198 protein-coding genes, 1 other RNA gene, 7 pseudogenes and 1 riboswitch (2 of these 207 only partly in view) are annotated in these 230,178 nt (G+C 59.4%); of the genes and pseudogenes, 111 read left to right on the top strand and 95 right to left on the bottom strand.

The window, feature by feature from the left end:
* Positions 1-731, top strand: partial view of a M48 family metallopeptidase gene (locus ACA052_RS24155; RefSeq protein ID WP_497647117.1) — the 3' portion only. It extends 85 nt beyond the left edge of the window; only the last 731 of its 816 coding nucleotides appear in the window; its start codon lies off the left edge, out of view; it ends in the stop codon at positions 729-731.
* An 80-nt stretch (positions 732-811) separates the two neighbouring features.
* Here the strand turns inward: ACA052_RS24155 and ACA052_RS24150 are convergent, their stop codons facing one another.
* From ACA052_RS24150 to ACA052_RS24140, 3 genes are all read right to left on the bottom strand, one after another.
* Positions 812-1,396, bottom strand: a complete 585-nt coding sequence (locus ACA052_RS24150) for a TMEM165/GDT1 family protein (protein WP_497647116.1) — start codon at positions 1,394-1,396, stop codon at positions 812-814.
* 88 nt (positions 1,397-1,484) lie between these two features.
* Positions 1,485-1,609, bottom strand: a riboswitch (yybP-ykoY riboswitch).
* Between the two features lie 39 nt (positions 1,610-1,648).
* Positions 1,649-2,647, bottom strand: coding sequence for a methyltransferase (locus tag ACA052_RS24145; protein ID WP_497647115.1), 999 nt, complete (start codon positions 2,645-2,647; stop codon positions 1,649-1,651).
* A 33-nt stretch (positions 2,648-2,680) separates the two neighbouring features.
* Complete coding sequence (locus ACA052_RS24140) at positions 2,681-3,646, bottom strand: 2-hydroxyacid dehydrogenase (RefSeq protein WP_497647114.1); 966 nt, start codon at positions 3,644-3,646, stop codon at positions 2,681-2,683.
* Between the two features lie 313 nt (positions 3,647-3,959).
* On the opposite strand from ACA052_RS24140, the gene ACA052_RS24135 reads away from it, so the two are divergent.
* The 7 genes and pseudogenes from ACA052_RS24135 to ACA052_RS24105 all read left to right on the top strand — a co-directional run bounded on the left by ACA052_RS24135 (position 3,960) and on the right by ACA052_RS24105 (position 14,720).
* Positions 3,960-4,589, top strand: a complete 630-nt coding sequence (locus tag ACA052_RS24135) for a LysE family translocator (protein ID WP_497647113.1) — start codon at positions 3,960-3,962, stop codon at positions 4,587-4,589.
* A 278-nt stretch (positions 4,590-4,867) separates the two neighbouring features.
* Positions 4,868-6,550, top strand: coding sequence for a fatty acid--CoA ligase (locus ACA052_RS24130; protein WP_497647112.1), 1,683 nt, complete (start codon positions 4,868-4,870; stop codon positions 6,548-6,550).
* Positions 6,551-6,887: 337 nt separating this feature from the next.
* Positions 6,888-8,789 carry a DUF1302 domain-containing protein gene (locus ACA052_RS24125; protein WP_497647111.1) on the top strand — a complete coding sequence of 634 codons (1,902 nt, stop codon included), beginning with the start codon at positions 6,888-6,890 and terminating at the stop codon, positions 8,787-8,789.
* A gap of 28 nt (positions 8,790-8,817) precedes the next feature.
* Complete coding sequence (locus tag ACA052_RS24120) at positions 8,818-10,182, top strand: DUF1329 domain-containing protein (protein WP_497647110.1); 1,365 nt, start codon at positions 8,818-8,820, stop codon at positions 10,180-10,182.
* Between the two features lie 275 nt (positions 10,183-10,457).
* Positions 10,458-13,196: a winged helix-turn-helix domain-containing protein gene (locus ACA052_RS24115; RefSeq protein ID WP_497647109.1), complete on the top strand. Its 2,739-nt coding sequence runs from the start codon at positions 10,458-10,460 to the stop codon at positions 13,194-13,196.
* Between the two features lie 79 nt (positions 13,197-13,275).
* The gene (locus ACA052_RS24110) at positions 13,276-13,917 is read left to right on the top strand and encodes an MBL fold metallo-hydrolase (RefSeq protein ID WP_497647108.1); all 642 of its coding nucleotides are present in this window, start codon (positions 13,276-13,278) and stop codon (positions 13,915-13,917) included.
* 102 nt (positions 13,918-14,019) lie between these two features.
* A pseudogene (locus ACA052_RS24105) lies at positions 14,020-14,720 on the top strand (YiaD family glycine zipper/OmpA-like lipoprotein).
* Between the two features lie 266 nt (positions 14,721-14,986).
* Here the strand turns inward: ACA052_RS24105 and ACA052_RS24100 are convergent.
* Positions 14,987-15,421: a Z-ring associated ZapG family protein gene (locus ACA052_RS24100; protein WP_497647107.1), complete on the bottom strand. Its 435-nt coding sequence runs from the start codon at positions 15,419-15,421 to the stop codon at positions 14,987-14,989.
* Between the two features lie 144 nt (positions 15,422-15,565).
* Between ACA052_RS24100 and ACA052_RS24095 the strand changes: the two genes are divergently transcribed.
* The 3 genes from ACA052_RS24095 (at position 15,566) to zapE (ending at position 18,760) form a co-directional block, all read left to right on the top strand.
* Complete coding sequence (locus ACA052_RS24095; RefSeq protein ID WP_497647106.1) at positions 15,566-16,195, top strand: alpha/beta hydrolase; 630 nt, start codon at positions 15,566-15,568, stop codon at positions 16,193-16,195.
* Between the two features lie 24 nt (positions 16,196-16,219).
* A complete protein-coding gene (locus ACA052_RS24090; RefSeq protein WP_497647105.1) occupies positions 16,220-17,575 on the top strand; it encodes a tryptophan--tRNA ligase in 1,356 nt (451 codons plus the stop codon).
* 90 nt (positions 17,576-17,665) lie between these two features.
* Positions 17,666-18,760, top strand: a complete 1,095-nt coding sequence (zapE, locus tag ACA052_RS24085) for a cell division protein ZapE (protein WP_497647104.1) — start codon at positions 17,666-17,668, stop codon at positions 18,758-18,760.
* A gap of 186 nt (positions 18,761-18,946) precedes the next feature.
* Here the strand turns inward: zapE and ACA052_RS24080 are convergent, their stop codons facing one another.
* The 5 genes from ACA052_RS24080 to ACA052_RS24060 form a co-directional block, all read right to left on the bottom strand.
* Positions 18,947-19,927 carry an asparaginase gene (locus tag ACA052_RS24080; protein WP_497647103.1) on the bottom strand — a complete coding sequence of 327 codons (981 nt, stop codon included), beginning with the start codon at positions 19,925-19,927 and terminating at the stop codon, positions 18,947-18,949.
* Positions 19,928-20,002: 75 nt separating this feature from the next.
* Positions 20,003-21,205 (bottom strand): hypothetical protein, encoded by a 1,203-nt coding sequence (locus tag ACA052_RS24075; RefSeq protein WP_497647102.1) that lies wholly within the window; start codon positions 21,203-21,205, stop codon positions 20,003-20,005.
* A gap of 16 nt (positions 21,206-21,221) precedes the next feature.
* Entirely contained in the window at positions 21,222-22,109 is an 888-nt protein-coding gene (locus ACA052_RS24070) for a nitrilase family protein (RefSeq protein ID WP_497647101.1), read from the bottom strand.
* A gap of 186 nt (positions 22,110-22,295) precedes the next feature.
* A complete protein-coding gene (locus ACA052_RS24065; RefSeq protein WP_497647100.1) occupies positions 22,296-24,242 on the bottom strand; it encodes a flavin monoamine oxidase family protein in 1,947 nt (648 codons plus the stop codon).
* A gap of 279 nt (positions 24,243-24,521) precedes the next feature.
* A complete protein-coding gene (locus ACA052_RS24060) occupies positions 24,522-25,418 on the bottom strand; it encodes a GlxA family transcriptional regulator (protein ID WP_497650386.1) in 897 nt (298 codons plus the stop codon).
* Positions 25,419-25,662: 244 nt separating this feature from the next.
* Here ACA052_RS24060 and ACA052_RS24055 point away from each other — a divergent pair, with 244 nt between their 5' ends.
* On the top strand, positions 25,663-26,799 hold the full coding sequence (locus ACA052_RS24055) for an acyl-CoA dehydrogenase family protein (protein WP_497647099.1): 1,137 nt from the start codon (positions 25,663-25,665) through the stop codon (positions 26,797-26,799).
* Between the two features lie 107 nt (positions 26,800-26,906).
* Here the strand turns inward: ACA052_RS24055 and ACA052_RS24050 are convergent, their stop codons facing one another.
* Positions 26,907-27,947 (bottom strand): NADP(H)-dependent aldo-keto reductase, encoded by a 1,041-nt coding sequence (locus ACA052_RS24050; protein WP_497647098.1) that lies wholly within the window; start codon positions 27,945-27,947, stop codon positions 26,907-26,909.
* Positions 27,948-28,192: 245 nt separating this feature from the next.
* Between ACA052_RS24050 and rplM the strand changes: the two genes are divergently transcribed.
* From rplM to ACA052_RS24010, 8 genes and pseudogenes are all read left to right on the top strand, one after another.
* Complete coding sequence (gene rplM / locus ACA052_RS24045) at positions 28,193-28,621, top strand: 50S ribosomal protein L13 (RefSeq protein WP_007905295.1); 429 nt, start codon at positions 28,193-28,195, stop codon at positions 28,619-28,621.
* A 14-nt stretch (positions 28,622-28,635) separates the two neighbouring features.
* Positions 28,636-29,028: a 30S ribosomal protein S9 gene (gene rpsI / locus ACA052_RS24040; protein ID WP_003216038.1), complete on the top strand. Its 393-nt coding sequence runs from the start codon at positions 28,636-28,638 to the stop codon at positions 29,026-29,028.
* Between the two features lie 267 nt (positions 29,029-29,295).
* A complete protein-coding gene (gene petA / locus ACA052_RS24035; RefSeq protein WP_497647097.1) occupies positions 29,296-29,889 on the top strand; it encodes a ubiquinol-cytochrome c reductase iron-sulfur subunit in 594 nt (197 codons plus the stop codon).
* Positions 29,889-31,100 carry a cytochrome b gene (locus tag ACA052_RS24030; protein ID WP_497647096.1) on the top strand — a complete coding sequence of 404 codons (1,212 nt, stop codon included), beginning with the start codon at positions 29,889-29,891 and terminating at the stop codon, positions 31,098-31,100. Before petA ends, ACA052_RS24030 begins: the two co-directional genes overlap by 1 nt.
* Positions 31,100-31,882: a cytochrome c1 gene (locus ACA052_RS24025; protein WP_497647095.1), complete on the top strand. Its 783-nt coding sequence runs from the start codon at positions 31,100-31,102 to the stop codon at positions 31,880-31,882. Before ACA052_RS24030 ends, ACA052_RS24025 begins: the two co-directional genes overlap by 1 nt.
* 149 nt (positions 31,883-32,031) lie before the next feature.
* Complete coding sequence (locus ACA052_RS24020; RefSeq protein ID WP_007905304.1) at positions 32,032-32,649, top strand: glutathione S-transferase N-terminal domain-containing protein; 618 nt, start codon at positions 32,032-32,034, stop codon at positions 32,647-32,649.
* Between the two features lie 16 nt (positions 32,650-32,665).
* Positions 32,666-33,082, top strand: coding sequence for a ClpXP protease specificity-enhancing factor (locus ACA052_RS24015; protein WP_497647094.1), 417 nt, complete (start codon positions 32,666-32,668; stop codon positions 33,080-33,082).
* A 95-nt stretch (positions 33,083-33,177) separates the two neighbouring features.
* Positions 33,178-34,431, top strand: a pseudogene (locus ACA052_RS24010) (IS3 family transposase).
* Positions 34,432-34,554: 123 nt separating this feature from the next.
* Here the strand turns inward: ACA052_RS24010 and ACA052_RS24005 are convergent.
* The 4 genes from ACA052_RS24005 to ACA052_RS23990 form a co-directional block, all read right to left on the bottom strand.
* Positions 34,555-35,133, bottom strand: coding sequence for a BON domain-containing protein (locus ACA052_RS24005; protein ID WP_497647093.1), 579 nt, complete (start codon positions 35,131-35,133; stop codon positions 34,555-34,557).
* Complete coding sequence (locus ACA052_RS24000) at positions 35,130-35,723, bottom strand: phosphoheptose isomerase (RefSeq protein WP_007972584.1); 594 nt, start codon at positions 35,721-35,723, stop codon at positions 35,130-35,132. Before ACA052_RS24000 ends, ACA052_RS24005 begins: the two co-directional genes overlap by 4 nt.
* A gap of 103 nt (positions 35,724-35,826) precedes the next feature.
* Positions 35,827-36,189 carry a YraN family protein gene (locus ACA052_RS23995; protein WP_497647092.1) on the bottom strand — a complete coding sequence of 121 codons (363 nt, stop codon included), beginning with the start codon at positions 36,187-36,189 and terminating at the stop codon, positions 35,827-35,829.
* Positions 36,189-38,000: a penicillin-binding protein activator gene (locus tag ACA052_RS23990; RefSeq protein ID WP_497647091.1), complete on the bottom strand. Its 1,812-nt coding sequence runs from the start codon at positions 37,998-38,000 to the stop codon at positions 36,189-36,191. Before ACA052_RS23990 ends, ACA052_RS23995 begins: the two co-directional genes overlap by 1 nt.
* A 208-nt stretch (positions 38,001-38,208) precedes the next feature.
* Here ACA052_RS23990 and rsmI point away from each other — a divergent pair, with 208 nt between their 5' ends.
* The 18 genes from rsmI (at position 38,209) to lpxC (ending at position 57,679) form a co-directional block, all read left to right on the top strand.
* The gene (gene rsmI, locus ACA052_RS23985) at positions 38,209-39,081 is read left to right on the top strand and encodes a 16S rRNA (cytidine(1402)-2'-O)-methyltransferase (RefSeq protein ID WP_131059440.1); all 873 of its coding nucleotides are present in this window, start codon (positions 38,209-38,211) and stop codon (positions 39,079-39,081) included.
* 75 nt (positions 39,082-39,156) lie between these two features.
* Positions 39,157-39,510: RNase P RNA component class A (gene rnpB / locus ACA052_RS23980), an RNA gene on the top strand.
* Between the two features lie 354 nt (positions 39,511-39,864).
* Positions 39,865-40,320 carry a division/cell wall cluster transcriptional repressor MraZ gene (gene mraZ, locus ACA052_RS23975; RefSeq protein ID WP_178129570.1) on the top strand — a complete coding sequence of 152 codons (456 nt, stop codon included), beginning with the start codon at positions 39,865-39,867 and terminating at the stop codon, positions 40,318-40,320.
* Entirely contained in the window at positions 40,317-41,264 is a 948-nt protein-coding gene (gene rsmH / locus ACA052_RS23970) for a 16S rRNA (cytosine(1402)-N(4))-methyltransferase RsmH (RefSeq protein ID WP_497647090.1), read from the top strand. The genes mraZ and rsmH overlap by 4 nt, the downstream gene beginning before the upstream one ends.
* Positions 41,261-41,554 (top strand): cell division protein FtsL, encoded by a 294-nt coding sequence (gene ftsL / locus ACA052_RS23965; protein ID WP_003205353.1) that lies wholly within the window; start codon positions 41,261-41,263, stop codon positions 41,552-41,554. The genes rsmH and ftsL overlap by 4 nt, the downstream gene beginning before the upstream one ends.
* Positions 41,554-43,293, top strand: a complete 1,740-nt coding sequence (locus tag ACA052_RS23960) for a peptidoglycan D,D-transpeptidase FtsI family protein (RefSeq protein ID WP_497650385.1) — start codon at positions 41,554-41,556, stop codon at positions 43,291-43,293. The genes ftsL and ACA052_RS23960 overlap by 1 nt, the downstream gene beginning before the upstream one ends.
* Positions 43,293-44,756, top strand: a complete 1,464-nt coding sequence (locus ACA052_RS23955) for a UDP-N-acetylmuramoyl-L-alanyl-D-glutamate--2,6-diaminopimelate ligase (protein ID WP_497647089.1) — start codon at positions 43,293-43,295, stop codon at positions 44,754-44,756. The genes ACA052_RS23960 and ACA052_RS23955 overlap by 1 nt, the downstream gene beginning before the upstream one ends.
* Complete coding sequence (locus ACA052_RS23950; protein ID WP_497647088.1) at positions 44,749-46,116, top strand: UDP-N-acetylmuramoyl-tripeptide--D-alanyl-D-alanine ligase; 1,368 nt, start codon at positions 44,749-44,751, stop codon at positions 46,114-46,116. The genes ACA052_RS23955 and ACA052_RS23950 overlap by 8 nt, the downstream gene beginning before the upstream one ends.
* Positions 46,116-47,198: a phospho-N-acetylmuramoyl-pentapeptide-transferase gene (gene mraY / locus ACA052_RS23945; protein ID WP_123509246.1), complete on the top strand. Its 1,083-nt coding sequence runs from the start codon at positions 46,116-46,118 to the stop codon at positions 47,196-47,198. Before ACA052_RS23950 ends, mraY begins: the two co-directional genes overlap by 1 nt.
* 5 nt (positions 47,199-47,203) lie before the next feature.
* Entirely contained in the window at positions 47,204-48,550 is a 1,347-nt protein-coding gene (murD, locus tag ACA052_RS23940; RefSeq protein ID WP_497647087.1) for a UDP-N-acetylmuramoyl-L-alanine--D-glutamate ligase, read from the top strand.
* Positions 48,547-49,764 carry a putative lipid II flippase FtsW gene (gene ftsW / locus ACA052_RS23935; protein WP_497647086.1) on the top strand — a complete coding sequence of 406 codons (1,218 nt, stop codon included), beginning with the start codon at positions 48,547-48,549 and terminating at the stop codon, positions 49,762-49,764. Before murD ends, ftsW begins: the two co-directional genes overlap by 4 nt.
* Positions 49,754-50,824, top strand: a complete 1,071-nt coding sequence (murG, locus tag ACA052_RS23930; RefSeq protein WP_497647085.1) for an undecaprenyldiphospho-muramoylpentapeptide beta-N-acetylglucosaminyltransferase — start codon at positions 49,754-49,756, stop codon at positions 50,822-50,824. The genes ftsW and murG overlap by 11 nt, the downstream gene beginning before the upstream one ends.
* Positions 50,817-52,277, top strand: coding sequence for a UDP-N-acetylmuramate--L-alanine ligase (gene murC, locus ACA052_RS23925; RefSeq protein WP_497647084.1), 1,461 nt, complete (start codon positions 50,817-50,819; stop codon positions 52,275-52,277). Before murG ends, murC begins: the two co-directional genes overlap by 8 nt.
* The gene (locus ACA052_RS23920) at positions 52,274-53,242 is read left to right on the top strand and encodes a D-alanine--D-alanine ligase (protein ID WP_497647083.1); all 969 of its coding nucleotides are present in this window, start codon (positions 52,274-52,276) and stop codon (positions 53,240-53,242) included. The genes murC and ACA052_RS23920 overlap by 4 nt, the downstream gene beginning before the upstream one ends.
* A gap of 4 nt (positions 53,243-53,246) precedes the next feature.
* Positions 53,247-54,116, top strand: a complete 870-nt coding sequence (locus ACA052_RS23915) for a cell division protein FtsQ/DivIB (RefSeq protein ID WP_497647082.1) — start codon at positions 53,247-53,249, stop codon at positions 54,114-54,116.
* Positions 54,117-54,131: 15 nt separating this feature from the next.
* Positions 54,132-55,391, top strand: a complete 1,260-nt coding sequence (ftsA, locus tag ACA052_RS23910) for a cell division protein FtsA (protein WP_497647081.1) — start codon at positions 54,132-54,134, stop codon at positions 55,389-55,391.
* A gap of 70 nt (positions 55,392-55,461) precedes the next feature.
* Complete coding sequence (gene ftsZ / locus ACA052_RS23905) at positions 55,462-56,655, top strand: cell division protein FtsZ (RefSeq protein ID WP_025215393.1); 1,194 nt, start codon at positions 55,462-55,464, stop codon at positions 56,653-56,655.
* A 112-nt stretch (positions 56,656-56,767) separates the two neighbouring features.
* Positions 56,768-57,679 carry a UDP-3-O-acyl-N-acetylglucosamine deacetylase gene (lpxC, locus tag ACA052_RS23900; RefSeq protein ID WP_095130494.1) on the top strand — a complete coding sequence of 304 codons (912 nt, stop codon included), beginning with the start codon at positions 56,768-56,770 and terminating at the stop codon, positions 57,677-57,679.
* 146 nt (positions 57,680-57,825) lie between these two features.
* On the opposite strand, the gene ACA052_RS23895 is transcribed toward lpxC, so the two are convergent.
* From ACA052_RS23895 to ACA052_RS23870, 6 genes are all read right to left on the bottom strand, one after another.
* On the bottom strand, positions 57,826-59,328 hold the full coding sequence (locus ACA052_RS23895) for a sensor domain-containing diguanylate cyclase (protein ID WP_497647080.1): 1,503 nt from the start codon (positions 59,326-59,328) through the stop codon (positions 57,826-57,828).
* A gap of 247 nt (positions 59,329-59,575) precedes the next feature.
* Positions 59,576-59,800: a hypothetical protein gene (locus ACA052_RS23890; RefSeq protein ID WP_497647079.1), complete on the bottom strand. Its 225-nt coding sequence runs from the start codon at positions 59,798-59,800 to the stop codon at positions 59,576-59,578.
* A 279-nt stretch (positions 59,801-60,079) separates the two neighbouring features.
* The gene (locus ACA052_RS23885; protein WP_497647078.1) at positions 60,080-61,444 is read right to left on the bottom strand and encodes a heavy metal sensor histidine kinase; all 1,365 of its coding nucleotides are present in this window, start codon (positions 61,442-61,444) and stop codon (positions 60,080-60,082) included.
* Positions 61,434-62,111, bottom strand: coding sequence for a heavy metal response regulator transcription factor (locus ACA052_RS23880; RefSeq protein WP_007916978.1), 678 nt, complete (start codon positions 62,109-62,111; stop codon positions 61,434-61,436). Before ACA052_RS23880 ends, ACA052_RS23885 begins: the two co-directional genes overlap by 11 nt.
* A 9-nt stretch (positions 62,112-62,120) precedes the next feature.
* Entirely contained in the window at positions 62,121-65,222 is a 3,102-nt protein-coding gene (locus ACA052_RS23875; protein WP_497647077.1) for a multidrug efflux RND transporter permease subunit, read from the bottom strand.
* Positions 65,219-66,379 (bottom strand): efflux RND transporter periplasmic adaptor subunit, encoded by a 1,161-nt coding sequence (locus ACA052_RS23870; protein WP_497647076.1) that lies wholly within the window; start codon positions 66,377-66,379, stop codon positions 65,219-65,221. The genes ACA052_RS23875 and ACA052_RS23870 overlap by 4 nt, the downstream gene beginning before the upstream one ends.
* A gap of 302 nt (positions 66,380-66,681) precedes the next feature.
* On the opposite strand from ACA052_RS23870, the gene ACA052_RS23865 reads away from it, so the two are divergent.
* On the top strand, positions 66,682-66,939 hold the full coding sequence (locus ACA052_RS23865; protein WP_497647075.1) for a hypothetical protein: 258 nt from the start codon (positions 66,682-66,684) through the stop codon (positions 66,937-66,939).
* 157 nt (positions 66,940-67,096) lie between these two features.
* Here the strand turns inward: ACA052_RS23865 and ACA052_RS23860 are convergent, their stop codons facing one another.
* The 6 genes from ACA052_RS23860 to ACA052_RS23835 all read right to left on the bottom strand — a co-directional run bounded on the left by ACA052_RS23860 (position 67,097) and on the right by ACA052_RS23835 (position 70,874).
* The gene (locus ACA052_RS23860) at positions 67,097-67,846 is read right to left on the bottom strand and encodes a YkgJ family cysteine cluster protein (protein WP_497647074.1); all 750 of its coding nucleotides are present in this window, start codon (positions 67,844-67,846) and stop codon (positions 67,097-67,099) included.
* 82 nt (positions 67,847-67,928) lie between these two features.
* Positions 67,929-68,255 (bottom strand): hypothetical protein, encoded by a 327-nt coding sequence (locus ACA052_RS23855; protein ID WP_497647073.1) that lies wholly within the window; start codon positions 68,253-68,255, stop codon positions 67,929-67,931.
* Positions 68,256-68,412: 157 nt separating this feature from the next.
* Complete coding sequence (locus ACA052_RS23850; protein WP_497647072.1) at positions 68,413-68,871, bottom strand: GNAT family N-acetyltransferase; 459 nt, start codon at positions 68,869-68,871, stop codon at positions 68,413-68,415.
* A 27-nt stretch (positions 68,872-68,898) separates the two neighbouring features.
* The gene (locus ACA052_RS23845) at positions 68,899-69,801 is read right to left on the bottom strand and encodes a chemotaxis protein CheV (protein ID WP_157714527.1); all 903 of its coding nucleotides are present in this window, start codon (positions 69,799-69,801) and stop codon (positions 68,899-68,901) included.
* A 182-nt stretch (positions 69,802-69,983) separates the two neighbouring features.
* Positions 69,984-70,457, bottom strand: a complete 474-nt coding sequence (gene bfr, locus ACA052_RS23840; RefSeq protein ID WP_017340571.1) for a bacterioferritin — start codon at positions 70,455-70,457, stop codon at positions 69,984-69,986.
* A gap of 198 nt (positions 70,458-70,655) precedes the next feature.
* Complete coding sequence (locus ACA052_RS23835; protein WP_462028482.1) at positions 70,656-70,874, bottom strand: bacterioferritin-associated ferredoxin; 219 nt, start codon at positions 70,872-70,874, stop codon at positions 70,656-70,658.
* A 291-nt stretch (positions 70,875-71,165) separates the two neighbouring features.
* Between ACA052_RS23835 and ACA052_RS23830 the strand changes: the two genes are divergently transcribed.
* A complete protein-coding gene (locus tag ACA052_RS23830) occupies positions 71,166-71,768 on the top strand; it encodes a peroxiredoxin (protein WP_497647071.1) in 603 nt (200 codons plus the stop codon).
* Positions 71,769-71,870: 102 nt separating this feature from the next.
* On the opposite strand, the gene rnt is transcribed toward ACA052_RS23830, so the two are convergent.
* Together rnt and pyrC are read right to left on the bottom strand one after the other, a co-directional pair.
* A complete protein-coding gene (rnt, locus tag ACA052_RS23825) occupies positions 71,871-72,548 on the bottom strand; it encodes a ribonuclease T (protein WP_497647070.1) in 678 nt (225 codons plus the stop codon).
* Entirely contained in the window at positions 72,545-73,591 is a 1,047-nt protein-coding gene (pyrC, locus tag ACA052_RS23820; RefSeq protein ID WP_497647069.1) for a dihydroorotase, read from the bottom strand. Before pyrC ends, rnt begins: the two co-directional genes overlap by 4 nt.
* 159 nt (positions 73,592-73,750) lie before the next feature.
* Between pyrC and ACA052_RS23815 the strand changes: the two genes are divergently transcribed.
* Together ACA052_RS23815 and ACA052_RS23810 are read left to right on the top strand one after the other, a co-directional pair.
* On the top strand, positions 73,751-74,659 hold the full coding sequence (locus tag ACA052_RS23815) for a flagellar protein MotY (protein WP_497647068.1): 909 nt from the start codon (positions 73,751-73,753) through the stop codon (positions 74,657-74,659).
* A 129-nt stretch (positions 74,660-74,788) separates the two neighbouring features.
* Complete coding sequence (locus ACA052_RS23810) at positions 74,789-76,006, top strand: argininosuccinate synthase (RefSeq protein ID WP_059406294.1); 1,218 nt, start codon at positions 74,789-74,791, stop codon at positions 76,004-76,006.
* Positions 76,007-76,235: 229 nt separating this feature from the next.
* Here ACA052_RS23810 and ACA052_RS23805 read toward each other — a convergent pair.
* Positions 76,236-76,496 (bottom strand): annotated as a pseudogene (locus ACA052_RS23805) (hypothetical protein); the annotation flags it as partial.
* Between the two features lie 384 nt (positions 76,497-76,880).
* On the opposite strand from ACA052_RS23805, the gene ACA052_RS23800 reads away from it, so the two are divergent.
* On the top strand, positions 76,881-77,507 hold the full coding sequence (locus ACA052_RS23800) for a response regulator (RefSeq protein ID WP_497647067.1): 627 nt from the start codon (positions 76,881-76,883) through the stop codon (positions 77,505-77,507).
* 56 nt (positions 77,508-77,563) lie between these two features.
* Here the strand turns inward: ACA052_RS23800 and ACA052_RS23795 are convergent, their stop codons facing one another.
* The 8 genes and pseudogenes from ACA052_RS23795 to metG all read right to left on the bottom strand — a co-directional run bounded on the left by ACA052_RS23795 (position 77,564) and on the right by metG (position 84,455).
* Complete coding sequence (locus tag ACA052_RS23795; protein WP_059182237.1) at positions 77,564-77,743, bottom strand: PA3496 family putative envelope integrity protein; 180 nt, start codon at positions 77,741-77,743, stop codon at positions 77,564-77,566.
* A 106-nt stretch (positions 77,744-77,849) separates the two neighbouring features.
* Positions 77,850-78,488, bottom strand: a complete 639-nt coding sequence (gene nth / locus ACA052_RS23790) for an endonuclease III (RefSeq protein ID WP_497647066.1) — start codon at positions 78,486-78,488, stop codon at positions 77,850-77,852.
* A 25-nt stretch (positions 78,489-78,513) separates the two neighbouring features.
* Positions 78,514-79,023, bottom strand: coding sequence for an Rnf-Nqr domain containing protein (locus ACA052_RS23785; protein ID WP_497647065.1), 510 nt, complete (start codon positions 79,021-79,023; stop codon positions 78,514-78,516).
* Positions 79,016-79,627 carry an RnfABCDGE type electron transport complex subunit G gene (locus tag ACA052_RS23780; protein ID WP_497647064.1) on the bottom strand — a complete coding sequence of 204 codons (612 nt, stop codon included), beginning with the start codon at positions 79,625-79,627 and terminating at the stop codon, positions 79,016-79,018. Before ACA052_RS23780 ends, ACA052_RS23785 begins: the two co-directional genes overlap by 8 nt.
* Positions 79,624-80,616 carry an RnfABCDGE type electron transport complex subunit D gene (locus ACA052_RS23775; protein ID WP_497647063.1) on the bottom strand — a complete coding sequence of 331 codons (993 nt, stop codon included), beginning with the start codon at positions 80,614-80,616 and terminating at the stop codon, positions 79,624-79,626. Before ACA052_RS23775 ends, ACA052_RS23780 begins: the two co-directional genes overlap by 4 nt.
* A gap of 604 nt (positions 80,617-81,220) precedes the next feature.
* Positions 81,221-81,595, bottom strand: a pseudogene (gene rsxB / locus ACA052_RS23770) (electron transport complex subunit RsxB); the annotation flags it as partial.
* Positions 81,596-81,612: 17 nt separating this feature from the next.
* The gene (locus ACA052_RS23765) at positions 81,613-82,182 is read right to left on the bottom strand and encodes an Rnf-Nqr domain containing protein (RefSeq protein ID WP_497647062.1); all 570 of its coding nucleotides are present in this window, start codon (positions 82,180-82,182) and stop codon (positions 81,613-81,615) included.
* 221 nt (positions 82,183-82,403) lie between these two features.
* Positions 82,404-84,455 carry a methionine--tRNA ligase gene (metG, locus tag ACA052_RS23760; RefSeq protein ID WP_497647061.1) on the bottom strand — a complete coding sequence of 684 codons (2,052 nt, stop codon included), beginning with the start codon at positions 84,453-84,455 and terminating at the stop codon, positions 82,404-82,406.
* A gap of 329 nt (positions 84,456-84,784) precedes the next feature.
* Between metG and apbC the strand changes: the two genes are divergently transcribed.
* Positions 84,785-85,879, top strand: coding sequence for an iron-sulfur cluster carrier protein ApbC (gene apbC, locus ACA052_RS23755; RefSeq protein WP_497647060.1), 1,095 nt, complete (start codon positions 84,785-84,787; stop codon positions 85,877-85,879).
* A 93-nt stretch (positions 85,880-85,972) separates the two neighbouring features.
* Here the strand turns inward: apbC and ACA052_RS23750 are convergent, their stop codons facing one another.
* A complete protein-coding gene (locus ACA052_RS23750; protein ID WP_497647059.1) occupies positions 85,973-86,731 on the bottom strand; it encodes an SDR family oxidoreductase in 759 nt (252 codons plus the stop codon).
* A gap of 165 nt (positions 86,732-86,896) precedes the next feature.
* Here ACA052_RS23750 and ACA052_RS23745 point away from each other — a divergent pair, with 165 nt between their 5' ends.
* The 4 genes from ACA052_RS23745 (at position 86,897) to groL (ending at position 90,404) form a co-directional block, all read left to right on the top strand.
* Positions 86,897-87,628 (top strand): HugZ family pyridoxamine 5'-phosphate oxidase, encoded by a 732-nt coding sequence (locus tag ACA052_RS23745; protein ID WP_497647058.1) that lies wholly within the window; start codon positions 86,897-86,899, stop codon positions 87,626-87,628.
* 66 nt (positions 87,629-87,694) lie between these two features.
* Positions 87,695-88,171, top strand: coding sequence for an FxsA family protein (locus ACA052_RS23740; protein WP_497647057.1), 477 nt, complete (start codon positions 87,695-87,697; stop codon positions 88,169-88,171).
* 246 nt (positions 88,172-88,417) lie between these two features.
* On the top strand, positions 88,418-88,711 hold the full coding sequence (locus ACA052_RS23735; protein ID WP_054045166.1) for a co-chaperone GroES: 294 nt from the start codon (positions 88,418-88,420) through the stop codon (positions 88,709-88,711).
* A 49-nt stretch (positions 88,712-88,760) separates the two neighbouring features.
* Positions 88,761-90,404: a chaperonin GroEL gene (gene groL / locus ACA052_RS23730; RefSeq protein WP_093422996.1), complete on the top strand. Its 1,644-nt coding sequence runs from the start codon at positions 88,761-88,763 to the stop codon at positions 90,402-90,404.
* A 206-nt stretch (positions 90,405-90,610) separates the two neighbouring features.
* On the opposite strand, the gene ACA052_RS23725 is transcribed toward groL, so the two are convergent.
* Positions 90,611-91,354: a phosphatase PAP2 family protein gene (locus ACA052_RS23725; protein ID WP_497647056.1), complete on the bottom strand. Its 744-nt coding sequence runs from the start codon at positions 91,352-91,354 to the stop codon at positions 90,611-90,613.
* 218 nt (positions 91,355-91,572) lie between these two features.
* On the opposite strand from ACA052_RS23725, the gene colR reads away from it, so the two are divergent.
* The 5 genes from colR to ACA052_RS23700 all read left to right on the top strand — a co-directional run bounded on the left by colR (position 91,573) and on the right by ACA052_RS23700 (position 95,373).
* Entirely contained in the window at positions 91,573-92,256 is a 684-nt protein-coding gene (colR, locus tag ACA052_RS23720) for a two-component system response regulator ColR (protein WP_427637238.1), read from the top strand.
* Positions 92,246-93,526 carry a sensor histidine kinase gene (locus tag ACA052_RS23715; protein WP_497647055.1) on the top strand — a complete coding sequence of 427 codons (1,281 nt, stop codon included), beginning with the start codon at positions 92,246-92,248 and terminating at the stop codon, positions 93,524-93,526. The genes colR and ACA052_RS23715 overlap by 11 nt, the downstream gene beginning before the upstream one ends.
* Positions 93,527-93,756: 230 nt before the next feature.
* Complete coding sequence (locus tag ACA052_RS23710) at positions 93,757-94,425, top strand: class I SAM-dependent methyltransferase (RefSeq protein ID WP_497650384.1); 669 nt, start codon at positions 93,757-93,759, stop codon at positions 94,423-94,425.
* Positions 94,426-94,429: 4 nt separating this feature from the next.
* Positions 94,430-95,143 (top strand): lipopolysaccharide kinase InaA family protein, encoded by a 714-nt coding sequence (locus ACA052_RS23705; RefSeq protein ID WP_497647054.1) that lies wholly within the window; start codon positions 94,430-94,432, stop codon positions 95,141-95,143.
* 2 nt (positions 95,144-95,145) lie between these two features.
* Positions 95,146-95,373: a hypothetical protein gene (locus ACA052_RS23700; RefSeq protein ID WP_497647053.1), complete on the top strand. Its 228-nt coding sequence runs from the start codon at positions 95,146-95,148 to the stop codon at positions 95,371-95,373.
* Between the two features lie 72 nt (positions 95,374-95,445).
* Here the strand turns inward: ACA052_RS23700 and ACA052_RS23695 are convergent, their stop codons facing one another.
* The 8 genes from ACA052_RS23695 to ACA052_RS23660 form a co-directional block, all read right to left on the bottom strand.
* Entirely contained in the window at positions 95,446-98,472 is a 3,027-nt protein-coding gene (locus ACA052_RS23695) for a multidrug efflux RND transporter permease subunit (protein WP_497647052.1), read from the bottom strand.
* Between the two features lie 13 nt (positions 98,473-98,485).
* Positions 98,486-99,634, bottom strand: a complete 1,149-nt coding sequence (locus tag ACA052_RS23690) for an efflux RND transporter periplasmic adaptor subunit (RefSeq protein ID WP_497647051.1) — start codon at positions 99,632-99,634, stop codon at positions 98,486-98,488.
* Positions 99,635-99,873: 239 nt separating this feature from the next.
* A complete protein-coding gene (locus ACA052_RS23685; protein WP_497647050.1) occupies positions 99,874-100,971 on the bottom strand; it encodes a DUF1513 domain-containing protein in 1,098 nt (365 codons plus the stop codon).
* 14 nt (positions 100,972-100,985) lie between these two features.
* Positions 100,986-102,050 (bottom strand): imelysin family protein, encoded by a 1,065-nt coding sequence (locus ACA052_RS23680; protein ID WP_497647049.1) that lies wholly within the window; start codon positions 102,048-102,050, stop codon positions 100,986-100,988.
* A gap of 27 nt (positions 102,051-102,077) precedes the next feature.
* Entirely contained in the window at positions 102,078-103,505 is a 1,428-nt protein-coding gene (locus tag ACA052_RS23675; protein ID WP_497647048.1) for a di-heme oxidoreductase family protein, read from the bottom strand.
* Positions 103,506-103,743: 238 nt separating this feature from the next.
* Positions 103,744-105,090, bottom strand: a complete 1,347-nt coding sequence (locus ACA052_RS23670; protein ID WP_497647047.1) for an imelysin family protein — start codon at positions 105,088-105,090, stop codon at positions 103,744-103,746.
* Between the two features lie 278 nt (positions 105,091-105,368).
* Complete coding sequence (locus tag ACA052_RS23665; RefSeq protein WP_497647046.1) at positions 105,369-107,420, bottom strand: putative bifunctional diguanylate cyclase/phosphodiesterase; 2,052 nt, start codon at positions 107,418-107,420, stop codon at positions 105,369-105,371.
* A 381-nt stretch (positions 107,421-107,801) separates the two neighbouring features.
* The gene (locus ACA052_RS23660; protein WP_497647045.1) at positions 107,802-110,213 is read right to left on the bottom strand and encodes a glucose/quinate/shikimate family membrane-bound PQQ-dependent dehydrogenase; all 2,412 of its coding nucleotides are present in this window, start codon (positions 110,211-110,213) and stop codon (positions 107,802-107,804) included.
* A gap of 565 nt (positions 110,214-110,778) precedes the next feature.
* Here ACA052_RS23660 and ACA052_RS23655 point away from each other — a divergent pair.
* Together ACA052_RS23655 and ACA052_RS23650 are read left to right on the top strand one after the other, a co-directional pair.
* Complete coding sequence (locus ACA052_RS23655; RefSeq protein ID WP_007903672.1) at positions 110,779-111,009, top strand: VF530 family protein; 231 nt, start codon at positions 110,779-110,781, stop codon at positions 111,007-111,009.
* A gap of 2 nt (positions 111,010-111,011) precedes the next feature.
* Positions 111,012-111,671 (top strand): Pr6Pr family membrane protein, encoded by a 660-nt coding sequence (locus tag ACA052_RS23650; protein WP_497647044.1) that lies wholly within the window; start codon positions 111,012-111,014, stop codon positions 111,669-111,671.
* Between the two features lie 105 nt (positions 111,672-111,776).
* On the opposite strand, the gene ACA052_RS23645 is transcribed toward ACA052_RS23650, so the two are convergent.
* Positions 111,777-112,562, bottom strand: a complete 786-nt coding sequence (locus ACA052_RS23645) for a siderophore-interacting protein (protein WP_497647043.1) — start codon at positions 112,560-112,562, stop codon at positions 111,777-111,779.
* Positions 112,559-113,134 (bottom strand): PadR family transcriptional regulator, encoded by a 576-nt coding sequence (locus tag ACA052_RS23640; RefSeq protein ID WP_497647042.1) that lies wholly within the window; start codon positions 113,132-113,134, stop codon positions 112,559-112,561. Before ACA052_RS23640 ends, ACA052_RS23645 begins: the two co-directional genes overlap by 4 nt.
* Before the next feature lie 524 nt (positions 113,135-113,658).
* Between ACA052_RS23640 and ACA052_RS23635 the strand changes: the two genes are divergently transcribed.
* The 6 genes from ACA052_RS23635 to ACA052_RS23610 all read left to right on the top strand — a co-directional run bounded on the left by ACA052_RS23635 (position 113,659) and on the right by ACA052_RS23610 (position 120,635).
* Positions 113,659-114,150 (top strand): CS1 type fimbrial major subunit, encoded by a 492-nt coding sequence (locus tag ACA052_RS23635; protein WP_497647041.1) that lies wholly within the window; start codon positions 113,659-113,661, stop codon positions 114,148-114,150.
* 119 nt (positions 114,151-114,269) lie between these two features.
* Complete coding sequence (locus ACA052_RS23630; protein WP_497647040.1) at positions 114,270-116,792, top strand: CS1-pili formation C-terminal domain-containing protein; 2,523 nt, start codon at positions 114,270-114,272, stop codon at positions 116,790-116,792.
* A 29-nt stretch (positions 116,793-116,821) separates the two neighbouring features.
* Positions 116,822-118,072, top strand: a complete 1,251-nt coding sequence (locus ACA052_RS23625; RefSeq protein WP_497647039.1) for a hypothetical protein — start codon at positions 116,822-116,824, stop codon at positions 118,070-118,072.
* A gap of 43 nt (positions 118,073-118,115) precedes the next feature.
* Entirely contained in the window at positions 118,116-118,856 is a 741-nt protein-coding gene (locus tag ACA052_RS23620; protein ID WP_497647038.1) for a molecular chaperone, read from the top strand.
* A gap of 3 nt (positions 118,857-118,859) precedes the next feature.
* Complete coding sequence (locus tag ACA052_RS23615) at positions 118,860-119,360, top strand: CS1 type fimbrial major subunit (RefSeq protein WP_497647037.1); 501 nt, start codon at positions 118,860-118,862, stop codon at positions 119,358-119,360.
* A gap of 24 nt (positions 119,361-119,384) precedes the next feature.
* A complete protein-coding gene (locus ACA052_RS23610; protein WP_497647036.1) occupies positions 119,385-120,635 on the top strand; it encodes a hypothetical protein in 1,251 nt (416 codons plus the stop codon).
* A gap of 18 nt (positions 120,636-120,653) precedes the next feature.
* On the opposite strand, the gene ACA052_RS23605 is transcribed toward ACA052_RS23610, so the two are convergent.
* The 3 genes from ACA052_RS23605 to ACA052_RS23595 all read right to left on the bottom strand — a co-directional run bounded on the left by ACA052_RS23605 (position 120,654) and on the right by ACA052_RS23595 (position 125,960).
* Entirely contained in the window at positions 120,654-123,770 is a 3,117-nt protein-coding gene (locus ACA052_RS23605; RefSeq protein ID WP_497650383.1) for a transglycosylase domain-containing protein, read from the bottom strand.
* A 204-nt stretch (positions 123,771-123,974) separates the two neighbouring features.
* Positions 123,975-124,433, bottom strand: a complete 459-nt coding sequence (locus tag ACA052_RS23600; RefSeq protein WP_497647035.1) for an REP-associated tyrosine transposase — start codon at positions 124,431-124,433, stop codon at positions 123,975-123,977.
* Between the two features lie 348 nt (positions 124,434-124,781).
* On the bottom strand, positions 124,782-125,960 hold the full coding sequence (locus ACA052_RS23595) for an OpgC family protein (protein ID WP_497647034.1): 1,179 nt from the start codon (positions 125,958-125,960) through the stop codon (positions 124,782-124,784).
* 246 nt (positions 125,961-126,206) lie between these two features.
* Here ACA052_RS23595 and ACA052_RS23590 point away from each other — a divergent pair, with 246 nt between their 5' ends.
* Genes ACA052_RS23590 through ACA052_RS23580 form a run of 3 tightly spaced genes read left to right on the top strand, consistent with a single transcriptional unit; the run spans position 126,207 to position 129,029 of the window.
* Positions 126,207-126,581, top strand: a complete 375-nt coding sequence (locus ACA052_RS23590; RefSeq protein ID WP_497647033.1) for a GtrA family protein — start codon at positions 126,207-126,209, stop codon at positions 126,579-126,581.
* Positions 126,578-127,519, top strand: coding sequence for a glycosyltransferase family 2 protein (locus ACA052_RS23585; RefSeq protein ID WP_497647032.1), 942 nt, complete (start codon positions 126,578-126,580; stop codon positions 127,517-127,519). Before ACA052_RS23590 ends, ACA052_RS23585 begins: the two co-directional genes overlap by 4 nt.
* Position 127,520: 1 nt before the next feature.
* Positions 127,521-129,029 carry a glucosyltransferase domain-containing protein gene (locus tag ACA052_RS23580; protein WP_497647031.1) on the top strand — a complete coding sequence of 503 codons (1,509 nt, stop codon included), beginning with the start codon at positions 127,521-127,523 and terminating at the stop codon, positions 129,027-129,029.
* A gap of 48 nt (positions 129,030-129,077) precedes the next feature.
* Here ACA052_RS23580 and ACA052_RS23575 read toward each other — a convergent pair whose 3' ends face one another.
* Positions 129,078-130,697, bottom strand: a complete 1,620-nt coding sequence (locus ACA052_RS23575; RefSeq protein WP_497647030.1) for an FMN-binding glutamate synthase family protein — start codon at positions 130,695-130,697, stop codon at positions 129,078-129,080.
* A 107-nt stretch (positions 130,698-130,804) separates the two neighbouring features.
* Positions 130,805-131,605: a helix-turn-helix transcriptional regulator gene (locus ACA052_RS23570; RefSeq protein WP_497647029.1), complete on the bottom strand. Its 801-nt coding sequence runs from the start codon at positions 131,603-131,605 to the stop codon at positions 130,805-130,807.
* 126 nt (positions 131,606-131,731) lie between these two features.
* On the opposite strand from ACA052_RS23570, the gene ACA052_RS23565 reads away from it, so the two are divergent.
* Together ACA052_RS23565 and ACA052_RS23560 are read left to right on the top strand one after the other, a co-directional pair.
* On the top strand, positions 131,732-132,553 hold the full coding sequence (locus ACA052_RS23565; RefSeq protein WP_497647028.1) for a carbon-nitrogen hydrolase family protein: 822 nt from the start codon (positions 131,732-131,734) through the stop codon (positions 132,551-132,553).
* A gap of 183 nt (positions 132,554-132,736) precedes the next feature.
* Positions 132,737-134,062 (top strand): APC family permease, encoded by a 1,326-nt coding sequence (locus ACA052_RS23560; protein ID WP_497647027.1) that lies wholly within the window; start codon positions 132,737-132,739, stop codon positions 134,060-134,062.
* 134 nt (positions 134,063-134,196) lie between these two features.
* Here the strand turns inward: ACA052_RS23560 and ACA052_RS23555 are convergent, their stop codons facing one another.
* Genes ACA052_RS23555 through ACA052_RS23535 form a run of 5 tightly spaced genes read right to left on the bottom strand, consistent with a single transcriptional unit; the run spans position 134,197 to position 142,589 of the window.
* On the bottom strand, positions 134,197-135,603 hold the full coding sequence (locus tag ACA052_RS23555; RefSeq protein ID WP_497647026.1) for an ATP-binding protein: 1,407 nt from the start codon (positions 135,601-135,603) through the stop codon (positions 134,197-134,199).
* Positions 135,600-137,411 carry a DAHL domain-containing sensor histidine kinase gene (locus tag ACA052_RS23550; RefSeq protein WP_497647025.1) on the bottom strand — a complete coding sequence of 604 codons (1,812 nt, stop codon included), beginning with the start codon at positions 137,409-137,411 and terminating at the stop codon, positions 135,600-135,602. The genes ACA052_RS23555 and ACA052_RS23550 overlap by 4 nt, the downstream gene beginning before the upstream one ends.
* Positions 137,408-138,367 carry a cytochrome-c peroxidase gene (locus ACA052_RS23545; RefSeq protein WP_497647024.1) on the bottom strand — a complete coding sequence of 320 codons (960 nt, stop codon included), beginning with the start codon at positions 138,365-138,367 and terminating at the stop codon, positions 137,408-137,410. The genes ACA052_RS23550 and ACA052_RS23545 overlap by 4 nt, the downstream gene beginning before the upstream one ends.
* 44 nt (positions 138,368-138,411) lie before the next feature.
* Positions 138,412-140,286, bottom strand: a complete 1,875-nt coding sequence (locus ACA052_RS23540) for a putative bifunctional diguanylate cyclase/phosphodiesterase (protein ID WP_497647023.1) — start codon at positions 140,284-140,286, stop codon at positions 138,412-138,414.
* Positions 140,283-142,589: an EAL domain-containing protein gene (locus ACA052_RS23535; RefSeq protein ID WP_497647022.1), complete on the bottom strand. Its 2,307-nt coding sequence runs from the start codon at positions 142,587-142,589 to the stop codon at positions 140,283-140,285. The genes ACA052_RS23540 and ACA052_RS23535 overlap by 4 nt, the downstream gene beginning before the upstream one ends.
* 263 nt (positions 142,590-142,852) lie before the next feature.
* On the opposite strand from ACA052_RS23535, the gene nosR reads away from it, so the two are divergent.
* The 4 genes and pseudogenes from nosR (at position 142,853) to ACA052_RS23515 (ending at position 145,427) form a co-directional block, all read left to right on the top strand.
* The gene (nosR, locus tag ACA052_RS23530) at positions 142,853-144,232 is read left to right on the top strand and encodes a response regulator c-di-GMP phosphodiesterase, NosR family (RefSeq protein ID WP_497647021.1); all 1,380 of its coding nucleotides are present in this window, start codon (positions 142,853-142,855) and stop codon (positions 144,230-144,232) included.
* 156 nt (positions 144,233-144,388) lie between these two features.
* Complete coding sequence (locus tag ACA052_RS23525) at positions 144,389-144,820, top strand: NUDIX hydrolase (protein WP_497647020.1); 432 nt, start codon at positions 144,389-144,391, stop codon at positions 144,818-144,820.
* An 8-nt stretch (positions 144,821-144,828) separates the two neighbouring features.
* Positions 144,829-144,906: pseudogene (locus ACA052_RS23520) on the top strand (LysE family translocator); the annotation flags it as partial.
* Between the two features lie 23 nt (positions 144,907-144,929).
* Positions 144,930-145,427 (top strand): GNAT family N-acetyltransferase, encoded by a 498-nt coding sequence (locus ACA052_RS23515; protein WP_497647019.1) that lies wholly within the window; start codon positions 144,930-144,932, stop codon positions 145,425-145,427.
* 107 nt (positions 145,428-145,534) lie between these two features.
* On the opposite strand, the gene metR is transcribed toward ACA052_RS23515, so the two are convergent.
* Positions 145,535-146,461, bottom strand: coding sequence for a transcriptional regulator MetR (gene metR, locus ACA052_RS23510; RefSeq protein ID WP_497647018.1), 927 nt, complete (start codon positions 146,459-146,461; stop codon positions 145,535-145,537).
* A gap of 119 nt (positions 146,462-146,580) precedes the next feature.
* On the opposite strand from metR, the gene metE reads away from it, so the two are divergent.
* From metE to ACA052_RS23485, 5 genes are all read left to right on the top strand, one after another.
* The gene (gene metE / locus ACA052_RS23505; RefSeq protein ID WP_497647017.1) at positions 146,581-148,893 is read left to right on the top strand and encodes a 5-methyltetrahydropteroyltriglutamate--homocysteine S-methyltransferase; all 2,313 of its coding nucleotides are present in this window, start codon (positions 146,581-146,583) and stop codon (positions 148,891-148,893) included.
* Between the two features lie 204 nt (positions 148,894-149,097).
* On the top strand, positions 149,098-150,117 hold the full coding sequence (locus ACA052_RS23500; RefSeq protein ID WP_497647016.1) for an alpha/beta fold hydrolase: 1,020 nt from the start codon (positions 149,098-149,100) through the stop codon (positions 150,115-150,117).
* Between the two features lie 186 nt (positions 150,118-150,303).
* Positions 150,304-150,969, top strand: a complete 666-nt coding sequence (locus tag ACA052_RS23495) for a DsbA family oxidoreductase (protein ID WP_497647015.1) — start codon at positions 150,304-150,306, stop codon at positions 150,967-150,969.
* A 95-nt stretch (positions 150,970-151,064) separates the two neighbouring features.
* Positions 151,065-151,760 (top strand): hypothetical protein, encoded by a 696-nt coding sequence (locus ACA052_RS23490; RefSeq protein ID WP_497647014.1) that lies wholly within the window; start codon positions 151,065-151,067, stop codon positions 151,758-151,760.
* Entirely contained in the window at positions 151,757-152,665 is a 909-nt protein-coding gene (locus ACA052_RS23485) for a hypothetical protein (protein ID WP_497647013.1), read from the top strand. Before ACA052_RS23490 ends, ACA052_RS23485 begins: the two co-directional genes overlap by 4 nt.
* 213 nt (positions 152,666-152,878) lie before the next feature.
* Here ACA052_RS23485 and ACA052_RS23480 read toward each other — a convergent pair.
* The 12 genes and pseudogenes from ACA052_RS23480 to ACA052_RS23425 form a co-directional block, all read right to left on the bottom strand.
* Positions 152,879-153,138, bottom strand: a pseudogene (locus ACA052_RS23480) (helix-turn-helix domain-containing protein); the annotation flags it as partial.
* A pseudogene (locus ACA052_RS23475) lies at positions 153,133-153,372 on the bottom strand (arginase family protein); the annotation flags it as partial. The pseudogenes ACA052_RS23480 and ACA052_RS23475, both read right to left, overlap by 6 nt.
* A 250-nt stretch (positions 153,373-153,622) precedes the next feature.
* Positions 153,623-154,951: a two-component response regulator AauR gene (gene aauR / locus ACA052_RS23470; protein ID WP_497647012.1), complete on the bottom strand. Its 1,329-nt coding sequence runs from the start codon at positions 154,949-154,951 to the stop codon at positions 153,623-153,625.
* A complete protein-coding gene (aauS, locus tag ACA052_RS23465; protein ID WP_497647011.1) occupies positions 154,948-156,849 on the bottom strand; it encodes a two-component sensor histidine kinase AauS in 1,902 nt (633 codons plus the stop codon). Before aauS ends, aauR begins: the two co-directional genes overlap by 4 nt.
* 154 nt (positions 156,850-157,003) lie before the next feature.
* Positions 157,004-157,738: an amino acid ABC transporter ATP-binding protein gene (locus ACA052_RS23460; RefSeq protein ID WP_497647010.1), complete on the bottom strand. Its 735-nt coding sequence runs from the start codon at positions 157,736-157,738 to the stop codon at positions 157,004-157,006.
* A complete protein-coding gene (locus ACA052_RS23455) occupies positions 157,735-158,406 on the bottom strand; it encodes an amino acid ABC transporter permease (RefSeq protein ID WP_497647009.1) in 672 nt (223 codons plus the stop codon). The genes ACA052_RS23460 and ACA052_RS23455 overlap by 4 nt, the downstream gene beginning before the upstream one ends.
* Positions 158,406-159,152 carry an amino acid ABC transporter permease gene (locus tag ACA052_RS23450; RefSeq protein WP_497647008.1) on the bottom strand — a complete coding sequence of 249 codons (747 nt, stop codon included), beginning with the start codon at positions 159,150-159,152 and terminating at the stop codon, positions 158,406-158,408. The genes ACA052_RS23455 and ACA052_RS23450 overlap by 1 nt, the downstream gene beginning before the upstream one ends.
* Positions 159,153-159,344: 192 nt before the next feature.
* Positions 159,345-160,259 (bottom strand): glutamate/aspartate ABC transporter substrate-binding protein, encoded by a 915-nt coding sequence (locus tag ACA052_RS23445; RefSeq protein ID WP_497647007.1) that lies wholly within the window; start codon positions 160,257-160,259, stop codon positions 159,345-159,347.
* Positions 160,260-160,598: 339 nt separating this feature from the next.
* Positions 160,599-162,137: a glycerol-3-phosphate dehydrogenase gene (gene glpD, locus ACA052_RS23440; RefSeq protein WP_497647006.1), complete on the bottom strand. Its 1,539-nt coding sequence runs from the start codon at positions 162,135-162,137 to the stop codon at positions 160,599-160,601.
* A gap of 247 nt (positions 162,138-162,384) precedes the next feature.
* The gene (locus tag ACA052_RS23435) at positions 162,385-163,140 is read right to left on the bottom strand and encodes a DeoR/GlpR family transcriptional regulator (protein WP_007916700.1); all 756 of its coding nucleotides are present in this window, start codon (positions 163,138-163,140) and stop codon (positions 162,385-162,387) included.
* Between the two features lie 94 nt (positions 163,141-163,234).
* Positions 163,235-164,740 carry a glycerol kinase GlpK gene (glpK, locus tag ACA052_RS23430; RefSeq protein ID WP_497647005.1) on the bottom strand — a complete coding sequence of 502 codons (1,506 nt, stop codon included), beginning with the start codon at positions 164,738-164,740 and terminating at the stop codon, positions 163,235-163,237.
* A 74-nt stretch (positions 164,741-164,814) separates the two neighbouring features.
* The gene (locus tag ACA052_RS23425) at positions 164,815-165,666 is read right to left on the bottom strand and encodes an MIP/aquaporin family protein (RefSeq protein WP_497647004.1); all 852 of its coding nucleotides are present in this window, start codon (positions 165,664-165,666) and stop codon (positions 164,815-164,817) included.
* Positions 165,667-166,035: 369 nt separating this feature from the next.
* Between ACA052_RS23425 and ybaK the strand changes: the two genes are divergently transcribed.
* Both ybaK and ACA052_RS23415 read left to right on the top strand, forming a co-directional pair.
* Complete coding sequence (gene ybaK, locus ACA052_RS23420) at positions 166,036-166,506, top strand: Cys-tRNA(Pro) deacylase (RefSeq protein WP_497647003.1); 471 nt, start codon at positions 166,036-166,038, stop codon at positions 166,504-166,506.
* Between the two features lie 24 nt (positions 166,507-166,530).
* Positions 166,531-167,313 carry a PhzF family phenazine biosynthesis protein gene (locus ACA052_RS23415; protein WP_497647002.1) on the top strand — a complete coding sequence of 261 codons (783 nt, stop codon included), beginning with the start codon at positions 166,531-166,533 and terminating at the stop codon, positions 167,311-167,313.
* A gap of 81 nt (positions 167,314-167,394) precedes the next feature.
* Here the strand turns inward: ACA052_RS23415 and ACA052_RS23410 are convergent, their stop codons facing one another.
* Together ACA052_RS23410 and argF are read right to left on the bottom strand one after the other, a co-directional pair.
* Complete coding sequence (locus ACA052_RS23410) at positions 167,395-168,504, bottom strand: ABC transporter ATP-binding protein (protein ID WP_497647001.1); 1,110 nt, start codon at positions 168,502-168,504, stop codon at positions 167,395-167,397.
* Positions 168,501-169,421: an ornithine carbamoyltransferase gene (gene argF / locus ACA052_RS23405; RefSeq protein ID WP_497647000.1), complete on the bottom strand. Its 921-nt coding sequence runs from the start codon at positions 169,419-169,421 to the stop codon at positions 168,501-168,503. Before argF ends, ACA052_RS23410 begins: the two co-directional genes overlap by 4 nt.
* Positions 169,422-169,829: 408 nt before the next feature.
* Here argF and plzR point away from each other — a divergent pair, with 408 nt between their 5' ends.
* The 8 genes from plzR (at position 169,830) to ACA052_RS23365 (ending at position 176,957) form a co-directional block, all read left to right on the top strand.
* Complete coding sequence (gene plzR, locus ACA052_RS23400) at positions 169,830-170,120, top strand: PlzR type 4 pili assembly inhibitor (RefSeq protein ID WP_497646999.1); 291 nt, start codon at positions 169,830-169,832, stop codon at positions 170,118-170,120.
* Positions 170,121-170,254: 134 nt separating this feature from the next.
* The gene (locus tag ACA052_RS23395; protein ID WP_497646998.1) at positions 170,255-172,360 is read left to right on the top strand and encodes a molybdopterin oxidoreductase family protein; all 2,106 of its coding nucleotides are present in this window, start codon (positions 170,255-170,257) and stop codon (positions 172,358-172,360) included.
* Between the two features lie 97 nt (positions 172,361-172,457).
* The gene (gene grxD / locus ACA052_RS23390) at positions 172,458-172,799 is read left to right on the top strand and encodes a Grx4 family monothiol glutaredoxin (protein ID WP_497646997.1); all 342 of its coding nucleotides are present in this window, start codon (positions 172,458-172,460) and stop codon (positions 172,797-172,799) included.
* A 237-nt stretch (positions 172,800-173,036) separates the two neighbouring features.
* Complete coding sequence (locus ACA052_RS23385) at positions 173,037-173,696, top strand: FadR/GntR family transcriptional regulator (protein WP_497646996.1); 660 nt, start codon at positions 173,037-173,039, stop codon at positions 173,694-173,696.
* Complete coding sequence (locus tag ACA052_RS23380; protein WP_497646995.1) at positions 173,686-174,993, top strand: CynX/NimT family MFS transporter; 1,308 nt, start codon at positions 173,686-173,688, stop codon at positions 174,991-174,993. The genes ACA052_RS23385 and ACA052_RS23380 overlap by 11 nt, the downstream gene beginning before the upstream one ends.
* Positions 174,994-175,105: 112 nt before the next feature.
* A complete protein-coding gene (locus ACA052_RS23375) occupies positions 175,106-175,576 on the top strand; it encodes a nuclear transport factor 2 family protein (protein WP_497646994.1) in 471 nt (156 codons plus the stop codon).
* Positions 175,577-175,615: 39 nt separating this feature from the next.
* A complete protein-coding gene (locus ACA052_RS23370; RefSeq protein WP_497646993.1) occupies positions 175,616-175,933 on the top strand; it encodes a GIY-YIG nuclease family protein in 318 nt (105 codons plus the stop codon).
* An 88-nt stretch (positions 175,934-176,021) separates the two neighbouring features.
* Positions 176,022-176,957, top strand: coding sequence for a glutathione S-transferase family protein (locus tag ACA052_RS23365; RefSeq protein ID WP_497646992.1), 936 nt, complete (start codon positions 176,022-176,024; stop codon positions 176,955-176,957).
* A gap of 170 nt (positions 176,958-177,127) precedes the next feature.
* Here ACA052_RS23365 and ACA052_RS23360 read toward each other — a convergent pair whose 3' ends face one another.
* Entirely contained in the window at positions 177,128-177,478 is a 351-nt protein-coding gene (locus ACA052_RS23360; RefSeq protein WP_497646991.1) for a glutaredoxin family protein, read from the bottom strand.
* Positions 177,478-178,482, bottom strand: a complete 1,005-nt coding sequence (yejK, locus tag ACA052_RS23355) for a nucleoid-associated protein YejK (RefSeq protein WP_497646990.1) — start codon at positions 178,480-178,482, stop codon at positions 177,478-177,480. The genes ACA052_RS23360 and yejK overlap by 1 nt, the downstream gene beginning before the upstream one ends.
* A 394-nt stretch (positions 178,483-178,876) precedes the next feature.
* On the opposite strand from yejK, the gene ACA052_RS23350 reads away from it, so the two are divergent.
* Entirely contained in the window at positions 178,877-179,158 is a 282-nt protein-coding gene (locus ACA052_RS23350) for an HU family DNA-binding protein (RefSeq protein WP_007905514.1), read from the top strand.
* A gap of 207 nt (positions 179,159-179,365) precedes the next feature.
* Here the strand turns inward: ACA052_RS23350 and rlmF are convergent, their stop codons facing one another.
* The 5 genes from rlmF to ACA052_RS23325 form a co-directional block, all read right to left on the bottom strand.
* A complete protein-coding gene (gene rlmF / locus ACA052_RS23345; protein WP_497646989.1) occupies positions 179,366-180,388 on the bottom strand; it encodes a 23S rRNA (adenine(1618)-N(6))-methyltransferase RlmF in 1,023 nt (340 codons plus the stop codon).
* Between the two features lie 238 nt (positions 180,389-180,626).
* Positions 180,627-183,473 (bottom strand): valine--tRNA ligase, encoded by a 2,847-nt coding sequence (locus ACA052_RS23340; protein ID WP_497646988.1) that lies wholly within the window; start codon positions 183,471-183,473, stop codon positions 180,627-180,629.
* A 257-nt stretch (positions 183,474-183,730) separates the two neighbouring features.
* On the bottom strand, positions 183,731-184,117 hold the full coding sequence (locus ACA052_RS23335) for a DNA polymerase III subunit chi (RefSeq protein ID WP_497646987.1): 387 nt from the start codon (positions 184,115-184,117) through the stop codon (positions 183,731-183,733).
* An 8-nt stretch (positions 184,118-184,125) separates the two neighbouring features.
* A complete protein-coding gene (locus ACA052_RS23330; protein ID WP_497646986.1) occupies positions 184,126-184,554 on the bottom strand; it encodes a DNA polymerase III subunit chi in 429 nt (142 codons plus the stop codon).
* Between the two features lie 151 nt (positions 184,555-184,705).
* Positions 184,706-186,196 (bottom strand): leucyl aminopeptidase, encoded by a 1,491-nt coding sequence (locus ACA052_RS23325; RefSeq protein ID WP_497646985.1) that lies wholly within the window; start codon positions 186,194-186,196, stop codon positions 184,706-184,708.
* Positions 186,197-186,590: 394 nt separating this feature from the next.
* On the opposite strand from ACA052_RS23325, the gene lptF reads away from it, so the two are divergent.
* The 8 genes from lptF to pdxJ all read left to right on the top strand — a co-directional run bounded on the left by lptF (position 186,591) and on the right by pdxJ (position 195,082).
* On the top strand, positions 186,591-187,709 hold the full coding sequence (gene lptF, locus ACA052_RS23320; protein WP_497646984.1) for an LPS export ABC transporter permease LptF: 1,119 nt from the start codon (positions 186,591-186,593) through the stop codon (positions 187,707-187,709).
* The gene (lptG, locus tag ACA052_RS23315; RefSeq protein WP_497646983.1) at positions 187,702-188,763 is read left to right on the top strand and encodes an LPS export ABC transporter permease LptG; all 1,062 of its coding nucleotides are present in this window, start codon (positions 187,702-187,704) and stop codon (positions 188,761-188,763) included. The genes lptF and lptG overlap by 8 nt, the downstream gene beginning before the upstream one ends.
* Before the next feature lie 171 nt (positions 188,764-188,934).
* Positions 188,935-190,734: a translation elongation factor 4 gene (gene lepA, locus ACA052_RS23310; RefSeq protein ID WP_497646982.1), complete on the top strand. Its 1,800-nt coding sequence runs from the start codon at positions 188,935-188,937 to the stop codon at positions 190,732-190,734.
* 5 nt (positions 190,735-190,739) lie between these two features.
* Positions 190,740-191,594, top strand: a complete 855-nt coding sequence (lepB, locus tag ACA052_RS23305; protein WP_497646981.1) for a signal peptidase I — start codon at positions 190,740-190,742, stop codon at positions 191,592-191,594.
* Between the two features lie 184 nt (positions 191,595-191,778).
* A complete protein-coding gene (rnc, locus tag ACA052_RS23300; RefSeq protein WP_497646980.1) occupies positions 191,779-192,468 on the top strand; it encodes a ribonuclease III in 690 nt (229 codons plus the stop codon).
* Complete coding sequence (gene era / locus ACA052_RS23295) at positions 192,461-193,363, top strand: GTPase Era (RefSeq protein WP_008151577.1); 903 nt, start codon at positions 192,461-192,463, stop codon at positions 193,361-193,363. Before rnc ends, era begins: the two co-directional genes overlap by 8 nt.
* Positions 193,364-193,483: 120 nt before the next feature.
* Complete coding sequence (gene recO, locus ACA052_RS23290) at positions 193,484-194,173, top strand: DNA repair protein RecO (protein WP_497646979.1); 690 nt, start codon at positions 193,484-193,486, stop codon at positions 194,171-194,173.
* A 162-nt stretch (positions 194,174-194,335) separates the two neighbouring features.
* Positions 194,336-195,082, top strand: coding sequence for a pyridoxine 5'-phosphate synthase (gene pdxJ / locus ACA052_RS23285; protein ID WP_497646978.1), 747 nt, complete (start codon positions 194,336-194,338; stop codon positions 195,080-195,082).
* Positions 195,083-195,204: 122 nt separating this feature from the next.
* Here pdxJ and mltF read toward each other — a convergent pair whose 3' ends face one another.
* Complete coding sequence (mltF, locus tag ACA052_RS23280) at positions 195,205-196,665, bottom strand: membrane-bound lytic murein transglycosylase MltF (RefSeq protein WP_497646977.1); 1,461 nt, start codon at positions 196,663-196,665, stop codon at positions 195,205-195,207.
* Between the two features lie 275 nt (positions 196,666-196,940).
* Here mltF and purL point away from each other — a divergent pair, with 275 nt between their 5' ends.
* Both purL and ACA052_RS23270 read left to right on the top strand, forming a co-directional pair.
* Positions 196,941-200,837: a phosphoribosylformylglycinamidine synthase gene (gene purL, locus ACA052_RS23275; protein WP_497646976.1), complete on the top strand. Its 3,897-nt coding sequence runs from the start codon at positions 196,941-196,943 to the stop codon at positions 200,835-200,837.
* 5 nt (positions 200,838-200,842) lie between these two features.
* Complete coding sequence (locus tag ACA052_RS23270) at positions 200,843-201,154, top strand: NGG1p interacting factor NIF3 (RefSeq protein WP_497646975.1); 312 nt, start codon at positions 200,843-200,845, stop codon at positions 201,152-201,154.
* Between the two features lie 221 nt (positions 201,155-201,375).
* On the opposite strand, the gene ACA052_RS23265 is transcribed toward ACA052_RS23270, so the two are convergent.
* From ACA052_RS23265 to ACA052_RS23255, 3 genes are all read right to left on the bottom strand, one after another.
* Positions 201,376-201,972 carry a superoxide dismutase gene (locus tag ACA052_RS23265; RefSeq protein ID WP_439877928.1) on the bottom strand — a complete coding sequence of 199 codons (597 nt, stop codon included), beginning with the start codon at positions 201,970-201,972 and terminating at the stop codon, positions 201,376-201,378.
* A gap of 176 nt (positions 201,973-202,148) precedes the next feature.
* Positions 202,149-202,751 (bottom strand): LysE/ArgO family amino acid transporter, encoded by a 603-nt coding sequence (locus ACA052_RS23260; RefSeq protein ID WP_497646974.1) that lies wholly within the window; start codon positions 202,749-202,751, stop codon positions 202,149-202,151.
* A gap of 7 nt (positions 202,752-202,758) precedes the next feature.
* The gene (locus ACA052_RS23255) at positions 202,759-203,160 is read right to left on the bottom strand and encodes an ACT domain-containing protein (protein ID WP_497646973.1); all 402 of its coding nucleotides are present in this window, start codon (positions 203,158-203,160) and stop codon (positions 202,759-202,761) included.
* A gap of 96 nt (positions 203,161-203,256) precedes the next feature.
* Between ACA052_RS23255 and ACA052_RS23250 the strand changes: the two genes are divergently transcribed.
* From ACA052_RS23250 to ACA052_RS23235, 4 genes are all read left to right on the top strand, one after another.
* Positions 203,257-204,150 carry a LysR family transcriptional regulator ArgP gene (locus ACA052_RS23250; protein WP_497646972.1) on the top strand — a complete coding sequence of 298 codons (894 nt, stop codon included), beginning with the start codon at positions 203,257-203,259 and terminating at the stop codon, positions 204,148-204,150.
* A gap of 54 nt (positions 204,151-204,204) precedes the next feature.
* Positions 204,205-205,197 carry an NAD-dependent epimerase/dehydratase family protein gene (locus ACA052_RS23245; RefSeq protein ID WP_497646971.1) on the top strand — a complete coding sequence of 331 codons (993 nt, stop codon included), beginning with the start codon at positions 204,205-204,207 and terminating at the stop codon, positions 205,195-205,197.
* Between the two features lie 107 nt (positions 205,198-205,304).
* Positions 205,305-206,180 carry an ATPase gene (locus ACA052_RS23240; RefSeq protein ID WP_497646970.1) on the top strand — a complete coding sequence of 292 codons (876 nt, stop codon included), beginning with the start codon at positions 205,305-205,307 and terminating at the stop codon, positions 206,178-206,180.
* Between the two features lie 171 nt (positions 206,181-206,351).
* Positions 206,352-207,200, top strand: a complete 849-nt coding sequence (locus ACA052_RS23235) for a cache domain-containing protein (protein WP_497646969.1) — start codon at positions 206,352-206,354, stop codon at positions 207,198-207,200.
* Positions 207,201-207,285: 85 nt separating this feature from the next.
* On the opposite strand, the gene ACA052_RS23230 is transcribed toward ACA052_RS23235, so the two are convergent.
* Positions 207,286-208,803 (bottom strand): MDR family MFS transporter, encoded by a 1,518-nt coding sequence (locus ACA052_RS23230; protein ID WP_497646968.1) that lies wholly within the window; start codon positions 208,801-208,803, stop codon positions 207,286-207,288.
* A gap of 79 nt (positions 208,804-208,882) precedes the next feature.
* A complete protein-coding gene (pobA, locus tag ACA052_RS23225) occupies positions 208,883-210,076 on the bottom strand; it encodes a 4-hydroxybenzoate 3-monooxygenase (protein ID WP_497646967.1) in 1,194 nt (397 codons plus the stop codon).
* 180 nt (positions 210,077-210,256) lie between these two features.
* Here pobA and ACA052_RS23220 point away from each other — a divergent pair, with 180 nt between their 5' ends.
* Positions 210,257-211,153: a helix-turn-helix domain-containing protein gene (locus tag ACA052_RS23220; RefSeq protein ID WP_497646966.1), complete on the top strand. Its 897-nt coding sequence runs from the start codon at positions 210,257-210,259 to the stop codon at positions 211,151-211,153.
* Between the two features lie 9 nt (positions 211,154-211,162).
* On the opposite strand, the gene ACA052_RS23215 is transcribed toward ACA052_RS23220, so the two are convergent.
* Together ACA052_RS23215 and ACA052_RS23210 are read right to left on the bottom strand one after the other, a co-directional pair.
* The gene (locus ACA052_RS23215; RefSeq protein WP_162837843.1) at positions 211,163-211,339 is read right to left on the bottom strand and encodes a hypothetical protein; all 177 of its coding nucleotides are present in this window, start codon (positions 211,337-211,339) and stop codon (positions 211,163-211,165) included.
* Positions 211,340-211,493: 154 nt separating this feature from the next.
* A complete protein-coding gene (locus ACA052_RS23210) occupies positions 211,494-212,399 on the bottom strand; it encodes a LysR family transcriptional regulator (RefSeq protein ID WP_497646965.1) in 906 nt (301 codons plus the stop codon).
* Positions 212,400-212,639: 240 nt separating this feature from the next.
* Between ACA052_RS23210 and ACA052_RS23205 the strand changes: the two genes are divergently transcribed.
* The gene (locus tag ACA052_RS23205; RefSeq protein ID WP_497646964.1) at positions 212,640-213,518 is read left to right on the top strand and encodes an MBL fold metallo-hydrolase; all 879 of its coding nucleotides are present in this window, start codon (positions 212,640-212,642) and stop codon (positions 213,516-213,518) included.
* A 143-nt stretch (positions 213,519-213,661) separates the two neighbouring features.
* Positions 213,662-214,276, top strand: coding sequence for an NAD(P)-dependent oxidoreductase (locus ACA052_RS23200; RefSeq protein WP_497646963.1), 615 nt, complete (start codon positions 213,662-213,664; stop codon positions 214,274-214,276).
* A 159-nt stretch (positions 214,277-214,435) separates the two neighbouring features.
* Here the strand turns inward: ACA052_RS23200 and ACA052_RS23195 are convergent, their stop codons facing one another.
* Positions 214,436-215,317, bottom strand: coding sequence for a LysR substrate-binding domain-containing protein (locus tag ACA052_RS23195; RefSeq protein ID WP_497646962.1), 882 nt, complete (start codon positions 215,315-215,317; stop codon positions 214,436-214,438).
* A 159-nt stretch (positions 215,318-215,476) separates the two neighbouring features.
* Here ACA052_RS23195 and ACA052_RS23190 point away from each other — a divergent pair, with 159 nt between their 5' ends.
* The 6 genes from ACA052_RS23190 to ACA052_RS23165 all read left to right on the top strand — a co-directional run bounded on the left by ACA052_RS23190 (position 215,477) and on the right by ACA052_RS23165 (position 222,861).
* Positions 215,477-217,114: a 5-guanidino-2-oxopentanoate decarboxylase gene (locus ACA052_RS23190; RefSeq protein ID WP_497646961.1), complete on the top strand. Its 1,638-nt coding sequence runs from the start codon at positions 215,477-215,479 to the stop codon at positions 217,112-217,114.
* Positions 217,111-218,559, top strand: coding sequence for an aldehyde dehydrogenase family protein (locus tag ACA052_RS23185; RefSeq protein ID WP_497646960.1), 1,449 nt, complete (start codon positions 217,111-217,113; stop codon positions 218,557-218,559). Before ACA052_RS23190 ends, ACA052_RS23185 begins: the two co-directional genes overlap by 4 nt.
* Before the next feature lie 218 nt (positions 218,560-218,777).
* Entirely contained in the window at positions 218,778-219,881 is a 1,104-nt protein-coding gene (locus ACA052_RS23180; protein WP_497646959.1) for an extracellular solute-binding protein, read from the top strand.
* A 152-nt stretch (positions 219,882-220,033) separates the two neighbouring features.
* Positions 220,034-220,942 carry an ABC transporter permease gene (locus tag ACA052_RS23175; RefSeq protein ID WP_497646958.1) on the top strand — a complete coding sequence of 303 codons (909 nt, stop codon included), beginning with the start codon at positions 220,034-220,036 and terminating at the stop codon, positions 220,940-220,942.
* Positions 220,939-221,787, top strand: coding sequence for an ABC transporter permease (locus ACA052_RS23170; RefSeq protein ID WP_497646957.1), 849 nt, complete (start codon positions 220,939-220,941; stop codon positions 221,785-221,787). Before ACA052_RS23175 ends, ACA052_RS23170 begins: the two co-directional genes overlap by 4 nt.
* Before the next feature lie 18 nt (positions 221,788-221,805).
* Positions 221,806-222,861 (top strand): ABC transporter ATP-binding protein, encoded by a 1,056-nt coding sequence (locus ACA052_RS23165; RefSeq protein ID WP_497646956.1) that lies wholly within the window; start codon positions 221,806-221,808, stop codon positions 222,859-222,861.
* A gap of 154 nt (positions 222,862-223,015) precedes the next feature.
* On the opposite strand, the gene ACA052_RS23160 is transcribed toward ACA052_RS23165, so the two are convergent.
* On the bottom strand, positions 223,016-223,945 hold the full coding sequence (locus tag ACA052_RS23160; RefSeq protein WP_497646955.1) for an AraC family transcriptional regulator: 930 nt from the start codon (positions 223,943-223,945) through the stop codon (positions 223,016-223,018).
* A 335-nt stretch (positions 223,946-224,280) separates the two neighbouring features.
* Between ACA052_RS23160 and ACA052_RS23155 the strand changes: the two genes are divergently transcribed.
* The gene (locus tag ACA052_RS23155) at positions 224,281-224,634 is read left to right on the top strand and encodes a putative quinol monooxygenase (RefSeq protein ID WP_497646954.1); all 354 of its coding nucleotides are present in this window, start codon (positions 224,281-224,283) and stop codon (positions 224,632-224,634) included.
* A 41-nt stretch (positions 224,635-224,675) separates the two neighbouring features.
* On the top strand, positions 224,676-224,906 hold the full coding sequence (locus ACA052_RS23150; RefSeq protein ID WP_497646953.1) for a hypothetical protein: 231 nt from the start codon (positions 224,676-224,678) through the stop codon (positions 224,904-224,906).
* A gap of 1 nt (position 224,907) precedes the next feature.
* Here the strand turns inward: ACA052_RS23150 and ACA052_RS23145 are convergent, their stop codons facing one another.
* The 4 genes from ACA052_RS23145 to ACA052_RS23130 all read right to left on the bottom strand — a co-directional run.
* Positions 224,908-225,537: a flavin reductase family protein gene (locus ACA052_RS23145; protein ID WP_497646952.1), complete on the bottom strand. Its 630-nt coding sequence runs from the start codon at positions 225,535-225,537 to the stop codon at positions 224,908-224,910.
* A gap of 210 nt (positions 225,538-225,747) precedes the next feature.
* Positions 225,748-227,067, bottom strand: a complete 1,320-nt coding sequence (locus tag ACA052_RS23140) for an MFS transporter (protein ID WP_497646951.1) — start codon at positions 227,065-227,067, stop codon at positions 225,748-225,750.
* 267 nt (positions 227,068-227,334) lie between these two features.
* The gene (locus ACA052_RS23135) at positions 227,335-228,660 is read right to left on the bottom strand and encodes a sigma-54-dependent transcriptional regulator (RefSeq protein WP_497646950.1); all 1,326 of its coding nucleotides are present in this window, start codon (positions 228,658-228,660) and stop codon (positions 227,335-227,337) included.
* Positions 228,654-230,178 carry the 3' portion of a sensor histidine kinase gene (locus ACA052_RS23130; protein WP_497646949.1) on the bottom strand. The gene runs 242 nt beyond the window's last position, so the window shows 1,525 of its 1,767 coding nt (coding positions 243-1,767); the start codon falls outside the window, past its right edge — the gene reads right to left on this strand; its stop codon occupies positions 228,654-228,656. Before ACA052_RS23130 ends, ACA052_RS23135 begins: the two co-directional genes overlap by 7 nt.

The following is a 230,178-nucleotide window of genomic DNA, read 5'->3' as shown; positions in this document are numbered from 1 at the left end:
CCGTGGGCGTAGAGCGCAAGCAGTATATGTTCAGCATGCTGTCGACGGATGAGGTCAACCAGATGTACGCCCAGTCTTATCAAAAGACAGTGGGTGAGGCGAGCTCCAAAGGCGTGCTGGACAAGACCAGTAACGATGCCAAGCGCATTCAATTGATTTCCGACCGGCTGATTGCACAGGCTCCGGTTTTTCGTCCGGATTCGGCCCAGTGGAAGTGGGAAGTCAATCTGATCAAGAGCGATGAGCTCAATGCCAACTGCGGGCCTGGCGGCAAGATCATTTTCTATACCGGTCTGATGGACAGCCTGAAACTGACTGATGACGAAATCGCCGCCATCCTCGGTCATGAAATCGCCCATGCCCTGCGCGAGCACGGGCGTGAAGCGATGTCCAAGGCTTACGGCATCGAAATGGCCAAGCAGGGTGCTGGCGCCCTGTTCGGGCTGGGGCAGGACAGCCTGGCGCTGGCAGATACCGTGGCCAACTACGGCATGACCTTGCCCAACAGTCGCGCCAATGAAAACGAGGCCGACCTGATCGGCCTGGAACTGGCCGCCCGCGCCGGATATAACCCGAATGCCGCGATCACGTTGTGGAACAAGATGAGCAAGGCCTCGGAAGGTTCACCACCAGAGTTCATGAGCACTCACCCGGCGTCGACCAGTCGTATTGCTTCGTTGCAGGCGGCGATTCCGAAAGTCATGCCGCTTTACAACAGCGCCAAGAAATAAGCTGCAAGCTGCAAGTTTGAAGCAAGGCAGATCTGCTCTGCTTCAAACTTTTGGCTCATTGCTTGAAGCTTGCCGCTGCTTTAAACCCAACCGCTGCTCTGCATCGCTTTGTACACCGCCACCACCGCCAGGATGAAAAACGCCGAGGCTGCCAAACGACGGATCAACGTCAGTGGCAATTTATCCGCCGCAAAGTTACCCGCCAAAACCACCGGCACGTTGGCAATCAGCATGCCGAGGGTGGTGCCGATGATCACCAGCCACAATTCCGGATATTGCGCGGCGAGCATCACCGTTGCGATCTGGGTCTTGTCGCCGATTTCCGCGAGGAAAAACGCAATCAGCGTGGTCAGGAACGGCCCGAACTTGCGGGCGGTGCTGGCTTCGTCGTCATCCATCTTGTCCGGCACCAGTGTCCATAGCGCGGTCGCGGTGAAGCTCGCGGCGAGGATCCAGTGCAGCATCGTGTCCGAGAAGAAACTGCCGACCCAGGCACCTACCGCGCCGGCTGCCGCGTGGTTGGCCAGGGTCGCGGCGACGATACCGGCGATGATCGGCCAAGGCTTGCGAAAACGAGCGGCGAGAATGAGCGCGAGCAGTTGCGTCTTGTCGCCGATTTCGGCCAAGGCAACGATTGCGGTGGGAACGAGTAAAGAATCCAGCATCAGGGTTTTCCTAAGGGGCGGGTCGACACGGCTATGACACGTACAGCCTTCCCGCCCCGGGTAAGGTGTTCGTGTCATAGGTCTTGTCAAACCCTGCGATCCGTCTGATGCGGACGCTTGGGTCGCATACGCCATGGTCTGAGGACCAAGTATGTTGACGTATGCCGGACGAGCATGGCGCTCGTGGGAGACTACTCCCCTAGGACGGAGCGGATTCTGCCTAGGCAAATCCGTTTGGGCAAGAACAAATTTCTAACCGCGTTTGGCCCGGTAAATTCTGAAACCTTGTCCTTCAGCCTTGATTGCACACACGCCGAGGTGCTCTTCGATCAACGGTTGATACTTCAGGAAGCTATTCGCAACCAACCGCAGTTCGCCGCCGTTTTTCAGATGTTTGGCTGCTTTTCGCAGCAAGTTCTCCGTGGCGAAATAATCGGTGTGCACACCGACATGGAACGGAGGGTTACTCAAAATCGCACTCAGCCCCATCGGCGCCGCGTCGATGCCATCACCGGTAATCACCTCGGCTTCAAGACCGTTGGCAGCCAATGTCAGGCGACTGCTGGCGGCGGCAAACGCATCGACGTCGAGCAACGTGACCTGATTGTGCGGGTAACGACGCTTGACCGCCGCACCCAATACGCCCGCGCCGCACCCGAAGTCCAGCAAATGGCCGCTGGGCAACTTGTCCAGATGCTCCAGCAGCAACGCACTGCCGCGATCCAGCCGGCCGTGGCTGAACACGCCCGGCAGGCTGATGACTTTCAGCGGACCTTCGGCGAGCGGCAGTTCATAGGTCTGGGCCAGGCTTTCCAAAGTTTTTGCTTCTGGCGCATTGGCCACGGTGACCTGCCAGAGCTGGCAATGACGTGCGCTGTCGAGCTTGCGCGGTTTGCCAAAGGGGTTCAGTTGCTTTGCCGCGCCCTCGATGCCGCTGCGTTTTTCGCCCACCAGGTACAGTTCACGACCGGCCAGGCGAGAGGCGAGGGCGTTCAGAATGTAGTCGGTCAGGTCCTTGGACTTGGGCAGGAACACCACGGCGCTGTCGAACTCGCGCGCCGGCGCGTTCACGCCGAAATGGCTGCGCTCGGCAAAACGGGCGTCCAGCGCCGCCTGATCGCCAGCATGCCAGCACCAGCCATGGGTATCGGGCAAGCGGCCTAACAGATCATCGGCGGGCAAACCCGCCAGCAGCACCGAACCCTGGAATAACTCGGCCTGACGAAGCAGTACTTCACTGCGCGGATCCATAACTGCTCCTGTGAAAAAAAGTGCCGCAGTCTATCAACTGACGACCCGCAGCGCTTTACCGCTGAAAAATCCCTGGGCGTTTTCGGTCAACTGACCAACGATCCGCTGCCGCGCCTCGCGACTGCCCCAGGCATTGTGGGGCGTGACGATCAGCCGTGGAATGTCGGCGGCCAGGAGCGGGTTGCCAGCGGTCGGCGGTTCGACGCTCAGAACGTCGGTCGCCGCCCCTCCAAGGTGACCGTTGCGCAAGGCATCGGCCAGGGCCTGTTCGTCAATCAAGCCACCGCGTGCGGTGTTGACCACGAAGGCGCCGGGCTTCATCGACGCCAGCTCACGGGCGCCGATGAAGTGGCGGGTGTGTTCGTTGAGCGGGCAGTGCAGGGTCAGCGCGTCGATTTGCGGCAACAGTTCATCCAGCGGCAATCGGTCCGGTCGGGCAGGGCGCCCCGGGATTTGACCGAGCAATACGCGCATGCCGAAGGCTTCGGCCAGTCGCGCGACGGCGCCGCCCAGTTCGCCATGTCCGAGCAGGCCAAGGGTTTTGCCTTGCAGTTCGACAATCGGGTAATCCAGCAAGCAGAACTGTTTCGCTTGCTGCCAGCGGCCTTCGCCGACGGCTTTCTGATAGTCGACCAGGCGCGTTGCCAGGTTAAGCAGCAACATGATCGTGTGTTGCGCCACCGACGGTGTGCCGTATCCCTGGCAGTTACACACGGTAATGCCGTGCGCACGGGCGGCGGCGAGGTCGACGTTGTTGGTGCCGGTGGCGGTGATCAGAATCAGCTTCAGTTCGGGACTGGCTGCGATGGCCGCGGCGTCGATCAGGATCTTGTTGCTGATGGCGACGGTGGCGCCCTCAAGGCGTTCGATGACTTGATCGGGAGCGGTCTGCGCAAACAGTTGCAAATCATCGAAGCAATCGCGCAACGGACTGAGGTCGAGATCGCCGAGGTCCAGCGAGGGATGGTCGAGGAAAACGGCGCGGCGAGAGTTCGTCATCAACTGTACCTTTTGTGCGTTGAACTGAAGGCGTAATCTGCCGAGCCTAACAGATGAAACAAATGGTTACCCATTGCACCAAAGTGGCTAAGTTTACGCACCGGACAACGAAGCCGCGATGCACCCCTGTAGCAGCTGCCGAGGTACGAGGCTGCGTTGCGTGTCTGCAGGACCGCTCTCGAGGGCCGCTGCGCAGCCCAACGCAGCCTCGTACCTCGGCAGCTGCTACAACGAACGCAGGCTTCGCCAGCTGCTACAGGTGATGTCGTTGCCCGAGATTTTATTTGACTGATCTGCACCAAGAGGAGCACCCATGTACTGGACAGAATTTTTGACCGTTGCCCTGATCCACTTGCTGGCCGTTGCCAGCCCCGGGCCGGACTTTGCCGTGGTGGTGCGCGAGAGCGTGACTCACGGTCGCCGCGCGGGTACCTGGACGGCGCTGGGCGTCGGTACGGCGATTTTCCTGCACGTGGGCTATTCGCTGCTGGGCATCGGCCTGATCGTCTCGCAGTCGATCGTGCTGTTCAACGCCCTGAAATGGGCCGCTGCCGCTTACTTGTTGTACATCGGCTTCAAGGCGCTGCGTGCGCAACCGGCCAAACCGGTGGAGGATGATTTGCACAAGGAAGTGGGCGAGCGCACGGCGCGTAGCGCCTTCACGTCCGGTTTTGTGACCAACGGTCTGAACCCGAAAGCCACTTTGTTTTTCCTGTCGTTGTTCACCGTGGTGATCAATCCGCACACGCCACTGGCGGTGCAGGCGGGGTACGGGGTTTACCTCGCGGTGGCGACGGCTTTCTGGTTCTGCCTGGTGGCGATGTTGTTCAGCCAGCAGCGCGTGCGCGCCGGTTTCGCTCGCATGGGGCACTGGTTCGACCGGACCATGGGCGTCGTGCTGATCGCCATCGGCGTGAAACTCGCGTTCACCGAGATGCATTGATCAAACCGGCGTGAGCCCTGTAGGAGCTGCCGCAGGCTGCAATCTTTTGATCTTCGCTTTTAAGCAACATCAAAAGATCGCAGCCTGCGGCAGCTCCTACAGGGTGTACCCATTGCAAGGTGGGAATCTGTGATGGCTGAAGAATTCCTCTTGATGCTGGCGCAAAGCTAGCATTTGTCCGACTCTATAAATCATCCCTTTGGCTGATTTGGCTGGCGTGCAAGGGCACTAAAGTGCTTACTTTCAGTCACGACCGTGCAGTCAGAAAAGGGATTCTTATGTTGCAGACACGCGTTATCCCCCCAGCCGAAGGCGCTTACCAGTATCCGCTGCTGATTAAACGGCTGCTGATGTCCGGCGCGCGCTATGAGAAAACCCGCGAGATCGTGTACCGCGATCAGTTGCGCTATAGCTATCCGACCCTGATCGAGCGAGTCGCCCGGCTGGCCAACGTGTTGACGGCGGCCGGGGTCAAGCCCGGGGATACCGTGGCGGTGATGGACTGGGACAGCCATCGTTACCTGGAATGCATGTTCGCCATCCCCATGATCGGCGCCGTGATCCACACCATTAATGTGCGCCTGTCACCGGAGCAGATCCTCTACACGATGAACCACGCCGAGGACCGCTTCGTGCTGGTCAATAGCGAGTTCGTGGGACTCTACCAGGCTATCGCCGGGCACCTGACCACGGTCGAGAAAACCCTGCTGCTGACCGACTTGCCGGAAAAAACCGCTGACCTGCCGAATCTCATCGGCGAGTACGAGCAGTTGCTGGCGGCCGCGAGCACGCAGTACGACTTCCAGGACTTTGACGAAAACTCGGTCGCGACCACGTTCTACACGACTGGTACCACCGGTAACCCAAAAGGCGTGTACTTCACCCATCGGCAATTGGTGCTGCACACCATGGGCGTGTCGACCATCATGGGCGCCATCGACAGTGTGCGCCTGTTGGGCACCAACGACGTCTACATGCCGATCACCCCGATGTTCCATGTGCACGCCTGGGGCTTGCCGTATGTGGCGACCATGCTCGGGCTCAAGCAGGTTTATCCCGGCCGCTACGACCCGGAATACCTGGTGGAGCTGTGGCGCAAGGAAAAGGTCAGTTTTTCCCATTGCGTGCCCACCATCCTGCAAATGGTGCTCAATTCCAAGGCAGCGCAAAACACCGATTTCGGTGGCTGGAAAATCGTTATCGGCGGCAGCGCGCTGAACCGTGCGCTGTACGAAGCCGCCAAGGCCAAGGGTATTCAGCTGACCGCTGCGTACGGCATGTCGGAAACCGGCCCGCTGGTGTCTTGTGCCCACCTCAACGATGAGCTGATGGCCGGCACCGAAGACGAACGCACGACTTACCGGATCAAGGCCGGCGTGCCAGGGCCATTGGTCGAGGCTGCAATCGTCGACCCCGAAGGCAACTTCCTGCCGGCCGATGGCGAGACTCAGGGCGAGTTGGTCCTGCGTGCGCCGTGGCTCACCGAAGGTTATTTCAACGAACCGCAGAAGGGCGCCGAGCTCTGGGCTGGCGGCTGGCTGCACACCGGCGACGTGGCGACCCTGGACAGCATGGGCGTGATCGATATTCGCGACCGCATCAAGGACGTGATCAAGACCGGCGGCGAGTGGATCTCCTCCCTGGACCTGGAAGATCTGATCAGTCGCCACGCGGCGGTACGCGAAGTAGCAGTGGTGGGCATTGCCGATCCCCAGTGGGGCGAGCGTCCGTTTGCCTTGCTGGTGATCCGTGAAGGCCACGTGATTGGGGCCAAGGAACTCAAGGAACACCTCAAGCCGTTTGTGGAATTGGGGCACTTGAGCAAGTGGGCAATCCCGAGTCAGATCGCCCTTGTTACTGAAATTCCCAAGACCAGTGTCGGCAAACTCGACAAGAAGAGGATTCGCGTCGACATCACCGAATGGCAGGCCAACAACAGCACCTTCCTCTCGACGCTTTAAGCGTCCCTCGGCGTGCCAGAAATGGCACGCCAGCCCCACCAAGCAAGCGCTTGGCTTGTGAAATCCGAATTTTCAGCCATCCTTGCCGTGCCGACGGGTGTCGGCCTGGCGAAAGGACTGTTCCAGAGTGGCCGGCAGCTGCAAATCACACTTTAGAGGGATCAAGCAGTACTACCTGCTGGCTATAGTCCGCTCAAGGATTTTTAAGAACGGGGCAAACGCACAAAACGGGGCGATGCAACTTTGGAGTGACTTTGGGACACCTTGGCTCCCAGTCATCCACAGCGTTTTTAGAAGTACTCACTGCCATAACAATAATGCACATGGAGTAGCGTCGATGACATCAGTAAACCAGTTCTGGCGCCGGGCGAAACTGCCTCTGGCGATCAGTCTTGCTTCTACGCTCGCCGGGCCAGCATTCGGCGTCAGTTTCAACGTTGGTGAAATCGAAGGCCAATTCGATTCGTCGCTCTCCCTGGGTATGAGTGTCTCGACCCAGTCGCCGAACAAGAACCTGATTGGTGTCAACAACGGGGGGCACGGTCTGTCGCAGACGTCCGATGACGGTCACTTGAACTTCAAGAGCGGGCAGGCCTTTTCGAAAATCTTCAAGGGTATCCATGACCTTGAACTGAAGTACGGCGACACCGGCGTATTTGTTCGGGGCAAATACTGGTACGACTTCGCACTGCAGAACGAAGACCTGGAATTCAAGAACGTCAGCAATGACGGACGTAAGGAAGGCGCTAAGTCTTCGGGTGGGCAGATCCTCGACGCCTTCATCTACCATAACTATGCCATTGCCGATCAGCCGGGTTCCGTGCGTCTGGGCAAGCAGGTCGTGAGCTGGGGTGAAAGTACCTTCATCGGCGGCGGCATCAACTCGATCAACCCGATCGACGTTTCCGCGTTCCGCCGTCCGGGTGCCGAGATCAAGGAAGGCCTGATCCCGGTCAACATGTTCTACGTGTCCCAGAGCCTCACCGAAAACCTGTCGGCCGAAGCCTTCTACCAGTTGGAATGGGACCAGACCGTCGTCGACAACTGCGGCACGTTCTTCTCTCAGCCAGACATCATTGCCGATGGTTGCGATAACAACCTGCGCGTGCTGAACAAGGCCTCGACCATCCCGGCCGCCGCTCGGCCAACACTGGCCAGACTGGGCGTCCAGGCCGATGAGGAAGGTGTGCTGGTGCGCCGTGGTCCGGACCGCGATGCTCGGGACAGCGGCCAGTGGGGCGCGTCCTTCAAATACATGTTCGACCCGCTGGACACCGAATTCGGTGCCTACTTCATGAACTACCACAGCCGTGCGCCGATCTTCAGCGCCACCGGTGCTCCAGCCTCTACGTTCGCCGGGGTCAGGGCCTTGCCAGCGCAACTTCAGGCACTGGCGCCACTGATCATCGCGGGTAACTCGAACTACTTCGTCGAGTATCCGGAAGACATTCGCCTCTACGGCCTGAGCTTCTCCACCACCCTGCCTACCGGTACGGCGTGGAGCGGTGAGGTCAGCTACCGTCCGAACGCTCCGGTGCAGCTCAACTCCACCGACATTCTGTTCGCAGGCATTCGTCCACTGGGCGGCGGGAATCCGAACAACCCTCTGACCAACGCTTCGTTGCTCGCCGGTGCGCCGGGCCAGGACCTTCACGGCTTTCGCCGTAAGGAAGTCACTCAGTTCCAGACCACGTTGACGCACTTCTTCGACCAGGTCATGGGCGCCAGCCGTCTGACGCTGGTGGGTGAAGTGGGCGTAACCCACGTCGGCGGCCTGGAAAGCACCTCTGACGTGCGTTATGGCCGTGATCCGGTCTACGGTCCTGGCGAGCTGCCTGCTACCGGCACTGCCAATACGTGCGTTGGGCTGAACGCCAGCACCATCGCGGGTGCCGGTCCGGGTGCTGCCACCAACAACCTCAGCCGTAACTGCAACGACGAAGGCTTCACTACAGCTACCTCCTGGGGCTACCGCGGTCGTGCCATCTGGGAATACAACGACGTGTTCGCCGGTGTGAACCTGAAGCCGAACGTGGCCTGGTCCCATGACGTTGAAGGTTACTCGCCTGGCCCTGGCGGCAACTTCGAGGAAGGTCGCAAAGCGGTCAGCCTGGGTCTTGATGCCGAGTACCAGAACACCTACACCGCCAGCCTGGCATACACCAACTTCTTCGACGGCAAGTACACCACCGTGGATGACCGTGACTTCGTCGCGCTCAGCGTCGGCGTGAACTTCTAAGCACTGTATTTTCAGGACGAACACACATATGAAAATAACAAAGAGTCTGTTCCACGCGGGTGTTCTGGGGCTTTCGCTGCTGGCGACCAGCGTAATGGCGGCGGTCCCTGCGGCCGAAGCGGACAAGCTGGGCAAGAGCCTGACACCAATGGGCGCCGAAATGGCGGGTAATGCCGACGGTTCGATTCCGGCCTGGAAGCCACTGCCGAAAAACGCCGGCACCGTTGACAGCAAAGGTTTCCTGTCCGATCCGTTCGCCAGTGAAAAACCACTGTTCACCATCACGGCGCAGAACGTCGACCAGTACAAGGAGAAGCTTGCTCCGGGCCAGTACGCGATGTTCAAGCGTTATCCGGAAACCTTCAAGATGCCGGTTTACCCGTCGCATCGTGGCTCGACCGTGCCGGATGATGTGTTTGCTGCCATCAAGAAAAACGCCACCAGCACCAACCTGGTGTCTGGCGGCAACGGTCTGGAAAACTTCGAAACCGCCGTACCGTTTCCGATTCCGAAAAGCGGCGTCGAAGTCATCTGGAACCACATCACCCGCTATCGCGGCGGCAGCGTGACCCGTCTGGTAACCCAGGCGACACCGCAACCGAATGGCTCGTATAGCCTGGTGTACTTCCAGGACCAGTTCGTGTTCCGTGACAAGATGAAGGATTACGATCCGGCGAACCCGGGCAACATCCTGTTCTACTTCAAGCAGAAAGTGACCGCGCCGGCACGTCTGGCCGGTGGTGTGCTGTTGGTGCACGAAACCCTGGACCAGGTTAAGGAGCCGCGTTCGGCATGGGTCTACAACGCCGGCCAACGCCGTGTGCGTCGTGCGCCACAAGTGTCCTATGACGGGCCGGGTACCGCTGCCGATGGCCTGCGTACCTCCGACAACCTGGACATGTTCAACGGTGCGCCGGATCGCTATGACTGGAAACTCGAAGGCAAGAAAGAGATGTACATCGCCTCCGACAGCTACAAGCTCGATTCGCCGAACCTGAAATATGACGACATCATCAAGGCCGGCCACATCAACCAGGACCTGACGCGTTACGAGCTGCGCCGGGTCTGGCATGTGGTTGCAACCCTGAAGGAAGGTCAGCGCCACATCTACGCCAAACGTGACTTCTACATTGACGAAGACACCTGGCAAGCGGCAGTGATCGATCACTACGACGGTCGTAATCAGCTGTGGCGTGTGGCAGAAGCTCATGCCCAGGATTACTACAACGTTCAAGTGCCGTGGTACACCCTGGAAACCTTGTACGACCTGCAATCGGGCCGTTACCTGGCGCTGGGCATGAAGAACGAAGAGAAGTCGGCCTACGACTTCGGTTTCACTGCAACCACCAGCGACTTCACCCCGGCGGCATTGCGTCAGGATGGTGTTCGCTAACCTGCACTGAACCGAGGCCGCATCGTCTAAAAACGCCCCGACTGGTTCGGGGCGTTTTTTTGGTCGTTGAGAAAGATCGCAGCCTCGTTTCACTCGGCAGCTCCTACAGGTGAGTGCGATCCAACGTAGGAGCTGTCGAGTGAAACGAGGCTGCGATCTTTTCTTCGTAGTCTTTTTGTAGCCATTTGTAGCAATTACCTTCATTCCCTCTTCGTTTACCGCTAGTCTGCGGACATCTGCAACGCCGCCAACAGCAATTCAAACAAGAGCCGGCCATGACTGATCTGTCCCCACTTCCGGGCCCTGCAAATATTGCCGTCGCGGCACTCGACGGACGCTTTTTTCGGCCTCCGTTGCCCGACGGCCATGTGCTGCGGCCACGCCTGTGCGAGCGCCTGAGTGCCGGCCTCGGTGGCAGGCTGTTGCTGGTCAGCGCTCCGGCGGGGTTCGGCAAGAGTTCATTGGCGGTGGAGTTCTGTCAGAGCCTGCCGGCTCATTGGCAAAGCCTTTGGCTTGGGTTGAGTCCACGGGATAGCGATCCGGGCCGTTTTCTTGAGCGGTTGCTCGAAGGCCTTCAGGATTATTTTCCGCAGCTCGGGAGGCAGTCCCTGGGGTTGCTGAAAATGCGCCAGCGGCATCAACCGTTTGCTTTCGAAGAATGGCTGGACGGTTTGCTCGATGAGTTGGCCGTGCACTTGCAGCCGACGGCACCGCTGCTACTGGTGCTCGATGACTATCACCTGGCCCAGGGTCCGGTGCTTGATCGCTGCCTGCAATTTTTCCTCAATCATTTGCCCGATGGGTTGCTGGTAATGGTCACCAGTCGTCAGCGCCCGGACTGGCATCTCGCACGTTTGCGCCTGTCACGGCAACTGCTTGAGTTGAATGAGCAGGACTTGCGCCTGACCCATGACGAAGCCTTGACCCTGCTTGATCGGCATAGCAGTTCCTTGCGCGGTGAAGCGCTGGAGAGCTTGATCCAGCGCAGCGAAGGTTGGGTCGCCGGGTTGCGTTTCTGGCTGCTGGCAGCCTCCGAAGCGGGCACCCAGGGTGCATTGCCCCAGGCACTGCATGGCGGGGAGGGGCTGATCCGCGATTACCTGCTCGAAGAAGTCATCGACTGCCTGCCTCCGGAAGTGCAGTCATTCCTGTATGACACGGCCCCGCAGGAGCGTTTTTGCAGCGAACTGTGTGATGCCGTTCGCGAAGCCCATGACAGCGCCGAGATCCTGCGTTTTCTGCTGGCCCATCAAGTGTTCCTGGTGCCGCTGGACGAAAACGGTCACTGGTATCGCTATCACCATCTATTCTCCGACCTGCTGCGCACTCGGCCGACTGCACAGGCATTAGTGCCGGCCGCCAGCCTGCACCTGCGCGCCTGTCGCTGGTTCAACGCCCAGGGACTGCTCGATGAAGCAGTGGAGCAGGCGTTACGCGCCGGGCACCTGGACGTCGCGGCGAACCTGGTGCAAAACCTCTCTGAAGAACAGCTGCTTGCCGAACAGAACGTCGGTATGTTGCTGCGCTGGAAAATGGACTTGCCCGACAGTCTGCTGATCAGTACACCACGGCTGATCGTGCTCTACAGCTGGGCGTTGGGGCTGGCTTGCCAACTGGACGCGGCGGAGGAATTGGCCAGTCATTTGAGTCGCTTCCTGCCGGCGCCATCGGCCACCGCGCAGAAATCCATGTTGGCGCAATGGCTGGCCTTGAGCGCAATCGTCGCGCGCGGGCGCGGCAATCGCGAACTGACCCTGCTCTATTGCACCGAAGCGCTGGAGAGTCTTCCGGCCAAGCGTTACGGTCAGCGACTGATGTGCCTCTCGACCCTGTCCAACCTGGCCATTGCCGACGGCGACTTGTGGCGTGCGCGTGCGTTGAACCGCGACTCACTGGAATTGGCGCAACGGGTCGGTAACCCCTTGTTCGAAGCGCTGGCCCATTACGACCGCGCACGGGTGCTGCAAGCGCGAGGGGAGGTCCTTCGCTCGCTCGATGAAGTCCGACAGGGGCAGGAGCGCCTGCAAGGCTTATCCCCGCAACGGCTCTATGCCGTACGCGCCCGATTGACCTTGTACGAGGGTTTCTTGCTGGCCCTGCGTTTGCAGCCCCAGGCCGCCCGGGTACGGTTGCAGATCGGTTTGAGTGAGGCGCGCGCCTGTCGCGATATCAGCGTGTTGATCGGCCATTGTGTGATCGCCAGGCTCGAAGGCAGCAGCGGCGAATATGCCAAAGCCTTTGCCGAACTCGCCGAAGCCGAACGGCTGATGCACATCTGGGATGTGCCGCCGATTTACTATCTGGCGATGATTACCCTGGTCAAATGCGAACTCTGGCTGGCCCAGGGGCGCACCGATCTGGCCGAGGCCTGGCTGGCGCGATTGGGCCAGACCTACACTGGCGAGCACGCGGCAGCGCCCCCGGAGTTTCATCCGCAATTGCCGCTGCACATCGAGTTGCAGCAAGCCATGTTAGAGGTTATTCAGGGGCAGCCGATGCTGGCCGAAGGGCGATTGAACGCGTTGCTCGAGCATGGTCAGCAATCGGGCAGGCAGATGCTTTGCGTCATGGCGCTGACGCAAAAGGTGACGTTGCTGCTGGGTAGCGGACGTGAACCAGAAGCTCGCAAGGCCTTGAGTCAGGCGCTGGATGCGGCGGCCGGTGGCGTCTTGCAACCCTTCGAAGGGGTGTTGATTGAGCATCCGGACTGGCTGCGTGGCCAACTTCAACTCAATGCGCCGACCGCTATTTCGCAGAGCCTCTGCGAGAAACTTCCGATAGTGGCCCCCCGTGCAGCGCTGGAGTCAGCGTCCGCGGCAGAACAGCTCAGTACACGGGAATTAGCCGTCCTGCGACTGATCGCACAGGGTTGCTCCAACCAGGAAATCAGCGATCAGCTGTTCATTTCCCTGCACACGGTTAAAACCCATGCCAGCCATATCAACAGCAAGCTCGGGGTCGAGCGGCGCACGCAGGCGGTGGCGCGGGCCAAGGAACTGGGAGTATTGGGCTAGTGATTTGTGCGCGGGCCGCAAATGACCTGGCGTGTTTTTATGCCAAAATCGCCCATCCCGATTGTCCAGAGCGTGCCTGATGTCCCAGCAACCCACCCTCATCCGCGAAACCTTCCCCGTCGGCCCTTTGCAGTGCAACTGCACGATCATCGGCGATCCGGTCACGAAAAAGGCCATTGTGGTCGATCCGGGTGGCAATCATGAGCTGATTTTGGCGCGGCTCGACGCGCTCGGTCTGAAGGTGGTCAGCATCATCCATACCCACGCGCATCTGGATCACTTCCTGGCCTCCGGTCAGCTCAAGGAGAAAACCGGCGCGACCCTGCACCTGCATAAAGAAGATCAATTTCTCTGGGACAACCTGGAGATGCAGTGCCAGATGTTCGGGGTGCCGTACACACCGGTGCCATCGCCGGATCGCTGGCTGGCCGATGATGAAGAACTGGCCTGCGGCTGCGGCGTTGCGCTGCACACGCCGGGTCATACGCCGGGGTCGATGAGCTTTTGGTTTGCAGAGGCTAAGCTGCTGATTGCCGGTGACACGTTGTTTCGTCGCGGGGTAGGGCGCACGGATTTGTGGGGTGGCGATCAGGCGACCATCGTGCGTTCGATCAAGCAGCGGTTGTACACCCTCGATGAGGAAGCGACGGTCGTGACCGGGCATGGTCCGGATACCCGTCTGGGCGATGAAATGCGCGAGAACCCTTTTGTGCGGGCCTGATTTGTAACCAACGGAATTTTTGTTGGCCAAAGCGATCCAACGCCCGCAAAGGCCAGATGCTGAGTCCGTTGCACCACAGAATGCAAAAAGTAGGAGCTCTTCATGTTCACCATGCGTCCTTTGATTATTGTCGCTACTGCTGTGGCTTTGCTGTCCGGCTGCACTCGCCTAACCCTTACGACAACCAGGGGCAAGCCGATAGTGGTTCCACGGGGATGAGCAAAACCGCCAAGTACGGTGGCCTCGGGGCTCTGGCCGGTGCGTTGGCCGGTGCAGCCATCGACCACAACAACCGTGGTAAAGGCGCGCTGATTGGCGCGGCGGTGGTCGGTGCTTCCGCCGCCGGTTATGGTTACTACGCTGACCAGCAAGAGAAAAAACTGCGCGCCAGCATGGCCAACACCGGTGTTGAAGTGCAACGCCAAGGCGATCAGATCAAGCTGATCATGCCGGGTAACATCACGTTCGCCACCGATTCGGCGAATATCTCGTCGAGCTTCTATCAGCCGCTGAACAACCTGGCGGGCTCGCTCAAGGAGTTCAGCCAGAACCAGATCGAAATCGTCGGGTACACCGACAGCACCGGCAGCCGTCAGCACAACATGGACCTGTCCCAGCGTCGCGCCCAGAGCGTGGCAACATACCTGACCTCGCAAGGCGTGAGCGGTACCAACCTGTCGGCGCGTGGCGCCGGCCCGGATAACCCGATTGCCAGTAATGCTGACGTCAATGGTCGGGCGCAGAACCGCCGCGTTGAGGTCAATTTGAAGGCGATTCCGGGTCAGCAGTATCCACAGCAGTAAACCGTTCACTTACTAACCTGACTGAACCCCAGGCGTAAAAAAGAAACCGCCCGATCCTCAACAGACCGGGCGGTTTTTTTGTGCCAGCAGTTCCGGCCCCTTCGCGAGCAGGCTCGCTCCCACATGGATTCTGTGGTCATAGCCAAATCCCTGTGGGAGCGGGCTTGCTCGCGAAGAGGCCGGGACAGGCAACCAATCAGTCAGCGACAAAAAAGCCCTCGAACGATGACTCATCCGAGGGCTTTTTCATGTCGCGCGAAACCTGATTACTTCTTCAGGCCGTAATGCTCATCGAGCATGCCCGGCGCGTTCGGGGCTTTGGGGGCGTAGTCGCGAGGCGGCTCCTGATTGCGCGGTGGCGTCAGGCGCTCCCGTGGAGCCACTGCCGCGTCGGCGTGCAGCGAGGCCAGCAAGCGTTGGCGGGTCTGCTCGTCCAGGGCCAGGCGATTGGCACCCTCGGCGAGGTGATCCTGCACTTCCTGATAGCTCTGAGTCAGTTTCTTGACCAGGGTTGCAGTGCTATTGAAGTGGGTGACCACTTCATTCTGATAACTGTCGAAACGTTCCTGAATGTCGTCCAGCTGACGTTGAGTGCTGCTGGGCGCGGCATTCGGCACCAGGCGAGCGACCAGGAATCCAATGGCGACACCCACGACCAGGGCAAGAGTCGGTAACAACCAAACTAAGAGCGAGTGTTCCACGAGTCCTTCCTCTATAAACGGCTTTGCTTTACGTTAACGGCTCGAACCTGCGCTGTATACCGCGATTCACTCGCAATAGATTGGCACAGACAATTTGCTAGACGAGTCGACCCGATTCGAGGTCACGGAGTTCCTTCCTTGCTTATGCGCGAAACCCCTGTTGTGATTGATGGTCCCGTCGGTCAACTGGAAAGTTTGTACCTGGATAACGAGCAGCCTCGCGGCATTGCGCTGGTCTGCCATCCGAACCCGGTGCAGGGCGGCACCATGCTCAACAAAGTGGTCTCGACCCTGCAGCGCACCGCGCGCGATGCCGGTTTGATTACTTTGCGTTTCAATTACCGTGGCGTTGGTGCCAGCGAAGGCAGTCATGACATGGGCACTGGCGAAGTCGACGATGCCCAGGCCGCCGCTGAATGGCTGCGGGCTAAACACCCTGACTTACCGCTGACGCTGTTTGGTTTCTCCTTCGGCGGTTTTGTTGCAGCAAGTCTCGGCGGACGCCTGGAAGCGAAGGGCGAACAGTTGAAACATTTGTTCATGGTCGCGCCCGCGGTCATGCGCCTCGGCGATCAGGATCAACTGCCGCAGCAAGGCCAGTTGACCCTGATCCAGCCGGAAACCGACGAAGTCATCGATCCGCAAGCCGTCTACGACTGGTCCGACACACTCGATCGCCCCCATGAGCTACTGAAAGTGGCAGAATGCGGACACTTTTTTCATGGCAAGCTGACCGATCTCAAGGATCTGATCCTGCCGCGTCTTTCGAATTGATTGCAGTCTGACAAGCGATTACCCATGACGACTCGTACCCGTATCCTCACCGGCATCACCACCACCGGCACGCCGCACCTGGGCAACTACGCCGGCGCCATCCGCCCGGCGATCCTCGCCAGCCGCGACAGTAATGCCGATTCGTTCTACTTCCTGGCCGACTACCACGCCCTGATCAAATGCGATGACCCGCTGCGCATCCAGCGCTCGCGTCTGGAAATCGCCGCGACCTGGCTGGCCGGTGGCCTCGATGTGGACCGCGTGACCTTTTACCGCCAGTCCGACATCCCGGAAATTCCCGAGTTGACCTGGCTGCTGACCTGCGTCGCCGCCAAGGGCCTGCTCAACCGCGCCCACGCCTACAAGGCGTCGGTGGACAAGAACGTCGAAACCGGCGAAGACCCGGATGCCGGCATCACCATGGGCTTGTACAGCTACCCGGTGCTGATGGCCGCGGACATCCTGATGTTCAACGCGCATAAGGTGCCGGTCGGTCGTGACCAGATTCAGCACGTGGAAATGGCCCGCGACATCGGCCAGCGCTTCAACCACCTGTTTGGCCAGGGCAAGGAATTCTTCACCATGCCCGAGGCGCTGATCGAAGAAAGCGTCGCCACGCTGCCAGGTCTCGACGGTCGCAAGATGTCGAAGAGCTACGACAACACCATTCCGTTGTTCAGCAGTGCCAAGGAAATGAAGGACGCGATTTCGCGGATCGTCACCGACTCCCGCGCGCCGGGCGAAGCCAAGGATCCGGACAACTCGCACCTGTTCACCTTGTTCCAGGCCTTCGCCACCCCGGCGCAGTCCGACGAGTTCCGCAGTGAACTGTTGCAGGGCCTGGGTTGGGGCGAGGCGAAGAATCGTCTGTTCCAGCTGCTCGACATCGAGCTGGGCGAATCCCGCGAGCGTTATCACCAGCTGATTGAGCGCCCGGCAGACCTGGAAGATATCTTGCAGACCGGCGCCAAAAAGGCACGCTCGGTGGCCACGCCGTTCCTCCACGAACTGCGTGAGGCGGTCGGCCTGCGTTCTTTTGTCGCCCAGACGCAAGTCGCTACGACGACCAAGAAGAAAGCCGCGAAAGCCGCGCGTTTTGTCAGCTTCCGTGAAGACGACGGCAGTTTCCGCTTCCGTCTGTTGGCGGCCGATGGCGAGCAACTGCTGTTGTCACGCAACTTCGCCGACGGCAAAACCGCCGGTCAGGTGACCAAACAGCTGCAATCGGGCCAGCCTCTGGACGTGCGCAGCGAAGACTTGAGCTTCAGCGTCTGGCTGGAAGGCGAGTGCGTTGCCGACAGCCCGGCTTTCGCCGATAGCGCTGCTCGCGACGTCGCCATCGACGCCCTGCGGATTGCGCTGACGCCCGTTCAGGAATAATCAACGGCTCGGTCCGACCAAGGGCCGATTGCCATTCCCACGGGCCATCGCTACAGTGACGGCCCGTTTTTGTTGCCTTGCTAACGAATTATGACGCCCCTAGAACGATATCAAGCTGATCTGAAACGCCCGGAATTCTTCCATGACGCCGCGCAGGAAACGGCCGTGCGCCATTTGCAGCGCCTGTACGACGATCTGGTCGCGGCCTCGGCAAGCAAACCGGGCCTGTTCGGCAAACTGTTTGGCAAGAAAGAGCAGGCGCCGGTCAAGGGCCTGTACTTCTGGGGCGGCGTGGGTCGCGGCAAGACTTACCTGGTCGACACCTTCTTCGAAGCGCTGCCGTTCAAGGAAAAGGTCCGGACGCACTTCCACCGCTTCATGAAGCGTGTGCACGAAGAAATGAAGACCCTGGGCGGCGAGAAAAACCCGCTGACCATCATCGCCAAGCGCTTCTCCGACGAAGCCCGGGTTATCTGCTTCGATGAATTCTTCGTCTCGGACATCACCGACGCCATGATCCTCGGCACGCTGATGGAAGAACTGTTCAAGAATGGCGTGACCCTGGTCGCAACATCGAACATCGTCCCGGACGGTCTGTACAAGGACGGCCTGCAGCGCGCGCGCTTCCTGCCGGCCATTGCGCTGATCAAGCAAAACACTGAAATCGTCAACGTCGACAGTGGCGTCGACTATCGTCTGCGCCATCTCGAACAAGCGGAGTTGTTCCACTTTCCGCTCGATGAAGCGTCCCACGAAAGCTTGCGCAAGAGCTTCCGCGCGCTGACGCCAGAATGCACGGCGGCCATCGAGAACGACGTGTTGATGATCGAAAACCGCGAAATCCGTGCCTTGCGCACCTGCGATGACGTGGCCTGGTTCGACTTCCGCGAACTCTGCGACGGCCCGCGCAGCCAGAACGATTACATCGAACTGGGCAAGATCTTCCACGCCGTGTTGCTCAGCGGTGTCGAGCAGATGAGCGTCACTACCGACGACATCGCTCGACGCTTTATCAACATGGTCGACGAGTTCTACGACCGTAACGTGAAGCTGATCATTTCTGCCGAAGTCGAGCTCAAAGACCTCTACACCGGCGGCCGCCTGAACTTCGAGTTCCAGCGCACCCTCAGCCGTTTGCTGGAAATGCAGTCCCATGAATTCCTGTCCCGGGCGCATAAGCCGTAGGATATTTTGGAAAATAAAAAAGGGCCTGCCAATGCAGGCCCTTTTTTATACGCGCGGTTTGGCTCACCGCAAATCCTGTAGGAGCGAGCTTGCTCGCGATGGACTCAAGAGCGGCGCGTTTATTCAGAGAGCACGCGTCACCGTTAACGTCCATCGCGAGCAAGCTCGCTCCTACAGGGATGTGTGTCAGATTTCCAGGAGATAACTCGCCAGGGCATCCTGTCGCTGACAGCCAATGAGCAGCCACAACAAAATTCGGGCTTTGCGCGGACAGAGAAATCCCGCCATCAACGCCCCTTTACGAATCAGGTCCATCTCGCTCCCATCAAAACCGTAAGTCGTTTGAGCTGTCGAGCCGGACCCCGTCCGTGTGGCGATAATGACCGGGATTTTACGGGCGATATTTTCAATCGCATCCGCCCAGCCCGCAGAAACGTGTCCCGCACCGAAACCCGCAATCACCAGACCGTCGTAGCCCAGTTCGAGGATGTTCTCCAAGAACAGGGTGTCGGCAGACAATGACGCTTCCAGCAGGGCAACCTTCTGTGCGGTCTGCTGCGGCAAAGGTAAAATCGTCCGCCGGGCCGGTTCTCGTAAGTAGCGGACGGTGTTCTCCACGAGCACCCCAGCAGGGCCAAACACTGGGGAGGAAAACGCCTGCAACGCCTGCGAATCGATTTTGCGAACGTGGGATGCCGGGTGTATCTGCCCGTTCATGACCACCTGAACACCTCGCTGTCGGCTGTTTTCTGCCAGTGCCACCCGGCAGGCGTCCAGCAGATTCGCCGGCCCCTCAGCGCCTGCCTGGCCCGCCGAACGCATGGCGCCCGTCAGGACTAACGGTTCGTCGTGACGCCATAAGTAGTCAAAAAATGTGGCTGTTTCTTCCAATGTGTCCGTGCCCTGAATGATGACGACACCTGAGGCGCCTTGCTTGATTTGAAAATTCGCCCAGGAAAGCACGCTCAGTAGAAACTCGAAATCCAGTGAGGCACTGGGCAGCAGTCCGAGCGTTTCGATCGTCACCCGCGCCAGCGTTGTCAATTGCGGTACAGATGCCAGCAGGGCCTCGCCACTGATGGTCGGGATAACGCCTTCAGCGGCGTTTCTGACTTGCATACACACGGTGCCGCCGAGCGCCGCGATGGCCAGTTTGGGTAAGTCCATGTGATACCTCGCTAACTGTCAGGAGATCGGCTGTAAGCGGATTGAGCCCGCCTTACAGCCGAATGGCGAAGTGGGTCAGATGGCGATGAGAAAACCGATAAACGGAATAATCAGCAGCGTACTGATGGCCATGGAGAGCACATTGCCGATGAAACCATGCATGTCGCTCGGCAATCGCTTGGCGATCGCACACGCCAGCGGTGGTGCAATCAAAGCCCCCAGCAGTGCACTCATGACGATGACCTGCCAGCTGCCGCCGTACGTCAGTACCGCCGCCGGCACCACTGACACCAGCGGTACGTAGGTGGGGTACCAGCCGAGCGACATCCAATGTCGACGCCAGATCACCACACCCAATGCTGAGGTCAGCGCTTGCGCGCCAATCAGCTGTGGCAGCAGTTCCGATCCGTAAACCGGGCTCAACGGGTTCAGCGTGAACGCCAATAGAGCGCCCAGTATCAGGCCGAGACTGGCCCATTCGTTGCCAAAGAATGGCGCTTCCGAAAAGTCCGCCAAGACTCGGCGCAGGCTCCAGATGACGCCGTAGTCAGGCGCTTTGGTGATGGCAGGTTCGGGGGCAGGGCCGGACGACTTCCCGGAGGGATCGGATTTCACCAGGCTTGGCAGATAGCGACAGAGTAGAAAGGCGAACACGCTGGCGACCGCCATGCCCGAGACATTGCCGATCACCACTGGCAATCCCAGCGGGTTGCACACGTAATTGACCATCAGCAAACACATCGGCGTTACGAACATCGCGCCCATGATTGCGCCGTTGATGGTGACCTTCCAGCCGCCGCCAAACATCAGCACCATCGCCGCCGGCAATGAAACGAATGCGACAAACGTGGGTTGCCAGCTATTGGCAGTCACCGTCCAGCCCCAAAGCAGGTTGCTCAATAGCAGCCCAAGCAATGAGCTGGTGATCAACCACGGCCAGAGCCCGCTGCCGTATGAAATGGCAAAGCCTTGCCAGGATTTCCCGGTCCGGTTCGCCCAATAGGCCAGATAAGCACCCGCCAGCAGCCCGATAGAGGCGAACTCGTGCTTGTAGAATGCGACTTCGCTGATGTCTCCGAGCACCCAGCGTAACCAGGCACTTGGCTCGGGAAGGCCCGACACCATATCGGCGTAGCTGGGCCAGTGAGCAGACCAGAAAGTTCGATTGGTGAAGGACAGCCAGATAACCAGCAGTGTGGTGCCGATCATCAGCAGGATGACCGCATTATCGGCAGGCGATCTGCGGATACGTTGTTTTTTGTCGGTTGAGGTTTCCATTAGTCAGCCTCCTTCATCAGCGCGGGAGACATGGGTGTTGTGTGTAACCGAGCATCTGGTCGTAGAGATCGGCTCGACGGTCACGATGCAGATCGTTCAGGTTGTTCCAGATGGGGGCACTGCGCGAACTGGTCAGGTCGATATCGGCAAACAGGATTTCCTGTTTGTCTGCCGAGGCCACCGCGCCGATTGGCCAGCCATTGGTCCCGGCAATCAATGAGCAGCCAAGGTAACGCGCCCCTCGTTCCTCACCGATCCGGCTAGCGGCAGCGATAAACACATTGTTGACGTGGGCCGCGGTCATCGTCAGATACGACGCCATGCACTTGCCTGCATCATCGAATAGCGGCGGTGGCGTCCAGACCCAGTTGTTCAGGCTGCAAATGATGTCCGCGCCTTGCTGGCCAAGGATTCGCGGCACTTCCGGAAACCAGATGTCCCAGCAGATCAACAAGCCAATGCGTCCGATCGGTGTTTCAAATACCGGGAAACCCAGATCGCCAGGGGTAAACCAGAGCTTCTCCAGGTTCCATAAATGGGCTTTTCGATACTTGCCGATGAAGCCATCAGGCCCGACAAGCACGGCGGTATTGAAGAGGCGCATTCCGTCGCGTTCGTTTAAACCGGTGACCAGGTAAACGTTGTGTTTGCGGGCGAAGCTCATCCAGAGTTGCACGCTCGTCCCATCGGGAACCGCCTCCGCATGGGCGAAGGCGTCCTGCCGATTGCTGAAGAAATAGCCGGTGTTGGAGAGCTCGGGCAAAACGATGAGGCGCGCACCGCCATTTACCGCTTCCAGCGCTAATTCCAGACCAAGACGCAGGTTACTTTCACGCTTCTCGATGCCGACTTGTGGGTCGAATTGCACGACGGCTACACGAACAGGGCTTGTTGGCTCACTCATTCCGATGACCTCTTTTTTATTGTTATTCACGCTGTTTAATTGCGTGTTTATAAGAGTTGAAACGGCAGGCGAGCGTAAGTCAGCTGCTTCCGGTAAGGCTGTAGTCCTTATCCGAAGATGAGCGAGGCGTTTTCGGGAGGGTAGAGCCGATGCACGGCGTGCATGGCTCTGGGGGTAATGAAGCCGTCAGGCTTTGACTTGATAGTGCGGATAGTCACTCATGGAAAATCCGCCGTTGAAGGTCGCGGCGGTTTTATCGCAGATGTGAATGACTGCATCGACGGCACCTCGAAAGCAGGGTTCGGTCCAGCCGGCATCTACGGAAAACGACTCTCCGGAAAAATACAGGCCTGAGACATGGGCGTAGTCCCGGTTGTACTTCATCAGGCCCACGGCGTCATAGTAAGTGCCGGGTCGGTAGAGCTTGGCGCAACCCAGGGCATTTTTATCGGTAACCCAGCGTTGGACTACGGCTTGATCAGTACCGATGTAGGGAGAAATTTTCTCCTGGATATTGGCTGACCTCATGAGTATGCGATCCAGCTCCTTGACGCACTTGGTCACCAGCTCTTTGTCGGCGAACGAGGCGAGTTTGGTGGCGTCATCCTCCCATGTGTAACTCAAGAGGATGCAGTCATAGCTGTAGTTGTCGTTGTAGCGGTAGGTGTAGACATCGTGGATAAAACTGTCGGTGACGATGGCTTGCGGGATATTGTGGTTTTTTGAAAGAAACGATTTTTTCAGCGGTGCATAGACTTTGCAACTGGTCTCCCAGTGCGCCGTTTTATAAGCATTGATCGTCTCGAAAGGCAGCATTTCCTGATCGAAATTTTCAAGAGAGATCCGAGTTTCGATCAGCCAGGACGGCAAAGTCATGATGACCGAATCAAAGTCATCGAACTGTTCCTGGGTTTGCTCGGGTCGACTGTGTTGCCAGTTGAAGTAGACGCGCGTTTTCTGATTCGTCAGTTTTTTAAGTTTCGTAACGGATGAGTCCGTGAGGAAGCCATTGCTTCTTTCGCGGCTATGTTCGTAGACGGATTTGCCGGTTTCGTCGTTTTGCATAAAAAACAGGCACTCGTCCAGCGCGGCGAGGCCGATGTAGCGAGGCCTGTCGAAACTCAGCCCCATCGAATCATGAACAACTTCGCTGTGCAGGAAGGGTGAGGCCAGCGGATCGCCATTTGTGTCTACCCGGCCATGGATCAATTGCAACTGGCTGCTGAATCCGAAGATGGCAGTACGTAGTGGATAAAGGCAGCAGACGTCATAAAAGGCGCCCCAGCTACCGTCACCAATGCCAATTGCATAGAAAATCGCAGACTCTTCTGCGGACATCCCCATTCCACCAAAGTCCCCTGGCGAGCGTTTATCCCAGCGCTCCAGTGCCGGCATGCTGACAAGGTCGCGAAACGAAACGCTCTCGTATTTTTCGACGATAGCGGCCCACATGGCTTCCCATTCCTGGCTGGCGTAGACCTCTGCGACGTGTCGGGTCATGCGGTCGGCGAAGGCTTTCCACTTGGCATAGACCTTTTGCAATTCTGTACCAGGAGGTGGGGTCTGACCATCGACGTTCTTCCATATCAACATGTGCGGTTCCGATCTGCCGCCCATGCTGCCCTCTCGAAGATAAACACCGGTCGAGCTGACCCATTGGCTTCCAGGATTGGCAAAGTCTGAAAATGACAAGTCAAAAACCTTGGCGTAGTAGGCCATCAGCGACCTGCCTTCTGTCAGCGGCTCGTCTGCCCGATTGAAGAAAGGCATGCGCATGGCCCCCATTTCAAACGGGGTATGACTTTCCGTGGAGTGTCGACTTCCAGGAACGGTCAGGTGTCTGCCGCCTATGCGCCTGGATTGTTCTATGAGGGTGATATGGGTGAAGCCGCAGCGGTAGAGTTCTCTGGCAGCAGTCAGTCCGGTCACACCGGCACCAATGATGCAGATTTTATGATTCGGGTCGGTTGCCCTGGCGATGCCATTTTCTTGCTCGACCATTGCTCGATAGTCGAAACAGAGGTCGGGAGGATTTGGAAAGCGAGGCTTCCATTTGTTTTCAGTTGAGCGCTTTGTTCGAGCGACAGCCTTGGCCGCGTAGGAGGGGTAGTTGTAGCTTGATCCGATAGTCACTGTTGATCTTCCCTGTCAGCACTGGTGGTGTTTGCAGGGAAAGATGTTGATGCACTGGGCTGTCAGGGTATAGGAGCAAAGTTGGGCGCGGAGCTGCTCTGTATTCGCTTTGTCGCGTGGGAAAAAGGCCTGGGTTGAAGACCTTTCATGCGCTGAAGATCCCCTGTGGGAGCGGGCTTGCTCGCGAATGCGGTATGTCAGTCGACATTGATGTTGAATGTCGGTCCGCCTTCGCGAGCAAGCCCGCTCCCACAGTTGAAAGGTGTTGAGGCTTACGTCCTATGCAGCTTGCTGGAATTGTTGCCGATACTGGTTTGGCGACAGTTCTGTGTGCTGGCGAAACAGCCGTGCGAAGAAACTCGCATCGTCGTAGCCGACTTCATAGCTGATGGTCTTGATGCTTTTGCGGCTGCCGGAGAGCAAACCCTTGGCCGTTTCGATGCGCAGGCGTTGCAGGTAATGCAATGGCTTGTCGCCGGTGGCGGTCTGGAAGCGGCGCATGAAGTTGCGGATGCTCATGCCGTGTTCGCGAGCGACGTCTTCGAAGCGGAATTTGTCGGCGAAGTGTTCTTCCAGCCAGTGCTGGATCTGCAGGATGATCACGTCCTGGTGCAGTTTCTGCCCGCCAAAACCGATTCTTCCAGGCGAATAACTGCGCTGCACTTCATACAGAATGTCCCGCGCTACGGCCTGGGATACGTTGGCGCCGCAGAAGCGCTCGATCAGGTAGATATAGAGGTCGCACGCCGAGGTGGTACCGCCGGCGCAATACAGGTTGTCGGCGTCGGTCAGGTGCTTGTCCTGATTGAGCTGTACCTTCGGGAAACGCTCGGCAAATGCATTGAAGAAGCGCCAGTAGGTGGTCGCTTCCTTGCCATCGAGCAACCCTGCCTCGGCCAGCCAGAACACCCCGGTCGCTTCGCCGCACAGTACCGCGCCGCGCGCATGTTGCTGGCGCAACCACGGCAGGACCTGTGGATAACGTTTGCAGAGCGTTTCGAAGTCGTCCCAGAACGCGGGAAGTATGATGATGTCGGCATTTTCCAGGCCGCCGTCCACCGGCATGATCACATCGCTGAAGCTGTTGACCGGTTTGCCGTCGGGACTGACCAGTCGGGTTTCGAACGCCGGCGTGAGGCCGTGGCCCAGTTGTTTGCCGTAGCGCAGGCTGGCCAGGTGAAAAAAATCCTTGGCTTGCATGAGGGTGGAAGCGAAAACCCGGTCGATAGCCAGGATGCTGACGCGCCGCAACGGCGTGGAGACTTGGTTAGACATAATTCAACTTTATTCTTATAGGGGAAAGTGGTCACCAGACGGCTGGATCGTCTTATTTTTTGTCTGATGTGTCCAGTGTCCTGTATCGGATGCGGGGCTTAGTCTCTGAGGGTTGTTTCCTTCTAACAATAAAAACAGGTGCCGCATGATCCCCAGAACCTTGTTCAGTTCCGAGCACGAACTTTTTCGTGACAGCGTGCGAACATTCCTCGAAAAAGAGGCCGTGCCGTTTCATGGGCAATGGGAAAAACAGGGCTATATCGACCGTCAGCTCTGGAACAAGGCGGGGGAGGCCGGGATGCTCTGCTCGCATCTGCCGGAAGAGTACGGCGGGTTGGGGGCGGATTTTCTCTACAGCGCGGTAGTGATCGAAGAGGTTGGCCGTCTGGGCCTGACTGGCATCGGCTTTTCCCTGCATTCCGATATCGTCGCACCGTACATCCTGCATTACGGCAGTGAAGCGCTGAAGCACAAATACCTGCCAAAACTGGTCTCTGGCGAGATGGTCACCGCGATCGCCATGACCGAGCCGGGCGCCGGTTCCGACCTGCAAGGGGTGAAAACCACAGCAGTGCTGGATGGCGACGAGTATGTGATCAACGGCTCGAAAACCTTTATCACCAACGGCTTTCTGGCTGACCTGGTGATTGTCGTGGCCAAGACCGATCCGAAGGCGGGCGCGAAGGGCACCAGTTTGTTCCTGGTGGAAGCCAACACCCCGGGATTTGCCAAGGGCAAGCGCCTGGAGAAGGTCGGCATGAAGGCCCAGGACACGTCGGAGTTGTTCTTCCAGGATGTGCGGGTGCCTAAGGAAAACCTGCTGGGGCAGGCTGGGATGGGCTTTGCGTACCTGATGCAGGAATTGCCGCAGGAGCGTCTTACTGTTGCGATCGGTGGGGTCGCATCGGCTGAGGCCGGGCTGCAATGGACATTGGAATACACCCGCGAGCGCAAGGCGTTCGGTAAAGCAATCGCCGATTTCCAGAACACCCGCTTCAAGCTGGCGGAGATGGCGACCGAGATTCAGATTGGCCGAGTCTTCGTTGATCGCTGTCTGGAACTGCATCTGCAAGGCAAGCTGGATGTGCCGACGGCGGCGATGGCCAAGTATTGGGGTACGGACCTGCAATGCAGGGTGCTCGACGAGTGCGTGCAGTTGCACGGCGGTTACGGGTTCATGTGGGAATACCCGATAGCCCGGGCGTGGGCGGATGCGCGGGTGCAGCGGATCTATGCCGGGACCAATGAGATCATGAAGGAGATTATTGCTCGGTCGCTTTGAGCCTCTGCGACGGTTGAAAAGATCGCAGCCTGCGGCAGCTCCTACAGGGGAACGCATTCCAATGTAGGAGCTGCCGCAGGCTGCGATCTTTTCGGGATCACCGCAAATTACGGCGCCGGGTTCGGGTGATCCTTGTGAATCGCCTCAATCCCTTCCAGCACTTCATCGGACAGTTTCAGGTCGAAGCTGGCAATGTTGCTCTCCAGCTGCTCCATGGTGGTTGCGCCAATGATGTTGCTGGTAACGAACGGCTGCTGCGTCACGAAGGCCAATGCCATCTGCGCCGGGTCCAGGCCATGTTCACGGGCCAGCGCCACATAACGGCTGCACGCTGCTTCCGATTGCGCGTTGAAATAGCGGCTGAAGCGGCTGTAAAGGCTCAGGCGGCCTTTCGGCGGACGCGCGCCACCTTCGTACTTGCCCGACAGGAAACCGAACGCCAGCGGCGAGTAGGCGAGCAGGCCACACTGTTCGCGGATGGCGATTTCTGCGAGGCCGACTTCAAAGCTGCGGTTGAGCAGGTTGTAGGGGTTCTGGATCGACACCGCGCGCGGCCAGCCACGGGCTTCGGCCAGGGCGAGAAAACGCATGGTGCCCCACGGGGTTTCATTGGACAGGCCGATGTGGCGGATCTTGCCGGCCTTCACCTGCTCGTCCAATGCTTCGAGGGTGTCCTCCAGCGGTGTCAGGTTGGCTTCGCTCTTGTGCTTGTAACCCAACTGGCCGAAGAAGTTGGTGCTGCGTTCAGGCCAGTGCAACTGGTACAGATCGATGTAGTCGGTCTGCAGGCGTTTGAGGCTGGCATCCACCGCTTCGGTGATGTGCTGGCGATTGTGTCGCAGGTTTTTGTCGCGGATGTAGTCGATGGTGTTGCCGGGGCCGGCGATCTTGCTGGCCAGGATCCAGTCGGCGCGATCACCACGACTTTTGAAGTAATTGCCGATGTAGCGCTCGGTGGTGGCGTAGGTTTCGGCCTTGGGCGGTACCGGGTACATCTCGGCGGTGTCGATGAAATTGATCCCGGCGCTTTTGGCCCGTTCAATCTGGGCGAAGGCTTCAGCCTCGCTGTTTTGCTCGCCCCAGGTCATCGTTCCGAGGCAGATGGCGCTCACATTCAGATTGGTTCGGCCTAGCTGTCGATAGTCCATCAGGTGCTCCTTGGGCAAAACAATCATAAAAGCAGGTTGAATTATTTTTCGCAATCTGCATAATTGCGCACCTCTTTCTGCAGTGGAAGTGATGCGCCGCCGCCGAAGAATCTTGCCGTTGAACGGACGCGCCGACCCGAGCCCCCGAAAGCGTCTGTATCCGGCTGCCTTTGACTTGTCAAAGTACGCACTATTCAGTAAGATCCGCCGTCTAATTTACAGGGCGGCCCCTGAGGCTATAAAGAATGAAAACTTTTACTGCTAAACCGGAAACAGTACAGCGCGACTGGTTTGTCGTCGACGCTGCAGGTCAGACCCTGGGTCGTCTGGCCACCGAAATCGCGAGCCGTCTGCGTGGCAAGCATAAAGCTGAGTACACTCCTCACGTTGACACCGGCGATTACATCGTCGTTATCAATGCCGAGCAGATTCGTGTAACCGGTGCTAAAACCACCGACAAAATCTACTACTCCCACTCCGGTTTCCCGGGCGGCATCAAGTCGATCAACTTTGAAAAGCTGATCGCTAAAGCCCCTGAGCGCGTGATCGAGACCGCGGTCAAAGGCATGCTGCCTAAGAACCCACTGGGTCGCGACATGTATCGTAAGCTGAAAGTCTATGCGGGCGCTGTACACCCTCATACTGCTCAGCAGCCCCAAGAACTGAAGTTTTAACGGAATAGTTCATTATGTCGGCGACTCAAAATTACGGCACTGGCCGTCGCAAGACCGCAACCGCACGCGTTTTCCTGCGTCCGGGTACTGGTAACATCTCCATCAACAACCGCACCCTGGAAAATTTCTTCGGCCGCGAAACTGCCCGCATGGTAGTTCGTCAGCCGCTGGAACTGACTGAGACTGTCGAGAAATTCGACATCTACGTCACCGTGATCGGTGGTGGTGTAAGTGGTCAAGCTGGCGCAATCCGCCACGGTATCACTCGCGCACTGATGCAGTACGACGAAACCCTGCGTGGCGCTCTGCGCAAAGCTGGCTTCGTGACTCGCGATGCTCGTGAAGTTGAACGTAAGAAAGTCGGTCTGCGTAAAGCGCGTAAGCGTCCGCAGTACTCGAAGCGTTAATTCGCTTTCACGTTCAAAAAGAACGCCCAGTCTCCTCTCGGAGCTGGGCGTTTTTTTATGCGTGCGATTTATCAAAGAATTGCGCTGTGACAACTTGCCACAGCGGTAGAGCCCCTATACTGCAAGGCTTGGCAGTGGAGCCCTTCGGTAATTACCTTGTCAGAATTGGGGCTTTTCATTACCATTCGGCAAAATTTTTATAAGTACATAGATTTACTTAGTAGATGCCTGATTTAACAGGCCACAAAGCTGATGGGAGAGGACTGAATGAGCAATGACGGCGTGAATGCAGGCCGGCGTCGCTTCTTGGTAGCAGCCACATCCGTGGTGGGTGCTGCAGGAGCGGTGGGGGCTGCGGTCCCGTTCGTGGGGTCATGGTTTCCCAGTGCCAAGGCGAAAGCCGCAGGTGCACCGGTGAAAGTGAATGTCAGCAAAGTCGAGCCAGGCCAGCAGATGATTGCTGAGTGGCGCGGCCAGCCGGTGTTCATTGTCCGCCGTACCGCGGAAATCCTGGGGAATCTGAAAAAGATCGAGGGTCAGTTGTCCGACCCGACCTCCAAGAACTCGACACAACCGACGTATGTTGACCCGGAAACGCGTTCGATCAAGCCAGAAGTTCTGCTGCTGATCGGCATCTGCACGCACTTGGGTTGCTCGCCGACCTTCCGTCCTGAAGTGGCACCTGCGGATCTGGGCAAAGACTGGGTCGGTGGATATTTCTGCCCTTGCCACGGTTCCCACTACGATTTGGCTGGCCGCGTCTACAAGTCGCAACCTGCGCCTTTGAACCTGCCAGTTCCCCCGCATTCCTATGAGACCGATGACGTCATTGTCATTGGCGTCGATACGGAGAAAGCGTGATGAGCAAGTTCATGGATTGGGTTGATGCGCGCTTTCCCGCGACCAAGATGTGGGAAGACCATCTCAGCAAGTACTACGCCCCGAAGAACTTCAACTTCTTCTATTTCTTTGGTTCCCTGGCGTTGCTCGTTCTGGTCAACCAGATCGTTACCGGTGTCTGGCTGACCATGAGCTACACCCCTTCGGCAGAAGAAGCGTTTGCTTCCGTCGAATACATCATGCGCGACGTCGAGTACGGCTCGATCCTGCGTCTGCTGCACTCCACCGGCGCTTCGGCGTTCTTCATCGTGGTTTATCTGCACATGTTCCGTGGTCTGCTCTACGGTTCGTACCAGAAGCCACGTGAGCTGGTGTGGGTCTTCGGCATGCTGATCTACCTGGCGCTGATGGCTGAAGCGTTCATGGGCTACCTGCTGCCGTGGGGCCAGATGTCCTACTGGGGCGCCCAGGTGATCATCTCGCTGTTCGGTGCGATTCCGGTGATCGGTAGCGACCTGACTCAGTGGATCCGTGGTGACTACCTGATTTCCGGTATTACCCTGAACCGCTTCTTCGCCTTGCACGTTGTGGCCTTGCCGATCGTGATTCTCGGTCTGGTGGTGCTGCACGTTTTGGCGCTGCACGAAGTCGGTTCGAACAACCCGGATGGTGTGGACATCAAGAAACACAAAGACGAAAACGGCGTACCGCTGGACGGCATTGCCTTCCACCCGTACTACACCGTGAAAGATATTGTCGGCGTAGTGGTGTTCCTGTTCATCTTCTGCTCGATCGTGTTCTTCTTCCCGGAAATGGGCGGCTACTTCCTCGAGAAGCCGAACTTTGAAGTGGCGAACGCCTTCAAGACGCCAGAGCACATCGCTCCAGTCTGGTACTTCACACCGTTCTACGCGATTCTGCGGGCGATTCCGGACAAGCTCCTGGGCGTTGTTGCCATGGGTGCGTCGATTGCCATGCTGTTCGTCCTGCCCTGGCTTGATCGCAGTCCGGTCAAATCCATGCGCTACAAGGGTTGGCTGAGCAGGATCTGGCTCTGGGTGTTCTGCATCTCGTTCGTGATTCTTGGCTGGCTGGGCGTCATGGCGCCTACCCCTGAACGTACGCTGCTGTCGCAGGTCTGCACTTTCCTGTACTTCGCTTACTTCATTCTGATGCCGTTCTACACCCGGCTCGAGAAGACCAAACCGGTACCGGAAAGGGTGACTGGCTGATGAACAAATTATTTGCTGTATTGATTCTTGCGGCTTTGCCTGTCCTGTCTTTCGCAGCCGAACACGGCGGTCCTGAGTTGGAAAAGGTCGATATCGACGTTTCCGACAAGGCTGCCATGCAGGATGGCGCGCGCACTTTTGCTAACTATTGCATGGGCTGCCACAGCGCCAAGTTCCAGCGTTACGAGCGTGTTGCCGATGACCTGGGCATCCCGCATGACATGATGCTGTCGAATCTGGTGTTCACTGGCGCCAAGATCGGCGACCACATGAGCATCGGCATGCAACCGGCGGATGCCAAGACCTGGTTCGGTGCGGCTCCCCCCGATCTGACCCTGGTGGCTCGCGTTCGGGGTACTGACTGGCTTTACGGTTACCTGCGTTCGTTCTACGAAGACCCGTCGCGTCCCTGGGGCGTGAACAACAAGGTCTTCCCGAACGTCGGGATGCCTAACGTTCTGGTCGGCCTGCAGGGCCGGCAGGTGGTAGGCTGCAAACAAGTTCAAATCGTCGAAGACGGCAAGAAGCAATACGATCCGTTGACCGGTACGCCTCTGACTCATGAAGCGTGCGACCAACTGACCGTGTTGCCGAAAACCGGCACGCTGAATCAAGAGCAGTTCGACGAGAAGGTCAAGAATCTGGTGACCTTCCTGGCCTATTCGGCCAACCCGGTGAAGCTGCAGCATCAGCGCATCGGTACCTATGTGTTGCTGTACCTGGCGTTCTTCTTCGTATTCGCTTACTTGCTCAAGCGTGAATACTGGAAAGACGTCCATTGATTAAGCTGTAACAATTGCTGTTGATCGCGCGCGCCCAAGGGCGTCTCTTAAGGTGTAACGAGCCTGGTGTTCCAGGCGTTACGGGAGGCGCCCTCTGGGCGCGCGCGTTTTTCCGCTTCCGATAATTTCTACAAGCGAGGAGGACCGCCATGGGCGTGACCAATCGGTTGGCCTGTTACTCCGACCCCGCCGACCACTATTCCCACCGAGTGCGTATCGTACTTGCAGAGAAGGGTGTCAGCGCTGAGATCATTTACGTGGAAGCTGGCCGCCAGCCGCCTAAACTGATCGAAGTGAACCCTTACGGCAGCTTGCCCACCCTGGTCGATCGTGACCTGGCGTTGTGGGAGTCGACCGTGGTGATGGAATATCTGGATGAGCGTTACCCGCACCCGCCTTTACTGCCGGTTTATCCTGTGGCGCGTGCAAATAGCCGTTTGCTGATTCATCGTATTCAGCGTGACTGGTGTGGCCTGGTGGATCTGATACTGGATTCGCGGACCAAGGAAGCCGCCCGTGTCGTGGCTCGAAAAGAGCTGCGTGAAAGCCTGACAGGCGTGTCGCCGTTGTTTGCCGACAAGCCGTTTTTCCTCAGTGAGGAACAAAGTCTGGTGGATTGCTGCCTATTGCCAATACTCTGGCGATTGCCGATTCTGGGTATTGAACTGCCGCGGCCTGCCAAGCCGCTGCTTGATTATATGGAGCGCTCGTTTGCGCGTGAGGCTTTCCAGGCGAGTCTGTCTGGTGTCGAACGCGATATGCGCTAAGGCTTAAGGAGCCGCTATGAACTCCAGTCGACCTTATCTGGTCCGCGCGCTCTACGAGTGGATTGTGGATAACGATTGCACCCCGCACATGCTGGTCAATTCCGAGTATCCGTCGGTGCAGGTGCCACAAGGTTTTGCCAGCGACGGACAGATTGTCCTGAACGTATCACCGGCTGCCGTGCGTCATCTGCACATGGACAACGAAGCGGTCAGCTTCGAAGGGCGCTTCGGTGGCGTGCCGCACACCCTGTACGTGCCTATCGCATCAATCCTGGGCATTTACGCCCGGGAGAACGGTCAGGGCATGGTGTTCGATCTGGAATCGCCTATGGAAGACGAGGAAGAGATCGAGCCGGATGATGATGATCTTCCGCCACCCGACACCGAGCCGCCGCGTCCCAGCGGTCGACCGAGTTTGAAGGTGGTGAAGTAATAAAAAAGGCGATCCGAAAGGATCGCCTTTTTTATTACTTCTGTCCCGTCCTGAATAAGGTTTACACCTTCTGATCTGTTTTTCAGGAGGGTGTAATGGAATCAGCAAAAAGGCGTAGTCAGCGAGACTACACGCTGACCTTTAAATTGTCGGTCGTCGACCAGGTCGAAAAAGGCGAGCTGAGTTATAAAGAGGCTCAGGAGCGCTACGGGATTCAAGGCAAAACGACCGTTCTGACATGGTTACGCAAGCACGGTCGTCAAGATTGGAGCCCCGGCACCTACATTGGCTCGCCGAGGATGGGGTCTATGCCCGACAAAAACCGACCATTAACGCCAGAGCAGCGCATCAAAGAGCTTGAAGAGCAGTTGGCGCTGTCCAATCAGAAAGCGCAGTTTTTCGAGGCGGTCGTGGACGTCTTGAAAAATGACTACGGTCTCTCTGTCGTAAAAAAGCGTCCCGGCAAGTCCTCACGCAAAAACGAATCCAAAACCTGAGCATCAGCAGGGCTTGCCAGTTCATGGGGATAAGCCGACAGGCTTACTACAAACGCAATCGCGCCGATGCTGCTCGTCTGATTCTGGATCAGAAAGTTGCCGATTTCGTTCAGCAAAAGCGCCTGCGACAGCCGCGGTTGGGCACTAGAAAGCTGCATTACCTGCTGCAATGTCAGCCGCTGCTTGAGCTGCAAGTAGGGCGAGATCGCCTGTTTTCGATTCTGCGCGAACGGCGTTTATTGGTAGCCCGTAAGCGGGCGTATCACAAGACGACTGACAGCCATCATCGCTTTCGACGCCATCCGAACCTGCTCAAACCTGGGCCTGATCAGGTTGTTCCCAGCGGCCCGGAACAGGTCTGGGTGGCTGACATCACCTATCTGCCCACTCAGGAAGGCGTGGCCTATCTGAGCCTTGTGACGGATGCTTTTTCGCGAAAGATCGTGGGCTATCACGTCCATGAAAGCCTGCACACCGAGTCGGTCGCACAGGCGCTGCGCCGGGCGGTGAAGCACCGTCGAACGGAGCAGCCACTGGTTCATCACTCGGACAGAGGCAGCCAGTATTGCTCGGGAATGTACCAGGAACTGCACGCGAAACACGGCATCAGGTGTTCGATGACGGACGGCTACGATTGTTATCAAAACGCGCTGGCAGAGCGGGTAAACGGGATATTGAAGACGGAGCTTTTGCTCCAGCGACCACAGGATTTAACGCAGGCGAAGAAAATGGTGAGCGAGTCGGTATCGATCTACAACCGCGAGCGTCCGCACCTGTCGTTGAAATACAAAACGCCCGATGCGATGCATCGGGCGTTGGGGTGAAACAGGTGTAAACCTATTTCAGGACTAGACATTCACCACCTTCAAACTGTAGGAGCTGCCGCAGGCTGCGATCTTTTGATCTTAAGAAGCAAAGTCAAAAGATCGCAGCCTGCGGCAGCTCCTACAGGGATTGCGGATCAGCGTGTGCAGGTCAGTCGATGTACTCAAACAGCTTCACAATCTTCTGCACACCCGAGACACCTTGCACCAGGTTGGTGGCCTGAGCGGCTTCCTGTTTGGTCAACAGGCCCAACAGGTAGACGATGCCGTTCTCGGTCACAACCTTGATGCGCGAACCAGGGATGTTCGGGTCGGTGAGCATCTGGGTCTTGATCTTGGAGGTCAGCCAGGTGTCGTTCTGACGGGCAAGGAAGCCGGAAGGTGGCAGAACCTGCAGTTCATTGTGAACCGTCTTCACCCGCTGAACAGCAGCGGCAGCCTGTTCGGCCTTGGCCTTGAGGTCTGCGCGCGGGGTTTGCCCGGCGAGCAGCACGACACCGTTGAAGCTGGTGACGACAATGTGCGAGTCGTTGTCCAGGGCTGGATCGGCCTTGGCGATGTTCACGCCGACCTTGGTGTCGATCAGGGAGTCATCAATCTTACTGCCGAAGGTGCGGGTGCCGCGGTCATCTTCAATCGGTGCTTCACGGCTGGCGTTAACCACCGAGGTGCAGCCGCTGATGCCAAGGCACAGTGTCAAGGCCAGTAGGCCTAGGCGATTAGAGGTCATTCTTCACTCCCGAACAGTTGGCTGTCGATCAAGTCGCAAAGGCAATGGATCGCCAGCAGGTGGACTTCTTGAATACGTGCGGTGACGTTGGCCGGTACCCGGATCTCGACATCCTCAGGCAATAGCAGCGACGCCATGCCGCCGCCATCGCGTCCCGTCAATGCTACGACAATCATTTCTCGATCATGTGCGGCCTGGATCGCTTGAATTATGTTTGCCGAGTTGCCGCTGGTGGAAATTGCCAGCAATACATCGCCCGGCTGGCCAAGAGCGCGGATCTGTTTGGAAAAGATTTCGTTGTAGCTGTAGTCGTTGGCGATCGAGGTGATCGTCGAGCTGTCAGTGGTCAGCGCGATGGCTGGCAAGCTTGGGCGTTCACGCTCGAAGCGGTTGAGCAGCTCGGACGAGAAATGCTGGGCATCACCGGCGGAACCGCCGTTGCCGCAAGAAAGCATTTTGCCTTCGTTGAGCAGGGCGTTGACCATGACCTGGCTGGCTTGCTCGATGTGCGGTGCAAGTACTTCCATCGCCTGTTGCTTGGTGTCGATACTGGCCTGAAAAAGCTGGCGAATTCGGGATTGCATGTCCATCTGTGTGACCTTAATTAGCGCGGCTTCTCGGCACATGAATGTGCAGCCCGCAAAGCAAAGAGCAAAAGTGTTGGGTTAGGTGTCCGGTTCGGGACGTACGCGATCAGCTGTCGAAGGCATTCTGCAGCCAGTTCAACTGATCGAGGTTGCTGTCGATGGCAACCACGTCGAAACGGCAAGGGGAATTGGCCCAACGCGACTCGCGCTGAAGAAAATACTGCGCGGCAAGTATCAGTTTCTGCCGTTTGCGCCCATCGATGCTATCGAGTGCGCCACCCCATTGAGTGTTTTTCCTGTAGCGAACTTCAACGAATACTACTGTATCGCCATCGAGCATGACCAGATCAAGCTCACCGCGTTTACACAACCAGTTCTGCGCCAGCAGGCGCAGACCCTGTTGTTGAAGATGCTCGAGCGCATGGCGCTCGGCATCCTTGCCGCTTTGCTGGCGAGACCTGTCAGGCATCAGTGCGGGGTGTCCGGCAGGCGTTGAACCTGGCCGTTGACGAACTGTGCCCATGGCAGCTGACGTACGACCCGCTGATTCTGGGTCATGCCCAGGCTGCCCGACTGACCTTCGATGCGGCTGTCCGGCAGAGCTTTCAGTTGACCCAGGCGCGGCGCCAGGCGATAGGCATCGACGCCCATTGCATACAGGCGACCCAGGCTGCCAGCGGCTTGTGGCCATTGTGCAGTCACTTGTTTGCGCAGCGGATCATTGGCGTCCAGCAGCCATGGGGTTTCGCAGAAGCGAATGCCATTCATGTCGTTGTACTGGTTCACGTCGCCACTGGCGCTGAACACGTGGGACGTTGCGTAGACCGGCACATCACCTGCGTACTGGAAGTTCAAGGTCGGCTTGATCTGTTGTGCCTGTTGCGGGGTCGCGGCCAGGAAGATGAATTCGATGTCCTGGCGGCGCGAAGGTTGGGCCGCTACTTGCGAGCCAACGGTGCTTTGCAGGCTCTTGGCGCGACCTTCGCTCTGACGCAGCTGGAACATGTCCGCGATCTGCTGGGCGAGTTGAACCGGTTGATCGACGCGTTCGGTAGCGACGATGCTGCCGCCGTTGGCCTGCCAATCCTGGCTGAATGCCCTGAGTACGCGGTCACCCCATTCGCCTTTCGGCACCATGATGGCAGCGCGATGCAGTCCATCGGCGCGAGCGCGACGCGACACTTCACGGGCTTCGTCTTCAGCGGCAAGACCGAACTGGAACAGCTGTGCCGGACCTTGTTCGCCTTCGCTGTAGTTCAGCGCCAACGTGGTGATCGGTAGTTGCGGGCGACTGCTGAGCTGTTTGACCAGCGGCTTCTCCAGCGGGCCGACGACCAGTTGCACGCCATCCGCCTGGGCCTTGCGGTAGAACTCATCCATGGACGTCAGGCGCGAGCTGTCATAGAACTCGATGGCTGGCGGCTTCTGCCCGGCTTGTTGTGCCTGGTAATGAGCGGCCATGAAACCTTCGCGCAACGCTTTGCCGACGGAGGCCAGCGGTCCGTCTTGCGGCAGCAGCAGGGCGATCTTGCCCAGCGGCTGGCTCGCCAGTTCCTTGAGCTTGGTCAGTGGCAGCGGCAGCTGAATAGCCGCCGGGTGCTTGGGATTTTCCGCGCGCCATTTATCGATCGCGGCCTGCTGCTGTTCCAGGGTGCCGGCGGACTTTACAGCCAGCGCCAGGCCCATCCAGCCGCCGAGGTCATCGGTGGTGGATGGCTGCAATTGATCGGTGGGCAGCGAGGCGATCAGGGTCCAGATCGCTTCGTGGTTTTTGCTTGCCGCTTCACCGCTCAGCATCGGCGCGATAAAGATGCGCTCACGTGCGGCGGCCAGGGTCTGGCCATCGGCTTCAAGTGCGCGGGCGTGGATGGTGCCGGTGCGGACCTGTTGCTCGACGGGAAGTTCGCCCAAACGTTGCAGGCTCGGATGGCTCAAGGCGGTCAGCGCGGCTTTCGGCTGATTGCGGGTCATGGCCAATTCGGCTGCCAGCGTGCTGGCGAAAACCTGTTGGGCCGGCTTGAGTTGTTCCACCGGAACCTGTTGCAGGATTTGTGCGGACTGGCCGGCATTGCCCTGGCGATAAGCCAGGTCCGCCGCGCTCAGGCGCAACAGGGAGGCTTTTTCCGGGTCCTTGCTTTGAGCGGCCTGTTCGAGCAGTTGCTCGATACTGGCATCGGCAGTCCGTGGAAGTTCGCCAAGGCTGGAGGAGGGCGAGCTGGCGCAAGCCGCCAGCAAGGCAGCGAGGCAGAGGGCAGTGAACAGCCGCAGGCAAGCGATCATGTAGTGTTCCTGATACTCGATCAAATTAGCGTGGAATTGTACCCAAGCACTGGCCGGGGCGCGATGTTACTGGCGTGAATCGATCAATTTAGCTCGTGCAAATGTTGCAGCACTCCACAAAAGACTGAAAAACCGAGAGCGGCTTGCAGGTATCGCGGTTGTCGCTACGCGCTACAATGGCAATTTTACCGATCATGAGGTGTGCGCTTTGACTGCTCCAGGTGCTTTGAATTCCGCCGCTGGCTCGCTTTATGTGGTGGCGACGCCCATTGGCAACCTGGACGACATCAGCGCGCGTGCGCTGAAGATCCTGCGCGACGTCGCCCTGATCGCTGCCGAGGACACCCGTCATTCTCAGCGGCTGATGCAGCATTTCGGTATTCCTACGCCGCTGGCAGCCTGCCATGAGCATAACGAAAGGGATGAAGGTAGCCGCTTTATTACACGTCTGCTGGCGGGTGATGACGTGGCGTTGATCTCCGACGCCGGCACGCCGTTAATTTCCGATCCGGGTTATCACCTGGTGCGTCAGGCTCGAGCGGCGGGTATCAATGTCGTGCCGGTGCCGGGTGCCTGTGCATTGATTGCTGCGTTGTCGGCAGCAGGGTTGCCGTCGGACCGCTTCATTTTCGAAGGCTTCCTGCCGGCCAAGGCTGTGGGGCGGCGCGCTCGTCTAGAGTTGGTCAAGGAAGAACCGCGCACGCTGATTTTCTATGAGGCTCCGCACCGCATTCTTGAATGTCTGCAAGACATGGAGCTGGTCTTCGGTCCCGAACGCCCGGCGTTGCTGGCGCGCGAGCTGACCAAAACTTTCGAAACCCTTAAAGGCTTGCCTCTGGCCGAGTTGCGCGAGTTCGTCGAGTCGGACAGCAATCAGCAGCGGGGCGAGTGCGTGGTATTGGTGGCGGGATGGTCTGCTCCCGAGACCGAGGATGCGGTCAGCAGTGAGGCGATGCGCATTTTGAATCTGCTGCTCGAAGAGATGCCGCTCAAGCGTGCCGCAGCGTTGGCGGCGCAAATTACCGGCGAGCGTAAGAATGTTCTCTACCAGGTTGCACTCGATAAACAAAAAGGCGAGTAAAACCCGACGCATAGGCGTGTGTGAAGGCTTTTAGCGCTTGTTCTTCGGCCGCTCTGCCGTTAACCTTCGCGGCGGAGAGTCGATCGGACAGTCGCTGCCCTCTATGAAAATTAGGGGGGGGAGGAAAGTCCGGGCTCCATAGGGCGAAGTGCCAGGTAATGCCTGGGAGGCGTGAGCCTACGGAAAGTGCCACAGAAAATAACCGCCTAAGCGCTTCGGCGCCGGTAAGGGTGAAAAGGTGCGGTAAGAGCGCACCGCACGTCTGGCAACAGTTCGTGGCTAGGTAAACCCCACTTGGAGCAAGACCAAATAGGGTCCCAAGGCGTGGCCCGCGCTGGGACCGGGTAGGTTGCTAAAGATGTCCAGTGATGGCCATCGTAGACGAATGACTGTTCAAGACAGAACCCGGCTTACAGATCGACTCTCCACCTTTTTTTCCTCCCTGTTTGAATCATTGAGCAGGGCGCTGGTAATGGCAATTCCCTCCTTCCAGAATCGTCAGCAGAAGCACTTTCGTAATACCGAAAAAATCTTACTCTTAACAAACTACTTTAACTTCTGAACGCAGCCTTCTGTGCTGATTCAAGTTATTAGGCGGTTTCATCCGCCAGATTCTCGTTACTCCTCCCAATACGCTCCTAAATCTCAGTTCTGTAAGGGTTTTCCTTTAATCCGCGCCTTGACGCTGCGGTGGCCGCATTCCTATAGTGTGCACAAGTGGCGGAAAGTGGCATAAAGTGGGTTTTTTAAACGCAAAACGCTAATATTTGGAGAAACGCTGTCGTGTTTCGCGGAGCTAACGCTATCAGTCTCGACGCAAAGGGCCGTCTCGCTATGCCGAGCCGGTACCGTGACGAGCTGGTTTCGCGAAGCTCCGGGCAGTTGATCATTACCATTGATGCCGTTGATCCGTGTTTGTGTGTTTACCCACTCGATGAGTGGGAAATTATTGAAACCAAACTGCGTGCACTGCCTTCGCTTCGCGAAGAGAACCGCCGCCTGCAACGTTTACTGATTGGCAATGCCGTCGACCTCGAGCTCGATGGCAGTGGTCGTTTTCTGGTTCCACCGCGTCTGCGTGAATATGCCAAGTTGGATAAGCGCGCGATGTTGGTAGGCCAACTGAACAAGTTCCAGTTATGGGACGAGGATGCCTGGGATGCGGTTGCTGCCGCTGACCTGGCTGCTATTCAACAACCGGGCGCCATGCCTGATGAACTGCGTGATTTGATCCTGTGACTATTGATAGCGGCTTTAACCACATCACCGTACTGCTCGATGAAGCCGTGGAGGCTCTCGCCGTACGTCCTGATGGCTGCTATTTGGACGGCACGTTCGGGCGCGGCGGGCACAGCCGGTTGATCCTCAGCCAGCTCGGGCCTGATGGTCGGTTGCTCGGGTTCGACAAAGATCCTCAAGCGATTGCCACCGGGCAAGCGCTAGCGGCCGAAGACGGCCGCTTTGTCGTTGTGCAGCGCAGCTTTGCCGAGCTCGGTTCGGAAGTCGTCGAGCGCGGGCTGGACGGCAAGGTCAGCGGCATTCTGCTCGATCTGGGCGTCTCGTCGCCGCAGCTCGACGACCCTGAGCGTGGCTTCAGTTTCCTCAACGATGGCCCGCTGGACATGCGCATGGATCCGTCCCGCGGGATCAGCGCCGCCGAATTCGTCAACACCGCGCCGGCGGAAGAAATAGCTCGCGTGTTCAAGGAATACGGCGAAGAACGTTTCTCCGGTCGCATGGCTCGTGCCGTGGCCGAGCGGCGCGACATCAAGCCGTTCGAGCGTACGAGCGACCTGGCCGAAGTTCTCAAGGTCGCCAATCCGGCCTGGGAAAAAGGCAAGAACCCGGCGACCCGTGCGTTCCAGGGCTTGCGTATCCACGTCAACAACGAACTGGGTGATCTGGAAGCCGGCCTCGAAGCCGCACTGGAATGCCTGGAAGTGGGCGGCCGCCTGGTGGTCATCAGCTTCCACTCACTCGAAGACCGCATCGTCAAACTGTTCATGCGCAAACTGGTAAAAGGCGAAGCCGACAACTTGCCGCGCAACCTGCCGGTTCGTCACGTCGCCTTCGAACCGATCATCAAAATCCATGGCAAAGCGCAGTCCGCCTCCGAGGCCGAACTCAAAGCCAACCCACGTTCCCGTAGCGCCGTCATGCGCGTCGCGGAGAAGCTGCGGTGAGCAAGCTTTTCGCCAAGCCACTTCCCGGCGGAAGCTTTTTCATGCTGCTGCTGTTTATTGGCGTGCTCGTGTCTGCGATCGGCGTGTCCTACAGCGCGCACTGGAACCGTCAGCTGTTGAACTCGCTGTACAACGAGTTGAGTGTGCGCGACAAGGCGCAGGCGGAGTGGGGCCGGTTGATTCTCGAACAGAGCACCTGGACCGCCCACAGCCGGATCGAAGTCCTGGCGACCGAGCAACTGAAGATGCGCATTCCTGGCGCAGCTGAAGTGCAGATGGTGGCGCCATGATGAAGCTCGAAGGCGCACTCTTTCCATGGCGTTTTCGCCTGGTGCTGGGCTTGCTCGGCGTCATGGTGGTAGCTATTTGCTGGCGTATTATCGATCTGCAAGTCGTCGACCGTGCCTTCCTTAAAGGCCAGGGCGATGCGCGCAGTGTTCGTCATATCCCCATTCCGGCTCACCGTGGCCTGATTACCGACCGTAATGGCGAGCCATTGGCTGTCAGTACTCCGGTCACCACCCTGTGGGCCAACGCCAAGGAAATGCAACTGGCCAAGGAAAAGTGGCCAGCACTGGCAGCCGCGCTGGGCCAAGACCCTAAAGCCCTGGCGGAGCGCCTCGAGGCACAAGCCAACAAAGAATTCATTTACCTGGTGCGCGGGCTGACGCCTGAGCAAGGCCAGTCCGTGCTCGACCTGAAAGTCCCGGGCGTTTACGGCATCGAAGAATTCCGCCGCTTCTACCCGGCGGGTGAAGTGACTGCGCACATGGTCGGCTTCACCGACATCGATGACCACGGTCGCGAAGGTGTCGAACTGGCCTACGACGAATGGCTGGCCGGTGTCGCCGGCAAGCGACAGGTCATCAAGGACCGGCGCGGACGACTTATCAAGGATGTCCAGGTCACCAAAAACGCCAAGGCCGGAAAGCCCTTGGCGTTGTCCATTGACCTGCGCCTGCAATACCTGGCCAACCGCGAGCTGCGCAACGCGATCATCGAGAACGGCGCCAAGGCTGGCAGCCTGGTGATCATGGACGTGAAGACCGGCGAAATCCTCGCCATGGTCAACCAGCCGACCTACAACCCGAACAACCGTCGCAACCTGCAACCGGCGATGATGCGTAACCGCGCGATGATCGACGTGTTCGAGCCGGGCTCGACCATGAAAGCGATCTCCATGAGCGCCGCCATCGAAACTGGCCGCTGGAAACCGAGCGACACCGTCGAGGTGTATCCAGGCTCCTTGCAGATTGGCAAATACACCATCAAGGACGTCTCCAAGACCGAAGGCCCGGTGCTCGACCTGACCGGCATTCTGATCAACTCCAGTAACGTCGGCATGAGTAAGGTCGCGTTCGATATCGGCGGCGAAACCATTTTTCGCCTGGCGCAGAAAGTCGGCCTCGGCCAGGACACCGGCCTGGGCTTTCCGGGCGAACGCGTCGGCAACCTGCCGAACTACCGCGAATGGCGCAAGGCTGAAACCGCCACGCTGTCCTACGGCTACGGTATTTCCGTGACCGCGATCCAGTTGGTGCACGCCTTCTCCGCGCTGGCCAACAACGGCCGCATCGCGCCACTGACCCTGATCAAGACCGACAAGGCGCCGCAGACCACGCAAGTGCTGCCAGAAGCCGTCGCGAAAACCATGCAAGGCATGCTGACCCAAGTGATCGAGGCCCCGCGCGGCGTGTTCCGCGCGCAGGTGCCGGCGTATCACGTGGCCGGCAAGTCGGGTACTGCACGTAAAACGTCGGTGGGCACCAAGGGCTACGCCGAAAACTCGTATCGCTCGCTGTTCGCGGGGTTTGGCCCGATGAGCGATCCGCGTTACGCGATCGTGGTGGTGATCGATGAACCGACCAAGGCCGGTTACTTCGGTGGCCTGGTATCGGCGCCGGTGTTCAGCAAGGTGATGTCCGGGACTCTGCGCCTGATGAACATCACCCCGGACAACCTGCCGCCGACCCAGCAGGCCAACGCAACACCGGTCGTTCCGCTGAAAGCCAATGGAGGGCGCGGCTGATGTCTCTGAGTCTGAACAAGATTTTCGCCCACGCCGGCCGCGATCTGCTGATCCGCGAGCTCAGCCTCGACAGCCGTAACGTGCGGGCAGGCGATCTGTTCCTCGCCGTTCCCGGCGGCAAGTTCGACGGGCGCGCGCACATCACCGACGCCTTGCAGCGCGGTGCGGCGGCCGTGGCTTATGAAGTTGAAGGCGCCACCGTACTGCCGATTACCGATGTGCCGTTGATTCCGGTCAAAGGCCTGGCGGCGCAACTGTCGGACATCGCTGGGCGCTTCTATGGCGACCCGAGCCGTCACCTGAACCTGGTCGGCGTGACGGGCACCAATGGCAAGACCAGCGTGACTCAACTGGTTGCGCAAGCGCTGGATTTGCTCGGCCAGCATTGCGGCATCGTTGGCACGCTGGGCACCGGTTTCTACGGCGCGCTGGAAAGCGGCCTGCACACCACGCCGAACCCGATCGCGGTGCAAGCGACCCTCGCCGACCTGAAAAAGGCCGGCGCCAAAGCCGTGGCCATGGAAGTCTCATCCCATGGCCTGGATCAGGGGCGAGTCACGGCGCTGGCGTTCAATGTCGCGGTGATGACCAACCTGTCCCGCGATCATCTGGATTACCACGGCACCATGGAGGCCTATGGCGAAGCCAAGGCCAAGCTGTTTGCCTGGAATGATTTGAAATGCCGGGTGGTCAACCTCGACGACGATTTCGGCCGGCAACTGGCCGCCGAAAAACGCGAATCGCGGCTGATCACCTACAGCCTGCTCGACAGCAACGCCTACCTGTATTGCCGTGAAGCGCAATTCGACGATGAAGGCGTACGCGCCACGCTGGTCACGCCACAGGGCGAACACCATTTGCGCAGCACGTTGCTCGGTCGTTTCAACCTGAGCAACGTTTTGGCCGCCGTCGGCGCCTTGCTGGGGCTGGACTACGCACTGGACGAAATCCTCAAGGTCCTGCCGAAACTCGAAGGGCCGGCCGGTCGCATGCAGCGCCTGGGCGGCGGAACCCAACCGTTGGTGGTGGTCGATTACGCCCACACCCCGGATGCGCTGGAAAAAGTGTTGACCGCCCTGCGCCCGCACGCCAAAGGTCGTTTGCTGTGCCTGTTCGGCTGCGGCGGTGATCGCGATCGCGGCAAGCGCCCGCTGATGGCCGAAGTGGTCGAGCGCCTGGCCGACGGCGTGCTCGTGACCGATGACAACCCGCGCACCGAAGACCCTGCGCTGATCTTCGACGACATCCGTGCCGGTTTCACGGCGGTGGATAAAGTCACTTTCGTCGCGGGCCGTGGCAAAGCCATTGCCCAGTTGATCGCCAGTGCTTCGGCGGATGACGTAATTGTCCTCGCGGGCAAAGGTCACGAGGACTATCAGGAAATCAACGGCGAACGTCACGATTTCTCCGATCTGATCGAGGCCGATCACGCCTTGACTGCCTGGGAGGTGGCCCATGCTTAAAACCTTGAAGCTGAGCGAAATTGCCGGCGCCTTGAATGGTCGCTTGATCTTGGCCGATGCCACCTTTGGCGGTGTCAGCATCGACAGCCGCGCGATCCAGCCAGGCCAGCTCTTTATAGCCCTGACCGGCCCGCGCTTCGACGGTCATGACTACTTGAACGACGTGGCCAACAAAGGCGCCGTCGCAGCGTTGGTCGAGCGCGAAGTCACTGGCAGTGCGTTGCCGCAATTGCTGGTCAAGGACACGCGTCATGCGCTCGGCCAATTGGGCGCAATGAACCGTGCCGCATTCACCAAACCGGTCGCTGCGATCACCGGTTCCAGTGGCAAGACCACGGTCAAGGAAATGCTCGCGAGCATCCTGCGCACCCGCGGTCCGGTGCTGGCGACCCGTGGCAACCTGAACAACGACCTGGGTGTGCCGCTGACCCTGCTCGAACTGGCGCCGGACCACACCGCCGCCGTCATCGAACTCGGTGCTTCGCGCCTTGGCGAAATTGCCTACACCGTCGGCATGACCAAGCCGCATGTGGCCATTCTCAACAACGCCGGGACCGCCCACGTTGGTGAGTTCGGCGGGCCGGAAAAAATCGTTGAAGCCAAGGGCGAGATCATTGAAGGGCTGGATGCCGATGGCGTCGCCGTTCTCAATCTTGACGACAAGGCTTTTCAAATCTGGAAGACCCGTGCCGGCGAGCGCAAGGTGCTGACCTTCGCCCTGAGCAACGTCAGCGCAGATTTCTACGCCAGCGACCTGGACCGTGACGCTCGCGGTTGCCCGGCGTTCAATTTGCACACGCCTGAAGGTGTTGAGCGCGTTCAGCTGAACCTGCTCGGCACCCATAACGTTGCCAACGCCATGGCCGCCGCCGCTGCCGCGCATGCCCTGGGCGTGTCGCTGTTCGGCATCGCTACAGGCCTCGGTGCGGTGCAACCGGTCAAGGGGCGCACCGTTGCGCAACTGGCTACCAACGGCATGCGCGTGATCGATGACACCTACAACGCGAACCCGACTTCCATGTGTGCCGCCGTTGATATACTCGCCGGCTTTTCCGGCCGCACCGTCCTGGTGCTCGGGGATATCGGCGAATTGGGCGATTGGGCGGAGCAGGGGCATCGCGACGTGGGCGAATATGCCCGCGGCAAGGTCTCCGCGCTGTATGCCGTCGGTCCGATGATGACTCACGCCGTAAACGCATTCGGCCAGCAGGCTTTTCACTTCGCCACTCAGGCGCAGTTGATCGAAGCCCTGGGCGCCGAGCAAGACACAAACACCACCATTTTGATCAAGGGCTCGCGCAGCGCTGCGATGGAAAACGTCGTCGCCGCGTTGTGCGGGTCCAGTCTGGAGAAACATTAATGCTGCTGCTGCTAGCGGAGTATCTGCAACAGTTCTACAAAGGCTTCGCGGTCTTCCAGTACCTGACCCTGCGCGGGATTCTCGGTGTGCTGACCGCGCTGGTTTTGTCGCTGTGCTATGGCCCGTGGATGATCCGCACTCTGCAGAACCGTCAGATCGGTCAATCCGTTCGCAACGATGGTCCGCAATCGCACCTGTCCAAATCCGGGACGCCGACCATGGGCGGCGCGCTGATTCTGTCGTCCATCGGCGTCAGCACCTTGCTCTGGGCTGACCTGAGTAACCGCTATGTGTGGACCGTGTTGCTCGTGACGTTGCTGTTCGGCGCCATCGGCTGGGTCGATGACTATCGGAAGGTGATTGAGAAGAACTCCAAAGGCTTGCCAAGCCGCTGGAAGTATTTCTGGCAGTCGGTGTTTGGCCTGGCCGCGGCGATCTTCCTTTATAAAACCGCCGTTACACCGGTAGAAACCACGCTGATCCTGCCGATGCTCAAGGACTACAGCATTCCGCTGGGCGCAGGCTTCATCGTCCTGACCTATTTCGTGATCGTGGGTTCGAGCAACGCGGTCAACCTGACCGACGGCCTCGACGGCCTGGCGATCATGCCGACCGTGATGGTGGGCGGTGGCCTGGGTATTTTCTGCTACCTGTCGGGTAACGTGAAATTCGCTGAATACCTGCTGATTCCTTATGTGCCGGGCGCGGGCGAACTGATCGTGTTCTGCGGCGCGTTGATCGGTGCCGGCCTCGGGTTCCTCTGGTTCAACACCTACCCGGCACAAGTCTTCATGGGCGATGTCGGCGCGCTGGCGCTGGGCGCAGCCTTGGGCACCATCGCGGTGATCGTCCGTCAGGAAATCGTCCTGTTCATCATGGGCGGCGTGTTCGTGATGGAAACCCTGTCAGTCGTCATTCAGGTTGCCTCCTTTAAGCTGACCGGTCGCCGTGTGTTTCGCATGGCACCGATCCACCACCACTTTGAACTCAAGGGCTGGCCCGAGCCACGCGTGATCGTCCGTTTCTGGATCATCACCGTGATTCTCGTGTTGGTCGGCCTTGCCACCCTGAAGCTGAGGTAGAACGAGTGTCTCTGATCGCTTCTGACCACTTCCGCATCGTTGTCGGCCTCGGCAAGAGCGGCATGTCCCTGGTTCGCTTCCTGGCGAACCGGGGCACGTCGTTTGCTGTGGCCGATACGCGGGAAAATCCACCGGAACTGGCCACGCTCAAGCGTGACTATCCGCATGTGGAAGTGCGTTGTGGCGAGCTGGACGTCGAATTCCTGTGCCGCGCCGACGAGCTCTACGTGAGCCCCGGCCTGGCGCTGGCGACCCCGGCCCTGCAGGCCGCCGCTGCCCGTGGCGTGAAACTGTCCGGCGACATCGAACTGTTCGCGCGTAACGCGAAGGCGCCGATCGTGGCGATTAGCGGTTCCAACGCGAAAAGCACCGTCACCACCCTGGTGGGCGAGATGGCGGTTGCGGCGGGCAAGCGTGTTGCTGTCGGCGGCAACCTCGGCACGCCGGCGCTGGACCTGCTCAGCGACGACGTCGAGCTGTACGTGATGGAGCTGTCGAGCTTTCAGCTCGAAACCACCGATCAACTCAACGCCGAAGTGGCGACCGTGCTCAACGTCAGCGAAGACCATATGGACCGCTACAGCGGTCTGCCGGCCTATCACCTGGCCAAACACCGGATCTTCCGCGGAGCCAAACAGTTCGTGGTCAACCGTCAGGATGCCCTGAGCCGTCCGTTGATGGGCGAAGGCCAACCCTGCTGGACCTTCGGTTTGAGCAAACCCGATTTCAAGGCATTCGGTATCCGCGAAGAAGACGGCGAGAAATACCTGGCCTTTGAATTCCAGAACCTGATGCCGGTGCGCAAGTTGAAAATTCGCGGCGCCCATAACCAATCCAATGCCCTGGCGGCGTTGGCACTGGGCCATGCGGTCGGCCTGCCGTTCGATGCCATGCTGTCGAGCCTGCGCACCTTTGCCGGCCTCGAGCATCGCTGCCAATGGGTCCGTGACCTGGATGGTGTGGGCTACTACAACGATTCCAAAGCCACCAACGTTGGTGCCGCACTGGCGGCCATCGAAGGGTTGGGCGCGGACATCGACGGCAAGGTCGTGTTGATCGCCGGTGGCGACGGCAAGGGTGCCGAATTCAAGGATCTGCGTGATCCGGTGGCGGCCAACTGCCGTGCCGTGATCCTGATGGGCCGCGATTCCGACAAGATCGGTGAGGCCATTGGTGACGTCGTGCCGCTGATCCGCGCCGGTTCGCTGGTCGAGGCGGTCGAGCAATGCCGTGCCGCTGCGCATCCGGGTGACGTGGTGCTGCTGTCGCCGGCCTGTGCCAGTTTCGACATGTTCAAACATTACGAAGACCGTGGTCACCAGTTCGTCCGCGCTGTGGAGGATCTGGCATGAGCCTGTTAAATATCATCAAGCCGTACCCATCGCCGATCATCACCGGGCGTGGAATCGACCTCGACTTCCCGATGCTCGCAGGCTGCCTGGCATTGATCGGCCTGGGGCTGGTCATGATCGCCTCGGCGTCGACCGAAGTGGCGGCGGTGCAGTCGGGCAGTGCCCTGTATTACATGATTCGCCACCTGATCTACATCGTGTTGGGCCTGGGTGCCTGCGTCATCACCATGATGATTCCGATCGCCACCTGGCAACGCCTGGGCTGGCTGATGCTGCTGGGTGCATTCGGTTTGCTGGTGATGGTGATCGTCCCGGGGATTGGCCGTGAAGTGAACGGTTCGATGCGCTGGATCGGCTTCAGCTTCTTCAACGTGCAGCCTTCCGAGATCGCCAAGGTGTTCGTGGTGATCTACCTCGCCGGTTATCTGGTGCGGCGCCAGAAAGAAGTACGTGAAAGCTGGATGGGCTTCTTCAAGCCGTTCATCGTGCTGCTGCCGATGGCAGGTCTGCTGCTGATGGAACCGGACTTCGGTGCCACCGTCGTGATGATGGGCGCGGCCGCGGCCATGCTGTTTCTCGGCGGGGTCGGGCTGTTCCGTTTTTCCTTGATGGTTGTCCTGGCGGTCGCGGCGGTGGTGCTGTTGATTCAAGTGCAGCCGTATCGAATGGCGCGCCTGACCAACTTTGCCGATCCATGGGCCGACCAGTTCGGCGCGGGCTACCAGTTGTCGCAAGCATTGATCGCTTTCGGTCGCGGTGAATGGCTGGGCGTTGGCCTGGGTAACAGCGTGCAGAAACAGTTCTACCTGCCGGAAGCTCACACCGACTTCGTGTTCTCGGTCCTGGCCGAAGAGCTGGGTGCCGTGGGTTCGTTGTGCACGGTCGCGCTGTTCGTCTTTGTTTGTATTCGTGGCATGTACATCGGCTATTGGGCCGAGAAGGCCAAGCAATTCTTCGCCGCCTACATTGCGTACGGCCTGTCGTTCCTGTGGATCGGTCAGTTCCTGATCAACATCGGGGTGAACGTCGGCCTGCTGCCGACCAAAGGCCTGACCCTGCCGTTCCTCAGTTATGGCGGCAGTTCGTTGGTGATTTGTGGTGCCTGTCTGGGCTTGTTGCTGCGCATCGAGTGGGAGAGTCGAACCCACCTGGGCAGTGAAGAGACGGAGTTCCATGAGAGTGACTTCGCCGAGGAGTCCCCCCATGGGCGCTAACGTCTTGATCATGGCGGGCGGCACCGGCGGCCACGTGTTCCCGGCGCTGGCCTGTGCGCGCGAATTCCAGGCCCGCGGTTATACCGTGCATTGGCTCGGGACACCGCGTGGCATCGAGAACGACCTGGTGCCGATGGCCGGAATCGAGCTGCACCGGATCAATGCCAGCGGACTGCGCGGCAAGGGCAAGTTGTCCCTGCTCAAGGCGCCGTTCATGTTGCTCAAATCCATCTGGCAGGCGCGGACGATCATTCGCCAGCTGCGGCCGGTGTGTGTCGTCGGCTTCGGTGGTTATGTGACCGGCCCTGGCGGCGTTGCAGCCAAACTGGCCGGCGTACCGGTGATCGTTCATGAACAGAACGCCGTGGCCGGTACCGCCAATCGGTTGCTGGTGCCGTTGGCCGCCCGAGTCTGTGAAGCATTCCCCGACACCTTTACCCTGTCGGACAGCCGACGGACCACCGGTAACCCGGTGCGCACCGAGCTGTTCCTCGACACACCGCGACCTGCTCTGGCCGGTCGCAAGGCGCGTTTGCTGGTCCTCGGCGGAAGCCTGGGCGCAGAACCGTTGAACAAGTTGCTGCCTGAAGCCTTGTCGCAAGTCGCCCCTGACCTGCGCCCGGAAGTGTTTCATCAGGCCGGCAAAAACCACGATGAAGTGACTGCAGAGCGCTATCGCGCGGCTGGCGTCGAGGCGCAAGTGCAGCCCTTCATCAAAGACATGGCCCAAGCCTATGGCTGGGCCGACCTGGTGGTATGCCGCGCAGGCGCGCTGACCATCAGTGAACTGGCCGCCGCCGGTCTGCCCTCGATGCTGGTGCCTTTGCCCCACGCGATCGATGATCACCAGACCCGCAACGCCGACTATTTGGCCCGTGAAGGCGCTGCCTTCCTGATGCCGCAAAGAACGACTGGCGCAGCGGATCTTGCCGCACGCCTGACAGAGGTCCTGATGCAACCACAACGTCTAACCGACATGGCCGCCGCGGCACGCCGCCTGGCCAAACCCGATGCAACCCGTAGCGTGGTCGATACCTGCCTGGAGGTGGCCCATGGTTGAGAATCAGAAAGCCATGCCGCAACCGGAAATGCGCCGCATCCGTCGCATCCACTTCGTCGGGATCGGCGGCGTGGGCATGTGCGGGATCGCCGAAGTGTTGTTGAACCTGGGCTATGACGTGTCCGGTTCCGACCTGAAAGCTTCGCCGGTGACCGAGCGCCTGGAATCTTTCGGTGCGACGATTTTCATCGGCCATCGTGCCGAGAACGCCGCTGCTGCCGATGTGCTGGTGGTGTCCAGTGCCGTGAACACGTCCAACCCGGAAGTCGCCACCGCGCTGGAGCGCCGGATTCCCGTGGTGCCGCGCGCAGAAATGCTCGCCGAGCTGATGCGTTACCGCCATGGCATTGCCGTTGCCGGCACACACGGCAAAACCACCACCACCAGCCTGATCGCCTCGGTGTTTGCGGCGGGTGGCCTGGACCCGACGTTCGTCATCGGTGGCCGTCTGAATGCCGCGGGCACCAATGCCCAGCTGGGCACCAGCCGCTACCTGATTGCCGAAGCCGACGAAAGCGATGCCAGCTTCCTGCACTTGCAACCGCTGGTGGCCGTGGTCACCAATATCGACGCCGACCACATGGCGACCTACGACGGCGACTTCAACAAGCTGAAGAAAACCTTCGTCGAATTCCTGCACAACCTGCCGTTCTACGGGTTGGCGGTGGTGTGCCTGGACGATCCGGTCGTGCGTGAAATCCTGCCACTGGTTAAACGTCCGACGGTCACCTACGGCTTCGGCGACGATTGCGACGTGCGCGCCATCAATGTGCGCCAGCAAGGCATGCAAACCTTCTTCACGGTCTTGCGTCCTGATCGCGAGCCGCTGGACGTCTCGGTCAACATGCCGGGTAACCACAACGTGCTCAACGCGCTGGCCACCATCTGCATCGCCAGCGACGAAGGCGTCAGCGACGAAGCCATCGTCCAGGGTCTGTCCGGGTTCCAGGGTGTGGGCCGACGTTTCCAGGTCTACGGCGAACTGCCGGTAGACGGTGGCAGCGTGATGCTGGTCGACGACTACGGTCACCACCCGACGGAAGTCGCCGCGGTGATCAAAGCGGTACGCGGTGGCTGGCCGGAGCGTCGCCTGGTGATGGTGTACCAGCCGCACCGCTACAGCCGCACGCGGGACCTGTATGACGATTTCGTCAATGTGCTGGCCGACGCCAACGTCCTGTTGCTGATGGAAGTGTATCCGGCCGGCGAAGAACCGATCCCGGGCGCTGACAGCCGCAAGCTGTGCAACAGCATCCGCCAGCGCGGTCAGCTCGATCCGATCTATATCGAGCGTGGTGTCGACCTCGCGCCAGTGGTCAAGCCGCTGCTGCGTGCCGGCGACATCCTGCTGTGCCAGGGCGCCGGCGATATCGGTGGTCTCGCGCCAAAACTGTTGATTAGTCCGTTGTTTGCTGGCGCCGTTGCCGCGCCAAGTGTGGGGAAGTTGAAATGACCGCTGCTTACGCCAATCTCGTCTCCACACTCTTGCCGAAAGATTTCGGCCGCGTCGCCGTGCTGTTCGGCGGCAAGAGTGCCGAGCGTGAGGTGTCCCTGAAGTCGGGTAACGCGGTTCTCGAAGCGCTGCAAAGCGCGGGTGTGGATGCGTTCGGTCTCGACGTGGGCGATGACCTGTTGCAGCGTCTGCTCAACGAAAAAATCGACCGCGCCTTCATCATTCTCCACGGTCGTGGCGGTGAAGACGGCAGCATGCAGGGCCTGCTGGAATGCCTGGGTATTCCGTACACCGGCAGCGGCATCCTGGCTTCAGCATTGGCAATGGACAAGCTGCGGACCAAACAGGTCTGGCACAGCCTGGGCATTCCGACGCCACGTCATGCGGTACTGAGTTCCGAAGCCGATTGTATTTGCGCGGCCACGGAACTGGGCTTCCCTTTGATCGTCAAACCGGCCCATGAAGGTTCAAGTATCGGGATGGCCAAAGTGTCTTCAGCTCCAGAGTTGATCGACGCATGGAAAGCGGCCAGTACCTACGATTCGCAAGTGTTGGTCGAGCAATGGATTCAAGGTCCGGAGTTCACCATCGCCACCCTGCGTGACCAGGTGTTGCCTCCAATAGCCCTGGGCACGACGCACAGTTTCTACGACTACGACGCCAAGTATGTGGCCAACGATACCCAGTACCGGATTCCGTGCGGCCTCGACAGCAACAAGGAAAAAGAATTGATGGACCTCACGGCGAAAGCCTGTGAGGCGCTGGGTATCGCCGGTTGGGGCAGGGCAGACGTGATGCAGGACGCCGACGGGCAGTTCTGGTTCCTGGAAGTCAACACCGCACCGGGCATGACCGATCACAGTCTGGTGCCGATGGCAGCGCGTGCCGCCGGCCTGGATTTCCAGCAACTGGTTCTGGCGATTCTGGCCGCCAGCATTGCCGGCAACAACGAGCCGCGAGGTTAAGACCATGCAAGGCGCTCAACTAAGACATCAGCCACCCCCGGCACCCGGCCGCAAGCCGGTGCCACGGGGTGCCAGCCGAATGGTGGCCAAAGAGCCGATGTCCGCGCGCCTGCCGAAAGCCAATTTTGGCTTTCTGAAAAGCCTGTTCTGGCCAGTGCTGTTGGTCGCGCTGGGTTTCGGCACTTACGAAGGCGCGCAGCGTTTGCTGCCGTACGCCGACCGGCCGATCACCAAGATCAACGTGCAGGGTGATTTGAGCTACATCAGCCAGCAAGCGGTACAGCAGCGGATCGCCCCTTATGTGGCGTCGAGCTTCTTCACCATTGACCTGGAGAGCATGCGCACCGAGCTGGAAACGATGCCATGGATTGCCCACGCCGAAGTACGTCGGGTGTGGCCGGATCAAGTGGTGATCCGCCTGGAAGAACAGCTGCCGGTGGCCCGTTGGGGCGATGAGTCGCTGTTGAACAACCAGGGTCAGGCGTTCACCCCGCGTGAGCTGGCCAACTACGAACACTTGCCCCAGCTGTTCGGCCCACAACGGGCTCAACAGCAAGTGATGCAGCAATACCAGGTGCTGAGCCAGATGCTCAGGCCGTTGGGCTTCTCGATTGCACGCCTGGAATTGCGTGAACGAGGCAGCTGGTTCCTGACCACCGGCGCCGGCAGCGCGGGCCCGGGAATCGAACTGTTGCTGGGACGCGGCAACCTGGTGGAAAAGATGCGCCGTTTCATTGCCATCTACGACAAGACGCTTAAAGAACAGATTACGAACATTGCGCGCATCGATCTGCGCTACGCCAACGGCCTCGCTGTTGGCTGGCGGGAACCTGTAGCGCCCACGACAGCCCAACCCGCTGTCGCGAAGAATTAAGAAGAGGCAGGACCCATGGCAAACGTGCAAAGCGGCAAAATGATCGTCGGTCTCGATATCGGCACCTCCAAGGTGGTGGCGCTGGTAGGCGAGGTTTCGGACGACGGCACGCTCGAAATCGTCGGGATCGGCACTCATCCGTCCCGCGGCCTGAAGAAGGGCGTGGTGGTGAACATCGAGTCCACCGTGCAGTCGATCCAGCGCGCGATCGAAGAAGCGCAGTTGATGGCCGGTTGCCGGATCCACTCGGCGTTCGTTGGCGTGGCGGGCAATCACATCCGCAGCCTGAACTCCCACGGCATCGTCGCCATCCGTGATCGCGAAGTCAGCTCCGCCGACCTTGAGCGCGTGCTGGATGCCGCCCAGGCTGTGGCGATCCCGGCTGACCAGCGCGTGCTGCACACCCTGCCGCAGGATTACGTGATCGATAACCAGGAAGGCGTTCGTGAGCCTCTGGGCATGTCGGGCGTGCGTCTGGAAGCCAAGGTCCATGTGGTCACCTGCGCCGTTAACGCCGCACAGAACATTGAAAAATGCGTGCGCCGCTGCGGTCTGGAAATCGACGACATCATTCTCGAGCAACTGGCTTCCGCGTACTCGGTGCTGACCGACGACGAAAAAGAGCTGGGCGTGTGCCTGGTGGACATCGGCGGCGGTACCACGGACATCGCGATCTTCACCGAAGGCGCGATCCGTCACACCGCGGTGATCCCGATTGCGGGCGATCAGGTGACCAACGACATCGCCATGGCGTTGCGCACCCCGACCCAGTACGCCGAGGAAATCAAGATTCGCTACGCCTGCGCCCTGGCCAAACTGGCCGGTGCCGGTGAAACCATCAAGGTCCCAAGCGTGGGCGACCGTCCACCGCGCGAGCTGTCCCGCCAGGCCTTGGCCGAAGTGGTCGAGCCGCGCTACGACGAACTGTTCACGCTGATCCAGGCCGAACTGCGTCGCAGCGGCTACGAAGACCTGATCCCGGCCGGCATCGTCCTGACCGGCGGTACGTCGAAGATGGAAGGCGCCACCGAACTGGCCGAGGAAATCTTCCACATGCCGGTCCGCCTGGGCGTGCCCCATGGCGTCAAGGGCCTGGACGACGTGGTCCGCAACCCGATTTATTCCACTGGCGTCGGCTTGTTGATGTACGGCCTGCAAAAGCAGTCCGACGGGGTTTCGTTCTCGGGCATCAGCAGCCGCGACAGCTACAGCAATGAAGAACCGAAAGCCGCCTTGCTCGATCGCATCAAGAGCTGGGTACAAGGCAACTTCTAAAGATTTACCGCAGCACCGTTGTAGATACAGGCAGTAGGCGAAAAAACTAGAGAATCAAAGGAGAGGGAAAATGTTCGAACTCGTAGACAACATCCCCGCAAGCCCGGTCATTAAAGTTATCGGTGTTGGCGGAGGCGGCGGCAACGCTGTCAACCACATGGTCAAGAGCAACATTGAAGGCGTCGAATTCATCTGCGCCAACACTGATGCCCAGGCGCTGAAATCGATCGGCGCGCGGACCATCCTGCAACTGGGCACCGGCGTGACCAAAGGTCTCGGCGCTGGCGCCAACCCTGAAGTAGGTCGTCAGGCCGCTCTCGAAGATCGTGAGCGCATTGCCGAAGTCCTGCAGGGCACCAACATGGTGTTCATTACCACCGGCATGGGCGGTGGCACCGGTACCGGTGCTGCGCCGATCATCGCTGAAGTGGCCAAGGAAATGGGGATCCTCACCGTTGCGGTGGTGACCCGTCCGTTCCCGTTCGAAGGTCGCAAGCGTATGCAGATCGCCGACGAAGGAATTCGTCTGCTGTCTGAAAGCGTCGACTCGTTGATCACCATTCCCAACGAGAAGCTGCTGACCATCCTCGGTAAAGACGCCAGCCTGCTGTCGGCTTTCGCCAAGGCAGACGATGTACTGGCCGGTGCCGTTCGCGGTATCTCCGACATCATCAAGCGTCCGGGCATGATCAACGTCGACTTTGCCGACGTACGCACCGTGATGAGCGAAATGGGCATGGCGATGATGGGCACTGGCTGCGCCAGCGGTCCGAACCGTGCACGTGAGGCCACTGAAGCGGCCATTCGCAACCCGTTGCTGGAAGACGTGAACCTGCAAGGTGCACGCGGCATCCTGGTGAACATCACCGCCGGTCCTGACCTGTCCCTGGGTGAGTACTCCGATGTGGGTAGCATCATCGAAGCCTTCGCTTCCGAGCACGCCATGGTCAAGGTCGGTACCGTTATCGATCCGGACATGCGCGACGAACTGCACGTGACCGTGGTTGCCACCGGTCTGGGCGCGAAAATCGAGAAGCCTGTGAAGGTCATCGACAATACCGTTCACACCTCCATGGCCTCCCAGCCGCAGCAACAAGCGTCTGCTCGTCAGGAAGCGCCTGCGGTGAACTACCGTGACCTCGACCGTCCGACCGTCATGCGCAACCAGGCTCAGGCCGGTGCTGCGACTGCCGCGAAGATGAATCCGCAAGATGATCTGGACTACCTGGACATCCCGGCTTTCCTGCGTCGTCAGGCCGATTAATGGAATGTATCAGGGCTATGAAGGTGATTGGTGTTCAGCAAAGGTCTGGTCTGCTATCATCGCCAGCCTTTGTTGATACCAGTTCGCAATTTGCGCTGAAGCGGCCCAAGCCATGATTAAACAACGCACACTGAAAAATATTATCCGTGCTACAGGTGTAGGCCTGCACTCCGGGGAGAAGGTATACCTGACCCTCAAGCCTGCACCTATCGACACCGGCATTGTGTTTGTTCGTGCCGATCTCGACCCTGTGGTGCAGATTCCTGCCCGCGCGGAAAACGTTGGTGAAACCACGATGTCGACCACGTTGGTCAGTGGTGACACCAAAGTGGATACGGTGGAGCACCTGCTCTCGGCCATGGCTGGCCTGGGCATCGATAACGCCTACGTCGAGCTCTCCGCGTCCGAAGTTCCGATCATGGATGGTAGCGCTGGACCTTTCGTATTCCTGATTCAATCGGCCGGCCTGGAAGAACAGGACGCAGCCAAGAAGTTCATCCGGATCCTGCGGGAAGTGACAGTGGAAGACGGCGACAAGCGCGCCACTTTCGTCCCTTTCGAAGGCTTCAAAGTGAGCTTCGAGATCGATTTCGATCACCCGGTTTTCCGTGACCGCACACAAAGTGCAAGCGTGGATTTTTCCAGCACTTCGTTCGTAAAAGAAGTCAGCCGCGCCCGTACCTTTGGTTTCATGAGTGATATCGAGTACCTGCGCAAGCACAACCTCGCACTCGGCGGCAGCGTTGAAAACGCTATTGTGGTCGACGCGGATGGTGTACTGAACGAAGACGGCCTTCGCTATGAAGACGAATTCGTGAAGCACAAGATCCTCGATGCAATTGGTGACCTCTACCTGCTGGGCAATAGCCTGATTGGTGAGTTCAAGGGCTTCAAGTCCGGACATGCATTGAACAACCAGCTGCTGCGCAAGTTGATTGAGCAGACAGATGCTTGGGAAGTCGTGACTTTCGAAGACGCCAGCACTGCACCGATCTCTTACATGCGACCCGTCGCGGCGGTGTAAGTAAAAAAACCTCTCTAGTTTTTAAAGGCTGCCTTCGGGTGGCCTTTTTTTATGCCCAAAGATCAAAAGATCGCAGCCTGCGGCAGCTCCTACAGGGGAATGCATTTCTACTGTAGGAGCTGCCGCAGGCTGCGATCTTTTGATCTTCAGGTACCCGCGACCACCCGATTCCGCCCACTCTCTTTGGCCTGATACAGCGCCTTATCCGCCGCAAACAGCAACTGTTCAAGGCTGGTGTCGGTCGTCGTGGTCCAGGTGCTGATACCGATACTGACAGTAACCGGTGATTCAACGCCCGCCACGAACGGCAATTGCTCCACCGCTACGCGGATGTTTTCGGCTATCTGCTTCGCGCCCGCGCCGTCTGTTTCAGCCAGGATCACCGAAAACTCTTCCCCCCCGTATCGGGCGACCAGGTCCGCCGGTCGCCGTACGCTCTCGGAAATCACCTTGGCCAACGCGCGCAGCGCATCATCACCGGCCTGATGGCCATGTTGATCGTTGAAAGCCTTGAAGTGGTCGGCATCAATCATCAGCAACGACAGTGGTTTGCCGGAGCGTTGGGCGCGAAACCACTCGTGGCGCAGGGTCTGATCCAGCGTCCGGCGGTTGGCCACGCCGGTCAAGGCATCGGTGGCGGCCAGTTGCGCCAGTTCCTGCTCGGCGTTGTGACGCAGGCGCAGTTCCCGGCATAGCAACCACGTCAGCCAGAGCAGGCCGATGCATAGCACGCCGGTAGCGCCGCTGATCACCACCGCCGTGCGTTCCCAGGTCGCGAATACTTCTTCGCCGGAGAGCGCGACGATCACCGTCAAGGGCAGGTTACCGACCCTGGAAAAGGTATACAGGCGCTGTTGATGATCGACGCTCGACACGCTGTCGAAACTGCCGCTGCCCTCGCGCAGCATGCGCAAGACATTGGGGCGGCTGGCGAAGTTTTTGCCAATCGGGTTATTTTCCAGGTGGGGCTTTTGGGCCAGCAGGAAGCCCTCGCGGTTGATGATGGCCAGCGTGCTGCCGGTGCCGATGTTCAGGCTGTTGAACAACTGATCGAAGTAGTTCAGGCGCATCGACGCCACGGCGACACCCAGGAATTCACCCGTGGCCGAGGAGATGCGGCGGCTGAAGCTGATGCGCCATTCGTCACGATCGTCGCAATCGCAGCGGGGTTTGAAGGGCTGACTGATGAACATGCCGGTGTCGGGGTTGGAGGCATGGGCGCGGAAATAATCGCGATCAGCGAAATTACCGGATTTGGGCTCGATCAACGACGAGTCGGCCAACACCTCGCCCTGCTTGTCCAGTAACAGGATGTCACCCTTGAAGCGCGCCGTGGTGGAGCGGTCAAACAGCACCAGATGGCGGATCTGCGGCGAAACCTGTTTCAGGTCGTCTCGTTGCGAGGCTGCGATCAGGCCTTGCAAGGTCAAATCATAGAGTTCGACGGTGCGCAGCACGTCGGCGTCGATCAACTGCGCGATGGTGGTCGCGCCGCGGGTGGCGACCTGCTGGGCGTTGGCGTGTTCGCGGATCAACAAAAAAGCAACGATGGCGAGAATGGCGATGACGGTCAGGCAACTGCCGAGAATCACCATGAGCTCAGGTCGCCCGGTGGTACCTGAAACATGTGAAGGGCGGCTTTCGGTCATAGGGGCTGATGTCTGCTAGAGGCTCTGGTGTGGCCTTTTACTTATTGAGAGCTTAGAAGACATTGAGCGGGTAGTCGACGATCACCGGTATTCATCGTCAACGGCACAGCGAATCGTTACAGAACCTGCAACGAATAGCGTGTTTGAAGCACAAAAAAAAGCCGCTGGTAACAGCGGCTTTGAAGACAACTTTCCAGCAGGAAGAGCCGATGAAAAGTGTCGAGGGAAATCGAGCGGTCAGTTGCAATCAGCTGTCTTTCTCGACCCGTGGCTGAGCCAGGGGAGTCGACGCTTGAGGAGGTTGCGCAGCATCCTGGGCCTTGGCCGTCATTTCGCTCTGGTACTCTTCGTAAGCGGCGGCGCGCGCTGCGTTGTGCGTGACAAACGTCTGCGACTCTTCAGCCATGGCGAACGGGGAGAGGAACAAAGAGGACAAAACGAAAGTGCTGGCAATACCCATAGTGTTGGACATCTTGTTAAAACCTTCTTGCTTGGCAAGTGCTGTTTGGTGCGGGCAAAGATAAGGCGCTTTGGAGAAGGGAAAAAGAGCGGATTCATGAAAGGACTGTTGCGGTTAAAGCAATAGTAAGCGGCCAGCGCCATACCTGTAGCCGCTGGCGAAGCCTGCGTCCGGCTGCGAAGCAGTCGTAATTCGGCGCGCGCGGTTTACCTGACTGACCGCAGCGTCTGATCTCACGACTGCTTCGCAGCCGGACGCAGGCTTCGCCAGCTGCTACAGGGACTGGGTGGGTCAAACAGGAAGATGAATGCCGAACGTATTCATCCCATGATCACTGCGCACAAACACATCCCCGCCATGCATCAGCGCAATCGCCTTGACGATCGCCAACCCCAAACCGTGGTTGTTGCCGCTGTTGCTGCGCGACGCATCGACCCGGTAGAAACGCTCGAAGAGGCGCGGCAGGTGCTCGCTGGCAATCGGCGAACCGGGGTTTGCGACGCCAATGCTGACTTGATGTTCCGCGGCTTCAATCCGCACCTGAATCACCTGCCCGGGCTCGGTGTGCTGCACCGCATTGCTCAGCAGGTTGATCAACGCGCGACGCAAATGGGCGATCTCGATTCGCACCTGCGCATCGCCACTGACCTGCACCTGGACCTGTGCATCCTCAAGAATGAAATCCAGATACTCCAACGTCGTCGCCACTTCATGCGCCAGCGAGGTGGACGTCAGTTTGGTGGCCTTGCTGCCCTGGTCCGCACTGGCGAGGAACAGCATGTCGTTGATGATCGAACGCAGTCGCTCCAGCTCTTCAAGGTTCGATTGCAGCACTTCAAAATAGTGTTCTGCCGAACGCCCGCGCGTCAGCGCAACCTGAGTCTGACCAATCAGATTGGTCAACGGCGAGCGCAGTTCATGGGCGACGTCGGCGTTGAACGACTCCAGTCGCGAATACGCCTGTTCGACCCGCTCCAGCGTGGAGTTGAACGAGTTGACGAACTGGTTCAGCTCCGGCGGCAGCGACGATAAACGCAAACGCCCGGAACGCAACGGCGGTGCCAGGCGCTGGGCTTCCTGGGACAATTTGATCAGGGGCTTGAGGCCAATCCGTGCCACCCAGTAACCCAACGCCGATGCCAGCAGCACGCCGACAATCGCCAGGCTGATCAATGCGATCAGCAAGTGGTGCTGAGTCTGGAAAAACGTTTCGGTGTCGATGCCGATCATGAAGCGCAACGGCGGTCGTTGATCCTTGGCCGGGAACTGGCTGACCAACACTTTCAATGGATAAGGCTGGTCCGGTAGCTGCATGTCACGCATGCCCAGCGGCCCGTCGGCAAAGGCGCGAATCTGCGGCGTCAGGTTGCCGTATTCGTAGTGCGGGTCGGCGCTGATGATCCAGAAGCTGATGCGCTTGTCTTCTTCACCGAGCAGCTTGAGCTTGTTGTTGATCTTCACCCAATGCTCAGGCGTGCCGTAACGACCGACAGTGGATTCAAGCACGCTGTAACGCGCGTCCAGCTCGGCTTCAGGCAGCAAGCCCAAACCTTTGTCGACCTGTTGATACAGCGCCCAGCCGATCAACAGGAACACCAGCAACGCCACCAGCGTGAACATCCCGCTCAGGCGCAGCGCAATGGAATTACTGGACACCTCGGCTCTCCAGCACATAACCCATGCCACGAATCGTGTGCAGCAGCTTTTCATCGAACGGGCCGTCGAGTTTGGCGCGCAGGCGTTTGATCGCGACTTCAACGACGTTGGCGTCACTGTCGAAATTGATGTCCCAGACCATTTCGGCGATGGCGGTTTTCGAGAGGATTTCACCCTGGCGACGTGCCAGCACACTCAGTAGCGAGAACTCTTTGGCGGTCAGGTCCAGACGAGTGCCGGCGCGGGTGGCTTTGCGGCTGATCAAATCTATCCACAGGTCGGCGATGCTCACTTGCACGGGTTCATGGCCGCCACTGCGCCGGGTCAGCGCTTGCAGGCGCGCCACCAGTTCAAGAAACGAGAACGGTTTGCCCAGGTAATCGTCGGCGCCATCGCGCAGGCCTTTGATCCGGTCTTCGACCCGTTCGCGGGCGGTCAGCATGATCACCGGGGTTTGTTTGCGCGCACGCAAGGCACGCAGTACGCCGAAGCCGTCGAGGCCCGGCAGCATGACGTCGAGGACGATCACCGCGTAGTCGCTTTCCAGCGCCAGGTGCAGGCCTTCGACGCCGTCCCGCGCCAGGTCCACGGTGTACCCCTGTTCCGTCAGGCCGCGGTGCAAATAATCCGCGGTTTTTTCTTCGTCTTCGATAATCAGAACGCGCATGACCCCGCCTCAGTCTGTGATCGCCAGCGCCGGAATCGGGGCTGGTTGTGGCCGATGGAAAAGCCGTTCAAGCCACAAGTATATGACCGGCGTGGTAAACAGCGTCAGCGCCTGGCTCACCAGCAAGCCGCCGACCACCGCGATCCCCAAGGGTTGGCGCAGTTCGGCGCCGGTGCCGTAGCCGAGCATCAGCGGCAAGGCGCCGAGCAGGGCGGCGAGGGTGGTCATGATGATCGGCCGGAACCGTGTGATACAGGCCTGGTAGATCGCCTCTTCCGGCGGCAAGCCACCCTTGCGTTGGGCTTCGAGGGCGAAGTCGATCATCAGGATGCCGTTTTTCTTCACGATCCCGATCAGCAACACCAGCCCGATCAGGGCCATGATCGAAAAGTCCTGCCCGCAAATCCACAGCATGATCACCGCGCCGAGGCCTGCCGAAGGCAATGTCGAAATGATGGTCAGCGGGTGGACGAAGCTTTCATAAAGCACACCGAGAATGATGTACACCGCCACCAGTGCCGCCAGGATCAGCCACGGCTGGCTGGCCAGCGAGCTCTGGAACGCCTGGGCCGCACCCTGGAAATTGCCGCTCATGGCCGCCGGCATGCCGATGTCGGCCTTGGCCTGGTTGAGCATGATCACGGCATCACCGAGTGCCACACCGGGCGCCAGGTTGAATGACAGGTTGGCGGCCGGGAACATGCCGTCATGGGCGATGGACAGTGGGCCCACCGTTGGCGCATCGAATTTCGCCAGCGCCGACAGTGGCACCATTTCCCCGCTCAACGGCGAGCGCAGGTAGAAATAGTTGAGGCTTTCGGCCTTGCCGCGTTGCTTGGTGTCGAGTTCCAGAATCACGTTGTACTGGTTGATCTGGGTCTGGAATTCGTTGATCTGCCGCTGGCCGAAGGCGTCGTACAGCGCTTCGTCGACGTCACTGGCGGTCAGGCCGAAACGCGCGGCGGCGCTGCGGTCGATGCTGATGTGGGTGATGCTGCCACCCAGTTGCAGGTCGTTGGAAATGTCGCGGAACGCCGGGTTGCTGCGCAGTTTTTCCGTGAGGCGCTGGGTCCAGGTGCTGAGGGTCGGGCCATCGTTGCTCTTGAGCACGTATTGATACTGTGCGCGGCTCGGGCCGGAGCTGAGGTTGATGTCCTGGCCGGCGCGCAAGTACAGCACGATGCCCGGGACTTTCATCAGTTGCGGACGGATGCGGTCAATGAACTGGCTGGCCGAGACGTCGCGGTCACCGCGTTTTTTCAGGGAGATCCAGAAGCGACCGTTGGCGATGGTCTGGTTACTGCCCGAGACACCGACCGAGTGGGAAAACGCCTCGACCGCCGGATCTGCGGCGACAATTTCTGCCATCGCCAAGTGTTTTTTCACCATGTCGCCGTAGGAAATGTCGGCGGCGGCTTCGGTAGTGCCAAGGACAAAACCAGTGTCCTGCACAGGGAAGAAACCCTTCGGAATGAAGATGTACCCGGCGATGGCCAGGCCGAGGGACAGAGTAAACACTCCGATCATCAATTTCTGATGGGCGAGGGCGCGGCGCAGCAGTTTTTCATACCCTGCCAGCAAGCGTTCGCCGAACGTCGGTTTGCTGTGGGCGTGGTGCACCGGCGCACGCATGAACAGTGCCGCCAGCGTCGGCGCCAAGGTCAGCGAGACCACCACCGAAATCATGATCGTGGACGTGGCGGTCAGGGCGAACTCCTTGAACAACCGCCCGACCACGCCGCCCATGAACAGCAGCGGAATGAACGCTGCCACCAGCGAGAAACTGATCGAGACCACGGTAAAACCAATCTCGCCCGCGCCCTTGATCGCCGCCTCACGCATGCCGTCACCGGCTTCAAGGTGTCGGTGAATGTTCTCCACCACCACGATCGCGTCGTCGACCACAAACCCCACGGCCACCACGATCGCCACCAGCGTCAGGTTGTTCAGGCTGAAGCCCATGATGTACATCAGGGCAAAACTGGCAGTCAGCGAAACGCCCAGCACCGCCGATACGATCATCGTTGCCGACCATTGGCGCAGGAACAGCGCCATCACTGCCACTACCAGCATAATCGCGATCAGCAGGGTGATTTCCACTTCATGCAACGAAGCGCGGATGGTCTGCGTGCGGTCGACCAGCACTTTGACCTGCACTGACGCCGGCAGCATGGCTTCGAGGCCGGGGAGGGCGGCCTGAATGCGATCCACGGTTTCGACGATGTTGGCCCCTGGTTGTCGGGAAATCACCAGGTTTACCCCGGGCTTGTCGCCGGCCCAGGCTTGCACGTAGGCATCTTCCGAACCGTTGACGACTTTGGCGACATCCTTCAGGTGAACCGGCGCACCGTCCTTGTAGGAAACGATAAGTTGGCTGTACTCCTCGGGATGAAACAACTGGTCGTTGGTCGACAGCGTCGAGATACTCGACTCGCCATACAGCGCACCTTTCGCCAGGTTAAGGCTGGTCTGCTGGATCGCCAGGCGAATGTCCGCCAGCGTCAGACCGATGGCCGCGAGTTTGTCTGCCGAGGCTTGAACGCGGATCGCCGGGCGTTGCTGGCCGGTGATGTTGATTTGGCCTACGCCGTCGATCTGACTGATCTGACGGGACAGCAGGGTTTCGACCAGATCGCTGAGTTCGGTGCCGGGCATCTGCGTCGAGTTGATGCTCAGGATCAGCACCGGGCTGTCGGCCGGGTTGACCTTGCGCCATGTCGGCAGGGTCGGCATGTCCTTGGGCAATTTGCCGGCGGCGGTGTTAATCGCGGCCTGCACTTCCTGCGCGGCGGTATCGATGCTTTTGTCGAGGGTGAATTGCAGGGTCAGGTTGGTCGAGCCGAGGGCGCTGCTCGAGGTCATCTGGGTGACGCCGGGGATAGCGCTGAATTGCACTTCAAGGGGCGTGGCCACCGACGAAGCCATGGTTTCCGGGCTGGCGCCGGGCAGTTGCGCGGCCACCTGGATGGTCGGGAACTCGGCTTCCGGCAGCGGCGCAATCGGCAGGCGCGGGAAGGCGATGACGCCGAGCAATACCAAGGCAAACGTCAGCAGGATCGTGGCCACCGGATGATCGATGCACCACGCGGAAACCGAGCCATGGCCCTTCATGGTTTCGGCTCCGTTTGCACCACTTGCGGCGGTTCGGTCAGCACCTGCACGGTCGAGCCGGGTTTGAGCCGCGATTGGCCGTCGCTGACCAGCACGTCACCCGGTTTGACGCCTTTGATGATGTCCTGGCCGCTGCCTTGATAGACCATCTGCACCTGGACGGTTTCGACTTTGTCGCCGTTGACCCGATACACGAAATGTTGATCGAGGCCACGTTGTACGACGGTCGGCGGCACCACCAGCGCATCTTTCTCCAGCGCCGTCTGAATCTTTACCGTCACCAGCAGCCCCGGCCAGAGTTTCTGCCCGGCGTTGCTGAATTCAGCCTTGGCGCGGATGGTCCCGGTGTTGGCGTTGATCTGGTTGTCGATCAATGTCAGGTGGCCTTCGCCCAGCAGGTTACCGGTTTCGCCATCGGTGTCGGCGCCGATGTAAGCCTTGACCTGCGCGTGCTCCGGATCGCTGATCAAGCCTTGCAGGGTCGGCAGCATTTGCTGTGGCAGGGAAAACTCCACGGCAATCGGGTCGATCTGGGTCACGGTGAACAGCCCTTGGGCGTCAGTCATGCGCAGGAAGTTGCCTTCGTCCACCGTGCGAATGCCGACACGACCGGTAACCGGCGAGCGAATCTGCGTGTAGGAGAGTTGCACCTGAGCCGCGTCGATCGAAGCCTGGTTGCCTTGGGCGGTGGCTTTCAGTTGGTTGACCAAGGCTTGTTGCTGATCGTAGGTCTGCTTGGAAACGCCGTCGTCAACGCTCAACAACTTGTAGCGCTTGAGATTGACCAGCGCCACTTGCAGTTGCGCCTGGCTTTCGCCCAATTGAGCCCGGGTCTGGTCGAGGCTGGCGCGGATCGAGCGGTCGTCGATGGTGGCCAGCAGGTCGCCTTTGTTCACTAGTTGGCCTTCCTTGACCAGGATTTTGGTGAGGATGCCGTCGATCTGCGGGCGGACCACGACGCTGTGCAGTGACAACACGGAACCGATGCCGCTGACGTAACGGGGCACGTCTTTTTCGGTGACGCTGACCACCCGCACGGGAATGGCGTTGGAGGTCGCGAGTTTTGTGCTGGCGGGTTTGGTGGCGTACCACAGGCCCAGCGCTGCCAGAACAATCAGAAGGGCTGCGAGCAGGACGGGTTTTTTCTGAATTCGCATGCGAGTGGGGCGCCGGGGCTGGTGGGTCGGGAGTGGGGGCAGGTTTATACCTTCCTTTATAAACCTGTTCGACGGTCAGCAAGGTGACTGCTAACTGACGGCGCTGTCAGTTTGGGTCCGTCCCTTGAAGGAGCTGGCTCGCCAGCGATGGACGTTGACGAAAACGCTGGCTGCCTGAATGTACGCGGTGCCTGGACGTTTTTCGCGAGCATGCTCGCTCCTACAGGATCGCGGGGAGGTATACTGCCGCCTTTCGCGGCTCGCTGACCGGGCCCGACTCTATTGCATCACCCGGAGCTTTCATGACTTCCCCGACACAACCGCCGGTTGCCGACGCCTTGAGCGACGACCAGGCAGACCTGCCAGACAGCGTCGACTCCAGCGCAGACAGCGAAACCTCAACCGCGATCCCGGCGTTCAAGTTCCCGTTCAAACCGGGTGACCTGGCCGCCGCCAAGAACGCCGGCCAGCCGTGGTACAAGAACGGCGCCAAGAATGGCCACACCAAAACCCCGGGTGCCGCGCCGCCGGGTACTCGCCGGTCGATGGGTAAGCGCTGAGTTCCAATGCCTGCGGTGCTCAAACTATCGCCTTCGCGAGCAAGCCCGCTCCCACAGTGGAATCTTCAGTGAACACAGATTGTGTGCACAATGAAGATCTACTGTGGGAGCGGGCTTGCTCGCAAAAGGGGCCAGTAAAGATTGCGCAGACTTTGAATCAAGCCGCCCGTAACGAAATAAACGCATAGTTCAGTGGTACATCAGTCGCCACTCGCGCGCCGGCTGCCCCTACTTGCCCGGCGATATCATCACCCGACACATGAAACAACCACTCACTGGCCAACATCGCCATCGGCTGCTCGGCAACTTGGTCGATCACTGCGGCAAACGCCGTCATGTCCGGCAGATAAGCGGTGAATCCATCGCCCTTCAGCGCTGTAGTCCGAATCCCTAGCAGCGCGCAAATCGCATCCTTTGCCTGGATATCATCGCGATCGGCCTGGCGGGAGCGCTGGATCAAATCGGCAAGTGCCTGATCCACCAACTCACCACCGACAATCAGTTGCGGCCCTTTTTCCCACGACTCGGGCGGACATTCCTTCACTGCCTTATTCAGGGGAATGTGCGGATTGATTTCCATCGGGTAGATGCGACACACCAGCGGCCGGCGTTCGTAAATGCGGCAGAGCTTGTCTTCGTCAAGATTGCGGCAGGGGCCGACGTTGTAGGCGGCAAAGGTGATCGCCACGCAGGCTTCGGCTCCGCCGCTTCGGACCACCACCGATCGGCGTTCGGCGTGTTCGCGTTGCTGCAGGGGCAGGCCCAGGCCGTTGTCGAGGAATCCTTCCACCAACACAATGACCTGGCCACCATCGTTCGCCCATAGGCGGGCTTCGGACAGTGTCAGGGGCACGTGGTGGTCATTGCAGCATTTGCCACACCCTACGCAGGAAAACGTCGTATTCATCGAGCGGTCAGTCGCATCCGAGGGCATACACAGCGACAGAATGCCGCCACAAAGACCGGTATTGAAGCAAGTTATACGCCACTCATTGGGCGTTAGCCGTCGGGCGGATGGAGTCCCATTCGGTGACGTACGCGGTTTTGCTTTTCTTGTTGTAAAGGCACAGTTCGGAGCCTTGCTGGCCTTTCATGTGCTTTTGCGGGTATTGGCCCTGGAGCAGCAGGGCGGTGTAGCCGACCCGGTCATCGAACTGCGCGGCGTTGCCGACCGGTTTGGCGTTCTTCAGGCCACTGGCCTTGGTGCAACTGGCGAGCACGGCTTTATCGAAGGCGGCCCATGCGTCAGGGCTGGAAGCGTGAGCCTGGGTGGCGAGGGCGGTGAGGCAGAGGAAGGTCAGGGTTAAGGTTTTCACGGGGCAGGCATCCTTGGGCTGGTGGTAGCCAAAGTTGCAGTATGCCTCAAGGGATCTGGGTTAGCCGACATCGCCAAGATCGCAGCCTTCGGCAGCGCCTACAAGGGAACGCATTCCAAATGTAGGAGCTGCCGAAGGCTGCGATCTTTTAGCGGTATCAGGAGGGAACCGGTTCCCGGCGAACTACATACATCCCGGCACTTTCATACAGCCGCTGTGCCCGAAGGTTATCTTCCAGCACCTTCAAATCCACAAAACCTTCACGGCGCTGTTTGAACACGTTGAACGTATGCAGCAGCAATGCGCGTCCAAGGCCTTGCCTCTGAGCCCGCGCATGCACCACCAGATTCTTGATGTAGGCGCTGGTCCAGCATTGAGCAACCCCGACGACGCCATCGGCATCCAGTGCAATAAAGCACAGGCCAGGATCGTATTCGGGATCGGATTCAAAGCGCTGCTGCCAGACATTGAGTGCCGGCACGCGGCCGCCACCTTCCTGATAACCCAGTAGCATCAGCTGATGAACCGCGTCGGCGAGGTCGGGACGGTATTCGATCAATTCGATGCCGTTGGGCCACTGGATGGCTGGAACAGCCTCGGCAAGGTTGCGCCGCATCAAAAAGCAAAATGCTTCGGCCAACACTCAATGACCTTGTTCGGCGACGGCCTTGGCCGCTTCGATCAGGCACTTGGTCAGTTCTGGCGAAGAGAACTTCGTCAGCACCGCATTCGCACCGGCAAGACGCGCCTTTTCGCTGTTCATCGCGCTGTCCAGCGAGGTGTGGAGCAACACATACAGATGCGAAAAGTCGGGAGTCTCACGCAGGGTGCGGGTGAAGGCATAGCCGTCCATCTCGGACATTTCGATGTCCGACACGATCAGGTTGATCTGCTGCGCCGTGCCTTGCAGGTCCAGCAGGCAATCGATGGCTTCCTTGGCGCTGCGGGCGGTGTGGCATTGCAGGCCGAGGTTGCGCAGGGTGTGAACCGATTGTTGCAACGCGACCTGGCTGTCATCGACCACCAGTATTCGCGCATTGCCCAGGACTTCGGCGTCTTCCATGCTGAGTTCGGTCGGGGCCATTTCAATCTGTGCCGGGGCGATGCCGTGGATCACTTTTTCGATGTCCAGCACCTGCACCAATGTGCCGTCGACGGACGTCACGCCGGTGATATAGGAGCGCACACCGCCAGAACCGAAGGGCGGCGGGCGGATGTCGGTGGTCAGGCAATGGACGATCTTGCTCACCGCTTGAACGTGCAGGCCTTGTTTGGAGCGGCTGACGTCGGTGACGATCAGGCAGCCACCGTTCGGGTCTTCCAACGGTCGTTCGCCGATGGCGCGGCTCAGGTCGATCACCGACAAAGAGGCACCGCGCAGGGTGGCGATACCTTTGACGTGGGGGTGTGACTCGGGGAGTCTGGTCAGTGGCGGGCAGGGGATGATTTCACTGACTTTCAGCAGGTTGATCGCCATGAGCTTGCCGCTGCGCAAGGTAAACAGCAGAAGCGAAAGTGAGTCTGCGCGGGCTTTGTTGGAAGACATAAAAACCTTCTGTGGAAAAAGGTGGCGGGCGATCAGGGGATCGCCAACAGCTCTCGATGCCGGGTTATCGACTTGATGGGGGCAGGCTTTAGGAATATTCCCCCTGCAGTAGAGACTAAAAAGCCCCGTCTCATTAAAAGAGAGCGGGGCTTTTTATAGTCTCGCGTCTAGCAGGCGTTAACTTACTCTTCGCCCATCTGCGATTGCAGATAATTCTCAAGACCGACTTTATCGATCAGGCCCAGTTGGGTTTCCAGCCAGTCGATATGTTCTTCTTCAGACTCAAGAATGTCTTCAAGCAGTTCGCGGCTACCGAAGTCGCCCACGGTTTCGCAATGCGCGATGGCAACTTTGAGATCGGCGTGGCCGGTACGCTCGATGCGCAGGTCGCATTCGAGCATTTCCTGGGTGTGTTCGCCGATCTGCAGCTTGCCCAGATCCTGGACATTCGGCAGGCCTTCAAGGAACAGGATGCGCTTGATCAGCTTGTCCGCGTGTTTCATCTCGTCGATGGATTCGTGGTACTCGTGCTTGCCGAGCTTGTTCAGGCCCCAATCTTCGTACATGCGCGCATGCAGGAAATATTGATTGATCGCGACCAGCTCATTGGCAAGGATCTTGTTGAGATGCTGGATGACTGTAATGTCGCCTTTCATGATGGGGTCCTGCCCTGTATTAGCTGTCTATAGCGCAGAGTTTGAGCCGCGTAATTAGGAGTGTCAAACCTAAGTTATTGAAACTTAAGTGAAAATTAATCGGAATAAGAATGTTTGTGTTCCGCGTCTAGCGCCTAAGCAATTGATTTTCAGGCATAAAAAAACCGGACAAGTGTCCGGTTCTTTAAAATACGGTAATTAGGCGGCTGTAAATTCAACTGGAAAAGGTATAGAAGCCTGGGCCGATTGCAATTTCGTCAGGGTTTCGCGAACCACTTCCTTGGCAAGGCAGGCACATTTGCCGCATTGACTCGCAACGCCGGTGGCCTGACGGACTTCTTTGTAGCTGCAGCAACCTTCATAGATTGCATCGCGGATTTGACCGTCGGTAACGCCAGTGCAGAGGCAAACATACATAACTGAAAACCGTCGCTGGTTGTGACTCAATTGCGATGGATCTTAATGTTAACGAGAATGATTGTCAAAGTGGTTTCTAAGGCCATTGCGGCATAAAGCCGTGTGACTGACGAACGGTTTTCGTACGAGTGATCCTCGCTGAAATGTAACGGACGCTTTTTTGGACAGGTCAAACACGCAGTGTATGATGGCCGGTCTTTGCGAAACGGGTTCGTGTCACAGGGCTGTCGCCTCAGGGTGGCAGGCTGGTGCGAACCCGGTTCTTCACGTCTTTACACCAGGAGATATCCAATGAGCGTACTCGTAGGCAAACAAGCCCCTGACTTCACCGTCCCGGCCGTACTCGGCAATGGCGAGATCGTAGACAGCTACACCCTGTCCTCGGCCATCAAAGGCAAATACGGCCTGGTGTTCTTCTACCCACTGGACTTCACCTTCGTTTGCCCGTCCGAGCTGATCGCTCTGGACCACCGCATGGCTGACTTCAAGGCACGCAATGTTGAAGTGGTCGCGGTTTCGATCGACTCGCACTTCACCCACAACGCATGGCGCAACACCCCGGTGAACAATGGTGGCATCGGCCAGGTTCAATACACCATGGCTGCCGACATGAAACACGAAATCGCCAAGGCCTACGACGTTGAGTCCGAAGGCGGCGTGGCTTTCCGTGGCGCGTTCCTGATCGACGACAAAGGCGTTGTTCGCTCGCAGATCATCAACGACCTGCCGCTGGGCCGTAACATGGAAGAGCTGATCCGTCTGGTCGACGCGCTGCAATTCCACGAAGAGCACGGCGAAGTTTGCCCTGCCAACTGGAAAAAAGGCGACAAAGGCATGACCGCTTCGACCGAAGGCGTCGCGGCTTACCTGACCGAGAACGCTGGCAAGCTGTAAGCCACGCGTCAGGCATAAAAAAAACCGGCCGCTGAGGCCGGTTTTTTTATGGGCGGAAACTGCAATCCCTGTAGGAGCAAGCTCGCTCCTACATAGACAAAATCAGTCGTTGAAATCTTCCCAGCCACCCATTTGTTTCCAGCGATTGACGATGCCGCAGAACAGTTCGGCCGTCTTCTCGGTGTCGTAGCGAGCCGAGTGGGCTTCACGACCGTCGAAATCGATATCGGCTGCCTGGCAAGCCTTGGCCAGTACGGTTTGGCCGTACGCCAGGCCCGCCAGTGTTGCGGTATCGAAGCTGGAGAATGGATGAAACGGGTTGCGCTTCATGTCCAGGCGCGCGACGGCCGCATTGAGAAAGCCCAGGTCGAAGCTGCTGTTGTGCCCGACCAGAATCGCCCGCTTGCAGCCGTTGGCTTTCAAGGCCTTGCGAATGCCGCGGAAGATATCGGTCAGCGCCGCTTCTTCACTGACCGCCATGCGCAGCGGGTGATCGAGCTTGATCCCGGTGAATTCCAGCGCGGCCGCTTCGATGTTCGCGCCCTCAAAGGGTTCTACACGGAAGAAGTAGGTGTGGTCGGGGTACACAAACCCTTTTTCGTCCATGCCGATGGTGGTTGCGGCAATTTCCAGCAAGGCGTCAGTGGCAGAGTTGAAACCACCGGTTTCAACGTCGACAACGACTGGCAGGTACCCACGGAAGCGAGCGGCCATCGGGTGGCGTGAACCACCTCCACCGCCTTGACCGTCCTGTTCGTCGTCGTAATGGTCTTCACTCACGCGTGTTCCTCCAGCAGGCGCCAGCGCAGTTTTTCACCGGCGCGCAGCGGGATAACGGTCAGCTCGCCAAATGGCAGGCTGGTGGGGGCGGTCCATTCTTCGCGGACCAGGGTAATGCGATCGGTGTTCACCGGCAGGCCATAGAAGCGCGGGCCGTTGAGGCTGGCGAAGGCTTCGAGCTTGTCCAGCGCGTTACGTTGTTCGAAGGCCTCGGCATACATCTCGATCGCCGCATAAGCGGTGTAGCAACCGGCGCAACCGCAAGCGGCTTCCTTGGCGTGCTGCGCGTGAGGCGCCGAGTCGGTACCCAGGAAGAATTTCTCGCTGCCGCTGGTGGCGGCGTCGAGCAGGGCTTCCTGGTGCGTATTGCGCTTGAGAATCGGCAGGCAATAGAAGTGGGGCCGAATACCGCCGACCAGCATGTGGTTGCGGTTGTACAGCAAGTGATGAGCGGTGATGGTCGCGCCGACGTTGGCCGGGGCGGCGTTGACGAACTGCACGGCATCGGCGGTGGTGATGTGTTCAAACACCACTTTGAGGGTCGGAAAACGCTCGACCACACGACGCATGTGTTCATCGATGAAGATTTTTTCGCGGTCGAACACGTCGACATCGCCACGGGTGACTTCACCGTGAATCAACAACGGCATCCCGACTTCGGCCATGGCCTCGATCGCCGGGAAGATCTTGTCGATGCTGGTGACGCCAGAATCCGAATTGGTGGTCGCGCCGGCCGGGTACAACTTGGCGGCGTGAACGAAACCGCTGGCCTTGGCCTCGCGAATTTCTTCAGGCTGGGTGCGGTCGGTCAGGTAAAGCACCATCAGCGGTTCGAAGCGACTGCCGGCCGGGCGTGCAGCGAGAATCCGCTGGCGATAGCCGTCGGCTTCAGCCGCATTGCGCACCGGAGGTACGAGGTTAGGCATGATGATCGCGCGACCAAAGGTGCGCGCGACATCCGCGACGGTATTGGGCAACACGGCACCATCGCGAAGATGAATATGCCAGTCGTCGGGACGCAGCAGGGTCAGGCGGTCGGACATGAGGGGATTCCAGGCGGGTCAAACTGAGGGGAATGCTACCGGAAAAGACTCTTGCAGGCACTCGCTATCAAGTTTTGCAGGAAGCTTCCGATATCCAACAGGTACGCCGTAAACAAGTGTGTGTCGGTCTTTTTGTCGTAGAAGCCAGTGGAGCCTCCCGTGCGCCAGCGTTATTTAGCCTTGCTCAGTGTGTTTGCCAGCCTTCCTGCGATGGCGCTCACTTTCCAGACCCGTCTGGAGAGCATCGAGTGGACGGTCGAAGGTGACCAGTTCGAATGCCGCCTGGCTCAGCCGATCACCGATTTCGGTTCGGGGGAGTTCGTGCGTCGCGCCGGCGAGCAGGCGACGTTCCGTCTGAAGACCTACAACGCGATGATCGGCGGTGGTTCGGCGACCTTGCTGGCGGCCGCCGCGCCGTGGCAGCCAGGGCGCGGCGACATCAACCTGGGGTCCGTGCGAATCGGCAGCGGCAATGTACTGTTCAACAGCTCGCAAGTTCAGGCCGGGCGCTTGATCAGTGGCTTGATGGACGGGCGCAGTCCGGTCATCCGGCATTCCTCGGGCGATGGTCGGGTGTCCGAAGTACGCCTGTTGCCCGTCAAGTTCAGTAAAGCCTTCAATGATTACCAGAGTTGCGTGGCGAAACTGCTGCCGAAAAATTTTGAACAGGTCAAACAGTCCGAGATCGGTTTTCCGGGCGAGGGCATCGAACTGGATCCGCAAGCCAAGTCGCAGCTGCAGGTCATGCTGGAATTCATGAAGGCGGATCCGACGGTCAATCACATCGAGCTTGATGGTCACTCCGACAATAGCGGCAATCGCCTGACCAACCGCGAGTTGTCACGCCGCCGAGCGTTGGCGGTGATGGACTTTTTCAAGGCCAATGGCGTTCAGGAATCGCAGATCACCATGCGCTTCCACGGCGAGCGCTACCCTGTGGCGCCGAACACCAATGCCACCAACCGCGCGAAGAATCGCCGGGTCGCCGTGCGCCTGGAGCGGGTGGCGCCGACCGACAAGGTTGCACCTCAGGTCACGACGCCGGGCAGCAGTTCGGCAACTTCCTGACTTGTTGGTCATCGTCGCGCGTTCGACAGATTCTGTCGCTTCGTCGTCATAAGCTGTCGCGCCTCTGTAAATTATTCTGCATGCCCGGTAGACTCGACGGCTTTCCGTAGAACCCCGTGGAGTGATGGCATGGCGGACGTAAACAAGGTCGTTCTGGCGTATTCCGGCGGCCTGGACACTTCGGTGATCCTCAAGTGGCTGCAGGATACTTATAACTGTGAAGTCGTGACCTTCACCGCTGACCTGGGTCAGGGCGAAGAGGTCGAACCTGCACGCGCCAAGGCTCAGGCCATGGGCGTCAAAGAGATCTACATCGACGACTTGCGCGAAGAATTCGTGCGCGATTTCGTTTTCCCGATGTTCCGCGCCAACACCGTTTATGAAGGCGAGTACCTGCTCGGTACTTCCATCGCTCGTCCGTTGATCGCCAAGCGCCTGATCGAAATCGCCAACGAAACCGGCGCTGACGCCATTTCTCACGGCGCCACCGGCAAAGGCAACGACCAGGTTCGTTTCGAACTCGGCGCGTACGCCTTGAAACCAGGTGTGAAAGTGATCGCTCCGTGGCGCGAATGGGACCTGCTGTCCCGTGAAAAGCTGATGGATTACGCAGAAAAGCACAACATCCCGATCGAGCGTCACGGCAAGAAAAAATCCCCGTACTCGATGGACGCCAACCTGCTGCACATCTCCTATGAAGGCGGCGTGCTGGAAGACACCTGGACCGAGCACGAAGAAGACATGTGGAAATGGACCGTCTCCCCGGAGAAGGCTCCTGACAAAGCGCAATACCTGGAACTGACCTACCGTAACGGCGACATCGTCGCATTGGACGGCGTCGAAATGTCCCCGGCCACCGTGCTGGCGACCCTGAACCGTATCGGTGGTGAACACGGTATTGGCCGTCTCGACATCGTCGAGAACCGTTACGTGGGCATGAAGTCCCGTGGCTGCTATGAAACCCCGGGCGGCACCATCATGCTGCGCGCTCACCGTGCGATCGAATCGATCACCCTGGACCGCGAAGTCGCTCACCTCAAAGACGAGCTGATGCCGAAATACGCCAGCCTGATCTACACCGGTTACTGGTGGAGCCCTGAGCGTCTGATGCTGCAACAGATGATCGATGCATCCCAGGCGCACGTGAACGGCGTTGTACGCCTGAAGCTGTACAAGGGCAACGTGATCGTCACTGGCCGTAAGTCCGACGAATCGTTGTTCGACGCCAACATCGCAACCTTCGAAGAAGATGGCGGCGCCTACAACCAGGCTGACGCGGCGGGCTTTATCAAGCTCAACGCCTTGCGCATGCGTATCGCGGCGAACAAAGGCCGGAAGCTGTTCTGAAGCCTTTGAGACCGTAGAACGAATTGAATGTGTGGCCCCGTCGTCGACGCGGCCACACATTTGAAAAAAGTGATGTTACCTGCTCTTGCGATTCAGTTCTTCACGTGTCCGTTTATCTCTCCCGCCAATCCATAAAACGCTAATGATTGTTGCGTTTGCGTGGATGTTTTGAATTTTTCGGCTCGCTGTCCTTCAGTTTATCTTCCAGTGCGACGTCATCGTCCAAGCGCTCAGTGCTATCCATGATTTTTATGAAATGCTTGCCCTTTTGAAAATCCGAGGGGGCGTAAAGCGATTTATAGTTGAAGTTGAGTGTGGCGAAAAAGAGTAAGAGTAAATAAAAAGGAAATCCGATTAGAAACCAGATGTAGATCTCCCTGTCTTTGTTGTCGAGGAAGGGCAGCGATAGAGCTGCCGAAGTTTCAGACAGTGTTGCAAATATTGCAATGATAGTCAGGGGGGTAGTGGTTTGATGTTTGAGTTTTTTCATTGTATATGCTCATTTAAGTTCGTCTGTTCTCGAAGGGTTGATGGGTGATTGTTTTGTATCATTGTCAATATAGTAGATTTGTCGTGAGGGGTTCGTTATAGCTCTATTGTTATGGCAGAAGTGTTGGCGATTTTTTGTTTCTTGCTTTGTTAGTTTGGATTTATGGTCGTAACTCGATACAAAAAAGCCGTGCATAGAGAAATGCCGTCAGTCTGAAAGTGTTTCTGGTATGGCTTTTTCAAGGGGGATTTGTAGGAATAATCTGCATTATTTGTAGGGAATGTCTCTCGCTGTGGATGGCTGGGTGGGCCGGCATGCCAGGGGTGAAACGACTAGGCTATTGTGCGGGCTCTAAAAATTCGAACAGCGAAATTGGACTAGCCCATGAATAAAGTGCTGATCGTGGATGATCACCCCGTCATTCGTCTTGCGGTACGTATGCTAATGGAACGTCATGGCTACGAAGTCATTGCAGAAACAGATAATGGCGTGGATGCATTGCAACTTGCGCGTGAACATATGCCGGATATTGTCATTCTGGATATTGGAATTCCGAAACTGGATGGACTGGAAGTCATCGCGCGCCTGACGTCGGTCGCGTTGCCCATGAAAGTACTGATATTGACTTCCCAGGCTCCCGGGCATTTTTCAATGCGTTGTATGCAATCGGGGGCCGCGGGATATGTTTGCAAACAGCAGGATCTCACTGAATTGCTCAGCGCAATTAAAGCAGTATTGTCAGGCTACAGTTATTTTCCGAACCAGGCTTTGCATACCGTGCGCTCCAGCCTGGGGAATGCCAGTGAATCCGATATGGTGGATCGTCTGTCAGGACGGGAAATGATGGTCTTGCAGCAATTGGCGCGAGGCAAGACAAACAAGGAGATTGCCGACGGGATGTTCCTGAGCAATAAAACCGTCAGTACTTACAAGACTCGCCTGTTATTGAAACTCAATGCACGTTCCCTGGTCGACCTCATCGAACTGGCTCAGCGCAATGGCCTGGTGTGATTGCGCGAGCATTCGGCACTTAGTAAAAAGCCTCCGTTTCGGGAGGCTTTTAGGTGTCATAGGTCAAAATCGTAATCGGCCAATTGCTTTTGCAGTCGGCGCTCCTCCAGCAGATTGTCGATGGTACGGCGTTTGCTCAGGTTGGTCTTCGCCACTTCCACCACCGGTTCAGCGTCCTCGGCCTCCACGGGGGTGAAGTCGTCCTCTACGTCCAATTGCTCTTTGCCAGTGCTCATAGGTTAACTCCAGGCTTAGACTGCCTTTGGCGCCCCTTATAGCGACAATCTTCCTGCGGGTAAAAAAGATTTTTTCAATCGATGTATCAGTAAACTTAATAGTGCCTCAATCGTCCGAGGTCTTTTGCTTGTACTCGCACAAGTCTTCGATGCGGCAACTGCCACAACGAGGCTTTCGGGCCAGGCAGACATAGCGCCCGTGCAGGATCAACCAGTGATGGGAATCGAGCAGGTATTCCTTGGGCACAAATTTCATCAGTTTTTTCTCGACCTCGACCACATTCTTGCCCGGAGCAATGCCGGTGCGGTTGCTGACCCGGAAAATATGCGTGTCCACAGCCATGGTCAGCTGGCGGAAGGCGGTATTGAGCACCACGTTGGCGGTCTTGCGGCCTACACCGGGTAGCGCTTCCAGTTCTTCGCGGGACTGCGGCACTTCGCCGCCATGACGCTCTACCAGCAAGCGACAGGTCTCGATCACGTTTTTCGCTTTGCTGTTGAACAGGCCGATGGTCTTGATGTACTCCGACAGCCCCGCGACACCCAGCGCATGAATCGCCGCCGGAGTATTGGCCACCGGATAGAGTTTGGCGGTGGCCTTGTTGACGCCGACGTCGGTCGACTGCGCCGAAAGAATCACGGCAATCAGCAATTCAAAGGGCGAGGAGTAGGCCAGTTCGGTCTTCGGTTCCGGGTTGTCTTCGTGAAACCTGCGGAAAATTTCCAAACGTTTTGCGGCATTCATGGGCGAAGCGTTTCCTCGAAGGCAATCAATGTGAGGGTGTCGGGCGACTACAGGCCTGCCAGCCTGCTATCAGCAGGCCCAGCAAAATGAATCCGCCGGGGACCAGAGTAGCCAAGTGAAAGCCACCGCTGCCCAGGAGTTCACGCAGCAGACTCATGCTCGCCATCAGCGCGCCGAACACAGCACACAAGCGCAGGCGATCACGCCATGGGCTCTGGAAAAAACCGCTGTGTTCCAGCACGACGCATTGCAAGGCGATCAAACCGGCGTAGAACCCCAGATGTTGGTGCACTGGCAGTGACCAGGTCTGCGCGGCAAGTTCTGCGCAGCTGGTCAGGGTGGCCGCCAGTAGCACGCCCGCCAGCAAGTGCGTTGCCGGGGTCAGACGGGCTCGCAAGGTGCCCATGGTCAAGCCGAAGGCATTGATCACCACGACGAACATCAGCCACAGGCTCAGCGCGGTAATCCATGAGTCGGTGGCGCCGACCAGCGGCGCCAGCATCAGCGAGTGCTGCAACGGCGATAACTTATTCATGGGAACTGCCCTCGATCACCGATTGCCGGTGTTCATCGAAGTAGCGCAATGCGTCATGGACGGCGTTGATCACCGCTCTTGAAGTGATCGTGGCGCCCGCGATCTGATCAAATTGACCCTGATCCTTTTTCAGCGCCCAGCCACTGTCGGCAGGTTCGGTTCGCGATTTGCCGGAGAAAACCTGGAGCCAGCTATTGGGCCAATCGGCGATTTTAGCGCCCAGACCGGTCGTTTCCGACTGCTTGAGGGTTTTGACGCCCAGCAGCCTGCCGTTGACGTCGATGGCGATCAGCAAGTCGATGGCACCTGCATACCCCAAGGTCTGGCTGCGCAGCAACACTGCATAAGGTTGGCCGGCCTTGGTCGCGCGATAGCCGGCCAGCAGGGTGCTGTTGGCCAACGTGCTGCTGTCGAGGGTGAGCGGTTGATCCAGCGGTTGATTGTCGTAGCTGTCCGGGGGCAACACGTCCAGCAGGTTACGGCTGTCGATCAGGCGTTGTTCGGCTGCAACGCGCGGTGCAACGGCGCGTTGCACGAGGTAAGTCACGCCAATCCCCACGGTGGCCAACAACACCAATGTCACAGCGCTCGATGTTCGATTCATGGCGCACCCCGCTCCAGTCTGGACGCGACAAAGCGCTCCAGCGCCGGTACACACAAGTTCATCAGCAGCACCGCAAAGGCCACGCCGTCCGGGTAGCCGCCCCACGTGCGAATCAAATACGTCAGCAGCCCGACACCCGCGCCGAACAGCAGTCGGGCGCCGGGGCTTTTGGCGCCGGACACAGGCTCCGTGATGATGAAGAAGGCACCGAGCATGCTCGCGCCGGTCAGCAGATGAAACAGCGGCGAGCCGTGGGAGTCGGAGCCGGACCCGTTCCAGCACAGCAGGCTGATGACAAACAGGCTGGCCAGCATGCCGACCGGCGCATGCCACGTGAAAATGCGCTGTTGCAACAGAAACGCGCCGCCCGCCAGAAACGCCAGGTTGACCCATTCCACGCCGCGCCCACCAACGTGGCCGAACGCCGGGTTGCCGGCGAAGAGTTCGTCCATGGTCAGGCTTTTGTTGATCCGCAGACTGTCCAGCGCCGTGGCCTGGACCCAGGCATCCGGGGTCTGGCTGAGGCTGAAACCGAACACCTGCTGCAACCCACCGAGCAGGTCCATGCCATGGGAGGACGGCCAATGGGTCATTTGTTGAGGAAACGTTACGAGCGCCAAGGCGAAACCGAGCATGGCCGGATTGAACGGATTCTTGCCGACACCGCCATACAGCTGCTTGCCAAACACTATCGCGAAGACCGCGGCGCTGACCGTCAGCCACCATGGGCAATAAGGTGGCAACGCCAGTGCCAATAACGTCGCACTGACCAGAGCGCTGCCGTCGCTCAGGGTGGGTTGGAGCTGTCGCTTGCGCAACTGCAACACGGCGGCTTCGGCAGCCAATGCGGTCACGCACGCCAGAATCAGGTTGATCAATACACCCCAGCCATACAACCAGAACAACACCAGCGCTCCCGGCACGGTGGCCAGCAGCACCAGCTTCATGGCCTGCTGAAGGCGTTCGTCGACCGACTCAAGGGGTGGCATAAGTGTCCACCTGACGCTCGGCTTCCTTCACGGCGAGTTCCAGCGCTTCGATCTGTTCCTGCGCAGCTGCGTTCGCCTGGGCTTTTTTGAGTTCGGCGCGGCGCATGGCCAACTGGATCTTGGCCCGATTCAGCTGCGCATTTTTCGCCGGAGCAGCGGGTGCCGGGGTCGGCGCAGCACTGCTTTCCAGCTGTGCCAACGCTTGCTCGGCGACCTCGAATTGCTGTTGCAGGACAATCAACTGCGCTTGCTGCTCGAACGTCGGCGGATGCCCGAAAGCCTTGAGCGACTTGTTCAGTTGCGCCCGGCTCATGGCCAGGTCGACCTTGGCTTTTTTTAAGGCCGCATCGGCAGTGGCGGCCTTCTGGGCGCGTACCCGTTCAAGAGCGGCCCGCACAGGGTCGAGAGGCACGACGTCACTGGTCTGTGGCACTGCGCGATGCGCACGGGCTTGGCGTTCGGCGAGTTTCTGTTCTTCTTCGCGCTGCAGCCGGGCGTTGCGTTGTTCGAAGCGGCGCCGTGCATGATCGCGTTTGACGGCACGGGCCCGTTGCTCCTCAAGGCTGAAGGCCAGGCCACCGACAATCGGCAACACCGTGGCCAGCGGCAACGGTCGCATCTCGATGCAATCCACCGGGCAGGGCGCCACGCAGAGGTCGCATCCCGTGCATTCGTCGACGATGACCGTGTGCATCAATTTGGCGGCACCGACGATGGCGTCCACCGGGCAGGCCTGGATGCATTTGGTGCAACCAATGCACTCGGCTTCACGAATGTAGGCAAGCTGTGCCGGGGCCGAACCGCGACTGACATCAAGTTCCAGCACCGGCACCTTCAACAGGTCGGCCAAGGCCGAAATGGTTTCGCTGCCACCGGGTGGGCACTTGTTGATCGGCTCGCCGCTGGCGATGCCCTCGGCGTACGGCTTGCATCCGGGGTGGCCACACTTGCCGCATTGGGTCTGCGGCAGGAGGGCATCGATGCGTTGAATCAGACTCATGTTTTGATCAGTCCGCTGAATCCGAGAAAAGCCACTGCAATCAGTCCGGCGCCGATCAGGTCGATCGGCAGGCCGCGAAAGGGGAGCGGGACGTCGTTATCGACCGTGCGCTGACGCAAGTCGGTAAACAGGCTCAGCACCAGCCAGAAACCCAGTCCGGCGCCGATACTCAAAGCGCTGGCGTGAAAAAAACCTTTGTCTTCCTGAACATTGATCAGCGCCAGCCCGAGCATGCCGGCATTACCGAGCAGCAGCGGCCACAGACCTTCGAACGACAGCGTCGAAAACACCTGCGCAAGCAGCTTCAGCAACGGCGCGATCAACAACACGCTCAACGGCAAAAACACGAACAGACGCAGCGACGTCAGCTCCAGCGGCAGCAGCAACCCATGATAGAGCGCATAACCGAGGATGCCGACGATCAGCATCAGGCACGTTGTCGCAATGCCCAGTGCATGGACCTGCCGTTGTCCTGAACCCAACAGCGGATCGACGCCCAGCGGCCAGTGCAACACGAAGTTGTTGATCAGGGCGGCGCTGACAAGCGTAAGGAGCAGTTCGGTCATGATCGTCCGTATCCACGCATCGCAAGGCTAACCCCGTAGGAGCTGCCGCAGGCTGCGATCTTTTGATCTCCAGCGGTTTGGAGATTGCCATAGATCAAAAGATCGCAGCCTTCGGCAGCTCCGACAAGGCGAGGCCAGACGTTAGATCTATTATGGGCCACACATGAAAATCCCACAGTCGCGCCGGGCACGACTGTGGGATTCGATTCAGCGCAAAAACCTTACTTGATGCGCTGACCCGGCTTGGCGCCGCTGTCAGGGCTGAGCAGGTAGATTTCTTCGCCGCCAGGACCGGCCGCCATCACCATGCCTTCGGAAATCCCGAACTTCATTTTGCGCGGCTTGAGGTTGGCGATCATCATGGTCAGGCGACCATTGAGCTTGGACGGGTCCGGGTAAGCGCTCTTGATCCCGGAGAACACGTTGCGTTGCTCGTCACCGATGTCCAGGGTCAAGCGCAGCAGTTTATCGGCACCTTCCACGGCTTCGGCCTTGAGGATCAGCGCCACGCGCAAGTCGACGGCAGCAAACGCGTCGAACTCGATTTCCGGCGACAGCGGATCCTTGGCCAGTTCGCCATTGCCGGCAGGTGCAGCCTCACCGGTGTCGGTCTGGCTGGCAGTCAGGTCTTCTTTCGAGGCATCGGTCATCGCTTGTACTTTCACCGGGTCGATACGGGTCATCAACGGTTTGAACTCGTTCAACTGATGGTTGCTGAGCAAGGTCGCGTGGTCGTTCCAGGTCAGCGGCGCGACGTTGAGGAACGCCTCGGCGTCAGCGGCCAACAGTGGCAGCACCGGTTTGAGGAAGATCACCAGTTGGCGGAACAGATTGACGCCCAGCGCGCAGATCGCCTGGACTTCGTCTTGCTTGCCTTCCTGTTTGTTCAGCGACCACGGTGCCTTGTCGGCGATCCAGGCGTTGGCACGGTCGGCCAGGCCCATGATCTCGCGCATGGCGCGGGCGAAGTCGCGAGCCTCGTAGGCCTCGGCGATGCTCGGCGCAGCGGCGAGGAACGCGTCGGTCAGTTCTGGCGCGGCGTTACCGGCCACCAGCACGCCAGCGTTGCCTTTGTGGATGAAACCGGCGCAACGGCTGGCGATGTTGACGACTTTACCGACGAGGTCGGAGTTGACCTTCTGCACGAAGTCCTCGAGGTTCAGGTCCAGGTCGTCGACGCCACGACCCAGTTTGGCCGCGTAGTAATAACGCAGGTATTCCGGGGACAGGTGATCGAGGTAGGTCCGGGCCTTGATGAAGGTGCCGCGAGACTTGGACATTTTCTGGCCGTTGACGGTCAGGTAGCCGTGTACGTTGATGCCGGTTGGCTTGCGGTAGCCCGCGCCTTCGAGCATCGCCGGCCAGAACAGCGCGTGGAAGTTGACGATGTCCTTGCCGATGAAGTGGTACAGCTCGGCGGTGGAATCCTTGCCCCAGAACGCATCGAAATCCAGCTCCGGCGTGCGATCGCAGAGGTTCTTGAAGCTGGCCATGTAGCCGATCGGCGCGTCCAGCCACACGTAGAAGTATTTGCCCGGCTCGTCCGGAATTTCGAAACCGAAGTACGGCGCATCGCGGGAGATGTCCCACTGTTGCAGGCCGGCATCCAGCCATTCGGCGATCTTGTTGGCGACCGCATCTTGCAGGGTGCCGCTGCGGGTCCAGGCTTGCAGCATTTCCTGGAAGTCCGGCAGCTTGAAGAAGAAGTGCTGCGAATCCTTGAGCACCGGCGTGGCGCCAGAGATGGCCGACTTCGGATCCTTCAGGTCAGTCGGTGCGTAGGTCGCGCCGCATTTCTCGCAGTTGTCGCCGTACTGGTCTTCGGTGCCGCATTTCGGGCAAGTGCCCTTGATGAAGCGGTCGGCCAGGAACATTTTCTTTTCCGGGTCGAAGTACTGCGTGATCGAGCGCGTGGCGATGTGCCCGGCGTCGCGCAGCTTCAGGTAGATCTGGCTCGACAGCTCACGGTTTTCTTCGGCGTGAGTGGAGTGGAAGTTGTCGAAGTCCACCAGGAACTCGGCAAAGTCGGCGCTGTGTTCAGCCTGGACGTTGGCGATCAATTGTTCCGGGGTGATGCCTTCCTTTTCCGCGCGCAGCATGATGGCCGAACCGTGGGCGTCGTCGGCGCAGACATAAATGCATTGGTTGCCGCGGTGCTTCTGGAAGCGCACCCACATGTCGGTCTGGATGTATTCCAGCATGTGGCCAAGATGGATCGAACCATTGGCATAGGGCAGGGCGCTGGTGACGAGGATCTTGCGTGGCTCGGACATGGGGCTCGGCTACTTGATGAAACGGAGGTCGGCCACTATAAAGCGCTGGCGCATATTTTTCACCCCCGCGACCGGCATCCACGGTGCTTTGTAGCAGCTGGCGAAGCCTGCGTTCGGCTGCGAAGCAGTCGTAAAACCAGACAACGCGGCGCTTCAGGCAAACCGAGTTGTCCGGTTGGCGACCGCTGCGCAGTCGGACGCAGGCTTCGCCAGCTGCTACAGGTAGCATTCGATCATGGGGATTTGTCATATCCTGAAAGCATGCCGTCTGACCGATAGAACGGTTAGGATACCCGCCTGATTTTCCTGTCTTGTTATCGGAGTTGCCCATGAGCGCCGTCAATCGCGCAGCGGTGGAAGCCGTCCTTCGCCAATATACCGACCCTTACCTAAACCAGGACCCGGTCAGCGCCGGGTGCGTGCGCAATATCGACATTCAGGGCGATCGCGTCAGCGTCCAGCTGGAGTTGGGTTACGCGGCCGGCCTGTTCAAAAGCGGCTGGTCGCAGATGCTGCAGATGGCCATTGAAGGCCTGGACGGCGTGACGACCGCTCGCGTCGACATCACCAGCGTGATCGCCGCGCACAAGGCTCAGGCACAGATCCCGGGCCTGGCTAACGTCAAGAACGTCGTAGCCGTGGCATCCGGCAAGGGCGGCGTGGGCAAGTCCACCACCGCAGCCAACCTGGCATTGGCCCTGGCCCGTGAAGGCGCCAAGGTCGGGATTCTCGACGCGGATATCTACGGTCCGAGCCAGGGCATCATGTTCGGCATCCCTGAAGGCACCCGACCAAAGGTCAAGGATCAGAAGTGGTTTGTTCCAATCGAGTCTCATGGCGTCGAAGTGATGTCCATGGCATTCCTGACTGACGACAACACGCCGATGGTCTGGCGCGGGCCGATGGTCTCCGGTGCGCTGTTGCAGCTCGTCACCCAGACCGCTTGGGGCGATCTGGATTACCTGGTCATCGACATGCCGCCAGGCACCGGTGACATCCAGCTGACCCTGGCGCAGAAAGTCCCGGTGGCCGGTGCCGTCATCGTTACCACACCGCAAGACCTGGCGTTGCTGGACGCGCGCAAAGGCGTGGAGATGTTCCGCAAGGTCAACATCCCTGTGTTGGGCGTGGTGGAAAACATGGCCGTGCACATCTGCTCGAATTGTGGGCATGCCGAGCATCTGTTCGGTGAAGGTGGCGGGGTGAAGCTGGCCAATCAATATGGCGTCGAGCTCCTGGCTTCGTTGCCACTGGCGATGGCCATTCGCGAGCAGGCGGATGGCGGCAAGCCAACGGTGATCGCCGAGCCGGACAGCCCGATCGCACTGGTTTACCAGGAACTGGCCCGCCATGTCGGCGCGCGGATCGTGTTGCAGGAAGCGGCGACACCGGCGATGCCGACTATCACCATCAGCGACGATTGATCTGCGTCGTCTGTTAAAAGATCGCAGCCTGCGGCAGCTCCTACAAGTGGCCCCTGTAGGAGCTGCCGCAGGCTGCGATCTTTTGATCTTCCTTTAGATGCGCAACCCGCCATCCATTTCCAGAATCCGGCCGGTGTAATAGTCGTTCTCGAAAATGTACGCCGCCGAATGGGCTATTTCTTCTGGCTTGCCCATGCGCTTGAGCGGGATCCCGGACGTCATTTTCTCCAGCGCTTCCGGTTTCATGCCAAGGGTCATCTCGGTTTCGATGAACCCCGGGGCAATGCCCGCCACACGAATGCCGTAGCGTGCCAGTTCCTTGGCCCAAGTCACCGTCGCCGCAGCGACACCGGCCTTGGCGGCGGAGTAGTTGGTCTGGCCGACGTTGCCGGCGCGGGAGATCGACGAAATATTGATGATCGCGCCGCTGTTTTTCAGCTCGACCATTTTTGCCGCGACTTCGCGGGTGCACAGGAAGACGCCGGTCAGGTTGACGTCAATCACCGCCTGCCATTGGGCCAGGCTCATCTTGGTCATCTCGCCGTCCTTGACCTTCAACAGCAATCCATCACGCAGGATCCCGGCGTTGTTGATCAAGCCGTGGATCGCGCCGAAGTCTTCGGCGACCTGAGCGACCATGTGCGTCACTTGTTCTTCATTGGCGACGTTACACAGATAGGCGCGGGCCTCGACACCCTTGGCCTTGCACGCGGCGACGGCGGCGTCGAGCTTTTCCTGGTTCAAGTCCACCAGCGCCAGCTTCGCGCCCTTGCCGGCGAAATACTCGGCCATGGAACGGCCTAAACCCTGGCAACCGCCAGTGATAATGATTACTTTGTCAGTGAGTTGCATTCGCATGCCCCAATAAGCAGGTCAGAGTGGTTTCCTTTTAGGGGGCCTCTCGATCTGCGCCAATGGAGGCCGGCTGCACATGAGAACTGCCCCGATGGCGTACTGGGAACTTATCCCCAGTCGCCTGTCCGTTTTTTCGACGGATTCTATATAAGGAGTCATAAGTTGAGCGTTGAAGCGGCCAAGAATGCCCGAGAATTGCTTCTCAAGGAATACCGTGGAGTGCTGTCGACACACTCCAAGGCGATGCCCGGTTTCCCGTTTGGCTCCGTGGTTCCGTACTGCCTGGACGGCCAGGGCCGACCGCTGATCCTGATCAGCCGCATTGCCCAGCACACCCACAACCTGCAGAAAGACCCGAAATGTTCGCTGTTTGTGGGCGAGCGCGGGGCCGAAGATGTGCAGGCCGTTGGTCGGCTGACCTACCTCGCCGAAGCGGAAAAGCTCGAGGACGAGGCCGCCATCGAATCGGCGGCCGAACGTTATTACCGCTACTTCCCGGAATCGCAGAGCTATCACAAGGCTCACGATTTCGACTTCTGGGTGCTCAAGCCAGTGCGCCATCGGTACATCGGTGGCTTCGGCGCGATTCACTGGGTCGACCATCTGACGCTGGCCAACCCGTTCGCCGGCAAAGCCGAGGTGAGCATGGTCGAGCACATGAATGCCGATCACGCCAAAGCCATTGCTCACTATGTCGATCTGGCCGGCCTGCCGAAAACCGAGCCAGCGCAACTGGCCGGGATTGACACTGAAGGCATGCACCTGCGCATTGGTCAGGTGCTGTACTGGTTGCCGTTTCAAACGCCTTGTAATACGCCGACACAAGTCCGGGAAGCCTTGGTTTTCCTGGCTCACGCCGAGCATTGGCCGAAAAATGAAGTGGTCGACGCTTGAATTCACGAAAGGGCGACGTCATCTAGGGAAGACTGGCAAGGCATTCTTGCGTTGAGGAACCATTTGATGCGCCCTTTTTTATTGCTCTTTGTACTGTTTCCAGTGTTGGAGCTGTTCGTATTCGTCAAGGTCACTGGAGCGATCGGGTTTTTCCCGGCCTTGTTGCTGGTCATTCTCGGCTCGATGCTCGGCGTGTTCGTGCTGCGTATCGCCGGCCTGGCCACAGCGCTACGTGCCCGTGAAAGCCTGAACCGCGGCGAACTGCCCGCCCAGACCATGCTTGAAGGCCTGATGCTGGCGTTGGCGGGCGGTCTGTTGATCCTGCCGGGCTTCGTCACTGACGTGCTGGGTCTGATCATGCTGCTGCCGATCTCTCGTCGGCTGCTGGCCAACAAAATGCGCCAGCGTGCCGAGGAGCAAGCGATCCGCCAACGCGCGTTCGCCGACGACCTCCAGCCACGTGGCGGTCCTGCCCCACGCGAGCCTCTGGGCCGCGAGCCGAACGTGATCGAAGGCGAGTTCGAACACCGCGATCCGAAGTAAACCGTTTCAGCTGCACGGCACCCTCAGGTGCCGTGTTCGTTTTCGGGTATCAATGTAAAAAATTTCGATCCCCGCTCTTGTAATAAGCTTATGCGCCCTTATGTAACGGTCACCGCAAGGTTTCTGGCAATCATGCCAGACAGACTTCCGCGTCTCGCTTGTCGAGGCGCACCCGGCACCGCCGGATTTGTTAAACCCGCCGGGAATACACCGGCCGATGAAAACCACAATTAGGAGAGATCGACAATGAAGCTTCGTCCTCTGCATGACCGCGTCGTCATCCGTCGCAGCGAAGAAGAAAAGAAAACCGCTGGCGGTATCGTCCTGCCAGGTTCGGCTGCTGAAAAAGCCAACAGCGGCGAGATCCTCGCTGTCGGTACCGGCCGTGTGCTGGAAAACGGTGAAGTGCGTGCACTGGCCGTAAAAGTGGGTGACAAGGTTGTGTTCGGCCCGTACTCCGGCAGCAACACTGTGAAAGTTGACGGCGAAGACCTGCTGGTAATGGCTGAGAACGAGATTCTCGCTGTTATCGAAGGCTGATTCCCCGCTCATTTTCCCGTTACTACAAAGTATTTAAGGAATATCGATCATGGCTGCTAAAGAAGTTAAATTCGGCGACTCCGCCCGCAAGAAAATGCTCGCCGGTGTAAACGTCCTGGCTGACGCAGTAAAAGCGACCCTGGGCCCTAAAGGCCGTAACGTGATCATCGAGAAGAGCTTCGGCGCTCCGACCATCACCAAGGACGGCGTTTCCGTAGCCAAAGAAATCGAACTGAAAGACCGTTTCGAAAACATGGGCGCGCAGCTGGTCAAAGACGTTGCCTCCCGTGCCAACGATGACGCAGGCGACGGCACCACCACCGCTACCGTTCTGGCTCAATCGATCGTCAACGAAGGCCTGAAAGCCGTCGCTGCCGGCATGAACCCGATGGACCTGAAGCGCGGCATCGACAAAGCGACCATCGCGATCGTCAAAGAGCTGAAAGCTCTGTCCAAGCCTTGCGCTGACACCAAGGCAATCGCTCAGGTCGGCACCATCTCGGCCAACTCCGACAACTCCATCGGCGACATCATTGCCGAAGCCATGGAAAAAGTCGGTAAAGAAGGCGTGATCACTGTTGAAGAAGGCTCGGGCCTGGAAAACGAACTGTCGGTTGTTGAAGGCATGCAGTTCGACCGTGGCTACCTGTCCCCGTACTTCGTCAACAAGCCAGAGACCATGACTGCCGAGCTGGACGGTCCGCTGATCCTGCTGGTCGACAAAAAGATCTCGAACATCCGCGAAATGCTGCCAGTACTGGAAGCCGTTGCCAAAGCCGGCCGTCCACTGCTGATCGTGGCCGAAGACGTTGAAGGCGAAGCCCTGGCGACTCTGGTTGTGAACAACATGCGTGGCATCGTTAAAGTCGCAGCCGTCAAGGCACCAGGCTTCGGCGACCGTCGCAAGGCCATGCTGCAGGACATCGCTGTCCTGACGGGCGGTACCGTTATCTCCGAAGAGATCGGCCTGAGCCTGGAAAGCACTACCCTGGAACACCTGGGTAATGCCAAGCGCGTGATCCTGTCGAAAGAAAACACCACCGTGATCGACGGTGCCGGCGTTGAGGCTGACATCCAGGCTCGCGTTCTGCAGATCCGTCAGCAAGTAGCCGACACTTCGTCCGACTACGACCGTGAAAAACTGCAAGAGCGTCTGGCCAAGCTGTCCGGCGGCGTTGCAGTGATCAAGGTTGGCGCCGGTTCCGAAGTTGAAATGAAAGAGAAGAAGGCCCGCGTTGAAGACGCCCTGCACGCTACCCGTGCAGCCGTTGAAGAAGGCGTGGTACCTGGCGGCGGCGTGGCACTGGTTCGTGCTCTGCAAGCCATCAGCGAACTGAAAGGCGACAACGCCGATCAGGACGTTGGTATCCAGTTGCTGCGTCGCGCTGTCGAAGCTCCACTGCGCCAGATCGTTGCCAACTCCGGCGACGAGCCAAGCGTAGTAGTCGACAAGGTCAAGCAGGGTTCGGGTAACTACGGTTACAACGCTGCTACCGGCGAATACGGCGACATGATTGAAATGGGTATCCTTGACCCGGCTAAAGTGACTCGTTCGGCTCTGCAGGCAGCGGCTTCCATCGCCAGCCTGATGATCACCACCGAAGCCATGATCGCCGAGATCAAGGAAGACGGTCCAGCTGGCGGCGGCATGCCAGACATGGGCGGTATGGGCGGCATGGGCGGCATGATGTAAGCCAGCCTTACCCCTATAAAAAACCCCGCCTGCGAAAGCAGGCGGGGTTTTTTTTTGCCGTTGATAAAGATCGCAGGCTTCACGCAATCCCTGTAGGAGCTGGCGAAGCCTGCGATCTTTTGATCTAAACGTTTTAACTTTCACCGAAGATATTGAATGTAGAACCGCTTTCGCGAGCAAGCCCGCTCCCACATTAGACCTGTGTTTCAGATGCTGACCGGTTCGGCCTTGCTAACTTTCTCAGCCTTCGACGCCGGGTGATACAGGATGTAGTAATACGCCCCCAAGCAAATCAGCCAGCAGAAAATCGCCGTCCACACGTTGTGCGAGAAAAAGTGTGCACCCTGCATCATCCGGCTGATGGAAAACACCGTGCCCAAGGCGAAGGCAAATACAAAGGCTTTGCGAGCCAGCTTCGGACGACGGTCACGCAGTACGAAGAACAATGCAAACAGCGTGAAGCCGGTGGCCGCATGCCCACCCGGCCAGCAACGACCGGGTTTGTCGGTCTGTGGGCGCGGGCTGAGCAGTTCGCTGTAGGTTTCGTGACCGCCGAATTGCTCAAGGCTCCAGGGGCATTGCACTGCCGTTACCGCTTTGACCGGGGTGACAAAGGATGTCGCCAGCGCCAGCGACAGCACCAGACAGCCCAACTCCCGTTTGAACGGCTTGAGCTTGTCTACGAAAAAGGAGGCAATGAACCCGAAGATCGCAAACACCGAAAATGCGATGACCACTTGCTTGGCCCGGTCGTGCAGGATGTTTTCGAGGAAATAACTGTGTCGGCCTATGAAGTCCCCCGCGGCCGGGTCATAGAACAGCTGGGCAATGTCCATGTCCACGGACGTCAACTCAAGCAGCACCAGAATGATTGCCGCAACGGCGGGAACACCCAGGCACACCCAGAGATTTAGAGGGCGAGAGGCGGGGCGGACAGTGGTCGACACCATGGCAGTTCCTTGATCTGTTAAATGTTCTGAAGAGCGCAGCCGCGCGGAGTTTGCACCAAATCCCGTGGTCAGCGTGTGAATCGATAGTGAAAAAATCGTTAAGGTCGCAACGGGTTTAACGTTTGGATTGCAACTGCACGCAATCCTAGCCCTGAGCCACACTTGGCCTTAAGCTGCGCGGGCCAAGACGGCCGTTACTGTGTACGGAGTAGATGCCCATGCGAATTTTATTGGTTGAAGACAACCGCGATATCCTGGCCAATCTGGCCGATTACCTGGGGCTCAAAGGCTACACCGTGGATTGCGCGCAGGACGGTTTGTCAGGCTTGCACCTGGCGGCCACCGAGCATTACGACTTGATCGTGCTCGACATCATGTTGCCCGGCATCGACGGCTACACCCTGTGCAAACGCCTGCGTGAAGACGCCCGACGCGACACGCCGGTGATCATGCTCACCGCTCGTGATCAATTGGACGACCGGCTGCAAGGCTTCAAATCCGGCGCCGATGATTACCTGATCAAACCCTTTGCCTTGTCTGAACTGGCCGCGCGCATCGAAGCGGTCATGCGCCGGGCCCAAGGCGGCGGTCGTCGCACGTTGCAGGTCGCTGATCTGAGCTATGACCTCGATACCCTTGAGGTGACCCGCGAAGGTCGCCTGCTGAAACTCAACCCGGTGGGCCTGAAATTGCTGGCCGTGCTGATGCAGAAAAGCCCTCATGTGCTGCGCCGCGAAATTCTCGAAGAAGCTTTGTGGGGCGATGACTGCCCGGACAGCGACAGCCTGCGCAGCCACGTCCATCAATTGCGCCAGGTGATTGACAAGCCGTTCGCCAAGCCATTGCTGCAAACGGTACACGGTGTCGGTTATCGCCTGGCCGAGGGCCGTGATGGAGTTTAAGCAGAGCCTCGCCCAACGGATCATCATCGCCTTTGCGCTGATGAGCGCACTGGTGGCGGGCGCCTTCGCCATGGGCATTGTGGCGACCGTGCACCTGGTGGAAGAAAAACTGATCTCCGCCGGCCTGGGGGGCGATCTGCAGCGTCTGCTGCTGATGGACAGTGTGTCGGACTGGAGCCATCGTCCCGAACCGGATCAACTGTTCTATTTCAGCGGCGGGCCGGGCGACTTCCAGTTGCCCAAGGATTTGCGTCACCTTGAGCCGGGGTTTCACGAAGTGTTCCGCGAGCAGCTGTCGTACCACGCCATGGTCGAAGTCGTCGACGGCCGGCGGTATGTGCTGTTGCAGGACCAGAGCGATTTCGAAGAGCGTGAACGCGTGCTGTTTGCCGTGGTGCTGGTGGGGTTTGTGTTGAGCCTGGCGCTGGCAGTGTTTCTCGGTTGGGTGCTGGCGCGCAAAGTGATGGCCCCGGTGGTGCGGCTGGCCCGCCAGGTCCGCCACCGCGATCAGTTGTTGGGGCTGGCGCCGCCACTGGCACCGGATTATGCCGCCGATGAAGTGGGCGAACTGGCCGTAGCCTTCGACGCCACCCTCGGGCGCTTGCGCCAGGCATTGACCCGGGAACGGCTGTTCACCAGTGACGTCAGCCACGAACTGCGTACGCCCTTGATGGTGCTGGCCAGCTCCTGTGAGCTGCTGCTGGAAAACCCTGGCATCGATCAACGCGGCCGTGCACAGGTGGAGCGGATTGCGCGTGCCTGCGAGGAGATGCGCGAGCTGGTGCAAACCTTCCTGATGCTGGCCCGTGCGCAACGTGAAGATGCGAGCATGTCGCCGCAACAGAGTCTGAGCCAGGTGTCCGATGGGCTGCTCAATCTATGGCGCGAACCGATCGAGGCCAAAGGACTGCGGCTGATCTTCGAACCGGGTAAACCGGAAAACACCTGTTACAACGCAACCCTCCTGCACGCGGTCATGGGCAACCTGCTGCGTAATGCGCTGCATTACACCGAGCGCGGCTTCATTCGCCTGACCCTGACGGGCACGGGCTTCATGGTTGAGGACAGTGGCGTAGGCATTCCCGAAGAAAAGCGCGAGGCGATGTTCGAGCCTTTCGTGCGTGGCACCGAAAAACGCGGTGAGGGCTTGGGGTTGGGACTCTCGCTGGTGCAGCGGATTTGCGAAAACCAGGGTTGGAGCGTCAGCCTGACGAACATGGAACCCAATGGCTGCCGTTTTTATGTGGAGTTGAGTCAGATCCCGACTTGATCAGGCCTGAAAGATCGCAGCCTGCGGCAGCTCCTACATTGATAGGCGTGCTCTGTAGGAGCTGCCGCAGGCTGCATTCTTTTCATCGGTGGCCCTAAGCCATCGTTGGCGCCTGTAAAATCTCGAAATACTTCTGGGTTTTACATGACAAATCTTTCACAAAGTCATGACCTGACACTGACATGGCGCTACCTATGGTGGCTGTCATCAGTAGTTAGGAGACTTTGATGATGGACGGCCCGATCAAACTGGATTTTTCCGAAAAATACGACGATGAGCACGCTCAGCGCTATCTGCGAAAACACAAAGTCGGCATAAGTCGCCGACTGTCTCACTGGCGTGACGAACAACTGGCGCGAAAGGCGCTGGCACTGGCCGGCGAGCCGGGGCTGGTCCTGGATTTGCCATGCGGCGCAGGGCGTTTCTGGCCATTGCTCGCAGAGAAGAGCAATCGCGCAATCATCGGAGCCGACAACTCCGAGTCGATGGTGAAGATCGCCATGCACGCGCAACCCGCCGATGTGGTGAAACGGGTACAACCCTTGCACACATCTGCATTCGACATCGCCTTGCCTGATAACGCCGTCGACAGCATTTTCTGCATGCGTTTGCTCCACCACATCGGTGAAGCCGAGCATCGACTGGCAATTTTGCGTGAGTTCGAGCGCGTTACCCGTGACAGCGTGATCCTTTCGCTATGGGTGGACGGCAATTTCAAAGCATGGAAACGCAAGCGTGCAGAGAAAACCCGTGGGCAGGAAGGTTACCAAAACCGGTTTGTGTTACCGGCTGCTACGGTAGAAAAGGAATTTGAACAGGCGGGTTTCCGCATCCAGGAACAACTGGACTTTTTACCGCTCTATGCCATGTGGCGAGTTTACGTATTACGCAAGAGGTAACAAGATGGCAGTGCAGTGTGCAGCAGAAACGGAAGTCGCTCCCCAGGACCGCTTCGACTATTTCTGGAACCAGCGCGGTGAGTGGGTTGAAGAACCCAACGTCCGTCGCGGTGGGGAAAGTGGCGTGCAGCGTGTCGTGAGCAGCAATGGTTCGCTGCTCTACGTCAAGCGTCAGACCGGGCATATTCATCGCAGCTGGCTGCACCCGTTCGGCCGGCCGACGGTATTGCGTGAACGCGATGCCTTGACCGGCCTGCGTCTGCTCGACGTGCGCGTTCCGGAGATCGTGTTCTGTGGTGCGCAGCGCGATCCTGTGCACAAATGGCGTGCATTGCTGGTCACCAAGTCGCTGGACGGGTTCGAGGAAATCGAGCACTGGTACGCGGGCGGCGGTCGCGAGCGTCATGGTGAAGCCGTGCATGATCGCGTATTGAAGGATCTGGCCGAGAATCTGGCCCGCATGCACAAGGGGCGTTGGCAGCATAGCTGCATCTATATCAAGCACGTTTTTGTTAGCGTGACGGGTGAGGGCGAGGCGGCCAAAGTCGAGGTGGCTTTGATCGATCTCGAGAAGTGCAGACAGCGTTTGACCGCCCATGCCGCGGCTGCTCATGACATGAAGCAATTGCGTCGCCATTCGTCGTTCAGCACGGCGGACTGGAAGAAACTGGTCTATTTTTATGAGACGGCGTTTGGCAGCGCTATCAAAGGTTTATAGCAATGAAACTCGAAATTGCACGAGGTTTGTTTCTTGTAGGAGCCTTGGCAGTTGCTTCGCTGGCGGTGGCTGCCTGGGAGCAGCCCCGCACGCAAGTTCTCAGTTCAGTGAGCGCTGAGGCTCACTGTCCGTTACCTCGCATTGCGAAGTCCTCGGTGGCAACGCGTCCCGATCATGATTTATTGCTGTTCATGTTCGGACTTTCTCAAGGATTGAGGCCGCAAAGTTGAACAGATTAAAGCCCAAGTAAAAGGCCTCGCAAATGCGAGGCCTTTTGTTTTTTGGGGCAACATCTTTTGACTTTAGGGCTTATCGGGTTTTGCCAGCACCGTGTACACGCACGGCAATACGAACAATGTAAACAACGTCCCGATGGACATCCCTGTAGCGATCACCGTACCGATGTCGAACCGACTGACCGCGCCCGCGCCGGTGGCGATAATCAGCGGCACCATGCCGAACACCATCGCAGCGGTCGTCATCAACACGGGGCGCAGGCGTATTGCCGCCGCTTCCTCCACCGCTTCGCGGGGTGTCAGGCCTTTGTCCTTGCGCAGCTGGTTGGCGAACTCGACGATCAGGATCCCGTGCTTGCTGATCAGTCCGATCAACGTCACCAACCCCACCTGGGTGTAGATATTCATGCTCGACCAGCCCAGGAACAGCGGGATCAATGCGCCGCAAATTGACAGGGGCACCGTCACCAGAATCACCAGCGGATCGCGGAAGCTTTCAAATTGCGCGGCCAGCACCAGAAAGATAATCGCCAGGGCCAGGCCAAAGGTGACCCACAGAGCGCTGCCTTCCTGAACGAATTGCCGCGACGCGCCGGCATAGTCGAACGCATAACCTACGGGGGCTTCTTCCCGGGCGATCTGGCGCACCGTGTCGAGGGCTTCACCCATGCTCACCAGCGGGACGCCAGAAAGGATGGCCGAGTTGAGCTGCTGGAACTGGTTCAACTGCCGAGGGCGCGCCCGGTCGGTCACGGTAATCAGTGTCGACAGGGCCAGCAATTCGCCTTGGGTGTTCTTGACGTAATAGTTGTTCAGCCAGTCCGGGTTATCGCGGAAGGGCCGTTCAACCTGGGCGATGACTTTGTAGCTGCGGCCTTCGATGGTGAACCGGTTGATCTCGGCCTCACCCAGCAATGTCGCCAGCGTTCCGCCCAGCTCCTGCATCGACACGCCCATTTGGGCCGCCTTGGCCCGATCGATATCCACCACCACTTCCGGTTTGTCGAAGGCCAGGTCAACGTCGGCGAAGGCAAATTTGCCGGATTCCAGCGCTCGCTTTTTCACCCGTTCAGTCACTTGCAGTAAAGACTCGTAATCATTGGCGGAGTTGATCACGAACTGAAACGGCAAGCCTTCGCCCGTACCCGGCAGGGAAGGCAGGTTGAAGCCAAAAATCTGCAAGCCGGGAATGCTCCCGAGTTTGCCCTGGACCTCTGGAAGGATCTGCATCTGCGTCCGGCTGCGCTCGTTCCAGGGTTTGAGCAGGAAGCCGCCGACGCCCGATTGCACGCCATTGAATCCATTGATCTGGAACGAGGAGTAGTACTCGGGAAACTCCTTGAAGATCGTGATGAACTCGTCTGTGTAGGTGCTCAGATAATCCAGGTTGGTGGGCTGCGGCGCGTTGGCCAGCATGAAAATAATGCCCTGGTCCTCGTCCGGTGCCAGCTCCGATTTGGTGAACGTGAGCAGCACCGGGATCAGGCACAGCACGATCACCGCGAACACCAGCACCACGGGACGGGTATTGAGCGTGCCATGGAGCATGCTCCGGTAACGGCGCTTGAGGCCTTCGAAAATCAGGTCGAGGCGATGGGCCAGGCCGCTGGGGTTTTCATCGTGGCGCAGCAGCAGGGCGCACATCATCGGCGATAGGGTCAGGGCGACAATGCCGGAGATCACCACGGCACCGGCCAGGGTCAGGGCAAACTCCTTGAACAGCGCCCCGGTCAGCCCCGTCAGGAAGCCGATCGGCGCATAGACCGCCGCCAGTGTGATGGTCATCGAGACCACCGGCATGGCGATTTCCCGAGCGCCCTCGATGGCCGCGTCCAGCGGCGTCTTGCCTTCTTCGATGTGCCGGTGGACGTTTTCCACCACCACGATCGCGTCGTCCACCACCAGCCCGATGGCCAAGACCATCGCCAGCAAGGTCAGCAGGTTGATCGAGTAACCCATCATCTGCATGAAGAACATCACGCCGATCATCGACAGCGGGATGGTGACCACCGGAATCACCACCGAGCGCAGGGCACCGAGGAACAGGAACACCACCACGATAACGATCAGCACCGCCTCGAACAGTGTCTTGATTACCTCGTTGATCGAGGCCTGGATGAACAATGTCGCATCGTAGGCAATTTCACCCTTGAGGTTGGGCGGCAGCTGGGCCTCCAGGTCCGGCATGATCTTGCGCACTTCCTTGATCACTTCCAGCGGGTTGGCGCCTGGAGTGGCCTTGATGCCGATGTACACCGAGGGTGTGCCGCCGAAGGAGCTGACGGAGTCGTAGTTCTCCGCACCCATTTCAACCCGCGCCACATCGCTGAGCAGCACGCGACTGTCGCCTTCGACCTTGAGCGGAATCGCGGCAAAGGCTTCGGCGGATTTGAGCTCGGTGTTGGCATTGATGCTGGTGACCACGTACTCGCCTTTCACTTCGCCGGCGGCGGAAAGGAAGTTGTACTGGCGCACCGCGTTGGTCACATCGCTGGCGCTCAAGCCGAAACCGGCCAGTTTTACCGGGTCCAGCCACAGGCGCATGGCGAAAACCTGGTTGCCGAGGATCTCGGCCTCGGCCATGCCCGGCAGGGTCGCGAGTTTGGGCTGGATAACCCGGGACAAGTAGTCGGTAATCTGCGGGTTGCTCAGTTCCTTGCTGAAGAAGCTGATGTACATCAGCGCCGAGGCATCGGCGGCTTCCTTGCTCAGTACCGGGTCTTCGGCGTCCTGGGGCAGCTGGTTTTTCACCTCGTTGGCCTTGGCCAGCAGTTCGGTAAACAAGCGGTCACTGTTGGCGCCGATACGCGCGTAGATCGAGATCACCGAGAAGTTCTGGCGGCTGACCGAGGTCATGTAGTCGATGCCCTCGGCGCTGGCCAGGCTCTGTTGCATCGGTTGGGTGATGTAGCCCTGGATGGTTTCGGCGTTGGCCCCGGGGTACGCGGTGGTCACCGTGATCAGGGCGTTTTCCATTTGCGGGTATTGGCGCAGCGGCAGCTTGCTCCAGGCTTGAAAGCCCAGCAGCACAATCAGCAGGCTGACCACGGTGGCGAGCACCGGGCGGCGGATGAACGGGTCGGTAAAAGCCATGGGGATTCCTTGATCAGTCCGCACGCGGCGGGCTGTTCTTCTCGGCTAAAGTCTTGTCGTCGCTGATGGCAATATGTGCGCCGTTGTCCAGTTTGATCTGGCCGGCCGTGACCACTTTTTCGCCGTCCTGCACACCTTTGGTAATGATTACCTGGCCGTCGCGTCGTTCGCCGGTTTCGATGAAGCGGCGTTCGGCGATCAGGATCGGTTGGCCCTTGTCGTCTTTTTCGAGGCTGCCGTCTTCGGCTTTTTTCTGCGCGACCACATAGAGCGAGTTGCCGTACAGCGTGTAGGTGATCGCGCTTTCCGGGACGACGATGCGCGGCTGCGGGTTGGGCAGCAGCACTTGCAGGCTGGCGAACATGCCCGGTAGCAGCTTGCCCTCGGGGTTGGCCAGGGTGGCGCGAACCTGAACGTTGCGCGTGCTGTTCTCCACTTTCGGGTTGATCGCGCTGATGGTGCCGGGGAAGGTTTGTGCCGGGTAAGCCGAGACAATGACCTGCACTGGCTGGCCGATGCCGATCTTCGGCACCGATTGCTCGGGCAGGAAAAAATCGACATAGAGACTGCTGAGGTCTTGGAGCGTGGCAATCATGGTGCCGCTGGCGACGTAGTCGCCGACATCCACCTGGCGAATACCAATAGTCCCGCTGAAGGGCGCAACAATGCGTTTTTTCTCGAGTGAAGCCTTGAGCTGATTGACCGTGGCCTTGTTCTTTTTCAGGACCGCCGAGAGGCGGTCGAATTCGCCCTTGGAAATGGCCTGGCTGCCCACCAGTTGGCTGCCACGAGCGTAATCCACCTGGGCCAGCCCAAGGTCGGCCTGAGCGGTTTCCAGCAAAGCGGATTCGACGGCGCTGTCGAGCTGGACAATCGGTTGGCCGGCCTTGACCTTCTGCCCTGACTGGAACTGCACATCGGTGACGGTGCCGGCGATCTCCAGGCTCAGGTCCACGCCTTGCAGCGCCTTCAGCGTACCCACCGTGGGCAGGCGCATTTGCCACGGCTGTTGGGTCGCAGTGGCCACGGCGACGCTTATCGGCGGTTTCGGCGCGGCAAACCCCTGGATCATCGTGTAGATCGAAAAGGCTTTGTACCCGGCCAGGATCAGGACGATCAAAAGAACAACACCCAACATGATCAGCATGCGGCGACGCAGCATATTCCAGTTCCTTGGAGAAAATCAGGTGAGACAGAGGGGCACATTACCCCGAGTCGCAGAGGGTTTCCAACTGGTAGAACTTACAGCGCGACCCCTGTAGCAGCTGGCGTAGCCTGCGTTCGGCGGCGCAGCCGTCGTAAAACCATGCACCTCGGTGTGTCAGGCGAAACTGGGTGTCCGGGATGACGACTGCTTCGCAGCCGGACGCAGGCTGCGCCAGTTGCTACAGAGGACCGTGTTCAGATCATATGAAGGTGGTTGTCCCAGAGCCCTGCCGGGAGCTCCAACGGTTTTGCAAGCAGATTTGTCTGGCGGCAATCGTAGTACCGGCATCGTCCTTGACCCGAGGTCACGACGAAACCGTCGGCCACGGCCCCGACCCCGGCGCAATCGGGAAGCGGCGCATCCAGGCGTACTTCACCGCTGTCCAGGTCCCAGATGAAAAAACGGTTGCCCCGTGGTGCGGTCAACGCGACCAGGCGCAAATCACTGTGTACGGCGACGCTCGCGGTGTAATGCCCCATGGCCTGCAGCTGGTGCTCCGGGACAGGAAAGGCCACGAACGGCTGGCCTGGACGTTTGATCGCCAACAGCTCCGAAGACTCGTGTGACGGCCCCATGAATTGCTGACCGGCGACGATGGTGCCATCGCTGGCAATCCCCAGGTGCCGCACGCTGTTCATCTGCTGGGCAAGGGTTTCCTTGCTGAGCAAAGTGCCGTCGCGTTGCATCAACACCAGGCTTGGCTCCATGGCATTGAGGTTCATCTCGACCCGGCTTTCGGCCTCGGTGCGAATTCCGCCGTTGGCCACCACCAGGGTTTCGCCATCCGGCATCCACGACACTTGATGCGGGCCGACGCCATGGGTCGGGATCTCGCCGCTGTGGATAAGTCGTTCACCTTCAAACTTATACACACCCAGCAAGCCACGGCCCGGATCGGACGTGTCGTTCTCGGTTGCGTATAGCCAGTCGCCGCTCTTGTGAATCACCGCGTGACCGTAGAAGTGCCGGTTGGGTTGCGAGATCACGGTTTGCAACAGCGTGCCGTCGCGCAAGTCGATCAGGTAACTCTCAGTGCCCGGCCTCCTGGCGACGAACAGCGCAATGGGCAGCGTCGGATGGTTGATGATGTCGTGGCAACGCTGGCCGACCTGGGTCGCAAACACCCGAGTGCCGTCCAGGCGATAGCCGACGGCGTAATGCTTGCCGTCGTTATCGTCCCGCGCCGAGAGCAGCAGCGGGCTTTTGTCCTTTTGCTTGAACAGCGTCCAGCCGCCCAGCGTCACTGCTCCCAGCAGCAAACTACCTAACGTCAGAGCCTGTCGTCGCAGCATGGCACTTGCCCTCATCAGTCACCGTCGTTGGCGTTGAAGCCCAGTTGGATGCCCAGCGCCTTGGCCAGTTCGCCTTCGTGCAGGCGATGGACGACGTTGAGGCTGTCGTAGAGATCGTTGAGCTGTTGGCGACCGGCGTCGTCGTTGAGCATGTCGGTCAGCGGACGCTGGTTGCTGGCGAACAGTTTCAAGGCGGCGGCGTAAGCGGCGTCGATCTTGTCGGCCAACGGTTTCTGCTCGCTCGGCAACAAGCCGCGCAGGCCTTTATTGTCGACACCTTCCCAGACTGTCTTGGCGGCGGCGAGGCTGGCTTCGAGGCCGGCCAGGGACGACTGGCTGCGCCATGCATCGGCCTGGAACGGTTGCGGCACGCCTTTGCTCTGGCGGCCCATCGGCGTGCCGAGTTTTTTCTTCAGGGTGTCGAGGGCGGTGACCTGCACACGCAGCAAATCGGCGATGGCTTCGTGGGAGTCGGCGTAACGCTGGTTCGGGAATTTGCTCATCTGCGCGAGCATGCCGTCGGTGCTGTTCCAGCTTTTCAGAATATCTTCAGCCAGCTGTTTCTGACGTTCGCCAATCGCCTTCAGCAGCGGGCAATACTTGGCTTTTTGCGCGTCGTTGGCCACGTCCGGCTTGCTGTCGAACAGGATGTATTCATAGGCGGAGAGGCCTTGAACCACCACGCTGGACTTGGCCAGGGCAGCGGCATCGATCTGCGGCTGCGCGGTGACCAGTTGCTCGACCTGACGGCCGACCAGGTTTTTCTTGTCGGGCCAGAACTGCACCTGCCACGCACGGTTGCCTTCGGCCAGCGGACCGATCAGCAGCGGTTGCAGCTCGGCCCAGGCTTTCTGTGCGTGCAGGAAGTCGGCGCGGGCGGTGTCGAGGTTTTCCTTGCCTTCGCAGTAGGCGAGGGCGCTGACGGCCAATTGGCGGTCGGCTTCAACCCAACGGGTGTAGGTCGGCAGGATCACCGACTTGGCGATGGCCGCCGAGGTGACGGCTTGCGGGTCCTGAGGCGAACAGGCGCCCAAGGCGAGTGCGGCGAGGCTGGTGAACAACAATTTGGGGCGGAACATGTCGGGCTCCCGATTCTTTGTAAGTGTTTAAAGAGAATTCAAAAACGCCAGCAACGCAGCGCGCTGCTCGGCATTGAAAGACAAAACCTGTTGCCGCGCCGCGGCTGCTTCGCCGTCATGCCAAAGCACGGCCTCAAGCAGATTGCGGGCGCGGCCGTCATGCAAGAACTGGGTGTGGCCACTGACCGCTTCGGTCAAACCGATGCCCCACAACGGCGGCGTGCGCCAGTCGCGGCCGCTGGCCTGGAATTCGCTGCGGTTGTCGGCCAGGCCGTCGCCCATGTCATGCAACAGCAGATCGCTGTACGGGCGAATCACTTGATTGGCCAGTTCAGGTTCGGCGGCATTGGCGGCGGTGGTGTATTTCGGTGTGTGACAGGACTGGCACCCGGCCTGGAAAAACAGGGTCTTGCCGGCCAGCACTTCGGGCGCACTGACATCGCGTCGGGCGGGAACGGCGAGGTTACGGCTGTAGAACAGCACCAGGCGCAGGATGTTATCGCTGACTTCCGGTTCGCCGTTGGGACCGTTGCCATTCGGTGCCTGTTTGCAGGCGGTCTGCGCGCCGGTGCAATCATCGACGGTTCTCAGGCTGGTCGTGAGGCCCATGTCTCCAGAGAACGCATGCACGTTTTGTTGATTGAGGTTCGGTTGACCGGCCTTCCAGCCAAATCGGCCGACGACGGTTTTTTGTTGCGCATCATCCCAGACCCGGTTCGGGCGTCCGGCGATGCCGTTCTTGTCCTTCGCCTGGGCCTGGGCATTGGCCAGGATTGCTTCGTCAGGGATGGCTTCAAGCAAGCCCAGGCCAATCATCGGCGGCGCAACCCGGGCCGAGAAACGGGTGTCGGGGTGCATCGGGCCGTAACCCAGTTGGGTGATGTTCAGGGTCGGCTTACGCAATTCGATTTTGGTACCGTCCTTGAACTGCACTGTGACGGGTGTGTAATCAACGCGCACCTTGCCTTCCGGGGTGACACCGGGCACGGCCATGTCCTGCAATTGTCCGCCGTAAACCGGCTCCGGCACGACGCCGAGTTGCTCGATCACTTTGGCATAGGCCGGTGCATCGGGAATCGACAGGCGCACCAACATCGATACGGCATTCGCCGCATCGGGCGTCGGCGGATGACCGCGACCGTCCTTGATGTGGCAGTTCTGGCAGGCGTTGGTGTTGAACAACGGGCCGAGGCCATCCCGGGCGGTGGTGGTCGACGGGGCAATCACCCAGGGGTTGCGAAAGAAACTGTTGCCAACGCTGAAGTCCACACGCCGGGACGGCGGCAGGTTGGCGGAGGGCAGGGAGAATGCGTTCTGATCGGTCTTGCGCACGGTGGCGCTGCCACCGGACCGGGCCTCACCGGGTTCGGCCTTGGTAAAACGCGGGGCGTCATCGCAGGCACTCAGGCTCAAGGCCAGAAACAGTGCGGACAAGCGAAGAAGCAACGGGGGCATCAGACATCCTGCAAGACGAGCAAAACAAGGGCGCAAAGTCTAACAGGGCAGTCAGGTTTGAATAAGAGGAATTATCGTTTGCTTTGAACTGTAGGAGCTGCCGCAGGCTGCGATCTTTTGATCTTGCTTTAAAAGATCGCAGCCTCGTTGCACTCGACAGCTCCTACAGAATGGTCCGCGTTCAGGCAGGAATGAAAAAGGCGACCCGAAGGTCGCCTTTTTATTCAGCCGGCGTTGATCAGAATTCGTGATCAGCGTTGTCCGGGTTCAGGTCGCTGATGCCCAGTTTGCCAGCGGCGGCTTCGATCGAACCGGTCTGTTTGACCAGCGATGCGATCGCGTCGCGGACGATCTGGTTGCCAGCGGTGTTGCCGGCGGCGATCAGCTGGTCGTAGTGCTCACCCTTGTTGGCGTGATCGACGATGACCTGCATCTTGGCTTCGGTCGCAGCCAGGTCGGCTTTCAACGCGGTGTCAGCCGCCGGGTCAGCCTTGGCCACCAGGGAGGACAGGCTGGCGCCGGTCATTTTGGTGCCATCGACACGGGTGTATTCGCCCAGGTACACGTTACGAACGCCTTTGGCATCGTAGAACTGCGAGTTGTGGGTGTTGTCGCTGAAGCAGTCGTGTTCGTCTTCCGGGGAATTGGCTTCCAGGGAAACCTTCATGCGCTCACCCGCCAGTTCGCCCAGGGACAAGCTGCCCATGCCGAACAGCATTTTGCGCAGGCCGGAATCCACCGGTTCCGCTTCCAGGGTGGCGCGGTAGTTGTCGGCCACGTTCGGCTTCCAGTTACCGACCATTTCTTCCAGGTCGCTGACCAGCAGTTGGGTCACGGATTTCAGGTAGGCGCGACGACGATCGTTGTGGCCGCCGGTGGCGCCTGCACCTTGCAGGTAGTCGGACGCTGGGCGATTACCGGCGCCAGGGCCGGTGCCGTTCAGGTCCTGGCCCCACAGCAGGAATTCGATGGCGTGGTAGCCCGTGGCGACGTTGGCCTCGGCACCGCCCAGTTCGTTCAGGCTGGCGAGTTTTTCCGGGGTGATTTCTTTCACGTCGATCTTGTCTTCGCCAACCTGGAGTTCGGTGTTGGCGATGATGTTAGCCGTGGCGCCAGGGTTGCCCAGTGCGTGCTCGTAGGATTTGTCGACGTAGTCGATCAGGCCTTCGTCCAGGGGCCAGGCGTTAACCTGACCTTCCCAGTCGTCGATGATGGTGTTGCCGAAGCGGAATACTTCGCTCTGCAGATAAGGAACGCGGGCAGCGATCCAGGCAGCCTTGGCGGCTTTCAGGGTGTCGGCGTTCGGCTTGGCGAGGAAGGCGTCGACGGCGGTTTGCAGGGTTTTCGCGGTGGATTCGGCATCGCTGTAAACGGCGAAGACCATGTCGGCGTAATGCGCAACAACGGCTTTGGCGGCCGCCTCATCGACTTTACCGGCAGCGGCCGGAGCCGCAGCTGGAGCGGTCGTGGTGGCAGCCGGCGCAGGTGCTGGCGCAGCGGCGGTCTTGTCTTTGCCTTCGCCACAACCGGCGAGGGAAATAGCGATGGCCAACAGACTGGCGGTAGCCAGAGGCATACGAATCATGGCGAACATCCTGCTTCGAGAGGGGGTGGAATGGCGCCGTAAGCGCGCAAAACTGCGACATAATGCAAATCTTTCGCATTATGTGTAAAGGGTTGTACCTGGAAATATTTCTTATTCAAGAACTCGTTACCTGTAGCAGCTGGCGTAGCCGGCGTTCGGCGGCGTAGCCGTCGTGAAATCAAACGGCGCGGTGTGCCAGGCATACCGAGTTGTATGGATTTACGACGGCGACGCCGCCGAACGCAGGCTGCGCCAGCTGCTACAAAGATCGCGTCAGATCAAAGGATGGCGGCGTTACTGCGCTGCGCCTGCTTCAGATACGCGCTCAGCTCCCGTGCCGGCAGCGGTTTGCTGTAGAAGTAGCCCTGACCTTCGTGGCAGCCTTCGGAGATGATGTAGGCCTCTTGCTCGGCGGTTTCCACGCCTTCGGCAATCACCTGCATGCCCAGGCTCTTGCCCAGCTGGATGATGGCTCGAACGATGGTCGCATCGTCGTCGTCATCGAGCAGGTCCTGAACGAAGCTCTTGTCGATCTTGATCTTGTCCAGGGGCAGGCTTTTCAGATAGCTCAATGACGAATAACCGGTACCGAAGTCGTCAATCGCGATTAGCGCGCCCGAACGACGCAGGCTCAGCAGGTGCTGGGCGGCGGTGCTGATGTCTTCCATCAGGCCGGTTTCGGTCACTTCCAGCTCCAGGCTGCGCGGTGGCAGGCGGTACATCTGCAACAGGTTGTTAACCACCCGTGGCAACTCGGCATGGTGCAGTTGCACCGTGGACAGGTTTACCGCCATGCGCAGGTCGACGAAACCCTGGTCATGCCATTCGCGCAACTGCTTGCACGCCTGATCCAGCACCCACTCACCGATGGCGATGATGGTGCCGTTCTGCTCGGCGAGCGGGATAAACAGGTCCGGCGGAACCAGCCCGTGTTCGGGATGCTGCCAGCGAATCAACGCCTCGACCCCGACCACGCGGTGATCGCGATAGCTGATCTGCGGTTGATAGACGAGGTAGAACTGGTCGCGGGTCAAGGCATCGCGCAGGTCTTTTTCCAGCTCGCGACGTCGGCGCATCTCGGTGTCGACGCTGGCGATATAGAACTGATAGCGATTGCGTGAGCGGGTCTTGGCCAGCGTCATGGTCTGTTCGGCTTTTTGCAGCAGCTTTTCAGTGCTGTCACCGTCTTCGGGGAACAGGGTGATGCCGATGGTGGCGCGCAGGCGAATCTCTTGATGATCGAGGGCGAATGCCGCTTCCAGGTCATCGAGAATGCTTTGGGCCAGTTCGGCGGCTTCATAGGGTTGCTCGATATCGGCCTGGACCAGGGCAAACTGATCGCCGCCGAGGCGGGCGAGGGCGCCGAGGCGACCGCTGTGGGCGCGCAGACGGTCGGCCAGGGCCAGCAGCAGTTGGTCGCCGGTCTGGTAGCTGAACTGCTCGTTGATGCCCTTGAAGTCATCGAGGCCTACAACCAGCACGGCGACCCGACGTTGCAGCTTGCCGGCGTCCACCAGGATCTTGTCCAGTTGCTGCTGCAATTGCTGGCGGTTCGGCAGGCCGGTGAGGAAATCGTACTGGGCCATGCGCAGCAGGCTGTTTTCTGCTTCGTGGCGTAAATGGGTGTTGCGCTCGATGGACTCGAGCAACTGGTTGGCGGTGTTGATCCAGATCCCCAGTTCGTTTTTCTCATGCCCCTTGAGCTGCGGAATTTTGTGCTCGCTGGGCCGATCCGGGTTGATTTCTGTCAGGTGTTCGATGATCCGTGACAGCGGTTTGGTGAGCAGCCAGTGATAAACCAGATACAGCACCAGGCCCATGGCCAATGCGCGCAAGACGCCGGAAATGAAGATGATCACTGAACTGACGATAAAACCCTGGCCATAGGTGGCGGTGTCGAGGGTGATGCTCAAGTCGCCGTAATACTCGCTGTACGGGCCGCGACCCACCAGTTGGGTGGTGAAGGTGCGTTCCTTGCCGAGAATCAGGTCGGTCAGCCAGCGACTGTGGGATTGCTGCAACTCACGCGTCTTTTGCGCGAGCATGGCCTCGTTGGGATGGCCGATGGAAGCCTGGCGCACGGCATCGTCCTGGAACAGGCCTTCGATCACCTGCATGCCCATTTCCCGGTCCAGGCTGTAGACGGCCTGGGTCGAGGGGTCGCGGAACATGTCGAGGATGCGCTGGGCGTCGCTGGCCACGGCCTGGCGTGTTTTATAGGCATCGAAAACGATCTGCGCGCAGCTCAAGACCACGCCGACGATCAATGCCGACAGGAGCACGACCCGGAGCAACTTCACCGACAAGCTGTTCTTGAGTTCCAGCTTCAAAGAGTCATTCCTTGTTCCGTGCGGGTAGCATCAAGTTGCCATGAGTATTGGCAATCCCGTGATGGCAGTCAAAGGGACATTCATACACAGGGGAATTTTGCCTGTGGCTTGGCCGATAGGCTGCTGTTTCGAGGCGCTGATCTATTAGTACTGTGTCGGTAGTCGAGTCCTTCAACTTGAGGGGGATTGAGACATATTTTCCATTTGTTTGATGTTAGACGGCTGTGGCGTTGGAGCAAGGTGCCGAACGCTGCTTTCATTGTGGGAAATCGCCCTGATTTTTGTAGAGACAGGCCATTTGGCGGTGGGAGTACTTTCCCGTCGCTCACAAAAAAGGCGACTCCCTCACAGGAGTCGCCTTTCGTTACTGGCGGCTAGTGTTTATTCCGACAGTTTGTACGCCATTACATAGTCACCTTGCTTGGTGCCCAGCGAACCGTGACCACCCGCAACGACGAGCACGTATTGCTTGCCGTCCTTGCCGGTGTAGGTCATCGGCGTGGTTTGCGCGCCAGCGGGCAGGCGGCCTTCCCACAACTGCTTGCCGTTTTTCACGTCATAGGCGCGCAAGAACTGGTCAAGGGTGCCGCTCAGGAAGGCGACGCCCCCGGCGGTTGTGAAAGTGCCACCCAGGCTAGGCACGCCCATGCTCAGCGGGATCGGTACCGGCGAGCTGTCGCGCACGGTGCCGTTCTTGTGTTTCCAGATGACTTTGCTGGTGGTCAGGTCGACCGCTGTCACGTAACCCCAGGCCGGTGCCTGGCACGGCAGGCCCATTGGCGAGAGCAGGGGTTCGAGGACGACACCGTAGGGCGCGCCTTTGTTTGGCTGCACGCCTTCGGTTTCGCTTTTACGCGGGCCTTGGGCAGCGATTTCAGCGGCCGGGATCAGTTTCGATTTGAACGCCATGTAGTCCGGGTTCATGAAAGCGATCTGACGCACCGGGTCAACCGAGATACCACCCCAGTCAAACACACCGAAGTTGCCGGGATAGACGATCGAACCTTGCAGCGATGGCGGTGTGAACGGGCCGTCGTAGCGCAGGGATTTGAAGCTGATCCGGCAGACCAGTTGGTCAAACGGCGTCACGCCCCACATGTCGCGCTCCTTCAGCGGCGGCGGCATCAGGTTCAGGTCGGATTTCGGTTGGGTCGGCGACGTGTGATCACCGTCGACCGCACCTTGTGGCACCGGTACTTCGTTGATCGGCACGATCGCTTGGCCGGTGCTGCGGTCCAGCACGTAGATGCTGCCTTGCTTGGTGGACGCGAGGACCGCAGGCTTCACGCCGCCAGCGGTTTTCAGGTCCATCAGGGTTGGCTGGCCACCGACGTCCATGTCCCAGAGGTCATGATGGGTGAACTGAAAGTGCCAGCGCACTTTACCGGTGGCGATGTCCAGCGCGGTCAGGCCGGCGGCGTGCAATTCCGATTCCGGTGTACGCTCGCCACCGAACTGGTCCGGGGTCTGGTTGCCCATCGGCAGGTAAAGCATGCCGAGTTTTTCATCGACGGCGAACAGGGACCACATGTTCGGCGAGTTGCGGGTGTAGACCTTGCCTTCGGCAATCGGCGTGGTGTCGTCCGGGTTGCCGCTGTCCCAGTTCCACACCAGTTTGCCGGTGTGCACGTCGAACGCACGGATCACGCCGCTTGGCTCGTCGGTGGAAACGTTATCGGTGACGTGGCCGCCAATCACCACCAGGTCTTTGGTGACCGCTGGAGGCGAAGTGGAGTAATAGCCGCCGGCGTTGAAGCCGCCGATGTTGGCGGAGAGGTCGATCTGGCCTTTGTTGCCGAAGTCTTCGCACATCTTGCCGGTGTCGGCGTTCAGGGCGATCAGGCGGGTGTCGGCGGTCGGCAGGAAGATCCGGCGCGGGCAGGCATTGCTGGCGGCTGCCGGGGTGGCGCTGCCCGTCGGGCTTTGCTCGGAAGCGTAAGCGGCGTCATCGTGATACGACACGCCACGGCAGGTCATGTGCGCCCATCCCTTGAAGTTCGCCGCGTTTTGCGTGGAGAGCTTCGGATCGAAACGCCAGATTTCCTTGCCGGTGTCCGGGTCCAGCGCGATCACCTGGCTGTGTGGCGTGCACACGTAGAGCATGCCGTTGACTTTCAGCGGGGTGTTTTCGGCGGTGGTTTCGCCCGGATCGTTAGGGCCAGGAAGGTCGCCGGTGCGATAAGTCCAGGCTGGAACGAGCTTATGCGCGTTTTCCGGGGTGATCTGTGCCAGTGGCGAATAACGATCGCCATGGGCGCTGCGACCGTAGGAATTCCAATCACCGTCCGGCATGACCGGGGCCGTGTTGGTCATGCCTGGCACGCTGTCGCGGTCCAGTTGGCCTTTGATTTCACCGGGGTTGGTAAATTGACTGGCCAGCGCGGCAACGCCGGCCAGCACGACCGCGACGCTCAGGGCGCCCGTACCCATTGGCGCAGCGCCGTCGCGCAGCAGCGGACGGCGGAACCACGGCAGCAGCATCACGATGCCCAGCGCAAACAGCATTGCCAGGCGCGGCACCAGTTGCCACCAGTCGAGGCCGACTTCCCACAAGGCCCAGACCGTACTGGCGAACAACACCAGTGCATAGAGGCCTAGCGCAACGCGGCGTGCGGCAATCAGCAGCACCCCGGTCAGTGCCAGTCCGATACCGGCCAGCAGGTAATACAGCGAGCCGCCGAGCATGCTCAGCTTGATCCCGCCTGCCAGCATGGCCAGGCCCATTAGCAGAAGCAGAATGCCGAGCAGGGTCGGCAAGATACGACTTCGACTCAAAGCACCATCAGTGCTCATAGTGTGGTTCTCCGTGACGTTTCAAGTAGTCCCGCGCAAGTTCACTGTAGATGACGATCTGGCGCAGGCATGGTTCAGTTCTGTAGGAGCGAGCTTGCTCGCGATGGTGGATAACGATGACTCGGGCTTTCTGAATGAACGTAGCGCTCACAAGTCCATCGCGAGCAAGCTCGCTCCTACAGGGTGTTGTGGTGTTGATTAGAAGGATGCGCAGGCAATAAGGCAGCGCTGTCTCTCAACGATTTGAAATGAACTGAAAACGACAGGATTGAATTGGTTGACGGAATCGTTTCAGCTTAACGGGCGCAAGGATAATGTTCTGTTACAAATAGAAAAAGAGGTTTTATTGACATGGTTCGTTTCGGATTTTGTAACAGTCCGTGGGAAAAGATCGCAGCCTTCGGCAGCTCCTACAGGGATTTGCGTTTCAATATAGGAGCTGCCGCAGGCTGCGATCTTTTCCGGAACACCTACATTTAACAGACAGCGCATAGAGCCCTTCCACCCGACACCCCCCTCGGCTAAGGTGCGCGCCTTCCCAACCTCTCATCGCTGAAGGCCCGGCATGACCGAACAGAACAACAACCCGCTACACGGCGTGACGCTGGAGCAGATCCTTAACGCACTGGTTGAGCATTACGAATGGTCGGGGCTGGCCGAGCGCATTGATATCCGCTGCTTCAAGAGTGACCCGAGCATCAAGTCGAGCCTGACGTTCCTGCGCAAAACCCCGTGGGCGAGGGAGAAGGTCGAGCGCTTGTACGTGAAGTTGATGCGCACCAAGCGACCGCTCTGAGCATGGTCGTCTGGTCTGCTGTGCGGCGTCGTCTTGTGGCCGTGGCCGCAGTCCTCGGCTGGGCGGGATTGAGCATTCAGCTGTACCTGATTTTCTACTCGCGCTGGACGCTGGCCGCCAGTCTGCTGGGCGGGCTGGTGAGTTTTTTCAGCTATTTCACGGTGCTGACCAACACACTGGTGGCCACCGTGTTGACCTGCGAACTGACGTCTCGAGAATCGGCAGCTCGACGCTGGTTTTTGCAGCCGTGGGTGAGCAGCGCGATTGCCGTGAGCATCGCCGTGGTCGGCCTGGCGTACAACGTTCTGTTACGCCATTTGTGGCATCCCGAAGGCTGGCAGTTCCTGGCCGACGAGCTCATGCATGACGTCATGCCGCTGCTGTTTCTGGTCTGGTGGTGGTTCTGCGTGCCCAAAGGCACGTTGCGTCTTCGGCACATCGCGTTATGGGTAATCTACCCGCTGGTTTACTTCGGTTATGCATTGTGGCGCGGACATCTCCTGGCGGTTTATCCCTATCCGTTCATTGATGTCGACAAATTGGGTTATCCACAGGTGTTTTTGAATGCCGGGGGATTGTTGGTGGGGTTTGTGGTGATCGCGTTGTTATTGATCGGTGCGGATCGGTGGCTCGGGCGTCGGGGTACAGGCCTGCAATTGTAGTGTTTGAGCTATTTCCATCGCGAGCAGGCTCGCTCCCACAGGTCATTTGGTAACAATCGATCCAATGTGGGAGCGAGCCTGCTCGCGAAGAGGCCCTGGAGCCAATCACTCGTCGTCGCTGTCATCCAGCCGCCAGTACCCGACGGCCTTGACGAACTGGTCATTCAGGCCATGTTCATCGAGCAAGACTCGTCGGATCTGCCGCGACACTTTGGTCTCGGTCGCAACCCACGCATACAGATTACCGGCAGGCACTTGCACCTGTTTCACGGTGGTCAACAAAGGGTCCTTGCCCCCTTCGCGCAGCACCCAGATCACATTGACTTCGGCCGCGCTCTGCAGCACCTGCTGCTCCTTGCCGCTTTCCACTTCCACGATCACCAGCGCTCGACGATTGGCCGCCAGACCTTCCAGGCGACGGGCGATGGCGGGCAGGGCGGTTTCGTCGCCGATCAGCAAGTAGCTGTCGAAGATGTCCGGCACAATCATCGAGCCGCGTGGGCCGCCGATGTGCAGGAACTGGCCCGGTCTTGCCTGCTCGGCCCAGGTCGCGGCAGGGCCGTCGCCGTGCAGTACGAAGTCGATGTCCAGTTCCAGTGTGTCCAAATCGTAGCGACGCGGCGTGTAGTCGCGCATCGCCGGCATCGGCCCGTTGTCTTTGCCGGCTCCGAGCACCAGGTTTTCCAGTGCCGCCTGTTCCGCCGCATTCTGCGGGAACAGCAGCTTGACGTGGTCGTCGGTGCCGAGGCTGATGAAGCCTGCCAGCTCAGGCCCGCCCAGGGTGATCCGACGCATGCGCGGAGTCAGGTCGACCACGCGTAGCACTTCAAGGCGACGGCGTTTGATCTCGTGCATGACACGGTGAATGGTTTGGGTTTCGACTGCAGTCATTCGACGTTCTCCTGTGCAGTTTTAACGGCCGGGCCGTCGACGATGGCTTTGGCGGTGTTGTTGAGCAGGTCGGCGACGCGCTGGATTTCTTCAGCACTCCAGCGCCCGTGATGCAGTTGCAAGGCATGACGCAAGTTATGCACAGCCTCGTGGATTTCAGCCGGGCGATCATGGCCGCGCAATGAACGCTTGCTGACCTCAATGCGCATCCGCACACCGTCGAGGGCAATCGCTTGCTCGCTCAGGGACAGGCGTCCCGCATCGGTCACGCTGTAGCGTTTTTTTCCGCCTTCGGCGTCGCCCTGAATCATTTCGCTTTCTTCCAGAAAGGTCAGGGTCGGGTAGATCACGCCGGGGCTGGGGCTGTAGGCGCCGTCGAACATGGCTTCGATCTGGCGGATCAAGTCGTAGCCGTGGCAGGGCTGTTCGGCGATCAGTGCCAGCAGCAGCAATTTCAGGTCGCCGGGGGCAAATACCCGTGGTCCGCGACCGCCGCGTTCTCGGCCGGGGCGCTTTTCAAAGCCGTCACGGCCATCGCCGTGTTCGCGGTGGGGGGAATGATGGTCTCTCATTTTTTCCTTCTCTTCGTCGTGTTTAGATACAACTTAAGATATATCTTATTGTAAAGGCAAGCGGTCATGACGAACGGTCGAGGCCTTCACGGTAGATTTTTGTAGCCGCCAGGCTTGCCGGCGAAGGCATTCACGAGCACGCCTTCGCCGGCAAGCCTGGCGGCTACGGGGATCAACGTTAGGGCTTGCTCTTTTAGAGTGATTGAACTAATTATCGGCCTTCTAATGTTTGTTCTTACAGACATTGCGGTAAGTTTTATCTGTGTGCTTTTTAGACTAAAACTGTATGTAGTATTTGTCTGAAGGTTGAACAATTGAATTAGTGTTTTTCCGGCTTTTTTCCTCCTGCTCTCGGGTCGTTTTAACTACATGTTCTTCGGAAGTTACGTACTTACTTTCTTGTGGGATTGGTTGATCATTCTCCGGCGTCGAAAGTTAAGCCAAAGCGCCATCACTTCGGTGATTGGCCCGGCCTTTCAATACTTTCCACGAAACAATCCTTCGAAAAATACAGGTACTCAACAATGTTCAAGAAGTTTGCAATCGCCGTCCCGATGACCCTCCTGGCACTGAGCACTTCGGCGGCGTTCGCTGCAGAAGAAGCGCGCACCTCCATCAATATCAGCGCCACTATCCCGACCACGGCTTTCCATGCTCAACCGGTGGACAAGGACTTCGGTAAGGCTGAAGTCATGCAGTACAACATTGCCAACGGTACTTTGTCGGAAGTCCGTGGCGCCTTTGATATCCGTAACACCACCGGCGCAGTAGCGGCTTACGTCGAGGGTGGTCCAGCGCCACTTTTCAACGGCAATCCCACCCAGAACATTCCTCTCACCTACGCCTTCAACGGCACGACGCTGACAGGTGTTGCGCAAGAAGTGGTCGGCGACACTGAATCCAACGGCGGCATGCGAGCGGACCTGGTCATTACTGCGGCCAAACCAACTAATGCGCAAGTCGGTTTGTATACTGCGAACCCGATCGTAGTGTTTGATGCTCTGGTTCGTCCTTGATTGATCTCTGTGTAGTTTTCAATAAAAACTAGTCCTTATTTGGTAAAGCTTGCCGGTCGGTGGGTAAATTGTTGCTCATCGACCGGGTTTAACCTATCTGTTTCCAGAGAATTCAGTTCATGTTTCCGATGACTCCCATCGCGACCGCGCTTGCCTTGTGTTTTTGTGCCAGTGCCTTGGCAGCGCCACCGGATAACGGCACTTCACCTAGAAGTTTACTTGCGCAGGCCAAGGGTTTACCGACTGACTTCGAAGAGCACTTCTTCGATGTCCCGTTGGCGGTGCGCGTGGAACTTGATAAACAATTTCTAGGTGAGGCGATGGTGGTGCTAACCCGCGACGATCGCATTACCCTCGTTGACTTCACCGATGTCAGCGATAGCCAGTTCAAACCCACTGAGCGGGAGATCTGGTCAAACTATCTTAAACAAGGTGTGGGCCTCGGCGGCTGCCAGGCCAAGTGCCCGGAGCAACTGCTGGCGGTGCATTACAGCCTGGAAGACTCACTGGTCTCGATCCTCACCGAAAACGCTGAGCGTGACGATCAGGAGCAGCGGTACTACTCGCTCCCCGAGGGCGGCAGCACCGGCCTCATCGTGCGTAACCAGTTGAACCTCAACGGTGGCCAGAACCAGGACCTCGGCGGGCGCTACGGCCTGGAAGCCAGCAGCAGCCTGGGTAACTGGACGCAAGCGGTCAACCTGCAATTGTCCCGGCTGGGCGGCATGGATAACCAGCTCTATCACGCCGTGCACGAACTGTTCACCCAACGTGAACTGCAAGGCAATTTTGTGCGCCTGGGGTATTTCACGCCGAATTCCGAAGGCCTGACGCGCCAGCCACGCACCTTTGGCGCAAGCCCCGACACGGCGGTGGGCGTGATGTACGGCAGCTCCGACAGCCTGGCGATCAACAACCCGAAACCTGCGGTGTATCCGATCTACGTCACGGCCAATCGCCTGGGGTCGGTCGAGATCTACCGCGACGGCTTGTTGATCAACACCCAAGCGGTACCAGCCGGGTTGCAGACCCTCGATACCCGACCGCTACCGGGCGGGATTTATGAGGTGGAAGTGCGCCTGATCGAAGACGGCCAAATCACCTCCAGCACTCAGGAGCTGGTCTACAAGCCGAACAACTGGCGCAACCATGACGAGCGCTGGCGCTACAACCTGTTCGCCGGCCGTGAATCCAAATTGCTCAGCAACTGGGACGATCAGGCCGATGGCGATATGACCGCCGGCGCCGCGTTCAACTTCTTGCTGCACCCGCGAGTGATCCTCGGCTTGACCGGCCGGCAGGTGCGCGACAGTTTGCAATACGGCACCTCGGTCGACTGGGCAATCGTCAACAACGCCAGCCTCTACGCCAACATTTACCAGACCGAGGATTACGGCACCGGCCTCGACGTGCAAGGGCTGTATTCCTACGGCAGTGGCAGCGTTGTCGCCAGCCACAACCGCAGCTGGCTCGATACCACCAAGCTGTATGACACCTTGCCGGATGGCACGCGGGTACGGCAGCGCAATGTGTTCGTCGGGCAGACCAGCAACTCGTCGTTGTCGATCAACCACCGGCTCACCAGCAAAAGCTCGGTCAACGCCCGGGTGTCCCACAGCGAAGGCAACACCAATGGCACGGGTGTAGACCTGGGCTGGACCCAGCGCACGCAATTGTTTGGCAGCGACGCCAACTGGCGGCTGTCGCTGTTCGACCGGCCAGGCAGCATCAGCTCGGGAGACGATCGCAATCGCGGTATCGATTTGAGCGTCAACATCGCGTTGGGCGGGCCGGGTGAACAGCTATCCGGCAGTATCGGATCGCGCACTGCCCGTGAGGGTGGTCGCGATAACAACGCCTCGGTCACCTACCGCAAAAACCTTCAGGATCACTTGCTGCAAAGCGTTTCGGCCACCGCCATTACCGATACCTACGGCGTTGGGTTGAACGCGATGGCGACGATGTCTTCGGACGTGGTCAGTGGCGATGGTTTCATCCAGCGTTCGTCCTTCAACAATGACTTCACCGGTGGTTTGAACCTGGACAGTACCGTGGCTGTGGGTGGCGAGAAGATGGTCATGACCAGCCAGTATCACCGCAACGGCGCCGGCATGATCATCGACGTGGAGTCTGACATCGAAGGCATCGCCCTGCGTGCCGACGATTTAAGCGGCGGCAGTGCGGTACTCAAGCCCGGGCGCAATTTCGTGCCGATCACCGCTTACAAAAGCAGCTCCGTCAGTTTTGACTTCGAAGGCAACCACGTGCCTGCGGCGACCATACAACCGGCCCGCTCCAGTTATCACCTGAACAAGGGCGGCGTGGAATATCGCCAGGTGCGGGTGATGAAAACCCTCACCGTGCTCGGGCGCCTGATCGACCCCCAGGGCAATCCGCTCAAAGGCCACCACATCATCAACCACGCCAGTCGTGGGGTGAGCGAGGTGGACGGGTTCTTCTCCATGGAAATGAACGCCGGTTCACCGACCCTGGAGGTGCGCCATGGCAACCAGTTGCTGTGTCAGTTCCGCCTCGATCCGAGTACCGCTCGCACTGAAAACAACGTGTTGATGATTGGTGATTTGCGTTGCACGCCGCAGACCCTGGCGAATGCCGGGCTTGTAGCCGCAGAGGCGGGTTGATCCGCGATCGATGTACTTTCAAGAGGGAAGTGAAGGTGAAAGCATTTCGTGTATTTATGGCGGCTGGGTGTGGAAAAACCGCACCCATGCTACTCGCTTTGATGTGGCCAATTTCGGCTTCGGCCACAGTGACTCAGCAAATCCATGCTGTGTTCAATCCGGATTCCGCCAACCCGCAATTCAACCAGTTCAAGAACCTGACGCCGAACAGCGGGTTTTGTCTGGATAACCCTCCGCAGTGCAAACAAGCCAATCTTTTCAGTCTGCGGCTACCGATTCCTTCCAATTCGATAGCCACCATCCGGGGCGAGCATGCGGATCCACGCCAAGGGGCGATGTTCAGGATTCCTTCGGACTGGCAGGACATCGAAGTCAGCCAGCCCGGCTCACCCCCGCAAGTGGTCAAGTTTCGAGTCGCCGGGATGGGCGTTGCCTACAAACTGCCTCGACCCGCTCCAGAGCTGACAGGGGGGCTTGGGCATAGTTTTCTCTTCGAGAAGGGTACGTGGATGACCGCCGGCGCGCCTTGCACTGGCCTGGCCGGGGCGGGCAATGACATCGGTTACAACAGCTTCTGGAGGCATCCTGTCGGAGCGGGCACCTGTGCGAAAAAAGCGATGTTCGATATTCCTCCACCCTTTCGCTATGAAACGTTCGACATCACCTATGAGCTGATCACACCCAATCCCCTGCAAATGACCGCGGGTGAATACACCGGTCAACATGTGTTCCGGGTTGGGCCTCATCAGGATTTTGATCTGGGCGACGTCATGGACGCCGAAGACAAGGAGATCGTGCTCGATTTTTTGCTCAAGGTTGAACACGTGTTGAAAGTTGATGTTCCTCCAGGTGGCAACCGCGTGGAACTGGAGCCGCAGGGTGGCTGGCAGTCCTGGCTGCAAAACGGGCGAAAACCAACGCGATTGTTCAGGGATCAAACCTTCAATGTTTCAGCGAGTACACGTTTCAAAATGAAACTGGACTGTTCTGTTTACATTGGTGACGGCTGTGGTTTGTACGATCCCGTTAATGGTGCCGTTCCGTTGGACGTCAGCGTCAGTCTGCCCCACGGTTTGACCGACGCTGACGGGAAAATCGTCAACCGTCAATTGTTAAAGACCAATCAGGAACCGCTTTTTCAGCCGGGTTTCTATGTGGATCGCAAACCCGGAACCTTGCACTTTGACGTGCGAGCGGACTACGTGGCCTTCATCATCCGACCGGGGCAGTCCCGAAAATACTCCGGCAGGGTCACGGTGATCTGGGATTCAGACGTCTAGTGGATCAAGGCATTTCTGCATTCATTTAAAGAGGTACAGGACTATGAAACGTCTGTTGGCATTATTTGGTTTTTGTTTTTTTACCCAGGCAACTTTCGCCGGCCCCAGCATCAATATCGGCACCGTTTATGACTACCTCGACGGCGACAAAAGTACCTACCTGAAGCGAGTCTTCAACGGCGGCGACAGCACCGCTTTTGTGAAGGTCAACATCCTCGAGATTCTGTTTGCCGCCGACGGTACCTCGCGGGAAGTACCGCTCAAGAGCCAGGCCGATAACAGCGCCCGTGATGGCTTGATGGCCAGCCCGGCCCGGCTGATCGTGCCGGCCAATGGCATGCAGGGCACGCGATTGCTGTACATGGGCGAACGTGACAAGGAACGTTATTTCAGGGTGCGTTTCGTCCCGGTGGTGCCGGAGAAGGAAGACGAGTTTGCGGTCTCCAGCGACGAACGCGAGGACTACAAAAAAAGCCTCTCTGCCGGGGTCACGGTGCTGGCGGGTTATGGCGCGATATTTTTCGTGCGACCAAAGGAAACCCATTTCGACAGCGTGATCGAAAACACCTCGGGCACCTACAGGATTCGCAACAACGGCAACACCGTGGTGGTCATCGACGAGTTCAAGGATTGCGCAATCAAGAGCGAACAGGACTGCCAACCGACGACCAAACACCACGTTCTCGCGGGCCGCACGTTCAACTTTGAAAAGAAGGCCGGTCGGGAATATCGCTTCACGCTGGTGGAAGGCGAGAAAAGTAAAAAAATCGAAGTGAAGGGCTGAGCCATGTTGAAGAAACTGACCGTGATGCTTTTGTCGGTTGCCACAATAGGGGCGAGCCCCTGGGCCATCGGCGCCAGAGAAGTGCATCAATTCGAAGTGTTCGTCACGATTCCGACCCACGCGTTTTATGTCATCCCGTCGGACCCGGGCTGGATTCATCGGGAACAACAACTGCCGTGGAATCTGACGGCGTCGACCTTGGGCGGCCTGCGCAAGTATTTCGACGTGCGCAATGAGGCCGGCTCGATCGAAGCCCGGCTGGAGGGCCGACCGTACTTGTCCAACGGCACCGCGGCCCATGACATTGATTTGCGCGTGCTGTTCAACGGCCAGTTGTTGAGCGAGCAGGAGAGCAGCGAAGTGGTTTCCCAGGCCGACGCCGCCCCCGGCAAACGCGTGTTGCTGGAAATCGTCCCGACGCCGCCTGCCGATGGGGTTTACAAACCCGGCACCTACTTCGGCAGCGTCAACATGATCTTCAACGCAGTTATGCCAGGTGCTTGACGCCGAGGCTATGAGGCTAAAGGGATGGACTGTTTTCGGGTGTTCCAACGCTGTGCTGGCGCGACTTTTTTGTTTGCGCTGTGGCTGTCTTCGGCCTGGGCTGAGGAGGTATCGATTGATGCCTCGTTCAAACCGGATTCGGCAAATCCGCAACGCAATAAATTCACCAACGACACGCCGCCCAGTGGCTACTGCGCCTCTTATCCCCAGCAATGCAAAGACAATGAAATGTTCAGCCTGCGCGTGCCGATCGTGTTCGATTCCGTCGGCCCCATCCTGGCTAATCATCCTGCTGTGCGGCAGGGCGCGATGTTCAAGGTGCCGGCGCAATGGCGGGATTTGACGGTTTACCACGAGCGCACTGGTGAGGCGGAAACCGTGAGGGTGCGTATTGCCGGCCTGGGTTCCCGGTATGTCACTGATATCGTCACGACCATTGTCGGCCCAACCGACACGCCTCGCGATGCCCACTGGAAGTTATGGGATGGCACGTGGGTCAACACACCACCACCCTGCACTTACAGCGGCGTGGGCCTGATCTGGGAGCACGCCTACGGTTTCTTCTGGAAAACACCGACAGACGGTGTTTGTTCACGGCAGGCGAAATTCACTATTCCCTGGATGAAGTATGAATACCTCGACTTCGCCTATGAACTGGAGACGCCCAATCCGTTGGGCATGTCCTCGGGCAAGTACCGTGGCAACCTGGTGTACACCGTAGGTCCCAATGGGGACTTCGACATGGGCGACATCATGCAGCCCAGCAGTTCGACACTGGCACTGAACTTCACGCTGGACGTCCAGCACACCCTCAAAGTCGACGTGCCACCGGGTGGTAATCGCGTTGAGCTGACCCCTCAGGGTGGCTGGCAATCCTGGTTGCAACAGGGCCGAAAACCGACGCGGTTGTTCAGGGATCAAACCTTCAATATTTCCGCCAGTTCACGTTTCAAGATGAATCTGGAGTGTCAGTACTCACAGGACGGCCGAACCTGTTCCGTCCGGGACGCTGTGTCCGGTCACGTCGTGCCCCTGAACGTCAGCGTCAGTCTGCCCCATGGTTTGACCGACGCCGGTGGCCAATCCGTCAACCGGCGCCAGTTGCTGCGTGATGGCAGCGGTACCGAACTGTTTCAGCCAGGTATTTACGTGGACCGCAAGCCCGGAACCCTGCACTTCGAAATTCCTGCGGGTGAAGTCATCGAGATGATTCGCCCCGGACAACCGCGGCAGTACTCGGGCAGCGTGACAGTGATTTGGGATTCGGAGGTTTAGTCGCTTGATGGCCGTTCATCAACGCCGGGCTACCTCGACAGGCAAGCACTGCGTGTTACTTCCCGGTTGCAGATACGGCGTGAGAATCGGTGCCATGCCCTTGAGTACCTGGACTGGCAGCGCCGAGGTGAACTTGAAGGTTTCGGCGGACCGCCCGGGTACGAACGCGGTCAAGGTGCCGAAGTGATGATCGCCAATGTAGAACACGAAAGTGGCCGTGCGGTTGATGGATTTCGAGCTGAGAATCCGCCCCCCTGAACCGATGGCTTCAATGCGGTTATCACCGGTTCCCGTCTTGCCGCCCATGGCCAACGGTTTGCCATCCGGCGTGATGAAGCTGCCGGAAACACGCTTGGCAGTGCCGGCGTCCACCACTTGTGACAAGGCTTCACGCATGGCGGTAGCGACTTCGGACGGCATGACGCGTTTGCCCACGTCCGGGTCATTGATCAGCTTGGTTTCATACGGTGTGTTCGCGGCGAAGTGCAGGCTGTCGATGCGCAGTGTCGGCATGCGCACACCGTCGTTGAGGATGGTGCCGATCAGTTCGCCCAGCGCCGCCGGACGGTCGCCGGAACTGCCGATGGCGGTGGCCAGCGACGGCACCAGGTGATCGAACGGGTAGCCGACTTTCTGCCAGCGCTGGTGAATGTCGAGGAACGCTTCGATCTCCAGCATGGTGCGGATACGGCTGTCGCGGGCGCCTTTGTGCCGGCTTTTGAACAGCCAGCTATAGACTTCCTGGCGTTCGAACTGGCTGGCCTTGACGATCTGGCTCCACTTGGCATCAGGGTTGTTCAGCAGGTAACCCATCAGCCACAGGTCCAGCGGGTGAACCTTGGCAATAAAGCCTTGGTCCGGCAGGTCGTAGGCGCCGGGGCTGTAATTTTCATAAAGCCGTTGGAGGCGTTCGTCGGTGAGTTTTTCGGTCAGCTTGGCGCCTTTGAGGTGCGAGCGCACGAAGGTATTGAAGCTTTCCTGGCTGGCCTGCGGTAGCAGATACCGGTGCACGGCGGCCATGCGGATCGGGGTCGGGCGCATGCTGTCGAGGAAGGTATCGAGCCGTGCCTGAGTGTCTTTGTTTTTGTATTTCTTCCAGAACTTCAGCAGGAACGACGTGCCTTCACGGTCGGCAAAATCGGCCAGATATTCCTGACGCCGAGGGTCTCGATCATCCCCGAGCAATTCGGCACTGTTGTTGGGGCCGGAATAGGTGGTGTAGCGCACCAGGTCACGCATCAGGCGGATGAAGGGCAGGTTGATCGACTCACGTATCGCATCGCGCAAGGTCGGAATACGGCCGTTGTCTTCTTTACGGAAGTTATGGAACACATGGAGCCCACCCCCGGTGAAAAATGCTTCGCCGGGGCTGGCGGAGTATTTGCGATCCAGCGCGGCGCCGAGCATGGTTTGCAAGTTGCGATCTTTGTTCTGGATCAGGTAATCAACGGCCCAGCGGCTCAGGCGGTCCTGGTCGGGGACGTCGACTTTCTTCAGTTCAGGGATGGTCATCCCGGCGTATTTGTCGTGCAGCTCGGAGATGATCTGCAAATAGGTGGTGAGTACGCGCATCTTGGCGGTGGAGCCCAGTTCCAGCTTGCTGCCTTCGTTGATGTCGAACGGCTGGTCGGTGCTGTCGGTCTGTACTCGCACGCGCGCACCGTCCGGTGTCAGTTCAAACAGGGTGAAGCTGTAACGCACCTGGGTGGTACTGGTGGGGGTGAGCAAGCGTTCGCCCATCAAGCCGATCTGCGCCGCAAATGCCGGGTCGGCCAGATGCTTGAGGTATTCGGTGGTCCGGGTTTGCAGATCGCCTTGCAGGGTGCTGGTGGCCGAGAGGTCGAGGCGGTCGAGGTCGTACAGCGGACGATTGAGCAGCCCGCCCAAACGACTGCGCGCTACACTGATGCCTTTGTTGGTTTCGATGGGCTGAATGGTGGGCTGGGTCTGCCAGTCGCGGTAAGTCACTTTGCTGGCCAACGCAGCTGCCGCGAAGGGCGCATCGATCACATTGTTCTGTGCCAGCAGGCGAATGTGGCTGTCGGTAAGGTCGGCCAGTTCATCACGACCCTTGGTCAGGTAGTGGGAAGGGCGGCGTTGGGCAATCATTAACGAAAGCATTTCACGCAGGGCCAGGCCCTTGGCGGCCAGGGTCTTGGGGTCCGTTTGGGTGCTGGCCAGCGTTTCATTGGCCTGGTTGAAATCGGCGCCATACCAGACGCGCAACCCTTCGGCCATGCCATGCACTTCACCGTGGCCCGGCACGGCGGACAGGGGCACGCTGTTGAGGTAGTCACGCACCACGTTTTTGCGAGCCTCAAGTGTTTCCGGTCCGGGCTGATAAGCGCGCACGGTGGCGGAAATCATCTGCCGGATCTTTTCCGCTCCCGACACCGTCAGGCCATCGGGCGAATGCCGGTACTTTTCCAGTTGCGTCGCCAGCGTACTGCCACCCGCGGACTGGCCGGGCATGTGCAGCAACTTGGCCACCTGCGACCACGCCGCCATGCCGAAACGCGGCCAATCCACTGCGGGGTTGGCCAGGGGTTGCTTGGGGTCGAGCAGAAAACGGTTCTCGATGAACAGCAAACTGTTGACCACCACCGGCGGTATCGAGTTAAAGCTCGAATAAAGCTGTTGTGGATATTTGAACTGATACAGCGGCGCGGCTCTGCAATCGGTAATCGATAAACCGGCCTGGATTTTCTCCGAATAGGGCACGAAAAGGCCCTTGTCGCTGTAATCCATCAGCTTCTGGGAAAAACGGGTCTGGGCCGCAATCACGTAGTCGCGCTTGATCAACCGAGGCAGGAATTCGCCCAGTGAGCTGTAGCCCAGCCGTAAATCGAAAGGCCCCGCGCCGGGGTAACGAATGGCATCGCTGGGGCCGGGTTGCAGGGTGTAACTCAGGGAGGCGGCAAATTGGCTGACTTCCCGGGCCTGGAATTTCGAGGTGCGCATTTCCTTGGCCGCCGCGAGTCCCAGGACAATCAGGAAAATCAGCAGCAACAACCAAAACGCCTTCCAGCCGTGTTTGACACGACTGCGACGAGGTTTTTCAGGTATAGGCGCTTCATCCACACGTTCAGTCGGGACCACGGTTTTACTCGAATCGGTTTGCCATAACGCGCCCATAGTCGACTGATCCATTCACGCAGATTGATCGGACTTGTCTGAAGCTTAGACGGTGGTGAGCGATGGTGAAAAAATTGTGAATACACAAATCTCGAATATCCAGCGTTTAGCGCCCGTGGAAGGGGTGAGGGGATTTTGTGATGAGGGGATTTTTGTGGGGGCTTTTGTGGTGAGGGGATTTCGGTCGTTACAGAAAAGGGGACGTTACAACCAGCAGGCATCCCATAGCGGGTAATCACCGATTTTTTCCACCAACCCTGCACGCAATGGGTTCGCAACTATGTAACGAGCGAATGGTAGAAGATCTTCGCCATCACGGATGGTTCGGTCGTGATAGCCGGTTTGCCACAGAGCGCCACTTCGGCCGGTCGTTTTGTTCAGTGCCTGGGTGCATCGGGCTTTGATGGCACCGATGACATGTCCCAAATTGTCATCTTGCAATTGCATCAGCCAATGAAAGTGATCGGGCATGACAACCCAGGCGATTGAATTCACCTGCCCGGAGTCGTGAGCTCGTCGCAGTTCTGCGACAAGCAGGCGGCCTAATGGCCAGTGAGAGAAAATGGGTTTGCGATCTTGGATTACTGCAGTGATGAGGTAGGCGCGACCGGCTTCAGAGTGTCGGCCTAAGCGCAGGCGATGAGAGTTTGGTTGAGTAGGCAATCCATTGCTTCCTTGTGCGGCCGTCGATAGATGCTTTCAGGCTAGTGCCGAACAGGCAGATTGGGAGCTGCAACCTTTGTGTGAAAATTCTGATTCTTGCGAAAAATTGGGGCTGGGTGGCTTTTTGGTAGGGATTTTTTTGCTGAAGGGGCTTTTGTGGTGAATGGGCTTTTGTGGGTGAATGGCTTTTGTGGGTGAATGGGCTTTTGTGGTGAGGGGATTTATCCCCGTTCGGCTGCGCAGCAGTCGTAAGTTTTTGGGGCGGCTGCGCCACCCAACGGGGATAAATCCCCTCGCCACAAAAGCCCCGGCGTTCCTGGTGCTGCTGACGGTGTTTGGTTTTGAAGATCAAAAGATCGCAGGCTGCGATTTTTTGATTGTCTGGTTCAACCGTTTATTGAAATCCAGCCACGCCCCCAACAACGCCATCAACCCGGCACCCACCAGCGCGGTGAATATCTGCATGGCAAAGGCATCGTCAGTCATGGCGTTGACCATGTCGGCCAAGGGCGCCAGCAGTACGCCGAGGCAGAAAATTTCCAGTGAATAACGCCCCATTCGACAGCTTTGCTGCGCCAGCCAGTTTTGCGTCCAGCCAGTGTCCGGCAACAATTTCGCCGTGACATACGCCAGCGCCAGGAAGTGCAGCAGCCGCACCGGCGACAGGTCGGTCTTGCTGATCGGGTACAGCAGGTTGCTCAGCCAGGTTGGCATCAGCGCGTCGTGAATGTCCGGCCAGCGCCAGGAGAGGGTAATTAAGCCGGTGACGACCACGTATAGCAGTGCAGTGATAAATAACGGCTTAAAAGATCGCAGCCTGCGGCAGCTCCTACATGGATCGCGTACCCCTGTAGGAGCTGCCGCAGGCTGCGATCTTTTGATCCGCTGCCCGTGAACAGCCGCCGCACCACCCAGCACAAACAGCAATTGCCAGACCACCGGGTTGAAGTACCAGACGCCGTCCTTGATGGCCGCCAGGTTCCAGCCGAACCATGGCGCCAGCAGGTACACCGTCAACGACACCGCCACCACCGCGCATGCCTTGCGCACCAGCAGCGGCAGCACCAGCGGCAACCCGGCCAACAGCACGATGTACAGCGGCAGCGGGTCCATGAGGTTCGGTTTGAAGCGCAGCAGCAGTTCATCCACCAAGGCTTGCTGAGGGTTGGTGATGAAGTGGTGCATGCCCATTTCCTCCACCAGATCACGGGTTTCCACATGGCTGTTGGCGAAGAACACGATGCCCATCAGCATCGCCAGCAGGAAAATATGCACCACGTAGAGCACCCAGACGCGACGCAGAATCTTGACGCAAGCGATCAGATAACCATCGCGCGCAAGGACTTTGCCGTAGGCCAGCACCGCCGCGTACCCGGCCAGGAACACGAAGATTTCCGCCGCATCGCTGAAGCCGACATTACGCAGGGTGATTTGGCCGAGGGGGTTGTGCGGCACGTGATCCCAGAAAATGAAGATCAGCGCCAGGCCTCGAAAAAAGTCGATCCGATGATCGCGTTCAAACGTCATGACAGCGGGCTCGTGAACGGAAATTGAAATAAGAAGTAGCCGAAGGGGCGCCGTGGATTGCGCGCCGCTCATTGGCGGCGCGCAGGGTGGCGTTATTCGTGGGCGATTGCAAAGTCGGGATATTACGAGATGTTGAAGCGGCGTTTAACCGCTGGTCCGAAAGGCCATCATCCCTGTGATTTCTGACAGTAGACAGGCTCAAATATGAGTGGGTGGTGTGCAGCGTTCTCGCTCAGGAGCGTCCCCATGAGAAGGGTGTGGAAAGGCTTGTCGAGTTACACGGTGATCGGCGTCGCGAATACGCTGATTCACTGGCAAATCTTTTTCCTGCTCAGTGTGGCGGCAGGTTTCAGTCAGGCTGTCAGCAACCTGGCGGCCTTCTGCGTGGCGGCCTCGTTTTCCTTTTATATGAATGCGCTCTATACCTTCGAGGCGAAGGCGTCGGTTGGCGGCTACCTGCTGTTTCTGACCGCGATGGGGGCGTTGAGCCTGGGCGTTGGCCATTTGGGTGACGTGTGGCGGCTGCATGGCTTGCTGACCGTGGCGTTGTTTTCGGCGTTGAGCCTGGTGCTCGGCTTCCTGTTTTCCAAATACGTGGTGTTTCGCGAGCGTGATGTATGAAGGTTTCGCTCATCGTGCCGGTGTTCAATGAGGAGCAGGCGATCAACCTGTTTTATATGGCAGTTCGACAGGAGTTGAAACTTGAACACGCGGAGGTCGAAATCGTCTTCATCAACGATGGCAGTACCGACCACACGGCAGACCAGATCAAGGCCCTGGCACAGACGGATGATCAGGTCATGCTGATCAATTTCTCACGCAACTTCGGCAAGGAACCGGCGCTGTTCGCCGGCCTGGAATATGCCACGGGCGATGCGGTGATCCCCATGGACGTGGACCTGCAAGATCCGATCAGCGTCATCCCGTTATTGATCGAACAATGGCAGAAGGGCGCGGACGTGGTGCTCGCCAAGCGCAGGAACCGTAGCGCCGACAGTTATTTAAAACGCCACAGCGCCTCGATGTTCTACCACCTGTTGAACCGCATTTCCTACACCCGGATCGAAGAGAACGTCGGTGATTTCCGCTTGATGGATCGCAAGGTAGTCGACGTGATTCGTGCCCTGCCCGAGCACCAATTGTTCATGAAGGGCGTGCTGTCGTGGGCCGGGTTCAACACCGTGGTGGTGGAATACGAGCGCGACAGACGGGTGGCGGGGACCAGCAAGTTCAATGGCTGGAAACTGTGGAACCTGGCGCTGGAGGGCGTGACTTCATTCAGTACGGTGCCATTGCGTTTATGGACCTACGTCGGTGGCTGTATTTCGATCTTCGCGGTGCTGTACGCGGTGTACATGGTGCTGGACAAGATTTTCAACGGCAACAGCGTTCCCGGATACCCCTCGCTGATGACCGCCATTCTGTTTCTCGGCGGCGTGCAACTGATCGGAATCGGCATCCTCGGTGAGTACATCGGCCGGATCTACATCGAAGCCAAGCACCGGCCGCGTTATGTGGTGAAAGACATCGTTGGCGGCAAAGACCGGCTCGGGCTCTAGCATGGGCAGGTTCAGCGATTTTCTCGGCAAGGAACTCGGCAGCCGTCAGGTCTGGTTGTTTTTTCTGCTCGCGACCCTGGTGTATGTGTTGCCGCTGATCCTCGCGGACTATCCCTATATCGATGACAACTGGCGTTCGCTGTCGGCCGGCATGGCTTGGGCGAAAGAGGGACGATTGTTTGCCGAGCTGTTTTACAACATGCTCACCTTCGGCACGGGCGCACCAAACATTTTTCCGTTGCCGCTGTTGATCGCCACGCTGGCCATGGCCTGCGCTCTGACCAGCCTGACGTTTCATTACGCCCCGCAGCCGACGATTTCCCACTGCCTGGTGCTGTTGCCGCTTTGGTACAGCCCGTTCTTCCTGCAAAACCTGTCTTATCAATACGACGGCCCCACCATGGTCTTGAGCCTGGTGGCGGTCATCTACGCGATCACGTTCCGGCATGCCTCGCGCACTCTTCAGTGGCTGGTGCCGTCCATGCTGATTGCACTGGCGTTGGGGCTCTATCAGGTGAGCCTCAATGTGTTTCTGGGCTTGTGTTGCCTGGAGCTGCTGCGGGGCGCCAATGACCGGATGCCGTGGGCGCAATGGTGCGGGTTGATCGGCTGGAAAATCGCGCAGTTTGCGATGGGCTGGTTGCTGTATGGCGTCAGTGCCGTGGCGTTCATGACCCAGGATCGCGTCTTGCTGTTAAACCGGGACGCCGCGCCGTTGCTGCAACTGCAAATCAACCTGGGCCGAGTGCTGGATAAAGTGGTGCTGCTGTTTCACGGAGGATTTGCCTGGGTGTTCGCTGCGTTGTTGCTGTGCGCCATTGTCGGTGGTGCTCGATTGGGGGCGAACGTGCTTGAGCGTGATGACGGCGGGCTGAAGAAACTTCTGATCGGCCTGGTGTGTGTGCTGACTTTGCCGGTCTTGATGCTGCTGGTGTCAGGTGTTGCCTTGTTTTTCCGGGACTTCAACGAAGGCGCCAGGACCTTGATGGGCTTCGCCGTGCTGTTGGTGATGCTGTTTTACCTGAGCCACCTGGCACTGGAACGAGTACACCAACGGCTGCCGCTGTTATTGGTGATCCCATTGCTGGCGCTGCTTTCACTGTCGTACGCCTATGGCCGCGTGTTGACGGTGCAGAAAGCCTTCTCTAATGGTGCGCTTTTCAGCCTCGAGCGTGACTTCGCTACCCATCCCCAGCTGCGCGAAGCCAAACGGATTTATCTGTCGGTGACGTATTCCGACGACTGGCTAGTGGGTGCTGCGGGGTCGTTCAAGCAGATGCCGGTGTTGCACTACCTGCTCAACATCGACTTTTTCATGCTGGCCGAGAACTTGCCGAAGGTGGGCATTACCAACGTGGTGGCGGAGAAGGAGCGCCGCAATGCGACGCGGGTCGGGTACCTCGGGTATCCGGCGCTGCTGGAGCGCCAGTACTACCGGGTTTATCTGGTGGGGGATTATGGGTTTATCGTTATGAAGGAGCCGGCGCCGATTAAGGCGCTGCGTTGGTGACAGATCTGAAGATCAAAAGATCGCAGCCTTCGGCAGCTCCTACAAGGGTCAGGCGGCGGCGATTTCGTTGGGCTCGAAACTGTCGGCCCGCGCCATTTGCCACATGCGCGAGTAGAACTCGCCGTTCACCTCGCCGGTGAGCAACTCTCCTGGTTTCAAGAACACATGCAGTTGCGAGAACAGCTTGATCTCGGTGGCGGACATGCGGCGTACCAAATGCTTGGCGGACAGCTGCGACGGATGATCGAGGCCGGCGGCGGCGAGCATTTCGGCCAGGGCCTTGAGGGTGTTGCGGTGGAAGTTGAACACCCGTTGCGCCTTGTCCGGTACGACGAGCGCGCGTTGGCGCAAGGTGTCCTGAGTGGCGACGCCGGTCGGGCATTTGTTGGTGTGACAGCTCTGTGACTGGATGCAGCCGATGGCGAACATGAAACCGCGCGCCGAGTTGGCCCAGTCGGCACCGATGGCCAGCACGCTGGCGATGTCGAAGGCGCTGACGATCTTGCCGCTGGCGCCGAGTTTGATCTTGTCCCGCAGGTTCAGGCCCACCAGCGTGTTGTGCACGAACAACAAACCTTCACGCATCGGCACACCGATGTGGTCGGTAAACTCCACGGGTGCGGCGCCGGTGCCGCCTTCCTTGCCGTCAACGACGATGAAGTCCGGCAGGATGCCGGTTTCCAGCATGGCCTTGGCAATGCCCATGAATTCCCACGGGTGACCGAGGCAAAACTTGAAGCCAACCGGTTTGCCGCCAGACAGTTCACGCAGTTGCTGGATGAAATGCATCATCTCGATTGGCGTGGAAAACGCACTGTGGCGCGACGGCGAGATGCAGTCTTCGCCCATCATGATGCCGCGGGTTTCGGCGATTTCCCTGGTGACTTTATGCTTGGGCAGAATCCCGCCATGGCCAGGTTTGGCGCCTTGGCTCATCTTGATTTCGATCATCCGCACTTGCGGTGTCTGCGCTTGTGCGGCGAAGCGTTCCGGGTCGAAACGACCGTCAGCGGTGCGGCAACCGAAATAGCCACTGCCGAGCTCCCAGGTCAGGTCGCCGCCCTTTTCCCGGTGATAGGCGCTGATGCTGCCTTCACCGGTGTCGTGGGCGAAGTTGCCGAGCTTGGCGCCCTGGTTCAGGGCGCGGATTGCGTTGGCGCTCAGGGAGCCGAAACTCATGGCCGAGATGTTGAACACCGACGCCGAGTACGGCTGGGTGCATTGCGGGCCGCCAACGATCACGCGAAACGCACTCGGATCGCTCAACGGTGCCGGGCGCATGGAGTGGCCGATGAATTCGAAACCGGACTGATACACGTCGATCAATGTGCCGAAGGGTTTATCCGCACTTTCATTTTTTGCACGGGAATAGACCAGCGAACGCTGGGCCCGGGAGAAGGGCAGGGCGTCGCTGTCGGATTCGAGCAGGTATTGGCGGATTTCCGGGCGAATGCCTTCGACCAGATAACGAATATTGCCGAGGATCGGGTAGTTTCGGCGCACGGCGTGCGGGCTTTGCAGCAAGTCGAAAAGACCGATCAGGCTGAGAATGCCGGTCACCGCGGTGATCGGCCAGAGCCAGTCGTGTTGGAGGAAGGGCAGGCTGGCGAGGGTGAATATCACACAGACGGCAAAGAAGGCGTAGCGGCTCAGGAGTGACAGGCTCATACGGGTTCCTTGGTTCGGACTCGGATTTTTAAAAGATCGCAGCCTGCGGCAGCTCCTACATGGGATCGACGCACTCCCTGTAGGAGCTGCCGCAGGCTGCGATCTTTTCAGGCATTCTGCGCCTGGAGAAAGATCGAAAACAGCTCGGACTGGGACTTGATCCCCAGCTTGCTATACATGTGTTTCTTATGGACTTTCACGGTTTCGACAGAGATTTCCAGCTTACGGGCGATTTCCTTACTGGAGCAACCGCTGAGCATCAAGCGCCCGACGTCCAGCTCCCGGGCGGTCAATTGCGCGCCTTTGAGTTGCTGCACCGAGGCTTCCAGCTGCACTCGCCAGTCGGGTTGCGGTGGCGATGGCGCGAGGGCCACGACTTCGTTGATTTCGTAGGGCAGGCGCTGGCGCAACAGCCCCAGCACCCACGGCTGGATCAGCGACAGCAAGGCAATTTGCTGGCCGCTGAACCGCTGCTTGCTGCCCAGTGACAGGCACAGCGTGCGGTCGCCTTCGAGCTGGCAATTGAACTGGATTTCATCGGCGACCACATTCAGACGAAAGTAGCGTTGGTAATACTCGGTCAGCTCGAAGTGCTCCGGCGCCACTTCCGACAAGCGATAGAGCCCGGTGCGCGATTGCTCGCGGCAAGCGATGTAGAACGGATCGAGCAGGTACAAACCGCGCAGGTAGTCCTGGAACAACTGATCGGGGCTGCCGTCCTCGCCCGGGCATTCGGCAAACACCTGCGGGTGCCGGTCGGCGCTGAAAAGCAGGGCCACCCAGCTGTCGAAGGTGACGTACTGATCCAGCAGGCGCACCAGCTGCGTCCAGAAATTGGGCTTGTCCAGGGCGTCGATCAGTTGCCCCACCGAACGGTGCCAGGCGATGTCGTCCAACGAGAGTGTCATGCATCTACCCCTATCGTGTTACCCCAGCGGCGTGATTCCCCGGCCGGTTGCTTGCTGCGCATACTGGCGCACAGACACCGACCGGGCAATCTTTCTGCCGCCCGGCCACTAGAACAAGGAATACCCATGAAGGTCGAACTCGCCCAATTGGCGGGCCGTGACAACGACACGGCTTACAACCTCGAACGCGCCCTGGCCGCAATGGCTGCCTGCGCGGCGGATACGCAACTGATCATGTTTCCTGAAAGCCACTTGATGGGCTTTCCTTCGGCCGACACCGTGGCCGCAGTCGCCGAACCCCTGGATGGCCCGGCCGTCAGCGCGATTGTCGCCGCGGCCCGCGAGCGCAACATTGCCGTGGTCATCGGCACGGCCGAGAACGACAACGGTCGCTTTTTCAACACCACCTTGCTGGTCACCCCTGAAGGCATCGCGCTGAAATATCGCAAGACGCATTTGTGGGCGTCGGATCGCGGTGTCTATGAGCCGGGCGATCGCTACGCGACCTGCCTGTGGAACGGCGTACGCGTCGGGCTGCTGATTTGCTACGACATCGAGTTCCCCGAAACCGCCCGCGCCCTGGCGCAACTGGGCGCTGAACTGCTGATCGTTACCAACGGCAACATGGACCCCTATGGCCCGACGCACCGCACCGCGATCATGGCTCGCGCCCAGGAAAACCAGGCGTTTGCGCTGATGGTCAACCGGGTGGAAGCGGGCGATGGCGGGTTGCTGTTCGCCGGTGGCAGTGCACTGGTGGATCCGCTGGGCACGCTGTTGTTCGAGGCTGGACGCGATGAAGGACAGTTTGCGGTTGAACTGGACCTCAAGCAGCTGACGGCGGCGCGCCAGGATTATCGGTATCTGGATGACCAGCGGCTGAAGTTGCCGGGGGAATTGGTTGAGCATGCTGGCGGATTGCGCGAGCTGCTGATTCCTTCGCGCTGAAGATCAAAAGATCGCAGCCTGCGGCAGCTCCTACAGGGGCACACGACCCCTGTAGGAGCTGCCGCAGGCTGCGATCTTTTAACGATTCACCTGACTCAACACCCAAAACAACAATGCAACACCCGTAATTTTGCGCCGAACTCGGCTCTGCCATAAATCCAATAAAATTCGGAGTAGTCGCTCATGGCTCGTTTGCAACGCACCCTGTCATTGGGGTCGGTGGTGCTGTTTGGCATTGCCTACATGACGCCGATCATTGTGCTCGGCACCTTTGGCATCCTCGCTCAATCCACCGCCGGCATGGTCCCGGCCGCGTATCTCGCGGCGCTGGTGGCGATGTTCTTCACCGCCATGAGCTACGGCCGGATGGCTTCGGCATTCCCCGTCGCAGGCTCGGCCTACAGCTATGTGCGCAAAGCCATCAGCCCGAAACTCGGCTTCATCGCCGGTTGGGCGGTATTGCTTGATTATCTGTTCCTGCCCATGGCGATCTGGCTGATCGGCGCGGCTTACCTCAATTCCGCGTTCCCGGCGGTGCCGCAGTGGATCTGGGTGCTGGCCTTTATCGGCATCACCAGCGCGATCAATATCGTCGGCCTGAAACTGGCCAATGGCATCAACGCCCTGCTGATGCTTGTGCAATTCCTGGTGCTGATCACCTTCGTCGCGCTCTGCGTGCATTACATCGGCGGCGATGCGAGCACGCCATTGTGGTCGGTCAAGCCGTTCTTCAACGGCGATATGCAAATGCCGTTGATCATGAGCGGCGCGGCCATCGCCTGTTACTCGTTCCTCGGTTTCGACGCAGTCAGCACCCTGACCGAAGAAACCCGCGACCCGCGCCGCACCATCCCGCGAGCGATCATGCTGATCACCTTGATCGGCGGGTTGATCTTCGTGAGCGTGTCGTACTTCGTGCAGATCGCACACCCGTCGTTCCAGTTCGACAACGTCGACTCGGCGGCTTATGAGATCGCCCGCAACATTGGTGGCGACCTGTTTGTATCGATCTTCCTGATCGGTCTGATTGTCGGCCAGTTCGCTTCGGGCCTCTCGGCTCAGGCCAGCGGATCGCGACTGCTGTTCGCGATGGGGCGTGACGGCGTATTGCCAAAATCATTCTTCGGCACCTTGCACGAACGCTTCGGCACCCCGGTCAACAGCATCCTGTTGTGCGCTGTCGTGGCGTTACTGGCACTGAAGCTGGACGTCACCACCTCAACCTCGTTCATCAACTTCGGGGCGTTCCTCGCGTTCAGCCTGGTCAACCTCTCGGTGATTTTCCATTACTGGATCGGCGGCGAAAAGAAAGGCCCGCGCGAGCTGGTGCTGTTCCTGATCTTCCCGTTCATCGGCCTGGCGGCGGACCTGTGGCTGATGGTCAGCCTTGATCACCTGGCGATTTACCTGGGCTTGAGCTGGCTGGCGATTGGCGTGGTGTACCTGGCGGTGCTGACCGGCGGTTTCCGCCGCCAGCCGCCGGAGATGGATTTCCAGGAAGCCACCTAAGGTAGGCCGAACCCCTTGTAGGAGCCGGCTTGCCGGCGATAGCGGTCTGAAGACTTACAGGGCTCTTGAGATTGCTTTCGCTGGCAAGCAGCTCCCTCAGGGATGCGCCGGAGTTCAGGCAATCGGCGTGGTGTTCAGGCGGCGGGTTTTGTCTGGTGAATCGGCAATTCGACGCGAAACGTGCTGCCCACCCCGACTTCACTCACCACCGAAATCTCCCCTCGGTGTTTCTTCACAATGCCATAGGACAGGGACAACCCCAGCCCTGTCCCCTGGCCCACCGGTTTGGTGGTGAAGAACGGGTCGAAGATTTGCTTCAGGCTGCCCGGCGGGATGCCGGCGCCGGTGTCGGCGACCTCGATCCACACTGTTTCACCGTCAATTCCGGTGCGCAGGGTGAGGGTGCCGCGATCCGGGCCGATGGCCTGTGACGCGTTGACGATGAGATTCATGATTACCTGGTTGATTTGCGAGGGCAGGCATTCGATGTCGGGCAGGACCTGATAATCTTTCACCACATCGGCCTTGTACTTCAGTTCATTGGCCACGATGTTCAGTGTCGATTCGATGCCTTGCTGCAGATTGGCCCACTGCCATTCCTGGTTCGAGTCCACCCGCGAGAAGTCCTTCAGGTCTTTGACGATCTGCCCGACGCGGCTGATTCCTTCCTTGGATTCCTTGATCAGCAGCGGAATGTCGTCGCGCAGGAACTCCAGTTCGACCCGTTCACGCAACTCACCCAGACGCTCGACAAGCTCGATGGAGCCAATCGCCTCTTCCGCCCCCCGATACGCATCGAGCATTTCCTGTAGCTGGTTGAAATAGCCATCGAGAGTGCCAAGGTTGGAAGAAATGAAGCCGATGGGGTTGTTGATTTCATGGGCGACACCCGCCGCCAGTTGTCCCAGCGAAGCGAGTTTTTCCGATTGCACCAATTGGGATTCAAGCTGTTTACGTTCGTCGATTTCCCGCTGCAACGATTCACTGGCCTGTTTGAACTGCATCGTTCGCTGGTCCACCAGATGCTCCAGATGGCTCATCTGTACGAAGGCCAGTTCGGTCATGTCCCATTTGGTCAGCAGGGTGTTGGCCATCTGCTGGACTTCAATGTTGTCGAACGGTTTTTTCAGAATAAGCAGCCGGTCATGGGCCTGCAAACGGTCCAACAGTTCATCCCAGGAATAGTCGGAGTAGGCAGTACACACCACCACTTGCAGGCGCGGGTCTTCCTGCCACAACTGTTCAATAGTCTTCGCGCCGTCCCAGCCCTCGGGCATGCGCATGTCGACAAAAGCTAGCGCGTAAGGACGGTTTTCCTGCAAGGCATCCTTGAGTTTTCCCAGTCCCTCTTGCCCGCCATACGCCGAATCCAGCTCGAACAGCACGCTGGCGGAATTCACTTCACTGCCGAACAGCTTGGCTTCCATCTTGTCCAGTTCGACGGTCGGCACCGGCGTCGGCGTCAGAATCTTGCGGAAATCCACATGAATGGACGGCGTGTCGTCGATCAGCAAAATGCGTCGGTTAGAAAGCTCGCTCATGCGTCCTCCGTGACGGCTTTCAGGGGGATCTGCAGGGTGAACTGCGCGCCTTTGCCCGGTCCATCGCTGTGGGCAGTGAGGTGGCCGTTCATCTCGATGGCGGCCAGGGCGCAGCTGTGCAGGCCGAAGCCGTGACCTTCCTTGCGGGTGGTGAACCCGTGGGCAAAGATGCGCGTCATGTTTTCCGGGGCGATGCCTTCGCCGTCATCCTTGACGCTGACTTGCAGCGTCGTGTCGTCGATGATTTTGACCCCGAGGGTCATTTGTCGCGGGCGATTGCTGAGGTCAGACATGGCGTATTTGGCGTTGCTGATCAGGTTGATCAGAATCAGCAACAAACGGTGCTTGTCGCCCATGACCTGAGGCACCTCGCCGTACTCCTTGACCACCCTGACGTGATGCCGGGTCAGCGCGCCGGCGTTCATGCGCAGGGCGTCCTCCAGCAATTCGCTGATGTGCAGCGGTTCCATCAGGCTGTTGGCGCCCGCGTAGGACTGCTGGGTGGCGACGATGTCCTTGATGTGATCGACACTTTTACTCAATTGGGCAAGTTCGTCGGTCATGCCTTGCTGTTCGAGGGCGATGGCCTCCACCAGTTGATTGAGGTAGCCAGGCAGCAACTTGCCTTTCTCGTCCTGGGTCAGGAAGGTGCCGAGGTCGCCCGTGTGCTGATTGATCAGTTGCATGGCCTTGCCAAGCCCCTGGGCCTTGCTGGCGCGCAGTTTGCGCGAGACCAGGTCGGCCGAGATGTTGACGCTGTTGAGCACGTTGCCGACGTTGTGCAACACGTTCGTGGCAATCTCGGCCATGCCGGCTTGGCGTGCGGTGTCGAGCAGTTCGCTCTGGGTGTCCTTGAGTTCGCGGGTGCGCTCTTCCACCCGCAGTTCCAGGTCGTCATTGGCGGTTTTCAGGGCTTTGTTGACGCGATTGATGATGGTGAAACTGCGCATCAGGTGAGTGGCCAGGTACACCAGCAGCAGGACCAGCAGCACTGAGAACACCAACATGTAAAAGTGATAACGCTGGTAGACCGCGTCGACCTGTTGCTGGTCGGTGTTCAGCAGGCTGGTAATGTCGTCCAGGCGTTCGGCAACGGGAATAGCTTCGATGTTTTCCAGCAAGCGGTTGACCACCGGTTGTTCCCGCAGAATCAGCGAAATGTGGCTGTTCAAAACATCGATCGGGCTGTGAAACTGCTCAGGCAGGCGCAGTTTGTTCACCTGCATTTTGTTCAGTCCGACCAGAATATCCGCGGCCTTGTCGTCGGAGGTGGCCTGGGAAAACTCCAGGCTGCTGAGCAGCAAATCGTAAGTGTCGGTGGCGATGTTCTGCAGTTGCAGTTTGTCGCCATCGACCAACTGAGCCAGTTGCTGCTGAATGTCGTCCTCGGCGGTGGGCAGGAACGCCAGCGAGTTGCGCAGCACCGCGTTGTGAGACTTGAACTGCTCCACCAGCCGGGTCTTTTCCCGGATGGCGGTCAGGTACGCATCATGGCTGGCTTGCCAGACGGGCGAGTCGTTGCGGCCGTGGTTCGACTCCATCGTGTCGAACCGATCCCAGAGTTGCGTCATCTCCGTCAGCGGTGCGACCAGCGGATCGTAGTTGTATTTAGTGGCGATCCTGGCCTTGAGTATCTCGGTTTCCCATTGCGCGTTCAGCTGTTTGATCCGGCGGATCAGGTCCTGGGATTCGGTGTAGGTCGAGGACTGGTAGGAGCTGGATTTGAGGTAAAGGAACAACAACGTCGAGGCCAGTAACAGGGCAACGACACCCAGCAATGCCAGACTGCGGCGACGGGACATTTTCATAACGGTTTGCCATCCCATTCGCCGGTCAGGGTCTTGAGGAATTGGATGATCAGCGTTTTGTCTTTCTCGGAAGGAATGCGCCCAAGCTGGAACTTGAACATCACGTCCACCGCCTCTTCGAGCGTTTTGGCCGAAGCGTCGTGAAAGTAAGGTGCAGTCACCGCGACGTTGCGCAGGCTCGGCACCTTGAACACATAGCGGTCCTCTTCATCCTTGGTCACCAGATAGCGTCCCAGGTCGGTTTCAGTCGGCTGGACCCGCCCCTTGAAGTAGTCGCCCAACACCCCGAACTTCTGGAACATGTTGCCGCCGATGTTCACCCCTTGATGGCAGGCGATGCAGCCGTATTCCTTGAAGCGTTGGTAACCGTACTTTTCGTCGATCGTGAGAATGTCGGTATTGCCTTGCAGGTATTGGTCGAAACGCGAGTTGGCAGTGATCAGCGTGCGCTCGTAGCTGGCTAATGCGTTTTGCACATTGGCTATGGTCACGCCGTTCGGGTAGGCGCTGGCGAACGCGCTTTGGTACGCCGGGTCGGTGGACAGTACCTGCACCACATGCTCCCAATTGCTGCCCATTTCGCTGGGGCTCTTCACCACCTCATTGACCTGGGATTCCAGGGTGTCGGCGCGCCCGTTCCAGAACTGCCGGAAATTCAGGCTGGCGTTGAACACGCTGGGGGTGTTGATACTCACTGGCAGACCGGCGAAACCGATGGAAAACGCCTTGATATCGGCACCTCCGTTTTCCAGACGATGGCAACTGGCGCAGGACAGCGTGTTGTTGACCGACAACTGCGTTTCGTTGAACAACTGACGACCGAGTTCGACCCGCAGCGGATTCTGCTGGGGCACCGCAGGCAGCGGTTTGAGCGGTTCATCCAGCGGCGCGGCGGCCGCGGTCGGACAGAATCCGAGCAGCGGCACGAGGAGCAAGTAGTGAAAGGACGGCGACATCTGATGGTTCCTTGGCTGATAGCCCGAGTGTCGTTGCGCATCGTTCACGTGGCGGCAAATGGGGTAGGTTTCACGGCATGTACATAACGGACGAAGGCATCCGGTTCCACGGCTTTGCTGAAGTAGTAACCCTGGCCTTCCTCGCATTGATGGGCCTTGAGGAAGTCCAGTTGCTCGAGGGTTTCCACCCCTTCGGCGATGATGGTCAATTTGAGGCTGCGGCCCAGGCTGATGATGGCGCCGACCAGAGCGGCGTCGTTACTGTCGTTGCTCAAGCCACGAATGAACGACTGGTCGATTTTCAGCACATCGATGGGAAAGCGTCGCAAGTAACTCAGGCTGGAATAGCCGGTGCCGAAGTCATCGATGGCCAACCGCACGCCCAATGCCTTAAGCCGATTCAGGGAGGTAATGGTGGCATCTATGTTTTGCATCAACACCCCTTCGGTGATTTCCAACTCCAGCAAGGCTGGCTCCAGGCCCGTCTGTTTGAGGGTCTGTTCGATACCGTCGACAAAGTCCCGTTGACGGAAATCGATGGCCGACATGTTCACCGACATGCAGATTTTCGGCAGCCCGCAAGCCTGCCAGGCGCAGGCTTGTCGGCAGGCCTCGGCCAACACCCATTTGCTCAACGGGACGATCAGACCGCTGTCTTCGGCGACCCCGATGAAATCCGATGGATAGACCAGGCCGTGCCCCGGTTTTTGCCAGCGAATCAGCGCCTCGGCGCCGACCACCTGACCACTGCCAAGGTCCAGTTTGGGTTGGTAATGCAACACAAATTCGTTGCGCTCCAGCGCCAGGCGAATGCCGGTCTCGATACTTTGCTGATCCCGGGCGCGCTGGTTCATTTCGTCGATGAAAAAACTGAAATCGTTCGGTCCGCTTTCCTTGACGTTGCGCATCGCGGTTTCGGCTTTTTTGATCAGAGAGATGGCATCGAAACCGTCGTCAGGGTAAATGCTGATGCCCAGGCTGGCGGTCACGCTCAGGTCATGGCCGGCGATGTGCTGGGGCGTGCGGATGGCGCCCAACAGTTTTTCGGCGATACCCTTGGTCTGCTGCGGGTGGCGGATATCGGCGAGAATCACCACGAACTCGTCGGAGCCGTAGCGGAACACCGAGTCGGACTCGCGCACCGTGGACACCAGATTGCGCCCGACATGCTTGAGCATTTGGTCACCGGCCGGATGGCCGAGGGCATTGTTGATGCGCTTGAAGCGGTCGAGCCCCAGAAACATCACCGCCAGTTGTTTGTCATGTCGCCTGGACAAAGCGAGTGACTGATTCAACCGATCACCCAGCAACGTGCTGTTGGGCAACTCGGTCAACACGTCGTACTGCAACAGATGCGATACTTTGAGCAGCTCGTGAACCCGGGCCTCGATGGTTTGCTCCAGGCTCTGCACTTTCATTGCCGCGTCCTGCGCCATCTGCCACTTCCAGGTCAGGGCGCTGGCCATCTGACGGATTTCCAGGCTGTCGAAGGGCTTTTTCAGCACCAGCATCTGGTCGCCGAATTCCAGACGTTCGGCCATGGCTTCCCAGGTGTAATCCGAATAAGCGGTGCACAAGGCGATTTGCAGGTGCGGGTCGGCTTTCCACAGTTGTTCGATGGTCTCAAGACCGTCCCAGCCAGGTGGCATTCGCATGTCGGTGAACACCAGGGCGTAAGGGCGACCCTCGGCCAGTGCACGCTGGACCAGTTCAAGCGCTTCCTGACCCTGATAGGCCGAGTCGAGCTGAAACGTCAGCCGGTCAATCTGCAGGGTGCCGAACAGCGCTTCTTCGGTACTGGCCAGAGTCTCTTCATTCTCTGTTTCAGGACTGAGGATCTTGCGAAAATCATCATGAATCGAAGGCGTGTCGTCGACGATCAGGATGCGCCGGTTGGTCCGCACGAAAGGCGTTTTCATCCTTTGTCCTCCGTGGAGCGTTGCGGATTATCGCGGATGGGTCCGATGTCGTGGCTGGGCGGCACGATACTCCCAGCCTTCAACAACTCGGCGGCCTGCTCACTGCTGACCGCCTTGCTGAAGTAGTAACCCTGGGCGTTCATCGGTGATCCGGTGGCCATCAGCGAACTGCGTTGTTCCAGGGTTTCCACACCTTCGGCGATGATGCCGATACCGACGTCCCGGGCGAAGTTGATGATGGCGCGCAGAGTGTTGGCGCTGGCCGGGTCGCGGGCGGCCGTGTCGATAAAGGCCTGGGCGAGTTTCAGGTGATTGACCTGGTACGTTTTGAGGTAGTCGAACGACGAATACTCGGTGCCGAAGTCGTCGATGGCGATCGTCACCCCCAGCTCACGCAGGCGCGGCAGCACATCGTTGTGGGTCCATTTGGTCTGGGCCAGCGTTGCTTCGGTGACGTCGAAACGCAGGTCCCAGGCGCCAAGCTCCCAGCGCGCGGTAGTGCGCAACACGTCATAGATCAGCTCGGGGCCGCTTTTGAGCTGGGCCAGGGACAGCTTGATCGCAATCACCGGTGGTGCGACGCCTTCATCCCGCCACTGGCGCATTTGCCGGCAGGCGCGATCCAGCACCCAGTGACCGAGGGCAACAATGGTGCCAGTCTTTTCGGCGGTGGGCAGGAACGCCGAGGCTTCGAGCAAACCACGCTGGGGGTGGTTCCAGCTGACCACCGCCTCCATACCAAGGATTTTACCGGTGCTCAGGTCCACTTCCGGCCAGTAATGCAATTCGAGTTCATCGTGTTCGATAGCGGCTCTCAAGTCGCTGGCAATGGTCATGCGTTCGACCACCTCCTGATTGATCTCCTCGGAATGGAAGTGGTACTGGTTGCGGCCCTTTTCCTTGGAGCGATAAAGCGCCATGTCGGCTTGGGTCAACAGGCCGTCGGCACTGGTGCTGGTCGGGCTGTAACTGCTGATGCCGATGCTGACCGACACCCTTACATCGTTGCCGGCCAGGGAATAGGGCAGCACTAGCGCATCGCGGACCTTGGCAGCCAAGGCCGCGGAGTGGGTCGGGTCGCTGACGTCCAGTTGCAGGATCGCGAATTCGTCGCCGCCGAGGCGCGCGACGACATCGTTCTCGCGCACGCAAGCCTTGATCCGGCGGGCGACTTCTTGCAGCAACAGATCGCCCACCGGATGCCCGAGGGTATCGTTGATGCGTTTGAAGTGATCCAGGTCCAGATAAAAGATGGCAAACGGTGCCGCGCCCCGACGCGCCGCAGCGAATGCCTGGTGCAGTCGGTCGATCAGCGTCGCGCGGTTGGCCAGCCTGGTCAGCCCGTCGGTGCGCGCCAGCAGGGCGATTTTTTCCTCGGCCAGTTTGCGTTCGGTAACGTCGATGATGATGCCTTCGACTTCCAATAGTCGGCCTTCGTCGTCGCGCACCGGGATGTAGCGGTTTTCCACCCAGCGCCACGCACCCTCGCCGGTGCGCATGCGAAACTCGATGGAAGCCCCGGCGGCATGGCGGTCCAGCACCCTGGCCATGGCGGTGTCGACCTTTGTTTGATCGTCGGGATGAATCAGCTCCTGGGCCCAATTGGCCGAGGCCACCAGGTTGGCCGCAATGTGGCCGTATTTGGTGATGTTGTGCGAGATGTACATCAGCGGAAACGATGGTTCGCCCCGCAGCCGATAGAGAATGGTCGGGCTGTTCTGCACGATGATGTTGGCATCGGACAGTTCTCGGGTGCGCTCTTCGACTGCTTGTTCGAGCAGCGTCATCTTCAGTGCTGCGTCTTCGGTCATTTGCCACTTGGCGGCTAGTGCGCTGGCCATCTGACGGATTTCGATGGCATCGAACGGCTTCTTGAGAATCAGCAGGCGATCACCCAGTTCCAGGCGCTCGTCGATGTCTTCCCAGGAGTAGTCGGAGTAGGCCGTGCAGAGCGCCACTTGCAGCTTGGGATCGATCTGCCACAGCCGCTCTATGGTTTCCAGACCGTCCCAGCCCGGTGGCATGCGCATGTCGATGAAGGCCATTGCGTAGGGCAGGTCGTTGGCCAGTGCCGTTTCGACCTTGTCCAGTGCTTCTACGCCCTGAAATGCCGAATCGAGCACGAAACTCTGCAACGTTACCGCCGCAGTGGTTCCGAACAGGGCGTTTTCAGCGCTGGTCAGGCTGGTGTCATCGAACGATGGCGGGCAGAGGATCTTGATGAAATCCTCATGGATCGAGGCGGTGTCGTCGACGATGAGAATCCGCCGGTTGGTCCGCGCCATCAGTGTATTCATCGACATGTGCCGGAACCGGCAGCGGTTGCGGTTGGATGAACAGTGTCCATAGGGGGCATCCTTTCCCTGATCACCTGGCCGAACGTACAGATTATGGATCCGAGTCCTCTGAGCATAGTCGCCTAGCCATGACTTCGCGCGGCGAGTCAGTCGAATCATTTCGTTGGGGCGCTAAAAATCATCTAGCCTGTAGGTCAGGTTCCGGCAATAGGGGATGTTCGCCCGGCGCCTGACACGACGCTGTAGCCGTCTTGCTTTGAGGTAATGCCATGGAAGCGCAACTCCCCACGATGTTGACCGAAAAACCCACAGTGCTGCTGGTCGATGATGAGGAGTCGATCCTCAACAGCCTGCGTCGCCTGTTACGCGGGCAACCCTACACCGTGCTGCTGGCGACCAGCGGTGCCCAGGCTCTGGAAATCATGGCGCAACAGCCCATCGACCTGGTGATGAGCGACGCGCGCATGCCCAACATGGACGGCGCCACGCTGCTGGCACATATCCACCAGCAGCACCCCGAAACCACCTGCATTTTGCTCACCGGATACGCCGATCTGCCGACGATCATCAAAGCCATCAACGAAGGGCAGATCCACCGTTACCTCAGCAAGCCCTGGAACGACGAGGAAATGCTCCTGACCTTGCGCCAGGCCTTGGCTCATCAGCATTCAGAGCGCGAACGCCAGCGCCTGCTGCAGTTGTCCCGGCAGCAGAACGAACAGCTGAAGTCGCTCAATACCACCCTGGAAAAACATGTCGCGGCCCGCACCGCCGAACTCCAGCAAACGGCCGATATGCTCGATCTGGCCTACGAAGAGCTCAAGCGCAGTTACGTCACCGGCACCGAGGTGTTCTCGTTGCTGGCCAACCTGCGTCTGCCGCCAGCCAAGCAAACCAACCGCCAGATCATCGAACTGGTGCGGGTCTACTGCAAATTGCATGGCCTGGACGAAGGCACCAGCCGCGACCTGACCATGGCCGCCGCGCTCTACAACATGGGCAAGCTGAGCTGGACCGATAGCATGATGACTGCGCCTTCGGACCTGCTGCTCCACAATGACCGCGAACGCTATCGCAGTTACCCTAAGCAGAGCGAATCGCTGCTGATGACACTCGATCCGATGAAGGATGCCGCCCGTCTGATTCTTCACCATCAGGAGCGCTGGGACGGCAGCGGCTTTCCCGATCGGCTCAAGGGCGAGGCGATCCCGTTCGGTTCACGGCTGCTGAAACTGGCGGTGGATTTCATCGAATTGCAGCGCGGGCTGATTCTTGAGCGGCAGATGAACAGCGATGAAGCGCTGGTCTATATCCGTAGCTATGCCGGTCGACTCTATGACCCGGGCCTGGTGGAGGATTTCATTCAGGTCTGTGCTGCGTACCTGAGCGATGTCTCCCTGGCCGACCCGACGGTCAAGGTGATGACCACTCGGGAAGTCGCGGCGGGGATGATCCTGGCGCGCAATCTCAATGCCGATAATGGAATGCTGCTGCTTAACGCCGGGAAGGTGCTGAACGGACCGCTGGTAGAAAAACTGATCGCCTTCGAAGCCATGGAAGGCGCGAGATACAGCATTTTTGTAAAAGTCCCGGAAGACGTAGAGATCGCGATTCAGAAGGCAGGGCAGGCTTCCCAGGCGTTGCACTGATGAAAAATCAGAGCGAATACCTGTCAGCCTGAGAATTCAGGGTTGCCGGGCAACATAGAATCTCCCACAGGGGCGCTACGGAGATTTTTCGGCGTGACGACGCCCCGATAGTCGTGTGATCCTTGGCGCCTTTGCATTCAAGGCCAGTGCTGATCCATGACGCTTTCATCCGCTGCTTCACCCCGCCTCGTTCGCATCGCTGCCGCCCTGTTGATCGGCCCCGACGGCCGCACCTTGCTGGTCCGCAAGCGTGGCACCGAAGCCTTCATGCAACCGGGTGGCAAGATCGAAGCCCATGAACAGCCGGTCCACGCCCTGGCCCGGGAACTGGAAGAGGAGTTGGGGCTGGTCATCGATCCGGCGTGCGCCACTTACCTGGGGACGTTTTCGGCACCCGCGGCCAACGAGCCGGGATTTATCGTAGAGGCCGAGCTCTTTCAGGTGACGATCAATTCCGACGTTTCGCCGGCGGCGGAGATCGAAGAGGTGCGCTGGATTGACCCGGCTACGGACGGTGATGTCACGCTGGCGCCATTGACACGGGATCTGATCCTGCCGTTTTATCGAGCCACGCTGACAACCGCCTGAGTATTCTCATGATCCCGCTTCAAGACGTGCTGATTTTCGCCGCTGCCGCAAGGTTGATGGTGCTGACGCCGGGGCCGAACCTGCTTGAGCAACGAAGGGCGGCTTGATCATGTGGATCGAACGACTGGACGCGAGCCATGCCCTGGATTACCGGGCGCTGATGCTTGAAGCCTACGACTTGCATCCCCAGGCCTTCACGTCGAGTGTGCGCGAGCGCGCCACGATGCCGCTGGCCTGGTGGGAATCGCGCCTGACCAGCAAGCTGGACATGGTGTTCGGGGCATTCGAGGAGGGGAAGTTGGCAGGCATCGTCGGCCTCGCCTTCGAACCTCGGGAAAAGGCCCGGCACAAGGCGACGTTGTTTGGCATGTACGTGTCAGGCAAGGTTCGGCAGCGTGGGCTCGGTTATCAATTGGTGCAGGCGGCCTTGGCTGAGGCGCAATCCCATCAGGGCCTACGTCTGATCCAGTTGACCGTCACCGCCGGCAACGAAGCCGCGTTCAACCTGTACCAGCGTTGTGGCTTCATCCAGTTCGGCCTCGAACCGTTGGCCGTGCGCGTGGGCGAGGACTACTTCGACAAAATCCACATGTGGCGCGAAATCTAAACCCACCGCAATCCCCTGTAGGAGCTGCCGAAGGCTGCGATCTTTTGATCTTGTTTTTTCGGGACTGCTGAAGATCAAGATCAAAAGATCGCAGCCTTCGGCAGCTCCTACAGGGGATTGCGGACGGCGCTGACACCGTCGAGCGTCGAGAACGACGTGTCCTTGGCCGTCAGCAAAAAGTCGCGCATGTACGGCGCATCCAGCATGTCCGCGCGAATCCCCGCATACAGCGTGGCAAACAATCCTTTCTCCCCCAGCCGCTTGGCTTTCACGTAGCCCCGCGAGCTGTATTCATGCAGCGCCCAATGCGGCACGCCACACACGCCGCGTCCGCTGGCCACCAGTTGCATCATCATCACCGTCAGTTCCGAGGTGCGGACCTGCGCCGGTTCAATGTCGGCGGGTTCGAGGAAGCGGGTGAAGATGTCCAGCCGATCCCGCTCCACCGGATAGGTGATCAGCGTTTCCGTGAGCAAGTCTTCCGGAACGATGTACGCCTTGTTCGCCAGACGATGCTGGTTGGCCACCGCGAGCATCGCTTCATACGTGAACAACGGCACGTAGGTGATCCCGGCCAGTTCCAGCGGGTCGGAGGTCACCACCAGGTCCAGATCGCCACGGGCCAGCGCCGGTAATGGCGCGAAGGAGAACCCCGACGCCAGGTCCAGCTCGACCTCCGGCCAGGCATCGCGGAACTGGTCGATGGTCGGCATCAGCCACTGAAAGCAACTGTGGCATTCGATCGCCATGTGCAAGCGCCCGGCGGTGCCACCGGCCAGTCGCGCAATATCGCGCTCGGCGCCGCGCAGCAGCGGCAGGGTCGCGTCGGCCAGTTGCAACAGGCGCAAACCGGCACTGGTGAAGCGCACCGGTTTGGTCTTGCGCACGAACAGCGGCATGCCCATGCGCTCCTCCAGTTCTTTGAACTGGTGGGACAGGGCCGATTGCGTCAGGTGCAGGCGGTCGGCGGCATCGACCAGGCTGTCGGCTTCGCGCAAGGCGTGCAGGGTCTTCAGGTGGCGGATTTCAAGCACCGGATTGCTCCATGAGTAAAACTTGTGATCAACACGAAAAGGTTGAGTTTGTCTCATGTTGGGTGGGCTGTCGACAATGGCGCCATGTTTTACACCATCTTTAAAGGGAGAAACTCACCATGGCTCTGGCCCACACACTTGGTTTTCCACGCATCGGCGCGGACCGCGAACTGAAAAAAGCCCTCGAATCCTACTGGAAGGGCGACCTCGATCAGGACGCGCTGAACAGCGTCGGCCGCCAATTGCGCGCCACCCACTGGCAATTGCAGAAAGACGCCGGCATCGACCTGTTGCCGGTCGGCGACTTCGCCTGGTACGACCAGGTGTTGACCCATTCCCTGACGTTCGGCGTAATCCCCGAGCGTTTCGACAGCGCCAGGGATGCCAACGGCCTGCCGACTCTCGATACCTTGTTTGCCATGGCCCGTGGCGCCACCGCGACGTGCTGCGGCGGCGAACATGGCAAAGCTCAATACGCCCAGGAACTGACCAAGTGGTTCGACACCAACTACCACTACCTGGTCCCGGAGTTCACCGCTGACCAGCCATTCAAACTGAGCTGGGAACAGCTGTTCGATGAAGTCGACGAAGCCAAGGCCCTCGGCCACAACGTCAAACCCGTGATCATCGGCCCGCTGACCTACCTGTGGCTGGGCAAGGCCAAAGGTAATGACTTCGACAAGCTCGACCTGCTGGAACGCCTGCTGCCGGTCTACAACGAAATCCTCGGTCGCCTCGCGGCCCAAGGAGTGGAATGGGTGCAGATCGACGAACCGATCCTGACCCTCGACCTGCCGCAAGCCTGGAAAAGCGCCTTCGAACGCGCCTACCACATTCTTCAGTATTCACCGCTGAAGAAACTGCTCGCGACCTACTTCAGTGGCCTGGAAGACAACCTCGGCCTGGCTGCTGGCTTGCCGGTGCAAGGGTTGCACATCGACGCCGTGCGCGCGCCGGATCAACTCGGCCAGGTGCTGGATCGTCTGCCGACCTACAAGATTCTCTCGGTGGGCCTGGTCAATGGCCGCAACGTCTGGCGTTGCGAACTGGAACCCGTGCTCGCGCAACTGCAATCGGCCCAGGAGCGCTTTGGCGACAACCTGTGGGTCAGCAGTTCCTGCTCGCTGCTGCACAGCCCGGTGGACCTGGACCGCGAAGACAAGCTCGACCCGGAACTGAAAAGCTGGCTGGCGTTTGCGGTGCAGAAGTGTGGCGAAATTGCCGTGCTGCGCGATGCCTTGAACGATCCGCAATCGCCCAAAGTGCAAGCCGCTCTGGCCGAGAGCCGCGCGATTCAGGCCAGTCGCGCCGAATCGCCGCGTATTCATAAAGCCGCCGTACAAGCGCGGATTGCGGCCATCGTTGCGGCAGACAGCCAACGCCATTCGCGGTTTGCCAAACGCATCGAGCAGCAACGTGCACGGTTGAAGCTGCCGGCGTTCCCGACCACCACCATCGGTTCGTTCCCACAAACCGGTTCGATTCGCCTGGCCCGTCAGGCCTTCAAGCAAGGCAAGCTGTCGGCCAACGATTACACCGACGCCATGCACAGCGAAATCCGCCACGCGGTGCAAGTCCAGGAACGCCTGGGCCTGGACGTGCTGGTGCACGGTGAAGCCGAGCGTAACGACATGGTCGAATACTTCGCCGAGCAGCTTGATGGTTATCTGTTCACCCGATTCGGTTGGGTGCAGAGCTACGGTTCGCGTTGCGTGAAGCCGGCGATTATCTACGGCGACCTGAGCCGACCGAACGCCATGACCGTCGACTGGATCACTTATGCGCAGAGCCTGACCGACAAGGTCATGAAAGGCATGCTCACCGGTCCCGTGACCATGCTGATGTGGTCGTTCCCGCGTGATGACGTCTCGCGCAAAATCCAGGCGCAGCAGTTGGCCCTGGCCCTGCGTGACGAAGTGGTGGACCTGGAAAACGCCGGGATCAAAATCGTGCAGATCGACGAAGCTGCATTCCGCGAAGGTTTGCCGCTGCGTCGGGCGCAATGGCAGGAATACCTGGACTGGGCGGTTGAAGCGTTCCGCTTGAGCGCCTCCGGTGTGCGTGATGAAACCCAGATCCATACCCACATGTACTACAGCGAATTCAACGATGTGATCCAGTCCATCGCGGCAATGGACGCGGACGTGATCACCATCGAAACCTCGCGCTCGGACATGGAATTGCTGGAGGTCTTCGAAGCGTTCGACTACCCGAACGACATCGGCCCGGGCGTCTACGACATCCACTCGCCACGGGTGCCGGACACGGCGGAGATGGTCAAGTTGATGAGCAAGGCGGTGACGCGTATTCCGGCTGAGCGGTTGTGGGTGAATCCGGATTGCGGGTTGAAGACCCGGGCGTGGCCGGAAACTGAGGCGGCGCTGGTCAACATGGTGGCGGCGGCGCGGCAGTTGCGGAGTCAATTGGCTTAACTGAAGAGCAAAAGATCGCAGCCTGCGGCAGCTCCTACAGGTGTACACAAAACCCAGTAGGAGCTGCCGCAGGCTGCGATCTTTTTGCTTTGGCAAATGACCGTTCGGCACTCTTCATCAAACTGTCACGCAACTGTGGCAGCGCGCTTGTACAAACTTCATCAGACTCGCGCTCTACTGGGGTTCTGCGTTTCGGTGTTTTTCATGCGTGCATTCATTTTCCTGGCCGTGCTGTTATTCGGCCTGCCGTCTTTCGCGGCGTCCCGTTGCGATGTCAACGTTCCAACCGAGCATGCCGATCTGGCGCAGGTAAGCCTGGCGTACCAGAGCATCGGCCGTGCGTCGGACCCCGCGCTGTTGCTGGTGATGGGGCTGGGCGGGCAGTTGATTCACTGGCCGGACGAGGTAGTGGTCGCGCTGTGTCAGCAGGGCTTTCGGGTGATTCGTTATGACAACCGCGACGTCGGCCTCTCCACCTGGCGGCAGGCGCCAGCCGATGCCAACCTGACCTTCGAAGTGCTGCGCTACAAACTCGGTTTGCCGGTGTCGGCGCCGTATACCCTGACCGACATGGCTGACGATGCCTTTGGGTTGATGGATGCGTTGCACGTTGAGCAATTCCACGTATTGGGCGCGAGCATGGGCGGGATGATCGCCCAGCACATGGCGGCGATGGCGCCGCAGCGTGTGGAAAGTCTCACTTTGATCATGACCAGTTCCGGTGCCGAAGGGTTGCCGGCGCCGAGTGCGGCGTTGGTGCAGTTGCTCGCACGCCGAGGCGCGCCGAATCGTGAAGTGGCGCTGGAGCAACAGGCCGATTTGCTGGCGGCGCTGGGCAGTCCGACGGTGACGGATGATCGGCAGGCGCTGCTGCATCAAGCGGCGCTGTCCTATGACCGGGCGTTTAACCCTGAAGGGGTGAAGCGTCAGATCATGGCGATTCTCGCTGAGCCGAGTCGGGTGGCGTTGTTGAATCAGTTGCGGGTGCCGACGCTGGTGGTGCATGGCACAGCCGACCCCCTGTTGCCGGTGATGCATGGCGTACACCTGGCGGCGCACATTCATGGCAGCCAATTGAAGTTGATTCCGGGATTGGCCCATCGTTTCCAGGAAGCGTTCAAGGCGCCTCTACTCGCAGCCGTATTGCCCTACCTGCAGGCTCACCGCGAGGACACTTCACATTGGGCACAGATCGAACCAGTAACCGAACACAACCTCCTCTAACACCACCCCCCCCTGTAGGAGCTGCCGCAGGCTGCGATCTTTTGATCTTGTTTTTTTCGGGACCCTGAAAATCAAGATCAAAAGATCGTCCGAACGCGGCCCGAGCCTGCGGCAGCTCCTACACAATCCGGTTTGTGCAGGTGTATCGTTCGACTTCCCGGTGCGTTTGCGTCTGCGAGGTGTGTGATGAGTAACCCTTTGAAAATCGATTTCGTCAGCGATGTGTCGTGCCCTTGGTGCGTCGTGGGTCTGTATGGCTTGACGCGGGCCCTGGATTTGTTGGGTGACGAGGTGCAGGCCGAGATCCGTTTTCAGCCGTTCGAGCTGAATCCGAACATGGGGCCTGAAGGGCAGAACATCACCGAACACATCACTGAGAAGTACGGCTCGACACCCGAGCAGTCGCAGAAAAACCGCGAGATGATCCGCGCGCGCGGCGCTGAAGTCGGGTTTGCTTTTCGCACGGACGGTAATAGCCGTATTTACAACACCTTTGATGCTCATCGGTTACTGCACTGGGCCGGGCTCGAAGGGTTGCAGTTCAATCTGAAAGAGGCGCTGTTCAAGGCGTATTTCACCGATGGCGGCAATCCTTCCGACCCTCGACAGTTGGCGCAGATCGCTGAAAGCGTGGGGCTGGATCGGCAGCGGGCCGAGGCGATTCTGCGCTCGGACGAGTTTGCGCAGGAAGTTCGCGAAGAGGAAAAACTATGGCTTGCGCGTGGCGTGAGCTCGGTGCCGACGGTGGTGTTCAACGGCCAATACGCGGTCAGTGGCGGGCAACCGGTGGAGACGTTTGTCGGGGCGATTCGGCAAATCATGAGTGAAGCGAAAGGCGGAACGGTCAGCTGACGGATTACAGTCGTCAAAAAAGTATCAATGTGCCACTATGGTTTTCGGATTGCTGCCGATACAGGCAGTGACTTTAAATCATAGGGATTTGATTCATGACCTACCGCGCTCTACGTACCTGGGCTGTGCTGACACTGCTCGCCTGCCTGACCCTCACTGGCTGTGCCCACGTTCAACCACCTGTCCCGCTGGACCACCAATTCTGGGATGCCAAAGAGCCGACTATCGGCGTGGCGATCACCGTGGTCCCGGCGCCGGTGCTGGCGTTGACCGGGAACCAGGGGATTCTGGATTTCGCGATCAACAAGGGCGTCAACAGCAAGCTCAGTGACAACGTCGAGAAATGGCAAGTGCGCGACCTCAACACCTTGCCGGATGTGATCGTCGCCAAGCTGCAAGCCAAGGGCTACAAGGTCAAGCGGATCAACGAGCCGGTGGACCTGACGGTCTACAAGGAAACCAGTTTCCGCGAAGGCTACATGGCGCGGGACTTGACCCCGATCAAGGGCGCTTACGGCGTCGATCGTCTATTACTGGTGAACGTCTACGCCACCGGCGCCACTCGCAGTTATTACAGCATCGTACCAACCAGCGTGCCGATGGCGCAGGTCGGCGGACAGGGCCTGGTCGTCGACCTGGCAGACAACAAACTGCTGTGGTTCAAGCCTTTTGTCGCGATACAAGCGGCCCAGGGCGAGTGGGATGAGCCGACTTACACCAACCTGTCCAACGCCTTCTACCAGGCCATGGACAATAGCCGCCAGCAAATGATCACGCCGTTCGAGCAATGAAGCGGCCTATTGCAGTGGCCAGTGCGCTGGCCCTGCTGATGCTGACCGGGTGTGCGCAGAAACCGGCTCCCGAGACCGGTTTCAAGGCCCAGAGTGCCTTGCCCTATGTCCAGGCCCACGGGCTTAAAGTGGACATGCAGCTGCCGCCATCGTTCGTCGGTGCCAGCACCGTGATTGACGCCGAAGCGGCGCAGAAAGCGGCGTCGTCGAGCCATAACCTGGTGGCGAGTTCCGGTAATACCGCGGGGCTTGCCGGGTTGCTGGTGGCCAGTCTGATCAATACGCAGATGGGCAGCGGCAGCTTGCAGCGCGATGCGGAAAAATCGGCGCTCAAGGACTCACTCCCGATGGCCGACTTGCTCGCCGGCGTGCCGTTGCAGGAACGCCTGCAGAAGCGCTATCAACAGGCGTCGCAAGTGGCGGGGCTCAAGCAGGGTGAGGGGCAAGTCACGGCGCGTCTGGTGATCGAACCCAAACTGATGCTCACCCCTGATCGCGGCAGTTTTGTGCTGATCAACCAGGTGCAGGTCCAGGACATTGCCGGTTCGGCGTTGTACCGCATGCGGATCGAGGTGACCAGCCAGCCGATTCGACGCTGCGGCAACCAGTGCATCGACGACGGCAGTCTTGACCTGGCGAGGGTCACGGCCGTGCTCGACGAATGCATCGATGAATCCATGCGCGTCCTGGCCACCGACCTGATGCAGCCAGCCCCACCCGAGGCCGCCCAGGAAACCCTGCGCTACGTCCTCGACGGCCAGCGCGTGGTCGAGCGCGGTTATCAACTGGCCAACAACGGCAACTACTGGCGTTACCGCAACCTCTACGGCGCAGTGAAATCAGTGCCGGTGCCGTTCGAAGATGCGCTGACGCAAGCCCAACTGCAGAAAGTCTACGGCCAATAACCGAACGCTACGGGGAATATGTGGGCCTACTGCCAATCACTTATCTCATACGCGATCTGTAGCAGCTGGCGAAGCCTGCGTTCGGCTGCGCAGCAGTCGTAGAACCTGAGCGTGAGGTCTTCCTGAAACACCGCGTCACCTGATTTCACGACTGCTACGCAGCCGAACGCAGGCTTCGCCAGCTGCTACCAAGAGCGTGTTTCGCTCTGTTTTTTAACGCACGATTTTGTCGACATGGATGCCGAGTTTTTTAGCCGATACCAGAAGCTGCGTTCGGAGATTCCGATTAGTTGGGCCGCGGCTGCCTGCACGCCGTTGCTCTGCTGAAGCACCGCCAGAATGTAGGCTTTCTCGACTTCGGCCAGCGCCGCTTCCAGGTCCGCGGGCACGCTGCCTTCTGTGATCAATGTGCCGCTGGCGGCGGGACTTGAGGCGAACAGATAGGCCGGCAGATCGTCCTCTTCAATCACCGGCTCTGGCAAATCGGTCAGGAAGGCCGGGGTCAAATGGTGGTCATCGCCGGAGCCGACGAAGAAGATTTCCGGCTGCGGGCCGCAGTGGCGCGGTCGTTGTTGCAGGCGTTCGACAAAGCGGCGAAAGGTGCGTTCGCTGGACCAGAGCCGCAGTTTCGGGCCGAGGTCGAGCAAGTCCAGGCGTTTGGCGCGGCCGCTGTCGAGCAACTGCGCAATCGGTGCCTGCGCTGTCAGGCTGTGGTCGAGATCTTAAATATTCAAGGTCGCAATTCACCCTTGGCCGGCCCTCCCAGACACCGGCTTCATCGATCATGAAGGCCACCGAGAGGGCTTTAGGGGGTAAATGCAAGGGCCGGGCCAGCAGCAAAAACATCGCAGCCTTCGGCAGCTCCTACAGGTGTATGCAATACCCTGTAGGAGCTGCCGAAGGCTGCGATCTTTTGATCTTAAGCGTGAAAGCGAACCCAAACGCTGACCAGCGGCGTCAGTGGCTCAGCCCATACTTCTTCACTTTGTCGAACAGTGTCGTCTTGGCCATCCCCAGTTCCAGGCTGGCCTGGGTCAGGTTGCCGCCGCTGCGCTGCAAGGCATCGCCAAGCAGGTTGCGCTCGAAGGCTTCCACCGCTTCGGCGAAGGCCAAGCCCTGATTGCTGCTGCTGGCGCCGGACTTCTTGAAGGCCGGCAGGCCGAGGGCGAAGCGCTCGGCGACGTTGCGCAGTTCGCGCACGTTGCCCGGCCAGTCGTGGCTCATCAGGTTCGACAGGGTCTGGTTGTCCAGTTCCGGTACGGCGCGGTCGAAGCGCAGGGAAGACTGCTGCAGGAAGTGTTCGAACAGTTGCAGGATGTCTTCGCGACGTTCACGCAGCGGCGGCAGTTCGAGGGTCACCACGTTCAGCCGGTAATACAGGTCGCTGCGGAACTCGCCGGCCTTGCTCGATTCATCCAGATCGGACTTGGTCGCTGCGATGACCCGGCAATCCACCGCCACACTCTGGTTTGAGCCGAGGCGTTCGAGGGTGCGCTCCTGCAATACCCGCAGCAGTTTGATCTGCAGGGGCAGCGGCATGCTTTCCACTTCGTCGAGAAACAGCGTGCCGCCGTCGGCGTGTTCGATCTTGCCGATCCGCCGTTTGCCGGCACCGGTAAAGGCGTTGGCTTCATGGCCAAAGATCTCGCTTTCGAACAGGTTCTCCGGCAGGCCGCCGCAGTTCAACGCGACGAACTGCTTGGTGTGCCGCCGACTGAAGTCGTGCAGGCAGCGCGCGACCAGTTCCTTGCCAGTGCCGGTCTCGCCTTCGATCAAGACGTTGGCCGACGTGTCGGCGACATTGGCGATCAGTTCCCGCAGGTTCTGCATGGCCGGCGAACGCCCGATGATCCGGCCCTCGAGGGAATCCCGCTCCGCCAGTTGCCGGCGCAAGGACGACACTTCCCGCGCCAGGCTGCGCTGCTCCAGCGCACGACGAGCCACGTCCACCAGCCGTTCGGGAGAAAAGGGTTTCTCCATGAAGTCGTAGGCGCCTTTCTGCATCGCGCCGACGGCCATGGAGATGTCGCCGTGGCCGGTGATCAACACCACCGGCAGGCTGCGGTCGCGGGCCTTGAGCCGGGTCAACAGTTCCAGGCCATCGATGCCTGGCAGGCGAATGTCGCTGATGACGATGCCGGCAAAGTTGTCGCCCACCCGCTCCAGCGCTTCTTCGGCGCTACCGACGCCCACGCAGGGAATGTCTTCCAGGGTCAGCGCCTGTTGGCAGCCGAGCAGCACATGGGGGTCGTCTTCGACGATCAGCACACTAAGGTCGTTGTTCATATTGGCTCGTCGGGAGTGGGGCTTACCAACGGTAAACTGAGGGCGAACGTGGTGCCACCGCTGGCCGGGTGCTCGACACCCAGGTGCCCGCCGGTCGCGGCGGCCAGGCTCGCCGACAGGGTCAGGCCGAGGCCCAGGCCGTGTTCGCCGGGTTTGGTGGTGAAGAACGGTTCGAACAGATGCTTGCGCGCTTCGGCGTCGATGCCGTGCCCGTTGTCGCGCACCCGAAGGCGATATTTTCCATCGACATGTTCGCCTTCGAGCCACAATTCCGGCAGCGGTTGTACCTGCATGGCGTCGAGGGCATTGCCGATCAGGTTGACCAGAATCTGTTCGAGGCGGGTCTGGTCGATCTGCACCTGCACATCCGTGAAATCACGATGCACTTGCAGATGGACACTGTCCACACGGCCGCCAAGCAGTTGCAGCGCGGCGTCCACCGCTTTGCCGAGGCAGGCCTGACCTTTGTCGTCGCCACGACGGGCGAAGGAACGCAAACTGGCGGTGATCCGGCCCATGCGATCGATCAGTTCGTTGATGGTCTTGAGATTGGTGCTGGCCACGTCCAACTGACCGCGCTCCAGAAAGCGCACGGTGTTGCCGGACAAGGTGCGCAGCGCGGCCAGTGGCTGGTTCAATTCGTGGGCGATGCTGGTGGACATCTGACCGATGGCGGCGAGTTTGCCAGCCTGCACCAGTTCATCTTGTGCGCGGCGCAGCGTTTCTTCCGCCTGGCGTCGTTCACGGATCTGACCCTTGAGCCGTTCGTTGCTGGCGCGCAGGTCAGTGGTGCGGTCGGTAATCCGACGCTCCAGCTGGTTGTTGGCTTCCTCCAAGGCTTCCCGGGCGGCGAGGCGCGTGGCGATGACCTTGCGCCGCTCATTCCAGGCAATCAGCAGGAACGCCACGAGGGCGAATGCCACCGCCACCAGGATTCCCTGATTGATCGCTTCGCGACGCAAATCCTGCAGCGGCGTGAGGAGGGTGAAATTCCACGGGGTGTCGCTCAAGGGGCGGGTTTGCGAGAGGTAACTGATGTCCTCTTCGTCGGATTTGACTTCGCTGTTGGCGGGAAAGGTCAGTTTTTCCTCGCCTTCGGCCAATTTTTCCCGGGCCAGCGGTTGCAGTTCGTTCAGTGGAAACCAGTAGTACTGAAGGCTGCGCGCGAGTTTTTCCTTGGTCTCGTCGCTCAATGGAACGACCGACTTCAGGCGTCGCGCCGGATCGCTGGACAGAATGATGATGCCGTTTTCGTCGCTGACGAAGGCTTCGAGGCGTGCCCGCTGCCAGCGTTCTTCCATGGCTTCGAGGCGGACTTTGACCACCGCGACGCCGATGATCTTGCCGTGTTCTTCCAGGCCGTGGGCCAGGTAGTAACCGGGTTCGCCGTTGGTGCTGCCGATGCCGTAGAAACGACCCGGCTGACCGCGCACGGCGTTCTGGAAATAGGCGCGAAAGGACAGGTCTTCACCGAGGTAACTGTCGACATCGCGCCAGTTGCTGGTGGCCATGACGCGGCCGGTGGTGTCCATCACATAAATGGCCCGGCTGCGGCTGCGCCGGTTCAGGCCTTCGAGGTAGTCATTGACCGTCTGCCGGTGCTCCGGTGTCGGGTCGGCCAACAGTGTTGAAACACTGGATTCGAGTTCCAGCAGGCTGGGCAGGTACGTGTATTTGCTGATCTCGCTCTCGACGGCGCTGGCGTGCAGTTCGAGCTGACGCTGGCCGTTCTCGCTGAGGCTGCGAATCCCGTAATGCTCACTGATCCAGAAGCCGAGGTAACCCAATCCGATCATCAGGGCGATGATCAGCGGCGGCAGGAACAGATGGCGGATTAAACGGGGTTTCACGGCGAGTGATGGCTTTGCAGCGCGATAGAGAGTGGGGTCGCATTTCATCACAGATGCCTTGGGTCAACCACAACTACAGGCGCTATGGATCCCTGTAGGAGCTGCCGAAGGCTGCGATCTTTTGACTTTGCTTTTCAAGATTAAGATCAAGATCAAAAGATCGCAGCCTGCGGCAGCTCCTACACGGGGGGGCGTGCAGGTTTTAGTGCTGCAGAATCTTGTTGAGGAAATGCTGCGTACGCTCGGCGCGGTGGCTGATGTCGCCGAAGAAGTCCTCTTTCTTGCAGTCTTCGATGATCTTGCCAGCGTCCATGAAGATCACCCGGTCTGCCACTTTACGGGCGAAGCCCATTTCGTGGGTCACGCACATCATGGTCATGCCTTCGTGGGCCAGTTGCACCATCACGTCGAGCACTTCGTTGACCATTTCGGGGTCGAGTGCCGAGGTCGGTTCGTCGAACAGCATGACGATCGGGTCCATCGCCAGCGCACGGGCAATCGCCACACGCTGCTGTTGACCACCGGAGAGCTGGCCCGGGTGCTTGTGGGCGTGAGCCGAGAGGCCGACGCGCTCCAGCAGTTGCAGGCCTTTCTTGGTGGCTTCGGCCTTGCTGCGGCCCAATACCTTGATCTGCGCGATGGTCAGGTTTTCGGTAATGGTCAGGTGCGGGAACAGTTCGAAGTGCTGGAACACCATGCCCACCCGCGAACGCAGTTTCGGCAGGTCGGTCTTCGGGTCGGCGATGGACGTGCCATCGACCACCACGTCGCCTTTCTGGAACGGTTCCAGCGCGTTCACGCATTTGATCAGGGTGGACTTGCCGGAGCCGGACGGCCCGCACACCACAATCACTTCGCCTTTTTTGACCTCGGTGCTGCAGTCAGTCAGTACCTGGAAGTCGCCATACCACTTGTTGACATTCTTGATAGAGATCATACGGCAAACCTTTTTTGCAGACGCTTGACCAGCAGCGAGGCGGCAAAGCTGATTGTGAAGTACACGAGCCCTGCGAAGATCAGGAACTCATTGGAGCGGCCGATGATGTCGCCGCTGGCACGCGAGGCGTTGAGGAAGTCCACCAGGCCGACCGCGTAGACCAGCGAGGTGTCTTGAAACAGGATGATGCTCTGTTGCAGCAGCAGCGGGGTCATCTTGCGGAACGCTTGCGGCAGGATGATCAAGCGCATCATCTGGCCATACGACATGCCCAGGGCTTGGGCAGCGCCCATCTGGCCTTTGGGAATCGATTGCACGCCAGCCCGGACGATTTCGCAGAAGTACGCCGCTTCGAACATCATGAAGGCCACGATGCACGAGGCGAACGCGCCGATCGGTGTGTCTTCGCCGGTGATCCAGCGCAGCACGAACGGTACCGCCAGGTAGAACCAGGTGATGACCAGCAGCAGCGGGATCGAGCGGAAATAGTTAACGTAGGCGCCGGCAAGGTTCGACAGCAGTTTGCTGTGGGACAGGCGCATCAGCGCGAGGATCGTGCCGAGGATGATGCCGCCGACCACGCCCATGACCATCAGCTTGAGGGTCATGAGCATGCCGTTCCACAAGCCCGGCAGGGACGGGATGATGCCCGAGAAGTCGAATTCCATCATTTACCCCCTACGGAGATCAGGCCCGGTACGGCAACTTTCTTCTCGACCAGGCGCATCAGCAGCATCAGGCTCATGTTCAGGGTGAAGTAGATCAGCGTCGCCAGGGTGAAGGCTTCAAACAGGTTGGCGGAGAACTCGGCGGTCTGTTTGGTCTGCGCGAGCAGCTCCATCAGGCCGATCAGCGAGGCCACGGAGGTGTTCTTGAAAACGTTCAGGAATTCCGATGTGAGCGGCGGAATGATGATCCGGTAGGCCTGGGGCAGCAGCACGTTCCAGTAGATCTGCGGCAGCTTGAAACCCATGGCGCGCGCAGCGGCTTCCTGGCCTTTGGGCAAGGCCTGGATGCCGGTGCGCACCTGTTCGCAAACGCGAGCCGTGGTGAACAGGCCCAGGCAGACGACGACGCTGAGGAACGCCGAGGTGGTCGGGTTCAGGTCCTGCTTGTACCAGTCTTGCAGGTTCTGCGGCAGCAGGTCGGGCACCAGGAAGTACCAGATGAACAGCTGAACCAGCAGCGGCACGTTACGGAAGAGTTCGACGTAGCAGGTCGCGATGCCCGATACGATGCGATTCGGCACGGTGCGCATGACACCCAGAACCGAGCCCAGTGTCAGGGCGATGATCCAGGCCACGATGGCGATGGCAATGGTCCAGCCCAAACCGGTGAGGTACCAGTCGAAATAAATTTCGCTGCCCACGCCGGTGGACTTGAAGAACACGCCCCAGTCCCAGTTGTAATTCATTAGGGTCTCCCCTCGGATTCGTTCGATGTACAAGTGCCCGCTTGGGGAGATCCTTTCCCGCCTAACCGCGAAGGTCAGGCACACACGAACGGCTCGACAGCCACCGGTTCGAGTGTTTCCAAAAATGCCAGCAGGGAGTGACAACCTCCTGAAAGGGCAGCGGCCCTCTCAGGAGATAAGGTTAGTCAGGAATCAGGATTTCTTGTCGTCAGCCGCTTTATCAGTCGGATTGGCGATCAGGGCCTTGAGCTCTTCGCTCATCGGGAAGTTCAGGTTCAGGTTTTTTGGCGGGATTGGCGACATGAACCATTTGTCGTAGATCTTGTTGATCTCACCGGACTTATAAGTCGCGATGATCGCGTCATCCACGGCCTTTTTGAACGGCTCGTCGCCCTTGCGAACCATGCAGCCGTAGATTTCGTAGGACTGTGGCGTACCGGTCACGGCCCAGTCCTCGGCTTTCTTGGCCTTGGCGGCTTCACCGGCGAGCAAGGCGTCGTCCATCATGAACGCAACAGCGCGGCCCGATTCCAGCATCTGGAAGGACTCGCCGTGGTCTTTGGCGGAGATGACGTTCATGCCCATCTGTTTGTCGGCGTTCATCGACTTGAGGAGGCGCTCGGACGTGGTGCCCGCGGTGGTCACGACGTTCTTGCCTTTGAGGTCGTCGAAATCCTTGTACGCGGAACCTTTCTTGGACAGCAGGCGGGTACCGATTTCGAAGATGCCGACGGAGAAGTCAACTTGCTGCTGACGTTCTACGTTGTTGGTGGTGGAGCCGCATTCGACGTCCACGGTGCCGTTCTGCACCAGCGGGATACGGGTTTGCGAGGTGACCAGGTTGTATTTCACCTCGAGGTTCGGCAGGTCCAGGTCTTTCTTGATGGCTTCGACGATTTTCAGCTGGATATCGTGGGAGTAGCCAACCGGTTTGCCGGAAGCGTCCGCGATATAGGAAAACGGAATTGAAGCGTCACGATGCCCGAGGGTGATGACGCCGGACTCTTTGATCTTCTTCAGTGTGCCGGTGAGTTCGGCAGCGAAAACTGGAGTGGTAATCAGAGCGGCAGCAATGGCTGCGCCCAGGATATGGGGAACGATGCGCATCAAATTTTCCTCGACATTGTTTTTTTTATGGAGCCAGTTCACCGGCCCTTTTGTGCTTCGAATGTTCGGCGGCCCTGAAGGTTCGCCACAACAAGCATTCGTCCAAGAGTGTAGAGCATGACTCGTGCCAGGCCAGGCGATACAGGTCAACATATTGATTTATAAGGATATTAAATATTTATGATGTGATTTTGCAGGTTGAATAATCCGGTTAACCGAATCGACCGCCAAGTCGCGTTCGGAAAACCGAATGCAAAAGATCGCAGCCTTCGGCAGCTCCTACAGGATTGTGTGGGACTGCCGAAGGCTGCGATCTTTTGATCTTCTGCTTTACCGCGATCAGGCCGCTTCGATCTTGCTGCGGTTATGCTCGACCTTGCTCAGGTAATCCGCCAGCTTCTGCTGTTCCGCCGGAGTGGTGAACAGCCCGAGCTTGCTGCGGCGCCACAGAATATCGTGCGCGGTGGTTGCCCACTCTTCGCTGCACAGGTAATCGACTTCGCGGGTGTAGAGCCCGCCGCCAATGTGTTCGCCCATGTCACTGAGGTTCTCTACACCTTCAAGCATGCGCCAGGTGCGGCTGCCGTAGGTGGTGGCCCAGCGGCGCGAAATTTCGGTTGGAACCCAGTCGAACCTGTCGCGAATCAACGAGCTCAGCGCCTGGGGGGTGCTCATGTCTTCGCCGCCCGGCAGGGTAGCGGTGGCCGTCCAGCTCGGCTTGATGTGCTTGAAGTACGGCGCCAGTTGCGCCAGCGCCGACTCGGCCAGCTTGCGGTAGGTGGTCAACTTGCCGCCAAACACTGACAACAGCGGCGCTTCTTCGCCGCTGCCGGACAGCGCCAGGGTGTAGTCGCGGGTGACGGCCGACGGATTGTCGGATTCGTCGTTGCACAACGGCCGAACGCCGGAATAGCTGTGCAGGATGTCGTCGCGGCTGATTTGCTTCTTGAAGTGGGCGTTGACCACTTTCAACAGGTAATCGGTTTCGCCTTCGGTGATCGCAACGGCAGCCGGATCGCCGGTGTATTCTCGGTCGGTGGTGCCGATCAGGGTGAAGTGGTTCAGGTAGGGAATGGTGAACACGATGCGCTGATCTTCATTTTGCAGAATGTGCGCGTGTTCGCCTTCGTACAGTTTCGGCACGATCAGGTGGCTGCCCTGGATCAGACGAATGCCGTAGGGCGATTCCATCTTCAGGTCGTCACGGATGAACTTGGCGACCCATGGACCGGCCGCATTCACCAGCGCCTTGGCGCGGATCGAAAACAGACTGCCATCGGCACGTTCCAGGTGCAGGTGCCAAAAACCTTTGGTGCGACGGGCGCTGACGCAACGGGTCTGGGTGTGAACATGAGCGCCGTTCTCGCGGGCGGCCATGGCGTTCAGCACCACCAGGCGCGCATCGTCGACCCAGCAATCGGAGTATTCGAAGCCTTTGGTTATCTCGCTTTTCAGTGGGCTGTCGGGGCCAAACTTCAGGCTTTTCGAACCTTCGAGCTTTTCACGCTTGCCGAGGTTGTCATAAAGGAACAGCCCGGCGCGAATCATCCAGGCCGGACGCAGGTGCGGGCGGTGCGGCAACACGAAGCGCATCTGCTTGACGATGTGCGGCGCCTTGGCCAACAGCACTTCACGCTCGGCAAGGGCTTCGCGCACCAGGCGGAACTCGTAATGTTCGAGGTAGCGCAGGCCACCGTGGATCAGCTTGCTGCTGGCGGACGAGGTATGGCTGGCCAGATCGTCTTTTTCGCAAAGGAACACTGACAGACCGCGACCGGAGGCATCCGCTGCGATCCCGACGCCATTGATCCCGCCACCGATGACGGCGATGTCGTAGACCTCAGCGAGAGGGGGCGTAGACAAGGTAGAAGTGGGCATCGGCTGGCCTCGGGCTTTTTTGATTTTCTGTATTTGATTTCGAACATAAATGTTCATTTGCGAAAATGGTAGCCCATAAAGACGCGCACAGCCAGTCAGCTTCGATTGAAAATACTCATCGAAGGGCCATTAAAGGAAAATTATCGAACATTAGAAGCAAAAGATCGCAGCCTGCGGCAGCTCCTACAGGGGTACGCGTATCCTTGTAGGAGCTGCCGAAGGCTGCGATCTTTAGAGGCTGAAAGCCTTAAACGACTTCGAGTCGAATTTTGTGCTGACTCAACAACTGCGCCAGCGCCGGCACCGGTTGCTGATCGGTCACCAGGCAATCAATCAGGCTGATCGGCCCCAGTCGAATCATCGCGTTGCGCCCGAATTTGCTGGAGTCCGCTGCCAGGATCACCTGCCGCGCATTGGCGATGATCGCCTGTGAAACGCGAACTTCCTGATAATCGAAGTCCAGCAGGCTGCCGTCTTCATCGATGCCGCTGATACCGACCAGCGCGAAGTCGACCTTGAACTGGTTGATAAAATCGACGCTGGCCTGACCGACCACGCCACCGTCTCGCCTGACATTGCCACCGGTCAGCAGAACGTCGAAGTCGTCCTTGGCGCTGAGCATCGAGGCCACATGCAGGTTGTTGGTGATGATCTTCAGATGGTTGTGGTTGAGCAGCGCCCGGGCAATCGATTCGGTTGTTGTACCGATGTTGATGAACAATGAGGCGTGATCGGGAATCTGTGCCGCAATGGCTTCGCCGATACGCTGCTTTTCATCGCGCATCTGGTCGGCGCGCATGGCGTAGGCGGTGTTTTCGACACTGGAGTCATAGGCTGCGCCGCCGTGGTAGCGACGCAGTAGATTGGCTTCCGCAAGCTGATTGATGTCGCGGCGGATGGTTTGCGGTGTAACGACGAACAGCGTGGCCATTTCCTCGATGCTGACATAGCCGCGTTCGCGAACCAGTTCGAGGATTTGCTGCTGACGGGGAGGCAGATTCATGGGGCTTCCTTTGGGCTGCCGTGCAAAATTTGCCCATGATGCCGCAGGAATCTGCTCCCTACCAGTTAGAACCCAAATGGATCCTGTCGTTGGCTTATTCAGCGCCCTCGTGCGGTTCCCAATCGCGGGTACGGCTGACGGCTTTTTTCCAGCCAGCGTAGAGTTTTTCCTTCGCGGTTTCGTCCAGGGTCGGTTCGAATTCGCGTTCGATCACCGCCTTGCCGCGCAACTCTTCCAGGCTGCCCCAGAAACCGCACGCCAGGCCGGCCAGGTAAGCAGCACCCAATGCGGTGGTTTCACGCATTTTCGGGCGCTCGACCTGAGTCCCGAGGATATCGGCCTGGAACTGCATCAGGAAGTTGTTGGCCACCGCGCCGCCATCCACGCGCAGGGCTTTCAGGCGTTCGCCGGAATCCTGTTGCATGGCGTCAAGCACGTCGCGGGTCTGGTAGGCGATCGACTCCAGGGCTGCACGAATAATGTGATCCACGCGTACGCCGCGGGTCAGGCCGAACAGTGCGCCACGGGCATACGGGTCCCAGTACGGAGCGCCCAGGCCGGTGAAGGCCGGCACCAGGTACACGCCGTTGCTGTCCTTGACCTTGTTGGCGAAGTATTCGGTGTCATGGGCGTCGTTGATGATCTTCAGTTCATCACGCAGCCACTGAACCGTGGAGCCGCCGTTGAAGACCGCGCCTTCCAGCGCGTAGGCCACTTCGCCACGCGGGCCGCAGGCGATGGTGGTCAGCATGCCGTGCTTCGACTTCACGGCTTTGTCGCCGGTGTTCATCAACAGGAAGCAGCCGGTGCCGTAGGTGTTTTTTGCCTGGCCTGGCTCGACGCACATCTGGCCGAACAGGGCTGCTTGCTGGTCGCCCGCGATGCCGCCGATAGCGATGCCGCTTTTGGTGTTGCCGTAGATTTCCGACGATGACTTAACTTCCGGCAGCATCTCGCGCGGGATATCCAGCACTTCCAGCATCTTCGCATCCCACTGCAGTGTGTGGATGTTGAACAGCAGGGTGCGCGAAGCGTTGGTGTAGTCGGTAACGTGCACCTTGCCGCCGGTAAATTTCCAGATCAGCCAGCTGTCGACGGTGCCGAACAGCAGTTCGCCTTTGCGCGCGCGCTCGCGGCTGCCTTCGACGTTGTCGAGGATCCACTTGAGCTTGGTGCCGGAGAAGTACGGATCGGTCACAAGGCCGGTGGTGTCACTGATGTATTGCTCGTGGCCGTCGCGCTTGAGCTGCTGGCAGATCTCGGTGCTGCGGCGGCACTGCCAGACGATCGCGTTGTAGATCGGGCGGCCGGTGGTCTTGTCCCAGACCACCGTGGTTTCGCGCTGATTGGTGATCCCGATGGCGGCGACCTGGTCGTGATGCAGGCCGGCTTGTGCCAGGGCCTCGACCATCACGGCGCTTTGGGTGGCGAAGATTTCCATCGGGTCGTGTTCGACCCAGCCGGCTTGTGGGTAATGCTGTGCGAATTCGCGTTGCGCGGTGCAGACCACGTTCGCGTCGCGGTCGAAAATGATCGCGCGAGAGCTGGTCGTACCCTGGTCGAGGGCAATGATGTAGTTCTTATTCTGAATGTCGGTCATGTCGATTGCCTTGGACGAAATAAGGGAGTGAGGTCACGCGCGGGACCAAAGGGCAGGATCACGCGCCTACGGTATCAAGAAGTTCGTGGTTTGCCGTCAATGGCCGGTGATACGTCCTTTGTAGCAGCAATGGCGTTGGGCAGATGGCGGGCAATCAGCCCGCGATAGGCCGCAGCGCCGAGGCAGGCACCGACAATCGGTGCAAAAATCGGAATCAGGAAGTACGGGATATTGCGCCCGCCGGTTAAGGAAATTTCACCCCAGCCCGCGAAGAAAGTCATCAGTTTGGGGCCGAAGTCGCGCGCCGGGTTCATCGCGAAACCAGTGAGCGGGCCCATCGAACTGCCAATCACCGCAATCAGCAGGCCGATCAGCAAGGGCGCCATTGGCCCGTTCGGCAAACCATTGTTGTCATCGGTCAGGGACATGATCACGCCCATCAGGATCGCGGTAATGATTACTTCAACCAGGAACGCCTGGGCCGTGGTCAGGGCAGGGTTGGGGAACGTGGAGAAGACCGACGCCAGTTCGAGGCTGGCCTGGGTGCCACGAACCATATGGTGAGTTTGTTCGAAATCGAAGAATAGGTTGCTGTACAGCGTGTACACCAACAAGGCCCCGCAGAAAGCCCCCGCCACTTGGGCGAGCACGTAGAACGGCAGTTTGCGCTTTTCGAAGTCAGCGAAAATGCTCAGTGCGATGCTGACGGCAGGATTGAGATGGGCCCCGGAAACCCCGGCGGTCAGATAGATCGCCATGCTCACGCCGATGCCCCAAATGATGCTGATTTCCCACAGGCCAAAGCTGGCACCCGCGACCTTGAGCGCGGCGACGCAACCCGTACCAAAAAATATAAGCAGCGCTGTCCCCAGGAACTCGGCCATGCATTGGCTGGAGAGCGATGGATGTTGTAAAGCAGTTGTCATTCAAACCTCGGTTCTTGTTGTTGTCTGGCGCTTGTCCTTCCTGAACGAAGCGCGATTTTCACCGAGGCAGGATCCCCATCCTGTTCTCGGCTTACTGCTGGTACCGCAAAGGAACATTCGTACAGTATTCGTAAACGAAAAAATATAGACAAGAAACGCTGCTGTCAAAGATCGAAAGCGAACAGGTAGTCACAATTCAACTATTAGTCATGTGAATGATCGTATTGTTCACGCTGTAGGAGCTGCCGAAGGCTGCGATCTTTTGATTTTAAAAGATCAAAAGATCGCAGCCTTCGGCAGCTCCTACAGGGATCAATGACCTAGAATCGAGCCCAGGATTTTTCTACCGCCGCCCAGTCTGGAACTGCCATGACCCCCGCATTGGATTTGTTGAAAAAAGTTCGAGCCGAACATCACGTGCACAGCTACGAACATGACCCCAAGGCAGCGTCCTACGGATTGGAGGCTGCGGAAAAGCTGGGGCTCGACCCGGCGCAGGTGTTCAAGACCTTGCTGGCAGCCAGTGAGAAAGGTGAATTGTTGGTGGCGGTGGTGCCGGTCGTCGGAAGTCTGGACTTGAAGGCTCTGGCTCACGCTGCCGGCGTGAAAAAAGTCGAAATGGCCGACCCCGCCGCGGCTCAGCGTTCGACCGGTTATTTGTTGGGCGGGATCAGTCCGCTGGGCCAAAAGAAGCGCTTGCGCACCTTTATTGACAGCTCGGCCCAACCCTTCGCCAGCATTTTTGTCAGTGCAGGGCGTCGTGGTCTGGAGGTGGAACTGGCACCGTCGGTGCTGGCTGAACAGACCCAGGCGAAGTTCGCCGATATCGGCCGCGCTTGAGCGACCTGGACAAGGAGTAGTGACATGCAGCTGGAGTTTTATCAGGTCGATGCGTTCAGTGATCGACCGTTTGGCGGCAACCCGGCGATGGTTTATCGGCTAGACGCCTGGCTCGCCGATGAGCTGATGCAGAAGATCGCCGCCGAGCACAACCTCGCCGAAACCGCATTTGTGGTACGCGAAGCGCAGGCCTGGCGCATTCGCTGGTTTACGCCGACCACCGAAGTTCCATTGTGTGGTCATGCGACGCTGGCCAGCGCTTACGTGCTATTTGAGATCTATAAAGAGCCGGTCGAGCGGCTGGATTTCATCTGCAAGTCCGGGCCATTGAGTGTGAGTCGTGAGGACGAGCGCTTATGGCTGGATTTTCCGGCGATTGAGCCATCGGAAATGGGCGTGACGCTGGATGTCGAGCGTGCGCTGGGTGTCGAAGCGGTCGATGTGTTGGGTTCGAATGAATTGTTCGTGGTGCTGGAGTCCGAGCAAGCGGTGCTCGAATGTCAGCCGGACATGGTCGCCCTGGCGAAGCTGCCCTGGCTGGGCGCCATCGTGACTGCGCGGGGAAGCAAGCACGACTTCGTGTCCCGTTACTTTGCACCCAAGATTGGCATCAACGAAGACCCGGTGACGGGTTCAACCCATTGCAGCCTGATTCCGTACTGGTCGAAGCGTTTGGGCAAGTCGAGTCTGACGGCGTATCAGTGTTCGGCGCGAGGTGGGGAGTTGTTCTGCCGGCTGGAAGGCGATCGGGTGAAGATCGGCGGGCATGTGACGCTGGTTGCCAGCGGTACGCTGATGCTGGGTTGACCCGAAAAGATCGCAGCCTTCGGCAGCTACAGGGTATGCATTCCATGTAGGAGCTGCCGAAGGCTGCGATCTTTTGATCTTCTAATGAGCAGAACTGTAACGACGAACACCCGCCTCTACAGTCGGCATCTGCGCCGCCGTGCTGCCAGACGCCTGGAACAACACCAAGTGTTCCGCCGCGACACGAATACCCACCTCTGCACCGACCTGACGATCTACATGACTCGGAAATATCGACTCAAGCTGTGCGCCAGTCGGTAACTGCAAGCGATACAAGGTCGACGCACCCTGGAACGACTTGCCGGCAATCCGCGCCTTCAAGGCGCTGTCTGGCGCATAAACGATATCGTCCGGACGCAGCAACACGTCCACCGCGCCACCGACTGGCCAGGTGTAGGCACGATTGCCGCGCAATTCACCCAGCTCGGTCTGCACCGATTCCGGGCTGTTCAGCTGGCCGCGAATGAAGTAACCCTGACCAATGAAACTGGCCACGAATGGCGTCAGCGGTTCGTGATAGAGGTTGTAGGGCGTATCCCACTGCTCCAGGCGACCTTCCTTGAAAACCCCAACATGATCGCTGACCGCGAAGGCTTCTTCCTGGTCGTGGGTCACCAGAATCGCACTGGTGCCCCGGGCCTTGAGGATGTCGCGCACTTCGTGGCTGAGCTTGCGCCGCAATTCGCCATCAAGGTTGGAGAAAGGTTCATCGAGCAGCAGCAGTTGCGGTTCCGGCGCCAGGGCCCGGGCCAGTGCGACACGCTGTTGCTGGCCACCCGAAAGTTCGTGTGGAAAGCGCTTGCCGAGGTTTTTCAGGTTGACCAGTTCGAGCAGCTCTTCGGTGACGCGATCCTTTTGCGGATGCTTGCGGATCCCGAAGGCGATGTTCTCGGCCACGCTCAAATGCGGAAACAGCGCGTAGTCCTGGAACACCATGCCGATCCGGCGTTTCTCCGGTGCGAGGGTGAAACCGGCGCGGGAGATCGTCTCGCCCGCCAGCGTGATTTCACCTTCGTGCACCGGTTCAAAACCGGCAATCGCGCGCAGGGTGGTGGTCTTGCCGCAACCCGAAGAGCCGAGCAGGCAACCGATGTCACCGGCATTCAGATGCAGGTTGAGGTTCTGCACGACTCGCTGGTCTTGATAGCCGCAGGCGAGGTTGCGCAGGTTCAGCAGTAATGGCTGGCTCATGCGTGGTGATACGCCGGTTCGACGAGAAATTCGAGCAGGGCCTTTTGGGCGTGAAGCCGGTTTTCGGCTTGATCCCAGGCGACCGAGCGCTTGTCGTCGAGCAGGTCGACGCTGATTTCTTCGCCGCGGTGGGCAGGCAGGCAGTGCATGAACAGCACGTCTTCTGCGGCCAGATCCAGCAACGCACGGTTGACCTGGAACGGTGCGAACAGCTTCAGGCGCTTGGCGGTCTCTTCTTCCTGGCCCATGGAGGTCCAGACGTCGGTGCTCACCAGGTGGGCGCCACGTACGGCATCCTTTGGATCGCGGACGATGGTCACACGGTCACCGGCCTTGGCCACGAACTCAGGGTTCGGCTCGTAGCCTTCCGGGCAGGCAATGCGCAACTGGAAGTCGAACTGGATCGCCGCTTCTATATAGCTGTTGCACATGTTGTTGCCGTCGCCGATCCAGGCCACGGTCTTGCCTTGAATGGAGCCACGGTGTTCGAGGAATGTCTGCATGTCGGCCAGCAACTGGCACGGGTGCAGGTCATCGGACAAGCCGTTGATCAACGGGACGCGCGAATTGGCGGCGAATTCGGTCAGTGTGCTGTGGGAAAACGTACGGATCATCACCGCATCGAGCATGCTCGACATGACGATGGCGGCGTCGCCGATCGGCTCGCCACGGCCCAACTGAGTGTCGCGCGGCGAGAGGAAGATTGCCTGGCCGCCGAGCTGGATCATGCCGGCTTCGAACGAGATTCGGGTGCGGGTGGAGGATTTCTCGAAAATCATCCCGAGCACGCGATTTTTCAGAGGCTCGAACAGTACGCCGCGGTTACGCAGGTCCTTGAGCTCAACGCCTCGACGGATCACGCTGACCAGCTCTTCGGGCGTGCAATCCATCAGGGAGAGAAAGTGCCTTGCGCTCATCATTGACTACCTTTTTGCTACAAACCGCAGATGCTCAAAGCCTTGTTTAATTGAACAACGGGCGAGACCTGCGGCGTAAGCCGCACGGGGCGACGAAATAGGGGAAGGCGCGATCTTGACATTAAATGTCGCGTTTTTCCAATAGGCTACGGTGCCGAGGGGATTTCAGAGGGGCTACGGGGGTTTCGCAGTAGCGCTTTTGAAGCCTGTTTCCTGACCAGTAGCCCGTCATTTGTACACTGGGCTCACAGAGCTTTGCAATCAAACAGGACGGGGGTGGCGCGGTGGCGGTCGGTTTCTGGACCGGTATTCGAAACCTCGGATGGCAATGTGCCTCGTCTGAAACATTTGCTAATGCAAAGTGCTGGGTTATAACTAAGTCCACGAGCGACGCAGGAAGCCTTCGGAATGGAATCGAAAGAACAGCAATTGATGGAATTACTCGGCCTCACGGCCCGCTCACTGACGCACCTCACTGCTTCCATGACCTCGATGTCCTTTGAGTTGTTGCGCAGTAACGACGAGGTCACCAAAGCTGCCGGCCGACGCATGATCGACCGCATGGCCACCATCAGTTCCGGGCTCGATGAGCACTGGCGACTGATCGGCGAACTCACGGGCGTGCATGTCGCCCACGAGCAGATCGAGACCATCCAGGAGATCCAGTTACAGGCGCCGCCGAGGCTGCCGCGCAACTGAACCCGATTGGCTATCGGCTGGCCTGATGGCCGCCGATTCACAAGACGAACGTCGCTGGCGCAGCGGCGGGGCTCGGGCCATAGTTTTGTTCCCGCGGCTGCTATTGCCCGCCCAGAACAAGACAGAGACTGGCCATGACCAAGACTCTCCATCACCGTGCCTGCCACCTGTGCGAAGCCATTTGCGGCCTGACCATCGAAACCACCGAGGCTGAAGGCACCATACAGATCACTTCGATCAAGGGTGACCCCCAGGACACCTTCAGCCGCGGGCATATCTGCCCCAAGGCCGTGGCCCTGCAGGATATTCAGAACGATCCGGATCGCCTGCATCAGCCCATGCGGCGGGTCGGCAGCGAATGGCAACCCATTGAGTGGGAAGAGGCCTTTGACCTCGTAGCCGAACGCCTGGCGGCGATTCAGGAACGGCACGGGCAGAACGCGGTGGCGGTCTATCAAGGCAACCCCAGCGTGCATAACTATGGGCTGATGACGCACAGCAATTACTTTCTCGGCCTGTTGAAAACCCGCAACCGGTTTTCCGCCACGTCGGTCGACCAGTTGCCCCATCACCTGACCAGCCATTTGATGTACGGCCACGGCTTGCTGTTGCCGATCCCGGACATCGATCACACCGACTTCATGCTGATCCTCGGTGGCAACCCGTTGGCCTCCAATGGCAGCATCATGACCGTGCCGGATGTAGAAAAGCGCCTGAAGGCGATTCAGGCGCGTGGCGGCAAAGTGGTGGTGGTCGATCCGCGTCGCAGCGAAACGGCGGCGATTGCCGATCAGCATCTGTTCGTGCGTCCCGGTGGCGATGCGGCGTTGTTGTTCGGGCTGCTCAATACCTTGTTCGCTGAAGGCCTGACCCGCGACAGTCATTTACCGGTGGACGGTCTGGATGAGGTGCGCGAGGCGGTTGCCCGTTTCACGGCCGAGGCGATGAGCCCGCTGTGCGCCGTTCCGGCGGAGCAGATTCGCCAGTTGGCGCGGGACTTCGCGGCGGCACCGACGGCGGTCTGTTACGGCCGCATGGGTGTTTCGACCCAGGCGTTTGGCACCTTGTGCCACTGGGTGGTGCAGTTGATCAACCTGGTCACCGGTAACCTTGACCGCGTGGGCGGTGCACTGTGCACCGAACCGGCGGTGGACCTGGTGGCATCGACCTCGGGCGGGCATTTCAACCTGTGGCAGAGCCGCGTGTCCGGACGTCCGGAGTACGCGGGTGAACTGCCGGTGTCGGCGCTGGCCGAAGAAATGCTCACTGAAGGCGAGGGGCAGGTTCGCGCATTGATCACCGTGGCCGGCAATCCGGTGTTGTCGACGCCCAATGGCCGACAACTGGAGCAGGCGCTGGATGGCCTGGAGTTCATGGTCAGCATCGACCTGTACATCAATGAAACCACGCGCTATGCCGACCTGATCCTGCCGTCCACCTCGGCCCTGGAAAACGATCATTACGACACCACGTTCAACATGTTTGCCGTGCGTAACGTCAGCCGCTTCAATCGCGCAATCCTGGCCAAACCGCAAGGCGCGCTGCACGACTGGGAGATTTTCGTCGGGCTGGCCAAGGCCTTTGCGGCGAAGACCGGCAAGGAACTGAAACCGACCATCGCCCCGGCACAAATGATCGACCGTGGCCTGCGCATGGGTGCGTATGGCGATGCTTCGGAACACAAGTTGTCGGTGGCGACCCTGTTCGATCACCCGCACGGGATTGACCTCGGCGCCTTGAAATCCAACCTTGCGCCACGGCTGAAAACGGCGAACCAGCGAATTCAGGCAGCGCCTGCGCCGATTCTTGCTGACCTGAGCCGCTTTGCAGCCTTGCAGGCGCCGGCCGCCGATGAGCTATTGATGATCGGCCGTCGCCATGTGCGCAGCAACAACTCGTGGATGCACAACTACCACCGTCTGGTGAAGGGCAAGCCACGCCATCAATTGCTGATGCACCCGGATGACCTGGCCAGCCGGGGGCTCAACGATGGGCAGCGGGTACGGGTCAGTTCGCGGGTCGGGGTGATCGAAGTCGAGGTGCTGGGCAGCCTGGATATGATGAAAGGCGTGGTCAGCCTGCCTCACGGCTGGGGTCATGCGCGGCCGGGCGTGCAGATGACGATTGCCAGTGGCCAGCCAGGTTCCAGCGCCAATGACCTGACCGATGAGTGTCAGCTCGATGAGTTGTCCGGGAATGCGGCGCTGAATGGCGTGCCGGTGACGGTGGCGGCGGCTTGATCGAGTCTGTCGGGGAGACCGAGCATGGCGCTCGGGTTTCCGTTACAATGCGCCACCGTGCCGACCCTTGAGTCGGAAAGTTCAGCCGAGGTGCTCCATGGATATCATCGAAACGATTAAAGAGCAGATTGCTAACAACACCATTCTGCTTTACATGAAAGGCTCGCCGAATGCCCCGCAGTGTGGCTTCTCCGCGAAAGCCGCGCAGGCCGTGATGGCATGTGGCGAAAAGTTTGCGTACGTGGACATCCTGCAGAACCCGGAAATCCGCGCCAACCTGCCAAAATACGCCAACTGGCCAACCTTCCCGCAACTGTGGGTCGGTGGTGAGCTGGTCGGCGGTAGCGACATCATGACTGAAATGGCTGCCGACGGTTCGTTGCAGAACACGATCAAAGCCGCTGCTGAAAAAGCCGCAGCTGCCAAGACCGAAGCCTGATACCCGGGCATCAAAAAAGGCCCTTCACGGCAATCCGTGAAGGGTTTTTTTTCGCCCGCGAATTGTAGGAGCGAGCTTGCTCGCGATGGACGTTAACGATGACGAGGTCTGCCTGGATGAGCGAGGCGTCCGTACGTTCTTCGCGAGCAAGCTCGCTCCTACAGGGTTGTCCTCTCGAACCAAGCTGACTAACATGTCCCGAAATTCATCCTATGATTGGATGAAAGGGCGAATCCCATGTCAGAAATTTCTCCATTGATTAAACGTTCCCTGGTCGATCAAGCCCTGGAGCAATTGCGCCTGCGCATCTCCCAAGGCATCTGGACCGTCGGCCGGCGCCTGCCCACCGAGCCCGAGCTGTCTGCCGAACTCGGCATCAGCCGCAACACGGTACGTGAAGCCATGCGGGTGCTGGCGTTTTCCGGATTGATTGAAATCCGTCAGGGCGACGGCAGTTATGTGCGGGCCGTGGTCGATCCTTTGGACACCCTGAAAGCGTTGTCCCGCTGCTCCCACGAGCAGGCCCGGGAAACCCGGCACATTCTGGAAGTTGAAGCGATTGGTCTCGCGGCAGTGCGCCGTACCGATGAAGACCTGGTGGCGTTGCGCGAGGCGCTCGGCGTCAGCGGTAGCCACTATCACGGCGATCTCGACAGCTACATCGCCTGCGATCTGGTGTTCCATCGCCGTCTGGTGGACGCCGCGCACAACCCGGCGCTCAGCGAGTTGTATCGCTACTTCTCCAGCATCATCGGCGCGCAACTGCGCCAGACCCTGAACATTTCCCCGCGACGCCAAGAGGTATTCGACCTTCACATCGAACTGCTGGATGCCGTCGAGCAACGCGACCCCGAACGGGCGAAAGCCCTGTCGAGGCAGTTGATCAATGAACCTTGAAACCGAGAATCCCATGTCCAGCGACAACCGCACCATCACGCAACCCAAACGCACGGCGGAGCTCGAAGAGCTGCTGATCGACGCCGAGGCCGATGACGAAACGGTCCAGCAGAGTCACCCGATCCTGCGTCGTCCGTGGCTGTTGTTGCTCGGCCTGATTCTGGTCGCGCTGAACCTGCGTCCCGCGCTTTCGAGCATGGCGCCGATGCTCAGCGAGGTCTCGAAGACCCTCGGCTTGTCCGCCGCACAGGCCGGCCTGCTGACGACCTTGCCGGTGCTTTGCCTCGGTCTGTTCGCACCGCTGGCGCCGATCCTGGCTCGACGTTTCGGCGCTGAACGGGTGGTGTTGGGCATTCTCCTGACCTTGGCGGGCGGGATTATCCTGCGCAGTTCGTTCGGCGAAGTCGGCCTGTTTGCCGGCAGCGTGCTGGCCGGCGCGAGCATCGGTGTGATCGGCGTCTTGTTGCCGGGCATCGTCAAGCGCGACTTTGCCAAACACGCCGGGACCATGACCGGCGTCTACACCATGGCCCTGTGCCTCGGCGCAGCCATGGCGGCCGGTGCGACCGTGCCGTTGAGCGAGCATTTCGACAAGAGCTGGGCCTTGGGTCTGGGCTTCTGGGTGTTTCCGGCGTTGCTCGCGGCGGTGTTCTGGTTGCCACAAGTCGGTCAGAAACACGGCGCGCATAACGTCGCGTATCGAGTCCGTGGCCTGTTGCGTGATCCGCTGGCCTGGCAAGTGACGTTGTACATGGGCCTGCAATCGTCGCTGGCGTACATCGTGTTTGGCTGGTTGCCTTCGATTCTCATCGGGCGCGGCTTGACGCCGACTCAAGCGGGTCTGGTGTTGTCGGGATCGGTAATCATCCAGCTGGCCAGCTCACTGGCGGCGCCGTGGCTGGCGACGCGCGGCAAGGATCAGCGCCTGGCGATCGTGATCGTCATGGCACTGACCCTCGGTGGTTTGTTCGGTTGCCTGTATGCGCCGATCGAAGGTCTGTGGGGCTGGGCGATTCTGCTGGGTCTGGGGCAGGGCGGCACGTTCAGCCTGGCGCTGACCCTGATTGTATTGCGTTCGCGGGATGCTCATGTGGCGGCCAACCTGTCGAGCATGGCCCAAGGGTTCGGTTACACACTGGCATCGATGGGGCCGTTCGCGGTCGGTATCGTGCATGACTGGACCGGTGGCTGGAACGCTGTGGGCTGGATTTTCGGCGTCGTTGGCCTCGGTGCGATCCTCGCGGGCCTGGGGGCCGGGCGTTCGTTGTACGTTCAGGTGCAAAGCGAGAAGGTCTGACACCTGCGCACTGTCGGTATTCTGCGCACGAATGCCGATAGTGTTCCGCGCATTTGTTGACTATCGTGCAGGCAAACTTTCGAAGCTTTTTTGTACATCAGGGAGCCTGCACATGAGTGATGCCCACAGCGCATTGATCACCCAGTTCTACCAAGCGTTCCAGCGGCTGGATGCCGAAGCCATGAGCGCCTGCTACACCGACGACGTGGTGTTCAGTGATCCGGCGTTTGGCGAACTGCGCGGCCGGGACGCCGGCGACATGTGGCGGATGCTCACTACCCGGGCCAAGGACTTCTCACTGACCTTCGATAACGTTCGTGCCGATGAGCGCACCGGCGGCGCCCACTGGGTGGCGACCTACCTGTTCAGCCAGACCGGCAACATCGTGGTCAATGATATCCAGGCGCGCTTTGTTTTTCGCGACGGCAAGATTTGCGAGCATCACGACAGCTTCGATCTGTGGGCCTGGTCCCGCCAGGCGCTGGGTTTCAAAGGCCTGTTGTTGGGCTGGACGCCTTTGGTGAGAAACGCCGTCCGCGCTCAAGCCTTGAAGGGGTTGAAGGCATTCCAGGCCAGTCGCTGATAAGATCGCGGCTTGTTTCCTACAAGCCTTGATCGTCACGTGAACACCCCGAGCGAATCCGCCGTCATTGCCGCCGAACCGACGCCCGTCAGCAAACCCTGGTTTGTCTACCTCGTTCGTGCGGCCAATGGTTCGCTCTATTGCGGAATCAGCGATGATCCCGTGCGTCGCTTCGCCATGCATCAAAGCGGCAAGGGTGCACGGTTCTTTCTCTCCAGTCCTGCCATGGCCTTGGTCTACACCGAAATCTGCCGCGACAAAAGCGAAGCGCTGCGTCAGGAACGGTTGATCAAAAAGCTCAAGAAGAGCGCCAAGGAATGCCTGGTGGCGAGCGCTGCTACCGCCTTATCAATCTGACTGATAAGTTCCCATCAGGCAGATCTGTAGGCTGCTAACCGATTGCGCGCTAAGCTGCGGACTCCTGATCTTTGCGGCGGAGCCGAGCATGTCCGAGTTGATTCTGCATCATTACCCGACGTCCCCCTTCGCCGAAAAGGCCCGCCTGCTGCTGGGCTTCAAGGGCCTGTCCTGGCGCTCGGTGAAGATCTCGCCGGTGATGCCAAAACCCGATTTGACCGCACTGACGGGCGGCTACCGCAAGACGCCGGTGTTGCAGATTGGCGCGGATATCTATTGCGACACTTCGCTGATCGCACGCCGACTGGAACAGGAAAAAGCTTTGCCGGCGTTCTTCCCTGAAGGTCAGGAAATGATTGCTGCGACCTTCGCGGCATGGGCTGATTCGGTGGTGTTCCAGCATGCGGTGAGCCTGGTGTTTCAGCCAGAATCGGTCGCCGTGCGCTTTGGCAATTTGCCGCCGGAAGCGATCAAGGCGTTTATTGCCGACCGCGCCGGGTTGTTTAGTGGTGGCAGCGCCACACGGTTGTCGGCCGAGCAGGCTCGGCATCAGTGGCCGACGATCATGGCGCGTCTGGAGCAGCAGCTGCAACGTGAGCAGGGCGATTTCCTGTTCGGTGAGCCATCGATTGCCGACTTTGCCCTGGCTCATTGCCTGTGGTTCCTCAAAGCCACGCCGGTCACCGCGCCGCTGGTCGATGCTTATCCGGCGGTGGCTGCGTGGCACGCACGGGTATTGGGCTTTGGTCACGGTGCCTTCAGCGAGATGACGTCCGAGGAGGCGCTGGAGGTGGCGCGCAATGCCACGCCGGCCGCATTGCCGGATGAGCAGTTCGATGAGCCGAACGGGTTTGAGGCGGGCCAGCAGGTGGTGATCGCCGCCACTGATTATGGCGTCGATCCGGTGGCCGGAGAGTTGTTGTTTGCAGGGCGGGAAGAATTGATTCTGCGTCGTGAAGACGAGCGTGGCGGCATGGTGCATGTGCACTTTCCACGGTTTGGCTTCCGCATCGAAAAACACTGATAAACACACACCTGTGGCGAGGGGATTTATCCCCGTCCGGCTGCGAAGCAGTCGTAAATCCGGTGAATGCGTTTCGCCCATTGAAACGCTGGGGATGCTTCGCAGCCCAACGGGGCGGTGCGACGTTTCGCTAAATCCCCTCACCACAAGGATTGTGTGAGCCTGATCAGTTATTTTAACGCGGCGAGGATTGCATCCGGGTCGTACCCGCGAATCAACGTCCCGTTGACATCGATGATCGGAATCCCTCCGCCACCCAACGCCTCATAAGCCTTGCGCGCCTCGGCGTCTTTCTCGATATCGAATTCCGTGTACGGAATGCCTTTCTGATCGAGAAAACGCCGGGTCAGCTTGCAGTAACCACACCACTCGGTGGCGTAGAGCACGACGTTGGCCTTGGCCTGGGTCTGCTCGGACACCACCTGCGCGGGATTGAACACCCGCTCGATCTTGCCCCAGTTCTGGTAAACCACGACCACCAGCAGGATCAGCAGGAATTTTTTCAGCACGCCGCCCAACATCAGTTGCGTCGCTTGAGCTGGTCAGTCAGCTGGGTCGGCAGGCCTTTGATGATCAGCGTGCCGGCTTCTTCGTCGTATTCGATCTTCGAGCCCAGCAGGTGCGCTTCAAAGCTGATGGACAAGCCTTCGGCGCGGCCAGTGAAGCGACGGAACTGGTTCAGGGTACGTTTGTCCGCCGGAATCTCCGGAGACAGGCCGTAGTCCTTGTTGCGGATGTGATCGTAGAAGGCTTTCGGACGTTCTTCGTCGATCAGCTCCGAGAGCTCCTCCAGTCCCATGGGTTCACCCCGTTTTGCCTGGCTGCTGGCGTAATCCACCAGGGTCTTGGTTTTCTCGCGGGCGGATTCTTCCGGCAAGTCTTCGCTTTCGACGAAGTCGCTGAAGGCCTTGAGCAAGGTGCGGGTTTCTCCGGGGCCGTCGACGCCTTCCTGGCAGCCAATGAAGTCACGGAAATACTCTGAAACCTTTTTCCCGTTCTTGCCCTTGATGAACGAAATGTACTGCTTGGACTGTTTGTTGTTCTGCCACTCGGAGACGTTGATCCGTGCCGCCAGGTGCAACTGACCCAGGTCCAGGTGCCGCGACGGCGTCACGTCCAGTTGCTCGGTCACTGCAACGCCTTCGCTGTGGTGCAGCAGGGCGATCGCCAGGTAATCGGTCATGCCTTGCTGGTAATGCGCGAAGAGCACGTGGCCGCCCACCGAGAGGTTCGACTCTTCCATCAGTTTTTGCAGGTGTTCCACCGCCACACGACTGAAGGCCGTGAAATCCTTGCCGCCCTCGAAGTATTCTTTCAGCCAGCCACTGAACGGGTGCGCCCCGGACTCGGCATGGAAAAAGCCCCAGGCCTTGCCTTGTTTGGCGTTGTAGCTTTCGTTGAGGTCGGCAAGCATGTTCTCGATGGCGCTCGACTCGGCCAATTCGGAGTCGCGAGCATGGAGAATTGCAGGTGTGCCGTCGGGTTTTTTGTCGATCAGGTGGACGATGCAATGACGGATCGGCATGGGCTTCTCGGCTGATTGAAGAGAGGAGGGCGTGCTCCCCCAAAAAGTGCCAAGTGTACCGCAATCATTGGTTTTGGCGCGGTGTGAAGGGCAATTCGGCCCCGACCACCGGTGCTTATGCAGTTTTTTACCGATTTAGAGCAATAAAGCTGACCAAATGGGTAGCTAGAGGCGGATATTTCCCCGTCTCTGTGCTAGTTTTGCCCGGTCTTGCGCGAAGTCACTGCGTTAAGCGTGCATTCAGCATTTGTCAGGTCGAACCAAACCCTGATTTCGGTATCTATAACCCCGATCCAGTGGTTATTGGCCGAGGGTGCCAGATCCAGAAGATCGGGCTCGATGGCTGACACTGCACTCTGCAATCCATATGAATTTGATAGGGAAGGAACACTACATGGCTCTTACTAAAGACCAACTGATCGCCGACATCGCTGAAGCTATCGACGCGCCAAAAACCACCGCGCGTAACGCTCTGGACCAACTGGGCCAAATCGTTGCCGATCAGCTGGAAAACGGCGGCGAAATCACTCTGCCAGGTATCGGCAAACTGAAAGTGACTGAGCGTCCTGCCCGTACCGGCCGCAACCCTTCGACTGGCGCTGCCATCGAAATCGCTGCCAAGAAAGTTATCAAGCTGGTTGTGGCCAAAGGCCTGACCGACGCTGTTAACAAGTAAGACGCAGAAAAAAAAGCCGTGCTCTGGAGCGATCCGGGCACGGTTTTTTTGTGCCTGTGATTTGGCGATTGCCAGCCAACACAGCAAAACCAATGTGGGAGCGGGCTTGCTCGCGAAGGCGGTGTGTCAGTCGCCTAATAAGTTGACTGACACACCCCATTCGCGAGCAAGCCCGCTCCCACAGTTTGATCTGCGTCGGTCAATTACTCAGCTTTTACGAGTCCAGCGTTCGCGCCAGACCTGCTGTTCGGATTTGGTCTGGAACGTCCAGGCGACGAAGCGGCTTTGCTTCTGCCCCTGGGACATCTCCACGACCTGGCTTTCCAGGACGCCGGCTTTTTTCAGCGCCGTCTGGATCGCAGGCAGGTTGGAGGCTTTCGAGACCAGAGTGCTGAACCACAGCACTTTGTGCTGGAAATGCGCGCTCTCGGCGATCAGTTGCGTTACAAACCGTGCTTCACCGCCTTCACACCACAATTCCGCCGACTGGCCGCCAAAATTCAGCACCGGCAGTTTGCGTTTAGGGTCGGCGCGGCCCAAGGCGCGCCATTTACGCTCGCTGCCCTTGGTGGCTTCGTCCATCGAGGCGTGGAACGGCGGGTTGCACATGGTCAGGTCGAAGCGTTCGCCGGGTTCAAGCAGGCCCAGCAGAATGTGCTTGGGATTGCTTTGCTGGCGCAACTGGATGGCCTTGTTCAGTCCGTTGGACTGCACGATGGCTTTGGCGGCAGCCACGGCCGTCGGGTCGATTTCCGAGCCAAGGAAGTGCCAGCGGTAGTCGCTGTAGCCGATCAGCGGATAGACGCAGTTGGCGCCCATGCCGATATCGAGCACCTTGACCGGGGCACCACGCGGGATTTCGCCGTCGTTGACGCTGGCCAGCAGGTCGGCCAGGAAGTGCACGTAATCGGCACGCCCCGGCACCGGCGGGCAGAGGTAATCCGCCGGAATGTCCCAATGGGCAATGCCATAGAACGACTTCAGCAGCGCCCGATTGAACACCCGCACCGCGTCCGGGCTGGCGAAGTCGATGCTTTCCTTGCCATACGGGTTGATGATCACGAACTTCGCCAGTTCCGGCGTGGTTTTGATCAGCGCCGGGAAGTCGTAACGACCCTGATGGCGATTGCGCGGGTGCAGGCTGGCCTTTTCACGCGGTTCCACGGCTTTGGCCGGGGTGGCGGAGTCAGGCTTCTTGCGCGCAGGGCGGGGTGTGCGGGGGGCGGTCATGGGCGTGGTCGATTCGGGTATGGCTGAAAGTGGCGGGTATTGTCCCACATCCGCTCCCCGATGACGCATATCCCCTGTGTAGGAGCTGCCGAGTGAAACGAGGCTGCGATCTTTTGATCTTGTTTTTTAAAAAGCAAAGTCAAAAGATCGCAGCCTGCGGCAGCTCCTACAGGGGGAATGTGGCAGGCATAAAAAAGGGAGGCCATTGCGGGCCTCCCTCGTTCATTGCGATTTGCTGTTACAAACTGGCAATCCGCGCATGCTGCTCGGCCAGCTTGCCCAAAGCCTGTTCGGCTTCAGCCAGTTTGGCGCGCTCCTTCTCGATGACTTCGGCCGGAGCCTTGTCGACGAAACCGGCATTGGACAGCTTGCCGCCCACGCGCTGGACTTCGCCTTGCAGGCGCAGGATTTCCTTGTCCAGACGTGCCAGTTCGGCGTCCTTGTCGATCAGGCCAGCCATCGGCACCAGCACTTCCATCTCACCCACCAGCGCAGTGGCGGACAGCGGTGCTTCTTCGCCGGCGGCCAATACAGTGATCGATTCCAGACGCGCCAGCTTCTTCAGCAGGGCTTCGTTCTCGGTGAGACGACGCTGATCTTCGGCGCTGACGTTTTTCAGGAACAGGTTCAGTGGTTTGCCCGGACCGATGTTCATTTCGCCACGGATGTTGCGCGTGCCGAGCATCAGTTCCTTGAGCCATTCGATGTCGTTCTCGGCGGCCGGATCGATGCGCTCTTCATTGGCCACTGGCCAAGGTTGCAGCATGATCGTCTTGCCTTCGATACCGGCCAGCGGCGCGATGCGCTGCCAGATTTCTTCGGTGATGAACGGCATGAACGGATGCGCCAGGCGCAGCGCCACTTCCAGTACCCGAACCAGGGTGCGGCGGGTGCCGCGCTGGCGTTCAACCGGCGCGTTCTCGTCCCACAGCACCGGCTTGGAGAGTTCCAGGTACCAGTCGCAATACTGGTTCCAGATGAATTCGTACAAGGCTTGTGCCGCCAGGTCGAAGCGGAACTGGTCGAGTTGACGCGTCACTTCGGCTTCGGTGCGTTGCAGTTGCGAGATGATCCAGCGATCCGCCAGGGACAGCTCGTAGGCTTCGCCGTTCTGGCCGCAGTCTTCGCCCTTGTCCAGCACATAACGAGCGGCGTTCCAGATCTTGTTGCAGAAGTTGCGATAGCCTTCGACGCGGCCCATGTCGAACTTGATGTCGCGACCGGTGGACGCCAGCGAGCAGAAGGTGAAACGCAGGGCGTCGGTGCCGTAGCTGGCGATGCCGTCGGCAAATTCGTCGCGGGTCTGCTTCTCGATCTTCTTCGCCAGTTTCGGCTGCATCATGCCGGAGGTGCGTTTCTGCACCAGCTCTTCCAGTTCGATACCGTCGATGATGTCCAGTGGGTCCAGGACGTTGCCCTTGGACTTGGACATCTTCTGGCCCTGGCCATCACGCACCAGACCGTGAACGTAAACGGTCTTGAACGGAACCTGCGGCGTGCCGTCTTCGTTTTTCACCAAATGCATGGTGAGCATGATCATCCGGGCGACCCAGAAGAAAATGATGTCGAAGCCGGTGACCAGCACGTCGGTGGAATGGAATTTCTTCAGGAACTCGGTCTGCTCCGGCCAGCCAAGGGTGGAGAAAGTCCACAGGCCCGAACTGAACCAGGTGTCGAGAACGTCGTTGTCCTGTTGCAGCGCAACGTCCGGCCCGAGGTTGTGCTTGGCACGGACTTCGGCTTCATCGCGACCGACGTAGACTTTGCCCGACTCGTCGTACCAGGCCGGAATCCGGTGGCCCCACCACAGTTGACGGCTGATGCACCAGTCCTGGATGTCGCGCATCCACGAGAAATACATGTTTTCGTACTGTTTAGGCACGAACTGGATGCGACCGTCTTCAACGGCGGCAATCGCAGGTTCGGCCAATGGTTTGGTCGACACATACCACTGGTCGGTCAGCCACGGCTCGATGATAGTGCCGGAACGGTCGCCTTTCGGTACTTTCAGGGCGTGATCGTTGACGCTGACCAACAAGCCGGCAGCATCGAACGCCGCAACGATTTGCTTGCGCGCTTCGAAGCGGTCGAGGCCGACGTATTCGGCCGGGATCTTGCCATCGATGCTTTCGTTGAGCGTGCCGTCGAGGTTGAACACCTGGCAGGCCGGCAGAACGGCGGCGTTCTTGTCGAAGATGTTCAACAGCGGCAGGTTGTGGCGCTTGCCGACTTCGTAGTCGTTGAAATCGTGGGCCGGGGTGATTTTCACGCAACCGGTGCCGAATTCAGGATCGCAGTAATCGTCGGCGATGATCGGGATGCGACGGCCGACCAACGGCAGCTCGACAAACGTGCCGATCAGGGCTTTGTAGCGTTCATCGTTCGGGTTAACCGCCACGGCGGCGTCGCCGAGCATGGTTTCCGGGCGAGTGGTCGCGACGATCAGGAAATCGTTGCCTTCAGCGGTCTTGACGCCGTCGGCCAGCGGGTATTTCAGGTTCCACAGGAAGCCTTTCTCGTCGTGGTTTTCCACTTCGAGGTCGGAAATCGCCGTGTGCAACTTGGTGTCCCAGTTGACCAGACGCTTGCCGCGGTAGATCAAACCGTCTTCGTGCAGGCGTACGAAGGCTTCCTTGACCGCTTCCGAGAGGCCGTCATCCATGGTGAAGCGCTCGCGGCCCCAGTCCACGGACGAACCTAGGCGACGGATCTGACGGCTGATATTGCCGCCGGACTGATCCTTCCATTCCCAGACTTTTTCGAGAAATTTCTCGCGGCCCAGGTCGTGGCGATTCTGGCCCTGGGCTTCGAGTTGACGCTCCACCAGCATTTGCGTGGCGATACCGGCGTGGTCGGTGCCCGGCTGCCACAGGGTGTTGCGACCCTGCATGCGGCGGAAACGGATCAGGGCGTCCATGATCGCGTTGTTGAAGCCGTGACCCATGTGCAGGCTGCCGGTGACGTTCGGCGGCGGGATCATGATGGTGTAGGACTCGCCCGCGCCTTGCGGGGCGAAGTAATTCTCAGACTCCCAGGTGTTGTACCAGGAAGTTTCAATGGCGTGCGGCTGGTAGGTCTTATCCATGCGCGGCGGGACCCTATTGGCATTAATTCAGGAAAAGCCGACGAGTATAGCGGGGCAAGGGGCGCAGGGCGAGCGGGTGCGGACAGGGCGCACCATCAATCGTGATGCAAAACAAATGGGGGGGCTGGGATGTGGTGATGGGTATTGCACTGTAGGAGCTGCCGAAGGCTGCGATCTTTTGATCTTGATCTTTCTGGCATCGCTAAAGATCAAGATCAAAAGATCGCAGCCTTCGGCAGCTCCTACATAGCGCGGGTTTATTCGTATTGGCTGAGCAGCCGTTCCATCCGCGCTGCGAGGCGACGTTTGATTTCGGTTTCGATGTGCGGGGCGAAGTCGTCGATCACGTCTTGCATGATCAATTGCGCGGCGGCGCGCAGTTCGCCGTCCAGGTGCAGCAGGTCGTCGGGGTTCTTGCTGACGGCCGGTGCCGGTTGGGTTGCAGTGGCAGGTGGTGTCGGTTCGACGGTTGGCTGGCTGCCACTGACCGTATCGAACAACATCGGGATCTGTTCCTGGTCACCGTCCTCGACCGTGTCGGTCAGCAGCGGTGGCTGCAGGTTGTCATCGCCGAGCAGTTGGCGGATCGACTCAAGGTCGTCCAGCAGATGCGCGGACTGTTGTTGCGGTTTTGGAGTGTCCATCGGAATACTCAGAGTCGCTGTAAACGGTGATCTTGCAGAGGATAGCCCTGTTCGCGATAGAAGCGGAAACTCTCCCGCGCCGCCGTGCGAATCACCGGGTCTTCTACCACTACTTCCGCCACGCGGGCGAACTGCTTGGCGAAGTCCGGGACTTTCAGGTCGAGATTGACCAACAGATCCTGATGCTGGCCGCAGTCATCGCCAAGACCCAGGACAATCAAGCTATCCGGTTCACTTTCGGCAGGGCCATGGGGCACAAAGCTTTCGCCCTTGAAGGCCCACAAACGCGCATCGAGATCGTCGCGCTGGGCGGCATCGCTGCAATGCAGGTAGATGCGATGGCCCATGCGCCAGGCTTTTTCGGTGAGCTTGCAGGCGAAATCCAGCCGCGCCGAAGGATCGGTGCTGGGCAGGATATAGAAGTCGACTTTGGTCATTGCAGGTTCCTGGAATCAACTTCCGCGGAATCTGTAGGAGCGAGCTTGCTCGCGAAGGTCGTCAACGATGACGCGGGAAACCAGGTTAATCGCGGCGATCTTGAGTTTTTCGCGAGCAAGCTCGCTCCTACAGTAGGCAGTGAGTTGATATTTAGGCTTTGGCGCGGTCCAGCAGGTATTGGGTCAGCAGGGGAACCGGACGGCCAGTGGCGCCCTTGTCCTTGCCGCCGCTGGTCCATGCGGTGCCGGCGATGTCCAGGTGCGCCCAGTTCAGGTTCTTGGTGAAGCGCGACAGGAAGCAGGCCGCGGTAATGGTGCCGGCTTTCGGGCCGCCAATGTTGGCGATGTCAGCGAACGGGCTGTCCAGCTGCTCTTGGTACTCGTCGAACAGCGGCAGTTGCCAGGCGCGGTCGTCGGCGGCCTGGCCGGCGCTCAGCAGTTGACCGATCAGTTCGTCATTGTTGCCCAGCAGGCCCGACGTGTGGGAGCCCAGTGCGACGACGCAGGCACCGGTCAGGGTCGCGATGTCGATCACCGCTTGCGGCTTGAAGCGCTCGGAGTAGGTCAGGGCATCGCACAGCACCAGACGGCCTTCGGCGTCAGTGTTGAGGATCTCCACGGTCTGGCCGCTCATGGTGGTGACGATGTCGCCAGGGCGCGAAGCGTTGCCGCTCGGCATGTTCTCGGCGCAGGCCAGGATGCACACCAGGTTGATCGGCAGTTTCAGTTCGAGCACGGCACGCAGGGTGCCGAATACGCTGGCAGCGCCGCCCATGTCGTACTTCATTTCGTCCATGCCGGCGCCTGGCTTCAGGCTGATGCCGCCCGTGTCAAAGGTGATGCCTTTGCCAACCAGTGCGTACGGCTTTTCGGATTTCTTGCCGCCGTTGTATTGCATGACGATCAGGCGTGGCGGTTGCGCGCTGCCCTGGCCGACGGCGTAGAACGAGCCCATGCCCAGGTCCTTGATTTTCTTCTCATCGAGGACTTCGACTTTTAGATCCTTGAACTCTTTGCCCAGGTTCTTCGCTTGTTCGCCAAGGAAAGTCGGGTGGCAGATGTTCGGCGGCAGGTTGCCCAGGTTGCGGGTGAAGGCCATGCCGTTGGCAATTGCGGTGGCGTGGGTCACGGCGCGTTGCACTTCAGCCTGAGCGGCCTTGATGGTCACCAGGGTGACTTTCTTCAGGGCGCGAGGTTCGGCTTTCTGGCTCTTGAACTCGTCGAAGGTGTATTCGCCATCTACCAGGGTTTCGGCCAGCAGGCGGGTCTTGCCGTAGCTGTCGCGGCCTTTGACCACGACTTCGTCCAGCGCCAGTACGGCATCACTGCCGCCCAGGCCTTTGAGGGTGTTGAGGACGCCGGCGATGATTTTACGGAACGGGCGATCGCCCAGCTCTTCGTCCTTACCCACGCCGACCAGCAACACGCGCTCGGCCTTGAGGTTCGGCAGGCTGTGCAGCAGCAGGCTCTGGCCGACCTTGCCGGCGAGATCGCCGCGCTTGAGCACAGCGCTGATCGCGCCACCGCTCAGTTCGTCGAGTTGTTTGGCAATGGCGCCGAGCTTGCGGCCTTCGCCGACGGCGACCACCAGAGTGGCGGTCTTCAACGTTTCTGGGCTAACGCTTTTTACAACCAGTTCCATGTCCGGGTCCCTGAATTAATGGTCAACACGCAAGCGCTCGACGCTGGGCGTCCGCCGCTTGCTTATAAATAGAAAGACGCAAGTCACGGCCTGCGACAAAGGCCGCAGTTTGAACCTCACGGCCCGCGCCTGACAACCCTCGCTCTCACGATTGTAGGAGCGAGCTTGCTCGCGAAGAATCCGTGAACTGCGCGGGGTGTCTGGCTGGTAGCGTTATCGTTGGCGACCTTCGCGAGCGAGCTTGCTCCTACAGTCCCCTCCCACGCATTGCGCAGTGACAGGCGCACCCAATCACAGGATAATGCGCCATCTTTTTCGGCGGCTCTGCCCTGCGGGTCGCCTGATACGTTTGCTTGTTTGGCCGCCTTAGCCTGACAACCCTGGAGTGTCTGGTTTGATCGTCTTCCGTTATCTGTCCCGCGAAGTCCTGTTGACCTTGAGCGCCGTCAGCGCCGTGCTGCTGGTCATCATCATGAGCGGGCGTTTCATCAAATACCTCGCCCAGGCAGCCTCGGGTCTCCTGGACCCAGGCTCATTGTTCCTGATCATGGGCTTCCGCCTGCCGGGTTTCCTGCAGCTGATCCTGCCATTGGGGCTGTTCCTGGGGATTCTGCTGGCGTATGGCCGGCTGTACCTGGAAAGCGAAATGACCGTGTTGTCGGCGACCGGCATGAGCCAGCAACGTCTGTTTGTCATAACCTTGTTTCCCGCCACGCTGGTTGCACTGGTCGTGGCCTGGTTGAGCCTGAGCCTGGCGCCGCAAGGAGCCAATCAGTTCCAGCTGTTGCTGAACAAGCAAGATGCCCTGACTGAGTTCGATACCCTGGAGCCGGGTCGCTTCCAGGCCCTGCGCGACGGAACCCGGGTGACCTACACCGAAATGTTGTCGGATGACCGCGTCAACCTCGGCGGCGTGTTCATTTCGCAGAAGAACGCCGCGTCCGATAACAAGGATCGCGGCATTTCAGTGTTGGTGGCCGAAAAAGGTCGCCAGGAAATTCGCGCTGACGGCAACCGCTACCTGATTCTCGACAACGGCTATCGCTACGACGGCAACCCGGGGCAGGCCGACTACCGTGCGATCAAGTACGACGAGTACGGCGTCCTGCTGCCAAAACCGGATGTCAGCGACGAAGTCACCGACCGCGATGCCATGACCACCAGTTCCTTGCTCGGTAGCGACGACCTGCGCTCACGCACTGAACTGCAATGGCGCCTGTCCCTGCCGCTGTTGGTATTCATCGTGACCCTGATGGCAGTGCCACTGTCGCGCGTCAATCCGCGACAGGGTCGTTTCCTCAAGCTTTTACCGGCGATTCTTCTTTATATGGCTTACCTGTCCATTCTGATTGCCGCTCGCGGCGCCCTCGAAAAGGGCAAGATCCCGCCAGCACTGGGCTTGTGGTGGGTGCACGCGATCTTCCTGGCCATCGGCCTGGGCCTGCTTTATTGGGAACCCCTGCAGTTGAAGCGTGCGAGTCGTCGCAGCGCGCTGGAGGTGGCCCGTGGTTAAGCTCGACCGCTACATTGGTAGCAGTGTGTTCGTGGCGATCCTGGCGGTATTGGGGATCATTCTCGGTCTGGCAACGCTGTTTGCCTTCATCGACGAAATGGGTGAGGTCAGCGACACCTACACCTTGTCTGACGTATTGAGTTACGTACTGCTGACCGCGCCGCGTCGTCTGTACGACATGTTGCCGATGGCAGCGCTGATCGGTTGCCTGATTGGTCTCGGCAGCCTGGCGAGTCACAGCGAGTTGACCATCATGCGTGCTGCGGGCGTATCGATCGGGCGCATTGTCTGGGCGGTCATGAAGCCGATGCTGGTCCTGATGGTGGTGGGTGTGTTGATTGGCGAGTACGTGGCGCCGGCCACCGAAAGCACCGCGCAGGCCAACCGTTCCCTGGCGCAGGGCAGTGGTGATGCGCAAAGCGCCAGGCATGGCCTGTGGCACCGCCAGGGAGACGAGTTCATTCACGTCAACTCCGTGCAGCCCAATGGCCTGCTGTATGGCGTGACTCGTTATCGCTTCGACGATCAGCGCCACATGTTGTCTTCGAGCTTCGCCAAGCGTGCGGAGTTCGACAAGGATCACTGGCAGTTGAGCGATGTCACGACCACGCTGTTCCATGAGAAGAACACCGAAGTGGTGACCGCGCCGGTCGAGCGCTGGAACGTGGCGCTGAGCCCGCAATTGCTGAGCACGGTGGTGATGTCGCCCGATTCGCTGTCGATCACCGGGTTGTGGGGTTACATCCACTATCTGGCCGACCAGGGGCTGAACAATGGCCGTTACTGGCTGGCATTTTGGGTCAAGGTGTTGCAACCGCTGGTCACCGCCGCGCTGGTGCTGATGGCGATCTCCTTTATCTTCGGTCCACTGCGCTCGGTGACCCTCGGTCAGCGGGTGTTCACCGGCGTGCTGGTGGGTTTCACCTTCCGCATCGTCCAGGACTTGCTGGGGCCTTCGAGCCTGGTGTTCGGGTTCTCGCCACTGTTTGCGGTGCTGGTTCCGGCGGGTGTCTGCGCCCTGGCCGGGGTCTGGTTGTTGCGCCGGGCCGGTTGAATCCGGGTATTTCCCGTGCTGGCTAATCATGAAAAACGCCCCTGTCGCAAGACCGGGGCGTTTTTGTACGTGCCGTCTGACCTGCGAACGTGACGCTTGCGCCGTGGATCAGGTACAATTCCCGGCTATTTTTCGGCGGGCTATGCCTGCAGCCTTTTTGAGTGTTGATCCGTGAGTGATTTGAGTCATATCCGCAATTTCTCCATCATCGCCCACATTGACCATGGCAAGTCGACGCTGGCCGATCGATTCATCCAGATGTGCGGCGGCCTTGCCGAGCGCGAAATGGAAGCCCAGGTCCTGGACTCCATGGACCTGGAGCGTGAACGCGGGATCACCATCAAGGCGCACAGCGTCACCCTGTATTACACCGCTCGCGATGGCATCAAGTACCAGCTGAACTTCATTGACACCCCGGGCCACGTTGACTTCACCTACGAAGTCAGCCGGTCGCTGGCGGCCTGTGAAGGTGCGTTGCTGGTCGTCGATGCCGGTCAGGGCGTGGAAGCGCAGTCGGTTGCCAACTGCTACACCGCGATCGAGCAGGGCCTGGAAGTCATGCCGGTCCTGAACAAGATCGACCTGCCGCAGGCCGATCCGGACCGTGTGAAAGAAGAAATCGAAAAAATCATCGGCATCGACGCTACCGATGCGGTCGAGTGCTCGGCCAAGACCGGCCTGGGCGTCGACGAAGTGCTCGAGCGCCTGGTCAAGACCATCCCTGCGCCAACCGGCAACTACGAAGATCCGCTGCAAGCGTTGATCATCGACTCCTGGTTCGACAATTACCTGGGCGTTGTTTCCCTGGTACGCGTGCGTCACGGTCGTGTGAAGAAAGGCGACAAGATCCTGGTCAAGTCCACCGGCAAGATCCACCTGGTGGACAGCGTCGGTGTATTCAACCCGAAACACACCGCCACCGTCGACCTGAAGGCTGGCGAAGTGGGCTTCATCATTGCCGGCATCAAGGACATTCACGGTGCGCCGGTCGGTGACACCCTGACCTTGAGCTCCACGCCAGACGTTGACGTGCTGCCAGGCTTCAAACGCATCCAGCCGCAGGTGTATGCCGGTCTGTTCCCGGTCAGCTCCGATGACTTCGAAGATTTCCGTGAAGCCCTGCAAAAGCTCACGCTCAACGACTCGTCGCTGCAATACACCCCGGAAAGCTCCGACGCCTTGGGCTTCGGCTTCCGTTGTGGATTCCTCGGCATGCTGCACATGGAAATCATCCAGGAGCGCCTGGAGCGCGAATACGACCTGGACCTGATCACCACGGCGCCGACGGTAATTTTCGAACTGTTGCTGAAAACCGGTGAAACGATTTACGTCGACAACCCGTCGAAGCTTCCGGACGTGTCTTCGATCGAAGACATGCGCGAACCGATCGTGCGGGCCAACATCCTTGTGCCGCAAGAGCACCTGGGCAACGTCATTACCCTGTGCATCGAGAAGCGTGGCGTGCAGCACGACATGCTGTTCCTCGGGTCTCAGGTCCAGGTGACCTACGATATTCCGATGAACGAAGTGGTCCTGGACTTCTTTGACCGTCTGAAGTCCACCAGCCGTGGCTATGCTTCGCTGGATTACCATTTCGATCGTTATCAATCGGCTAGTCTGGTGAAATTGGATGTGCTGATTAACGGTGACAAGGTCGACGCCCTGGCGTTGATCGTGCACCGAGATAACGCGCACTACAAAGGTCGCCAGTTGACCGAGAAGATGAAAGAACTGATTCCGCGCCAGATGTTCGACGTCGCGATCCAGGCCGCCATTGGCGGGCAGATTATTGCGCGAACCTCCGTCAAGGCACTCAGAAAGAACGTATTGGCCAAATGCTACGGCGGTGACGTTAGCCGTAAGCGCAAGCTGTTGGAAAAGCAAAAGGCCGGTAAGAAACGCATGAAGCAAGTCGGCAACGTGGAAATTCCACAAGAAGCCTTCCTTGCAGTGCTCAGGTTGGATAGTTAGGTCCTATGTCACTAAATTTCCCGCTGTTGCTGGTCATCGCCGTGTTCGTCTGCGGCCTGTTGGCGTTGCTAGATCTGGTTTTCCTGGCACCGCGTCGACGGGCCGCCATTGCCTCCTATCAGGGCAGCGTCAGCCAGCCTGATGGGGTGGTGGTCGAAAAACTGAATAAAGAGCCGCTGCTGGTTGAATACGGCAAATCGTTCTTCCCGGTGTTGTTCATCGTGCTGGTGCTGCGTTCGTTCCTGGTGGAACCGTTCCAGATTCCTTCCGGCTCGATGAAACCGACCCTGGACGTCGGCGATTTCATTCTGGTGAGCAAGTTTTCTTACGGGATCCGCCTGCCGGTGATCGACAAGAAAGTCATCGAAGTCGGTGATCCGCAGCGCGGCGATGTGATGGTGTTCCGCTACCCGAGCGATCCGAACGTCAACTACATTAAACGTGTGGTCGGCCTGCCGGGTGACCAGATTCGTTACACCGCCGACAAGCGCCTGTTCGTCAACGGCGAGTCGATCGCCGAGCAACTGGTCGGCTCCGAGCCTGGCACGTTGGGCAGTGCAGAGCTCTACAAGGAAAAACTCGGCGCAGCCGAGCACCTGATCCGCAAGGAAATGAGCCGCTACCGCGCAACGCCGGACCGTTCGTGGACCGTACCTGCCGGGCACTACTTCATGATGGGCGACAACCGCGACAACTCGAACGACAGTCGCTACTGGGATGATCCGAGCATTCCCAAGGATCTGCTGGGCATGGTTCCCGACAAGAATATCGTCGGCAAAGCCTTCGCAGTCTGGATGAGCTGGCCGGAACCCAAACTCAGTCACCTGCCGAATTTCTCGCGGGTTGGCCTGATCAAGTAATCACACACGGCGCTGTTGAACACAGCGCCGAATGCATTTCTGGAACCGCCACAATCGGCGCCAGAGGCATGAAAACAATGATATTCAGGACGTTATTTTTGAACACAGCGTTAATTGTCCCAAGCCTGCGCCGCACCACGGCGATGGCGGTGGAAACCAGCCACGAACTCAGCGTGGGTAAACCGTGAGCGTCTCCTTAAGCCGTCTTGAGCGTCAGCTCGGCTACACCTTCAAGGATCAGGAACTGATGGTCCTGGCCCTGACTCACCGCAGCTTTGCCGGGCGCAACAACGAACGCCTGGAATTCCTCGGTGATGCCATCCTCAACTTCGTCGCTGGCGAGGCGTTGTTCGATCGCTTCCCGTTGGCGCGCGAAGGCCAGCTGTCGCGTTTGCGCGCACGCCTGGTGAAAGGCGAGACCCTGGCCGTACTGGCGCGCGGTTTCGATCTGGGCGAATACTTGCGCCTGGGTTCCGGTGAATTGAAAAGCGGCGGCTTCCGTCGCGAATCGATTCTGGCCGATGCCCTGGAAGCGCTGATTGGTGCGATCTACCTGGACGCCGGCATGGACATGGCGCGCGAACGCGTGCTGGCCTGGCTGGCCGGTGAGTTCGAGGGACTGACCCTGGTCGACACCAACAAAGATCCTAAAACCCGCCTGCAGGAATTCCTGCAGTCCCGTGGTTGTGAGCTGCCGCGTTACGAAGTGGTGGATATCCAGGGTGAGCCGCATTGCCGAGTTTTCTTCGTCGAATGCGAAATCACCTTACTGAATGAAAAAAGCCGAGGTCAGGGTGTGAGTCGTCGTATTGCCGAACAGGTAGCGGCCGCCGCAGCACTGATTGCCCTGGGTGTGGAGAATGGCAATGACTGATTCAACCGCAACACGCTGTGGCTATGTTGCCATCGTCGGCCGTCCCAACGTGGGCAAGTCCACGCTGCTGAACCACATCCTTGGCCAGAAGCTCGCGATCACTTCGCGCAAGCCGCAGACCACCCGTCACAACATGCTGGGCATCAAGACCGAAGGCGCCGTCCAGGCGATCTACGTCGACACCCCGGGCATGCACAAGGGTGGCGAAAAGGCGTTGAACCGCTACATGAACAAGACCGCTTCGGCAGCGTTGAAAGATGTCGACGTGGTGATCTTCGTGGTTGACCGTACCAAATGGACCGACGAGGACCAGATGGTTCTCGAGCGCGTGCAGTACGTGACCGGCCCGCTGATCGTCGCGCTGAACAAGACCGATCGCATCGAAGACAAAGCCGAGCTGATGCCACACCTGACCTGGTTGCAGGAACAGCTGCCGAATGCGCAGATCATGCCGATCTCGGCCCAGCACGGGCATAACCTCGAAACGCTGGAGCGCGTGATTGCCGGTTACCTGCCGGAAAACGATCACTTCTTCCCGGAAGACCAGATCACAGACCGCAGCAGCCGCTTCCTCGCCGCTGAACTGGTGCGCGAGAAAATCATGCGCCAGATGGGCGCCGAGCTGCCGTACCAGATCACCGTGGAAATCGAAGAGTTCAAGCAGCAGGGCAAAACCCTGCATATCCATGCGTTGATTCTCGTTGAACGTGACGGCCAGAAAAAAATCATCATTGGTGACAAGGGCGAGCGAATCAAACGCATCGGCACCGAGGCGCGCAAGGACATGGAGCTGCTGTTCGACTCCAAGATCATGCTCAACCTCTGGGTCAAGGTTAAGGGCGGCTGGTCCGATGACGAACGTGCCCTGCGTTCGCTGGGTTACGGCGACCTGTAATACCCTTCGAAGATCAAAAGATCGCAGCCTTCGGCAGCTCCTACAGAGTTTGGTGTACACCTGTAGGAGCTGCCGAAGGCTGCGATCTTTTTGTAATCCCTGACAGGTACAACCATCACCATGTCGACCACTCCGCCCATCGGCCAACCCGCCTACGTGCTCCACTCCCGCGCCTACCGTGAAAACAGCGCGCTGGTGGACTTCCTCACGCCGCAAGGTCGGCTGCGGGCGGTGTTGCGCAGTGCTCGGGGCAAGGCCGGGACGCTGGCGCGGCCGTTCGTGCCGCTGGAAGTCGAATTCCGCGGGCGAGGTGAGCTGAAGAACGTCGGCCGCATGGAAAGCGCCGGGGTTTCCACCTGGCTTATCGGTGAGGCGCTGTTCAGCGGCCTCTACCTCAATGAATTGCTGATTCGCCTGTTGCCCTCCGAAGATCCGCATCCCGGCGTATTCGATCACTATGCCGCGACGCTGCTCGCACTGGCCGAAGGCCGTCCGCTGGAGCCGTTGCTGCGTTCATTCGAGTGGCGGCTGCTGGACGATCTGGGTTACGGCTTCGCGTTGAATACCGACATCCACGGCGAGTCCATCGCGCCGGACGGTCTCTACCGTCTGCAAGTCGACGCGGGTCTGGAGCGGGTCCACCTGCTACAACCCGGCCTGTTCAACGGCACCGAGTTGTTGGCCATGGCCGAGGCCGACTGGACCGCCCCCGGCGCATTGTCTGCTGCGAAACGCCTGATGCGCCAAGCGCTGGCCGTGCATTTGGGCGGGCGGCCGCTGGTTTCCAGAGAGTTGTTTCGAAAGCCGTAGGCGCGTGGGAGCGAGCCTGCTCGCGACAGCGGTGTGACAGCCAACATCAATGCTGAATGTTACTTCGTCTTCGCGAGCAGGCTCGCGCCCACCAAGCGTCAACAGACCCTATCTCCCCGTGTATGCTGTGCACCGAACTTTCCCCTCTTCAGGAGCGCTTCCGTGACCACCAGCAATCGCATTCTTCTCGGCGTGAACATCGACCATGTCGCCACCCTGCGTCAGGCCCGGGGTACTCGTTATCCCGATCCGGTGAAGGCCGCACTGGACGCGGAAGAGGCGGGCGCTGATGGCATCACCGTGCACCTGCGCGAAGACCGTCGGCACATCCAGGAACGTGACGTGCTGCTGCTCAAGGACGTGCTGCAAACCCGCATGAACTTCGAAATGGGTGTCACCGAAGAAATGATGGCGTTCGCCGAGCGCATTCGTCCGGCGCACATTTGCCTGGTCCCGGAAACCCGTCAGGAGCTGACCACCGAAGGCGGCCTGGATGTAGCGGGGCAGGAAGCGCGGATCAAGGCTGCGGTGGATCGCCTGGCGAAGATCGGTTGTGAAGTGTCGTTGTTCATCGATGCTGACGAACGGCAGATTGAAGCGTCCCGTCGTGTTGGTGCGCCAGCCATCGAGCTGCACACCGGCCGTTACGCCGATGCCGAGACGCCGACCGAAGTGGCCGAAGAGCTCAAGCGTGTGGCCGATGGCGTGGCGTTTGGTTTGGCTCAGGGCCTGATCGTCAACGCCGGTCATGGCCTGCATTACCACAACGTCGAAGCGGTCGCCGCGATCCAGGGTATCAACGAATTGAACATCGGCCATGCGCTGGTGGCGCATGCGTTGTTCGTCGGTTTCAAGTCGGCGGTGTCGGAGATGAAGGCGCTGATCCTGGCTGCTGCGTTGAAGGGCTAAGATCAAAAGATCGCAATCCTGTAGGAGCTGCCGAAGGCTGCGATCTTTTGATCTTGATTTTTAAAGGCAAAATCAAAAGATCGCAGCCTTCGGCAGCTCCTACAAGGCTGCGATCTTTTGCTTTAAAGCGGCGGGGTTTCCTGATTCGGCTTGGTCTTATCGATCCCGGGCACATGCAGGTTGCCCTCAGCCACCTGATTACCTTCAAGCTGCGGCTGCGTGACCCACGTCAGGATGTCGTAGTAGCGACGAATGTTCGCCACGAAATGCACCGGCTCGCCGCCCCGGGCGTAGCCATAACGCGTCTTGCTGTACCACTTCTTCTCTGACAGGCGTGGCAGGATCTTCTTCACGTCCAGCCACTTGTCCGGGTTCAGCCCTTCCTTCGCCGCCAGTTTGCGCGCGTCATCCAGGTGACCGCTGCCGACGTTGTAGGCCGCCAGTGCAAACCATGTGCGATCCGGCTCCTGGATCGACTCATCCAGCTGATCCTTCATGTAGGCCAGGTACTTGGCGCCGCCCATGATGCTTTGTTTCGGGTCGAGGCGGTTGGACACGCCCATGGCCTGTGCGGTGTTCTGGGTCAGCATCATCAAGCCGCGCACGCCGGTCTTCGAGGTAACCGCCGGCTGCCACAGTGATTCCTGATAACCGATGGCCGCCAGCAGGCGCCAGTCGACCTGTTCTTTCTTGGCGTACGCCTTGAAGTGCTGTTCGTATTTGGGCAGCCGTTGCTGCAAATGCTGGGCGAAGGTGTTCGCGCCCATGTAACCGAGCACATCGACGTGGCCGTAATAGCGGTCTTTCAAACGTTGCAGGGTGCCGTTTTTCTTGACCTTGTCGAGGTAGGCGTTGATCTCGTTGAGCAGGCTGTTGTCATCACCGGCGGCCACGGCCCAGCTCTGGTTGCTGGTGTCGCCGAGGTCGAAGGCGACCCGAATGTTGGTGAAGTACACCTGGTTCATCGCGACTTCGTTGGAGTCGACCAGGGTCAGGTCGATCTGACCTTCATCGACCATCCGCAGCAGGTCGACGACTTCAACCGCGTCGGATTCTTCGTATTCAATGCCGGGATATTTCTTTTTCAGCTCCGCCAACTGCTCGGAGTGGGTGCTGCCCTTGAGCACCATGATCTTCTTGCCGACCAGGTCACCCGCGTCGGTGGGGCGCGACTGGCCGTTGCGATAGATGATCTGTGGCGTGACTTCCAGGTAGGAGTGGGAAAACCGCACCTGCTTTTTGCGTTCTTCACTGCTGACCAGGCCCGCCGCGGCCAGCACCGGGCCGTTGGGCTTGCCTACCTGACTGAACAGGTCGTCAAGGTTGTCGGCGGTTTCGATTTTGAGTTCGACCCCCAGATCGTCGGCGAAGCGCTTCACCAGCTCGTATTCGAAGCCGGTTTCACCGTTGCGATCCTGAAAGTAGGTGGCGGGGCTGTTACGGGTAACCACCCGCAGCACGCCATCCTCCTTTACGCGCTCCAGCGTGTTGGGTTTATCAACACAGCCACTGAGCATCAGGAAGAGTCCGGTTGCGATCAGCCATTTGGCGTACCGCGGACGCAAAGCCGTTGGGGAAAACATCTGCGCAGTATACGCAAAGGACCACGAGCGCCATATCTCGACAGCGAAGGGCTTGTCTGCTAGAGAGCGAAAAACCGCTCGCGAGCCCGCAGGAATGGGCCCTGACCGTCATTTATGACAGTAAAAATATCCCTTCGGCGAGCAACTGGCCAAGGCCCAAATACCCGGCCCGACGTTCGGGTGGAGCCACGCGTACCGTTTCGGGTGATGTCGCGGGCGGTTTAGGCTAGAATGCACGGCCTCAAAGCACACCCCTTCCCGAGGCTGTCCCGAAGATGTTGATCCTGCGCGGCGCTCCTGCCCTTTCTGCCTTTCGCCACAGCAAACTCCTTGAGCAACTGAGCCAGAAGGTCCCGGCTGTCAGCGGCTTGTATGCTGAATTCGCTCACTTCGCCGAAGTCACCGGTGTCCTGACCGGCGACGAACAGCAGGTGCTTGCGCGCCTTCTGAAGTACGGCCCAAGTGTCCCGGTACAAGAGCCGACCGGTCGTCTGTTCCTGGTGTTGCCGCGTTTCGGCACCATCTCGCCGTGGTCCAGTAAAGCCAGCGACATCGCTCGCAACTGCGGCCTGACCAAGATCCAGCGCCTGGAACGCGGCATCGCGTTCTACGTGGCCGGTCAGTTCAGCGACGCTGAGGCTCAACTGATCTCGGACGCGCTGCACGACCGCATGACCCAGATCGTCCTCGCCAACCTTGAACAAGCCGCCGGCCTGTTCAGCCACGCCGAACCCAAGCCGCTGACCGCGATCGACGTGCTGGGTGGCGGCCGCGCCGCGCTGGAAAAAGCCAACACCGAGCTGGGCCTGGCCCTGGCCGAAGACGAAATCGATTACCTGGTCAACGCCTTCGTCGGCTTGAAGCGCAACCCGCATGACATCGAACTGATGATGTTCGCCCAGGCGAACTCCGAGCACTGCCGTCACAAGATCTTCAACGCCAGTTGGGACATCGACGGCCAGAGCCAGGAAAAAAGCCTGTTCGGCATGATCAAGAACACCTACGTGATGCACAGCGAAGGCGTGCTGTCGGCTTATAAGGACAACGCTTCGGTGATCGTCGGTAACGTCGCCGGCCGCTTCTTCCCGGACCCTGAAACCCGCCAGTACGGTGCGGTGCAGGAACCGGTGCATATCCTGATGAAAGTCGAGACCCACAACCACCCGACCGCGATTGCCCCGTTCCCGGGCGCATCGACCGGCAGTGGCGGCGAGATTCGTGACGAAGGCGCCACCGGTCGTGGCGCCAAGCCAAAGGCTGGCCTGACCGGTTTCACCGTGTCCAACCTGCAAATCCCGGGCTTCGAACAGCCGTGGGAAGTGCCGTACGGCAAGCCTGAGCGCATCGTTACCGCGCTGGACATCATGATCGAAGGCCCATTGGGCGGCGCCGCGTTCAACAACGAATTCGGTCGCCCGGCCCTGACCGGTTACTTCCGCACCTTCGAACAGTCGATCACCACCCCGCGTGGCGACGAAGTTCGCGGTTACCACAAGCCGATCATGCTGGCCGGCGGCATGGGTAACATCCGTGCCGAACACGTACAGAAAGCCGAGATTATCGTTGGCTCCAAGCTGATCGTGCTTGGCGGCCCGGCGATGCTGATCGGTCTGGGTGGCGGCGCCGCTTCCTCCATGGCCACCGGCACCAGCTCGGCGGACCTGGACTTCGCTTCCGTACAGCGCGAAAACCCGGAAATGGAACGTCGCTGCCAGGAAGTCATCGACCGTTGCTGGCAGTTGGGTGACAAGAACCCGATCAGCTTCATCCACGACGTCGGCGCGGGCGGTCTGTCCAACGCCTTCCCTGAACTGGTCAACGACGGCGACCGTGGTGGCCGCTTCGAACTGCGCAACATTCCAAACGACGAGCCGGGCATGGCCCCGCACGAAATCTGGAGTAACGAATCCCAGGAACGCTACGTCCTGGCGGTTGGTCCGGCGGACTTCGAACGTTTCCAGGCGATTTGCGAACGCGAGCGTTGCCCATTCGCCGTCGTCGGCGAAGCCACTGCCGAGCCGCAACTGACCGTCACCGACAGTCACTTCGGCAACAGCCCGGTGGACATGCCACTCGAAGTGCTGCTGGGCAAAGCCCCGCGCATGCACCGTTCGGCCGTTCGTGAAAACGAACTGGGCGACGACTTCGATCCTTCGACGCTTGAGATTGCAGACTGCGTAGAACGCGTCCTGCATCACCCGGCTGTCGCAAGCAAAAGCTTCCTGATCACCATCGGCGACCGCACCATCACCGGCCTCGTGGCCCGTGACCAGATGGTCGGCCCGTGGCAGGTTCCAGTGGCTGACGTTGCTGTCACCGCCACCAGCTTCGACGTCTACACCGGCGAAGCCATGGCCATGGGCGAGCGCACTCCGCTGGCACTGCTGGACGCCCCGGCGTCGGGCCGCATGGCCATCGGCGAAACCCTGACCAACATCGCCGCTTCGCGCATCAACAAGATCTCCGACATCAAGCTGTCGGCGAACTGGATGTCCGCTGCCGGTCACCCGGGTGAAGATGCGCGCCTGTACGACACCGTGAAAGCGGTCGGCATGGAACTGTGCCCTGAGCTGGGCATCACCATTCCGGTGGGCAAGGACTCCATGTCCATGGCCACACGCTGGAACGACAACGGCGAAGACAAGACCGTGACCTCGCCGATGTCCCTGATCGTGACCGGTTTCGCGCCAGTGGCTGACATCCGTCAGACCCTGACCCCGGAACTGCGAATGAACAAGGGCACCACCGACCTGATCCTGATCGACCTGGGCCGTGGCCAGAACCGCATGGGCGCCTCGATCCTGGCCCAGGTTCACGGCAAGCTCGGTTCGCAAGCGCCGGACGTCGATGATGCCGAAGACCTGAAAGCCTTCTTCGCCGTGATCCAGGGACTCAACGCCGACGGTCACCTGCTTGCGTACCACGACCGTTCCGACGGTGGTCTGCTGACCAGCGTCGTGGAAATGGCCTTCGCCGGCCACTGCGGTCTGAGCCTGAACCTCGATGGCCTGGCAGAAACGTCCGCCGACATCGCCGCCATCTTGTTCAACGAAGAGCTGGGCGCCGTGATCCAGGTTCGCCAGGACGCTACCCCGGACATCCTCGCGCAGTTCAGCGCTGCCGGTCTGGGCGATTGTGTGTCGGTAGTCGGTCAGCCGATGAACAACGGCCAGATCAACATCACCTTCAACGGCGAAACCGTATTCGAAGGTCAGCGTCGTTTGCTGCAACGCCAGTGGGCTGAAACCAGCTACCAGATCCAGCGTCTGCGTGATAACGCCGACTGCGCCGAACAAGAGTTCGACGTGCTGCTGGAAGAAGACAACCCGGGCCTGAGCGTCAAGCTGAGCTACGACGTCAACCAGGACGTCGCTGCGCCTTATATCAAGAAAGGCATCCGTCCACAGATTGCCGTGCTGCGTGAGCAGGGCGTCAACGGTCAGGTGGAAATGGCCGCAGCATTCGATCGCGCCGGTTTCAACGCGATCGACGTGCACATGAGCGACATTCTGGCCGGCCGTGTCGACCTGAATGAGTTCAAAGGCTTGGTGGCGTGCGGCGGTTTCTCCTACGGCGACGTACTGGGTGCCGGTGAAGGCTGGGCCAAATCAGCCCTGTTCAACAGCCGCGCTCGCGATGCGTTCCAGGGCTTCTTCGAACGTAACGACAGCTTCACCCTCGGTGTGTGCAACGGTTGCCAGATGATGTCCAACCTGCACGAGCTGATCCCGGGCAGCGAGTTCTGGCCGCACTTCGTGCGTAACCGTTCCGAGCAGTTCGAAGCTCGTGTGGCGATGGTTCAGGTCCAGGAGTCGAACTCGATCTTCCTGCAGGGCATGGCCGGTTCGCGCATGCCGATCGCCATCGCTCACGGTGAAGGTCATGCCGAGTTCGCCAGCGAAGAAGCGTTGCTGGAAGCCGATCTGTCCGGTTGCGTGGCGATGCGTTTTGTCGACAACCATGGCAAGGTCACTGAGAAGTACCCGGCCAACCCGAACGGCTCGCCGCGCGGCATCACCGGGCTGACCAGCCGTGACGGTCGCGTGACCATCATGATGCCGCACCCGGAGCGTGTGTTCCGCGCCGTGCAGAACTCGTGGCGTTCGGAAGACTGGAACGAAGACGCACCTTGGATGCGTATGTTCCGTAATGCTCGCGTGTGGGTGAATTAAGCGTCGTGTACAAGCTCAGCTTTTTTGTTCCGGTCAGCCATCTTGATGTGGTCAAGAGTGCTGTATTCGCTGCCGGTGGCGGTCGAATCGGGGCTTATGATCACTGCGCATGGCAGGTGCTTGGGCTAGGTCAGTTTCGGCCACTGGACGGCAGCCAGCCGTTCATTGGCGAAGCAGGGCAGGTCGAGCAGGTTGATGAATGGAAAGTTGAGCTGGTGGCGGCGGATGAGTTGATCCGTTCGGTGGTGGCGGCTCTAAAAGAGAGTCATCCCTATGAGACGCCGGCTTATGAGGTGTGGCGGTTGGAGGATTTCTGATCCTCTGGCTGCTGCGATGAAAAACCCGCTGATTCGTCAGCGGGTTTTTTTTATGCCAGCGTTAACCTGGAATGACTGTGGTGTTGGGGCATACGCCAAGATCGCAGCCTTCGGCAGCTCCTACAGGAGTACACATTTTTCTGTAGGAGCTGCCGAAGGCTGCGATCTTTTGACGGAATAAAAAAACCCGGCATAAGCCGGGTTTTTTGTGGGCGTCGATCTTAAGCGGTGAAGGTTTTGCCTTCGAACTGCTCAGCCACGAACTTCCAGTTGACCAGGTTCCAGAACGCTTCGACATACTTCGGACGCACGTTGCGGTAGTCGATGTAGTAAGCGTGTTCCCAGACGTCGCAGGTCAGCAGCGGGGTGTCGCCGCTGGTCAGCGGGTTGCCGGCGCCGATGGTGCTGGCCAGGGCCAGGGAACCGTCAGCCTTTTTCACCAGCCAGCCCCAACCGGAACCGAAGGTGCCGATGGACGTCTTGCTGAACTCTTCCTTGAACTTGTCGAACGAACCGAACGAAGCGTTGATGGCATCAGCCAGCGCGCCGGTTGGTTGACCGCCAGCGTTTGGCGCCAGGCAGTTCCAGTAGAACGTGTGGTTCCACACTTGAGCGGCGTTGTTGAAGATACCGCCGGAGGAAGACTTGACGATTTCTTCCAGGGTTTTGCCTTCGAACTCGGTGCCTGGCACCAGATTGTTCAGGTTCACGACGTAGGTGTTGTGGTGCTTGTCGTGGTGGTATTCCAGAGTTTCCTTGGAAATGTGCGGCTGCAGGGCATCGTGTGCGTAGGGCAGCGGCGGCAATTCGAAAGCCATGATGATTCTCCTAATCAGGTCAGTTGCGGTGAGCGCAAGGCCGATCACGGGCGGCCAGACAAGCGCCGGGGAGTTTGTACTCTTTGCGGCGCATCGAACCGGATCATAGCACCGGGGGTGCGGCATAACCACGCAACAACTGTGTGGAATAGAGGTTCCAGAGCCTTTTGGAATAATCAGCGGCTGGTGATTAATTGAAAGGCGACGGTGAACATCATCACGGCCACCAGCAAATCGAGGATTCGCCAGGTGCTTGGCCGGGCCAGCCATGGCGCCAACCACGCGGCACCCAGCGCCAGGGTGAAAAACCACAGCAACGACGCGCTGGCCGCGCCGACCACGTAAGCGCCGGGTTCGGTTTGTTGGGCGCCAAGGGAGCCGATCAACAGCACCGTGTCCAGATAGACGTGCGGGTTGAGCAACGTTACCGCCAGGGCGCTGAGCATCACCGCGCGCAACGATCGCACGGTCTGGGTTTCACCTTGTTGCAGGCTTTGTTTGGAGCAGGCCCGACGTAGCGCCTGGCTGCCATACCCAATCAGGAATACAGCGCCGCCCCACCGGGCGACGGCCAACAGGGTCGGGTTTTGCGCCAGTACCGTCGCCAGGCCGAATACGCCGGCGGCGACCAATAATGCGTCGCATGTCACGCAGAGCGCGGCCACTGGCAAGTGATGTTCGCGCCGCAGGCTTTGAGCGAGCACAAACGCGTTCTGCGTGCCGATCGCCATGATCAGCCCGGCGGCCACCAACAGGCCGTTCACATAGCTTTGCCACATAAGATGTTTACTCCGCGTTCGCTGCCAGGTCCCGCAGCACTTGAAGTGCGCGTTGGGCGTCGGCTTGACCGACGAACAGGTGGTCATGGTAGTAACCGGCGATCACGTTGCAGCTGATGCCGGCCTTGCCCAACGCCGTGGCGAACGCAGCGGTCAGACCAACGGCTTCGAGCGCCGAGTGCACGTTCAAGGTGATCCACGCGGCGACGTAATCGAAACTGAAACCGGCCTTTTCGGCGTGGGAACGTTCGAGAATCACTGTCAGACCTTCCGGCTCGCGAAAGCTGCCGACGGTTTCGAGGCCTGCCGGCAGCTTGCCGTCGCGCAGTGTGCAGAACACGTAGTCGCCGGCGTTGAGTTGCGGGCTCATGCTGCGCAACAGCGTTGCCAATGAAGTTTCGCCAGCCATGTCGGTGTTCCTTGTTCAAGAGTGCTTGCCGGGTATTCTCCGCGGCTAACCTGTATAAGAAAAACCAATCATGCTGATTGCTCATTAGGAGAACTGATGTTCGACTATAAATTACTCTCTGCCTTGGCCGCCGTGGTCGAGCAGGCCGGTTTCGAACGTGCCGCCCAGGTGCTCGGCTTGTCGCAATCGGCGATCTCCCAGCGCATCAAATTGCTTGAGGCGCGAGTCGGCCAACCGGTGCTGGTGCGGGTCACGCCACCGGCGCCGACCGAGATCGGCCGTCGATTGCTCAACCATGTGCAGCAGGTGCGTCTGCTCGAGCGTGATTTGCAAAGCCTGGTGCCGGCGCTGGACGAAGAAGGCCTGCCGGAGCGCCTGCGAATCGCCCTGAATGCCGACAGTCTCGCCACGTGGTGGGCGCAGGCGGTCGGCGGCTTTTGCGCGGAGCAGCACCTGCTGCTCGATCTGGTGGTCGAGGATCAGACCGTCGGCCTCAAACGCATGCGCGCCGGCGAAGTGGCGGCGTGTGTCTGTGCCAGCGAACGTCCGGTGGCCGGTGCGCGCAGCGTGTTGCTGGGCGCGATGCGCTATAGAGCGCTGGCCAGTCCAGCCTTTATTGCCCGGCATTTTCCGCAAGGCGTGCGCGCCGATCAGTTGTCGAAAACCCCGGCGCTGGTGTTCGGTCCCGACGACTTCCTGCAGCATCGCTATCTGGCGACACTCGGCGTGGAGGGTGGTTTCGAGCACCATTTATGCCCGTCGTCCGAAGGCTTCATCCGCCTCACGGAAGCGGGGCTTGGCTGGGGGCTGGTGCCTGAATTACAGGTGCGCGAGCAACTCGAACGCGGTGTTTTGGTAGAGCTTTTGCCAGATAAGCCCATCGATGTGCCGCTGTACTGGCATCATTGGCGCAACGGCGGTCAGCTACTGGGGTTGTTGACCGATCAATTGGTGCGCTCGGCGAAGCAATGGCTGGTGCCGTTGGACTGACGGGCAGCGTCAAGACTCACGCATTACGCAAAACGAAAGACATCGGAGCACTACATGAAAATTCTGGTCACCGGCGCAAGCGGCTTCATTGGCGGACGCTTTGCGCGTTTTGCCCTGGAGCAGGGCCTGGACGTGCGGGTCAATGGTCGCCGGGCCGAAAGCGTTGAACACCTGGTGCGCCGTGGCGCCGAGTTCATTCAGGGCGACCTGAGCGATCCGGAACTGGCGCGCGAGCTGTGTTCAGACGTCGAAGCCGTGGTGCATTGCGCCGGTGCGGTGGGCGTGTGGGGGCGTTATCAGGACTTCCATCAGGGCAACGTGCAGGTCACCGAAAACGTGGTCGAGGCCTGCCTGAAACAACGGGTTCGACGCCTGGTGCACTTGTCGTCGCCATCAATCTACTTCGATGGCCGCGATCACCTCGGGTTGACCGAAGAACAGGTCCCAAAGCGCTTCAAGCATCCCTACGCGGCGACCAAGTTCCTGGCTGAGCAAAAGGTGTTCGGCGCCCAGGAGTTCGGCCTCGAAACCCTGGCCCTGCGCCCTCGCTTCGTGACCGGCGCCGGTGACATGAGTATTTTCCCGCGACTGCTGAAGATGCAGCGCAAGGGGCGCCTGGCGATTGTCGGCAATGGCCTGAACAAGGTCGATTTCACCAGCGTGCACAACCTCAATGAAGCGTTGCTCAGCAGTTTGCTGGCCAGCGGCTCGGCGTTGGGCAAGGCGTACAACATCAGCAATGGCACGCCGATTCCGTTGTGGGACGTGGTCAACTACGTCATGCGCAAAATGGAAGTCCCACAAGTAACCCGCTATCGTTCCTACGGTTTGGCCTACACCGTGGCGGCACTCAACGAGGGCGTGTGCACACTGTGGCCCGGTCGTCCCGAGCCGACGCTGTCGCGGCTGGGCATGCAGGTCATGAACAAAAGTTTCACGTTGGACATCAGCCGCGCCCGGCATTATCTGGATTACGATCCGAAGGTCAGTCTCTGGACGGCCCTTGATGAATTCTGTGGCTGGTGGAAGGCCCAGGACATTCGCTGACCGGCCCAGCACTGAACCGAGCTCGGGGTTGAGGGTCAATCGATGCGGCAGTCGAGGTTATACTGCGCCGCATCAAGCCATCACCGCGTTTCACAAAGGTTGACTCAATGTCCATGCGTAACGATGCCAACGACGACTTCGATGATGTACCGAGCCTGCGCGCCGACAGCCTCGACGACGATGATTTTGTGCCCACTGCCCGTACCTCCGTGCATTCGCGGCCCGCGCCGGTGGTCAAGGTCAAGGGTCCGAGCACCGGCCCGCTATGGGCGCTGGTCGGCGCCTTGCTCTTTGCGTTCGCCGGCCTTGCCTGGTGGAGTTTTCAACAGCTGTCGCTGATGGAACAGCAACTGGTGGCGACCCAGGAGAGTTTCGCGCGCATCAGCGAAGAAGCGGCGGGGCGCCTGCAGGACATTTCCGGCAAGGTGGTCGCCAGCCAGACCAATGTCACCAGCGACAGCGAAGCGCTGAAGCTGCAAATCAAACAGCTGGAAAGCAAACTCCAGGATCAGAGCCAGCAGCAGCAAGGCGTTGTCGGCCAGGCTTCGGAGCTGGACAAGCGTCTGGCGCAGATGACGGCGCAAACCGCGGATCTGGACAAGCGCCTGGTGCAAGCCACCGCTCAAAACACCGAGCACCAGACCGTCAACACCCAATTGCAGGCGCAGGTCAAAGCCTTGAGCAGCGACCTGGCCGCGCTGAAAAGCGCCCCGGTCGATACCAGTAAAGTCGATACGGAGCTGAAAAGCCTCAATGCGGACATTGCCGCGCTGAAGAAACAGGGCAACCCGAGCGCCGCCATCGAGCGTCTGGAGCAGGAAGTCATTGTCCTGAAAAGCGAACAGGACAATCGTCCGGCACCTGCCCAAGGCGCCACCAACACCGCCGAGTTCGACGCCTTCCGCGCCCAGGTCACCCGCAACATCAACACCCTGCAAGCGCAGATCCAGAACCTGCAGCAACAACTCCGCGCCCGCCAATAAAACCGCCCTGTAGGAGCTGCCGCAGGCTGCGATCTTTTGATCCTGTTTTTAAAATCAAAAGATCGCAGCCTCCGGCAGCTCCTACACATTCAACGTCGTGTCCTGAATATTCGTACATATCCACAACCCGTCTACGCTCTTGAAACACCGACAAGAACGAGGGGATGCGCAATGGGGGTTTTGCATAGGTTGGCGTTGTTGGGGGCGATGCTATTGCTGTGCCTGGGCCAGGCTCACGCCGCCGGGACAGAGAAAGACGACAGCCAGGCCGCCAAGGCCTTGCTGGAAAGAGCCCTGGCGTACTATCACGACAATGGCGACAAGGCCTTTGCGGCTTTCAGTCGTCAGGGCGAGTTTGTCGACAAGGATCGCTACGTTTTCGTGGTCGACACCAACGGCGTGATGCTCGCCAGCGGTGGGCCGTCCTCGGCGCTGATCGGGCGTGATGTCACTGAAACCCTCGGGCCGGATCTGCAGAAAGCCTTCAAGGACGCCTTGAAAGTCCCTGAGGGCAATGGCATCCAGCAGGCGGAATATCGCTGGCAGAACTGGTCCGACGGCAAGGTCGAACGCAAGCATGTGTTCTACCAGCGCGTCGGGCAGCGGATCCTGGCTGTGGGTTATTACCTTCCACGGGCGTCGGCGGAGCAGGCGATGGCGTTGCTGAACAAAGCGGCGACCGACCTGGCCAAGGACGAGAAGGGCACCCTCACGGCAATCAACTCGCTCAAGGGGGGTTACTTGCAGGATGACTTGTATGTGTTCGTCGTCGACCTGGACACCCAGCGCTACGTTGCCCATGGCACCAACCTGCGGTTGATCAACACTGACTTCAGCAAGATCAGCGACCCTGAAGGCAAACCGGTGGGCGAGCCGATCCTGGCGTTGATTGCCAAGCAGAATTACGGCGAATACCAATACCGCTGGAAAAACCCGGTGACCGGCAAGGTCGAGGACAAACATGCCTACCTGAAAAAGGTTGGGCATTTTCTGGTAGCTGTCGGGTATTACAGCCCTTGAAGATCAAAAGATCGCAGCCTGCGGCAGCTCCTACAGCGTACGCATTACCCTGTAGGAGCTGCCGCAGGCTGCGATCTTTTCGCATTTAACGGACCTTGTCCTCGCGCCCGCGCAACACCCTGTTCGGCATGGCAATCGCCGCCGCCAGCCCCAGCAACGACACCGCCGCACTGACCATCAGCAAATGCCGGAAGGTCAGCAGCAACTCGGCACGCAAGGCGTTCTGCGCATCCCCCGGTGCGGCGTTCAGGCCATCGAGCAACACACTCCCCGAACTGCCCTCGGCCATCATCGACGAGCCCGCCAGGTGGGCGAAGCTCGAATCCTGCAGCAACGCCAGCAGCAGCGCCGACATCAACGAAACCCCCACTGCGCCGCCCAACGCACGGAACAGATTGGTGGTGCTGGTGGCAACCCCGATGTCCCGTTGTTCCACCGAATTCTGCGTCCCGACCAATGAAGTCGGAAACTGCATGCCCGAGGCAATGCCGCAGAGCAACATGAACACACTGCTCAACCACACAGATTGGGGCGGGCTGAACGCCATGCCCAGAATCGAGATCGGCATGAGCACGGCACCGCCGAGGATCATCGGTTTGTAGCGCCCGGTCACCGAGGACCGCCGACCGGCGAAATACGCGCCCATCGGCAAACCCATGGCCAGCGGCAACAGGTGCAGGGCAGCACTGTCCGCCCCGGCGCCGGTGACACTCTGGAAGCGCAGCGGCATCAATACAATCAGCGAGATCGCCTGGAAACTGGTGAAGAAAATCGTGCACCAGCACAGGATCGCATTGCGGTTGGCGAACAGGTGCATCGGCAGCAATGGCTCCCGCGCACGGCGCTCGTGCCAGACGAACACCACCAGGACGACCACCGCGCAGACGAGCAAGCCCAACACATCGGCACTGCGCCACGAATGGCCCTGGCCGACCTGGGTGATGCCCAGCAACAAGGCCGTCAAACCGATGATCATCAGCACGGTACCGAGGTAATCAATGATCGGTTTGCGTTGCGGTATCGGCAGTCCCACCAACGTGCGATTAGCCACCAGCCAGGCGCCAAGGCCCAGCGGCAGGTTGATCAGGAACACCCAGCGCCAGGACAGGTATTCGGTCATGTAACCACCCAGCACCGGGCCGGCCACACTGGCGACTGCGTACATGCTGCTGAAGTAACCTTGATAGCGACCGCGTTCCCGAGGCGGCACGATGTCGCCGATGATCGCCTGGCTCACCGAAACCATCCCGCCGGCGCCAATGCCCTGGATAATCCGCGCCAGCACCAGTTGCTCCATGCTCTGGGCCATGCCACAGAACAACGACGCGAGCGTGAACAAACCCATGCCAAACAGCATCAACTTGCGTCGGCCGTACAAATCGCCCAGTTTGCCGTAGATCGGCACCGCCACCGTCATCGCCACCATGTAGCCGGAAATCACCCAGGCCAGCAGATTGACGTCCTTGAATTGCGCGGAAATGGCCGGCATTGACACGGCGACGATGGTCTGGTCCAGCGCGGCGAGAAAGATCGCCAGCATCAGCGCAATCAATACACTGCGAATGGCTGATTTGGGCATTTCAGGCTGGTTGAGATTGGTCACGGGTAAAACCTGCAGGCAGTGATTGACCCGCAAGGAGCAAGGCGAGCGGGGATGCTCGCCAGTGTAAGTCGATAGCAGGCTATTCGATAGCCTCGTATGGAAGGCCGACGTAATTTTCTGCAATGGTTTTTCGACCGGCCTCAGAGTCGACAAAATACGCCAACTCCGACTCGGCAATCCGCTGACTGAAGGCGTCGTGATCGTCGAAGCGGTGCAGCATCGACGTCATCCACCAGGAAAAGCGCTCGGCTTTCCACACCCGGCGCAGGCACACCTCAGAATATTTCTCCAGCAAATCGACACGGCCTTCGTGGTAGACCTTCAGCAGGATATTGAACAACGTACTGACATCGCTGGCCGCCAGGTTCAGGCCTTTTGCCCCCGTCGGCGGAACGATGTGTGCGGCGTCGCCGACCAGAAACATCCGCCCGTACTGCATCGGTTCAACCACGAAACTGCGCAGCGGCGCGATGCTTTTTTCGATGGACGGCCCGGTCACCAGCGACTCGGCCAACGCCGACGGCAGACGGGATTTGAGTTCATCCCAGAACCGCTGATCGGACCAGTTTTCCACCTGCTCATCGGCCGGGACCTGGAGGTAATAGCGTGTACGCGTCGCCGAACGCATGCTGCACAGGGCAAAGCCGCGTTCATGGCGGGCGTAGACCAGCTCATCGTGAACCGGCGGGGTGTCGGCGAGAATTCCCAGCCAGCCAAACGGGTAGACCCGCTCGAACACCTTGAGGCTCTCGGCGGGAATCGACTGCCGCGCCACACCATGGAAGCCGTCGCAACCGGCGATGTAGTCGCAATCGAGCCGATACGCCTCACCGTCCTTTTCGAATGTGACGAACGCTTCATCGGTTTTCATCCCGTGCGGCACAACGTTGGTCGCTTGGTAGATCGTCTGCGCGCCGGCGACCTGACGAGCGGCCATCAGGTCGCGGGTGACTTCGGTCTGGCCGTAGATCATCACGGTTTTGCCGCCGGTCAGGGCCTGCAGATCGATGTGCACCTGGCGCCCGTCGAGGGCCAGTTCGAACCCGCCATGCACCAGCCCTTCGGCGTCCATGCGCTGGCCTACACCGGCCTGGCGCAGCAGCTCTACCATGCCTTGTTCGAGGACACCGGCACGGATTCGGCCTTGCACATAATCCGGGGTCTGGCGTTCGAGGATGAGGGTATCGATGCCGGCGTTGTGCAGGAGTTGGCCGAGCAGCAGGCCGGAAGGGCCAGCACCGATAATGGCCACTTGGGTTTTTAGCGTTTTCATTGTTTTTATGACTCGCAAGCTCCACGCGACCAAGGCCGGTGAATGATTTTTATGGATCGAGTGCTTGCATTTTTCACTTGCGGGTCCGTCAATTGAAGGTGAAAACTGAGCCGATACCTGTACATTCTGCCAATCGGTGCGATTATCGCCCGCTACCATCCCGAGGCCTGGATTGAAGTTATGAACAAGCCTGCCCTGCCTTCGATACCGGTGTTCAAGCTCTACGGTGAAAGCCTGGACTGGCCGACCCCGGACTTGTTGCACTGTGAAACCATTTCCAAACGCAGCCGCGAACATCAATGGGAAATCAAACCTCATCGTCATGCTGATTTGTGCCAGTTGCTCTTCGTATTCAAAGGTCAGGCAGAGCTTGAAATCGAAGGCAAACAGACGCAATTGAGCGAACCGGCGATCCTCGTGTTGCCGCCGTTATCGGTGCATGGCTATCGTTTTTCCGAAGACGTCGACGGGTTTGTCGTGACCCTGGCCGCGCCGCTGGTCGCGCATCTCCAGGCGCAACTGGGTAACTCGGTGAACGCCCTGGCCCAGGCTGAAAGTTACCCGGCGGGCAAGGACAGCGAGTACCTCAACAGCCTGTTTTCGGCGCTGCAAAACGAATACACCGGCCATCAGCCCGCCCGGGAAATGCTCATGCATTCGCTGGTCAGCGTAATCATGGTCTGGGTCAGCCGTCAGGTGCTGCAGCGCCGCTCGGCTACCCAACGTCCGCAGCGTGCCCGGGAGTACCTGAACGGTTTTATCCAGCTGGTGGAAGAGACCTATCGCCAGCACGTCAAGGTCGAGGACCTGGCCCATCGCCTGGGGATTTCCGTGTCCCACCTCAACGGCACGTGCCGTGAACTGGCGGGACAACCGGCGTTGCAGATCATGCACGAGCGACAACTGCTGGAGGCCAAGCGCTTGCTGACCTATACCAGCATGACCATTTACGAAATGTCCGATGTGTTGGGGTTTTCCGATCCGACCAACTTCACGCGTCTTTTCCGACGTCGAGTGGGGATCTCGCCCAAGGCTTTTCGCGACCGCTTGAAGGCCGATCAGGACAACGAGGCCTGACCCCCTGCGTTACCGGAGGGCGTTGAGGGTCGCGTTGTGAGGGATACAGCGCTCGAAGTTGCAGCTCGCGTATTCACGGGGCAGATTGCGCAACTGTTCGACGCGCCAGGCTGCAGCGCCATACAGCCCGAGCGTGACAGCGCAGGTGATGAAAATCGCGAGGTATCTTCTTGTTTTGATGTTCATGGCGTTGACCTCTGAACGAAATACCCTTGGGTACTTCTTTCAGCATAGGCCAGGACTGTAGGAGCTGCCGCAGGCTGCGATCTTTTGATGTTGATTTTTTAAGATCAAAAGATCGCAGCCTGCGGCAGCTCCTACGGGTGTGCATCCGGGGTTTTTACAGGCCTGTATCCCACTCTGGTTCTTCGGGGAATCTTGAAACAAGAAAATCCAGCATGCTGCGCAGTGCCGCCGGCATGTGTTTGCGTGAGGCGTACACCGCGTAGATGTTCATCTGGCGTGGCTCGGCCTCAGGCAGCAGGCGGATCAGCTCGCCGCTGTGGATGTGCACGCCGGCCTGATAACTCGGCAGCATCGCCACCCCGGCTCCGGCCATCGTTGCGCGCAGCAGGGTGCTGGCCTCGTTGGCGCTGATGTTGCCTTGCACCGGCACCGAGACCGGTTCGCCGTCCTGTTCGAAATGCCACAGGCTTTTGCCGAAATAGGAGTGGGTCAGGCAATTGTGCAGGCTGAGGTCCTCGACCCGCTGCGGCGCCGGGTGTTCGCGTAGATAAGCAGGGGCGGCACAGATCACCGAGCGGCAGACAGTCAGCCGCCGCGCAATGAGGTTCGGGTCCAGGTCATTGCTGGTACGAATCGCCAAATCGATGCGCTCATCCACCAGGTTCACCGTGCGGTCGAGCATCTGCAAATCGATGCTGACGCCGGGATAACGTTTGACGTAGGCGGCCATGGCGTCCGCCAGTTGCGCCTGGCCGAACGAAGTGCTGACGCTGATCCGCAGCAAGCCGCGCGGGGCAGCGTCCGGTTCGCTGACGGCGGCTTGCAGGTCTGTGGATAAGTCGAGCATCTGTCGGCAACGGGGCAGGATTTCGCTGCCGGCAGCGGTCAGGCTCAACTTGCGCGTAGTGCGGTGCATCAAACGCGCGCCGACCCAGTCTTCCAGCTCCGCCAAATACCGCGAAACCACCGGCCGAGAGAGGTCCAGATGATCGGCGGCGGCCGACTGGCTGCCGAGGTCGACCACCGTGACGAACACGCGCATTGCTTGTAGACGATCCATGATTTGCCCGATTTCAGAAACAAACTATGTTCCAGCATCGCATTTTTTGTACTGAGTCACGCAACTAACCTCTGTGCCCTATATGAACTTCGTACGACCTCTGTAGGAGCTGCCGCAGGCTGCGATCTTTTGATCTTGATCTTTAAAAAAGCAAGATCAAAAGATCGCAGCCTGCGGCAGCTCCTACAGAGTTCGTACACAGCCATTGGCCAAGCCTGGCCTTCGACAACGGAGCAACAGATGATCGGTTTCACTTTCCTCAAGCGCATTTTACTGTCCACTGCCGCCCTCGGGTTCGCGGTCCACGCGGCGGCGTCGACATTGACGCTGGACGTGTACAACCCCGGCGCGAACGCCATTTTCCCGGTGACTTCCGTGCTGGTCAGTGGTGAGAAAGACGCGATCCTGGTCGACGCGCAATTCGGTAAATCTCAAGCCGAAGCAGTGGTGGAAAAAATCCGCGCCAGTGGCAAGCAACTGACCACGATCTATATCAGTCACGGTGACCCGGATTACTACTTCGGCCTCGACACCCTGACCCGCGCATTCCCGCAAGCCAAGGTGCTCGCCTCGCGGCCGACCGTGGATCACATCAAGAAAACCGTCGACGGAAAACTGGCGTTCTGGGGCCCGAAAATGGGCGCTGATGTACCGGCCAATACGATCGTCCCGGACGTTCTCAAAGGCGACAGCCTGATACTCGAAGGGCAGAAATTGCAGGTAGTGGGCCTGGAGGGCCAGCAGCCAGACCGTACTTTTGTGTGGATCCCGTCGATCAAGGCGGTGGTCGGTGGCGTGGTTGTCGCAGAAAACATCCATGTCTGGATGGCCGATACCCAAACGGCGCAGTCCCACACTGATTGGTTGGCTACGCTGCACTCCATCGAAACCCTGAAACCGAAAACCATCGTGCCGGGGCACACCCTCGGCGACAGCGCCCGATCCTTGGCCGCCGTGCAGTTCACCGCCGATTACATCAGGGCCTTCGACGAAGAGACCGCCAAGGCCAAGGATTCCGCCGCGTTGATCGCCGCGATGAAAAAACGCTACCCGACACTCGGCGAAGAGAGCTCGCTGGAACTGAGCGCCAAAGTCGCCAAGGGTGAGTTGAAGTGGTAACCCCTACCGAACACGCTTGACCCTGTAGGAGCTGCCGAAGGCTGCGATCTTTTGATCTTGCTTTTTAAGATCAAGATCAAAAGATCGCAGCCTTCGGCAGCTCCTACAGAGAGCGATTATGTGTAAGCCAGCTGGAGAACGTCATGAGCAATATCGCAATCATCGGTGCCACCGGTCGTGCCGGTAGTCAATTGTTGGAAGAAGCCCTGCGTCGCGGTCACAGTGTCACGGCCATCGCCCGTGATACGTCGAAGATCGGCCAGCGTGCCGGGGTGGTCAGCAAGAATGTCGACGCACTCGACGCCGAGTCGTTGCAAGCGGCGGTCAAGGGGCATGATGTTGTGATCAGCGCTGCGCACTTCTCGACCCTTCCTGCCGTCGCTATCATCGCGCCGGTGAAAAGGGCCGGGGTCAAACGGTTGCTGGTGGTGGGGGGCGCCGGGTCGCTGTTGCTGCCGGACGGAACTCGCCTAATCGACAGCAAGGGCTTTCCCGAGGTTTACAAAGCCGAGGCGGGTGCCGGGGCTTTGTTTCTTGAAAACCTTCGCCAGGAACAGGATCTGGACTGGACCTTCCTGTCGCCGTCGGCGGAGTTCGTCGAAGGCGAGCGTACGGGCAGGTTTCGGATCGGACAGGATGATTTGCTGGTGAGCAGTGCGGGGCGAAGCTGGATGACCTTTGCCGACTATGCGATTGCGATGATGGATGAAGTGGAAGTGCCGAAGCATTCCCGACAACGGTTCACCGTCGGGTATTGATTCCCCGCAACACCGCAAACCTGTAGCAGCTGGCGAAGCCTGCGTTCGGCTGCGTAGCAGTCGTAAAATCATGCAATGCGGTTTGCCTGACACACCGCATCTACTGAATTTACGACTGCTGCGCAGCCGAACGCAGGCTTCGCCAGCTGCTACAGGGTTTCAGCGGGACTGGGCCTGTTCTACCAACCATCCCATCAATTCACGCAATTTCGGCGAAGGTCCGGGTTTTTCAGGGAAAACAAGGTAATACGCCAAGCCGGTCTTCACCTTCAATTCAAACGGCATCACCAGTCGCCCGGCGCTCAAATCATCGCCAATCAACGACCAATCCCCAATCGCCACCCCGGTCCCCTGGGACGCCATCGACATGGCCAGGTCCAGCGTTTCGAAATGCTGGCCCTTGCCGACATTGCTCAAGCGAACATCCGCCGTCGCCAGCCAGGCTTTCCAGTCCCGTTCATCCCGGGTCGGGTGCAGCAGCATGTGCTGTTCCAGGTCCTCCGGCGTCAGCAGCGGCACCGGGCCTTCGAGCAGCGGTTTGGAGCACACCGGTGTCAGTTGTTCATCAAACAGCCGTTGGGACACCAATGAACTGTCCGGCGGCGGGCCGTACATCACCGCCGCATCGAATTGTTCGCGATGAAAATCCACGCCGTGCTTGACCGTGGTAGTCAGCTCCACCGGCACATCCGGGCGCTCCCGTTGCCACTGCAACAGCCGTGGCAACAGCCAACGCATGACGCAGGTCGGTGCCTTGAGTTGCAGGGTTTCGCGCCTCTCGCCGACTTGTTCGACCGCCTCGTCGATCAACTCGAAAATCTGCTGGACCCGCGGTAGCCATTCCCGTCCTTCGGCGGTCAAGTCCAGGCCCCGGGCCTGGCGAATGAACAGCTCATAACCCAGGTGCTCCTCCAGCCCGGCGATCTGCCGACTCACCGCGCCTTGGGTGATGAACAGCTGTTCGGCTGCGCGGGTGAAGTTGCAGCACTGCGCGGTGATCAGAAAAGTGTGCAGGGCCGGGAGGGGAGGCAGTCGTTTCATTGGGATCCAAGGTATGACGTGAGGACATGGCTAGTATGACTTTTTATCCATTGTTGCGGCTACGTGTCGCCCGTTCCAATGAGGCCATCCCTGGACCTGCGAATTCATCATAAACACTGCGCAGGTTCGGCGTCTCAAACGAACAAGAAGGGCAATGACATGGCGACGTGCGGCGAAGTATTGGTCAAGTTACTCGAAGATTACGGGGTTGAGCAGGTGTTCGGCATTCCCGGGGTCCACACCGTGGAGCTGTATCGCGGGCTGGCCCGTTCGAGCATCAACCACGTCACTCCGCGGCACGAACAGGGCGCCGGTTTCATGGCCGACGGCTACGCTCGCACCAGCGGCAAGCCGGGCGTGTGCTTCATCATCACCGGCCCGGGCATGACCAACATCACCACGGCGATGGGCCAGGCGTACGCGGATTCGATCCCGATGCTGGTGATCTCCAGCGTACAGTCCCGCAGCCAATTGGGCGGCGGTCGCGGCAAGCTCCACGAGTTGCCGAACCAGAGCGCATTGGTCGGCGGCGTGGCAGCGTTTTCCCATACCCTGATGTCGGCGTCCGAACTGCCGGGCGTTCTGGCTCGCGCCTTCGCACTGTTCCAGGCCGGTCGCCCGCGCCCGGTGCACATCGAAATTCCGTTGGACGTGCTGGTCGAAGAGGCCGATGACCTGCTCACCAGCCTGCCGGTCAACATCGACCGCGCCGGTGCCTCGCCGAGCGCCATTTCGCGCATGACCGATTTACTCGCTGGCGCCAAGCGCCCGCTGATTCTCGCCGGTGGCGGCGCCATCGATGCGGCTGCCGAGCTGACTGAGCTGGCCGAATTGCTCGACGCGCCCGTGGCCCTGACCATCAATGCCAAAGGCATGCTGGAATCCGGCCATCCCTTGCTGATCGGTTCGACCCAAAGCCTGGTCGCCACACGCGCCCTGGTGGCCGAGGCCGACGTGGTGCTGGCGATCGGCACCGAACTGGCCGAGACCGACTACGACGTCACCTTCGCTGGCGGCTTCGAGATTCCTGGCAAGCTACTGCGTGTGGACATCGATCCAGACCAGACCGTGCGCAACTACCCGCCGCACGTGGCGCTGGTGGCTGATTCGCGCAACGCCGCCCAGGCCTTGCTGAGCGCGCTGTCGCACAAGCCGTTGGCCGAACGCCGCAACGATTGGGGTCAGGTCCGCGCCGCACGTCTGCGTGAAGAGTTGGCAGCCACGTGGGATGCCCCGACGCTGGCCCAGACCCGCTTCCTGGAAACCGTCCTGCACGTATTGCCGGAGGCAGTATTCGTCGGCGACTCGACCCAACCGGTGTACACCGGCAACCTGACGTTCAACCCGGAACGCCCGCGTCGCTGGTTCAACTCGTCGACCGGTTACGGCACCCTCGGCTACGCCTTGCCGGCGGCGATTGGCGCCTGGCTCGGCGGCAGCATTGAAAACGGTGCGCGTCCTCCGGTGGTGTGTTTGATCGGCGATGGCGGGTTGCAATTTACCCTGCCGGAACTGGCCAGTGCCGTTGAAGCGCGCACCCCGGTGATCGTCCTGTTGTGGAATAACCAGGGCTACGAAGAGATCAAGAAATACATGGTCAACCGCGCCATCGAGCCGGTCGGCGTGGACATCTATACCCCGGACTTTATCGGTGTCGCCAAGGCCTTGGGCTGTGCGGCGGAAGCGGTCAACGGTGTCGATCAGCTGCGTACGGCCTTGCGTGTTGCCGCCGATCGCCAGGGCCCGACCCTGATTGAAATCGATCAGACCGTGTGGATGAAGGCGGTGTCGAAATGACTTTCCCAACCACGTTGGACGGCCTGTTCATCGATGGCCAATGGTCGGCCGGCGACGAACATTTGCGCGTGATCAACCCGGCGACCGAGGCCCTGTTGACCACCGTAAACGGCGGCGATGCGCACGCTGTTGATCGAGCGGTCAATGCGGCAACCGCAGCGTTCAAGGATTGGTCAAAGACCACCGGCGCCGAGCGTGGCGCGATCCTGCGCAAAATCGCCGCGGGTGTGCAGGCCGGTCGCGAACAATTGATGCACTTGCAGTCGAGCAACAACGGCAAGCCGCTGTTCGAAGCGGCCATCGACGTCGATGACGTGATTGCCACCTTCGAGTACTACGCCGGTCTCGCCGAAGGCCTCGACGCCAAACAGGACAGCAACGTCGAGCTGCCGACCGACGACTTCAGCGCCCGCGTGCGCCGTGAGCCGTGCGGTGTGGTCGGCCTGATCGTGCCGTGGAATTTCCCGATGGTGACCACCGCCTGGAAACTTGCCCCGGCCCTGGCCGCGGGTTGCTGCGTGGTGCTCAAACCTTCGGAAGTCACGCCACTGCCGGAGCTGGAATTGGCGGCGATCATCGCCGAGGCCGGTCTGCCCAACGGCGTGTTCAACCTGGTCTGCGGCACCGGCCTGGCCGTCGGCGCGCCGATGTCGGCCGACCCGCGTATTGCCAAGATTTCCTTCACCGGCAGCAACGCGGTTGGCGTGCAGGTGATGCAACGCGCGGCAGAAACCGTGAAGGGCGTGAGCCTGGAACTGGGCGGCAAATCCTCGCTGCTGGTGCTCGAGGATGCAGACCTCGAACTGGCCGTGGAAGTGGCCTGTGGCGGTGGTTTCTTCAACGCCGGGCAGATGTGCTCCGCCACCAGCCGCGTGCTGGTTGCCGATGAACTGGCCGATGAATTCCTCTTGCGCCTGAAGGCACGCGCCGAAGCCATTCGCGTGGCGGACCCGTTCGACCCGAACGTGGAAATGGGCGCGCTGGTCAATCAGGCGCAATACCAGCGTGTGTTGGGCCACATCGATCGCGGCTTAAGCGCTGGCGCCAAGCTGATTTGTGGCGGCAATCGCCCCGCAGACCTGCCGCGCGGATATTTTTTGCAGCCGACGATTTTCACCGAAGTGCCCTCAGACAGTGCGTTGTGGTGTGAAGAGATTTTCGGCCCGGTGATTTGCGTACGCAGTTTTGCCTCCGAAGCTGAGGCGATTGCCCTGGCCAACGACAGCCAGTTTGGCCTGGTCGCCAGCGTCGTCACGCGCAATGCCGAAGCGGCTGATCGAGTCGCCAACGCGTTGCAGGCAGGGCTGGTGTGGATCAACGCGCCGCAAGTGATCTTCCCGCAGACCGCGTGGGGTGGCTACAAGCAGAGCAGCATCGGCCGCGAGTTGGGGCCGTGGGGCTTGCAAGCCTTTCAGGAAATCAAACACGTGATTCGCGCCGTCTGAAGGCACGAAAAAGGTCAACGCATGCCTCCCGATGAGGCATGCGCTGGCGTCATGGCTTCAATGAGTTTTTATCGATAGTCAGGTGTTTTACACAACCTCAGGATGAACTCGCTGGCTCAGCCAAGCCCCCGAAAATACGGGGGCTAACGCTGGTCCGGTCGCGCGGATGCAACAGTTTTCGACCTGCCTTATACCTACAAAAACAAAGGGAGTCCGTAATGGGCGAGCATGATCTGAACAGACGTCAATTTATCAAGACCGTGGGCGTAGCCTCGGTTGCCGCGGCGGCCATGAGCATGCCGTTCATCAAGGCCAGTGCCAGCGACACGCGTTTCCAGGGCAAGACCTTGAAGTTGCTGACCTGGTCCGATGACACCGGCCTGGCAGCACTGCGCAACATTGCCGCGACCTTCGAAGACAAGTACGGCTGCAAGGTTGTCGCTGACCGCACCGGCAGTACCTCGGAAATGGTCGCCAAACTCAAGGCCGGCGGTGATCGTCCGCAGTACGACATCATCACCCTGGCCGGCGTCGGCGCCGAAGGCCTGGCCGCCGCCAACCTGCTGGAAAAACCCGACCTCAACCGCATCCCCAACCTGGTCGACGTGCCGGAGAAATACCGCACCGGCGCCATTGGCCACGGTATCGGTTACCTGCTCTGGTGCAACAGCCTGGTCTACAGCACTCGCACCCAAAAAGAAGCCCCGACCAGCTACGCCGCGCTGTGGGATGCCGAGTTGGCGCCGAACATCTTCCTGCCGCCGCCGAACTGGACCGAGGCCATGGACCTGATCATCATCGCCGCCAAACTGGCGGGTGGTGACGAGCACAACATCGAGCCTGGCTTCAAGAAACTCGCCGAGCTGAAAGACCGCGTGGTGACCCTGGGTGAAAACCCGAACCAGATCGCCGAGCTGTTCCGCACCGGTTCCCTGGACATGGGCGGCCTGTACGCACCGGCCTTCTTCCCGAAACAGATTCGCGATCCGGCCTACGGCCTGGGCGCTACGTTCGGCATGAAGGAAGGTTTCTACACCGACCTGATGCTCTCGGTCATGCCGAAGAATCGTCCGGGCGACACCGACCTGGCGTACGCCTTCATCAACCACTCCCTGGACCCGCTGGTGCAAGGCAAGATGGCTGAAGACATCTACAACGGCCCGGTCAACGCCAAGGCGATCATCTCCGCCGAAGCGCGCAAGAGCCCGTACATCCTCACGCCGGAGCAGATTGCCGAGAAGGCGATCATGCACGACAACGCCTTCCTGGCGACCGTGCATGACCAATGGATTCGTCGCTACACGGAAATCTTCTCTTCCTGATCTGCGTCCCCCTGTAGGAGCTGCCGCAGGCTGCGATCTTTTGATCTTGATCTTTTTGAAGATCAAAAGATCGCAGCCTGCGGCAGCTCCTACAGGGAACGTGTACTCGGGTTTTCCTGCGTACCTGATCTTCCATTGACGAGACCCTTGCTATGGAACACCAACCTCTGACTCATCCGGTAAGCGCGGCTCCAGTGCGCGCCAATCGGGGTGTTTCGCCGACGACCCGCGCCTGGCTTTTCCTCTCGCCGTCGATGCTGTTTCTCGGCGTACTGATTGCCGCCAGCCTGCTGGTACTGCGCATGAGCGTCGGCACCAAAGGCGCGGAATGGTCCGGGTTCAGCCTGGCCAGTTACGCCCAGTTGCTGGAACCGTATTACCTCAAATCCTTGCTGCTGACCCTGCGCCTGGCCTTGATCAGCGCAGTGATCGCCGTGGTGCTGGCGATCCCGGTGGCCTACACCATGTCGCGTCTGACCTCACCGTTCATACGCCGGATTTTCCTCGCCGCGGTGCTGTTGCCATTGCTGGTCAACCTGCTGCTGCAAAGCTATGGCTGGCTGGTGATTCTGGGCCCGGGCGGGATGCTCAACCAGGCGCTGATGGGCCTGGGCCTGATCAAACGACCGATCATGCTGCTGTACAACCAGAACGGCGTCTTGATGGGCCTGGTGCAAACCGCGTTCCCGTTGGCCGTGCTGCCGATTGCCAGCGCCATGCGCGGTGTCGCCCGTACCTACGAAGAAGCCGCCGCCACCCTGGGCGCCAGTCGCTTGCAGGTGTTCCGCCAAGTGGTTCTGCCAATGAGTTTTCCGGGGATCATCACCGGTGCGACGCTGGTGTTCGCCTACAACGCGAGCAGCTTCGTGGTGCCTTTGCTGCTCGGCGGCCGTCGTGTGCCGATGCTGGCGGTGATGGTCCATGACCAGATCGCCCCGCTGATGAACTGGCCTGCCGCGTCCGCTGCCGGTGTGGTGCTGATTGTCACCACGCTCGCGATCATGACCTTGTCCGAATACATCACTGGCCGTCGTCGGCGCATGCTGGAGGCTTCCCAATGAGCACCCTGACCAAGAAACGTTATGGGTTGTTGCCCGGCGAGACCGGCAAGTTCGCCGGCATCCTCTCGGGCTTCATCCTGCTGTTGGCGGTGTTGCCGATCCTGACCATGATCGTGATGTCGTTCAGCGGATCGTCGAACCTCGACTTCCCGCCGAGCAGCTACAGCCTGCAATGGTACAAGGCCGCCTGGCACACCTTTGTGTCGCCGGATTCCAGCGATGTGCTGAGCCTCGGCAAAGCCATGACCACCAGCCTGATGGTGGCGTGCCTGACCATGGTTTTCGCGACGATTATCGCGGTGCCGGCGGCGTATGCGCTGACCCGTTGCGAGTTCCGCGGCAAAGCCGTGGCGCTGCAACTGATGTCGCTGCCCCTGGTGTTTCCGATGGTGGTGTTGGGCCTGGCGTTGCTGCTGGTGTTCGACAGCCTGCCATTCCAGATGACCACCTCGCGCTTGGTGATTGCCCACGTGATTCTGGCGCTGCCATTTGTCGTGAAGAACTGCACTGCGGCGATGCTCTCCATCGGCAGTGAAGTCGAAGAGGCCGCGCAAATGCTCGGTGCCTCGCCGACCCGGGCGATTATCGATGTGGTGGTGCCGTTGATGAAATCGGGGATCCTGGCGGGCATGCTGCTGGCGTTCATCGTCTCGTTCAACGAATTCACCGTGACCTATTTTCTCTACACCATCGATGTCATGACCGTGCCGATCTGGATGTACAGCCGCACCGTGTCATCGCTCGACCCCACCGTTTTCTCGTTTGCCGTGCTGATCGTGCTGATCGACTTCGTCCTGATCTGGGCGCTGGAGAAGCTGGTTGGTGAAGGTGGCGTTTCGTTCTGATTTCTTGAGGTGATTCATATGTCTGGTCTGATTCTGGAAAACGTCGAGAAACATTACGGCACGGCCTGCGCGGTAAAGGATGTGAACCTGCATTTGCCGGAAGGCAAACTGGTGTGTTTTCTCGGCCCTTCGGGCTGCGGCAAAACCACCTTGCTGCGGATGATCGCCGGGCTTGAAACCCTGTCTGGCGGCGAGATTCGCCTGGACGGTGAAGACATCGGCCATACGCCGGCGCACCAGCGCAATTTCGGCATGGTGTTTCAATCCCTGGCGCTGTTCCCGCACATGACGGTCGGCGAGAACATCGCCTACCCGTTGAAACTGCGCGGCGTCAGCAAGGCTGACCAGCAGAAGCGTGTGGTGGAATTGCTGGAACTGATCCAGCTGCAGGAAATGATTGATCGCCCGGTGGCGAAACTCTCAGGCGGTCAGCGTCAGCGCGTGGCGATTGCGCGGGCGATTGCCTCGCACCCGAAAATCCTGTTGCTCGACGAACCGCTGTCGGCGCTGGATGCCAAGCTGCGTGAATCGATGCAGGTGGAAATCCGTCAGTTGCAACAGCGCTTGAACATCACCACGATCATGGTGACCCACGACCAGCGTGAAGCCATGACCATGGCCGACATCGTCGTGGTATTGGGTGAGCATCGTGTGCAGCAGGTGGGGACGCCGATTGAAATCTACCGGCACCCGGCCAACGAGTTTGTCGCGGACTTTATCGGTTCGGGCAATATCTTCCCCGCTACCGCGCTGGGTAACGGCAAGGTCGGTTTGCCCGGTGGCGATGCGCTGGAAGTACCGATCTGCAGCAGCATCGTGGTCGGTGAGAAAGTGAAGATGTTGATTCGCCCTGAGGATCTGCAGCTGTCGCACCCACAGGCAACGGCGGGTAACCGGTTGCTCGGCAAAGTTACGTTTGTGCGCGATATCGGCGCAACGATCGAGACGACCGTGGAGTGTTCGGGTGTGTCGTTTACGGCGTTGAGCACGCCGTGTCAGGGTTTCGGGTTGAGCATTGGCAATCCGGTGTCGGTGACATTGCCGGCTGAGGCTTGCCGCGTACTCGGCGCCTGATTCAGCTTCGATGTTGTCCTGGCTGGCCTCTTCGCGAGCAAGCCCGCTCCCCCATTTAATCTTTGGTGTTCACAAATTCGGTGTTCACAGGAGATTCAATGTGGGAGCGGGCTTGCCCGCGAAGAGGCCAGTGGCCGCACCCTAAAAATTCAGATCAGACGTTCAGCCGCAGCCGCGCCAAATCCCGCAACGGCGGCGCCCCGAACAACCGGCTGTACTCCCGGCTGAACTGCGAAGGGCTTTCATACCCCACGCGATACCCCGCCGCCGACGCTTCCAGCCCCTCCGCCAGCATCAACCGCCGCGCCTCCTGCAACCGCAACTGCTTCTGATACTGCAACGGACTCATCGCCGTCATCGCCTTGAACCGGTGGTGCAGCGTCGACACGCTCAGGTTCACTTCCTTCGCCAGATCATCGATACGCAGCGGCTGCTCATAGTTGCCGTTCAGCCATTTGATCGCCTGGCTGATGCGATGGCTCTGGCTATTGGCGATGGCAATTTCATACAGCCGATGACCCTGCTGGCTGCGCAGCAACCGATATAGAATCTCCCGGCGAATCAGCGGCGCGAGCATCGCGATGTCTTTCGGTGTATCCAGCAGTCGGGCCAGGCGCAGCACGGCGTCGAGCATCGCGCTGTCGATCCGCTCGACGTACAAGCCGCGCCCCGTAGGCCGGGTCGGTACGCCCAAAGGCCCGGCGTCGGCAATCAGCGCGGTGATTTCTGCCGGATCAATGTCCAGCCGCACCGCCAGGATCGGTTCTTCAGACGTGACATTCACCACCCGTCCGCTCAGCGGCATCGAGACCGACACCACCAGGTAATTCAGCGGATCGTAATTGAAGTATTCATCGGCCAGCCGCACCTCTTTGCGCCCTTGCGCCATGATGCATAGCGCCGGTTGTGCCAGCACCGGGGCAAAGTCATGCGATTGACCGTGTCGCGACATGAACAGCGAGCCGACGGCAGTCGCATAATTGCCATCCTCTTGCGTGTTGCGGCGGATGATGGCGGCCAGTTCCGCGCGCTGTTTCTCCATCTCGGCATCCAGCGGGGCTTGGAAATGATCGAGCGACGACATGCAGGGCATCCTCGGCGAAGCAGTGGTAATGAGCGCAGCTTAAGTTTGTGCAAGACGAAGCGGTAGACACATCCTGCCTCAAGCTTGCCTGATACTGCACGGGGTTGAACGGTTGCACGTCTATGGCAGACCCCTGCCGGGGAAACTTGCTTGAAAGTCGTGTTTGCCTCCTGTGCCAGGATTCACACGTTGTTACAGGTGCGGAATGCAGCCGCGCAGGATTGTGCAATGAGCCGGCAGGAATCGACTAACCGTGCTTCTCCCGGCGCGCTTAACCTTTGATCCTGTCGCAGCCCGTCCCCCGGCTGCCACTCGACTACCTGGGAGGGTTGAACATGTCTACGCAGATCCCCGTCAGTCATATGGCCTTTGTCCGCGCCCGCGTCGGGCGTTCGGCCGAACTCGGTGTGCGCCTCAGTGCCCTGATCGAACCATCGCGCAGCGCACCGGGTTGCCTGAGCTTTGCCTTGCAACACTCGCAATGCGATCCCGAGTTGTGGCTGGTGTCCGGCTTCTGGACTCATCAACAGGCCATGACGGCCTACTTCAATACCCCGGCGATGGAAATTTTTGCCGAGCTGGTGCAGGAACTGGTGGTCAATAGCCTGGATTTTCACACCTTCAAGGACGTGTCTGCCGCCCAGGCGCTCGGTCAGTCCCAGTCGTGGGTACACAAAATGGCGGGTTGAGGGTTTAATGGCCCCACTCTCAATCAGCCAGGATCCGCGACATGGCACGCAAAGCCTTTGATCATTTCGAAGCTGTTTCCGCTGTAGTACCGGGCGAGGGCGGTTACCACGCCGCAATCGCTGTCAAAGCGCTGGGTGGTTCAGGCGCACCGCGTTTTCACAAAGTCCTCGAAGACCAGATCTTCAAAACGGCAAACGAGGCTGACCTGGCCGCCGCCAAAGAGCTGACCCGCCTCAAGGACGTCAAAGAAGACACCGACCTGCTGTGGTGAATTACCTTTTCGCCCCCGGGCGATACATCTTGAATAACGCCTCAGGCCCCAGCTGGAAATAATCCGCTGGCCCGCCGCCGCGCAGAATCGGTTCTGCCGCGGCGGTGTCGTATACGCCATCCTTCAACAGCCACTTGGCGATATGCACGGCGACCACTTCGCCGAGAATCAGCCAGCTCGGCACGACTTCTCCATCCGCCCGTTGCAACTGAATGATCTGCGTGACCTTGCACTCGAAGGACACCGGGCATTCGGCAACCCGTGGCACCTGGATGATTTTCGACGCGACCGCTGTCAGCCCCGACAGCTCGAACTCATTGACCTGCGGCCCGACCATGGCGCAGCTCTGGTTCATCTGCTCGGCCAGTGGCCGGGTCGCCAGGTTCCAGGCAAATTCGCCCGTCTGTTCGATGTTATTCAGGCTGTCTTTGCGCCCGACGCTGGAAAAACCAATGATCGGCGGAATGTAGTTGAAGGCGTTGAAGAAGCTGTAGGGCGCCAGGTTCAGGCGACCCTCGGCATCCTGCGAAGAAATCCAGCCGATGGGGCGCGGGCCGACGATGGCGTTGAACGGGTCGTGGGGCAGGCCGTGGCCATTCGCTGGTTCGTAGAAGTGGATGTCGTCGGGCATGGAAGGGTGTCCTGGGGCGTTGTTCGGGTGGCGTTCTGTAGGAGCGAGCTCGCTCGCGAAAAACGTTTGGGCAACGCGTTTCTTCAGGCGGCCCACGTTATCGTTGTCGTTCATCGCGAGCAAGCTCGCTCCTACAGGGGGCTGTGTCGATTCAACGAAAAAGGGGCAGACCCGCTAAGGTCTGCCCCTGTTTTTGTCGCGTTGGTGGACTCAGTCAGTCTCGATCCGCGAATGCTTGCGCGTGTCTTTCATGGTCACGTACACCAGCAGCGACATCGCGATACACGCCGTCACATACCAGTAGTAACCGGTTTCCATGCCGATGCTCTTGAACCACAGCGCGATGTATTCAGCCGTACCGCCGAAGATCGACACGGTGAGCGCGTACGGCAGGCCGACGCCTAGCGCACGAATTTCGGTCGGGAACAGTTCGGCTTTGACCACGGCGTTGATCGAGGTGTAGCCGCTGACGATGATCAGCGCCGCCATGATCAGGAAGAACGCGCCCCACCAGCTCTGGACGGTGTGCAGGGTGGTCAGGATCGGCACGGTGAACAGCGTGCCGAGGATGCCGAAGGCAATCAGGATCGGCCGGCGACCGACCTTGTCCGACAGCCCGCCCACCAGCGGTTGCAAACACATGAACAGGAACAGCGTGGCCGCCGAAATGGTGGTGGAGTCGGAGATGCTCATGCCGACGGTGTTCACCAGGTATTTCTGCATGTACGTGGTGTAGGTGTAGAACGCCAGGGTGCCGCCCATGGTCAGGCCGACGACGGTCATCAGTTCCTTCGGATGGCGCATCAAGGTGCGCATCGCGCTTTCCTTGGCCTTCTCTTTCTTGGTGAACGACTCGGTTTCTTCCATGCCGCGACGCAGGTACAGCGCGACCACGGCACACAGCGCGCCGATGGCGAACGGGATGCGCCAGCCCCAATCGTACAGTTGCTCGGTGGTCAGGGTCTGTTGCAGCACGATCAGCACCGCCAGCGCGATGAGCTGGCCGGAGATCAGGGTCACGTACTGGAAGCTGGAGTAGAAGCCGCGACGTTCCTTGGTCGCCATCTCGCTGAGGTAAGTGGCGGAGGTGCCGTATTCGCCACCGACCGACAAGCCTTGCAGCAGGCGAGCGAACACCAGCAGGATCGGCGCGCCGATGCCGATGGTTTCATAACCCGGGCTCAGGGCGATCAGCAGCGAGCCGAAGCACATCAGATACACCGAAGCCATCAAGGCGCGTTTACGACCGGCCTTGTCGGCGTAGAGCCCCATCAGCCAGCCACCGATCGGGCGCATCAGGAACCCCACGGCGAAGATCGCGGCGGTGTTCAGCAGTTGTGCGGTGGTGTCGCCTTTGGGGAAAAAGGCTTTGGCGAAGTACAGGGAGAAGGCCGCGTAGACATACCAGTCGTACCACTCGACCATGTTGCCGACGGAGCCGCTGAAGATCGATTTGATCCGGCTGGAAGTGGTTCTTTCTTTGGCGGGCACGGCAGCCGACCCAAGGGGCAAGGCATTGGAGTTATCCATTGAAGGATCCTTCGTTTAATTGTTTTTGTGGAGCGCGTTGAAACGCAGCCTGTGGGGGCTATAGCAGGAGGTGTGCCAAGGGGAGGAGGGGCGGTTTAGAGGGGTTTTGGAGCTTCGGTGAGCGGAAATCCGCTTGTCTTTGATGGGGTGTGAGCAGAAATCCGCCTATAGGATCAAAAGATCGCAGCCTTCGGCAGCTCCTAAATGAATTCGCGTGGCCCTTGTAGGAGCTGCCGAAGGCTGCGATCTTTTGATCTTCACCGTCAATTACACAAACATCTCCCGGGTCAATCCATGCCGCTGCATCTTTTCATTGAAGGTCCGACGCGGCAGTTGCAGTTCTTCAAGCACTGCTTTCACATCACCTTTATGCCGGCTCAACGCCGCGCGCAGGCAGTGCGCTTCAAACGCTTCCTGCTGCGCCGCCAGCGACTGTCCAGGATCGACGCCCGCAGGCACAGGCTCACCGAGTCCCAATACCTGACGCTCGGCGACGTTCGCCAGTTCGCGTACATTGCCTGGCCAGTCGTGGCTCAGCAGATGGCTCAACTGCGGGCCGGTCAACGGTGGAAACGTTCGGCCCAACCGTTCGGCGGCATGCTGGGCGAATGACTCGAACAGCAACGGAATGTCTTCGCGCCGCTCGCGTAACGGCGGCAGCCGCAACTCGGCCACATTCAAGCGGTAGGCCAGGTCTTCGCGAAAACGCCCGGCCCGGGCCTCGTCCAGCAAGTCCGGTTTGGTCGCGGCGATGATCCGCAAGTCCACGCGAATGCTCTGGTTCGACCCCAATCGCTCCAGCTTCTGCTCCTGCAACACCCGCAGTAACTTCACCTGCTGGGCCAGAGGCATGCTTTCGATTTCATCGAGAAACAGCGTGCCGCCATCGGCGTATTCAAGCTTACCGATGCGCTTGCCCTGAGCGCCGGTGAAGGCGCCGCTTTCGTGGCCGAACAACTCGGCTTCGAACAACTGCTCGGGAATCGCCGCGCAATTCAGCGCCACAAACGGCTTGTTGGCGCGTGGGCCAAAGTCATGCAGGCAACGGGCAACCAACTCTTTACCGCTGCCGGTTTCACCGCGGATCAGCACGTTCACCGGCAGCCCCGCCAACTCCAGCACCTGTCGGCGTAAGGTCTGCAAGCCACGGGACACTCCCAGCAGCGTCGCATCGAGCTTGGTCCGATTGTCCGCCTGTTCGTGCAAGGCACGGTTTTCCAGCACCAGCCGGCGCTTGTCCAGCGCGCGGCGCAGGCTGCCGAGCAGGGTTTCCGGGCTGAACGGTTTTTCGAGGAAGTCGTAGGCACCGTCACGCATCGCATCGACGGCCATCGGCACATCGCCGTGCCCGGTCAGCAAGATCACCGGCAGGTCGGCATCGCGGCGCTGAACCTCGGCCAGCAACTCCAGACCGGTCATGCCGGGCATGCGCACATCGCTGAGAATCACCCCGGGGAAATGCCTGGGCAACTGCGCCAGGCACTCATCAGCGCGGCTGAACAGCTGCACCTCGAAACCTGACAGGCTCAGCCATTGTTCGACGGCGCTGCGGATGCTGCTTTCATCGTCGACCACCATCACTGAATTCAGCATGCGCCCGTCACCTCCCGATCAATCGGCAGCGTCATGGTGAACGCTGCGCCGTTGCCCTGATTGTCCGCGCTCAGGCGGCCGCCCGACTCGTGAACGATGGCGAACGATACCGCCAAGCCAATGCCCAGGCCATCGCCCACCGCTTTGGTGGTGAAAAACGGATCGAACACCTTCGCCAGGTTTTCTTCGGCGATGCCGCCACCGTTGTCGGCAACGGTCAGGCGCCAGAGTTGCTCGTCGGCTTCGAGACGGATTTCCAGGCGCTTGCACGGTTTATCCTGCATCGCGTCCAGCGCATTGCGCAGCAGATTGATCAGCACCTGTTCCAGACGAATCGCATCGCCACGCACCCAGGCCGGGCGTGTCAGGTGCAGCACCGTGCTGACCTGTTCATCGCGCAGCCGTGTATCGAGCAGTTGCAACGATTGGTCGACCACGGCGCCAAGATCGAGGCGTTCGCGCAAGCCGCTGGGGCTTTTGCGGGCGAAGGTTTTCAGGTGGCCGGTAAGGGCAGCCATGCGTGTCAGCATGTCATCCACCGGTTTGAGCGCCTTGTAAGCGTCGTCGACGCGGCCGTGATCGAGCAGCAGCCTCAGCGTGGCGAGCTGCATACGCTGGGCAGTCAACGGTTGGTTGATTTCGTGGGCCAGCGCCGCAGACATCTGGCCGAGGGCAGCGAGCTTGGCCGATTGCACCAGACCGTCCTGAGCGGTGCGCAAATCGCGGGTGCGTTCTTCCACCAATTGCTCGAGCTCTTCGCGACTGCGTTGGCGCATTTTCGCCAGACGCCAGCGCTGGTTGAGAAACAGCAACAGGAACACCAGTGTCAGCCACACCCCGGCAGCGGCAAGCGCGGCGTTGCGGCTGTCTTCGAAGGCGACTTGCGGTCGGCGCAGCAAATGCAAAGTCCAGCCTTCGGCGGACAGCGGCAGGGATTCCCACAGGTAATCCTTCTGGCCGTTTGGGCCATCGACTCGCGCTAGATCACTGTTGTCGTCGAAACGGCGCAGCGATTGATAAGCCAGCGGGGTCAGCGGTTGCTTGTCGTATTGGCGGGTGGCCTTGAGTTCGACGTGATCGCTCTCGCTCAACGGTTTCAACAGGCGATAACGCCAGCCCGGCTGATTGGCGATGAAAATGATGCCGCGTGCGTCGCTGACCAGCAGCGTGTCGCTGCCCTGGCGCCATTCGCGTTCCAGTTCGGGAAACTCGAGTTTGACCACCATCGCGCCGAGAAACTGCCCACCGTCATCGGTCACGGCGCTGGACAGGAAATAACCGGGAATCCCGCTGGTCACCCCCACCGCATAAAAGCGCCCGGTGCCCTGGGTGCGGGTCTGGCTGAAGTAGGGGCGAAAGCCATAGTTGTGGCCGACGTAACTGCTGGGCAAGCGCCAGTTGCTCGCCGCCACGGCACGGCCGGTGCGATCGAGCAGTTCCAGGGTCGAGGACTCGGCCGCGCCGTTGATCTTTTCCAGTTTGCGGTTCAGCACGTCCTGCTGGTCGGGGGTTACCGGA

The sequence above is a fragment of the Pseudomonas sp. LBUM1644 genome, assembly GCF_059716195.1.
The sequence above is the reverse complement of the archived record's forward strand: the minus strand, read 5'-3'. Positions and strand labels throughout refer to the sequence as shown.

What these genes read in the sequence shown, in the direction of transcription:
- metG (WP_497647061.1), bottom strand. Translation starts at nt 84,455, where the DNA reads ATGTCCGAGCCACGCAAGATCCTCGTCACCAGCGCCCTGCCCTATGCC.
- ACA052_RS23890 (WP_497647079.1), bottom strand. Translation starts at nt 59,800, where the DNA reads ATGTCCAACACTATGGGTATTGCCAGCACTTTCGTTTTGTCCTCTTTG.
- ACA052_RS24005 (WP_497647093.1), bottom strand. Translation starts at nt 35,133, where the DNA reads ATGACCTCTAATCGCCTAGGCCTACTGGCCTTGACACTGTGCCTTGGC.
- ACA052_RS23685 (WP_497647050.1), bottom strand. Translation starts at nt 100,971, where the DNA reads ATGCTGCGACGACAGGCTCTGACGTTAGGTAGTTTGCTGCTGGGAGCA.
- ACA052_RS24150 (WP_497647116.1), bottom strand. Translation starts at nt 1,396, where the DNA reads ATGCTGGATTCTTTACTCGTTCCCACCGCAATCGTTGCCTTGGCCGAA.
- ACA052_RS23145 (WP_497646952.1), bottom strand. Translation starts at nt 225,537, where the DNA reads ATGCCCGACGACATCCACTTCTACGAACCAGCGAATGGCCACGGCCTG.
- ACA052_RS23810 (WP_059406294.1), top strand. Translation starts at nt 74,789, where the DNA reads ATGGCGGACGTAAACAAGGTCGTTCTGGCGTATTCCGGCGGCCTGGAC.
- ACA052_RS23360 (WP_497646991.1), bottom strand. Translation starts at nt 177,478, where the DNA reads ATGTTGGGCGGCGTGCTGAAAAAATTCCTGCTGATCCTGCTGGTGGTC.
- ACA052_RS23190 (WP_497646961.1), top strand. Translation starts at nt 215,477, where the DNA reads ATGGCGACGTGCGGCGAAGTATTGGTCAAGTTACTCGAAGATTACGGG.
- ACA052_RS23695 (WP_497647052.1), bottom strand. Translation starts at nt 98,472, where the DNA reads ATGGCTTTTACCGACCCGTTCATCCGCCGCCCGGTGCTCGCCACCGTG.
- ACA052_RS23690 (WP_497647051.1), bottom strand. Translation starts at nt 99,634, where the DNA reads ATGCTGCGTCGCCGCATGCTGATCATGTTGGGTGTTGTTCTTTTGATC.
- ACA052_RS23460 (WP_497647010.1), bottom strand. Translation starts at nt 157,738, where the DNA reads ATGATCTCTATCAAGAATGTCAACAAGTGGTATGGCGACTTCCAGGTA.
- ACA052_RS23870 (WP_497647076.1), bottom strand. Translation starts at nt 66,379, where the DNA reads ATGCGAATTCAGAAAAAACCCGTCCTGCTCGCAGCCCTTCTGATTGTT.
- ACA052_RS23515 (WP_497647019.1), top strand. Translation starts at nt 144,930, where the DNA reads ATGTGGATCGAACGACTGGACGCGAGCCATGCCCTGGATTACCGGGCG.
- pyrC (WP_497647069.1), bottom strand. Translation starts at nt 73,591, where the DNA reads ATGTCCGACCGCCTGACCCTGCTGCGTCCCGACGACTGGCATATTCAT.
- ACA052_RS23565 (WP_497647028.1), top strand. Translation starts at nt 131,732, where the DNA reads ATGAAGGTCGAACTCGCCCAATTGGCGGGCCGTGACAACGACACGGCT.
- ACA052_RS23330 (WP_497646986.1), bottom strand. Translation starts at nt 184,554, where the DNA reads ATGACCAAAGTCGACTTCTATATCCTGCCCAGCACCGATCCTTCGGCG.
- ACA052_RS23220 (WP_497646966.1), top strand. Translation starts at nt 210,257, where the DNA reads ATGAACAAGCCTGCCCTGCCTTCGATACCGGTGTTCAAGCTCTACGGT.
- ACA052_RS24130 (WP_497647112.1), top strand. Translation starts at nt 4,868, where the DNA reads ATGTTGCAGACACGCGTTATCCCCCCAGCCGAAGGCGCTTACCAGTAT.
- ACA052_RS23215 (WP_162837843.1), bottom strand. Translation starts at nt 211,339, where the DNA reads ATGAACATCAAAACAAGAAGATACCTCGCGATTTTCATCACCTGCGCT.
- nth (WP_497647066.1), bottom strand. Translation starts at nt 78,488, where the DNA reads ATGAATGCCGCAAAACGTTTGGAAATTTTCCGCAGGTTTCACGAAGAC.
- ACA052_RS23245 (WP_497646971.1), top strand. Translation starts at nt 204,205, where the DNA reads ATGAAAATTCTGGTCACCGGCGCAAGCGGCTTCATTGGCGGACGCTTT.
- ACA052_RS23425 (WP_497647004.1), bottom strand. Translation starts at nt 165,666, where the DNA reads ATGACAACTGCTTTACAACATCCATCGCTCTCCAGCCAATGCATGGCC.
- ACA052_RS24050 (WP_497647098.1), bottom strand. Translation starts at nt 27,947, where the DNA reads ATGGACTATCGACAGCTAGGCCGAACCAATCTGAATGTGAGCGCCATC.
- ACA052_RS23545 (WP_497647024.1), bottom strand. Translation starts at nt 138,367, where the DNA reads ATGTCGCCGTCCTTTCACTACTTGCTCCTCGTGCCGCTGCTCGGATTC.
- ACA052_RS23555 (WP_497647026.1), bottom strand. Translation starts at nt 135,603, where the DNA reads ATGAGCGAGCTTTCTAACCGACGCATTTTGCTGATCGACGACACGCCG.
- ACA052_RS23705 (WP_497647054.1), top strand. Translation starts at nt 94,430, where the DNA reads ATGGCAGTGCAGTGTGCAGCAGAAACGGAAGTCGCTCCCCAGGACCGC.
- ACA052_RS23735 (WP_054045166.1), top strand. Translation starts at nt 88,418, where the DNA reads ATGAAGCTTCGTCCTCTGCATGACCGCGTCGTCATCCGTCGCAGCGAA.
- ACA052_RS24125 (WP_497647111.1), top strand. Translation starts at nt 6,888, where the DNA reads ATGACATCAGTAAACCAGTTCTGGCGCCGGGCGAAACTGCCTCTGGCG.
- mraY (WP_123509246.1), top strand. Translation starts at nt 46,116, where the DNA reads ATGCTGCTGCTGCTAGCGGAGTATCTGCAACAGTTCTACAAAGGCTTC.
- ACA052_RS23235 (WP_497646969.1), top strand. Translation starts at nt 206,352, where the DNA reads ATGGGGGTTTTGCATAGGTTGGCGTTGTTGGGGGCGATGCTATTGCTG.
- ACA052_RS24070 (WP_497647101.1), bottom strand. Translation starts at nt 22,109, where the DNA reads ATGAGTGAGCCAACAAGCCCTGTTCGTGTAGCCGTCGTGCAATTCGAC.
- ACA052_RS23990 (WP_497647091.1), bottom strand. Translation starts at nt 38,000, where the DNA reads ATGATCGCTTGCCTGCGGCTGTTCACTGCCCTCTGCCTCGCTGCCTTG.
- petA (WP_497647097.1), top strand. Translation starts at nt 29,296, where the DNA reads ATGAGCAATGACGGCGTGAATGCAGGCCGGCGTCGCTTCTTGGTAGCA.
- ACA052_RS23640 (WP_497647042.1), bottom strand. Translation starts at nt 113,134, where the DNA reads ATGAGAGACCATCATTCCCCCCACCGCGAACACGGCGATGGCCGTGAC.
- ACA052_RS23960 (WP_497650385.1), top strand. Translation starts at nt 41,554, where the DNA reads ATGAAGCTCGAAGGCGCACTCTTTCCATGGCGTTTTCGCCTGGTGCTG.
- ACA052_RS23240 (WP_497646970.1), top strand. Translation starts at nt 205,305, where the DNA reads ATGTCCATGCGTAACGATGCCAACGACGACTTCGATGATGTACCGAGC.
- mltF (WP_497646977.1), bottom strand. Translation starts at nt 196,665, where the DNA reads ATGTTTTCCCCAACGGCTTTGCGTCCGCGGTACGCCAAATGGCTGATC.
- ACA052_RS23250 (WP_497646972.1), top strand. Translation starts at nt 203,257, where the DNA reads ATGTTCGACTATAAATTACTCTCTGCCTTGGCCGCCGTGGTCGAGCAG.
- ACA052_RS23165 (WP_497646956.1), top strand. Translation starts at nt 221,806, where the DNA reads ATGTCTGGTCTGATTCTGGAAAACGTCGAGAAACATTACGGCACGGCC.
- ACA052_RS23340 (WP_497646988.1), bottom strand. Translation starts at nt 183,473, where the DNA reads ATGGATAAGACCTACCAGCCGCACGCCATTGAAACTTCCTGGTACAAC.
- ACA052_RS24030 (WP_497647096.1), top strand. Translation starts at nt 29,889, where the DNA reads ATGAGCAAGTTCATGGATTGGGTTGATGCGCGCTTTCCCGCGACCAAG.
- ACA052_RS23920 (WP_497647083.1), top strand. Translation starts at nt 52,274, where the DNA reads ATGACCGCTGCTTACGCCAATCTCGTCTCCACACTCTTGCCGAAAGAT.
- ACA052_RS23655 (WP_007903672.1), top strand. Translation starts at nt 110,779, where the DNA reads ATGACCGAACAGAACAACAACCCGCTACACGGCGTGACGCTGGAGCAG.
- ACA052_RS23150 (WP_497646953.1), top strand. Translation starts at nt 224,676, where the DNA reads ATGGCACGCAAAGCCTTTGATCATTTCGAAGCTGTTTCCGCTGTAGTA.
- ACA052_RS23955 (WP_497647089.1), top strand. Translation starts at nt 43,293, where the DNA reads ATGTCTCTGAGTCTGAACAAGATTTTCGCCCACGCCGGCCGCGATCTG.
- ACA052_RS23635 (WP_497647041.1), top strand. Translation starts at nt 113,659, where the DNA reads ATGTTCAAGAAGTTTGCAATCGCCGTCCCGATGACCCTCCTGGCACTG.
- ftsZ (WP_025215393.1), top strand. Translation starts at nt 55,462, where the DNA reads ATGTTCGAACTCGTAGACAACATCCCCGCAAGCCCGGTCATTAAAGTT.
- murG (WP_497647085.1), top strand. Translation starts at nt 49,754, where the DNA reads ATGGGCGCTAACGTCTTGATCATGGCGGGCGGCACCGGCGGCCACGTG.
- ACA052_RS23610 (WP_497647036.1), top strand. Translation starts at nt 119,385, where the DNA reads ATGGACTGTTTTCGGGTGTTCCAACGCTGTGCTGGCGCGACTTTTTTG.
- ACA052_RS23560 (WP_497647027.1), top strand. Translation starts at nt 132,737, where the DNA reads ATGGCTCGTTTGCAACGCACCCTGTCATTGGGGTCGGTGGTGCTGTTT.
- ACA052_RS23575 (WP_497647030.1), bottom strand. Translation starts at nt 130,697, where the DNA reads ATGAGCCTGTCACTCCTGAGCCGCTACGCCTTCTTTGCCGTCTGTGTG.
- ACA052_RS23630 (WP_497647040.1), top strand. Translation starts at nt 114,270, where the DNA reads ATGTTTCCGATGACTCCCATCGCGACCGCGCTTGCCTTGTGTTTTTGT.
- ACA052_RS24140 (WP_497647114.1), bottom strand. Translation starts at nt 3,646, where the DNA reads ATGACGAACTCTCGCCGCGCCGTTTTCCTCGACCATCCCTCGCTGGAC.
- ACA052_RS23845 (WP_157714527.1), bottom strand. Translation starts at nt 69,801, where the DNA reads ATGTCTTCCAACAAAGCCCGCGCAGACTCACTTTCGCTTCTGCTGTTT.
- lpxC (WP_095130494.1), top strand. Translation starts at nt 56,768, where the DNA reads ATGATTAAACAACGCACACTGAAAAATATTATCCGTGCTACAGGTGTA.
- plzR (WP_497646999.1), top strand. Translation starts at nt 169,830, where the DNA reads ATGGAATCGAAAGAACAGCAATTGATGGAATTACTCGGCCTCACGGCC.
- ACA052_RS23490 (WP_497647014.1), top strand. Translation starts at nt 151,065, where the DNA reads ATGACCTACCGCGCTCTACGTACCTGGGCTGTGCTGACACTGCTCGCC.
- ACA052_RS23260 (WP_497646974.1), bottom strand. Translation starts at nt 202,751, where the DNA reads ATGTGGCAAAGCTATGTGAACGGCCTGTTGGTGGCCGCCGGGCTGATC.
- ACA052_RS23395 (WP_497646998.1), top strand. Translation starts at nt 170,255, where the DNA reads ATGACCAAGACTCTCCATCACCGTGCCTGCCACCTGTGCGAAGCCATT.
- yejK (WP_497646990.1), bottom strand. Translation starts at nt 178,482, where the DNA reads ATGCCGATCCGTCATTGCATCGTCCACCTGATCGACAAAAAACCCGAC.
- ACA052_RS23265 (WP_439877928.1), bottom strand. Translation starts at nt 201,972, where the DNA reads ATGGCTTTCGAATTGCCGCCGCTGCCCTACGCACACGATGCCCTGCAG.
- ACA052_RS23800 (WP_497647067.1), top strand. Translation starts at nt 76,881, where the DNA reads ATGAATAAAGTGCTGATCGTGGATGATCACCCCGTCATTCGTCTTGCG.
- zapE (WP_497647104.1), top strand. Translation starts at nt 17,666, where the DNA reads ATGACGCCCCTAGAACGATATCAAGCTGATCTGAAACGCCCGGAATTC.
- ACA052_RS23775 (WP_497647063.1), bottom strand. Translation starts at nt 80,616, where the DNA reads ATGCCACCCCTTGAGTCGGTCGACGAACGCCTTCAGCAGGCCATGAAG.
- murC (WP_497647084.1), top strand. Translation starts at nt 50,817, where the DNA reads ATGGTTGAGAATCAGAAAGCCATGCCGCAACCGGAAATGCGCCGCATC.
- ACA052_RS24095 (WP_497647106.1), top strand. Translation starts at nt 15,566, where the DNA reads ATGCGCGAAACCCCTGTTGTGATTGATGGTCCCGTCGGTCAACTGGAA.
- grxD (WP_497646997.1), top strand. Translation starts at nt 172,458, where the DNA reads ATGGATATCATCGAAACGATTAAAGAGCAGATTGCTAACAACACCATT.
- ACA052_RS24000 (WP_007972584.1), bottom strand. Translation starts at nt 35,723, where the DNA reads ATGGACATGCAATCCCGAATTCGCCAGCTTTTTCAGGCCAGTATCGAC.
- ACA052_RS23595 (WP_497647034.1), bottom strand. Translation starts at nt 125,960, where the DNA reads ATGACGTTTGAACGCGATCATCGGATCGACTTTTTTCGAGGCCTGGCG.
- ACA052_RS23185 (WP_497646960.1), top strand. Translation starts at nt 217,111, where the DNA reads ATGACTTTCCCAACCACGTTGGACGGCCTGTTCATCGATGGCCAATGG.
- ACA052_RS23255 (WP_497646973.1), bottom strand. Translation starts at nt 203,160, where the DNA reads ATGGCTGGCGAAACTTCATTGGCAACGCTGTTGCGCAGCATGAGCCCG.
- ACA052_RS23725 (WP_497647056.1), bottom strand. Translation starts at nt 91,354, where the DNA reads ATGGTGTCGACCACTGTCCGCCCCGCCTCTCGCCCTCTAAATCTCTGG.
- ACA052_RS23590 (WP_497647033.1), top strand. Translation starts at nt 126,207, where the DNA reads ATGAGAAGGGTGTGGAAAGGCTTGTCGAGTTACACGGTGATCGGCGTC.
- ACA052_RS23335 (WP_497646987.1), bottom strand. Translation starts at nt 184,117, where the DNA reads ATGGACACTCCAAAACCGCAACAACAGTCCGCGCATCTGCTGGACGAC.
- ACA052_RS23525 (WP_497647020.1), top strand. Translation starts at nt 144,389, where the DNA reads ATGACGCTTTCATCCGCTGCTTCACCCCGCCTCGTTCGCATCGCTGCC.
- ACA052_RS24145 (WP_497647115.1), bottom strand. Translation starts at nt 2,647, where the DNA reads ATGGATCCGCGCAGTGAAGTACTGCTTCGTCAGGCCGAGTTATTCCAG.
- ACA052_RS23795 (WP_059182237.1), bottom strand. Translation starts at nt 77,743, where the DNA reads ATGAGCACTGGCAAAGAGCAATTGGACGTAGAGGACGACTTCACCCCC.
- ACA052_RS23495 (WP_497647015.1), top strand. Translation starts at nt 150,304, where the DNA reads ATGAGTAACCCTTTGAAAATCGATTTCGTCAGCGATGTGTCGTGCCCT.
- argF (WP_497647000.1), bottom strand. Translation starts at nt 169,421, where the DNA reads ATGAGCGCAAGGCACTTTCTCTCCCTGATGGATTGCACGCCCGAAGAG.
- ACA052_RS23140 (WP_497646951.1), bottom strand. Translation starts at nt 227,067, where the DNA reads ATGGATAACTCCAATGCCTTGCCCCTTGGGTCGGCTGCCGTGCCCGCC.
- ACA052_RS24015 (WP_497647094.1), top strand. Translation starts at nt 32,666, where the DNA reads ATGAACTCCAGTCGACCTTATCTGGTCCGCGCGCTCTACGAGTGGATT.
- ACA052_RS23200 (WP_497646963.1), top strand. Translation starts at nt 213,662, where the DNA reads ATGAGCAATATCGCAATCATCGGTGCCACCGGTCGTGCCGGTAGTCAA.
- lepB (WP_497646981.1), top strand. Translation starts at nt 190,740, where the DNA reads ATGTCACTAAATTTCCCGCTGTTGCTGGTCATCGCCGTGTTCGTCTGC.
- ACA052_RS23850 (WP_497647072.1), bottom strand. Translation starts at nt 68,871, where the DNA reads ATGCGGCGCAACCTTGCCGAGGCTGTTCCAGCCATCCAGTGGCCCAAC.
- ACA052_RS24090 (WP_497647105.1), top strand. Translation starts at nt 16,220, where the DNA reads ATGACGACTCGTACCCGTATCCTCACCGGCATCACCACCACCGGCACG.
- ACA052_RS23865 (WP_497647075.1), top strand. Translation starts at nt 66,682, where the DNA reads ATGACTTCCCCGACACAACCGCCGGTTGCCGACGCCTTGAGCGACGAC.
- bfr (WP_017340571.1), bottom strand. Translation starts at nt 70,457, where the DNA reads ATGAAAGGCGACATTACAGTCATCCAGCATCTCAACAAGATCCTTGCC.
- ACA052_RS23605 (WP_497650383.1), bottom strand. Translation starts at nt 123,770, where the DNA reads ATGGGCGCGTTATGGCAAACCGATTCGAGTAAAACCGTGGTCCCGACT.
- ACA052_RS23210 (WP_497646965.1), bottom strand. Translation starts at nt 212,399, where the DNA reads ATGGATCGTCTACAAGCAATGCGCGTGTTCGTCACGGTGGTCGACCTC.
- groL (WP_093422996.1), top strand. Translation starts at nt 88,761, where the DNA reads ATGGCTGCTAAAGAAGTTAAATTCGGCGACTCCGCCCGCAAGAAAATG.
- ACA052_RS24135 (WP_497647113.1), top strand. Translation starts at nt 3,960, where the DNA reads ATGTACTGGACAGAATTTTTGACCGTTGCCCTGATCCACTTGCTGGCC.
- ACA052_RS23620 (WP_497647038.1), top strand. Translation starts at nt 118,116, where the DNA reads ATGAAACGTCTGTTGGCATTATTTGGTTTTTGTTTTTTTACCCAGGCA.
- ACA052_RS23550 (WP_497647025.1), bottom strand. Translation starts at nt 137,411, where the DNA reads ATGAAAATGTCCCGTCGCCGCAGTCTGGCATTGCTGGGTGTCGTTGCC.
- ACA052_RS23585 (WP_497647032.1), top strand. Translation starts at nt 126,578, where the DNA reads ATGAAGGTTTCGCTCATCGTGCCGGTGTTCAATGAGGAGCAGGCGATC.
- ftsW (WP_497647086.1), top strand. Translation starts at nt 48,547, where the DNA reads ATGAGCCTGTTAAATATCATCAAGCCGTACCCATCGCCGATCATCACC.
- metE (WP_497647017.1), top strand. Translation starts at nt 146,581, where the DNA reads ATGGCTCTGGCCCACACACTTGGTTTTCCACGCATCGGCGCGGACCGC.
- ACA052_RS23415 (WP_497647002.1), top strand. Translation starts at nt 166,531, where the DNA reads ATGCAGCTGGAGTTTTATCAGGTCGATGCGTTCAGTGATCGACCGTTT.
- ACA052_RS23680 (WP_497647049.1), bottom strand. Translation starts at nt 102,050, where the DNA reads ATGTTCCGCCCCAAATTGTTGTTCACCAGCCTCGCCGCACTCGCCTTG.
- purL (WP_497646976.1), top strand. Translation starts at nt 196,941, where the DNA reads ATGTTGATCCTGCGCGGCGCTCCTGCCCTTTCTGCCTTTCGCCACAGC.
- ACA052_RS23540 (WP_497647023.1), bottom strand. Translation starts at nt 140,286, where the DNA reads ATGAAAACGCCTTTCGTGCGGACCAACCGGCGCATCCTGATCGTCGAC.
- ACA052_RS24025 (WP_497647095.1), top strand. Translation starts at nt 31,100, where the DNA reads ATGAACAAATTATTTGCTGTATTGATTCTTGCGGCTTTGCCTGTCCTG.
- ACA052_RS23645 (WP_497647043.1), bottom strand. Translation starts at nt 112,562, where the DNA reads ATGACTGCAGTCGAAACCCAAACCATTCACCGTGTCATGCACGAGATC.
- pobA (WP_497646967.1), bottom strand. Translation starts at nt 210,076, where the DNA reads ATGAAAACGCTAAAAACCCAAGTGGCCATTATCGGTGCTGGCCCTTCC.
- ACA052_RS23375 (WP_497646994.1), top strand. Translation starts at nt 175,106, where the DNA reads ATGAGTGATGCCCACAGCGCATTGATCACCCAGTTCTACCAAGCGTTC.
- ACA052_RS23580 (WP_497647031.1), top strand. Translation starts at nt 127,521, where the DNA reads ATGGGCAGGTTCAGCGATTTTCTCGGCAAGGAACTCGGCAGCCGTCAG.
- ACA052_RS23675 (WP_497647048.1), bottom strand. Translation starts at nt 103,505, where the DNA reads ATGCCCCCGTTGCTTCTTCGCTTGTCCGCACTGTTTCTGGCCTTGAGC.
- ACA052_RS23450 (WP_497647008.1), bottom strand. Translation starts at nt 159,152, where the DNA reads ATGAATTACAACTGGGACTGGGGCGTGTTCTTCAAGTCCACCGGCGTG.
- ACA052_RS23780 (WP_497647064.1), bottom strand. Translation starts at nt 79,627, where the DNA reads ATGAATCGAACATCGAGCGCTGTGACATTGGTGTTGTTGGCCACCGTG.
- ACA052_RS23785 (WP_497647065.1), bottom strand. Translation starts at nt 79,023, where the DNA reads ATGAATAAGTTATCGCCGTTGCAGCACTCGCTGATGCTGGCGCCGCTG.
- ACA052_RS24110 (WP_497647108.1), top strand. Translation starts at nt 13,276, where the DNA reads ATGTCCCAGCAACCCACCCTCATCCGCGAAACCTTCCCCGTCGGCCCT.
- ACA052_RS23765 (WP_497647062.1), bottom strand. Translation starts at nt 82,182, where the DNA reads ATGACCGAACTGCTCCTTACGCTTGTCAGCGCCGCCCTGATCAACAAC.
- ACA052_RS24055 (WP_497647099.1), top strand. Translation starts at nt 25,663, where the DNA reads ATGATCCCCAGAACCTTGTTCAGTTCCGAGCACGAACTTTTTCGTGAC.
- rlmF (WP_497646989.1), bottom strand. Translation starts at nt 180,388, where the DNA reads ATGACCGCCCCCCGCACACCCCGCCCTGCGCGCAAGAAGCCTGACTCC.
- ACA052_RS23365 (WP_497646992.1), top strand. Translation starts at nt 176,022, where the DNA reads ATGTCCGAGTTGATTCTGCATCATTACCCGACGTCCCCCTTCGCCGAA.
- ACA052_RS23175 (WP_497646958.1), top strand. Translation starts at nt 220,034, where the DNA reads ATGGAACACCAACCTCTGACTCATCCGGTAAGCGCGGCTCCAGTGCGC.
- ACA052_RS23615 (WP_497647037.1), top strand. Translation starts at nt 118,860, where the DNA reads ATGTTGAAGAAACTGACCGTGATGCTTTTGTCGGTTGCCACAATAGGG.
- glpD (WP_497647006.1), bottom strand. Translation starts at nt 162,137, where the DNA reads ATGCCCACTTCTACCTTGTCTACGCCCCCTCTCGCTGAGGTCTACGAC.
- ACA052_RS23445 (WP_497647007.1), bottom strand. Translation starts at nt 160,259, where the DNA reads ATGCGCATCGTTCCCCATATCCTGGGCGCAGCCATTGCTGCCGCTCTG.
- ACA052_RS23435 (WP_007916700.1), bottom strand. Translation starts at nt 163,140, where the DNA reads ATGAATCTGCCTCCCCGTCAGCAGCAAATCCTCGAACTGGTTCGCGAA.
- ACA052_RS23535 (WP_497647022.1), bottom strand. Translation starts at nt 142,589, where the DNA reads ATGTCGATGAATACACTGATGGCGCGGACCAACCGGCGGATTCTCATC.
- ACA052_RS23385 (WP_497646996.1), top strand. Translation starts at nt 173,037, where the DNA reads ATGTCAGAAATTTCTCCATTGATTAAACGTTCCCTGGTCGATCAAGCC.
- ACA052_RS23570 (WP_497647029.1), bottom strand. Translation starts at nt 131,605, where the DNA reads ATGACACTCTCGTTGGACGACATCGCCTGGCACCGTTCGGTGGGGCAA.
- ACA052_RS23170 (WP_497646957.1), top strand. Translation starts at nt 220,939, where the DNA reads ATGAGCACCCTGACCAAGAAACGTTATGGGTTGTTGCCCGGCGAGACC.
- ACA052_RS23180 (WP_497646959.1), top strand. Translation starts at nt 218,778, where the DNA reads ATGGGCGAGCATGATCTGAACAGACGTCAATTTATCAAGACCGTGGGC.
- ACA052_RS23205 (WP_497646964.1), top strand. Translation starts at nt 212,640, where the DNA reads ATGATCGGTTTCACTTTCCTCAAGCGCATTTTACTGTCCACTGCCGCC.
- ACA052_RS23325 (WP_497646985.1), bottom strand. Translation starts at nt 186,196, where the DNA reads ATGGAACTGGTTGTAAAAAGCGTTAGCCCAGAAACGTTGAAGACCGCC.
- ACA052_RS23455 (WP_497647009.1), bottom strand. Translation starts at nt 158,406, where the DNA reads ATGGAATTCGACTTCTCGGGCATCATCCCGTCCCTGCCGGGCTTGTGG.
- ftsA (WP_497647081.1), top strand. Translation starts at nt 54,132, where the DNA reads ATGGCAAACGTGCAAAGCGGCAAAATGATCGTCGGTCTCGATATCGGC.
- ACA052_RS23710 (WP_497650384.1), top strand. Translation starts at nt 93,757, where the DNA reads ATGGACGGCCCGATCAAACTGGATTTTTCCGAAAAATACGACGATGAG.
- aauS (WP_497647011.1), bottom strand. Translation starts at nt 156,849, where the DNA reads ATGAAATGCGACCCCACTCTCTATCGCGCTGCAAAGCCATCACTCGCC.
- ACA052_RS23160 (WP_497646955.1), bottom strand. Translation starts at nt 223,945, where the DNA reads ATGTCGTCGCTCGATCATTTCCAAGCCCCGCTGGATGCCGAGATGGAG.
- ACA052_RS23740 (WP_497647057.1), top strand. Translation starts at nt 87,695, where the DNA reads ATGCGCCCTTTTTTATTGCTCTTTGTACTGTTTCCAGTGTTGGAGCTG.
- era (WP_008151577.1), top strand. Translation starts at nt 192,461, where the DNA reads ATGACTGATTCAACCGCAACACGCTGTGGCTATGTTGCCATCGTCGGC.
- ACA052_RS24120 (WP_497647110.1), top strand. Translation starts at nt 8,818, where the DNA reads ATGAAAATAACAAAGAGTCTGTTCCACGCGGGTGTTCTGGGGCTTTCG.
- ACA052_RS23715 (WP_497647055.1), top strand. Translation starts at nt 92,246, where the DNA reads ATGGAGTTTAAGCAGAGCCTCGCCCAACGGATCATCATCGCCTTTGCG.
- ACA052_RS23895 (WP_497647080.1), bottom strand. Translation starts at nt 59,328, where the DNA reads ATGACCGAAAGCCGCCCTTCACATGTTTCAGGTACCACCGGGCGACCT.
- colR (WP_427637238.1), top strand. Translation starts at nt 91,573, where the DNA reads ATGCGAATTTTATTGGTTGAAGACAACCGCGATATCCTGGCCAATCTG.
- ACA052_RS23500 (WP_497647016.1), top strand. Translation starts at nt 149,098, where the DNA reads ATGCGTGCATTCATTTTCCTGGCCGTGCTGTTATTCGGCCTGCCGTCT.
- ybaK (WP_497647003.1), top strand. Translation starts at nt 166,036, where the DNA reads ATGACCCCCGCATTGGATTTGTTGAAAAAAGTTCGAGCCGAACATCAC.
- ACA052_RS23995 (WP_497647092.1), bottom strand. Translation starts at nt 36,189, where the DNA reads ATGCCTGACAGGTCTCGCCAGCAAAGCGGCAAGGATGCCGAGCGCCAT.
- rpsI (WP_003216038.1), top strand. Translation starts at nt 28,636, where the DNA reads ATGTCGGCGACTCAAAATTACGGCACTGGCCGTCGCAAGACCGCAACC.
- ACA052_RS23380 (WP_497646995.1), top strand. Translation starts at nt 173,686, where the DNA reads ATGAACCTTGAAACCGAGAATCCCATGTCCAGCGACAACCGCACCATC.
- ACA052_RS23660 (WP_497647045.1), bottom strand. Translation starts at nt 110,213, where the DNA reads ATGAGCACTGATGGTGCTTTGAGTCGAAGTCGTATCTTGCCGACCCTG.
- rplM (WP_007905295.1), top strand. Translation starts at nt 28,193, where the DNA reads ATGAAAACTTTTACTGCTAAACCGGAAACAGTACAGCGCGACTGGTTT.
- aauR (WP_497647012.1), bottom strand. Translation starts at nt 154,951, where the DNA reads ATGAACAACGACCTTAGTGTGCTGATCGTCGAAGACGACCCCCATGTG.
- ACA052_RS23950 (WP_497647088.1), top strand. Translation starts at nt 44,749, where the DNA reads ATGCTTAAAACCTTGAAGCTGAGCGAAATTGCCGGCGCCTTGAATGGT.
- ACA052_RS23670 (WP_497647047.1), bottom strand. Translation starts at nt 105,090, where the DNA reads ATGATTCGTATGCCTCTGGCTACCGCCAGTCTGTTGGCCATCGCTATT.
- ACA052_RS23410 (WP_497647001.1), bottom strand. Translation starts at nt 168,504, where the DNA reads ATGAGCCAGCCATTACTGCTGAACCTGCGCAACCTCGCCTGCGGCTAT.
- ACA052_RS23650 (WP_497647044.1), top strand. Translation starts at nt 111,012, where the DNA reads ATGGTCGTCTGGTCTGCTGTGCGGCGTCGTCTTGTGGCCGTGGCCGCA.
- ACA052_RS24080 (WP_497647103.1), bottom strand. Translation starts at nt 19,927, where the DNA reads ATGGACTTACCCAAACTGGCCATCGCGGCGCTCGGCGGCACCGTGTGT.
- ACA052_RS24020 (WP_007905304.1), top strand. Translation starts at nt 32,032, where the DNA reads ATGGGCGTGACCAATCGGTTGGCCTGTTACTCCGACCCCGCCGACCAC.
- ACA052_RS23835 (WP_462028482.1), bottom strand. Translation starts at nt 70,874, where the DNA reads ATGTATGTTTGCCTCTGCACTGGCGTTACCGACGGTCAAATCCGCGAT.
- ACA052_RS23830 (WP_497647071.1), top strand. Translation starts at nt 71,166, where the DNA reads ATGAGCGTACTCGTAGGCAAACAAGCCCCTGACTTCACCGTCCCGGCC.
- ACA052_RS23195 (WP_497646962.1), bottom strand. Translation starts at nt 215,317, where the DNA reads ATGAAACGACTGCCTCCCCTCCCGGCCCTGCACACTTTTCTGATCACC.
- ACA052_RS23875 (WP_497647077.1), bottom strand. Translation starts at nt 65,222, where the DNA reads ATGAAGGGCCATGGCTCGGTTTCCGCGTGGTGCATCGATCATCCGGTG.
- recO (WP_497646979.1), top strand. Translation starts at nt 193,484, where the DNA reads ATGTCGACCACTCCGCCCATCGGCCAACCCGCCTACGTGCTCCACTCC.
- ACA052_RS23485 (WP_497647013.1), top strand. Translation starts at nt 151,757, where the DNA reads ATGAAGCGGCCTATTGCAGTGGCCAGTGCGCTGGCCCTGCTGATGCTG.
- ACA052_RS23155 (WP_497646954.1), top strand. Translation starts at nt 224,281, where the DNA reads ATGTCTACGCAGATCCCCGTCAGTCATATGGCCTTTGTCCGCGCCCGC.
- ACA052_RS23915 (WP_497647082.1), top strand. Translation starts at nt 53,247, where the DNA reads ATGCAAGGCGCTCAACTAAGACATCAGCCACCCCCGGCACCCGGCCGC.
- glpK (WP_497647005.1), bottom strand. Translation starts at nt 164,740, where the DNA reads ATGACCGACATTCAGAATAAGAACTACATCATTGCCCTCGACCAGGGT.
- ACA052_RS23700 (WP_497647053.1), top strand. Translation starts at nt 95,146, where the DNA reads ATGAAACTCGAAATTGCACGAGGTTTGTTTCTTGTAGGAGCCTTGGCA.
- ACA052_RS23135 (WP_497646950.1), bottom strand. Translation starts at nt 228,660, where the DNA reads ATGCTGAATTCAGTGATGGTGGTCGACGATGAAAGCAGCATCCGCAGC.
- ACA052_RS23350 (WP_007905514.1), top strand. Translation starts at nt 178,877, where the DNA reads ATGGCTCTTACTAAAGACCAACTGATCGCCGACATCGCTGAAGCTATC.
- nosR (WP_497647021.1), top strand. Translation starts at nt 142,853, where the DNA reads ATGGAAGCGCAACTCCCCACGATGTTGACCGAAAAACCCACAGTGCTG.
- ACA052_RS23860 (WP_497647074.1), bottom strand. Translation starts at nt 67,846, where the DNA reads ATGAATACGACGTTTTCCTGCGTAGGGTGTGGCAAATGCTGCAATGAC.
- ACA052_RS24115 (WP_497647109.1), top strand. Translation starts at nt 10,458, where the DNA reads ATGACTGATCTGTCCCCACTTCCGGGCCCTGCAAATATTGCCGTCGCG.
- apbC (WP_497647060.1), top strand. Translation starts at nt 84,785, where the DNA reads ATGAGCGCCGTCAATCGCGCAGCGGTGGAAGCCGTCCTTCGCCAATAT.
- ACA052_RS23880 (WP_007916978.1), bottom strand. Translation starts at nt 62,111, where the DNA reads ATGCGCGTTCTGATTATCGAAGACGAAGAAAAAACCGCGGATTATTTG.
- ACA052_RS24075 (WP_497647102.1), bottom strand. Translation starts at nt 21,205, where the DNA reads ATGGAAACCTCAACCGACAAAAAACAACGTATCCGCAGATCGCCTGCC.
- ACA052_RS23750 (WP_497647059.1), bottom strand. Translation starts at nt 86,731, where the DNA reads ATGCAACTCACTGACAAAGTAATCATTATCACTGGCGGTTGCCAGGGT.